Source organism: Sandaracinus amylolyticus (assembly GCF_000737325.1).
In the GTDB taxonomy this organism is placed as follows: domain Bacteria; phylum Myxococcota_A; class Polyangia; order Polyangiales; family Sandaracinaceae; genus Sandaracinus; species Sandaracinus amylolyticus.
In genome coordinates this window covers 2,531,105-2,761,790 of the sequence record NZ_CP011125.1, presented here as the reverse complement: position 1 = coordinate 2,761,790, position 230,686 = coordinate 2,531,105, and the positions used below count along the sequence as shown (strand labels likewise).

General features: G+C 72.9%; 173 protein-coding genes and 4 pseudogenes (2 of these 177 cut by a window edge). 81 read left to right on the top strand and 96 right to left on the bottom strand.

Annotated features, from left to right (window positions below; all coding sequences use genetic code 11):
• The 4 genes from DB32_RS11490 to DB32_RS11475 form a co-directional block, all read left to right on the top strand.
• A protein-coding gene (locus tag DB32_RS11490) for a type I polyketide synthase (protein WP_053232468.1) crosses the window boundary here: on the top strand, positions 1-3,971 show its 3' portion. Its footprint begins 2,686 nt before the window's first position; 3,971 of the gene's 6,657 nt are visible here — the last part of the coding sequence; its start codon lies off the left edge, out of view; it ends in the stop codon at positions 3,969-3,971.
• 40 nt (positions 3,972-4,011) lie between these two features.
• Positions 4,012-11,823 carry a beta-ketoacyl synthase N-terminal-like domain-containing protein gene (locus tag DB32_RS11485; protein WP_053232467.1) on the top strand — a complete coding sequence of 2,604 codons (7,812 nt, stop codon included), beginning with the start codon at positions 4,012-4,014 and terminating at the stop codon, positions 11,821-11,823.
• A gap of 63 nt (positions 11,824-11,886) precedes the next feature.
• On the top strand, positions 11,887-15,414 hold the full coding sequence (locus tag DB32_RS11480; RefSeq protein WP_053232466.1) for an MYXO-CTERM sorting domain-containing protein: 3,528 nt from the start codon (positions 11,887-11,889) through the stop codon (positions 15,412-15,414).
• A 61-nt stretch (positions 15,415-15,475) separates the two neighbouring features.
• Positions 15,476-17,410: a protein kinase domain-containing protein gene (locus DB32_RS11475; protein ID WP_053232465.1), complete on the top strand. Its 1,935-nt coding sequence runs from the start codon at positions 15,476-15,478 to the stop codon at positions 17,408-17,410.
• 1 nt (position 17,411) lies between these two features.
• Here DB32_RS11475 and DB32_RS49480 read toward each other — a convergent pair whose 3' ends face one another.
• A complete protein-coding gene (locus DB32_RS49480; protein WP_053232464.1) occupies positions 17,412-18,191 on the bottom strand; it encodes a hypothetical protein in 780 nt (259 codons plus the stop codon).
• A gap of 54 nt (positions 18,192-18,245) precedes the next feature.
• On the opposite strand from DB32_RS49480, the gene DB32_RS11465 reads away from it, so the two are divergent.
• On the top strand, positions 18,246-19,367 hold the full coding sequence (locus tag DB32_RS11465; protein WP_053232463.1) for a hypothetical protein: 1,122 nt from the start codon (positions 18,246-18,248) through the stop codon (positions 19,365-19,367).
• A gap of 77 nt (positions 19,368-19,444) precedes the next feature.
• A complete protein-coding gene (locus DB32_RS11460; protein WP_053232462.1) occupies positions 19,445-23,038 on the top strand; it encodes a serine/threonine-protein kinase in 3,594 nt (1,197 codons plus the stop codon).
• 1 nt (position 23,039) lies between these two features.
• On the opposite strand, the gene DB32_RS45180 is transcribed toward DB32_RS11460, so the two are convergent.
• The 3 genes from DB32_RS45180 to argE form a co-directional block, all read right to left on the bottom strand.
• Entirely contained in the window at positions 23,040-24,749 is a 1,710-nt protein-coding gene (locus DB32_RS45180; RefSeq protein ID WP_053232461.1) for a beta-propeller domain-containing protein, read from the bottom strand.
• Between the two features lie 363 nt (positions 24,750-25,112).
• Positions 25,113-26,456: an amino-acid N-acetyltransferase gene (gene argA, locus DB32_RS11450; RefSeq protein ID WP_083457317.1), complete on the bottom strand. Its 1,344-nt coding sequence runs from the start codon at positions 26,454-26,456 to the stop codon at positions 25,113-25,115.
• Complete coding sequence (gene argE / locus DB32_RS11445) at positions 26,453-27,610, bottom strand: acetylornithine deacetylase (protein ID WP_053232460.1); 1,158 nt, start codon at positions 27,608-27,610, stop codon at positions 26,453-26,455. Before argE ends, argA begins: the two co-directional genes overlap by 4 nt.
• A 51-nt stretch (positions 27,611-27,661) precedes the next feature.
• Between argE and DB32_RS11440 the strand changes: the two genes are divergently transcribed.
• The gene (locus DB32_RS11440) at positions 27,662-28,156 is read left to right on the top strand and encodes a hypothetical protein (RefSeq protein WP_053232459.1); all 495 of its coding nucleotides are present in this window, start codon (positions 27,662-27,664) and stop codon (positions 28,154-28,156) included.
• A 659-nt stretch (positions 28,157-28,815) separates the two neighbouring features.
• Here DB32_RS11440 and DB32_RS11430 read toward each other — a convergent pair.
• On the bottom strand, positions 28,816-30,171 hold the full coding sequence (locus DB32_RS11430; protein WP_053232457.1) for an aminopeptidase P N-terminal domain-containing protein: 1,356 nt from the start codon (positions 30,169-30,171) through the stop codon (positions 28,816-28,818).
• A gap of 167 nt (positions 30,172-30,338) precedes the next feature.
• Here DB32_RS11430 and DB32_RS50245 point away from each other — a divergent pair.
• Positions 30,339-30,577, top strand: a pseudogene (locus DB32_RS50245) (DUF2252 family protein); the annotation flags it as partial.
• 80 nt (positions 30,578-30,657) lie between these two features.
• Here DB32_RS50245 and DB32_RS45175 read toward each other — a convergent pair.
• Positions 30,658-32,106 (bottom strand): hypothetical protein, encoded by a 1,449-nt coding sequence (locus DB32_RS45175; RefSeq protein WP_157068959.1) that lies wholly within the window; start codon positions 32,104-32,106, stop codon positions 30,658-30,660.
• 60 nt (positions 32,107-32,166) lie between these two features.
• Here DB32_RS45175 and DB32_RS46605 point away from each other — a divergent pair, with 60 nt between their 5' ends.
• From DB32_RS46605 to DB32_RS11405, 4 genes are all read left to right on the top strand, one after another.
• Entirely contained in the window at positions 32,167-32,601 is a 435-nt protein-coding gene (locus tag DB32_RS46605; RefSeq protein WP_157068958.1) for a hypothetical protein, read from the top strand.
• Positions 32,601-32,993 (top strand): hypothetical protein, encoded by a 393-nt coding sequence (locus DB32_RS11415; protein ID WP_053232454.1) that lies wholly within the window; start codon positions 32,601-32,603, stop codon positions 32,991-32,993. The genes DB32_RS46605 and DB32_RS11415 overlap by 1 nt, the downstream gene beginning before the upstream one ends.
• A 69-nt stretch (positions 32,994-33,062) precedes the next feature.
• Positions 33,063-34,100: a tetratricopeptide repeat protein gene (locus tag DB32_RS11410; protein WP_053232453.1), complete on the top strand. Its 1,038-nt coding sequence runs from the start codon at positions 33,063-33,065 to the stop codon at positions 34,098-34,100.
• Between the two features lie 201 nt (positions 34,101-34,301).
• Positions 34,302-35,882, top strand: a complete 1,581-nt coding sequence (locus tag DB32_RS11405; protein ID WP_157068957.1) for a hypothetical protein — start codon at positions 34,302-34,304, stop codon at positions 35,880-35,882.
• Positions 35,883-35,943: 61 nt separating this feature from the next.
• Here DB32_RS11405 and DB32_RS49930 read toward each other — a convergent pair whose 3' ends face one another.
• The 5 genes from DB32_RS49930 to DB32_RS11380 all read right to left on the bottom strand — a co-directional run bounded on the left by DB32_RS49930 (position 35,944) and on the right by DB32_RS11380 (position 57,307).
• Positions 35,944-40,200 (bottom strand): variable surface family protein, encoded by a 4,257-nt coding sequence (locus DB32_RS49930; protein ID WP_157068956.1) that lies wholly within the window; start codon positions 40,198-40,200, stop codon positions 35,944-35,946.
• Positions 40,201-40,311: 111 nt separating this feature from the next.
• Complete coding sequence (locus DB32_RS11395) at positions 40,312-45,888, bottom strand: hypothetical protein (RefSeq protein ID WP_053232450.1); 5,577 nt, start codon at positions 45,886-45,888, stop codon at positions 40,312-40,314.
• A gap of 23 nt (positions 45,889-45,911) precedes the next feature.
• A complete protein-coding gene (locus DB32_RS11390; RefSeq protein ID WP_053232449.1) occupies positions 45,912-46,388 on the bottom strand; it encodes a hypothetical protein in 477 nt (158 codons plus the stop codon).
• Between the two features lie 205 nt (positions 46,389-46,593).
• Positions 46,594-52,656 (bottom strand): SpvB/TcaC N-terminal domain-containing protein, encoded by a 6,063-nt coding sequence (locus DB32_RS11385; protein ID WP_169791417.1) that lies wholly within the window; start codon positions 52,654-52,656, stop codon positions 46,594-46,596.
• A gap of 133 nt (positions 52,657-52,789) precedes the next feature.
• Positions 52,790-57,307 carry a toxin TcdB middle/N-terminal domain-containing protein gene (locus tag DB32_RS11380; protein ID WP_275935529.1) on the bottom strand — a complete coding sequence of 1,506 codons (4,518 nt, stop codon included), beginning with the start codon at positions 57,305-57,307 and terminating at the stop codon, positions 52,790-52,792.
• 82 nt (positions 57,308-57,389) lie between these two features.
• Between DB32_RS11380 and DB32_RS49470 the strand changes: the two genes are divergently transcribed.
• Positions 57,390-57,761 carry a hypothetical protein gene (locus DB32_RS49470; protein ID WP_240481383.1) on the top strand — a complete coding sequence of 124 codons (372 nt, stop codon included), beginning with the start codon at positions 57,390-57,392 and terminating at the stop codon, positions 57,759-57,761.
• Positions 57,762-58,243: 482 nt separating this feature from the next.
• Here the strand turns inward: DB32_RS49470 and DB32_RS50240 are convergent.
• A pseudogene (locus DB32_RS50240) lies at positions 58,244-58,723 on the bottom strand (SpvB/TcaC N-terminal domain-containing protein); the annotation flags it as partial.
• Positions 58,724-59,055: 332 nt separating this feature from the next.
• Here DB32_RS50240 and DB32_RS11375 point away from each other — a divergent pair.
• From DB32_RS11375 to DB32_RS11345, 6 genes are all read left to right on the top strand, one after another.
• Positions 59,056-61,575, top strand: a complete 2,520-nt coding sequence (locus tag DB32_RS11375) for an ATP-binding protein (RefSeq protein ID WP_053232446.1) — start codon at positions 59,056-59,058, stop codon at positions 61,573-61,575.
• Positions 61,572-62,201: a response regulator transcription factor gene (locus tag DB32_RS11370; RefSeq protein WP_083457316.1), complete on the top strand. Its 630-nt coding sequence runs from the start codon at positions 61,572-61,574 to the stop codon at positions 62,199-62,201. Before DB32_RS11375 ends, DB32_RS11370 begins: the two co-directional genes overlap by 4 nt.
• A gap of 131 nt (positions 62,202-62,332) precedes the next feature.
• Positions 62,333-63,331: a serine/threonine-protein kinase gene (locus DB32_RS11365; RefSeq protein WP_169791416.1), complete on the top strand. Its 999-nt coding sequence runs from the start codon at positions 62,333-62,335 to the stop codon at positions 63,329-63,331.
• Complete coding sequence (locus tag DB32_RS45170) at positions 63,325-64,890, top strand: sigma 54-interacting transcriptional regulator (RefSeq protein WP_053232444.1); 1,566 nt, start codon at positions 63,325-63,327, stop codon at positions 64,888-64,890. The genes DB32_RS11365 and DB32_RS45170 overlap by 7 nt, the downstream gene beginning before the upstream one ends.
• Positions 64,891-64,931: 41 nt before the next feature.
• Positions 64,932-65,780: a pyrroline-5-carboxylate reductase gene (gene proC / locus DB32_RS11355; protein ID WP_053232443.1), complete on the top strand. Its 849-nt coding sequence runs from the start codon at positions 64,932-64,934 to the stop codon at positions 65,778-65,780.
• Positions 65,781-66,506: 726 nt separating this feature from the next.
• Complete coding sequence (locus DB32_RS11345) at positions 66,507-68,300, top strand: GNAT family N-acetyltransferase (protein ID WP_053232441.1); 1,794 nt, start codon at positions 66,507-66,509, stop codon at positions 68,298-68,300.
• A gap of 598 nt (positions 68,301-68,898) precedes the next feature.
• Here the strand turns inward: DB32_RS11345 and DB32_RS11340 are convergent.
• From DB32_RS11340 to DB32_RS11290, 11 genes are all read right to left on the bottom strand, one after another.
• Positions 68,899-69,132: a hypothetical protein gene (locus DB32_RS11340; RefSeq protein WP_053232440.1), complete on the bottom strand. Its 234-nt coding sequence runs from the start codon at positions 69,130-69,132 to the stop codon at positions 68,899-68,901.
• Positions 69,129-70,508 carry a sensor histidine kinase gene (locus tag DB32_RS11335; RefSeq protein WP_053232439.1) on the bottom strand — a complete coding sequence of 460 codons (1,380 nt, stop codon included), beginning with the start codon at positions 70,506-70,508 and terminating at the stop codon, positions 69,129-69,131. Before DB32_RS11335 ends, DB32_RS11340 begins: the two co-directional genes overlap by 4 nt.
• Entirely contained in the window at positions 70,505-70,885 is a 381-nt protein-coding gene (locus tag DB32_RS11330; protein WP_053232438.1) for a response regulator transcription factor, read from the bottom strand. The genes DB32_RS11335 and DB32_RS11330 overlap by 4 nt, the downstream gene beginning before the upstream one ends.
• 190 nt (positions 70,886-71,075) lie before the next feature.
• On the bottom strand, positions 71,076-71,852 hold the full coding sequence (locus tag DB32_RS11325; protein ID WP_053232437.1) for a proprotein convertase P-domain-containing protein: 777 nt from the start codon (positions 71,850-71,852) through the stop codon (positions 71,076-71,078).
• A 242-nt stretch (positions 71,853-72,094) separates the two neighbouring features.
• A complete protein-coding gene (locus DB32_RS11320) occupies positions 72,095-72,649 on the bottom strand; it encodes a DUF2914 domain-containing protein (protein WP_053232436.1) in 555 nt (184 codons plus the stop codon).
• A gap of 243 nt (positions 72,650-72,892) precedes the next feature.
• Positions 72,893-74,608 (bottom strand): aldehyde dehydrogenase family protein, encoded by a 1,716-nt coding sequence (locus DB32_RS11315; RefSeq protein WP_053232435.1) that lies wholly within the window; start codon positions 74,606-74,608, stop codon positions 72,893-72,895.
• 35 nt (positions 74,609-74,643) lie between these two features.
• Entirely contained in the window at positions 74,644-75,426 is a 783-nt protein-coding gene (locus DB32_RS11310; protein WP_157068954.1) for a cytochrome c oxidase assembly protein, read from the bottom strand.
• Positions 75,395-75,907, bottom strand: a complete 513-nt coding sequence (locus DB32_RS11305; RefSeq protein WP_053238769.1) for a DUF2243 domain-containing protein — start codon at positions 75,905-75,907, stop codon at positions 75,395-75,397. Before DB32_RS11305 ends, DB32_RS11310 begins: the two co-directional genes overlap by 32 nt.
• 75 nt (positions 75,908-75,982) lie before the next feature.
• The gene (locus DB32_RS11300; protein WP_053232434.1) at positions 75,983-77,386 is read right to left on the bottom strand and encodes a sensor histidine kinase; all 1,404 of its coding nucleotides are present in this window, start codon (positions 77,384-77,386) and stop codon (positions 75,983-75,985) included.
• Complete coding sequence (locus tag DB32_RS11295) at positions 77,383-78,057, bottom strand: response regulator transcription factor (protein WP_053232433.1); 675 nt, start codon at positions 78,055-78,057, stop codon at positions 77,383-77,385. Before DB32_RS11295 ends, DB32_RS11300 begins: the two co-directional genes overlap by 4 nt.
• 6 nt (positions 78,058-78,063) lie before the next feature.
• The gene (locus tag DB32_RS11290) at positions 78,064-78,513 is read right to left on the bottom strand and encodes a hypothetical protein (RefSeq protein WP_053232432.1); all 450 of its coding nucleotides are present in this window, start codon (positions 78,511-78,513) and stop codon (positions 78,064-78,066) included.
• 88 nt (positions 78,514-78,601) lie between these two features.
• Here DB32_RS11290 and DB32_RS11285 point away from each other — a divergent pair, with 88 nt between their 5' ends.
• Positions 78,602-79,144: a cytochrome P450 family protein gene (locus DB32_RS11285; RefSeq protein ID WP_157068953.1), complete on the top strand. Its 543-nt coding sequence runs from the start codon at positions 78,602-78,604 to the stop codon at positions 79,142-79,144.
• Here the strand turns inward: DB32_RS11285 and DB32_RS11280 are convergent.
• From DB32_RS11280 to DB32_RS11270, 3 genes are read right to left on the bottom strand one after another with little or no spacing between them, the layout of a single operon-like run.
• Positions 79,134-79,760 (bottom strand): uracil-DNA glycosylase family protein, encoded by a 627-nt coding sequence (locus tag DB32_RS11280; RefSeq protein ID WP_053232430.1) that lies wholly within the window; start codon positions 79,758-79,760, stop codon positions 79,134-79,136. The genes DB32_RS11285 and DB32_RS11280 overlap by 11 nt on opposite strands.
• Positions 79,757-80,656: a ribonuclease HII gene (locus tag DB32_RS11275; RefSeq protein WP_075097506.1), complete on the bottom strand. Its 900-nt coding sequence runs from the start codon at positions 80,654-80,656 to the stop codon at positions 79,757-79,759. Before DB32_RS11275 ends, DB32_RS11280 begins: the two co-directional genes overlap by 4 nt.
• Before the next feature lie 17 nt (positions 80,657-80,673).
• Positions 80,674-81,528 (bottom strand): class II glutamine amidotransferase, encoded by an 855-nt coding sequence (locus DB32_RS11270; protein ID WP_053232429.1) that lies wholly within the window; start codon positions 81,526-81,528, stop codon positions 80,674-80,676.
• A 65-nt stretch (positions 81,529-81,593) separates the two neighbouring features.
• Between DB32_RS11270 and DB32_RS11265 the strand changes: the two genes are divergently transcribed.
• The 6 genes from DB32_RS11265 to DB32_RS11240 all read left to right on the top strand — a co-directional run bounded on the left by DB32_RS11265 (position 81,594) and on the right by DB32_RS11240 (position 90,100).
• Positions 81,594-84,080, top strand: coding sequence for a PPC domain-containing protein (locus tag DB32_RS11265; RefSeq protein ID WP_053232428.1), 2,487 nt, complete (start codon positions 81,594-81,596; stop codon positions 84,078-84,080).
• A complete protein-coding gene (locus DB32_RS11260; RefSeq protein WP_169791415.1) occupies positions 84,080-85,933 on the top strand; it encodes a zinc metalloprotease in 1,854 nt (617 codons plus the stop codon). The genes DB32_RS11265 and DB32_RS11260 overlap by 1 nt, the downstream gene beginning before the upstream one ends.
• A gap of 36 nt (positions 85,934-85,969) precedes the next feature.
• Positions 85,970-86,620, top strand: a complete 651-nt coding sequence (locus tag DB32_RS11255; protein WP_053232426.1) for a helix-turn-helix transcriptional regulator — start codon at positions 85,970-85,972, stop codon at positions 86,618-86,620.
• 93 nt (positions 86,621-86,713) lie between these two features.
• On the top strand, positions 86,714-87,751 hold the full coding sequence (locus DB32_RS11250; RefSeq protein ID WP_053232425.1) for an SUMF1/EgtB/PvdO family nonheme iron enzyme: 1,038 nt from the start codon (positions 86,714-86,716) through the stop codon (positions 87,749-87,751).
• Positions 87,752-87,783: 32 nt separating this feature from the next.
• Positions 87,784-88,812 carry a hypothetical protein gene (locus DB32_RS11245; RefSeq protein ID WP_053232424.1) on the top strand — a complete coding sequence of 343 codons (1,029 nt, stop codon included), beginning with the start codon at positions 87,784-87,786 and terminating at the stop codon, positions 88,810-88,812.
• A 46-nt stretch (positions 88,813-88,858) separates the two neighbouring features.
• Positions 88,859-90,100 carry an RCC1 domain-containing protein gene (locus DB32_RS11240; RefSeq protein ID WP_053232423.1) on the top strand — a complete coding sequence of 414 codons (1,242 nt, stop codon included), beginning with the start codon at positions 88,859-88,861 and terminating at the stop codon, positions 90,098-90,100.
• Positions 90,101-90,121: 21 nt separating this feature from the next.
• Here the strand turns inward: DB32_RS11240 and DB32_RS11235 are convergent, their stop codons facing one another.
• The 5 genes from DB32_RS11235 to DB32_RS11215 all read right to left on the bottom strand — a co-directional run bounded on the left by DB32_RS11235 (position 90,122) and on the right by DB32_RS11215 (position 95,441).
• Entirely contained in the window at positions 90,122-90,904 is a 783-nt protein-coding gene (locus DB32_RS11235) for a TRM11 family SAM-dependent methyltransferase (RefSeq protein WP_053232422.1), read from the bottom strand.
• Between the two features lie 30 nt (positions 90,905-90,934).
• Complete coding sequence (locus tag DB32_RS11230) at positions 90,935-91,324, bottom strand: hypothetical protein (RefSeq protein ID WP_053232421.1); 390 nt, start codon at positions 91,322-91,324, stop codon at positions 90,935-90,937.
• 18 nt (positions 91,325-91,342) lie between these two features.
• The gene (locus DB32_RS11225) at positions 91,343-93,298 is read right to left on the bottom strand and encodes a hypothetical protein (protein ID WP_053232420.1); all 1,956 of its coding nucleotides are present in this window, start codon (positions 93,296-93,298) and stop codon (positions 91,343-91,345) included.
• The gene (locus DB32_RS11220) at positions 93,295-93,876 is read right to left on the bottom strand and encodes an RNA polymerase sigma factor (RefSeq protein WP_240481190.1); all 582 of its coding nucleotides are present in this window, start codon (positions 93,874-93,876) and stop codon (positions 93,295-93,297) included. Before DB32_RS11220 ends, DB32_RS11225 begins: the two co-directional genes overlap by 4 nt.
• A gap of 221 nt (positions 93,877-94,097) precedes the next feature.
• Positions 94,098-95,441 (bottom strand): FG-GAP repeat domain-containing protein, encoded by a 1,344-nt coding sequence (locus tag DB32_RS11215; protein WP_053232419.1) that lies wholly within the window; start codon positions 95,439-95,441, stop codon positions 94,098-94,100.
• Positions 95,442-95,539: 98 nt separating this feature from the next.
• On the opposite strand from DB32_RS11215, the gene nth reads away from it, so the two are divergent.
• From nth to DB32_RS11190, 5 genes are all read left to right on the top strand, one after another.
• Positions 95,540-96,268 (top strand): endonuclease III, encoded by a 729-nt coding sequence (gene nth, locus DB32_RS11210; protein WP_083457314.1) that lies wholly within the window; start codon positions 95,540-95,542, stop codon positions 96,266-96,268.
• The gene (locus DB32_RS11205) at positions 96,265-96,777 is read left to right on the top strand and encodes a hypothetical protein (protein ID WP_053232418.1); all 513 of its coding nucleotides are present in this window, start codon (positions 96,265-96,267) and stop codon (positions 96,775-96,777) included. The genes nth and DB32_RS11205 overlap by 4 nt, the downstream gene beginning before the upstream one ends.
• Before the next feature lie 14 nt (positions 96,778-96,791).
• Entirely contained in the window at positions 96,792-98,516 is a 1,725-nt protein-coding gene (locus DB32_RS11200; protein WP_053232417.1) for a PEGA domain-containing protein, read from the top strand.
• Positions 98,517-98,692: 176 nt separating this feature from the next.
• Positions 98,693-100,132, top strand: a complete 1,440-nt coding sequence (locus DB32_RS11195; RefSeq protein WP_083457313.1) for an RCC1 domain-containing protein — start codon at positions 98,693-98,695, stop codon at positions 100,130-100,132.
• Entirely contained in the window at positions 100,129-100,614 is a 486-nt protein-coding gene (locus DB32_RS11190) for a hypothetical protein (RefSeq protein WP_053232415.1), read from the top strand. The genes DB32_RS11195 and DB32_RS11190 overlap by 4 nt, the downstream gene beginning before the upstream one ends.
• Here the strand turns inward: DB32_RS11190 and sppA are convergent.
• Positions 100,608-103,112 (bottom strand): signal peptide peptidase SppA, encoded by a 2,505-nt coding sequence (gene sppA / locus DB32_RS11185; protein WP_053232414.1) that lies wholly within the window; start codon positions 103,110-103,112, stop codon positions 100,608-100,610. The genes DB32_RS11190 and sppA overlap by 7 nt on opposite strands.
• Before the next feature lie 28 nt (positions 103,113-103,140).
• Complete coding sequence (locus tag DB32_RS11180) at positions 103,141-103,734, bottom strand: peroxiredoxin family protein (protein WP_053232413.1); 594 nt, start codon at positions 103,732-103,734, stop codon at positions 103,141-103,143.
• An 84-nt stretch (positions 103,735-103,818) separates the two neighbouring features.
• Between DB32_RS11180 and DB32_RS11175 the strand changes: the two genes are divergently transcribed.
• A complete protein-coding gene (locus tag DB32_RS11175; RefSeq protein ID WP_053232412.1) occupies positions 103,819-104,457 on the top strand; it encodes a TetR/AcrR family transcriptional regulator in 639 nt (212 codons plus the stop codon).
• A gap of 115 nt (positions 104,458-104,572) precedes the next feature.
• The gene (locus DB32_RS11170; RefSeq protein ID WP_053232411.1) at positions 104,573-106,291 is read left to right on the top strand and encodes an alpha/beta fold hydrolase; all 1,719 of its coding nucleotides are present in this window, start codon (positions 104,573-104,575) and stop codon (positions 106,289-106,291) included.
• Positions 106,292-106,295: 4 nt separating this feature from the next.
• On the opposite strand, the gene DB32_RS11165 is transcribed toward DB32_RS11170, so the two are convergent.
• Both DB32_RS11165 and DB32_RS11160 read right to left on the bottom strand, forming a co-directional pair.
• On the bottom strand, positions 106,296-107,075 hold the full coding sequence (locus tag DB32_RS11165; protein ID WP_053232410.1) for a bestrophin-like domain: 780 nt from the start codon (positions 107,073-107,075) through the stop codon (positions 106,296-106,298).
• 66 nt (positions 107,076-107,141) lie between these two features.
• Positions 107,142-108,053, bottom strand: coding sequence for a hypothetical protein (locus DB32_RS11160; RefSeq protein WP_053232409.1), 912 nt, complete (start codon positions 108,051-108,053; stop codon positions 107,142-107,144).
• A gap of 128 nt (positions 108,054-108,181) precedes the next feature.
• Between DB32_RS11160 and DB32_RS11155 the strand changes: the two genes are divergently transcribed.
• The 5 genes from DB32_RS11155 to DB32_RS11135 all read left to right on the top strand — a co-directional run bounded on the left by DB32_RS11155 (position 108,182) and on the right by DB32_RS11135 (position 114,607).
• The gene (locus DB32_RS11155; protein WP_053232408.1) at positions 108,182-108,985 is read left to right on the top strand and encodes a tetratricopeptide repeat protein; all 804 of its coding nucleotides are present in this window, start codon (positions 108,182-108,184) and stop codon (positions 108,983-108,985) included.
• The gene (locus DB32_RS11150; protein ID WP_053232407.1) at positions 108,985-110,391 is read left to right on the top strand and encodes a putative metal-binding motif-containing protein; all 1,407 of its coding nucleotides are present in this window, start codon (positions 108,985-108,987) and stop codon (positions 110,389-110,391) included. Before DB32_RS11155 ends, DB32_RS11150 begins: the two co-directional genes overlap by 1 nt.
• 117 nt (positions 110,392-110,508) lie before the next feature.
• The gene (locus DB32_RS11145; RefSeq protein ID WP_169791414.1) at positions 110,509-112,104 is read left to right on the top strand and encodes a serine/threonine-protein kinase; all 1,596 of its coding nucleotides are present in this window, start codon (positions 110,509-110,511) and stop codon (positions 112,102-112,104) included.
• Positions 112,105-112,161: 57 nt separating this feature from the next.
• Complete coding sequence (locus tag DB32_RS11140) at positions 112,162-113,445, top strand: hypothetical protein (protein ID WP_157068952.1); 1,284 nt, start codon at positions 112,162-112,164, stop codon at positions 113,443-113,445.
• A 22-nt stretch (positions 113,446-113,467) separates the two neighbouring features.
• Positions 113,468-114,607: a CapA family protein gene (locus DB32_RS11135; RefSeq protein ID WP_053232404.1), complete on the top strand. Its 1,140-nt coding sequence runs from the start codon at positions 113,468-113,470 to the stop codon at positions 114,605-114,607.
• 9 nt (positions 114,608-114,616) lie between these two features.
• On the opposite strand, the gene DB32_RS11130 is transcribed toward DB32_RS11135, so the two are convergent.
• Both DB32_RS11130 and DB32_RS11125 read right to left on the bottom strand, forming a co-directional pair.
• On the bottom strand, positions 114,617-115,153 hold the full coding sequence (locus tag DB32_RS11130; RefSeq protein WP_157068951.1) for a hypothetical protein: 537 nt from the start codon (positions 115,151-115,153) through the stop codon (positions 114,617-114,619).
• Positions 115,154-115,239: 86 nt separating this feature from the next.
• Positions 115,240-115,983, bottom strand: coding sequence for a hypothetical protein (locus DB32_RS11125; RefSeq protein ID WP_053232402.1), 744 nt, complete (start codon positions 115,981-115,983; stop codon positions 115,240-115,242).
• Between the two features lie 64 nt (positions 115,984-116,047).
• Here DB32_RS11125 and DB32_RS46600 point away from each other — a divergent pair, with 64 nt between their 5' ends.
• Positions 116,048-118,555 (top strand): VWA domain-containing protein, encoded by a 2,508-nt coding sequence (locus DB32_RS46600; RefSeq protein ID WP_053232401.1) that lies wholly within the window; start codon positions 116,048-116,050, stop codon positions 118,553-118,555.
• A 51-nt stretch (positions 118,556-118,606) separates the two neighbouring features.
• Here the strand turns inward: DB32_RS46600 and DB32_RS11115 are convergent, their stop codons facing one another.
• Together DB32_RS11115 and DB32_RS11110 are read right to left on the bottom strand one after the other, a co-directional pair.
• Entirely contained in the window at positions 118,607-119,092 is a 486-nt protein-coding gene (locus tag DB32_RS11115; protein WP_157068950.1) for an HPF/RaiA family ribosome-associated protein, read from the bottom strand.
• A gap of 175 nt (positions 119,093-119,267) precedes the next feature.
• Positions 119,268-119,669 (bottom strand): response regulator, encoded by a 402-nt coding sequence (locus DB32_RS11110; RefSeq protein WP_053232399.1) that lies wholly within the window; start codon positions 119,667-119,669, stop codon positions 119,268-119,270.
• A 130-nt stretch (positions 119,670-119,799) separates the two neighbouring features.
• Between DB32_RS11110 and DB32_RS11105 the strand changes: the two genes are divergently transcribed.
• Complete coding sequence (locus DB32_RS11105) at positions 119,800-120,174, top strand: response regulator (protein ID WP_169791413.1); 375 nt, start codon at positions 119,800-119,802, stop codon at positions 120,172-120,174.
• Positions 120,175-120,204: 30 nt separating this feature from the next.
• Here the strand turns inward: DB32_RS11105 and DB32_RS11100 are convergent, their stop codons facing one another.
• Entirely contained in the window at positions 120,205-120,534 is a 330-nt protein-coding gene (locus DB32_RS11100) for a hypothetical protein (RefSeq protein WP_053232397.1), read from the bottom strand.
• A 71-nt stretch (positions 120,535-120,605) separates the two neighbouring features.
• Here DB32_RS11100 and DB32_RS11095 point away from each other — a divergent pair, with 71 nt between their 5' ends.
• From DB32_RS11095 to DB32_RS11075, 5 genes are all read left to right on the top strand, one after another.
• Complete coding sequence (locus DB32_RS11095) at positions 120,606-121,091, top strand: hypothetical protein (protein WP_157068949.1); 486 nt, start codon at positions 120,606-120,608, stop codon at positions 121,089-121,091.
• A gap of 84 nt (positions 121,092-121,175) precedes the next feature.
• Positions 121,176-124,454: a tubulin-like doman-containing protein gene (locus DB32_RS11090; protein ID WP_053232395.1), complete on the top strand. Its 3,279-nt coding sequence runs from the start codon at positions 121,176-121,178 to the stop codon at positions 124,452-124,454.
• A gap of 10 nt (positions 124,455-124,464) precedes the next feature.
• Entirely contained in the window at positions 124,465-126,981 is a 2,517-nt protein-coding gene (locus DB32_RS11085; protein WP_053232394.1) for a hypothetical protein, read from the top strand.
• On the top strand, positions 126,978-130,778 hold the full coding sequence (locus tag DB32_RS11080; protein WP_053232393.1) for a hypothetical protein: 3,801 nt from the start codon (positions 126,978-126,980) through the stop codon (positions 130,776-130,778). Before DB32_RS11085 ends, DB32_RS11080 begins: the two co-directional genes overlap by 4 nt.
• A 32-nt stretch (positions 130,779-130,810) precedes the next feature.
• On the top strand, positions 130,811-131,464 hold the full coding sequence (locus DB32_RS11075; protein WP_053232392.1) for a hypothetical protein: 654 nt from the start codon (positions 130,811-130,813) through the stop codon (positions 131,462-131,464).
• Between the two features lie 4 nt (positions 131,465-131,468).
• Here DB32_RS11075 and DB32_RS11070 read toward each other — a convergent pair whose 3' ends face one another.
• From DB32_RS11070 to DB32_RS11060, 3 genes are read right to left on the bottom strand one after another with little or no spacing between them, the layout of a single operon-like run.
• A complete protein-coding gene (locus tag DB32_RS11070; RefSeq protein ID WP_053232391.1) occupies positions 131,469-131,726 on the bottom strand; it encodes a hypothetical protein in 258 nt (85 codons plus the stop codon).
• A 46-nt stretch (positions 131,727-131,772) separates the two neighbouring features.
• The gene (locus DB32_RS11065) at positions 131,773-132,054 is read right to left on the bottom strand and encodes a hypothetical protein (RefSeq protein ID WP_053232390.1); all 282 of its coding nucleotides are present in this window, start codon (positions 132,052-132,054) and stop codon (positions 131,773-131,775) included.
• Positions 132,055-132,112: 58 nt separating this feature from the next.
• Positions 132,113-132,778: a hypothetical protein gene (locus DB32_RS11060; RefSeq protein ID WP_053232389.1), complete on the bottom strand. Its 666-nt coding sequence runs from the start codon at positions 132,776-132,778 to the stop codon at positions 132,113-132,115.
• Between the two features lie 293 nt (positions 132,779-133,071).
• On the opposite strand from DB32_RS11060, the gene DB32_RS11055 reads away from it, so the two are divergent.
• On the top strand, positions 133,072-133,539 hold the full coding sequence (locus tag DB32_RS11055; RefSeq protein ID WP_053232388.1) for a hypothetical protein: 468 nt from the start codon (positions 133,072-133,074) through the stop codon (positions 133,537-133,539).
• A gap of 4 nt (positions 133,540-133,543) precedes the next feature.
• On the opposite strand, the gene DB32_RS11050 is transcribed toward DB32_RS11055, so the two are convergent.
• The 7 genes from DB32_RS11050 to DB32_RS11020 all read right to left on the bottom strand — a co-directional run bounded on the left by DB32_RS11050 (position 133,544) and on the right by DB32_RS11020 (position 139,869).
• Complete coding sequence (locus tag DB32_RS11050) at positions 133,544-134,230, bottom strand: carbonic anhydrase (protein ID WP_053232387.1); 687 nt, start codon at positions 134,228-134,230, stop codon at positions 133,544-133,546.
• A gap of 22 nt (positions 134,231-134,252) precedes the next feature.
• A complete protein-coding gene (locus DB32_RS11045) occupies positions 134,253-135,041 on the bottom strand; it encodes an SDR family oxidoreductase (RefSeq protein WP_053232386.1) in 789 nt (262 codons plus the stop codon).
• 32 nt (positions 135,042-135,073) lie between these two features.
• Positions 135,074-135,637 carry a cupin domain-containing protein gene (locus tag DB32_RS11040; RefSeq protein WP_053232385.1) on the bottom strand — a complete coding sequence of 188 codons (564 nt, stop codon included), beginning with the start codon at positions 135,635-135,637 and terminating at the stop codon, positions 135,074-135,076.
• A complete protein-coding gene (locus tag DB32_RS11035) occupies positions 135,634-136,206 on the bottom strand; it encodes a sigma-70 family RNA polymerase sigma factor (RefSeq protein WP_053232384.1) in 573 nt (190 codons plus the stop codon). Before DB32_RS11035 ends, DB32_RS11040 begins: the two co-directional genes overlap by 4 nt.
• Before the next feature lie 132 nt (positions 136,207-136,338).
• Positions 136,339-136,767 (bottom strand): alternative ribosome rescue aminoacyl-tRNA hydrolase ArfB, encoded by a 429-nt coding sequence (gene arfB, locus DB32_RS11030; protein WP_075097505.1) that lies wholly within the window; start codon positions 136,765-136,767, stop codon positions 136,339-136,341.
• Between the two features lie 39 nt (positions 136,768-136,806).
• The gene (locus tag DB32_RS11025) at positions 136,807-138,900 is read right to left on the bottom strand and encodes a hypothetical protein (protein WP_157068948.1); all 2,094 of its coding nucleotides are present in this window, start codon (positions 138,898-138,900) and stop codon (positions 136,807-136,809) included.
• Between the two features lie 51 nt (positions 138,901-138,951).
• Positions 138,952-139,869 (bottom strand): DUF4253 domain-containing protein, encoded by a 918-nt coding sequence (locus tag DB32_RS11020; RefSeq protein ID WP_053232382.1) that lies wholly within the window; start codon positions 139,867-139,869, stop codon positions 138,952-138,954.
• Between the two features lie 257 nt (positions 139,870-140,126).
• Here DB32_RS11020 and DB32_RS11015 point away from each other — a divergent pair, with 257 nt between their 5' ends.
• Positions 140,127-142,304 carry a peptidoglycan-binding domain-containing protein gene (locus DB32_RS11015; RefSeq protein WP_053232381.1) on the top strand — a complete coding sequence of 726 codons (2,178 nt, stop codon included), beginning with the start codon at positions 140,127-140,129 and terminating at the stop codon, positions 142,302-142,304.
• Positions 142,305-142,307: 3 nt separating this feature from the next.
• On the opposite strand, the gene DB32_RS11010 is transcribed toward DB32_RS11015, so the two are convergent.
• Genes DB32_RS11010 through DB32_RS48125 form a run of 3 tightly spaced genes read right to left on the bottom strand, consistent with a single transcriptional unit; the run spans position 142,308 to position 143,660 of the window.
• Positions 142,308-142,775 carry a GNAT family N-acetyltransferase gene (locus DB32_RS11010; protein ID WP_053232380.1) on the bottom strand — a complete coding sequence of 156 codons (468 nt, stop codon included), beginning with the start codon at positions 142,773-142,775 and terminating at the stop codon, positions 142,308-142,310.
• Positions 142,772-143,341, bottom strand: a complete 570-nt coding sequence (locus tag DB32_RS11005) for an HD domain-containing protein (protein WP_053232379.1) — start codon at positions 143,339-143,341, stop codon at positions 142,772-142,774. Before DB32_RS11005 ends, DB32_RS11010 begins: the two co-directional genes overlap by 4 nt.
• Before the next feature lie 16 nt (positions 143,342-143,357).
• Positions 143,358-143,660 carry a hypothetical protein gene (locus tag DB32_RS48125; RefSeq protein ID WP_053232378.1) on the bottom strand — a complete coding sequence of 101 codons (303 nt, stop codon included), beginning with the start codon at positions 143,658-143,660 and terminating at the stop codon, positions 143,358-143,360.
• A 95-nt stretch (positions 143,661-143,755) separates the two neighbouring features.
• On the opposite strand from DB32_RS48125, the gene DB32_RS10995 reads away from it, so the two are divergent.
• Both DB32_RS10995 and DB32_RS10990 read left to right on the top strand, forming a co-directional pair.
• On the top strand, positions 143,756-144,490 hold the full coding sequence (locus DB32_RS10995; protein WP_053232377.1) for a methyltransferase: 735 nt from the start codon (positions 143,756-143,758) through the stop codon (positions 144,488-144,490).
• Between the two features lie 13 nt (positions 144,491-144,503).
• Complete coding sequence (locus DB32_RS10990) at positions 144,504-145,106, top strand: hypothetical protein (RefSeq protein WP_053232376.1); 603 nt, start codon at positions 144,504-144,506, stop codon at positions 145,104-145,106.
• A 41-nt stretch (positions 145,107-145,147) separates the two neighbouring features.
• Here the strand turns inward: DB32_RS10990 and DB32_RS10985 are convergent, their stop codons facing one another.
• Positions 145,148-145,852, bottom strand: coding sequence for a crotonase/enoyl-CoA hydratase family protein (locus DB32_RS10985; protein ID WP_053232375.1), 705 nt, complete (start codon positions 145,850-145,852; stop codon positions 145,148-145,150).
• An 85-nt stretch (positions 145,853-145,937) separates the two neighbouring features.
• Between DB32_RS10985 and DB32_RS10980 the strand changes: the two genes are divergently transcribed.
• Positions 145,938-146,642, top strand: coding sequence for a hypothetical protein (locus DB32_RS10980; protein WP_053232374.1), 705 nt, complete (start codon positions 145,938-145,940; stop codon positions 146,640-146,642).
• Between the two features lie 3 nt (positions 146,643-146,645).
• On the opposite strand, the gene DB32_RS10975 is transcribed toward DB32_RS10980, so the two are convergent.
• Complete coding sequence (locus tag DB32_RS10975) at positions 146,646-148,079, bottom strand: putative metal-binding motif-containing protein (protein WP_053232373.1); 1,434 nt, start codon at positions 148,077-148,079, stop codon at positions 146,646-146,648.
• 161 nt (positions 148,080-148,240) lie between these two features.
• Here DB32_RS10975 and typA point away from each other — a divergent pair, with 161 nt between their 5' ends.
• On the top strand, positions 148,241-150,094 hold the full coding sequence (typA, locus tag DB32_RS10970) for a translational GTPase TypA (RefSeq protein ID WP_053232372.1): 1,854 nt from the start codon (positions 148,241-148,243) through the stop codon (positions 150,092-150,094).
• A 61-nt stretch (positions 150,095-150,155) separates the two neighbouring features.
• Entirely contained in the window at positions 150,156-150,833 is a 678-nt protein-coding gene (locus DB32_RS10965; protein WP_053232371.1) for a TetR/AcrR family transcriptional regulator, read from the top strand.
• On the opposite strand, the gene DB32_RS10960 is transcribed toward DB32_RS10965, so the two are convergent.
• Genes DB32_RS10960 through DB32_RS10950 form a run of 3 tightly spaced genes read right to left on the bottom strand, consistent with a single transcriptional unit; the run spans position 150,760 to position 154,012 of the window.
• A complete protein-coding gene (locus tag DB32_RS10960; RefSeq protein WP_053232370.1) occupies positions 150,760-152,283 on the bottom strand; it encodes a Rieske 2Fe-2S domain-containing protein in 1,524 nt (507 codons plus the stop codon). The genes DB32_RS10965 and DB32_RS10960 overlap by 74 nt on opposite strands.
• A 3-nt stretch (positions 152,284-152,286) precedes the next feature.
• The gene (locus DB32_RS10955; RefSeq protein ID WP_053232369.1) at positions 152,287-153,252 is read right to left on the bottom strand and encodes a DUF7802 domain-containing protein; all 966 of its coding nucleotides are present in this window, start codon (positions 153,250-153,252) and stop codon (positions 152,287-152,289) included.
• Positions 153,239-154,012 (bottom strand): sterol desaturase family protein, encoded by a 774-nt coding sequence (locus tag DB32_RS10950; RefSeq protein WP_053232368.1) that lies wholly within the window; start codon positions 154,010-154,012, stop codon positions 153,239-153,241. The genes DB32_RS10955 and DB32_RS10950 overlap by 14 nt, the downstream gene beginning before the upstream one ends.
• Positions 154,013-154,236: 224 nt before the next feature.
• Here DB32_RS10950 and DB32_RS10945 point away from each other — a divergent pair, with 224 nt between their 5' ends.
• Positions 154,237-154,551 carry a polyhydroxyalkanoic acid system family protein gene (locus tag DB32_RS10945; RefSeq protein ID WP_053232367.1) on the top strand — a complete coding sequence of 105 codons (315 nt, stop codon included), beginning with the start codon at positions 154,237-154,239 and terminating at the stop codon, positions 154,549-154,551.
• Here the strand turns inward: DB32_RS10945 and DB32_RS10940 are convergent, their stop codons facing one another.
• Entirely contained in the window at positions 154,552-155,097 is a 546-nt protein-coding gene (locus DB32_RS10940) for a GNAT family N-acetyltransferase (RefSeq protein ID WP_205627044.1), read from the bottom strand.
• A gap of 38 nt (positions 155,098-155,135) precedes the next feature.
• Positions 155,136-156,191: an AI-2E family transporter gene (locus tag DB32_RS10935; RefSeq protein ID WP_075097504.1), complete on the bottom strand. Its 1,056-nt coding sequence runs from the start codon at positions 156,189-156,191 to the stop codon at positions 155,136-155,138.
• Positions 156,192-156,320: 129 nt separating this feature from the next.
• On the opposite strand from DB32_RS10935, the gene DB32_RS10925 reads away from it, so the two are divergent.
• On the top strand, positions 156,321-157,118 hold the full coding sequence (locus DB32_RS10925; RefSeq protein WP_053232364.1) for an SDR family oxidoreductase: 798 nt from the start codon (positions 156,321-156,323) through the stop codon (positions 157,116-157,118).
• Between the two features lie 52 nt (positions 157,119-157,170).
• Here the strand turns inward: DB32_RS10925 and DB32_RS10920 are convergent, their stop codons facing one another.
• The 6 genes from DB32_RS10920 to DB32_RS10895 all read right to left on the bottom strand — a co-directional run bounded on the left by DB32_RS10920 (position 157,171) and on the right by DB32_RS10895 (position 165,907).
• Complete coding sequence (locus DB32_RS10920; RefSeq protein ID WP_053232363.1) at positions 157,171-158,748, bottom strand: ATP-binding protein; 1,578 nt, start codon at positions 158,746-158,748, stop codon at positions 157,171-157,173.
• Between the two features lie 32 nt (positions 158,749-158,780).
• Entirely contained in the window at positions 158,781-160,817 is a 2,037-nt protein-coding gene (locus tag DB32_RS10915; protein WP_053232362.1) for an ATP-binding response regulator, read from the bottom strand.
• Between the two features lie 209 nt (positions 160,818-161,026).
• The gene (locus tag DB32_RS10910) at positions 161,027-162,379 is read right to left on the bottom strand and encodes a 3-oxoacyl-ACP reductase (protein ID WP_053232361.1); all 1,353 of its coding nucleotides are present in this window, start codon (positions 162,377-162,379) and stop codon (positions 161,027-161,029) included.
• 19 nt (positions 162,380-162,398) lie between these two features.
• Positions 162,399-163,268, bottom strand: a complete 870-nt coding sequence (locus DB32_RS10905; RefSeq protein ID WP_157068946.1) for a MaoC family dehydratase — start codon at positions 163,266-163,268, stop codon at positions 162,399-162,401.
• Between the two features lie 4 nt (positions 163,269-163,272).
• Positions 163,273-165,219: an acyl-CoA dehydrogenase family protein gene (locus DB32_RS10900; RefSeq protein WP_053232359.1), complete on the bottom strand. Its 1,947-nt coding sequence runs from the start codon at positions 165,217-165,219 to the stop codon at positions 163,273-163,275.
• A gap of 10 nt (positions 165,220-165,229) precedes the next feature.
• Positions 165,230-165,907 carry a TetR/AcrR family transcriptional regulator gene (locus DB32_RS10895; RefSeq protein ID WP_053232358.1) on the bottom strand — a complete coding sequence of 226 codons (678 nt, stop codon included), beginning with the start codon at positions 165,905-165,907 and terminating at the stop codon, positions 165,230-165,232.
• Positions 165,908-166,063: 156 nt separating this feature from the next.
• On the opposite strand from DB32_RS10895, the gene DB32_RS10890 reads away from it, so the two are divergent.
• Positions 166,064-166,906, top strand: a complete 843-nt coding sequence (locus DB32_RS10890; RefSeq protein WP_157068945.1) for a hypothetical protein — start codon at positions 166,064-166,066, stop codon at positions 166,904-166,906.
• Between the two features lie 64 nt (positions 166,907-166,970).
• On the opposite strand, the gene DB32_RS10885 is transcribed toward DB32_RS10890, so the two are convergent.
• The 4 genes from DB32_RS10885 to purH form a co-directional block, all read right to left on the bottom strand.
• Positions 166,971-167,390, bottom strand: a complete 420-nt coding sequence (locus tag DB32_RS10885; RefSeq protein ID WP_053232356.1) for a hypothetical protein — start codon at positions 167,388-167,390, stop codon at positions 166,971-166,973.
• Positions 167,390-168,289 carry a tetratricopeptide repeat protein gene (locus tag DB32_RS10880; protein ID WP_053232355.1) on the bottom strand — a complete coding sequence of 300 codons (900 nt, stop codon included), beginning with the start codon at positions 168,287-168,289 and terminating at the stop codon, positions 167,390-167,392. Before DB32_RS10880 ends, DB32_RS10885 begins: the two co-directional genes overlap by 1 nt.
• A gap of 44 nt (positions 168,290-168,333) precedes the next feature.
• Positions 168,334-169,605 carry a phosphoribosylamine--glycine ligase gene (purD, locus tag DB32_RS10875; RefSeq protein ID WP_053232354.1) on the bottom strand — a complete coding sequence of 424 codons (1,272 nt, stop codon included), beginning with the start codon at positions 169,603-169,605 and terminating at the stop codon, positions 168,334-168,336.
• 291 nt (positions 169,606-169,896) lie between these two features.
• Positions 169,897-171,456, bottom strand: a complete 1,560-nt coding sequence (purH, locus tag DB32_RS10870; protein WP_053232353.1) for a bifunctional phosphoribosylaminoimidazolecarboxamide formyltransferase/IMP cyclohydrolase — start codon at positions 171,454-171,456, stop codon at positions 169,897-169,899.
• A gap of 330 nt (positions 171,457-171,786) precedes the next feature.
• Here purH and DB32_RS10860 point away from each other — a divergent pair, with 330 nt between their 5' ends.
• Positions 171,787-172,494, top strand: coding sequence for a DedA family protein (locus DB32_RS10860; RefSeq protein WP_053232351.1), 708 nt, complete (start codon positions 171,787-171,789; stop codon positions 172,492-172,494).
• Between the two features lie 369 nt (positions 172,495-172,863).
• Here the strand turns inward: DB32_RS10860 and DB32_RS49050 are convergent, their stop codons facing one another.
• The 3 genes from DB32_RS49050 to DB32_RS10840 all read right to left on the bottom strand — a co-directional run bounded on the left by DB32_RS49050 (position 172,864) and on the right by DB32_RS10840 (position 177,393).
• The gene (locus DB32_RS49050) at positions 172,864-174,219 is read right to left on the bottom strand and encodes a hypothetical protein (protein WP_053232349.1); all 1,356 of its coding nucleotides are present in this window, start codon (positions 174,217-174,219) and stop codon (positions 172,864-172,866) included.
• A 130-nt stretch (positions 174,220-174,349) separates the two neighbouring features.
• Entirely contained in the window at positions 174,350-175,156 is an 807-nt protein-coding gene (locus DB32_RS10845; RefSeq protein WP_157068944.1) for a DUF695 domain-containing protein, read from the bottom strand.
• A 605-nt stretch (positions 175,157-175,761) separates the two neighbouring features.
• Positions 175,762-177,393, bottom strand: a complete 1,632-nt coding sequence (locus tag DB32_RS10840) for a thiamine pyrophosphate-binding protein (protein WP_053232347.1) — start codon at positions 177,391-177,393, stop codon at positions 175,762-175,764.
• 99 nt (positions 177,394-177,492) lie between these two features.
• On the opposite strand from DB32_RS10840, the gene DB32_RS10835 reads away from it, so the two are divergent.
• Positions 177,493-178,092, top strand: coding sequence for a hypothetical protein (locus DB32_RS10835; protein ID WP_157068943.1), 600 nt, complete (start codon positions 177,493-177,495; stop codon positions 178,090-178,092).
• A gap of 6 nt (positions 178,093-178,098) precedes the next feature.
• On the opposite strand, the gene DB32_RS10830 is transcribed toward DB32_RS10835, so the two are convergent.
• From DB32_RS10830 to DB32_RS10815, 4 genes are read right to left on the bottom strand one after another with little or no spacing between them, the layout of a single operon-like run.
• Entirely contained in the window at positions 178,099-179,853 is a 1,755-nt protein-coding gene (locus DB32_RS10830; RefSeq protein ID WP_053232345.1) for an ABC transporter ATP-binding protein, read from the bottom strand.
• On the bottom strand, positions 179,853-181,646 hold the full coding sequence (locus DB32_RS10825; protein WP_205627043.1) for an ABC transporter ATP-binding protein: 1,794 nt from the start codon (positions 181,644-181,646) through the stop codon (positions 179,853-179,855). The genes DB32_RS10830 and DB32_RS10825 overlap by 1 nt, the downstream gene beginning before the upstream one ends.
• 44 nt (positions 181,647-181,690) lie before the next feature.
• The gene (locus DB32_RS10820) at positions 181,691-182,548 is read right to left on the bottom strand and encodes a helix-turn-helix domain-containing protein (protein ID WP_053238764.1); all 858 of its coding nucleotides are present in this window, start codon (positions 182,546-182,548) and stop codon (positions 181,691-181,693) included.
• 5 nt (positions 182,549-182,553) lie between these two features.
• Positions 182,554-183,033, bottom strand: a complete 480-nt coding sequence (locus tag DB32_RS10815; RefSeq protein ID WP_240481189.1) for an acyl-CoA thioesterase — start codon at positions 183,031-183,033, stop codon at positions 182,554-182,556.
• Between the two features lie 38 nt (positions 183,034-183,071).
• Here DB32_RS10815 and DB32_RS10810 point away from each other — a divergent pair, with 38 nt between their 5' ends.
• From DB32_RS10810 to DB32_RS10790, 5 genes are all read left to right on the top strand, one after another.
• A complete protein-coding gene (locus DB32_RS10810; RefSeq protein WP_157068942.1) occupies positions 183,072-183,482 on the top strand; it encodes a hypothetical protein in 411 nt (136 codons plus the stop codon).
• Between the two features lie 90 nt (positions 183,483-183,572).
• Positions 183,573-184,421, top strand: coding sequence for a lysophospholipid acyltransferase family protein (locus DB32_RS10805; RefSeq protein WP_157068941.1), 849 nt, complete (start codon positions 183,573-183,575; stop codon positions 184,419-184,421).
• Positions 184,418-185,842 carry a rhodanese-like domain-containing protein gene (locus DB32_RS10800; protein ID WP_053232341.1) on the top strand — a complete coding sequence of 475 codons (1,425 nt, stop codon included), beginning with the start codon at positions 184,418-184,420 and terminating at the stop codon, positions 185,840-185,842. The genes DB32_RS10805 and DB32_RS10800 overlap by 4 nt, the downstream gene beginning before the upstream one ends.
• Positions 185,843-185,847: 5 nt before the next feature.
• A complete protein-coding gene (locus tag DB32_RS10795; RefSeq protein WP_053232340.1) occupies positions 185,848-187,056 on the top strand; it encodes a M24 family metallopeptidase in 1,209 nt (402 codons plus the stop codon).
• Positions 187,053-188,600 (top strand): hypothetical protein, encoded by a 1,548-nt coding sequence (locus DB32_RS10790; RefSeq protein WP_053232339.1) that lies wholly within the window; start codon positions 187,053-187,055, stop codon positions 188,598-188,600. Before DB32_RS10795 ends, DB32_RS10790 begins: the two co-directional genes overlap by 4 nt.
• Here DB32_RS10790 and DB32_RS10785 read toward each other — a convergent pair.
• The 3 genes from DB32_RS10785 to DB32_RS10775 all read right to left on the bottom strand — a co-directional run bounded on the left by DB32_RS10785 (position 188,546) and on the right by DB32_RS10775 (position 192,371).
• A complete protein-coding gene (locus tag DB32_RS10785) occupies positions 188,546-189,835 on the bottom strand; it encodes a DUF1552 domain-containing protein (protein WP_053232338.1) in 1,290 nt (429 codons plus the stop codon). The genes DB32_RS10790 and DB32_RS10785 overlap by 55 nt on opposite strands.
• On the bottom strand, positions 189,832-191,403 hold the full coding sequence (locus tag DB32_RS10780; RefSeq protein ID WP_053232337.1) for a DUF1592 domain-containing protein: 1,572 nt from the start codon (positions 191,401-191,403) through the stop codon (positions 189,832-189,834). Before DB32_RS10780 ends, DB32_RS10785 begins: the two co-directional genes overlap by 4 nt.
• A 98-nt stretch (positions 191,404-191,501) precedes the next feature.
• Positions 191,502-192,371 (bottom strand): 3-hydroxyacyl-CoA dehydrogenase family protein, encoded by an 870-nt coding sequence (locus tag DB32_RS10775; protein ID WP_053232336.1) that lies wholly within the window; start codon positions 192,369-192,371, stop codon positions 191,502-191,504.
• A 95-nt stretch (positions 192,372-192,466) separates the two neighbouring features.
• Between DB32_RS10775 and DB32_RS10770 the strand changes: the two genes are divergently transcribed.
• The gene (locus tag DB32_RS10770; protein ID WP_053232335.1) at positions 192,467-193,201 is read left to right on the top strand and encodes a glutathione S-transferase family protein; all 735 of its coding nucleotides are present in this window, start codon (positions 192,467-192,469) and stop codon (positions 193,199-193,201) included.
• A 13-nt stretch (positions 193,202-193,214) separates the two neighbouring features.
• Here the strand turns inward: DB32_RS10770 and DB32_RS48115 are convergent, their stop codons facing one another.
• Positions 193,215-196,427 carry a response regulator gene (locus DB32_RS48115; protein ID WP_169791412.1) on the bottom strand — a complete coding sequence of 1,071 codons (3,213 nt, stop codon included), beginning with the start codon at positions 196,425-196,427 and terminating at the stop codon, positions 193,215-193,217.
• Positions 196,428-196,674: 247 nt separating this feature from the next.
• Between DB32_RS48115 and DB32_RS45155 the strand changes: the two genes are divergently transcribed.
• Genes DB32_RS45155 through DB32_RS10745 form a run of 4 tightly spaced genes read left to right on the top strand, consistent with a single transcriptional unit; the run spans position 196,675 to position 201,127 of the window.
• Entirely contained in the window at positions 196,675-198,084 is a 1,410-nt protein-coding gene (locus DB32_RS45155; RefSeq protein ID WP_169791411.1) for an alkaline phosphatase family protein, read from the top strand.
• On the top strand, positions 198,081-199,757 hold the full coding sequence (locus DB32_RS10755; protein ID WP_053232332.1) for an alkaline phosphatase family protein: 1,677 nt from the start codon (positions 198,081-198,083) through the stop codon (positions 199,755-199,757). The genes DB32_RS45155 and DB32_RS10755 overlap by 4 nt, the downstream gene beginning before the upstream one ends.
• A gap of 43 nt (positions 199,758-199,800) precedes the next feature.
• Positions 199,801-200,919, top strand: a complete 1,119-nt coding sequence (locus tag DB32_RS10750; protein WP_169791410.1) for a glycosyltransferase — start codon at positions 199,801-199,803, stop codon at positions 200,917-200,919.
• Between the two features lie 10 nt (positions 200,920-200,929).
• Positions 200,930-201,127, top strand: a complete 198-nt coding sequence (locus DB32_RS10745) for a heavy-metal-associated domain-containing protein (RefSeq protein WP_053232330.1) — start codon at positions 200,930-200,932, stop codon at positions 201,125-201,127.
• A gap of 1 nt (position 201,128) precedes the next feature.
• Here the strand turns inward: DB32_RS10745 and DB32_RS10740 are convergent, their stop codons facing one another.
• Positions 201,129-201,578: an NUDIX domain-containing protein gene (locus DB32_RS10740; protein ID WP_157068939.1), complete on the bottom strand. Its 450-nt coding sequence runs from the start codon at positions 201,576-201,578 to the stop codon at positions 201,129-201,131.
• A 141-nt stretch (positions 201,579-201,719) separates the two neighbouring features.
• Here DB32_RS10740 and DB32_RS10735 point away from each other — a divergent pair, with 141 nt between their 5' ends.
• Positions 201,720-203,984 (top strand): PQQ-binding-like beta-propeller repeat protein, encoded by a 2,265-nt coding sequence (locus tag DB32_RS10735; RefSeq protein WP_157068938.1) that lies wholly within the window; start codon positions 201,720-201,722, stop codon positions 203,982-203,984.
• A 9-nt stretch (positions 203,985-203,993) separates the two neighbouring features.
• Here DB32_RS10735 and DB32_RS10730 read toward each other — a convergent pair whose 3' ends face one another.
• Entirely contained in the window at positions 203,994-204,887 is an 894-nt protein-coding gene (locus tag DB32_RS10730) for a LysR substrate-binding domain-containing protein (protein WP_053232327.1), read from the bottom strand.
• A 92-nt stretch (positions 204,888-204,979) separates the two neighbouring features.
• On the opposite strand from DB32_RS10730, the gene DB32_RS10725 reads away from it, so the two are divergent.
• From DB32_RS10725 to DB32_RS10715, 4 genes and pseudogenes are all read left to right on the top strand, one after another.
• A complete protein-coding gene (locus DB32_RS10725) occupies positions 204,980-205,753 on the top strand; it encodes an SDR family NAD(P)-dependent oxidoreductase (RefSeq protein WP_053238763.1) in 774 nt (257 codons plus the stop codon).
• A pseudogene (locus DB32_RS50155) lies at positions 205,738-206,193 on the top strand (NAD(P)-dependent oxidoreductase); the annotation flags it as partial. The gene DB32_RS10725 and the pseudogene DB32_RS50155, both read left to right, overlap by 16 nt.
• Complete coding sequence (locus tag DB32_RS50150; protein ID WP_338054958.1) at positions 206,185-206,610, top strand: imine reductase family protein; 426 nt, start codon at positions 206,185-206,187, stop codon at positions 206,608-206,610. The pseudogene DB32_RS50155 and the gene DB32_RS50150, both read left to right, overlap by 9 nt.
• A 105-nt stretch (positions 206,611-206,715) precedes the next feature.
• Positions 206,716-207,387 carry a YceI family protein gene (locus DB32_RS10715; RefSeq protein WP_053232325.1) on the top strand — a complete coding sequence of 224 codons (672 nt, stop codon included), beginning with the start codon at positions 206,716-206,718 and terminating at the stop codon, positions 207,385-207,387.
• Positions 207,388-207,471: 84 nt separating this feature from the next.
• Here the strand turns inward: DB32_RS10715 and DB32_RS10710 are convergent, their stop codons facing one another.
• A complete protein-coding gene (locus tag DB32_RS10710; RefSeq protein ID WP_083457301.1) occupies positions 207,472-208,029 on the bottom strand; it encodes a YdcF family protein in 558 nt (185 codons plus the stop codon).
• Between the two features lie 55 nt (positions 208,030-208,084).
• On the bottom strand, positions 208,085-208,729 hold the full coding sequence (locus DB32_RS10705) for a 2-hydroxychromene-2-carboxylate isomerase (RefSeq protein WP_169791409.1): 645 nt from the start codon (positions 208,727-208,729) through the stop codon (positions 208,085-208,087).
• Between the two features lie 92 nt (positions 208,730-208,821).
• Here DB32_RS10705 and DB32_RS10700 point away from each other — a divergent pair, with 92 nt between their 5' ends.
• Together DB32_RS10700 and DB32_RS10695 are read left to right on the top strand one after the other, a co-directional pair.
• Positions 208,822-209,601, top strand: a complete 780-nt coding sequence (locus DB32_RS10700; protein WP_169791408.1) for a HEAT repeat domain-containing protein — start codon at positions 208,822-208,824, stop codon at positions 209,599-209,601.
• Positions 209,598-211,688: an outer membrane protein assembly factor BamB family protein gene (locus tag DB32_RS10695; protein ID WP_053232322.1), complete on the top strand. Its 2,091-nt coding sequence runs from the start codon at positions 209,598-209,600 to the stop codon at positions 211,686-211,688. The genes DB32_RS10700 and DB32_RS10695 overlap by 4 nt, the downstream gene beginning before the upstream one ends.
• A 114-nt stretch (positions 211,689-211,802) precedes the next feature.
• On the opposite strand, the gene DB32_RS10690 is transcribed toward DB32_RS10695, so the two are convergent.
• The 3 genes from DB32_RS10690 to DB32_RS10675 all read right to left on the bottom strand — a co-directional run bounded on the left by DB32_RS10690 (position 211,803) and on the right by DB32_RS10675 (position 215,763).
• Positions 211,803-212,672, bottom strand: coding sequence for a carbon-nitrogen hydrolase family protein (locus DB32_RS10690; protein ID WP_053232321.1), 870 nt, complete (start codon positions 212,670-212,672; stop codon positions 211,803-211,805).
• The gene (locus DB32_RS10685) at positions 212,672-214,495 is read right to left on the bottom strand and encodes a sigma-54-dependent Fis family transcriptional regulator (RefSeq protein ID WP_053232320.1); all 1,824 of its coding nucleotides are present in this window, start codon (positions 214,493-214,495) and stop codon (positions 212,672-212,674) included. The genes DB32_RS10690 and DB32_RS10685 overlap by 1 nt, the downstream gene beginning before the upstream one ends.
• Positions 214,496-214,992: 497 nt before the next feature.
• Positions 214,993-215,763 carry a hypothetical protein gene (locus DB32_RS10675; protein ID WP_157068937.1) on the bottom strand — a complete coding sequence of 257 codons (771 nt, stop codon included), beginning with the start codon at positions 215,761-215,763 and terminating at the stop codon, positions 214,993-214,995.
• A 96-nt stretch (positions 215,764-215,859) separates the two neighbouring features.
• Here DB32_RS10675 and DB32_RS10670 point away from each other — a divergent pair, with 96 nt between their 5' ends.
• Positions 215,860-216,873: an NADP-dependent oxidoreductase gene (locus tag DB32_RS10670; protein ID WP_053232317.1), complete on the top strand. Its 1,014-nt coding sequence runs from the start codon at positions 215,860-215,862 to the stop codon at positions 216,871-216,873.
• Positions 216,874-216,979: 106 nt separating this feature from the next.
• Entirely contained in the window at positions 216,980-217,147 is a 168-nt protein-coding gene (locus DB32_RS46590; RefSeq protein WP_157068936.1) for a hypothetical protein, read from the top strand.
• Positions 217,148-217,154: 7 nt separating this feature from the next.
• Here the strand turns inward: DB32_RS46590 and DB32_RS10665 are convergent, their stop codons facing one another.
• Complete coding sequence (locus DB32_RS10665; RefSeq protein WP_053232316.1) at positions 217,155-218,165, bottom strand: hypothetical protein; 1,011 nt, start codon at positions 218,163-218,165, stop codon at positions 217,155-217,157.
• Positions 218,166-218,245: 80 nt separating this feature from the next.
• On the opposite strand from DB32_RS10665, the gene DB32_RS10660 reads away from it, so the two are divergent.
• A complete protein-coding gene (locus DB32_RS10660) occupies positions 218,246-219,838 on the top strand; it encodes a serine/threonine-protein kinase (RefSeq protein ID WP_053232315.1) in 1,593 nt (530 codons plus the stop codon).
• A 4-nt stretch (positions 219,839-219,842) separates the two neighbouring features.
• Here the strand turns inward: DB32_RS10660 and DB32_RS10655 are convergent, their stop codons facing one another.
• A complete protein-coding gene (locus DB32_RS10655) occupies positions 219,843-220,595 on the bottom strand; it encodes an SDR family NAD(P)-dependent oxidoreductase (protein WP_053238761.1) in 753 nt (250 codons plus the stop codon).
• Between the two features lie 44 nt (positions 220,596-220,639).
• Positions 220,640-221,965 carry a flavin monoamine oxidase family protein gene (locus tag DB32_RS10650; protein WP_075097502.1) on the bottom strand — a complete coding sequence of 442 codons (1,326 nt, stop codon included), beginning with the start codon at positions 221,963-221,965 and terminating at the stop codon, positions 220,640-220,642.
• A 46-nt stretch (positions 221,966-222,011) separates the two neighbouring features.
• Between DB32_RS10650 and DB32_RS10645 the strand changes: the two genes are divergently transcribed.
• Both DB32_RS10645 and DB32_RS10640 read left to right on the top strand, forming a co-directional pair.
• Positions 222,012-223,163 carry a metallophosphoesterase gene (locus DB32_RS10645; RefSeq protein ID WP_053232313.1) on the top strand — a complete coding sequence of 384 codons (1,152 nt, stop codon included), beginning with the start codon at positions 222,012-222,014 and terminating at the stop codon, positions 223,161-223,163.
• 270 nt (positions 223,164-223,433) lie between these two features.
• Positions 223,434-224,291, top strand: coding sequence for a YwqG family protein (locus DB32_RS10640; RefSeq protein ID WP_053232312.1), 858 nt, complete (start codon positions 223,434-223,436; stop codon positions 224,289-224,291).
• Between the two features lie 378 nt (positions 224,292-224,669).
• Here DB32_RS10640 and DB32_RS10635 read toward each other — a convergent pair whose 3' ends face one another.
• Positions 224,670-224,987: a hypothetical protein gene (locus DB32_RS10635; protein WP_053232311.1), complete on the bottom strand. Its 318-nt coding sequence runs from the start codon at positions 224,985-224,987 to the stop codon at positions 224,670-224,672.
• A 140-nt stretch (positions 224,988-225,127) separates the two neighbouring features.
• Here DB32_RS10635 and DB32_RS10630 point away from each other — a divergent pair, with 140 nt between their 5' ends.
• A complete protein-coding gene (locus DB32_RS10630; RefSeq protein WP_157068935.1) occupies positions 225,128-225,790 on the top strand; it encodes a hypothetical protein in 663 nt (220 codons plus the stop codon).
• A 422-nt stretch (positions 225,791-226,212) separates the two neighbouring features.
• Here the strand turns inward: DB32_RS10630 and DB32_RS10625 are convergent, their stop codons facing one another.
• Both DB32_RS10625 and DB32_RS50235 read right to left on the bottom strand, forming a co-directional pair.
• A complete protein-coding gene (locus DB32_RS10625; protein ID WP_169791406.1) occupies positions 226,213-227,121 on the bottom strand; it encodes an APC family permease in 909 nt (302 codons plus the stop codon).
• A 79-nt stretch (positions 227,122-227,200) separates the two neighbouring features.
• Positions 227,201-227,569 (bottom strand): annotated as a pseudogene (locus DB32_RS50235) (amino acid permease); the annotation flags it as partial.
• A 62-nt stretch (positions 227,570-227,631) separates the two neighbouring features.
• On the opposite strand from DB32_RS50235, the gene DB32_RS10615 reads away from it, so the two are divergent.
• Complete coding sequence (locus tag DB32_RS10615; RefSeq protein ID WP_053232307.1) at positions 227,632-228,120, top strand: YfbM family protein; 489 nt, start codon at positions 227,632-227,634, stop codon at positions 228,118-228,120.
• On the opposite strand, the gene DB32_RS10610 is transcribed toward DB32_RS10615, so the two are convergent.
• Positions 228,104-229,618, bottom strand: a complete 1,515-nt coding sequence (locus DB32_RS10610; protein WP_075097877.1) for a sensor histidine kinase — start codon at positions 229,616-229,618, stop codon at positions 228,104-228,106. The genes DB32_RS10615 and DB32_RS10610 overlap by 17 nt on opposite strands.
• A 44-nt stretch (positions 229,619-229,662) precedes the next feature.
• Positions 229,663-230,686 carry the 3' portion of a serine/threonine-protein kinase gene (locus tag DB32_RS10605; RefSeq protein ID WP_053232305.1) on the bottom strand. Its footprint extends 410 nt past the window's final position, so 1,024 of the gene's 1,434 nt are visible here — the last part of the coding sequence; its start codon lies off the right edge, out of view — the gene reads right to left on this strand; the stop codon is at positions 229,663-229,665.

The following is a 230,686-nucleotide window of genomic DNA, read 5'->3' as shown; positions in this document are numbered from 1 at the left end:
AGCTCGCCGTCGCGGGCCTTCCGCTGCAGCTCGGGACGCTGTGGAGCGCGTATGCCCCGGCGCTCGACCCGCGCAGCAAGAAGAAGCCGAAGCTCGCGCTGAAGCTGAACGGCTCGAACTACGACAAGCCCTACCCGCCGAAGGGCGGCGCGGCGGCGCTGCCGCAGCCGAACCCCGAGAAGGAGCCCGAGGTGCGCGTGGTCGAGAAGATCGTCGAGCGCATCGTCGAGGTTCCGGTGCCCGTTTCCCAACCGACTGCCGCTGCGAGCCACGAGATGAGCCACAACGATCGCCCGAAGCACGCCCCCGTCCCCGCTACGAATTCCGTAGCGCTCCCCGCCGAGGCGCAGCTCGCGTGGATCGGCGCGTTCCAGGAGGCGCAGCGCGCGACGGCGGAGGCCCACGCGGCGTTCCAGCGCTCGATGGCGGACGCGCACGCGGCGTTCCTCAAGAGCAGCGAGACGTCGTTCATCGGCCTCGCGAGCATGCTCGGCGCGGGGCCCGTGCTGAGCGCGGCGCCGATCGCCTACGCGCCCGCGCCGGTCCTCGCGCCGCAGCCGGTCGCGTACGTGCCCCCGCCCGCGACGATCACGCAGCCGCAGCCGATCGCCCTGCCGAACACCTACGCCGCGCCGGTCGCGGCGCCGGCGCCGGTCGCGCCCGCACCCGTCGTGGCCGTCGCGCCGGTCGTGGCCGCGCCGGTCGTCGCCGTCGCGCCCGCCGCAGCCAACGTGGATCTGATGGCGGTGATGCTCGACGTCGTGGCCGCGAAGACCGGCTACCCGAGCGAGATGATCCAGATGGGCATGGAGCTCGAGGCCGATCTCGGCATCGACTCGATCAAGCGCGTCGAGATCCTCGCCGCGGTGCGCGAGAAGGCGCCGGGGCTGCCCGATCTCGATCCCGCGGCGCTCGGAGCGCTGCGCACGGTCGGCGAGATCGTCGATCACCTGAAGGCGCATCTGCCCAGCGGATCGACCACGACCACGGCCACCACGACGAGCAGCGCGCCGAGCGCCGCGCCGTCGGTCGATCTGATGGCGGTGATGCTCTCGGTCGTCGCGGCGAAGACCGGGTATCCCGCCGAGATGATCCAGATGGGCATGGAGCTCGAGGCCGATCTCGGCATCGACTCGATCAAGCGCGTCGAGATCCTCGCCGCGGTGCGCGAGCAGGCGCCCGGTCTCCCCGATCTCGATCCCGCGGCGCTGGGCGCGCTACGGACCGTCGGCGAGATCGTCGATCACCTGAAGGCGAACCTGCCGGGCGGATCGACCACGACCACGTCGACGACCACGACCACGTGCACGACCACGTCGGCGGGTAGCTCGGTCGGGGGCGTGGATCTCATGAAGGTGATGCTCGAGGTGGTCGCCGCGAAGACCGGCTACCCCGCCGAGATGATCCAGATGGAGATGGAGCTCGAGGCCGATCTCGGCATCGACTCGATCAAGCGCGTCGAGATCCTCGCCGCGGTGCGCGAGCAGGCGCCCGGTCTCCCCGATCTCGACCCCGCGGCGCTGGGTGCGCTGCGCACGGTCGGCGAGATCGTCGATCACCTGAAGGCGCACCTGCCCGGCGGCGCGCCCGTCGCCGCCGCTGCGACCACGAGCGCGCCCACGAAGACCGCCGCGAAGCCGGCGCTCGGTCGCTACGTCACGCGCGCGGTCGCCGCGCCCGCGAGCGGCCTGCTCACGCCCGGCCTGCTCGGCGCGTCGCGCGTCGTGATCACCGACGAGGGCACCGGCATCGCGACGGCGCTCGTCGGCGCGCTCGCGTCGCGCGGGCTCCGCGCCGAGGTGGTGCGTGACGTTCCCGCCGACGCGGACGCGGTGATCGTGCTCGCCGGTGTGCGCGAGGCCGCGCGCGACGAGGACGCGATCGCGATCAACCGCGAGGCGTTCCGCGCCGCGAAGGCGGTCGCGTCGACGCTCGCGAGCAAGGGCGGCGCGTTCGTCACGGTGCAGGACACCGGCGGCGACTTCGGGCTCTCGGGCTCGTCGCGCGCGTGGCTCGCGGGGCTCTCGGCGCTCGTGAAGACCGCCGCGCAGGAGTGGCCGAAGGCGCACGCGCGCGCGATCGATCTCGAGCGCGGTGGCCGCGACGCGGCGACGCTCGCGGCGCGCATCGCCGACGAGCTCGTGCACGGCGGGCCGGAGCTCGAGGTCGGTCTCCGCGCGAGCGGTGAGCGCCTCACGCTCGTCTCGGAGCGCGTCGCGGTCTCGAGCTCGCCCTCGGTCCTCGAGGCGGGCAGCGTGGTCGTCGCGTCGGGCGGCGCGCGAGGCGTGACCGCCGCGACCCTGATCGCGCTCGCGCGCGAGACGAAGTGCAAGCTCGTGCTCCTCGGTCGCACCGCGCTCGAGGACGAGCCGGCGGCCGCGAACGGCGCGAAGGACGACGCGGCGCTCAAGCGCGCGCTGCTCGAGGACGCGAAGAAGAGCGGCCAGGCGATCGCGCCCGCCGAGCTCGGCAAGCGCGTGGAGCGCATCCTCGCGAACCGCGAGGTGCGCGGGACGATCGAGGCCATCCGCGCCGCCGGCGGCGACGCGAAGTACGTCGCGATCGACGTGCAGGACGCGGCCGCGGTCTCGAAGGCGCTCGACGAAGTGCGCGCGAGCTGGGGCCCGATCGCGGGCCTCGTGCACGGCGCGGGCGTGCTCGCGGATCGCTTCATCGCGGACAAGACGCAGGACCAGTTCGATCGCGTGTTCGACACGAAGATCGAGGGTCTCCGCGCGCTGCTCGCCGCGACGTCGAGCGACCCGCTGAAGGCGGTCGTGTTCTTCTCGTCGGTCGCGGCGCGCTGCGGCAACCAGGGCCAGTGCGACTACGCGATGGCGAACGAGGTGCTCAACAAGATCGGCGCGAAGCTGCGCCGCGAGCGCGGCGTGCGCGTGAAGTCGCTCGGCTGGGGCCCGTGGGAGGGCGGCATGGTGACGCCGGCGCTCAAGGCGCGCTTCGAGAAGCTCGGCGTGCCGCTGATCGGGCTCGCGGACGGCGCGAAGATGCTCGTCGACGAGCTCGGCCAGGGCGCGGGCGACGACGTCGAGCTCGTGCTCGGCGGCGAGCCGCGCGCGGAAGCGCTGGTGAGCGAGCCCGGCGCTGCTGGCTACGGCAAGGCGACCGAGGAGCGCGCGCTCGACATCGTGATCGATCGCGCCGCGTTCCCGTTCATCGCGAGCCACGTCGTGAAGGGCACGCCGGTCTTCCCGGCGGTGATGGCGATCGAGCTCTTCGCGCGCGCCGCGCGCACCCGCCGCAGCGACCTCGTGGTGAGCGCGGTGCGCGAGCTCAAGGTGCTGCGCGGCATCCGCCTCGCGCACTACGAGACGACGGGTGATCGCTTCACCGTCACCTCGCGCCTCGTCACCAACGGCTCGAGCGCGACCTACGAGATGGCGCTCGTCGGCGAAGGCGGCGTGAAGCACTACACCGCGAAGATCGAGATGGAGCCGCGGCTCGCGATCGCGAGCGCGAGCGCGCCGGCGCTCGGATCGCTCACGCCGTGGTCGGACATCGTCTACGGCGACGTGCTCTTCCACGGCCCGCTGTTCCACGCGATCCGCTCGCTCGAGGGCGAGAGCGAGCGCGGCATCGCGGGCACGCTCGTCGGCTTGCGCGAGCTCGGCTGGAGCACCGACGACGCGTGGGCGAGCGATCCCGCGCTCCTCGACGGCGGCCTGCAGCTCGCGGTGCTCTGGGTGAAGCACGCGCTCAAGGGCGCGTCGCTGCCCACCTCGATCGGCGCGTACGTGCCGCTCCGCGCTGTCTCCGGCGAGGACGCCGCGCGCGGTCCGTTCCGCGTCGTCGCGAGCGGGCGCGCGAAGAACCGTGATCAGGCGGTGTTCGACGTCGTGTTCAGCGACGCGAGCGGCGCGGCGGTCGCGAAGCTCGAGGACGTCGAGGTCTCGGTGCTGCCGGGCAGCCGCCAGGAGCTCGAGGCCGCCGCGCGGTCGCGGGCCGACGCGTGATCCTCGACACGGCGCGGCTCGCCGCGCTCGGAGGTGATCTGTGAAGCGTGCGCGGTTCGCGCCGATCGCGATCGTCGGTCGTGCGTGTGTGCTCCCCGGAGCGCTCTCCCCCGAGGCGCTCTGGGAGCTGGTCGCGGCCGGTCGTGACGCGATCACGCCCGCGCCCGAGGATCGCTGGGGCGTCCGCAAGGAGGACGTGCTCGGGCCCGCGAACGAGCCGAGCGGCGATCGCGCGTGGAGCGATCGCGGCGGCTACGTGCGCGGCTTCGAGCACATCTTCGACCCCAGCGGCTTCGGCATCGACGCGCGCGAGGTGAAGCGCCTCGACCCGCTCTTCCAGTGGGTGCTCCACACCGCGCGCGAGGCGCTGCGCGATGCCAACCGTCTGAGCGAAGGACGCGCGAAGGGCGGCGCGGATCGCACCGGCGCGATCCTCGGCAACCTCTCGTTCCCGACGGCGACGATGAGCCGCTACGCGGCGAGCGTGTGGCTCGAGGGCACGCCGTTCGCGCCGGCGACCGGCGCGATCGATCCGCGCAATCGCTTCATGTCGGGCCTGCCCGCGCACCTCCTGTCGCGCGCGCTCGGCGTCGGCGGGCCGCGCTTCGCGCTCGACGCCGCGTGTGCATCGTCGCTCTACGCGATCGCGCTCGCGTGCGACGCGCTCCACGAGGGCCGCGCCGACACGATGCTCGCGGGCGCGGTGAACTGCGCCGACGATCTCTTCATCCACGTCGGCTTCTGCGCGCTCCAGGCGATGAGCAAGACGGGCCGCAGCCGCCCGTTCCACCCCGACGCCGACGGCCTCGTGCCGAGCGAGGGCGCGGCGATCCTCGTGCTGCGTCGCCTCGACGACGCGCTGCGCGACGGCGAGCGCGTGCTCGGCGTGATCCGCGGCGTGGGCCTCGCGAACGACGGCCGCGGCCGCGGCCTGCTCGCGCCGAGCGAAGACGGACAGATCCGCGCGATGCGCGCGGCGTGGGACGTCGCGGGGCTCGACCCGTCGAGCGTCGAGTACGTCGAGTGCCACGCGACCGGCACGCCGGTCGGCGACGCGACCGAGATCCGCAGCATGACGCGCACCTTCGAAGGCACGCGCGAGCTGCCGATCGGATCGCTCAAGGCGAACCTCGGGCACCTCGTCACCGTCGCGGGCGCGGCGGGGCTCATGAAGGTGCTCTCGGCGTTCGAGCACGGCACGAAGCCGCCGACGCCGCACCTCGATCGCACCACGAGCGCGCTCGACGGAACGCCGCTGCGCGTGGTGCGCGCGCCCGAGCCGTGGACCTCGAGCGGCCCGCGTCGCGCGGCGATCAGCGCGTTCGGGTTCGGCGGCAACGACGCGCACCTCGTCGTCGAGGAGTGGCGCGGCCAGCGCATCGACGTCGAAGCGGCGGCGCCCAAGCCGCGCATCGCGATCGTCGGCGTCGGTGCGCGCGTGGGAGACGGCGTCTCGCGCGCCGACCTCGCGAGCGATCTCGCGACGGGCCACACGCGGATGCGTGATGGCGCGGCGCGCGCGAGAGAGGTCGTGCTCGCGCTCGAAGGCCTGCGCTTCCCGCCCGTCGATCTGCAGCGCTCGATCGCGCAGCAGACGTTGCTGCTCGCGGCGGCGCGCGAGGCCGCGACCCAGGTCCCGCAGGTGCGCGCGGATCGCGCGGCCGCGATCGTCGGCATGGGATGCGATCCCGAGGTCGCGCGGTGGGGCGCGCGGTGGCGCCTCGTGGAGATCGCCAAGCGCGAGGGCTGGGACGAGGCGACGCTGCGCAAGGCGCGCGACGGCATCGCGCCCTCGCTCGACGCGGCGACGGTCGTCGGCACGATGCCGAACATCCCCGCGAACCGGGTGAACTCGCAGCTCGACGTCTCGGGCGCGAGCTTCACGGTGAGCGCCGAGGAAGCGTCGGGCGTGCGTGCGCTCGAGCTCGCGCGTCGTGCGCTCGAGCGCCGCGAGATCGACGTCGCGTACGTCGGCGCCGTCGACGCGAGCGCGGAGCCGGTGCATCGGCGCGCGAGCGACGCGGTGCTCGGCCGCGTGGAGCTGCCGGGCGATGCCGCGGTCGTCGTCGTGCTGATGCGCGAGGACGACGCGCGCCGTGAAGGCGCGACGGTGCTCGCGGTGATCGACGACGATGCGCGCGGAGAAGCACTGGCGCTCGGTGACGCGGGCACGTCGCTCGCGCCGCTCTTCGGTCGTGCGCACGCGGCGTGGGGCCTGGTGCACGTCGCGGCGGGCGCGCTCGCGATCCACCACGGCGTGCGCCTGCGCGTCGCCGCCGGCGCGATCGAGCGGTGGCGAGAGCGCCGCGCCGAGATCGTGATCGACGCGCTCGAGGGCGAGCGCTCGGTGATCCGACTGCGCGCGCCGGAAGGCAGCGCGCCCGCGCCCATCCAGCCGGTGCCCGCCCCGAGCGGCCCGGTGCTGCGCCTGCCCGCGCATCCCGCGCCCCCGCGCGTCGACGTCCTCCCGGTGAAGCCTCGTATGCAGCGAATGGATCCCGCCCCGAGCCTCCCGCCGATCCTCAACGGCAAGGAGCACCACGAGCCGTTCACCCCGGCGAAGCCGACCGCGCAGCCCCACGCGCCCGCACAGGCCCAGGCGCACGCGCGTTCGCCGTCGCCGTCGCCGTCGCACGCTCTCGCGCCGTCGCCGTCGCACGCTCTCGCGCCGTCGCCGTCGCACCCGCCGTCGCCGTCGCACTCTCACCCGCCGTCGCCGTCGCCGTCGCAGCCGCCGTCGCACGCGCCGTCGCCGTCGCCCTCGTCCCCGCACGCGCAGATCCTCGCGCGCGTCGCGGAGCACCAGCGCGCGCTCGGCGCGATGCATCGCGACTTCCTCGCGCAGCAGAGCGCGCTCCACGAGCAGTTCCTCCGCGCGCGACAGAGCGCGATGTTCGTCCTGCTCGGCGGCGCCGCGGCAGCTCCGAGTGTCGGGTCGCAGCCTCCGAGTGTCGTCCCGGCGACCTCGGATGTCCGGTCGCAGCCTCCGAGTGTCGTCCCGACGAGCTCGGATGTCCGGTCGCAGCCTCCGAGTGTCGTCCCGGCGAGCTCGAATGTCCGGTCGCAGCCTCCGAGTGTCGTCCCGGCGAGCTCGGATGTCCGGTCGCAGCCTCCGAGTGTCGTCCCGGCGAGCTCGGATGTCCGGTCGCAGCCTCCGAGTGTCCTCGCGGCCGCGCCGAGTGTCGTGTCGAGTGCTCCCGCCGCGCGCCCCGCGGCCCCGACGCGGTCGCGCGCGCTCCAGCCCGACCCGCCGCGTCCCCCGACCGGGCGCAGCTGGTCGCGCAGCGAGCTCGAGATCCACGCCGGCGGCCGCATCTCCGAGATCTTCGGCGAGCTCTTCGCGCAGCAGGACGAGCACGCCGTGCAGGTCCGCATGCCGATGGAGCCGATGCTCCTCGCGGATCGTGTCGTCGGCATCGAGGCGGTCCCCGGGATCCTCGGCCGCGGCCTGTCGGACGGCGGCGCCGCGGTGATCGGCAAGGACGGCAAGGGCACCGTCTGGACCGAGACCGACATCCGCTGGGACTCGTGGTGGCTCCACGAGGGCCGCATGCCCGCGGGCATCCTCATCGAGGCGGGTCAGGCGGACCTCTTCCTCATCTCGTACATGGGCGCCGACTTCCTCAACAAGGGGAAGCGCGCCTATCGACTGCTCGGCTGCGAGCTCACCTATCACCGCAGCCCGCCCGTCCCCGGCGAGACGATCCGCTACGACATCCACGTCGACGGCCACGCCAACCAGGGCGACGTCCGGCTCTTCTTCTTCCACTACGACTGCCGCGTCGTGAATCCCGACGGCACCGCGGGCGAGCCCGTGCTCACCGTGCGCCGCGGCCAGGCCGGCTTCTTCACGCGCGCCGAGCTCGACGACTCCGCGGGCATCCTCTGGAAGCCCGAGGAGCAGGAGATCGTGAAGGACGCGCGCGTCGACGCGCCGCTCCTGCCGCTCGCGCGCACCACGTTCGAGCGCGAGCACCTCGACGCGTTCGCGCGCGGCGACGTGGTGTCGTGCTTCGGCCCCGCGTTCACGCCGACGAACGCGCACGTGCGCACGCCGCGCATCGCGGGCGGGCGCATGCTGTTCTTCGATCGCGTCGACGCGCTCGACTCGAGCGGCGGCCCGTGGAAGCGCGGCTACCTCAAGGCGACGCGCCACATCACGCCCGACGACTGGTTCTTCCCCGGGCACTTCCACAACGACCCGTGCATGCCGGGCACGCTGATGTTCGAGGGCTGCCTCCAGGCGCTCTCGTTCTATCTCGCGGCGCAGGGCGTGACCGTCGAGCGCGACGGATGGCGCTTCGAGCCGGTCACCGGCGAGCCCTACAAGATGCTCTGCCGCGGCCAGGTCGTGCCGGAGTCGAAGGAGCTCGTCTACGAGGTCTTCGTCGAGGAGATCCACGACGGACCGATCCCGACGATCTACGCGGACCTGCTCTGCACGGTCGACGGGCTCGGCGCGTTCCACACGCGCCGCATGGGGCTGCGCCTCGTGCCCGACTGGCCGATCTCGCAGCACCCGCGCCTCGTCGCGGGCGACGCGCTGCCGCCCGCGCCCGGCCACGAGCCGCTCGCGCTGACGCAGGCCGATCCGCAGAAGCCCGTCGCGCGCGCGCCGAACGGTCCGAGCGAGGGCTTCCCGTTCGACTACGCATCGCTGCTCGCATGCGCGTGGGGCAAGCCGAGCACCGCGTTCGGCAAGATCTACGAGCGCTTCGACGGCGTGCGGAAGGTCGCGCGCCTGCCCGGGCCGCCCTACCACTTCATGTCGCGCGTCATCGACGTGAAGGGCCCGATGGGCGAGGCGAAGTCGGGCGCGGAGGTGACCGTCGACTACGACGTGCCGCGCGACGCCTGGTACTTCGCGGAGAACGGCGCCGCGAGCATGCCGATGTGCGTGCTCATGGAGGCCGCGCTCCAGCCCTGTGGTTGGCTCGCGAGCTACGTCGGGTGCGCGCTCACGAGCGAAGAGGACCTCCTCTTCCGCAACCTCGACGGCAAGGGGACGCTGCACGCCGAGGTGCTGCCGTCGAGCGGCACGCTGCGCACGCACGCGAAGCTCAAGTCGCTCAGCAAGAGCGGCACGATGATCATCGTCGCGTTCGACGTGCGCTGCACCGTCGGAGAGCAGCTCGTCTACACGCTCGACACCGTGTTCGGGTTCTTTCCGAAGGCGGCGTTCGAGAACCAGGCGGGCCTTCCGATCAGCGACGCGCAGCGCGCGCTCTTCGCGAGCGGCGGCGACACCGTGCTCGATCTGCGCGCGCGCCCGGCGCACCTCACGACCGGCAGCGCGAAGCTCGCGACGCCGTTCCTCCTGATGCTCGACCGCGTCGTGCACTGGGATCCGAAGGGCGGCGCGAAGGGCCTCGGCGCGCTGCGCGCCGAGAAGGACGTCGATCCCGGCGAGTGGTTCTTCAAGGCGCACTTCTTCCAGGATCCGGTGCAGCCCGGATCGCTCGGCATCGAGGCGATGTGCCAGCTGCTCCAGCTCTTCATGCTGGAGACGAAGATGCACGAGGGCATGAAGCGCCCGCGCCTCGAGCCGATCGCGGTCGGCAAGGTGCTGACGTGGAAGTACCGCGGGCAGGTCGTGCCGACGAACGGCGTGATCGGCTGCACGCTCGAGGTGACCGAGGTCGGTCGCGACGAGCGCGGCGCGTTCGCGATCGCCGACGCGTCGCTGTGGGTGGACGGCAAGCGCATCTACGACGCGAAGAACCTCGGGATGCGGATCGTCGACGACGGCGACGCGCCGACGACGAGCGACGACGGTGAAGAGACGATCGATCCCGCGTCGATCGCCGATCACTGCCCGACGTGGGTGATCCCCGCGCTGCCCGCGATGTCGATGCTCGATCGCATCGCCGCAGCGGCGAAGCGCGCGACCGGTCGCGACGTGATCGAAGTGCGCGAGATGCAGATCCAGCGATGGATCACGACCGCGAGCGGCCCCGCGAAGATCCGTGCGCGCGTCACGCCGAGCGCGCAGGAAGGCGTGCTCGACGCGGTGCTCGAGGTGTTCCGCGACGCGCGTGATCCGCGCCTGTCGCGCTTCGAGCCCGCGGCGACCGCGAAGGTGCGCGTCGGCGCGTACCCCGCGGCGCCCGCACCGCTCGCGCCGCTCGCCGACGCGCGCGTCGTGCCCTCGCCGTACTCGACGGGACAGCTCTTCCACGGCCCGACGTTCCAGCGCCAGCGCGAGCTGAAGATGGGCCGCGCGGGATCGAGCGCGCGCCTCGATGCGAGCGGCAAGACCGGCGAGCTGCACCCGATCGTGCTCGACGCGGCGACCCACGGCGTGCCCCACGACGCGATGGAGTCGTGGGACGCGCGGATCCCGCCGGGGCGCGCGGCGTATCCGTATCGCATCGAGCGCGCGGCGTTCTTCGCGGCCGCGCCGACGGGCGGCGAGGTGCGCGTCGAAGCACGCGCGGCGGGCTTCGACGGCCACGCGCGCGTCTCGCTCCAGCTCGTCACGGGTGATCGCGTCTGGTGCGAGATCGATCTCGTCGAGGTGCTGCTCCCGAAGGGCCCGATTGGCGTGGCCCCTCCGCTCGCGCGCCAGGCGTTCCTGCGCGATCGCAAGCACGTGAGCGGCGTCGCGCTCGCGCAGCCGATCGACGCGTCGACGTCGAAGCTCGACGTGCGCGATCTCGCCGCGAGCAACTGGCTGCCGGGCACCGTGGAGCGCGTCTACGCGATCCCGAGCGGGCGCGACGTCGCGACCGAGGTCGCGATCAAGGATCACGTCGCGCGCAGCACTGCGTCGCATCCGTCGCGCGTCGAGGTGGACGGCGTTCGCGCGCGCTCGGCGCACGAGCCGCTCGGGCCGCGTGTGGTGAGCGTCTCGCGCGACGAGACCTCGATGGTCGTGAAGGACGCCGCGCCGATCGCGCTCGACGTCGCGCCGATCCGCGCGTTCTGGCGCGAGAGGTTCGGCATCGGCGCGTGGGCGGGCGAGGATCTCTTCCTCACGCTGATCGAGCGCTTCGTGCGCCGCGTGCACCTCGCCGATCCCGATGCGTTCGCGAAGATCCGCGGCAAGAGCGCGCTCTTCCTCGCGAACCACCAGGTCGGCGTCGAGTCGCTGCTCTTCGGGATCACGATCTCGGCGCTCAACGGGCTGAGCACGCTGACGCTCGCGAAGAAGGAGCACCGCGACACCTGGCTCGGCAAGCTGATCATGCACGCGTTCGCGTACCCGGGCGTCGTCGACCCGCGCGTGATCGCGTACTTCGATCGCAGCGATCCCGCGTCGCTCCCGACGATCCTCGGCGAGCTCGGCGCGATGATGCGCTCGTCGGGCAAGAACGTCGTGATCCACGTCGAGGGCACGCGCGCGCTCTCGTGCGCGCAGCCGATCACGAAGATGAGCGGCGTGTTCGTCGACATGGCGATCACGCTCGGCACGCCGATCGTGCCGGTGCGCTTCGTCGGGGGCCTGCCGCGCGAGCCGCTCGCCGAGCGCATCGAGATGCCGTTCGGGATGGGCCGCCAGGACTACTTCGTGGGCGCGCCGATCGACCCGGTCGAGCTCCAGGCGATGCCGTACAAGGAGCGCACCGATCGCGTGCTCGCGGCGATCAACGCGCTCGGGCCCGGGCACGAGCGCGAGGCCCCGTTCGAGCACGATGCCTCGCTCGAGCGCGCCGCGGACGAGCGCGCGCAGCGAACGGGCGCGATGCTCCCGCTCGCGACGATCAGCGAGGTGCTCGCGTCGCGCGCGTCGGTCCTCGGCCCCGAGCTCGCGACGATGATCACCAGCGGCCGCGCGCCGTCGACGGGTGACGCGGCGAAGGACGCGTGGCTCGCGGAGCTCGCGGCGCAGCTCCTCGGTCCGAGGCGCTGAGCCGCTCGCAGGCTCGCGCGTCCCCGTCGCCGCGCCCGCGCTCGGCGCTGGTACGCTCACGGGATGCCGCGCCTCGCCCCCGCGTTCGTCCTCCTGCTCGTGCTCGCGTGCAGTCGGTCCCTCGAGCCAGCCCCCGCGAGCGCGGCGCCGACACGAGACGACGTCGTCGTGTTGAGCGGGCTCGAGTGGGCGCCGTACGGCGGCGCGCTCTCGGTGAGCGCACCCGAATACCGCGCCCGCTCGCGTGGCGCATCGGTCACGCTCGAGATCGGCAGCGCGCGTGCGGCGTTCGCGACGCGCTCGCTGCGCCGCGGTGACCTCGAGCTCGCGTCCGACGACGCCGAGCCGCAGCGCGATCACGATCGGCTCCACCTCGCCCGCGAGCGCGTCGTCGAAACGTGGCGAGCTGGGGGGCGCGTGCTCGAGCAGTCCTGGTCCTTCGAGCATGCGCCGCCGGGCACCGGCCCGCTGGCCGTGACCGTCGCGGTCTCGGGCGTCGAGCGCGCGACGGAGACCGCGCGCGGCATCGAGCTCGCGGCGGCCGGCACCACGATCCTCTACACGCACGGCACGTGGATCGACGCGAACGGCGTGCGCACGCCGGTGCCCGCGCGCTGGACCGGTTCGGAGATCACGCTCGAAGTGCCGGCGGACGTCCTCGTGCGCTCCGCGTACCCCTCCGTCCTCGATCCGCTCGTCGGTGCGCCGATCGCGGTGGCCGAGGCGACCTACGTCCCGAACGCCGCGTACCACGACGACACGCACGTCGTCTGGAACGGTAGCGAGTACCTCGTCGTCACGGCGGTGCCCGGCTCTCTCGTGCGCGTGTCGCCCTCGGGCACCGTGCTCGCTGAGCGCGAGAGTCCGCTGCCGTCCCGCTGCTCTGCGGCGTACCTGGACCAGTCGACCTCGCGCGTGGTGCTCGTGGGATCGCGCGTCTGGCTCTTCTGCAACGGTCGCTATGTCGTCGTCGAGCCCGACGGATCCACCTCCGAATGGGTCGATCTGCCGGCCGGTGTGTCCGTCGCCGACGTCGCGACCGACGGCACGCACGTGGTCATCGTGGGCTCGTCCTGGAACGGCACCGACCTCGACGTCGTCGCGACGCGCATCGCGCTGGACGGGACGATCCTCGACCCAACGCCGATCACGGTCGCGAGCGCGCCCGGGCCCCAGGACTCACCCTCGATCGCGTGGCTCGGATCGACGTTCTTCGTGACCTATACGGATCAGCGATATCCGGAGGGCCCGACCGACGTGCTCGGCACCCGGCTCTCGCCTGCGGGTGTCGTCGCGAGCCCCGACGGCGTGCCGCTCGCGGCCTCGATCTCGTTCGCAGAGACCTCCGCCATCGTCACCGCGGGCCCACCCGGTGATCACCTGCTCACGTTCCATCGCGCCTCGGGCGCGGGACACTTCGAGCTCCACGCCGTCCGGCTCGACGACACCGGCGCGTACGCGGGCCTCGCGATCCGCATCGACGCCGTCCCGGGGACGAGGCGGCCGGCGCGCGTCGGGAGCGAATGGCTGATTCCGTTCGTGCAGTCTCATCGCCTCGGGATGGTCGCGTTCGCGCCCGCGACCGGGACGTTCCGCTACGAGGCGCTCGCGAGCTTCTCCGGCGCGCAGTTCGACCCTTCGATCGCGAGCGACGGAACGCGCGCGCTCCTCGCGTGGCACGGCGAGACGAGCACCGCGCGCCTGACCGAGCAGTACGGCGATCTGCTCGTCCACGGCGCGCCCACGATGCGCGTCCCGCTGACGACGCGCGCGAGCGAGAGCCACGCCCGCGTCGATCTCGTGCCGGGCGGGACCGAGTACCTCGCGCGCTTCACGGAGGGCCGCGAGCCATACGGGCTGGCGCCCTACACCCGCGTCGTCTCGAGCGAAGGCACGCCGCTCGGCGCGCCGCAGTACCTCGACACAGCGCTCTCGGCCGGGCCGCTCGCGCCCGGTGGGGCCGGCGGCGCGTACGCCGTCGCCACGACGCCGTACGAGGGCGCGATCGCATTCCAGTTCCTCGACGCGACGGGAGCACCGATCGCCACGGGAACGACGCTGCCCGCCCTCTACTCGTCGACGGTCGTGCGGGACCTCGCGCGAGGCCCGTCCGGCGGCTACGTCGCCGTGGCCTCGTACTACGCGGGCGAGAGCGGCATCCACGCAGGTCGGTTCCGCGATGACGGCACGCCGGTCGACTCGGCGACGTTCTCGCTCACGCTCTCGAGCGCGAACGAGAGCGATCCCGCGATCGGCGCGTCGAGCGGCGGGTACCTCGCGGCATGGGTCGACACGCGAGACGGCGAACCGAACGTGTACGGCATCCGCCTCGACCCGAACGGCGAGGTGCTCGACCGTGCGTCGATCGCGATCGGCGTCGGCGCGGAGCGCGCGGCGGTGCCGCGCGTGTCGCGGTGTGGAGACGGATGGCTCGTCACCTGGACCTCGCGCTCCGGCACGTCCGACTCGAGCGTGCACTGGGCGTTCGTCTCGGGCGCGGGCGTCCCGGGGCCCGTCACGACCATCGCGACGGACGACTGGCGCAACCCCGTGCGCGACGTGATCGCAGGCTGGGGCGGCACGCGCGCGGTGGTGCTCTGGGCGCGCGGCGACGCGCACGGGACGACCGAGATCCGCGGCCGCGTGATCGACGCGACCGGCCAGACGATCGGCGCGGATTTCGTGGTCGCGCAGGAGCTCGTCACGCGCTTCGGGAGCCTGGTTTCGAACGGGAACGACGATCTCCAGCTCGCGTACCTTCGCACCGATCCGCGCGATCGCGTCGTGCGCTCGCACCTGCGGCGCATCAGCGTCGGCGACGCACTCGGGTCCGCGTGCACGTCGTCTCGCGAGTGCGGATCGGGGACCTGCGTCGACGGCGTGTGCTGCGTGTCGGGGTGCGGGGGCGGTGCGCCCGACTGCATGGCGTGCAGCGTCGCCGCCGGCGCGGCGGTGGACGGACTCTGCGGACCGGTCCGCGCGAGCACAGTGTGTCGCACCGCGAGCGGCGCGTGCGACGTCGCCGACGTATGCGACGGCACGTCGATCGCGTGCCCGGAGGATGCGCACGCCGAGGACGGCACGCCGTGTCTCGACGGCGACCTCTGCAACGGCGGGGAGCAATGTGCGGCGGGCGTGTGCCGGAGCGGTCACCCGATTCGCTGCGAGGACTTCGATCCGTGCACTCGGGACGCGTGTGATCCGGCCGTAGGCTGCTCCTGGGTGCCCGACCCCTCCTGCGGCGACGCCGGTGCGGACGCCGGCACCGACGCAGGGTCGGCCTCGACCGACGACGCGGGCACCGCGAGCGATGCGGGCGCGGACGATGGTGGCTCCGGCAACGATGGTGGTTCCGACGACGATGCTGGCGCGAGCGCGGGCTCGGATGCTGGCACCGATGCAGCGACGCACGGCGCAGACGGCAGCGCGCCGGCGACCGACGACGGTGGCGTGACGCCGGCGGACGCGGGCGGTGGCTGCGGTTGCCGGGTGCACACGGCGAATGGCTCTGCGAGCACCGGGCTCCTCCCGCTGGTGCTGGTGGCGGTCGCGCTCGCCCGTCGCCGCCGCGGTGGTGCGGCGCGCCGCTGACGCGCGCGTCGCGATCGAGGTTGTGCGGGCGGAGAGCCGAGTCGCGGTCTAGCATCGAGCCGTGGAACGTCGCGCGCAGTTCGACGCGATCACCCGGGCGCTGCGCCTCCGCGAGGTCGCGGTGCCCGCGGGCGCGACCGTCCGTCGCGGCACGCTCGTGGTCGACGAGCCTGCCAGCGGCACCCGAACCCGCGCCCCGCGCGTCGAGGACGACGAACTCGCGATCCTACCGCGCGTCGACGTCACAGAGTCGAGCGACACCGGCGCGGAGATCACGCTCGGCGAGCTGCTCGGCGCAGGTGGCATGGGCGCGGTGTTCCTCGCGCGGCAGCGCTCGCTGCGGCGCGACGTCGCGGTGAAGCGCCTCCGCGCGGGAAGCCCTTCGGGCGGCACCGACGACGCGCGACACGCGGCCGCGCTGCTCGCGGAGGCGCGCATCGCGGGCGCGCTCGAGCACCCGAGCATCGTCCCGGTGCACGTGCTCGGCGTCGACGAGCAGGGCTCGCCGCTGCTCGTCATGAAGCGCATCGAGGGCGCGACGCTCGAGCAGCTGCTGCGCGACGGCGCGCACCCCGCGTGGGCCGAGCTCGAGCGGCGCCACGGCGATCGCCTCGGCGCGCAGTGCGAGATCCTGATGCGCGTCGCGGACGCGCTGCACTTCGCGCACAGCCGCGGCGTCGTGCATCGCGACGTGAAGCCCGCGAACGTGATGGTCGGCAGCTTCGGCGAGGTCTACGTCGTCGACTGGGGCGTCGCGCTCCAGCAGCACGACGCCAGCGACGAGGCCCACGAGATCGTCGGCACGCCGGCGTTCATGGCGCCCGAGATGGTGCGCGCCGACGCGACGCTCGTGGACGCGCGCACCGACGTCTACCTGCTCGGCGCCACGCTGCACGCGGTGCTCGTCGGCGCGAATCGCCATCGCGGCGACTCGAGCGCGCAGATCCTCCTCGCAGCGTTCCTCTCCGAGCCGTTCGAGTACGACACGAGCGTGCCCGAGGAGCTCGCCGTGCTCGCGAACGCGTGCACGTCGGTCGAGCCCGACGCACGTCCGTCGAGCGCACGCGCGTTCCGCGACGCGCTCGCCGACTTCCTGCGTCATCGCGGCTCGCTGCGGCTCGCCGAGACCGCGGAGTCGAAGCTCGAGGCGATGCGCGTCGCGACCGGCGGGAGCGCGGCGATGCTCGCGCGGCCCGAGACGTTCGCCGAGCTCGTCGAGTGCCGCTTCGCGCTGGCCCAGGCGCTCGGCGAGTGGGGCAACAACCAGCGCGCGCGGCGCGCGCTCCGCACGACGCTGACGTGGATGGTCGAGGCCGAGCTCGAGCGACGCAGCGCCGACGGCGCGGCGACCGTCGCGCGCGCGCTCGACCCGCGCGATCCCGCGCTCGAGGCGCGCATCGACGCGCTGCGCGCGGACCTCGAGGAGGCGCGACAGCTCGAGCAGGAGGGGCGCGCCGAGCGCCAGGAGCGCGAGCTCGAGTCGACCTCGCGCTATCGCGTGCCGATCACGCTCGGCATCATCGCGCTCTGCGTCGTGACGTTCGGTCTGGCGCTCGCGCGCGAGCACGTCTCCGCGCGTCCGGTGCCGATGGATCGTGTGGTGCGCGTCGACGTCGCGATGCTCGGGATCATGGCGAGCACGCTGTGGGTGTTCCGCCGTCGCTTGCTCAAGAACCGGCTGACGAAGCAGCTCGCGTCGCTGCTGCTCCTCTCGCTCGGCGCGTCGACGATCGCGGATCAGATCCACGCGTCGCGCGGCGAGACCAGCATGGAGGCAGGCGCGCTCAGCGTGATGATGGTCGGCGCCGTGTTCCTCGGCGCGGCGATCGGCATCGGCGGGCGCCTGTGGTGGGCCGCGGGCGTGTGCTTCGCGGCCGGGATCGTCGCCGCGATCTGGCCGGCGACGTCGACGCTCATGGTCGGCGTCGGGTGCGTCGGCTGTCTGATCGCGCTGATCTACGACGCGCTCGGCGCGCGCAGTCGCGTGTCGCTCTGAGTCAGTCGGCGAGGCACTCGATGCGCGCGGCGCGACACGCCTCGGGGCTCTCGTAGAGCTCGTCGCAGTCGCCGCCGATGCACTGGCAGCCGCTGATCGGGGCGCACCCCGAGCCATCCCACGCGTGGCCGAAGAAGAGCAGGCACGCGCCCTCGCCGCGCGCGTCCTGGGGCGCGCAGCCCGGCGCATCACACGCGCCCGGACGCGCGACGCTCGCGCCCGCCGCGTTCGCGACGCACGCGTTGCAGTGCGTGGTGCCGTCGCACGCGCACACGCCGGGACAGTCCTCCGGGCACCCCTCCGGGCGCGGCATGCACGAGCCCGGACCGTCGCATCCGAGCGCCGTGAAGTCGCAGTACGAGTCGGGGTCGCAGTCGGCGCTCGACGCGCACGCGGAACACGCGGGATCGCACTCGCGCTCGACGACGAGCACGCCGCTCGTGCATCGCGCCGTGCGCGCGCAGCAGCCCTCTGCGACCTCGCACGCGGCGACGAACATGCACGCCTCCCCGCTGTGCCCTAGGGCGAGCGCGTCCTCGCAGCGCGTCCAACCACCCGGGCACGCGACCGGCGGGCAGCCTCCGGGGGTGCAGCCGAGCGGCGCTTCGCCGGGACAGCCGGGACAGCACACCTCGTCGATCGCGCAGACGTCGTCGCCGCAGCGCGCGCCCGCATCACGCTGGCCCGCGTCGGCGCGCACGGCGGCGTCACCGGTGATCGAGTGGCTCTCGCTGCAGCCCACCGAGAGCGCGAGGACGACGACGAAGCAAAGTCGGTTCATGCGCGTGATCGTACGCGGGGAGCGCGTCGCGGCGAAAGCGTATGCTCGCAGCACATGTCGTCGGCGGCGATCCACCGAGCCCACACCGAACAGAAGCTCTCGATCCTCGCCGAGTGCGGCCCGAGCGATGCGCTCGCGGTGCTCGACGTGGAGCCCGAATCGCCCGACGGCGCGTCGTCGAGCGCGCGCCGCATCTTCGCGTCGTTCGGCGCGGGGTCGTTCCGCGGCGGCGCGACCTCGTTCTTCGTGCTGCGCACACCGCGCGGATCGTTGCACTTCTACGCGCAGCCGTACGACGGTCGTGTGCCGCTGCCCGGCGAGCACCACGTCGTCGTGCCGGTCGCCACGCCTGCGCCCGCGGTGTTCAGCGAGGGCTTCCTCGGCGGCGACTGGAGCTCTCCCGACGCGTCGTTCCACAAGTGGCTGCGCGATCACCCGATCACGCGCGTGCTCCGCAAGGCGAGCTTCGAGTGGAAGCTCGGCGCGGGCACGGTGAACCGCGAGTGGCTCGCGCAGCTGCGCCCGCTCGGGGACGGCACGACCCAGCTCGTGATGGCGGGCACCGGCGAGCGCTCGGTCGCGCTGCACACGCGTCCCGTCGGGTTCGCGACGCTGACGAACGCGGTGATCGCGCTCGTGCAGAAGGGCGCTCACGGCGCGGCCGCGGCGCGCACCGAGCTCCTCGCGCGCTCGGTGCACGAAGCGGTGTTCGACACGCTCTGTCGCTCCGGCGCGGCGCTGCCGGTGCTCCCGCGCGCCGACGTGACCGGTCGTGATCTCGGCACCGCGATCCATGCGTTCCTCGCGCCGCGCGCGGGCGGGAAGCTCCACGTGCACCCGGTGCCGGCGAAGAAGGAAGCGAACGCGCGCACGAACGTCGTCGCGCGCGAGGCGCAGCACCTGCCAATCGTCGCGCTCGTCGATCTCACGATGCTCGGCTCAGCGTCGGACGCGCTCGTGCTCACTCCGTCGCACGCGTTCTACCGCAACGGCGACGCGCGCATCTGGTTCGCGTGGTCCGAGGTGCGCGGCGTCGATGCGCGCGGCGGCGACGCCGACACCGTGCGCGTGCTGCTCGCGGAGCGCGGCTGGGTCGCGCTCGACTGCGGCGGACACGCGGCGGCGATCGGCGCGCTGCTCCACGAGCTCGCGCAGATCCCGCCCGCACGGGGCTGACGCGGTGCGGCGCTGCGCGGCGCGCACGTTGTGCGCTCGACAGCGCACGATTCGCATCCTAACGGATCGTTTCCGAGATGCGTCGCATCGCGCTGGACGCCTTCGATCTGCTCGAGCCGATCGCGCGCGGAGGGATGGGCCTCGTCCTGCGCGGCGAGCACCGCGGGCTCGGGATGCCGGTCGCGATCAAGGTGCTCTCGCACGCGCGCGCCCGGCAGGATCGCGCCATCGCCGGGTTCCAGCGCGAGGTGCGCGCGATGGCGTCGCTCGACCACCCAGCGATCGTGCGCGTGCTCGATCACGGCGTCGTCACCGCGTCCGCCGCGGCCGCGGATCCCGAGCACCTCGTCGAGGGCAGCCCGTACCTCGTCATGGAGCTCGCGCACGGCACGCTCGATCACCCCGCGCCGGCGCGCCTCTGGTCACGCACCCGCGCGGTGCTGCGCACGCTGCTCGACGCGCTCGCCCACGCCCACGCGCGCGGCCTCGTGCACCGCGATCTCAAGCCCGCGAACGTGCTGCGCGTGCGGCTGCGCGACGGATCGTCGGTGCTGAAGCTCAGCGACTTCGGCCTCGCGCACGCGCTCGGCACCGATCCCGCCGACGAGCGCGGCGCCGCTGCCGGCACGCCGCAGATGATGGCGCCCGAGCAGTTCCGCGGGGCCGTGCGCGACTTCGGTCCGTGGACCGACCTCTACGCGCTCGGCTGCATCGCGTTCAAGCTCGCGACCGGCAAGCCGCCCTTCGATCATCCCGACGAGGACGAGCTCGCGCACATGCACCTGCGCTCGCCGCCGCCGCGCCTCGTCCCGCTCTTCCCGGTGCCCGACGCGTTCGAGGCGTGGGTCGGGCGCCTCCTCGAGAAGTCGCCCGATCGACGCTTCCAGCGCGCCTCCGACGCGGCGCGCGCGCTGCTCGCGGTCGACGAAGGCGAGCCCGTCTCGACGTCGACCGTGGTGCCCGCGCTGCCGGTCGTCACCTCGTCGCCCGGCACCGAGGTCGAGACCGCGCCGGCGACCGAGCTGCGCGTCGACTTCGGCGACGACGAGCCAGCGAACGACGCCGAGTCCGTCGTCGCGACGCTCGAGGACTTGCCCGCCCTCGCCGCGATCGTCGCCGCGCCCACGCCGCTCGCGACCGCGCTCCCCACCGACGTCGCGATCCCCGCCGCGCTCGCCGACAGCACGCAGCCGCGCGAGGAGTCGCTGCCCGACTGGCGTCGCCCCGGATCGTCGAACGAGCCCGGCTGGGTCGGCGCCGCGCTCAGCTTGTGGGGGCTGCGCCAACCTCCGTTCGTCGCGCGCGAGAGCGAGCGCGAGCAGTGCTGGCGCGCGCTCGAGCGCGTCTGCCAGGACGGCCGCGCGCGCGCGCTGGTGCTCCGTGGGCCCTCGGGGTTCGGCAAAGGACGTCTCGCGGAGTGGCTCTGCGAGCGCGCGCACGAGGTCGGCGCCGCCACCCCGCTGCACGCGGTGCACGAGCCGGTCGCGTCCTCCGCGAGCGGCCTCCCGCGCATGATCGGATCACACCTGCGCACGCTCGGGCTGACGCGCGGTGGCGTGCTCGCGCGCGTGCGGCGCGCGCTGCCGACCGAAGACGCGGCGACGTGCGAGGCGATCACCGATCTGCTCGCGCCGCGCGACGATCGCGGCGCGACGAGCTCGAGCGCGCGCCTCGCGATGGTGCGCCGCGTCCTCGCGCAGCTCGCGCGCGAGCGACCGCTCGTCGTGCGGCTCGACGACGTGCAGTGGGGCGGCGAGGCGATCGCGCTCGCACAGTCGATCCTCGAGGCGCAGGGCGATCAGCCCGCGCCGATCCTCTTCGTGCTCACCGCGCAGGAGGAGGCGCTCGCCGAGCGCCCGGTCGAGTGGGCGCAGCTCGCGTCGCTCTCGGGACGCGAGGACGTCGCGGAGATCGAGATCGGACCGCTCTCGCCGGGTGCGCACCGCGCGCTCGTCGAGCGTCTCCTCGGCACGCAGGGCGAGCTCGCGAAGCGCGTCGCCGAGCGCACCGCGGGCCATCCGCTCTTCGCGGTGCAGCTCGTCGGCGACTGGGTCGAGCGCGGGATCCTCGAGCCGAGCGCGCAGGGTCTCCGCATGCGCGACGGCGCGAGCGCGGAGCTGCCCGACGATCTCCACTCGGTGTGGCGCGCGCGCCTCGCGCATCTCCTCGGCGAGCACGCGCACGAGGCCGGCGCGGGCGCAGCGCGCCGCGCGCTCGAGATCCTCGCGCTCGCGGGGGGTCGCGCCGACGCGGCGTTCCTCGCGAGCGCGTGCGACGCCGCCGGCCTGCCCTACCCCGCGGCCGCGATCGATCGCCTGCTCCAGAGCCGCATGCTGCTCCTGCTCGACGAGAGCGAAGGCGGCGACGGAATCACGCTCGAGCTCGTGCACGGCCTCTTGCGCGAGACGCTCGAGCGCTCGGCGCGCGACGAGCGACGCGCGGGCTCGCACCACGCCGCGATCGCGAACGCGCTGGAGACGCGGTACCACGCGGGCGAGACCGGCGCGGCCGAGCGGCTCGCCACGCATCGCCTCCTCGGCGGCGATGCCGCCGGCGCGCTCGCCCCGCTGCGCGCCGCGGCGCGCGAGTGGCAGAACCGATCGGACTACGCGCGCGCCGAGTCGCTGCTCGATCGCCACGCCGAGCTGCTCGATCGCCTCGGCCTCGGTGATCGTCATCCCGAGCGCCTCGAGGGACAGATCGCGCGCGCCGAGATCCTCCGCCGCCGCGGTGGGCTCGACCGCGCGTCGTCGCTCGCGCGCGTCGTGCGCACCGTCGCGGCCGCGGACAAGCACGCATCGATCGAGGCGCGCGCGTGCCTCGTGCAAGGGTTCGCCGAGGTGGAGCGCGGCGAGGTCGCGCACGGCGTCGAGCACCTCGAGCAGGCGCGCGCGCGCTTCGAGCAGCTCGGCGACGACGCCGAGGCGAGCCGCGCGCTGCGCGCCGTCGGCTACGCACACTGGCGCCGTCGCGAGCTCGCGCTCGGGTTCCACGCGTACCTCCGCGCGCTCGAGCTCGCGCAGCGCGCCGGGGATCGGCTGGGCGTCGCCGCCGCGCTCGGCGGCGCGGGCATCAGCGATCCCCAGCACAGGCCCGGCGATCCCGCGCGCATCGGCGAGGCGCTCGTCATCTTCGAGGCGCACGGCAACCTCTACGGGATGGGCTCGACGCTCAACAGCCTCGCCGAGGTCGCGCGCGCGAAGGGCGACCTCGAGGAGGCCGAGACGCTCTACCTGCGCGCGCTCGCGGTCTCGCAGAAGGCGGGCGCGTCGCACCTCGAGGGCATCGTGATCGGCAACCTCGCGGTCGTGCAGATGCGCCAGGGCGCGTACGCCGACGCCTACGAGGAGCTCCAGCTCGGGCTGCGACGCGCCGAGCGCCTCGGGCAGGAGCAGCTGCGCGGCACGCTGCACGTGCTCTCGCTCGCGGGCGCCGCCGACGCGGGCGCGTGGGAGCAGTGGGACTGGCACGAGCGCGAGGCCGAGCGCGTGCTCGGCGCCCTCGAGACGAGCGAAGAAGACGTCGCCTGGGCCGCGGAGCGCGCCGCCGAGATCGCGGCGCAGCGCGGCGAGGCGTCGCGCGCGCGCGCTGCGTACGCCCTCGCTGCGGGGCACTACCGCAAGCTCGGCCGCCACGCCGACGCGCACCGCTGCGAGGCGCGCGCCGCCTGACTCACGGCCGCAGCACCAGACGCGCCGTCTCCTCGACACGATCCGCGACCACGCGCCCCTCGACCAGCTCGTACCCGAGCAGCGCGAACACCCGACCGCGCCAGAAGATCGGCCGCGCGTTGCCGTACCAGTCGGCGCACGACGCGACGCAGTGATCGTCGAGGTGCGCGTCGCCCGACGCGAGCCCGCCGAGCGGCGTGAAGCGCTGCGCGCTCACGCGCAGGAAGAACACCGACGCGCTGCCGTGCCAGAGCTGGTGCCAGCCGCTCTCGTTGCCGCCGCGCACCGGCAGACCGAGCACGCCCTGCCCTTCGCCGTCGTCGCGATAGAAGAAGCCGTGGGTGCGCGTCTCGCCCTGCGACGCGTTGCGCAGCACGTAGCGATCGACCGGCTGCACCCCTCCGTCGAGCGCGATCGACGAGAACGCGAGGCCCTCGTTCTCGCGCCCCACCACCACCGCGCCGCGCCCCATCACCTCGATGCGCTCGACGTCGTGCCCGAGATCGACGCGGTACGCGGGGCCTCCGTGCCGCCACGACGCGGCGTACACGCTCCCGCCGCGCGCCTGTCCCCAGCCCCACGCGTCGCCCGTGCCGTAGAGCACCCAGTCGCCGACGAACCGGTTCGTGAGCGCGCCGCTTCCGTCGACCTGCGGCATCGCGCGGTAGGTCGCGACGTCGAGCGCGCGTCCGTCGCTCACGAACGCGCCGAGCGGGATGCTCGCGAGCGCGAGCGCGCCGGCGCGCTGCTCGGGCGCCCACATCGCGTCGCCGTGCCCGTTGCCGCGCACGAGCACGTGCAGCCGTCCGTCGTCGGCTTCCTTGAACGAGAGCTGATCGATCGGCGCGCCCCACGCGCGCACCGCGCCCGTCGCGCCTCCGTCGAGCGGCAGTCGGTACACCATCGCGTCGGTGGGCACGCCGCCTTCCTGCGTGTGCGGCGCGTCGCTGATCCACACGTAAACCGCGTCGCGCGACACGTAGAACGTGCGCCCGGCCGGGCCGACCATGCCCTGCGCGCGGCAGCCGAGCGCGTCGCGCTGACCGAGCTCGCACATCACGACGGTGTGCAGCACCGCGTAGCCGTCGCGCGGCGCGAGCGACGCGTGCACCGGGCCCTCGATCGACGACCAGCTGCCGCCGACCGCGCGCAGCGCGGGGAACGAGCGATCGAACGAGCCGTCGCCCTGCACGTAGCCGAGGTAGTGCGGCACGTAGAGCACGAGGCGATCGCCCACGAGGCGCGACGCGTAGTTCCGCGACGAGAAGTAGTCGTTCGATCGCAGCTGGAACGACCCGCGATGCGCGATGAGCCCGCGGCCGTCGATCTCGAAGAGGCCGATCTCGGTCGCGCTGTCGCGGTAGCTGAAGCCGATCACGACGATGGTGTCGCCGTGGATCAACAGCTCGTCGTACCAGTCCGCCGCGTGGTGGCCCGGCGCGTACGCGTTGGTCGCCGAGATCTGGCGCATCGATCCGCCCGCGAGATCGACCGAGAAGAGCCGCCCGCGCCGCAGCACCACGAGGTGCTCGCCGTGCATCTTCACGATGCCGCCCTCGTCGACGCCTTGCTCCTGGACGTTGGTGATCGACTCGCCGCCCGACGACGTCGACTCCGCGGCGGGCGCGCCCGAGCTCGATGGCCCGCCCGCGCAGCTCGGCACCAACGCACACACGATCGCCAACGCGATCGATCGCATCACGCCACGCACGAGTCCTCCTCCGCGCGACCCCGCCGCGCGTCACGAGGAGCTACGACGCGCGATCCAAGGAAACGATCTCGCCGTCGGTCCGAGCGCGCCGACCGCGCGGACGGTCACCCTCGCGCGTCGTGATGGTCACGGGCCCCGCTCGAGCGGTCGCACCGCATCGCACGAGCGGTCCGACCCGGCCGCTCGAACGGTCGGGATCGACCGTTCGCGAAAGTGGGCCGAAAACCTCGGCGAAACGTGGGTTTTCAGAGGCGAGCGACGAGAATTTCTACCGCGGAGGGCCGCGGAGGGCCGCGGAGATCGGATCGAGAGACGCTTCTCCGTGGCGCTCTGCGAGCTCTGCGGTTCGATTCCCCCGCGCGCTCAGTCGTCTTCGATCAGCTCTTCGGAGAGATCGCGGACGAGCACCTTCGAGCGCCGCTTGCGGTCGTAGCGCGCGCGACGCGCCTCGGGCAGCGCGCGCACGCCCGCGGGCTGGAAGCCGCGCTCGCGGAACCAGTCGGTCGTCTGCGTCGTGAGCACGAAGAGCGTCTCGAGGCCCATCGCGCGCGCCTTCTGCGCGGTGTACTCGACGATCGCCTCGCCGCGGCCCTTCTCGCGGTATCGATTGTCGACCGCGAGGCAGTAGAGCTCGCCCGTCTTCTCGTCGGGGAACGCCTCGAGCCCCGCGCACCCGATGATCATTCCGTCGCGCTCGACGACGGTGAAGCGATCGATCTCGTTCTCGAGCGTCTCGCGGCTGCGGCGCACGAGGATCCCCGCTTCCTCGAGCGGGCGCAGCAGCTCGAGCATGCCGGGGATGTCGTCGATGCGCGCGCCGCGCATGTCCTCGTAGCGCTCCGCGGTCACCAGCGTGCCGCGACCTTCACGCGTGAAGAGCTCCTGGAGCAGCGCGCCGTCGATCTGTCGCTCGACGAGGTGCGTGCGGCGCACGCCTTCGCGGCACGCGCGCGCCGCGGCCGCGAGGTGCTTGATGGTGTCGGGGTGCAGGTGCTTGCCGCCTTCGACGAGCTCCTCGGCCTCGACGGGACCGAGCTGCGGGATGAGCCGCTTGCGGCGATCGACGACGCCGCGTCCCTCGACGAGCAGCACGAGCTTGTCGGCGCCGAGCGCGACCGCGGCGTGCGCCGCGACCTCGTGCGACGAGAGGTTGTACGCCTCGCCCGCCGGCGAATAACCGAGCGGCGAGAGCAGCACGATCGCGCCCGAGTCGAGGCGCATCTTCACGCCCTCGACGTCGATGCGGCGCACGCCGCCGGTGAGCTGGTAGTCGACGCCGTCGCGCACGCCGCGCGGTCGCGCGACGACGAAGTTCCCCGACGCGACGCGGATGCGCGAGTGCGCCATCGGCGAGCTCGGAAGGCCCATCGAGAGCAGGCCCTCGATGCGCATCCGGATGTTGCCGACCGCGTCCTCCACGCAGCGCATCGTCGCGGGATCGGTGATGCGGATGCCCTTGTGGAATCGGGGGCGCAGGTTCCGCTCGCGCAGGCGCTCGTCGATCTGTGGCTTGCTGCCGTGCACCAGCACGAGCCGCACACCGAGCGCGTGCATCAGCGCGACGTCGTGGATGAGGTGCGGGAACGACGAGTCGATCACCGCCTCGCCGCCGAACATCACGACGAAGGTGCGCCCGCGGTGGGCGTGGATGTACGGCGCGGACAGGCGGAAGAAGTCGACGAACGAGCTCGGCGCCTGACCGTTCACGAGGGACCTCCGCAGAGCTTCGCGATCAGCTTCGTGAGCAGATCGATGCAGGGCTCGATGCGATCGAGCGCGAGGAACTCGTCGGGCTGGTGCGCGACGTCGATGTCGCCGGGGCCGAGCACGATCGTGTCGAGGCCGAGCTTCGAGAGGAACGGCGCCTCGGTGCCGAACGACACCGCGCCCGCGGCGTGCCCCGTGAGCTCCTCGGCGGCGCGCACGATCGCGGCGCTCGCGGGCGTCTCGAAGGGCGGGATCGGATCGTGGAGAGGACCGGCCTCCATCGTGAGCCCGAGGCCCGCGATCGCGTGCCGGATCGCGGCGTGGAGATCGCGACGCACGATCGCGTCGTCCATCCCGGGCAGCACGCGCAGATCGAACTGCAGCTCGCAGTGCGCGCAGATGCGGTTCGGGTTGTCGCCGCCGTGGATGTTGCCGAGGTTCATCGTGGTGGTCGGCGGCTTCAGATCGTCGCGACGGTGCGACGCCTCGAGCTGCTCGCGCACCGCGACCATCGCGTTCATCGCGCGGCGCATGCCCTCGAGCGCGCTCGCGCCGAGCGAGGGATCGCTCGAGTGGCCGCTGCGGCCGAGCAGGCGCAGGAACTCCATCGAGACGCCCTTGTGCATGCGCACCGGGCGCAGGCCGGTGGGCTCGCCGATCACCGCGCACGAGCCGCCGGGCTTCTGCGCGGCGAGCAGCGCGCGCGCGCCCGACATGCCGCACTCCTCGTCGGCGGTCGCGAGGATCGTGAGCGGCGCGTGCTGGGGGAGATCGCGGGTGCGTCGCGCGGCCTCGATTGCGATCGCGAGGAACGACTTCATGTCGCTGGTGCCGAGGCCGTAGAGCTTCCCGTCGCGCTCGGTCGCGCGGAACGGATCGCTCGACCACTTGCCTTCGTCGAAGGGCACGGTGTCGGTGTGGCCCGCGAGCACGAGGCCGCCGGGGCCGCGACCGCGCGTCGCGATGAGGTTCGCCTTCGGCCCGCCGCCGTGCGCGTCGACCTCCATCACCTCGACTGCGAAGCCCTCGTCGTCGAGCCACGTCGCGAGGCGGTCGATCACGTCTCGATTGCCCATGTCGAATTCCGGACGAACGGAGCTGACGGAGGGCGTGGCGATGAGCTCGCCGATCTGCGTGAGGAGGCGCGACGACATCGCGCGCGGATCTAGCAGAAACGCAGCGCGTCGCTGCGATATCGTCGCGCGATGCACAAGGCTCCTCGAGGCCCAGCGCTCGCGCTCGCGTCGTGGCTCTTGCTCTCCGCGCTCGCACATCCGGCGCCGCTCGTCGCACAGTCGGTCGAGCCGTATCGACCTCCGCCGGTCGTGCTCGAGCCGAAGCGAGCGCTGACGATCACGGGCGTGAGCGTGCTGCTGACCGGCTGGATCGGCGCGGCGGGGCTCGGGCTCGTGCTCGGGATCGGGTTCGCGGACGCGAGCTGCTCGGGCGGCGGGCTCTGCCCGGAGGTCGTCGCGAGCGCGTCACAGCTGCCGATCGCAGGGCCGATCATCAACGTCGCGCACGCGGACGCCCAGGACGGTTGGATCCTCACGCAGATGGCGCTGCTCGCGACGCAGAGCATCGGTGCGGCGCTGTGGATCGTCGGGCTCGCGCTGCCTGGGCCTCTGGACGAACGAGTCGAGGTCACGCCGCTCGCGTCACCCGGGCTCGTGGGTCTCGCGGTCCGTGGCTCGTTCTGAGTCGGATCCAGACAGCAGCTGCGCGAGGTAGCGCGCCTGGTCGGGCGGGACGTTCCCGATCAGCCGGAGCTCGACCCATCGACGTCGGCGTGGAGCGAGTGCACGTCCGCGTCGGGCTGCGCCCGCACGGAGATCGCGCGGAGGTCGCCGACATCGACCCGCCGGCCCGAGCGCCACGCAGACGGCCACACGGACGCGGTGAGCGAGGCGCCGTCGATCGTGATCCGCACTCGACGCGCGAGCGCCACCCCCATCGCCACCAGCAGCGCGCCCAACGAGCGCGTGTGGCAGCAACTCCGACCACGTTTCGAACCGCGATGCGAGCAGCGCGCGGAACGTGAGCGCGTTCAGCAGCAGCACGATGGGCGACACGAGAACGAAGGGGAGCCACTCGCGACGACCGAGGACGCGCAGCGTGCCTCGCCGCGGCTGCGCGTGAACGCGATAGCCGGCGCGCGCAGTGAGGGCTCCGTCGCGCTCGACCACGATCGACGCAGGCTGCCGGTGCCGGAGGGTGGGATCGCGCGCGATGAGCTGCGCCGACGCGAAGCGCGCGCCGCAGCTCGCGCACGTCACGATCGCGGGCGAGAATCCGGACCCAGTCGAGGAGACTCGAGCAGTGCAGCGCGGGCAGACGACGTCCACGCGCGCACCAACGCTCAGCGCGACGCGAGGATTCGCTCGAGCTCGTCGGCGTTCTTCGGGATCGCTGCCGCGAGGTTGCGGTGCCCGCTCTCGGTCACGAGCACGTCGTCCTCGATGCGCACGCCGATGCCGAGGTACTCGCTCGGCGCCTTCGCGTCCTTCGCGACGTAGATGCCGGGCTCGATCGTGAGCACCGCGCCCGCTTCCATCGCGCGCGGGCGCGTCGACGGGCCCTCGCCCTCGTAGACGTAGTACGAGCCGACGTCGTGCACGTCCATGCCGAGCCAGTGCGACGTGCGGTGCATGTAGAACGCCTTGAAGCGCTCCTTCTCGATCGCGTCCTCGACCGGCCCTTCGATCAGCCCGATCTCGATCATGCCCTCGGTGATCGCGCGCACCGTGATGCGGTGCACGTCCTCGACCGTCACGCCCGGGCGCACCGCGGCGATCGCGAGCTCCTGCGCGCGCAGCACCACGTCGTAGATCGCGCGCTGCGGCTTGGTGAAGCGACCGCTCACCGGGAACGTGCGCGTCACGTCGGCGCTCTGGTAGCCCCACTCCGCGCCCGCGTCGATCAGCAGGAGATCGTTCTCCTCCATGCGGCGATCGTTCTTGCGGTAGTGGAGGATCGTCGCGTTCGGGCCCGAGCCGACGATCGGCTCGTACGCGGGACGCTCGCACCCGTGGCGGCGGAACGCGCGCACGAGCTCGGCCTCCACCTCGTACTCGAACGCGCCGGGCTTCGCGACGCGCATCGCCGCGGCGTGACCTTCGCGCGTCGCCTCGATCGCGCGGCCCATCGCGTCGAGCTCGAGCGCGCTCTTGAAGAGACGCATCGGGTGCACGTGCGCGCTCGGATCGACGATCTCGGTCGGCGCGAGCACACCCATGCGCTGGCGGCGACGCGTGAGGTGCACCGCCGCGAGCACGCGCGTGTCCATCGCGGGATCGCGGCCGAGCGCGTAGAGCATGCGCGGCGCGTTCGCGAGGTAGCCGGGCAGGCGCTCGGCGAGCTCGGAGATCGGGAACGCCGCGTCCGCGCCGAGCTGCTTCACCGCGCCGTCGACGCCGATGCGCGGTCCGTCCCACGTCTCGCGCTCGGGATCGCGCGGGCGCACGAAGAGCACGTAGCGATGCTCGGCGTGGCGGTTCGTGATCACCGCGACCGACTCGGGCTCGTCGAGGCCGGTGAGATAGAAGAAGTCGGAGTCCTGGCGATACGGGTGCTCGACGTCGTGGTTGCGCACGTGCACCGGCGCGGACGCGAGCACGACGACCCCGTTGCCGAAGCGCTCCATCAGCACGCGACGCCGTTCGGCGAGCTCGGTGGACAGGGCGGGGGCGAACGCGAGCGGGGACTCCGGAGGCATCGCGCGAGAATGGCATGGGCCGGCGCGCAGGGCATCAGCCGAGATGCTGGGAGGAGCGGCGCACGGGACGTAGGTGCGTGAGAGGAGACACGCGCGGTGAAGAGGGTCCTCCGCACCGAGACGAGCCCGGCTCGGGAGGCGCGCGAGGCGCGGTCACCGCTCCTGCCGCGCTGCCCGACGAGCGGCGCACGCTGCTCGATCGCCATCGCCTCGAGGACGTCGCGCGAAAGGTCGTCGGCATCGGGAGCGTCGGCACGCGCTGTTGGATCGCGCTCTTCGCGACGGCGGACGAAGAGCCGCTCGTGCTGCAGATCGAGGAGGCGACGCGCTCGGTGCTCGAGCCCTACGCGGGCGAGAGCGCGCGCATCAGGGACAGCGCGTGGTGGCCGGGCAGCGCTCGATGCAGGTCGGCGAGCGACGGACCGAGCGGGATCATGCGGCGCTCGAGGACGCCGTTCGCGCCGGCCGAGTCGAATCTCGCGAGGCCTAACGCTCGCGCGCGAGCTCGATCACGCGGGCGCTCCCGCTCTCCGCGCGCGCGCCGAGCTCGTCGCTCCACGCCTCGATCGAGAGCGTGGCGCCGCGCGAGGCCGCCGCGCGGAGAGGCTCGGAGGCGCGCGGGTTGCGGAACCAGTCCTCGTCGAAGCGCTCGCGCAGCGCGGCCGTGATCGCCGGCGCGAGCAGCGCGGCGCGAAGATCCGCGTCGCGCGCGGCGGGATCGAGCACGACCGGCGCGGCGATCCACGACGCCGGCGAGGGCTCGCGCACGGCGAGCGCGCGCGCGACCAGGCCGGCGCCGCGATCTCGGCGCTCGCGATCCGACGACGCACGCTCGGAGAGACGGCTCGCGACGAGCGATCGCGCGCGACCGAGCGCGATCGCGAGCGCGACCCGGCGCGACGCGTTCGCCGCGCTGCCCTCGAGCCGGCGCACGCGCTCCACGAAGATCGGATCCGCGTGCGCCGCCGCGAGCACGGCGCCGATCGCGCGCCCGATCGAGCCAGGCCAGGCGCGGCGGAGCGCGGCCGGGAGCGCAGGCGCGACGAGCGCCGACGCGAGCGCGTCGCCGAGCGCGCTGGTGAGCGCGAGCTCCGACGCCATCCCGAGCTCGAGCGCCGAGGGCGCGACGTCGACGCGGCGCGGCGGATCGAGCGCGACGACGTGCGCGGCGAGATCGAGCTCGCGGTGGGGCGAGACGAGCCGCACGCGCGAGAGAGCGGCATCGAGCCCGAGCGGCGCGAGCGCGGCCCCGAGGCGACGCCCACGCCCCGCCGCCGCGACGACCGCGTCGAGCGCCGGTGCGCGGAGCACGACGAGCGCGTCGGGCACCGTGAGCGGTCGGGGCGCTCCGAGCGCGTGCGCGGCGCGGGCGAGCGCCTCCTGCATCGCATCGTCGGTCGCGTCGAGGAAGCGCTCGGCGCGCGTGTCGAGATCGTCGGGCGGCTCGTCGGCGCTCTTCGGGCCCCGCGCGCGCACCTTCGCGACGAGCGCGTCCGCTTCGTCGCGCGCCTCGAGCATGCGAGCTCGATCCTGCGACGCGCGCTCCTCGATCGCGTCCTGCGCGAGCGCGCGCTGGCGAAGATCCGGATGCGCGAGCGCGTCGTGCAGCAGGCCCGCGAGCGTGCGCGGCGCGCCCGCGATCACGATCGTCGCGTCGATCGGGAGCGCGCTCACGCCGGCGCGCGAGAGCACCTCGTCGCGCGCGGCACGAGCGACGTGGGCCAGCATCGCGGCGTGCTCGTCGGCCGCGATCTGCCCCAGAGACGCGGCCTCGCCGATCGCCTCGCGCACCTCGCCCGAGCCGAGCGCACGACGGGCCTTCTCTTCTCTCGCCGACGCTTCGCGCCGCGCGTCCCCTCGTGCGAGGCGAGCCGCGGCGCGCGCATCCACCCACTGCTCGATCCGCTCGCGAGCTCGCTCGATCGGTGCGCGCACGCGCGAAGCATACGCGCGCGCGATCGACGCGCACCGATCCCGTCGTGGTACCGTGGGCGAATGCTTCAACTTCGTCGCTCGCTCGCGCTCGCGCTCGCGGGCGCGGCCCTCGCGATCGTGGGCTGCAAGCCATCGCGCGGTGAGGAGACGGTCGACTGCACGCCCGGCGCGCACATCTGGGTCGGCTGCAACCAGGCGTGCTCGATCGGCGAGTGCACCGGCGACCCGTGGCTGCAGATCTGCGACGGGGACACGCCCGTCTCGGAGTGCGTCGAGGGCTCCTTGATCGCCGAGAGCGACGACTCGATCGACCTCTGCTTCTCGACGTGCCCGCTCGCGCAGATGATCTGCCCGGAGTCCGGGCACATCACGGTCACGCTCAAGGGCTACACCGGGAGCAGCAGCGCGTTCACGTGCGACTGGCGCGTGGAGGAGCGCCCGCCGCTCACGCTGAGCGACGCGGGCACGTCCACGAACGACGCGGGAGGTCCTTGATGACGACGCGCAACCTGCTGCTCGCGATCGCGATCGCGGCGATGCCGCTCGTCGCGGGGTGCAAGGGGAACAAGGTCGGCACGACCGACTGCGCGCCGGGTGAGCCGGTGTTCGTGTCGTGCGGCTGCCTCGGCGTCGGCTCGTGCACCGCGACGCCCGATCCCGTGCTGCGCATCTGCGACGGCACGCTCGAAGAGGACGAGTGCACGTGGGACGTGCAGCTCGGCGAGAACGACGACGGACCGATGTGCTCGCGCTGCCCCGGGCTCACGGTGACGTGCCCCGACTCGGGCAGCCTGCTCGTGATCGCGCGTGGGTACTATCCGGACGAGATCGTCGACTGCGATTGGGCGACGAGCCCGGGTGGGCCGCCTCCTCCGCCGGAGGAGTGAGATCGCCGAATATTTGGTGGCCGAGATCGAGCGGCTGCATACCCGACCCCATTCGGGAGGCAGTCGGTCATGGACGCAGGCGCGACCTTCGAGGGCACGCTCGATCATCAGCTCGACGTGAGGGTGCTGCGGTTCCGCAGCCGTCCCGACTCCGAAGAGCCCGCGCTCCTCGCGCTCGAGCTGGTGTCGGCGGGGCGCACGCACGACGCGCTCGAGGTCGTCGACTCGGCGCTCCAGGCGGATCCCGACGACGTCGATCTGCTGCTCGGCTGCGGCGTGGCCGCCGTGCGCACGGGGCAGCTCACGTTCGCGCAGCTCGTGCTCACGCGCGCGGCGAAGAAGGCGCCCGAGTGGGCCGAGCCGCTGCGCTGGCTCGCGATGGTGCTCTCGATGCGCGGCCGCGAGGAGCGCGCGGCCGACGTGGCGCGACGCGCGCTCGCGGCGGGCGCGACCGACGATGCGACGCGCGAGCTGGTGCGTCGCCACGAGCGGCGCGTCGCGCTCGACGCGCGCCTCGCGCGCTTCCGCGACGATCCCGAGCACGAAGAGCCCGCGCTGCTCGCGCAGGCGCTGCTCGACGACGAGCGCGAGGCCGAGGCGCTCGAGGTGATCGCGTCCGCGCTCGGGCGCGAGGAGGACGCCGACGTGCTCGTGGTCGAGGCCCGCGCGCGGACCGCCCGTCGCGAGCATGCGCGCGCCGAAGACGCGCTGCGTCGTGCGCTCGCGCTCGCGCCCGAGTGGAGCGAGCCCGCGCGCCTGCTGGGGACGATGCTCGCGGATCGCGGCGCGCTGCTCGAGGCGCTCCCGATCGTCGAGCGCGCGCTCGCGCGCAACCTCGACGACGGCGCGCTGGTGGCGCTGCTCGGACGCATCGAGGATCAGATGCGGGCGGCGGGGATCTCGCGCCCCGAGCTCGCCGACGCGCACCTCGACGATCTGCTCTCGACGCTCGATCGCATCGATCCGATCGGCGACGAGACCCGCCGCGAGATCGCGCCGAGCGAGCCCGTGCGGAAGCGGAGCGGCTGGCTCCCGCGCATCGCGCGCCGGTTCTTCGGGATGCCCGAGCCGACGACGCCGAGCACGCGCCCGATCGCCCGCGCGTGACCACGCACGTCGCACGTTTTCGTCACGACGGGAGCGCGTGATACCGTCGGCCTCGTGACGTCCCGCGCTTCTCTTTCCGCAGTCCTCGCCTCGTTCCTGCTCCTCCTCGCCGTGTCTGCCGCCGGTTGCGCCAGCGGCAGCGACGATGATCGACGCGACGGCGGTTCACGCGACGGTGCGACCACGCGACGCGACGGCGAGGTGCCCGTCGACACCGTGTGCGGCGGCGGCGGGAACGCGTGCTGCGCGGGGCGCACGTGCGAGCTCGGATTGCGGTGCGGGAGCGGCGATCGCTGCTGCATCCAGCCCGGTGGGCCCAGCTGCGACTCCGCGGCCGACTGCTGCCGCGGGCTCTCGTGCGAAGGCGGCGCGTGCTGCTCGCCGCGCGGCGGCGCGTGCACCGGGTCGAGCGACTGCTGCACCGGGATGGTGTGCAACGCGGGCGTCTGCGCGCGGCCGGAAGACGATCTCCCGCCCGGCATGGAGACCTGCGGCGGCGCGGGCGGCACCTGCTGCACGGGGTTCACGTGTCGCTCGGGCCTCGTGTGCAGCGCTGGCACCTGCGGCGCGTGCGGTGATTCCGGCCAGGCGTGCTGCGACGGCGTCGCCGGGTGCAACGGCTCGCTCGTGTGCGTCGGCGGCACCTGCGCCAACGTCGATCCCGCGACCGCGTGCGGCAGCATCGATCGCGCGTGCTGCGACGATCGCGGAATGCCCGGCGGTGATCAGTGCGAGGGCACGCTGCGCTGCGTCGGCGGCACGTGCCTGCGCCCCGACGACTGCGGGTTCGACGGCGCGCCCTGCTGCGCGCGCGGGCAGTGCGATCCCGATCTGATCTGCAACCGCACGACGAACCAGTGCGAGGCGCTTCCCTCCGACTGCGGTCGCGACATGCAGATGTGCTGCGACACCGGCGGCACCGAGGGCAGCTGCGGCGGCGCGCTCAACTGCGAGTTCGGCGACTGCACGACGTGTCAGGGGCCGAGCCTCAGCTGCGTGCTCGGTGGCCTGCTCCCGAGCCAGCAGTGCTGCAACGGCGCGGTCTGTCGTCCCGCACCGCTCCTTCCGCGCTGCTGCGTCGGTCAGGACCAGGAGTGCGAGAATTCGCTCGACTGCTGCGGGTTCATGCAGTGCCGCGACGGCACGTGTCAGTGCGGTCGGATGAACTCGTTCTGCATCGACAGCAGCGAGTGCTGCGACGGCCTCACGTGCCAGAGCTTCCTCTGCCAGCCCGAGGGCCCGATGTGCAAGGACCAGGGCGAGTCGTGCGCGATGAGCGGCGAGTGCTGCGACGGGCTCGCGTGCGGCAACCGCAGCACCGAAGCGGGCGCGTCGACCGCGTGCTGCGCGCAGGGCGGCACCGCGTGCGTGGACTCGACCGACTGCTGCGGCGCGATGTTGTGCGAGGACGGCGAGTGCCAGTGCGGCGGCGAGGACGTGCTCTGTCTCAACGACAGCGACTGCTGCGACGACCTCGTGTGCATCGCCGGCGCGTGCCGTGACGCGTCGGAGTGCCAGCGAGAGACCGTCGCGTGCAACCCCGAGAGCTCGCAGTGCTGCGGCGGCCTCGTGTGCCGCATCCCCGAGGTCGGCTCGACGACGCCCGAGTGCTGCGTGACCGCGGCCGAGCGCTGCGTGGAGACGAGCGACTGCTGCGGTCGCATGGAGTGCGTCGAGGGCGTGTGCGCGCCGCAGCGCGCCGGCCAGCCCTGCGCGACGAGCTTCGACTGCGCCGAGGGCCTCGGCTGCGCGTCGGGGACCTGCACCGCGCCGACGCGCTGAGCGCGACGATGCCCGGTCGACGCCGTCGCGCCGACCGGGCACCTCTCGTCGAGCGACGCGATCAGTTCTGCTCGCCCGAGTCTCCGTTCGCGCCCGCAGGCCCCGCCGCCGGTGCGCCCGCGCCGCTCGCCGCGCCGCCCGCGCCGCCGGTCCCACCGTTCCCGCGCGTCAGCATCGTCGTGCCGGTGCGCGTGACGCTGCTCGACGAGCCGTCCGCGCGGTAGATCGTCCACGAGTCGCCGCCGCGGCCGCCGCCGCCGTTGCCGCCCCAGCCCGCATCGCCGCCGTCGCCGCCGCGCCCACCGGCCGCGCCGTACCCGAACGTCGAGATCGAGCTCGAGCCGCCGCCCCCGCCGTCGCCGCCGCTGCCGCCGCGGCCGCCAGGCCCGCCGTTGCCGCCGTTGCCGCCGTTCTGAGAGACGAGCGACGCGCTGCGCAGCTCCACGCTCGAGCTCATCACGAACAGCGCGATCGACGCGCCGCCGGCCGAGCCAGCGCCGCCCGGTCCGCCCGCGCATCCGCCGCCGCCGCCACCGCCGCCACCCGCACCGTGGCCGATTCCGGAGCAGCAGTCGTCGCCGCCGCCTCCGCCACCGCCGCCGCCGCCGTGGCCACCGTGACCGCCCGCGGTGCCCGACGCGCCGACCCACCAGCCGTCGCGGATCGTGACCGCCGACCCCGACGTCCCGTTGACGCCGTTGCTGCCCGGGTTCCCCGCGCTGCCGGCGCCGCCGGGATCACGGTTGCCCGACTGCCCCGCGCCGCCGTTGCCGCCGCTTCCGTGCGGCGAGCTGCCGGCCGACTGACCGCTGCACCCGGTGAAGCCGCCGCTGCCGGAGCTGTCGTCGTCACCGCTGCCGCACGAGTGCGTCCACGACTGGTCCTCGCGCCGGCCACCGCCGTGTCCGCAGCCCCAACCGGCCGATCCTGCCCGGCCGCGATCGTTCGGCGAGTCGTCGTCCGCGTTCTCGCCGCGGCCTCCGCCCGAGCCGTTCGCGCCGGTCGTGCCCACGTCGCCGTGTCGGCCCGCCTGGCCGGGCCCGGCGACCACGCGCACGCGATCGAGCACGAGGCCCGACGAGCCCGTCACGCGCATGCCGTACACCGACGTGCCCGGCGTCGTGCACGTCGCGCACTGACTGCGGATGGTCAGCGACTGCACGAGATTGCCCGTGCCGCTCGCGACCTCGAGCCCGACGACGCGGCCGGCGCGCTCGCGCGTGTCGACGTACACGGTCGCCCCGGCGTCCATCGTGCGAGCGCGGAAGTCGCGCGAATAGCCGCCCAGGAGACGCACCGACTCGCCGAGCGAGAGCACCGACGTCAGCGCGGCGGACGGATACGTCGCGCCGCCGGAATTCACCGGCGGCTCGTGGGTGCCGACCGTGATCGCCACGTCGCGATCGAGATCCCTCGCGATCGCGATCGCGCGCCAGAGGGTGCGGCACGGGCTCGAGGGAGTGAGACCACAGGTGACCGGAGTCGTCCCCACGTAATCGACGCCGTCGGGACGCACGTAGACGAGTCGATCCACGTATCCGTCGACTCCGTCGCAGTTCTCGTCGTTGCCCTCGTAAGCGTCGGTGTTGCCGGGGAAGTTGCCACGATTGGCATCGTCGCAATCGCCGCTCGTCGTCACCCACCTTCCGCGCGTTCCGTCGCCGCCCGGCGGAGGCGCGGTCGGGGGCACGCAGGTGAGCCCGCCCGCGTACGCGTTGCGGCCGATGCCGTCGCCGTCGTCGTCCCAGAAATACCCGACGAGCGGGCTCGTGCACTCGCAGCGCAAGCGGCCGAAGTGCGACGGATCGCCGTCCGAATAGAACTCGATGCCCGGCGGATCCGCGGGACAGAGCGCGCGATCCCAGCCGACCGCGAGCAGTCGGACCGAGCCGATTCGATCGTTGACGCCAGTGCCGTCGTCGTAGCGCGTGCCAGCGCAGAAGTCGGTGTCCGCCTCGAGGCGCACGCTCGGACCGGTGCACCCGGCGTCGCGATACGCGATGGCCGTGACGCCCGCGGGCAGGTCGAGCCACGACGCGGTCGAGCCGGCGCTCGCGGGCAGGTCTTCGCAGCCGTCGCCCGACCACGCGAACGCTTCCGCCGCGCCCCCGTAGCAGTCGGTCAACAGGCGCGCATCGCCCGCGCCGACCGGCGCCGCTGCGCGCGACTCGTCGACACAACCGAGGACGTCGGGCGCGCTCGCGCCGCCGATCCTCACCGACGGCGAATGACGCACCATCGCCCATCCCACGCGCCCCTCCGTCGGAGTCGTCGCGGTGCAGGCCGGAGGCCCAGCGGGATCGGTCCAGGTGCAGTCCTGCATCTCGAGATAGGCAGTCGTCTCCGCGCCCGGCGCGCCGACGAAGGACGCGAGCGGGACCGCGTGCAGCGCAGTCGAGGTGCTGTCGACGAGCGTGCACCGGAACTGGCTGTGATGGCCCATGCCGCGCCACGTCGCGCCCCAGTCGGCAGCCGATCCGAGCTCGCACACGCCGTGCTGAGGCGCCTCGCGCGGGCTCGACGACGCCGCACCGACCGCCGGGATCGGCAGACCGCACGCGCCGGTCGCTTCGTCGCAGCTCCACTGCGCGAAGTCGAGACCGGGCGGCGCCGCCGCGGTCCCGAAGCGCGCGTCGCGATCACGATGGCAGTCGCGCCACCACGTCGACGCGGACGTCGTCGCGAATCCCATCTCGCCGTCGGCCTCGCAGCGCGAGCGCTCGGAGATCACCAGCTCGCCGTCGCCGCCCGCGGCGCCGGGGACGACCTGCGACGTGTGCAGCTCGACGAAGTGCGAGAACGCGCGCAGCCGCAGATCGTTCGTGACCACCGCCGAAGGAAGCGGCTGGCGCTGCGCGATGTCCGGCGTTCCGTCGAAGTCGTAGTCGGCGCGCTCACCGACACACGCGCGGGTGATGCCGTTGATCTCCGACGCGACGAGCCGGCGCCCGGTGTTGCCGTACGTCGGGAGATCGAGATCGTCCGCGAGACGATCCGGGCTGTCGTTGCGATCGGACTCCACGAGCTCGATCGGCGTGAGACCGCCGAGGCCGAGCGTGGTGCACACCGTCTCGTCGGCGCCGACGGCGAGCCCGGTCGCGCACGGGTACACGCGCAGGGTCTGCTGGTAGACGTTCTGCAACGTCACGCGACGCGCGAGCTGCAGCGTGCAGCGCGCGTTGGCGCGGATCGCGGGATCCGTCGAGCGCAGGGCATCGCGAGCGCGGGTGTTGATCCACCCGTCTCCGTCTTCGTCGCACGGACGCGCGCTCGCGTCGCCGCCTTCGGGGATGTAATAGCCTTCGTTCGTCTCGCAGACGCAGCCGCCGGTCGCGCTGGCGCGCGGGTGGACCGAGCCGGTGTGGCCGGCGACCGTCACCGGGCAATCGCACGTCACGCACGTCCCGGACGGCGTCTCGGCCTGGCCCGCGCCGCACATCAGATCGACGCACTCGCAGGTCCCGTCGGCGCGGTGATCGGGCATCGACCCCGCGGGGCAGACGTCGTCACCACAGAGGCGCTCGTCGACACACGCACCGCTCGCGTCGAGTCGGTATCCGGGCTCGCACGCGCCGCACGTCACGACGTCTCCCGAGACACACACTCGGTGCATCGCCGTGCACTCTTCGCACGTCGTCGGCGCACAGCCGCTCTCCGGGCACATCACACAATCACCGGTCGCGTCGTCGCGGCGATATCCGTCCGAGCACACGTCGAGACACGTCGGCGCGCCGGCGACGATCTCGCATCGCTGCGATGCGGGGCAGAGGCCCGCATCGCGGAGATCCGCGCAGGTCGCCGCGGCGCGGCAGTCCCCCGCGACGCACAAGAGCTCGCCTTCGCACGCGCCCGCGTCGCACGAGCAGCCGGCCGTCCCGGGCTCGCATCGCTCGCACACCCGCGAGCGGCACGCGAGACCGTCGTCGCAGACGTCGGCACCGGCGCGGCACGCGCATCCTTCGGCGCCCGCGCTGCACGCCTCGCACACGCCCGCGATGCACGCGAGGCCGGTGTCGCACGCCGCGCCCGACGCGCGACACGCACATCCCGATTCACCGGGCTCGCACTCGCAGCCGGCATCTCCGCTGCAGATGGGCGCCGTGCACGAGCCCTCGTCGCAGGTCGAGCCGCCGCCGTGCGCAGCCGCGCACTCCACGTCGGACTGGCACGCTCCGCACGTGCCCTCGCGACAGACTCCGCCGCCTCCCTCGGGCAGCGCGCACTCGCTCGACTCTTCGCACGAGGTGGCCCCTCCTCCGTCGCCGCACCCGGCGACGGAGAGCACGAGCCCCACTGCGAGCCACAGGTGTCTTCGCATCACAGTCGCACCTCCCCATCCGCGCACCGAGCCACGGTCGTGACTGGCGCTCTCCTGCTGCCTCTTGTCGACGATCGACGCGCGCTTTCGCGCGGCGTCAGCTGCGCACGATCACCGGCGACACGACCGCGGATCCGTGAAGTCCGTGTAATAGACGTACAGATAGACGTCCGAGATCCGGTCGAGTCGGAGATCGTGGTTGTCGGGCTCGTCGCGCAGATCGAGCTCGAGCGACCATTGCGTGCTCAGGAACGGCCGCTCGCGGAACTCGTAGCGTCGGTAGACCGACGGATCGAAGACCGTGTTGTTGCGGCCGAAGTAGGCCTGAGCGATCGAGAGGCCCGGCGGGAGTCGGTAGTACTGAGTCCCCTCGTACAGCGACTCCACGACGCTCGTGCCCTCGTGCCAGACCATCACCGTCGCTTCGTCGTCGCCGAGCCCGGAGCCGAGGATCGAGACCTCGATGAAGTTGATCTTGTGGTTCCGGGTGCAGGGCGAGACCTGCGCCAGCGTCGTCTGGAACGGGATCACGACGTGGCCCTCGGGGCTGAGCAGGCTCGAGGACGTGAGCGCCTCGCGGAAGAGCGTCTGTCGCGTGTTGATGTCCAGCTCGTCGCCGTGGCCGTCCACGCGCGGGATCTGGAAGATGTCGTCCATCAGCGAGAGTCGCTCGACGCGCGACGCAGGCGCGCGGAACTCCTCCTCGAACCCGAGGAATCGCTCGCGCAGGTCGTTGATGTAGCGGACGAGGTTGTCCTCACCGCGCGCGACCATGCGAATCTGGAACAGACGGTCGCGCCCCGGATAGGTCTGGCTCGTGTAGTACTCGTACACGCGAGTCAGGCGATAGACCTGGCGCAGCGCGATCTCGAACGTGCGATCCGCGCTGAGGATCGCCTGGTTGCGGAAGAGCCGGACGTTCGGGTCGTTCTGCACCGCCGCGACGCGGATCGAGAGCTGCTCGGCGTCGGCGAGCTCGTCCTCGACGCGCCGCGCCTGGAGCCGGAGGCGCTGCAGGTCCGACATCGCGAGCTCGATCTGCAGCGCGACCTGGTACGTCTCGAGGGTCAGCTCCTGCAGCGAGCGGAGCCGCGAGTTCATCGACGGCACGGAGTCGATGCGGAGCCGATCGCACTCGCGCTCGGTGCGCCATCGGCTCGCGCTCAGCTGCGTCTCCTGGATGTCGCGCTCGAGCTCGTTGATCACGCCCTGGAGGACGACGACGGAGCCGTTGCCGATCCCTGCGGTGATGCCCCAGCCGATCGCGAGCGCCGCATTGCCGCTGGGCCCCGACGCGAACCCCAAGATGCCGTGGATCGTCGAGAGCGTGCGGTCGATCGTGCTCTGCGCGAGCTGCATCCCGCGGATCGCGTGCTGCATCGACAGCGTCGTCTCGCCGACGCGGTACTCGAAGTCGGCGATCTCGAGCACGAGGTCGCACTGCTCGTTGACTCGCTCCTGCTCGTCCGCGATGTCCGCGAGGATGTTGTTGTAGCGAGTCTCGAGCGTCTGGCGCTGGAGCGCGAGCTGCTGGATGCGCCCGATCTGCTGGTGGATCTCGCCGTTGCCCACCGCGCCACAGGGATCCTGCATCGCCGAGGTCGCATCGGACCGGAACGCGTGCTCGGCGATCGCCGGATACGTGCGTCCGTCGCGTCCCGCGAAATAGCCGCAGATCGGACCGAGCCGCTCTTCGTACCCGCGCCGCACGCGCACGAGCTCCGCCTGGAATTGCTCGGAGTCGGTGTCGAACGCGCGACTGCTCGCGATCGCCTCGTCCTCCGCGCGTCGCGCCTCGGCGAGGAAGATGTCGGTCGTCCCGAGCACGTCCTCGAACGCATTCGATCCGCGGAATTCCGAGTCGCGCACCGGAATCGGCACGTAGTCCGCCGGATAGCCGAAATACGTCACGTCGTCGGAGAGCGCCTCGTACTCCGCGCGCATCTCCGTGAGCGCGATGCTGTAGCGACGCTGCGCGTCCTCGATCGAACGCACCAGCTGATCGCGGCTCAGCGCCGGGAACCGATCGGCGATCGACGTCATCAGCTGCGCGATCGCGACCGACTCCATGTAGCTCCCGGCGTACGCTCGCTCGAGCACGCCGCGCGCGAGATCCGTGCGATCGAGCGCCTCGTAGCGCTTCGCGATCTCGGAGAGCGCCAGTGCCTTCTGGGCCGCGCCGCGGATGACGCGCTCCATGTACCAGGTGACCGTCTCCGCGCTGACGACGTCGTCCCCGTCCGCGCCGAAGTGCCCGCGCGCGAGCGCTGCCTGCATCACGGGCGCGAGGTGATAGAGCCGGTCGAGCGCGACCTGATAGCTCTGCACGGCCTGGTAGAGCGAGAGCATCTCGAAGCCCGCCACGCCGGTGAGATCGATGCCGTCCGCCTCCAGCTCGGAGCCACGGAACGCGCTTCCGCGCGTCGCCGCCACGTCGAAGCGCGACCGGTACGCGTTGGTCAGCGCTTCGTCGCCGAGGAGGATCATGAGCTCCGCGAACAAGCGCTCGAATCCGTCGGCGAGCAGCGGAATGCCGGTCGAGGTGGTGACCTCCACGGCCCCCAACGCCGTCGACAATGCGGTCCGGACGTCGGTCGTCGCGACGCCGAAGTCGGAGTACGCCGCAGCGAGGCAGTCGATGCGTGCGCGGATCTCTTCGATCTGCGCCGGGTCGTAGCAGAACGGAGTCAGCTCCGACGCCGGGTCACAGATCGCCGGTGCGAACCCCACCGCGCGTCCGTCGCGTGACTGGAAGCGAAGTCGGTAGCGGAATGCTTCTTCGATCGCGGGCTCGATCGGGAGGAAGATCTGAGTCGCGGGATAGAAGCGCTTCCCCGCTCGCAGCTCGTGGCGATCCGCGTTGCAGAAGTCGGTGCCCTCGCAGATCCACGGGACGTCGAAGAGCACGTCGTCGTCGGTCGCACGCCACGACTCGAGCGCCGTGCTGCACGTCCCGCGCGCACCGGTGCGCGCGTCGTATCCCTGCTGGCAAGGCAGCCCCGCGATCATCGCCGGGCTCGGCGCCGACGCGCCGACGAAGGCGAAGTACGTGACACGCGACCCGACGGGACACGCGATCGTGACCGCGGGCGAGCCCGCAGCGCCGGGGCCGCCGTCGATGAGACCGGTGTCCTCGCAGTACGCGTGAACGCGCGCGCGATCGAGCGGCGCGCCCGGCGACGCGGCCATGCCGGTGAGCATCACCGACGTCACGGCCGCGGCGTTGATCGCGGAGAGCGCCTCGCGGCGGCCGGTCGCGAGCTCGACCATCTCGGGCGAGCACGTCAGCCCGAGCTCGGAAGGCGGCGGATCGGGCAGCTCGGGGATCGCACCCGGCTGCAGATCCTCGGGCGCCAGCGGCTCGGGCGAGCGCGCGAGCACCGCGTACCCGAACGCCGACACGGTGTCGCTCGGATCGAGCCACGACTCGCGGCGTTCCTCGAAGAGCACGACGATCCGCTCGCGATCGAGCAGGAAGCCGTCGAGCACGCGCAGCTCGCGCACCGCCGGACGTCCGTCGGGGATCGGGTTCGCGCCCGCGAGCGCCACGTTGCGAGCCGACTCGGCGAAGGGCAGGCGCGTGTCGTGACACTGCGCGTACACGCGCGCGCCGTCGGCCTCGAGCTCGGTGCCCGCGACGAAGCCGGGGACGAGCCACGGTCGCTCCACCACCTCGAGCCCGGCGGGGCACGCGCTGCCCTCGGTCGTGCGCGCGCCGATGACGATCGTGCTCTCGAGCTGCGCCAGGCGCGCGAGGCAGTAGCCCGGAGTGCCGGACCGACAGCGGCTCGGGTCGTCGGCGAAGTCGAGCACCACGCCGGGATCGCCGGGCGCGTGGAGCGTGCCGGAGCTCTCGATGCGGCCCGCCATGCGCAGCGGGCGCCCGGGATCGGCGCGCAGGTTCAGCACCAGCGGGAGCGTGCTGATCGCCGTGGGCACCGGGTTCTCCGCGACGTTCGTGGTGAACGTGCCGAGCCCGTCGCGACCGCCGTCGAAGAGATAACAAGCGGCGTTCGACGAGCCGTGGAGCGCCGCGCACGCCGAGCGCGTCGACGCCCAGCGCCACGACTCGGTGCGCACGCCGGTGAGCATCGCGTCGAGCTCGCGCACGCCACCCGGAACGCGGCCGGCGCGGAATGCGATCCAGCGCTGGAGGAGGGCATTCCGGAGCGCCGGAGGAGCGATGTCGCGATTGTCGCTCTCGAGCCACTCCTGCACACCACGAGCGTCGAAGTTGCCGAAATAGAACATCGACCCTGCCCAGCGCCCGTCGAGCCCGCGGCTCCACGCGAGCGTGATCAGGCGCTCTCCCATCTCGGGGTGCGAGATGCGGAGGAGCCCCTCCCAGCGCGCCCACCCCGCCGGCGGCGCGGCGTTCCGCACCTCGAGGAAGGGGCAGTCGTCGCACTCGCCGGGCTCGACGTGCGCCTCGAGATCCCCGGCGACCGCGCTCTCGGCACCATAGCGGAGCTCGAGCCAGCGCAGCGGCGCGGGCGCGTCCGCGGGGCGATCGAGCTCGCGGCGGTCGGCCAGCTCCACCTCGGCGCCGGTCTCGTCGTACGCGGTGTGGGCGATTCGCTCGATCCGGAACGTCTCGCGCGAGTGGCTCTCGTGGGTGAGTCGGACGAGCCCGGCGCCGTCGCCGAGGAGCATCGTCTGGGCGCTCAGGGTGAAGCCCGCCTCGGGACCGCGGTCGGGCACGTCGGCACCGTCCTCGTCGCCGACTGGCATGCACACGCCCGAGCGGCCGTCCTGCGAATCGCAGAACGTGCCAGTCGGACAGGCGTCCTCCGGCATCGCATTGCGCGCGCACGGCGCGCGACAGGCGTGCATGTGGCAGACGAAGCCGATCCCGCACTCCACGTCGGCGTCACACTGCGCGACGCACGATCCGCCGAGACAGCGCTGGAATTCCGGGCACTGCGCGTCCTCGGCGCAGGTGCGCGGCGATTCACCCGCGACGAGGCACTGCCCGTCGACGCACTCGCGACCATCGATGCATCCCTCGAGCAGTCCGTCCGCGCCGCAGCGACGAACGGTCCCGTCGGTCTCGACGAGATCGTCGCGGCACGTCGAATAGCAGCGAGGCTCGTCCGGCCGAGTGTCGGAGAGCGGGAGACATCGGCCCGCCGACAGGACGAGCCCTTCGTTGCAGGCTCCGCCCGCGAGGGGATCGCACCCCTGGCTGCCGAGCGAGCACGGCACGCAGGTGCCCGTGATCGGCTCGCAGCGGCTCTGGGCGCGGCACAGACCCGACGCGGGGCAGTCGCCGCCCGGCCAGCCGCTGTCGTCGACGCAAGTGCCGCCTCCGAGGCTCCGATCGCAATAGAGCCCGGGGCCGCACGTGCCGGCGAGACACTCGCACCCCATGTCGCCCGCGCTGCACTCGGTGCCGCGACAGACACCCTCGCGGCACTCCAATGCATCTCCGTCGCACTCGGCGCTTGCGCGACAGACACACGCCATCGATCCCGGCGCGCAGTCCGCGGGCAGACAGGCGCCCTCGATGCACATCAGCGGATCGCCGGCGGAGTCGACTCCGCAGCGATCGCCGCGCGCGCACTCGCAGCCGAGCGTGCCCCGCTCGCACGCGCCTGCGTCGTCCGTGGGAGGAGCGCCGCCTTCGCCGTCACAACCAGCGACGAGGAGCGCGCCGAAGAGAAGCAGAGCCGAGATGCGCGAGTGCATGGGTGACCTCCGTCGAGTGCGTCTCAGCCGCCGATCCGAACGTCGCCGGTGACCTCGCGGCCCGCTGCGTCGACGCACCACGCTCGACCGATCGAGCCGAGGTCTCCATCGCCGAGGATCTCGAGCGACACGGCGCGGCCGGGCATCGCGCCCTCGCCGCTCGCCGCGAACGACACCGAGGTCCGCGGCTCCTCACGGACGTGCGCGCCGATCACTCCGTCCGCGAAGCGCACGCCCGAGACCTCGGCCGCGCCATCGAGCAGGAGCACCTCGCAGGCCGCCGCTCCCGAGGGCACGTCGAGGCCGACGAGGCGCGGCGCGCGGCACGTGCCGTCGCTGCAGACGAGTCCGTCGTCGCAGCGGTCCGGGCTGACGCAGCGGCAGTCCTCCGCGCCTGGCGCGCACTCGCCCGGCCCGCTCTCGCAGCCGGCGAGCAACAGACCCAGACCGAACGCGGCGCGAACGACGATGCGGGCGATGGAGCCGTGATGAACCGTCATGGACTCGTCCCTCCGCGCTGCCGTGGAGCGACGAACGTGCCGCGCGCGTCGCCGCGCTCGGCGCGGGAGGTGACGAAGGTTCGACGCGTCGACGTCCCGACGCGCGACGAGCCGCGGACGCGACGGGCGCGAGGCGCCAGAACGACGAAACGCGAGCGCGCGGGATCGCCGCGGGCTCGCGTCTCGTGATCACCGGCGCAGAACGTCAGGGCACGTCGTACGCCTCGTGCGTTCCACCGGTCTCGCTGCTGCTCCCGCGCGTGACGTAGCCGGCGAGGCTCCTCAGCGTCTGCGGTGCGCGGATCGCCTTGATCACCATCTGTCCGACGACGCCGACGCCGAGGATCGTGTAGTTGTACGCGTCGTGCTGGAAGTGATCCTCGGGGTCGGTCGAGAACGCGTGCGTCAGCCCCGACGACACGAGATTGCCAGTCGCGTAGAGGACCATGTCGCGCGTCATGTCCGACGCGGAATTCAGGACCATCGTCCCGACCGAGTCGCCCTGCTCGCCGCGCGCGCCGGTCACCGCCCACAGGATCCCCATCGCGCCGCCGAGCGCGATCTGCACGCCGCCACCCGTCGTCTCTCGCGCGCCCGTCGAGCTCGTCAGCATGTCGATGCCATTGTGGACGGTCGTCATCGCGTTCCATCCCGACACGAGCCCGAGCACCGTCGCCGCCTTGTTGCCCAGATAATTCGCGATGTGGCCGCCGATCCCGCGGGGACCGTCGGAGCTCGGCTGCTGGGTCGACGTCGAGGTCGCTCCTTGCGTCGTCTCGTTGCCTTCCATCAGACCGGTCGGGTCGGTCGAGACCAGCGGATTGGCACCCACGTAGCCGTAGCGCGCGGTCGCCTCGAGCGGCCGATCCTCGCCGAGCTCTTCGAACGCGGGATCGGCGCTGATCCAACGCGCCGAGTACGGATCCAGATAGCGCCACTCGAAGCAGAGCAATCCAGTGCTCGAGTCTCGCTCCTGGCCAGTGAACGATCGCTCGTCGACGAATCCGCGCTCGGTCTGCGTCTCGCCGAACGGATAGAGCCGGCGAAGCCCGACGATCTCGCCGTCGCGGGTCGCACCGACGACGCTGCCGACGTCGTCGTGGAACAGCTGCACCGGGGCCGGCGCAGCCTCGTGGAGGACGCGACGCGCCGACGCGTGGAGCAGGGCTACGCGCGACGGGCGATCGTCCTCGTACGAGCGCAGCGCATCCGCGGCGGAGATCGATTCGTCGCCGTCGTGATCCCGATAGAGCACGGGCCCCAGCGTGGTCGATTGGGCGCGAGAGACACGATCGCGACCGAGGCGCGCATACGCCCGTGCGACTCCGTCGCGCACCTCGAAGTCCCGCCCGAGATAGATCGTCAGAGATCCGTCCTCGAGCTTCGCGACGCGCTGTTGATCCGCGCCATACGCGAACACGCCGCGGGCTCTCCCGCGCTCGGTCGCGCGGACGAGCCGGCCGAGGAAGTCCCACTCGAGCTCCACGTGGCCGCGTGCGATCAGGTGCCCCGCTTCGTCGTGCGACTGCGCGAGCGTCCCGAGCTCCGTCGCGATCGACGGTCGCGCGGGATCGTGGACGTACTCGCCGACGTGCGCCCGGCTCACCTCGCCGAGACTGCTCGTCGTCGAAGTGACGTTGTCGAGGAGGTCGTGCCCGAACGAGAGACCTTCTTCGATGTCGGGATCGCGGGTGATCGTCGCAGCGACGAGACGGTCGAGCGAGTCGTGGCGATAGCGGCGCGACTCGGGTCGCATCCCCCCGCGCTCCACGATCTCCTCGACCTGCCCGTGTCGGTCCCGTCGAACCACGTAGTCCTGCAGCGGCTCGCCCGAGCGGGCGAGGCTGGCGCGCGACACCTCGCGCATCAGCGCGTCGTAGGAGACGACGTCCTCGGCGCCGTCTGCTCGGACCACGCGACGAGGCATGCCGCGCTCGTCGTGCTCGACGCGATCGATCACACCCTCGATCGCGACGATCCGGTCCCCGCCGTCGTACGTGCGGCGAACCTCGCGTCCGTCGGGATGGCGCGTCGCGACGACGCGATCGGCTCCGTCGAACGTCTCGACCAGCTCGAGCATCGCGCTCCCGAGACGCCGCTGCTGTCGCACCAGACGCCCACGCGCGTCGTATCCATAACGATCGAGCCCGGCGCGTTCCGTCGCGAGCGCCGCCGCGATCTCGTCCGGCAGTGGATACGCCGTCTCCACGAGCTGCCCCTCGGCGTGAGCGCACGCGCGACGATCGCAGTCGGGCGCGAAGTCGTATCGGAACGCGATGTGCGAGTCCGAGGGCGAGTCCTCGCGATAGCGGGCGACCGGTCGATTGGCACCATCGAACTCGCTGCGCGTCGTGATGCCACGCGCATCGGTGCGCGCGACGACGTTCCCCGCCGCGTCGTGTTCGAGGAGGACGACACCGGTGCTCGGATCTTCGATGCGCACCACGCGCCCGGCGAGATCGCGCGCTTGCTGCTTCGTGCTCCCGAGCGCATCCACGTAGCCCGCGAGGTGCCCACGACCGTCGTAGAAGAGTCGCGTCGTCGAGCGTGTGTCTCCGGCGTCGGTGCGGAGGACTCGCTCGAGCACGACCGTGCGTCCGAGACCATCGGATCGCACGACGTCGGGCGTGCCGGCGTGGGCGCTCTCCTCGTCCGTGTCGTTCTCGTCGTAGGTCCGCTGCCAGAGCGGCCCGTGCTCGACGTGGATCTCGGACGCGACCCCGCCGTGCTCGTCGGCGTCGGGCATGACGCGACGGATCTCGCGCTGCGCACCGTCGTACTGGAGGTCGACGTGCCGGACGTCGCTGGGAGGGCGCGCGGCGCAGTCGCCGCTCGGCGCACGATGCGGTTGATGGATCCGGACTCGCGCGCCAGCGCGGTTGTGCTCGACGAAGCCGCTCGCGAGCCAATCGCCCGACTCGAGCTGCGTGAGCTCCTGGACGATCTGCCCGCGACCATCGACACATCGAACGCGCTGGATGTCGGCTGCCGCGCCGGGGGCGCTCCTCCGGCGGATCACGATTCGACTCACGGGCGAGCCGAGCTCCCAGCTCACTTCCATCGAGGGCGCGTCGAGGGTGTCTCCCGGCCGCGCGAGCGCCCGGAGACGTCCGAACTCGTCATAGCCGTAGTGCGTCGCGTTGCGCGCCGAGAGGGCCTCACCGAGCCCCTCGATCATCCACGCGCTCGACTCGACGACGAGGTCGAACGCCGGCTCGTAGCCGTACTCGCGGCGCAATCGATAGGGCCGTCCTTCCGGCGTGCTGAGCAGCACGTCGGTGCGCACCACGCGCAGTCCATCGGCGTCCATGACGTACTCGCGGCGATGTCCCGTCATGTCGTCGGGATCGCCGAGCGGGTCGAGCGTGGCAATCACGTTGCCGTGCGCGTCGAGCGCGTTGCGCTCGGTCTGGATCTCCTCGGTCTCGCTCACGCGCTGGGTCTTGCGCGTGACGCGCCCCGCGGTGAGCCGACCGAGCGGAAGGCCCTCGAAGTCCGGACCGTCGTAGTACGTGTGCTCCTCGCTCGCCGCGCCGCCCGGCACCGCGTACACGCGATGGGTGTGCGCCATGCCGAGGATCCAGTGATCATCGGTATTGCGCCCCGGCTCGACATAGGCGCTTTCGTCGTAGCGCTCGTCACCGAGGCACTCCGCGCCACACGCGCCGCCGTACTGATCGGCGCTCAGGGCCAAATCACACGGCGCGCACGCGCTCGACATCTCCGGCGGGCCCATGTGCACCACGCCGTGCTCGATGCGCAGCGTCGGATGCCCGTATCCGTCGTACTGCGTCTCGGTGCGTACCGTCGCCCACTCCTCGGGCGCCGCGCCTTCCTGGTGAATCGTCGAGACCTCGGTCTCGCACACGTGCCGCACCGGAAAGCGCAGCCCGCTCGTCGGCACACCCGCGACCTCGCAGTCGCCGTACACGTGCCGCTCCTCACGCAGCGGCCGAGTCTCCTCGCCCGAGAAGATCGCAGTCCGCAGCGTCAGTCCCGCGCGATACGGATCCTCCGCGCCGACGTCGAACTCCTGCACCGTGAGCGCGGGCTCCTGGCTGTCGCGCGACATGTCCGCATGCACGCGCGTCTCGACCTCCGCGTAACCGCGGAACGTCTTCTCGACTCCGTCGTAGAAGCCGTCGCGATAGACGTAACTGACCACCTCGTGAAGGCCGGATCCGTCGTCGCCGCCGGTCAGCGTCACCCACGTATCGGTCTCATCGACGACCGCCATCGGGTGCGGCAGCGGATGGGCCCACTCGCGATCGCCCGCCTCGCGCTGCGCAGCCTGCTGCGCCACCGACGTCCCGTACTCGATCGCGTGCACCATCCCGATGCCGTTCTCCAGACGGCTCATCAGGTTCGGGCGCACCGGGAAGAGCTCGAGATACCGCACCTGACCGCTGCTCTCGACCCACACCACGTCGCGTGAGCCACTGCCGTTCATGTCGGCGAACAGCACCGTGGTCTCGTTGGTGCGCGTCGGGATCGGCACCGCGCTCGAGCTGCGCATCTCCATGAACGCGCTCATCTCGCCGAGATTTCGATTCAGCGCGTAGCGCACCGTGTTGCCCTGCACGAGCACCACGTCGTCGCGCCCATCGCCGTTCAGATCTTCCAGCTGCGCGTCGAGCACCTCGCTGTCCGACGCGAAGCTCACGCCCGTCACGTCCTGCCAGTCCGCCCAGTGACCCCAGCCGAGGTTCAATCGCCAGCGCAGTCCAATCCGGCGCACCTCGACCACGTCGAGCAATCCGTCGCCGTTCATGTCCGCCAGGTGCGACGGATCGCCCTGGTCGAACACCACACCCGGTGCCTCGACACGGTCGAAGTCCACGAACCCACTCGGCGTGTTCAGCCACGCCACCGCCGTCGTCGCGCTCTGCGTCCGCAGCACGTCGATGCGGCGGTCCCCGTTCAGATCGATGAACCGCGTATGGAGCGGCGTGTTGTCGCTCGCACCGTCGCTCGTGTCGTCCTGGAACGAGAAGTCGACACTGCCCATCGTCTCCGACGCGCCACACGCGCTCCAGTCGCCCGTCGCGCGATTGCACAGCATCTGCCGCGTCGACGCGTTCGTCAGATCCGCGAACCCGTCGCCATTGACGTCCAGGATCTGCACCGACGGCACGTGGAACTGGAACCCGCTCGACTGCGTCGCGCTCATCACCGGCGCGGAGCCGAACCGCGCCGCACCGTCGGTCCCGAGCTCGTTCAGATAGAAGCGATGACGGCTGAGCGAGCTGTCCACCAAGTCCGGCAGCGCATCGCCGTTGATGTCGACGAGCGTCGCCTGGCCCGATCGGATCCCGCCCGCCGCGTCGATGGTCCCCATCTCGACGAGGTACGGCTGATCACACCGCGCCGCGCCGCACATCGCGCCGAGCGAGCGCGAGTACTCGAACGAGTGCACGACCGGATAGACGCTGCCGTCCCGCCCGATGCGCTCGACCTGCGCCAGGCGCGACAGACCGCCGCTCGTCGCCTCGGGCTCGTAGGTGAGGCGATACCCACGGATGACCTCGCCGTGCGAGCGCACGCTGACGTAGCGAAGCCGCTGCGAGGTGATCTCCTCCCATCCCGGGCTCGCGTCGCTCATCGGGTCCGGGCGATCCTCGTACGCGAGCTCGACCTCGTAGGACGGGGTCGAGCCCTGGTACGCCCACGCGACGCGCGTCAGCAGCGGAGTCCCGCTCGACGCGTCGTACGAGTAGCGCGTGTGGTGATCGAACCGATCGACCACCTCGACGAGCATGTATCGATACGCGCGCCCGCTCTGCTCGAGCCGGGCCGACGGCACGAGCGTGCCAGTCGCGGTCGCACCGAAATAGCCGATTCGCCCGTCGGGCCACTCCGCGGTCCAATAGCCCGCCGCGCCACTGCCCACGTTGCGCCACGTGTAGCGCACGAACTCGCGCTCGAACCGCGCGCGGTACACCGCGCTCCCGCCCGAGCTCGACACCCGCACGAGCTGCTCACCGCCGTTCGCGACGAACTCGTCGTCCGCCACGTACCGCGGCAGCCCGCGCAGCGTGTTCCGCTCGATGCTCGGAACGCTCAGCGACCATCCGATCCCGACCGTCGAGACGCCCGCGGCCGACCCGTATCGGAGCCCCAGCGCCGGCGCCATGCCCGGGTGACCCGCAGGAAGCTCGATGTCCACCGAGTAGCTCATCGAGCCCATGTTCGGATCGACTTCGACGTTGTCCCCGATGCCGTCGATCGACCCCGGGCCATCCGGCAGAGACACACGGTCGTCGCTCACGCCGGTCTGCGCGGACGCGACGGGGACCGCCGCAAGCGAGACGATGAAGCCGAAGGCGGCAAGAGCAGCGCGCTGGCATCGATCCAGGTGTTCCATGCGTTCGCCCTCGTGGCTGCTCTTGCCGCGGACTCGATCACGGAAGCCCGACTTCCTCGCTCGAATCGAGCTCTTCCTGGCTCTCGCTGAACATGTATCCGCTCATGCTACTGCCGCGACTGCCGGTGCTGACGTCGCTACCGGAGCGCGAACGCGGCAGGTCGACGACCACGTCGAGAGACGACCGCTGCGAGGAGATGACCGGACCAGAGGACTGGCTCTGATCAGCTCCCAGCTGTTGTTCGATCCCCTCGAGGCGCTTGTCGATCGCCTCCAGCTGGGTCAGGACCGGATCCTTCCCTTGAGTCATGTACGCAGTGACGGCGGACGCGATGGTCAGGACGGCGCCACCGATCGCATAGCCCACCGAGACGCCCATCTCGTGCGCGCTCACGACCGCTTCGTCGCTGTCACCCCGGTTCTCGTGGAAGGTCGCGTCGTGCCCCTTCTCGACTGCATAGGTCGAGTTGATCGTGGTGAAGACCACCCCCACCGCCGTCAGGAACTGGAAGGTGCGATAGACGACCTGCCGAGTGCTCTCCTTCATGAGCCCGGACGGGTCGACTCGATCGATCGGGCTCCCCCCGACGTACGCGAACCGCGCGACGGTTTCCGACAGGTCATCGGGCGAGCCGACACGGTCGACCGCGAGTTGCTCGAACGCCGGATCCGCGCTCGCCCACCGACCGGTGGTCGGGTCGAGATACCTCCACTCGAACGCGAGTAGTCCAGTGCTCGAGTCGAGCTCCTGTCCCGAGAAGCCTCGCTCGTCGACGAAGCCGTCCTGCGCGAGCGTCTGGCCGAACGGATAGTAGCGACGACGTCCGACGACCCCACCCTCTCGCGTCGCTGCGATCAAGCTGCCGAGGTGGTCCGAGTACAGGTGGACGGGTGCCGGGCTCTCGTCGTGTAGCGCTCGACGCGCGCTCGCCCGCAGGATTGCCCTACGCAGGTCGGAAGATCCCCCGTGGTCGACGAGAGCGTCGCCGGCGCGGATCTCGGAGTCGCCGTCGGGATCACCGTAGAGCGCCGCCGCGAGCGCCGTCGACTGAGCTCGCGCGAGGCGATTTCGCTCGAACCGCGGATAAACGCGACTCACGCCGTCGCGAATCTCGAAGTCGGAGCCGACGTAGAGGGTGAGCGAACCGTCCTCGAGCTTCGCAACTCGAGTCTGGTCAGGGCCGTACACGAACACGCCGCGCACCTCACCTTCATGCGAGGCGCTCGTCAGGCGGCCGAGGAAGTCCCACTCCAGATCCACGCCGTCTCGGCGGACGAGGAACCCTGCCGCATCGTGCGCATACGTCACGCCGCCTGCCCCAACCAACACCGCCGGCCGGCTGCTGTCGTAGTCGTACTCGCCAACGTGCACCCGGCTCGCGGCACCGAGGCTGCTCGTCATGCCGACGATGTTGTCGAGCTCGTCGTGGCGGTGCTCGACCCGCTCCTCGCGATCGCTTCCGACACCCATGACGGTCTCGGTGAGTCGATAGAGCGAGTCATATCCGAAGGTGCTCGAGCCACTCGGTGCACCCGCCGGTCGGCTGGAACCATCCATGATCGCATCGATCAGGCCGTGCCGGTCGCGGGTGTACGACGCGTCGTGGAGGAGCGTTCCGTCACCCGCGACGCTCGCATGCGACGCGAGCCGAGTGAGCACGTCGTACTGGAGGGTCTCTTCGCCGCCATCCGCTCGGATGATGCGGGACGGCAGCCCCCGTTCGTCGTACTCGATGCGTTCCGCGATCCCATCGATGGCCGTGAGTCGACTCGCGCCGTCGTACGTCCGGCTCACGACCTGCCCGTCGGGGTATCGCGTGGACTGAACGCGATCCGCGCCATCGAGCACGTCCTCCACGGGAAGCACCAGGAGCCCTAGACGACGAGTGAGCCGCGTTCGACGACCGCGGCTGTCCCGCGCGATGCGGTCGACGCCGACCTCTTCGCCACCCAGAACCGCCACGAGCGCCGCAGGCAGCGGATAACGCGACTCCACCACCTCGCCTTCGGCATGCGTGCATTCGCCTGCATCGCATCCCAGGGCGAAGTCGTACCGCAGTGTGACGAGACTGTTCGCTGGATTGCTCTCGTCGTGGCGTGCGGTCGGTCGATTCGCACCGTCGTACTCGGTCCGCGCCACCACCCCGCGCGCATCGGTACGCGCCACCACGTTTCCTGCGGCGTCGTAGGACTGAAGGGTCGTGCCGCTGTTCGGGTCATCGACCTGTGTCACGCGGCCGAGGAGATCGTGCGACTGACGCCGCGTGTGCCCCGCCGGGTCGATGATTCCGGCGAGGTGTCCGCGACCGTCGTAGAACAGGCGGGTCGAGAGACTCTGCAGTGCCCCGCTCTCGACGCGCAGCGTGCGTTCGCTCGCGACCACGCGCTCGAGTCCGTCGAACGTGGTCACGCCAGGCGTGCCCGTGTACGGACTCTCATCGTCGGTGTCGTTCTCGTCGTACACGAGCTCGACGAGCGGCCGATGCTCGACGCGAGTCTCGGAGGCGTTGCCGTACATCGCCGCGTCGGGCATCCGGCGGCGGATCTCGCGCCGGGCACCGTCATAGAGAACGTCGACGTGCTCGACGCCCGCGGGCGGCGCGATCGCACAATCCCCCGTCGCGAGCGTGTACGGCTGATAGATGCGGACTTCGGCGCCGGTCCTGTTGTACTCGGTGAATCCGGTCGCGAGCCACTCGCCGTCCCGGACTCGACCGAACTCCTGGTAGGTCCGGCCACGGCCGTCGACGCACGTCACGGCGTGGAGGTCGGGTGCTGCGCCGCTGACCGTGCGGCGGCGCGCGACGATGCGGCTGACGGGATCTCCCAGCTCCCAGCTCACTTCCATCGTCGGCGCGTCGAGCGTGTCGCCGGGACGTACGAGCGCAACGAGACGCCCGAATGCGTCGTATTGGAAGTAGCTGGAGTTCCGTGCCGATTCCACGGGAGCGCCATCGAGCATCCAGCCGGTCGCTTCGACGATCTTGTCGAACGCGGGCTCGTACGCGTACTCGCGGCGAAGTCGATAGGGCAGTCCTTCCGGGCTGGAGAGCAGGATGTCCGTGCGCACCACGCGCAGTCCATCGGCGTCCATGACGTGCTCGCGGCGATGTCCCGTCCTGTCGTCGGGATCGCCGAGCGGGTCGAGCGTGGCAATCACGTTGCCGTGCGCGTCGAGCGCGTTGCGCTCGGTCTGGATCTCCTCGGTCTCGCTCACGCGCTGGGTCTTGCGCGTGACGCGCCCCGCGGTGAGCCGACCGAGCGGAAGGCCCTCGAAGTCACGACCGTCGTAGTACGTGTGCTCCTCGCTCGCCGCGCCGCCCGGCACTGCGTACACGCGATGGGTGTGCACCATGCCGACGATCCAGTGATCATCGGTATTGCGCCCCGGCTCGACATAGGCGCTTTCGTCGTAGCGCTCGTCACCGAGGCACTCCGCGCCACACGCGCCCGCGTATTGGTCGTCGCTCAGCGCGAGGTCACACGGCGCGCACGCACTCGACATCTCGGGCGGGCCCATGTGCACCACGCCGTGCTCGATGCGCAGCGTCGGATGTCCGTATCCGTCGTACTGCGTCTCGGTGCGTACCGTCGCCCACTCCTCGGGCGGCGCGCCTTCCTGGTGAATCGTCGAGACCTCGGTCTCGCAGACGTGGCGCACCGGGAAGCGCAGCCCGCTCGTCGGCACATCCGCGACCTCGCAGTCGCCGTACACGTGCCGCTCCTCACGCAGCGGCCGAGTCTCCTCGCCCGAGAAGATCGCAGTCCGCAGCGTCAGTCCCGCGCGATACGGATCCTCCGCGCCCACGTCGAACTCCTGCACCGTGAGCGCGGGCTCCTGACTGTCGCGCGACATGTCCGCATGCACGCGCGTCTCGACCTCGGCATATCCGCGGAACGTCTTCTCGACTCCGTCGTAGAAGCCGTCGCGATAGACGTAACTGACCACCTCGTGAAGGCCCGCGCCGTCGTCTCCGCCGGTCAGCGTCACCCACGTATCGGTCTCATCGACGACCGCCATCGGGTGCGGCAGCGGATGTGCCCAGTCGCGATCGCCCGCTTCGCGCTGCGCAGCCTGCTGCGCCACCGACGTCCCGTACTCGATCGCGTGCACCATCCCGATGCCGTTCTCCAGACGGCTCATCAGGTTCGGGCGCACCGGGAAGAGCTCGAGATACCGCACCTGACCGCTGCTCTCGACCCACACCACGTCGCGTGAGCCACTGCCGTTCATGTCGGCGAACAGCACCGTGGTCTCGTTGGTGCGCGTCGGGATCGGCACCGCGCTCGAGCTGCGCATCTCCATGAACGCGCTCATCTCGCCGAGATTTCGATTCAGCGCGTAGCGCACCGTGTTGCCCTGCACGAGCACCACGTCGTCGCGCCCATCGCCGTTCAGATCCTCCAGCTGCGCGTCGAGCACCTCGCTGTCCGACGCGAAGCTCACGCCCGTCACGTCCTGCCAGTCCGCCCAATGGCCCCATCCCAGGTTCAATCGCCAGCGCAGTCCAATCCGGCGCACCTCGACCACGTCGAGCAATCCGTCGCCGTTCATGTCCGCCAGGTGCGACGGATCGCCCTGGTCGAACACCACCCCCGGTGCCTCCACACCGTCGAAGTCCACGAACCCACTCGGCGTGTTCAGCCACGCCACCGCCGTCGTCGCGCTCTGCGTCCGCAGCACGTCGATGCGGCGGTCCCCGTTCAGATCGATGAACCGCGTGTTGAGCGGCGTGTTGTCGCTCGCCCCATCGCTCGTGTCGTCCTGGAACGAGAAGTCGACACTGCCCATCGTCTCCGACGCGCCACACGCGCTCCAGTCGCCCGTCGCGCGATTGCACAGCATCTGCCGCGTCGACGCGTTCGTCAGATCCGCGAAGCCGTCGCCATTGACGTCCAGGACCTGCACCGACGGCACGTGGAACTGGAACCCGCTCGACTGCGTCGCGCTCATCACCGGCGCCGACGCGAACCGCGCCGCACCGTCGGTCCCGAGCTCGTTCAGATAGAAGCGATGACGGCTGAGCGAGCTGTCCACCAAGTCCGGCAGCGCATCGCCGTTGATGTCGACGAGCGTCGCCTGGCCCGAGCGGATCCCGCCCGCCGCGTCGATGGTCCCCATCTCGACGAGGTAGGGCTGATCACACCGCGCCGCGCCGCACATCGCGCCGAGCGAGCGCGAGTACTCGAACGAGTGCACGACCGGATAGACGCTGCCGTCCCGCCCGATGCGCTCGACCTGCGCCAGGCGCGACAGACCGCCGCTCGTGGCCTCCGCCTCATACGTGAGCCGATATCCGCGGATGACCTCGCCGTGCGAGCGCACGCTGACGTAGCGAAGCCGCTGCGAGGTGATCTCCTCCCATCCCGGGCTCGCGTCGCTCATCGGGTCCGGGCGATCCTCGTACGCGAGCTCGACCTCGTAGGACGGGGTCGAGCCCTGGTACGCCCACGCGACGCGCGTCAGCAGCGGAGTCCCGCTCGACGCGTCGTACGAGTAGCGCGTGTGGTGATCGAACCGATCGACCACCTCGACGAGCATGTATCGGTACGCGCGCCCACTCTGCTCGAGCCTCGACGAGGGAACGAGCGTGCCAGTCGCGGTCGCGCCGAAGTACCCCACTCGGCCGTCGGGCCACTCGGCGGTCCAATAGCCCGCTGCGCCACTTCCGACGTTGCGCCACGTGTAGCGCACGAATCCGCGCTCGAACCGCGCGCGATAGACGGCATTGCCGCCCGAGCTCGACACCCGCACGAGCTGCTCACCGCCGTTCGCGACGAACTCGTCGTCCGCCACGTAGCGAGGCAGACCGCGCAGCGTGTTCCGCTCGATGCTCGGAACGCTCAGCGACCATCCGATCCCGACCGTCGAGACGCCCGCGGCGGACCCGTATCGGAGCCCCAGCGCCGGAGCCATCCCCGGGTGTCCCGCCGGCAGCTCGATGTCCACCGAGTAGCTCATCGAGCCCATGTTCGGATCGACTTCGACGTTGTCCCCGATGCCGTCGATCGACCCCGGGCCATCCGGCAGAGACACACGGTCGTCGCTCACGCCGGTCTGCGCGGACGCGACGGGGACCGAGAACGTCGTCGCGAGCGCGGCGCTGACCAGCACGCGGGCGACACGATGTTTCGTCGACACGGAGCACCTCCCGGCGTCCACGAGTGCGATGCGCGTGCCTCGACTCTCACCGCGCGAATCCGCCGCAGCGGCGCACACGCGACGAAGCCTCGACGCGTCGAACCTTCGACACGCGTCGAAGCTCGAACGCGCGCGCCCGTCTGGCGTACTCTCGTCGCGCAGTGTCCCCGCACCGTTCCTTCGAGGACCACGCGCGAGAGAGCTCGGTCCGCTACGCGACGCAGCTCGGTCTCGTGATGATGGTCGCCGCGATCGTCTGGTGGCCGATCGATCTCCTGCTCTTCGACGATCGACAGGTGCTCCGCGCCTTCGCGCTCTGGCGCACCGGCACGATCCTCGTGACGGGCCTCGGCATCGCGGTGCTGCGCGCGCTGCCGCGCGGCTCGCGCGCCGTGCACGGCGTGATCATCACCGCGATGTGCCTCGACGCCGCGATCGTCGGCTATTCGGGCTCGATCAGCGGCACGCTCGGCGAGCGCTACTACGAGGTCTCCACGATCCTCCCGCTCTCGTCGATCGCGCTCCTCGTGGCGTGGCCGCTGCGTGTGCTGACGACCGCGGTCGTGACCACCGCGTACGTCGCGCCGCTCCTCGTGTCGGGCGTGGTGCCGTGGGAGCCCAGCCTGATCGCCGGACAGGTCAGCCTCGTCGTGTTCACGTCGATCGTGAGCGTCGTCTTCGGCGAGACGCACCATCGCCTCGCGCGGCAGAGCCACGCGCAGCAGCTCGCGCTCGATCAGCGCTCGCGTGAGCTCGAGGAGATCGATCGCCTCAAGAACGACTTCTTCGCCAACGTGAGCCACGAGCTGCGCACGCCGCTCACGCTGATCCTCGGCATGCTGCGCGAGCTGCGCGAGGACGACGACGAAGGCACGCGCGCGCGCGTCGACACCGCCGAGCGCAACGCGGCGCGCCTGCTCGTCATGATCGACGAGCTGCTCGAGCTCGCGCGCTTCACCAGCGGGCGCGCCGAGCCGCGCAAGCGCACCGTCGACGTCGCGTCGCTGGTGCGCGAGGTCAGCGCGAATTTCCGCGCCTCCGATCGCAGCGGCGTCACGCTCGCGGGCTGCGACGCCCCGATCCTCGCGCAGGTCGACGCGCGGCAGCTCCGCACCGCGCTGCACAACCTGCTCTCGAACGCGCACAAGTTCACCGACCCCGCGACGCGACGCATCGAGGTCGCCGTGCGTCGCGCCGGCGCGCACGTCGAGATCGCGGTGACCGACAACGGGATCGGCATCCCGAGCTCGGCGCGCGACCGCCTGTTCGAGCGCTTCTTCCAGGTCGACGCCGGGCGCGGGCGATCGCGCGGCGGCGCCGGGATCGGGCTCGCGCTCGTGCACGACATCGCGACCGCGCACGGCGGCGACGTGCGGCTCGAGAGCGAGCTGGGACGCGGCAGCGTGTTCACCCTCTCGCTGCCGATCGGCGCACCGAGCACCGGCGACGACGAGCGCGCGACCCTCGACCACGACGAGCTCGCCGCGCTGCACCGCCTCGCGACCGCCGCGCCCGTCCCGCCGCCGCGCGCCGAGATCTCGGAGATTGGCGAGACCATCGTCGTCGCCGAGGACGACCCCGAGCTCCGCGCGTACCTCGTGCGACTGCTCGGAGGCCGCTATCGCGTGATCGAGACCTCGAACGGGCGCGAGGCGCTCGACGCCGTCGCGCACGTCGCGCCCGCGCTGATCGTGACCGACGCGATGATGCCGGGAACGAGCGGGTTCGACCTCGCGCGCGCGCTGCGCGGCAGGCCCGAGACCGCGCGCATCCCGGTGCTCTTCCTCACCGCGCGCACGGGCGGCGCGGCGCGCGTCGAGGCCTACGAAGCGGGCGCGGACGACTTCCTCAACAAGCCGTTCGAGCCCGGCGAGCTCCTCGCGCGCGTCCGCAACCTCCTCGAGCTGCGCGCGTTCGAGCGCGAGCTCGCCGAGACCAACGAGCGCCTCGAGCACAAGGTCCGCGAGCGCACCGTCGAGCTGCGCGAGCTCGCGCGTCACCTCGAGCGCAGCCGCGAGGACGAGCGCCGCCGCATCGCGCGTGATCTCCACGACGAGACCGGTCAGCTGCTCACCGCGATGCGGATGGAGCTCGATCTCGCGCGCAGCGGCGAGGGCTCGCTCGCCTCGAGCCTCGAGCGGATGAACGACGTGCTCGATCAGGCGTTCGACGCGACGCGCGCCCTCGTCGGCGAGCTGCGCCCGCGGATCCTCGACGATCTCGGGCTCGGCCCCGCGATCGAGTGGTACGTGCCGCGCTTCGCGACGCGCTCGGGGCTGCGCTGCGAGCTCGTCGTCGAGCCGCGCGAGCTCGTGGCCTCGCCCGAGATCTCGACCGCGGCGTTCCGCATCGTGCAGGAGAGCCTCACGAACGTCGCGCGCCACGCCGCCGCGAAGAGCGTGCGCGTGCGGCTCGCGAAGCAGCGGGACGTGCTCGCGCTCGAGATCGCCGACGACGGGCGCGGCTTCGATCCCAGCGCGGCGCGCGCAGGCTACGGCCTCCTCGGGATGCGCGAGCGCGTCCTCGCGCACGACGGATCGCTCGACGTCGACAGCGCGCCGGGCCGAGGCACGCGCGTGCGGGTGACGCTCCCGATCGGCACTTCGCGGCGGCCAGTCCGCGAACCGGAAGACACTCTCGCACTCGGCGCGCCCCCGCGCGCCGGGGATGGGCTCCGATGACGACGATGATCCGTGTGTTCGTGGTCGACGACCACGCCGTCGTGCGCGAGGGGATCAAGCGCATCGTGCAGACCGCGCCCGACATGATGCTCGTCGGCGAGGCGGGCGACGGCGACGAGGTCCTCGCGCGCGCCGAGCACGAGTCGTGGGACGTGCTCGTGCTCGACCTCTCGCTGCCCGGCCGCAGCGGGCTCGACGTGCTCACGCGCATCAAGCAGCGCCGGCCGCAGACCAAGGTCGTCATCCTGACGATGCACGCCGAGGATCAGTACGCGCTGCGCGTCTTGCGCGCGGGCGCCGACGGCTACCTCACGAAGGGCCGATCCTCGCAGGAGCTGCTCGAGGCGATCCGCAAGGTCGCGAGCGAGGGCAAGTACGTCACCGGCCGCCTCGCGGAGCTGCTCCTCTCGGGCAGCACGAGCGAGCATCCGCACGAGTCGCTCTCCGATCGCGAGCACGAGATCCTCGTGATGCTCGGACGCGGGATGACACCGTCCGCCGTCGCCGACGCGCTCGCCGTGAAGCCGAGCACCGTCAGCACCCACGTGCGCAGCATCAAGGACAAGCTGGGCGCCGAATCGCTCGGCGATCTCGTGCAGTACGCGGTGCGCGCCGGCCTGGTGTGAGCGTCGTTTCGACCCCTCGCTCGAATTAGTTCGACCCCTCGCCCGCACGACTTGGATGTCCAGCGCGGCCGCGCGCCGGCACGTTCGCTCTCGAGACCACGGGCGGGATGCCGCGGTCGGGAGGGCGGACGATGGGACGGATGGACTCGCGCGGGTGGCCGCGCTTCGGCGCGTGCGGATCCGCGGGCGGATCCGCCGAGGACACGCGCGACGAGGTCTCGGGGGTGCGCCCGTGCATGCCGCGCCGGCCCGAGCGCGTGGGCCCCTACCGCGTGCTCGGTGTGCTCGGCGAAGGCGGGATGGGCGTCGTCTACCTCGCGGAGCGCGGCACGACGCGCGTCGCGGTGAAGTGCCTGCGCACCGCGCCCGGCGCCGGCGCGCGGCGCCGCTTCGAGGCCGAGGCGTTCGTGCAGAGCGCGCTCTCGCACCCCAACGTGGTGCGCGTGCTCGACGGCGACACCGGGCCCGAGCCCTACCTCGTGCTCGAGCTCGTCGAGGGGCCGAGCCTGCTCGCGCTCTGCAGCGCGCTCGGCGCGCGCGGGCTCCGCCTGCCCATCGATGCGTGCCTCTACGTCGCCGAGCGCGCGGCGCGGGCCCTCGCGCACGCCCACGCGCTCGAGGACGAGCACGGACGATCGCTCGAGATCGTGCACCGCGACGTCTCGCCCTCGAACCTGCTGCTCACGCGCGAGGGCAGCGTGAAGCTCACCGACTTCGGCCTCGTGCGTCATCGCGATCGCGACTGGGCCACGACCGCCGGGCTCGCGCTCGGCAAGATCGGCTACATGCCGCCCGAGCTGCTGCGCGGAGGAGAGGTCGATGCGCGCGCCGACGTCTATGCGCTCGGCGTCGTGCTCTGGGAGTGCCTCACGGGTCGCGTGCTGGTCCCGCGCCGCAGCCTCTTCGAGGCCGCCGAGCGCGTGGTGCAGGGCCAGCACCCCGCGCCCTCGACGTGGCGCCCGCGCGTCCCGACGGAGGTCGACGCGCTCGTCGCGCGCGCGATCAGCATCGATCCCGACGCGCGCCCCAGCGCGGCCGGGCTCGCGAGCGCGCTCTGCCTCGCGCGGCGTGGTCGCGGCCGGCGCACCCTGGAGCGTGCGGTGCGTGGTGAAGGAGGTGCGGCGTGCTGAGCCCGCGGAGCCACGACGCGAGCGCCGCGTGGGAGCTGCTCTCGCAGCTCCGCGACGCGCTGCTCGATCCCGGCGACGACGCGATCCGCGGCGCGCTCGACACGCTCGCGCTCGCGCTCGGGGCCGATCGCATCCTCGTGCTCTCTGGCGCCGACGCCGAGCACGTGCGCGTCGGGCGTCGCTGCGGCCGCGATCTGCGCGAGTGCGAGCTCGCCGACGTGTGCCGCTCGGTCGTCGACGACGCGCGCGAGGCGCGACGCTGCGTGCACCGGCGGCGCGAGCCCGAGCGCGTCGACACGATCGTCGAGCTCGGCATCGTGGGCGCGATCGCCGCGCCGCTCGGCGCCGCCGCGCCCGGCGTGCTCTACGCCGACTTCCGCCACCCGCTGCACGCGCCGAGCGATGTCGATCGCGATCTCTTCGCGTGCGTCGCCGCGCTGATCGGCGCGCCCTCGCGCGTCGCGCCGAGCGACCGACCGCGCCCGAGCACGACCGACGCCGCCGAGCCCGAGCTCGCGACCCTGCTCGACACCGGCGGGCTCGCACCGCTGCGCGCCGAGATCGAGGCGTGCTTGCGCCTCGACACGCCGCTCCTGATCGTCGGCGAGTCCGGCACCGGCAAGACGCTCCTCGCGCGCGCCCTCGCGAAGGCGAGCGGCAGGCAGCCCGTGGTGCGCGCGATGCTCGGCGCGAGCGACGATCTCAACACCATCGCGTCGGAGCTCTTCGGCCACGAGCGCGGCGCGTTCTCGGGCGCGACGAGCCGCCGCGCCGGGCTCGTCGAGCTCGCCGACGGCGGCACCCTGATCCTCGACGAGGTCCTCAACCTGCCGATGCACGCGCAGCAGCTGCTCCTCGATCTCACGCAGTTCGGCACGTACCGGCCGCTCGGATGGCAGCACCGCGAGCCGCGCCGCGCGCGGGTGCGCATCGTCGCCGCGACGAACGGCGATCTCGAGGACGCCGTCGCGCGCGGCACGTTCCGCCGCGACCTCTACTACCGGCTCGCGGGCACGATCATCCGGATGCCCGCGCTGCGCGAGCGACGCCACGACGTGCCCGCGCTCGCGCTCGAGCACCTGCGCCGCACCGAGCCCTCGCGGCGGTGGACGCTCTCGGTGAGCGCGCGGCGCGCGCTGCGCTCGCCCGAGCTCGCGTGGCCGGGCAACGTGCGCGAGCTCGAGGCCGCGGTGTCGCGCGCCCGCGCCCGCGCGCTCGCTCGCGATCCGAGCGCGACGCAGCTCGCCCCCGAGCACTTCGACGCGACCTACGCAGGCGCGTCACCCGCCGCGCCGATCGAGGCCGCGCGCGCGCTCACGATCACGCTCCCGGATCCCGTCGATCCCGCGGCGCCGCTCGCCGAGCGCTGGAAGCGCCTGGTGCGTGATCGCGCCGCGCTCGAGGCCGCGGAGCGCACGCTGCTCGGCCGCGCGATCGAGGAGAGCCGCGGCGTGCTCGCCCACGCGGCGCGTGCGCTCGAGATGCCGCGCACGACGCTGATCAGCCGCATGATGCGAGCCGGGATCGACCCGTCCGCGCCCCGGGTCCGCCGTGCGTGAAGGTCGACGGCGCGCGTCCGAGAGGCCACCCTTCGCGCCCGATGGGACACGCCACGAAGATCGACAAGCGCATCGCGTTCCTCGGCGCGGGCAACATGGCGGGCGCGCTCGTGCGCGGGCTGCTCGCGTCGGGCGCGGTGGACGCGCAGCAGATCTGGTGCGTCGACGTGCGGCCCGAGCGCCTCGACGAGCTCGGCAAGAAGCACGGCGTGCGCGTCGGGCGCAGCAACCGCGAGGCAGCGGCGTGGGCCGACGTCGTGTTCCTCGCGACGAAGCCGCAGGTGTTCGATCGCCTGCTCCCCGAGGTCGCCGAGGGCATCCGCTCCGAGGCGCTCGCGGTGTCGATCGCGGCGGGCATCCCGATCGCCGCGATCGAAGCGCGCCTGCCGCCCGGCGCGCGCGTGGTGCGCACGATGCCGAACACCCCCGCGATCGTCGACGCGGGCGCGACCGCGATCGCGGCGGGCACCCACGCGACGCCCGACGACCTCGCGCTGGTGAAGCGGATCTTCGACGACATCGGCATCAGCGTCGTGCTCGACGAGATGCTGCTCGACGCGGTGACGGGCCTGTCGGGCTCGGGCCCGGCGTACATCTTCCTGATCATCGAGGCGCTCGCGGACGCGGGCGTGAAGGTCGGCCTGCACCGCGACTCGGCGCAGCTCCTCGCGGCGCAGACGGTGCTGGGATCGGCGAAGCTGCTGATCGAGACGGGCGAGCACCCGGGACGTCTGAAGGACATGGTGACGAGCCCGGGCGGAACGGCGATCGCGGGCCTGCACACGCTCGAAGCGGGCGGGCTGCGCAAGACGCTGATGGACGCGGTCGAGACCGCGACGGCGCGGGCGCGGCAGCTCGGTGAGGACGCGTCGAAGAAGCTCGGAAAGTAGACGAGGAGCGGGTCGGCGGGCGGGCGCCGGTGGAACGGCCGTGCACGAGCACGTGGCACGTGCACGTGAACGAGTCACGACGCGGCTCGACGCGCGACGACCGGCGCGCTCCGCATCACACGCCCGTTCGCTCCACACCGCGCACGACACGCGACCGCCCGCGCTCCGCGCGCGCGCTCGCTTCAACACACCGCCCATCACGCGACCGCCCGCGCTCCGCGCGCGCGCTCGCTTCAACACACCGCCCATCACGCGACCGCCCGCGCTCCGCGCGCGCGCTCGCTTCAACACACCGCCCATCACGCGACCGCCCGCGCTCCGCGCGCGCGCTCGCTCCACCCGTCCCGCCGAGCACGCCCCCATTCGGCTCCAGTCGCGCGGCTTCGCCGCGCGCTGCTACCCGCGAGCGTCCGAGCCGCGCGAACAGCGCGGATCGGTCGCGAGCCTCCCCACCCTCACCAAGCGAGACGGCAGGCTCCGCGTGCCGGGCGCGGGGTGGTGGGGTCGGCGCTCGTGCGCAGCGGGGGCCACCAGACGTCACGTCGAGACTGATCCGGAGTGAGCGGAGCGCGCGACCGCGCGCGCAGCGAGCGACCACCGCGTCTCCCGAAGCTCGCGACCGCGCGCGCCCAGCAGCCCCGCAAGTCGAGCGACGACCCCACCACCCCGCGCCATCACCGAGACCTCGACAGTGAACCTCACCCTGCCCCAGGATCGGCCTCTTCGATGTTCCGCATCCGCCTCATCCACGACGACGTGCTCGAAGCCGATCGCGTCGCCCTCACGCAGGTGCAGAGCATGTTGCGCGCGCAGTTCCCGGGGCTGCGCCACGAGACCGTCGACGAGCTCCCGACGCTGCTCCGCGATCCGCTCGCGCACCGCATCCGCACCTTCGTCTTCGTCGCCGAGCGCCAGCGACAGAACGACGTGCGCGGCTTCGCGATCCTCGCGCACGCGCCCGACCTCGAGTTCTGTTACCTCGACTTCATCTCGGCCGCGCCCAAGGAGACCGGCCGCGGCGTCGGCGGCGCGCTCTACGAGCGCGTGCGCGAGGAGTGCCGCGCGCTCGGCGCGAAGGGCCTGCTCTTCGAGTGCCTGCCCGACGATCCCGACGACGTCTCCGACCCCGCGACGCTCGAGCAGAACCGCGCGCGCCTGCGCTTCTACGAGCGCTGGGGCGCGCGCCCCGTGATCCACACCGCGTATCGCACCGCGATCGAGCCCGGCGGATCGACCAAGGACCTGCCGTACCTCGTCTTCGACGATCTCGGCTCGGGCCGCCCGCTCGGTCGCGACGAAGCGCGCGAGATCGTGCGCGCGATCCTCGAGCGCAAGTACGCGTGGCTCGTCACGAGCGAGTACGTCGGTCGCGTCGTCGAGTCGATCGTCGACGATCCCATCGAGCTCCGCCCCTCGCGCTATCGCCGCAAGAAGGTGAACGCGCCCTCGACGCCGCTGCCGATCGACGTGCCGGCGCACCTGCGCATCCCGCTGCTCGTCGCCGAGCGCCACGACGTGCACCACGTGCGCGAGCGCGGCTACGTCGAGGCGCCGGTGCGCATCCCGGTCATCAAGCGCGAGCTCGATCGCCTGCCGATCTTCGAGCCCACGCAGATGCGTCGCTTCGGTCGCGAGCCGATCGTCGCGGTGCACGACGACGAGTTCGTCGACTACCTCGAGCGCGTCTGCGCCGCCCTGCCGCCCAAGCGCTCGGCGTACCCGTACGTGTTCCCGGTGCGCAACGCGGGCCGCATGCCCGACGACCTCGAGACGCGCGCGGGCTGGTACTGCATCGACACGTTCACGCCGCTGCACAAGAACGTGTGGCTCGCCGCGACCGACGCGGTCGACTGCGCGCTCACCGGCGCCGCGATGATCCTCGAGGGCAAGGCGCGCCTCGCCTACGCGCTCGTGCGCCCGCCGGGCCACCACGCCGAGCACAAGTCGTTCGGCGGCTTCTGCTACCTCAACAGCGCCGCGATCGCCGCGCACCACCTCGGCGCGTGCGCAGGCGGCGCGAAGGTCGCGATCCTCGACGTCGACTACCACCACGGCAACGGGCAGCAGGAGATCTTCTGGGAGCGCGGCGACGTGCTCACCGTGTCGATCCACGGCCACCCTCGCTTCGCGTACCCGTACTTCACGGGGTTCGAGGACGAGATCGGCTGGGGCGACGGCGAAGGCGCGAACCTGAACCTCCCGCTGCCCGAGCAGGTCGACGGAGCGGCGTACGATCTCGCGCTCGCGCGTGCGCTCGACGCCGTGCGCGCGTTCGAGCCGAGCTTCCTCGTCGTCTGTCTCGGCCTCGACCCCGGTCGCGGCGACCCGACGGGCACCTGGTCGCTCGGCGCGAGCGACTTCGAGCGCAACGGACGCCGCATCGGCGCGCTCGGCGTGCCCACGCTCGTGGTGCAGGAGGGCGGATACCACACGCGCAACCTCGGCGTGCACGCGCGGCACTTCTTCCGAGGCCTCTGGGAGAGCGCGACCGGCCGATCCTTGGCGCGCGCCGACACCTGATCGCGCGTTTTCGAAGGCAAAACCGCTCGATTTCCGACCCTTCTAGATTGGATACGTCCGAGCGGTCCTCGCGGCCACTCGCTGCGGTCCACACCGGCACGCCGAGTCATCCGATCTCGGAGGTCGGAGTGATCCTCGCGAGCGCTCCGAGTCATCCAACCTCGGACCCCCGAGTGATCCTCGCGAGCACACGGAGGCAGAGCGGGACTGCCAGGGACCACGAGCCGGACTGCCAGGGACCACGAGCCGCGCTGCATCGAACCGCGAGCCGCACTGCATCGAACCACGAGCCGCACTGCCTCGGACCACGAAGCGCGCGCTCGGGGATCTCGACTCTCGGCCGATCGCTTGCGGTGAGGTCTTGCCGAGACCCGCAGCGTCGCTCGCGGTCGTGTTGGTCTCGAGGACACACGGTCTTGGGGTCTTACTCACCGTGCGGCTTCGGTGTGCACTCGCTCCAGGTGCGCGCTTCGCGCGCACGTCGCTCTGCTGTGATCGAAGGGTCTCGGCGAGCGGGCCGCTCGTGGTGGGGTTGCTTCGCGTCGAGGCGATCTCGAGTCCCGCAGAGTCTCTTGCGAGCACGTCGTGCTCGCACGGCTCAGAAGAGGTCGTGGCCCGGTTGGCACCACCCTCTCACGCGGTCCATCAGCTCGAGCAGCGCGTCCTCGTTGTGCTCGTCACGGACGCGGCTGCGCGCCGACTCGAGCGCGCCGAGGGCTTCATCGCGTGCGAGACCGCGATCTTCGCGGTAGCGCGCCGTGATCGCCGCGAGCTCTTCGAGGCTGGCGCGACGTGCCATCGCCTCGACGATCGCGTCCTCGTACTCGCTCACGCCGCGACCGCTGGGTGCCGGCCGGTCACGCGCGCGGGCGGGCCGAGGGCCGGCAGCGTGATCGTGAACGTCGATCCCTTGCCCGGCTCGCTGCGCAGCGCGACCGAGCCGCCGAGCAGCGACGTGAGGCGCTGCACCAGCGCGAGGCCGAGGCCGGTGCCGCCGTAGCGACGCTCGGGTGAGCCGTCGACCTGGCGGAACGCCTCGAACACCGCCCTCTGCTGGTCGAGCGGGATGCCGATGCCGTCGTCCTCGACCTCGATCTCGACGCGCACCGGGCCACCGGGCAGCGCGCGGGCGCGCAGCGTGATGTGGCCGCCGTCGGGCGTGAACTTCACCGCGTTCGCCAGGAGGTTCACGAGGATCTGCACCAGCTTCCCGCGATCGGTGCGCATCGCGGGCAGCGCGTCGTGGGGCTCGAGCCGCACGTCGAGCGGGCGCGTGCCGCGCAGCGAGCCGACCGTCGACATCACGCTCGCGAGCACCTCCTCGAGGTCGAAGTCGGTGGCGCGGTACTCGAGCTTGCCCGCGTCCTCCCGCGCGAGCGTGAGCAGGTCGTCGATCAGCCGCAGCAGGCCGAGCGCGCCGCTCTTCACGTCGCGCACCGCGTCCTTCTGCTTGTCGGTGACCGGCCCGTAGACGCCGCTCTCGACGAGGTCCGCGAGCCCGCAGATGCCGTGGATCGGCGTGCGCAGCTCGTGCGTGACGTTCGCCATGAACTGCGTGCGCTGGCGCTGCGCCTCGACGAGCTGCTCGGTGCGCGCGAGCAGCGCGCTCTCCTTCTCGCGCAGCTGCTTGAGGATCGCCGCGGCGAACGCGGTGGGCAGCCCCAGCACGAACGCGACGAACGCGAGCTCGACGATCACGTAGGCGTCGGTGACGCCGCCGGTGAGATCGAGGATCGAGGGCGGCTTGTCGAGCACGCCGAAGCGCACGAGCGCGAGCATCGACGCGTACGCGAGGAACGTGATCACGCTGGTCGCCACGGTGACGCCGACGTTCGAGACCAGCGCGACGACGGTGAGCTCGATGCCGTAGATCGGCAGGAGCGGGCTGGTCGCGGCGCCGGTGTGATAGATGGCGCCGGTCATCGCGACGATGTCGCCGACCACGTTGAGCCCGCACAGCTCGAGCACGAAGCGATCGTTGCGCAGCGCGAGCCACGCGAGCGTGTTGGTGACGAGCTTGAGCCCGATGAGCGCGATCGCGCCGCTCGTGATCGGCACGACGCCGGTCAGGTGCCCGAGCGCCGCGAGCGCGCCGAACGCGAGCGTGATCGCGTAGCCGGAGTACGTGCTGAAGACGAGCTTGGATCGATGCTGCGGCAGGCCCATCTCCGCGGCGAACGCGGGCAGCGGCAGCATCGTCGCCGTCATGCTTCGCCGGCGCCGATCAGGCGCTCGACCTCTTCGAGGAGCGCGCGCAGCTCGAAGGGCTTCGAGAGCCACGCCTGGGCGTGCAGATCCTCGCGCGCGTACTTGTCGGCGTGGTCGTCGCGGTAGACGGCGCTCATCAGCACGAGCGGCATCACGCGGCCGTGCTCGGTGCGCTTCACGTCGAAGCAGAGCTCGAAGCCGTTCTTCATCGGGAGCGCGACGTCGACGACCATCAGGTCGGGGCGCGTCTCCTCGAAGCGGTTCCAGCCCTCGGGGCCGGTGGTCGCGACGGTGGTCGCGTAGCCGTGCGCGTCCAGGTAGTCCCGCAACATCCGCGCGCTGACCGCGTCGTCCTCGACGACCAGGATCTTCTTCATCGCGAGCCTCCGTGCTGGACGGAGGTGGATCGTACCAGGCCGACCGGGTCACGCGCCCTGCGCGATCGTGCCGAGAGGTGCGACCGCGCCGCCCCCCAGCCCGCCGCGCCCCTCACGTGGTCGTGGTCGTGGTCGTGGTCGTGGTCGTGGTCGTGGTCGTGCTCGTCCTCGCGACCGCGCGCCCGCGCGATCAACGACAGCGCACGGCCATCGTCCACCCGCGGAGCTGGCCGGCGTCGGCGCGCACGGTGTCGTTGACCGACAGCGTCCACGTGCCCTGCGTCGGGTGGCCCTCGGCGCGGCGCACGGTGTGGCTGCGGAACGGGTTGCGCGAGGCGTGGCTCTGCAGCGAGTAGCTCGTGCCGTCGGGGCCGCGGAGGCTGACGACGAGGTCGCTGAAGTACGAGTGGTTGCCGTCGATGTCGACGGTGAGCTCGGCGATCATGCACTGGTGCTCGACGCGCGCCGCGCTCGTCGTCACCGCGAAGTCGCGGATCGCGCCGCCCGCGGGACCGCGCACCGTGAACGAAGGCTCGCCGCCGCCGGGCGCGGTGGGCGTGCTCGTCGGCGTGGTCGGCGGCGTGGCGGCGACCATCGGCGCGAGCGCGGCGTTGAGCGTGATCGTGTTGTTGATCGGGCTCGCGCTGATCGTCGCGGGCTGATAGCCGGGCAGCTGGAACGTGAACTGGAACGTCTGCGTCTCGCCGGGGCGCGGCGCGGGGATCGGCACCTGCGTGGTGAACGGCGTGAGCCCGAGCATGCGACCGCCGCCGGTCACCGTCGCGCCCTGCGGCGACGAGCTCGCGGCGACGGTGATGAGCACCTGACCGGGCGGCACCTGGATCTGCGCCTGGCCCTGCTGCGCCTGCTGGGGCGGAGGCGGCGGCGGGGTGCCGCTGCCTCCGCTGCACGCGCCCGCGAGCGCGACGATCGTCAGCGAGACCAGGGCGTACGAGATGGCGCGCATCGAGATGGATGAGGTCGTACCAGACGACCGGTCGGCGTTGGAAGCCCGTGCGGGTGTACCGGACGGCGGCGCCTGATCTTCCCGCGGCGACGGAAGAACGGCCGACCACGACGGCGACCACGACCACGACCACGACCTCGTCGCGGACGTGAGCGTGGTCGTGAGCGTGGTCGTGGTCGTGGTCGGTCGTTCCGACGTCAGCGAAGGTCGAAGGTGTGCGACCGAGCTCGCGCCCTGCGACGTCAGCGGACGTCGAACGTGTGCGACGCGAGCTCGCGCCCCGCGTCATCGCGCACGACGACGCGCCACGTGCCCGCGCGATCGATGTGACGCGTGAACGCCCAGGTGCGCCAGCGACCGACGCGCGCGGGCACCTCGAGATCGACGTGGCCGGTCACCTCGTCTCCGCCCTCGCGCTCGAACGTGATCGTCAGCGCGCGCGCTTCGTCGGCATCGTTCGCGACGTCGAGGAACGCGTAGACGCGCTCGAGGCGCTCGTCGAGCTCGAGCGCGTCGAGCTCGTCGATCGGCTCGCGGCCTTCGATGCCGCGCGTGAGCACGAGCCGGCGCACGCGGAGCTCACCGTGGTCCTCGCGCTCGTCGCGCGTCGTCGTCGTCGTGGTGATCGGCGGCGCGGCGGGCGGCGCTTCGACGCGCGTGGTGGTCGTCGTCGTGCGCACGACCTCGGTGCGCGGCGTGTGGTCGTCGGCGCGCGCGAACGTCGCGGCCCCGATCGCGACGCCTGCACCGCCACCCGCCAGCGCCATCACCGTCGCGATCACGATCGTCTTCCTCATCGCATCCTCCTGCGAGGCACGATGAGCAGCAGGCCTGCCAGACGCGCACGCCCCGAGAAACACGTGGTTTCTCGGGGCGCGGTGGGATCGCGTCGTGCTCGTGGGGACACGCGACGCGCGTCTCGCCAGAGACGACCGCGGTCGCCAGCCGGATCGGTGCGCGCTGCGCGCTGCCCGCAAGCGGGTGGGGACCCGCGCGCAGCTCGGGGGTCGACAGGGGGGCGCGCAGCCCCCCGGGGAGACTCAGCCGCGCAGCGCGGTCGCGATGAGCTTCGGCAGCTTCGCGACCGAGGGCCGCCCCTCGAAGTCCGTGAGGATCGGCCCGAGCTGGTGCAGCGACTTGTGATCGGGGAACCACGCGGGCGTCGGGTGGATGCGGAAGGGCGCGCGCACGATCGACTTCTGCGGATGATCGATCAGGAGCGCGTTGTGCACGAAGCCGCGGCCCGAGCGGATGTCCTCGAGCGGATGGCCGGGATACGCGCCCCACGTCGGCACGACGAGGCCGTAGATGAGCCCGGCCCACACGTTCACGCCGATGCCGCCGTAGCGCAGGCCCGCGAGCGCCGCGTCGAGCGACGCGGCGTTCTCCCGCTGCGTCTTCGGGTCGATCAGCATCATGCAGCTGAGCGAGCCCCAGCACTCGTCGTTCGCGAACTCCGTCATCGCGGCGAGGAAGCCCGACGCGGTCGACTCGTCGAGCGACGTCTCCGCGAGCACGCCGCAGAACGCTTCGTTGCTGAGCGCGTACTCGCTGCCGTCCGCCGCGACGTCGGGGATGACGGTCCACGGCACCACGTCGCGCGAGCGCTCCGAGAGCGGCTTGCTCTGCGGGTACGCGTCGAGGAAGCCCTGATAGCGCTCCTGCGCGCCGGGGTAGTACGCCTTGCGCGGCGGCGTGCGCTCGAGCGCCTCGTGCACGAGATCGAGGAAGCGCTGGCGCTCCGGCCAGCCCTTCGCGGTCACGACGACCTTGCACGCGTTGCAGTTGAAGCTCGCGTTGTTCGCGACCATCCCCGCGACGTGGCGCGCCTGGAAGCGCAGGTCGTCCTCGCTCCACGCGCCGGGCACCACGAGGCAGGGCGTGACCGCGCCGAGCTCGCTCGTGATCGGCTTCTTGAGCTTCGGCGTGCCCGCCTTCTTGTTCCGCTCCTGCTCGGCGCGCGTCGAGCCCCACACGATCGCGTCGTGCGTGCGATCCGATCCCGTCATGTGGATCGTGTCGACCTCGGGGTGGTTGCAGAGGTGCGCGCCGACCTCGGCGCCGCCGCGCACGACCGCGAAGTAGCCGGCGTCGAGCAGCGGGCGGAACGCGTGCTCCCAGAAGGGCTGCAGGTACGCGTTCACCGGGTTCGTCTTGACGATGCAGACCTCGTCCTCGACGAACAGCTTGTAGAGCGCGTCCATGGGCCCGATCGACGCGACGTTGCCGGCGCCCAGCACCAGCGAGAGCTTGCCGTCGCGGTCGCCGACGCCGCGCTTCTTCTTCGCGCGGTAGATCGCGCCCTGCGTCGCGGGCTTGCCGGGCTCGATCCAGACCTCGGCGGAGAAGCCGGTGAAGAGCAGCTGATCGATCAGGCCCTGCGGGAACACCTTCGCGACGAGCTGACCGTCGGGGCGCGCCCACACCTTCGGCAGCGCGGGCTCACCGTCGGCGTGCATCGCCTCCATCAGCAGCCGCACGTTGCGGACCGTCGTCATCGGACCGCCGAGCCACTCCTCGCCGGCGCGCGGGCTCTGGGGATCGATGCCCTTCGCGTCGCACGCGGCGCGCACCCACTCGTGCGAGATGGCGAGCGTGGAGTCGATGCAGCGCTCGAGCAGGCGGGCGCGCTCGCGCAGCGAGACGCGGGGCCAGTCGTGCTTGCGCGCGGCGAGGCGCGCGACGATGGCGTCGATCTGCGCCATCGGCGTCGAGGAGACGCGGGGCGCGACGGTGGCGAAATCGGGTGACGACATGGGTCGAGATGCTAGCGCAGCTGACCCAGGGTCGGCTAGACCGGCCTTCGGACCAGGCGCGGCGCCCACGGCCAGGTCGCGAAGAGCGCGATCGCGAGGACGATCTCGGCGAGATCGCCGCCGTAGTACATGAGCTCCGCGGCCGAGCGGATCTCCGCGAGCGCGTGGTGCGTGCCGAGCGGCCAGCCGTACGCGTACATCGCCTTCGAGAGCGTCGCGTGCGCGGCGGCCGAGACGAAGAGTGCGGCGAGGCGCACCCCGTGCGACGCGCGATGCACGCGATCGCGGCCCGCGATCGACCACGAGAACAGCGTGCCGGCGAGCAGGAAGTGCAGGTGCACGAGGACGTGCAGCGAAGGGCTCGTGTGCATCGCGGCGTAGAGGGGCGTCGCGTAGAGCGCGGCCATCCCGCCGACGTTGAGCGCGAGCGCGACGAACGGAGACGCGAGCGCGCGCAGCGGCGCGGTGTGGAGGAGCCGCGCGAGGGCGCGCGCCGCGTCGTGAGGCAGCGCGCGGAGCGCGAGCGTGATCGGGGCGCCGAGCGCGAGGCCGATCGGGCCGAGCATGCCGAGGAGGAGGTGCTGCAGCATGTGCGCGCGGAGATCGTGATGGGCGCGCGCGACGAGCGGCGGCGACATCGCGACGATCACGAGCGTCGCTCCGAGCGCGAAGGAGAGCGTCGGCGCGAGCCCCCATGCACGGCCCCGACGGCGCGCGACGATCATCGCGAGGGCGTAGAGGACGAGCGCGAGCGCGACGAGCGAGAGCAGCAGCGCGCTCGCGAGCTCAGACGCCGCGGGCAGGCGCAACGAAGCCACCGCCGAAGCGCTCGTGCCGCGCGCCGCGACGCGCCTTCACGAGGAAGCCCGCGCCGACCGCGAGGAGCAGGAGCGCGAAGGCGTTCCACGCGAGGTCGTACGGGAGGATCGCGACGCCGTAGCGGATCTGGTGGAGGCGAAGGACCTTGTGGTCGATGATCCCGTCGAAGAGCTGGAACGCGCCGGCGCCGACGAAGAAGCCCGCGAGCGCGTAGTCGCGGATCAGCGCGCCGGTGCCGCGGAGGCGGATCATCCACGCGAAGCCTGCGATCAGCGCGACGAGCTCGCCCGCGTGGAGCACGCCGTCGGACGCGAGGCCGACCGCATCGCTCGCGCCGTCGTAGAAGTGGTGCCAGCCGAGCAGCTGGTGGAAGAGGATCTCGTCGACCGCGGCCATCGCCGCGATCCCGACGAGCACGGCGGACCAGAACGAGCTCTGCTCGTCGGTGAGCCGACCGGCCCGGGCTGCTCGCGCGCGCATGCAGATCGACGTCGGCACTCGGCGCGCGGCGCACAACGCGAGGCCCGCCGCGACGCGAGGCGTGACGCCTCGCGCTCACCCGGTGATCGCGATGACGATGCCGCCCTCCTCGTGCGGCTCGACGTCGATCGACCAGCGGTGCGCGTCCACCACCGCGCGCACGATCCGCAGGCCGAGGCCGCGCGCGCGCGCGTTGCCTTCGCCGCGATCGATCGGACCGCGCAGCACGCGCTCGATGCGCGCGACGTCGGCGCGCTCTCCGTCGTCGGCGACCGCGATGCGGAACGCACCACCGGCGCGCGCCTCGAGCGTGAGCGCGACGTGGCCTTCGCGGCCCGAGCGTCGCGCGGCGCCGTGGCGGATCGCGTTGTGGACGAGGTTGCTGAGCGCGCGCTCGATCAGGATGTCGTCGCCCTGGATCGTCACGGCGCGCGAGGGCACCGCGTGCTCCAGCGCCACGCCCTGCGCGCGCGCGAGCGGTGCGTGCCGCGCGGCGACGCGCTCGACCAGCGCGCGCAGATCGACGTCGTGCTTCTCGACGTGGGGCGTGCCGCTCGCGAAGCGCGCCGCCGCCGCCATGTTCGACACGAGCTGACCGAGGTACTCGTGCTCCGCGAGGAGCGGCTCGAGCGCGCTCGGCTCGATGCGCTCACCGGCGCGCACGCGCGCGTCGAGCTCGGCGAGGCGGCTCTGGATTACGGTGAGCGGGATCGCGAGATCGTGCGTCGTCGCGTCGACGTACGCGGTGAGCGCGCGATCGCGCTCCTCGAGGCGCGCGACGTGATCGCGCACGCGCTGGCTCGCCTCGTCGAGGGCGCGCGCGACGCGCCCGATCTCGTCGGCGCCCGCGACGCCGTGGGGGACCGTGAACGCGATCCCGTCGGAGGCGCGCACCGCTTTCGCGAGGCGACGCAGCCGCGCGAGCGGCGGGCCGAGCGCGATCAGCGCGACGACGAGCGCGAGCCCGAGCACCGCGGCCGAGCCCGCGAGATCGCGGCGCAGGATGCGCTGCCCGAGCGCAGGACGTACCCCCGGCGTCTCGATCACGAGCACCACGCACGGCCCCTCGTCCCACGGCATGCGCACGGCGAGCGCGCCGTCGCGCCGTCGCGCGCCCTCGATCTCGACGACGCCGAGATCGCTCGACTCGAGCGCATCGCGCACCTCGGGATCGAGCGGCGGCGCGTCGGGATGCGCAGGCACGAAGGCCGCGTCGTACGCGTCGACGCGGCCGTGCGCGATCAGCGGGCCACGATCGCGGCGGTGCCGGTGGCGGCGCGGCCGTCCGAGCGTGAAGCGCGCGGGATCCGCCTCGCAGCGCGCGCGCCCTCCCCCGTCCTCCATGCGCGCGACGATCGCCTCGCGCGTGGCCTCGAGCGCGGCCTGGCGTCGCGTGCTCCAGGTGCCCCACAGCACGAGCACGATCGCGGGCAGCGCGAGCACCGCGAACGCGAGCACGACGCGGGTCCGGACGCTCATCGATCGATCTCGAGGCGATACCCGATGCCCCACACCGTCGCGATGCGCTTGCCCTCGGCGCCGAGCTTCTTGCGCAGCCGCGACACGTGCACGTCGAGCGTGCGCTCGCCGCCTTCGCGCCCGGGATCGAGCGCTTCCTCGACGAGCTCGCCGCGCGAGACCGCATGACCCGCGCGGCGCGCGAGCGTGGCGAGCACGTCGAGCTCGGCGCGCGTGAGCTCGACGGGCTCTCCGTCGACGCGCACCCGCCGTGCGTCGAGGTCCACCTCGATCGCGCCCGCGCGCACGATCGCGTCCGCCTCGCGGCGCATGCCCGGGCGTCGCAGGCGCGCGCGGATGCGCGCGAGGAGCTCGTCGGGCCAGAACGGCTTCGTGACGTAGTCGTCGGCGCCGAGCGAGAGCCCCCGCACCTTGTCCGCCGTGTGATCGCGCGCGGTCAGGAGGATCACGGGGACCTCGCTGACCGCGCGGTAGCGCTTGAGGATGTCGAGCCCGTAGGCGTTGGGGAGCACGAGATCGAGGAGCACGAGATCGTACTCCTCGGGGGTCGCGGCGAGCGCGTCGTCGCCGTCCTTCAGCCACGTGGGCGTGAAGCCCGCGCGGTCGAGCTGGCGCACGATCTCGGCGCCGAGCTCGGGATCGTCTTCGACGACGAGGACGCGTCCGCTCATGCGAAATCAGATACCACGGGGATCGACGCCGCCGCCGCGCTGCTCACGGCGCATCTGGCGGCGCGCGTCGTGCTGCGCGCGGAGCTGCTCGGCGCGGACGCGCTGCTCGGGCGTGAGCACCGCGTCGATGCGCTCGCGGGTGCGCTCCATGATCGCGCGGTGCTGCTCGCGGCGCTCGGGCGAGCGCGGCTGCGCGCGCAGCGCCTCGTGCTCGGCGCGCGCCTGCTCGAACGCCTGACGCACCAGCGCGACCTGGTTCGCGTCGAGGCCGAGGGCCTGCGTCATGTGCTGCAGGCGCCGCTCGGGATCGCGGTGATGACCGCGGCGTCCACCGTGGCACGGGCGCTCTCCGTCGGCGGGCGTGCCGGCGTCCTGCGCGAGCGCGGGGAGCGAGGCCGCGAGCATCGGGAGCGAGAGCGCGGCCGCGAGGAGGAACGAGAGGGACTGCTTCTTCACGTGATCTTCCTTCCTGGTCGGCGCCCCGAGCGGGCTCGGTGGCGACACGAGAAGAGATACGGAAGGCACCTTTCGAGATTCTGAAGCTATGCTCCCGCCCGCTGTGAAGTCGCGATTTGCTTGGATCCTCGTGGTGTCGCTGGCGGCGTGTGATCGACCGACGGTCGCGAGCACGCCGCTCGCGAGCTGGTGCGTGTCGCTCGAGACGGCGCTGCGCGATCGACACGTGACGTGCGAGTGCGACGGCGAGCCGCTCTCGGACGAGGCGCTCACCGCGCGCTGCGAGTCGATGAACGCGCAGTCGCTGCACGCCGCGGTCGACGCGGGCGAGGTGCTGTGGAACGGCGCGCTCGCGACGTCGATCCTGCGCAGCCTCGACGACTGCGATCGCGCCCAGCTGCTCGACGATCCGGTGATCGGCGAGGTCGCGGTGGGCGAGCCTTGCCGCGTGTTCACCGACGTGTCGGGCGTGCCCGACGACTGCGAGCTCGGCGCGCGCTGCATGGCGCCGCTCGGCGGGGGCGAGCTGCGGTGCGCCGAGATCCCGTCGTGCTCGAGCGACGACGACTGCCTCGCGGGGCGCTGCCTCGACGGCACGTGCGCGACGCCGGTGTGCGACGTCACTCCTTGAACGTCCCGCGCCACGTCGGGTGCGCGGCGAGCAGCTCGAGGGCGCGCGCGAGCAACGTCTTGCCCGGCTCGATCTTCGGCCACGCCGAGAGCCCGCTCGGGTGCGGCAGCGGGATCACGTCGACCTCGCGATCGTGGAAGCGCGCGCGCGTGGTCGTGCCCACGACGTCCTCGAGCTTCTCGAACGGGCCGAGCACCTCCGCGATGGCGAGACGCCCGATCGGGATGACGAGCTCGGGCCGGAGCAGCGCGATCTCGCGCGCGATGAAGGGACGACACCGCTCGATCTCGTCGGCGCTCGGGAGGCGATCGCCCTTGCTGCCCGACTTGCCCTTGCCGGGGAAACACCGCGCGACCGCGGCCATGTAGACGCGCTCGCGATAGCGCGCCTCGTCGACACCGATGCGCGCGGTCCACGAGAAGAGCGTCTTGCCCGCGGTGTGCGCGAACGGGCGTCCCTTGCTCGCCTCGTGCGGCCCAGGCGCCTGACCGAGCGCGTAGATGCGCGAGGTCATCGCCGGGCCGATCACCGAAGGACCGACGACCCCCTCGCAGCGCCGGCACGCGATCACCTCGTCGCGATGCACGCGCAGCTGAGGCAGGATGCGCGCGCTCACTGGGGCTCGGAGGCGACCTCGGCCTCCATCGCCGCGATCTCCGCGGCGACCGTGGGATCGATCGCGGGCGTCTCGCTCGGCGTCGCGAAGAGCTCGGTCTGCACCGGCTCGAGCCCGAGCGCGCGACGCACCGGACCGAACGAGCGACGGTGGATCGCGCACACCCCGAGCTTCGTGATCGCGTCGGTGTGCTCGGCGACCGGATAGCCCTTGTGCTTCGCGAAGCCGTAGCCCGGATAGGTGCGATCGAGCTCGTCCATCATGCCGTCGCGCGTCGTCTTCGCGACGATGCTCGCCGCGGCGATCGACACGCTCAGCGCGTCGCCGTGGATGATCGCGCGCTGCGGGATCGCGAGCTCCTTGAGCTTGCGCGCGTCGATCAGCAGGTGCTCGGGCGCGACGTGGAGCGCCTCGACCGCGCGACGCATCGCGAGCAAGCCGGCGCGATAGATGTTCACGCGGTCGATCTCGTCGGGCGGGACGATGCCGACCGCCCACGCGATCGCGCGCGCCTTGATCTCGATCACGAGCTCGGCGCGCGCCTTCGCGTCGAGCTTCTTCGAGTCGTCGACGCCGACGAGCTTGAAGCCGACGGGAAGAATCACCGCGCCTGCGACGACGGGCCCCGCGAGCGGGCTCATCCCGGCCTCGTCGACGCCCGCGACGCGCTGCACGCCGGACTCCCACAGCTCGTTCTCGAAGCGCGAGAGGTGTCGCAGCCGCTGACCCTCCGCGCGGTTCGCGCGCCGTCGCTTCTCGATCGCGGCGAGCAGCGACTTCGCGCCCGGCCGCTCGTCCGCACGCAGCGCGGTCTCGATCTCCTGCGGCAACGGTCGCGCCTCGTCGACGTAGCGCTTGCGCAGCTCGGACAGCGTGAGCTTCTTCGGCTCCGACATCGGCCGGACAGGCTACCTCACGCGACGACCGCGAGCTTCCGCGGATCGCTCGACCTGCGTACCAGTCGCATGCGGTGATCGACGCCGACCATCTCGCCGGGCTCGAGCGCGTACCACACGTTCTCGCCGTGCAGCGGCTCGCTCGAGAGCACCAGGTGGTTGATCGAGCCGGTCGTCGTCGGCGCCTCGCAGTGCGGCGCGAGGAACGAGCACGACTCGCGATCGGCGCAGCGCCGCTTGTGCGTCGAAAAGTGCAGCTCCTTGCCGCCCTGGTGCGCGACCATCGTCGTGCCGTCGGTGAGGATCACGGTGAGCAGGTTCGGCTTCGCGTCGGCGTCGCGCTGCGCGATGCGATCCACGTCGCGCATCGTCGCGGCGAGCGCGGCCATCACGTCGTCGACGTCACGCTGCGCCGAGAGCGGCCCGAGCGCCTCGAGCCGCGTGAGCACCATGAAGAAGATCACCTCGCTGTCGGTCTCGCCGAGCACGAAGCGCCGCAGCCTCGGCGAGACCTCGGCGAGCAGCGCCTCGCGATCACGCGCGAACGTCGGCACGTCGCCGTTGTGCGCGAAGGTCCAGCGTCCGTACTGGAACGGATGGCAGTTGAGCACCGTGTGCCCGCCCTGCGTCGCCTTGCGCACGTGCGCGAGCACGGTCTCGCTCGACACGACGCCGCTCACCCGCTGGAAGAGCGCGCACCCGAGCGCGTGCGTCGGGCTCCGCGTGACGTGCGGCGCGCCGTCGACGTAGTACGCGACGCCCCAGCCGTCCGGGTGCCGCTCGCTCTGTCGCCCGAGCGCGTTGTCCGCGGCGACCAGCGAGCGGTGCATCTGCGAGGGGATCACCGAGCGGAACCCGAAGAGACGGCACATTCGGGGCTCAAACCTACGGCCGCGATGCACACCTCGGCAAACCGTCGCGTTAGAATCGCCCTGCTTTGCGGTCCTCCACGACTCCACTCCTCGCGCTCGCGATCGTCCTGCTCGCGTGCGAGCCCGACGGCGACACGCCCGACCTGCTCCCGGTGCTCCCCGTCGACGCGCGCGTGAGCGAGACGCTCTCGATCGAGCTCCCGGTGCGCAACGACGCGGGCCGCGAGCTCCGCTATCGCGTATCGATCGAGGGCGCGCCGCTCGCCGCGTTCGAGAGCGTCACGTCGCTCTCCGGCTCGCCCGAGCGCGGCGAGTTCCGCTGGACGCCGCTCGCGAGCCACGTCGGACGTCACGAGCTGCTCTTCGAGATCACCTCGCCGTCGGGCGAGCGCTACGACGGGGAGCGCGTCGTCGTGAACGTCGTGCCGTCGGAGGACTCGGCGCCGGTCTTCCTGCGCCCTGGCGCGGGCGGCACCCACGACCTGATGCGCGATCCCTGCGTGCGCTTCGACGTCGAGATCCGCGACGACGACACGCCGACCGTCGAGATCCGCGAGCGCGCGCCGCTGCCCGAGGGCGCGCTGATCGCGAACGAGGGCGCGAAGAGCGCGCGCTTCGAGTGGTGCCCGACCGGCGATCAAATCGCGGCGAGCGAGCGCTGGACGATCGAGCTCGAGGCCGACGACGGAGATCATCCTCCGGTGCCGCACGACTACGTCGTCGTGCTGCGCACCGGTCCGACGAGCGGCTGCCCCGGGGCGGCGCCCGCGATCACGCTCGTCGCGCCGCTCGAGGGCGAGCGCGTCACGAGCTCGAGCGGCTACGAGGTGCGGATCCGCGTGAGCGACGACGTCGGTCTGCGCGATGCGCCGCTGCTCTACTGGTCGCGCACCGCGCCCGACGATCGCGCGAGCCCCGACGTCACGACGTTCGAGCAGGTCGTCTTCGCGCCGGCAGAGGGTGGCGAGTGGCGCGCGCGCATCCCCTCGCTCGGCCTCGCCGAGGGCGCCGACGCCGAGGTGTTCTATCTCGCGACGGCGACCGACAACGACGACGCGACCGGCACCGCGTGCGATCACCGCACCGACTCGTCCGTGGTCGCGTTCTTCGCGGTCGGTGGCGCGAGCACCGGCGGCGATCTCGGGCAGTGCTCGCCGTGCACGCGGTCGACGGAGTGCGCGAGCGGCATCTGCGTCGCAGCCGCGGGCGGCGCGCGCTGCCTCACGTCGTGCGCGGCGAGCGCGTGCACCGTGGGGACGTGCGGCGACGCGATCACGATCGAGGGCGCGACCCGTCGGGCGTGCGGCGACGTCGCGGCGGTGTGCGGCGGCAGCAGCGGGTGCACGGACGACGCGCTCGAGCCGAACGACGCGCTCGACGACGCGACGCTCGCGTCGATGACGACCTACGCGGACCTGCAGATCTGCGGCGGCAATTCCGACTTCTTCCGCATCGACGGTGCGTTCCGCGATCTCGTCACCGTCACGATCGACGGCTTCGAGCACGACGCGGGGGATCTCGATCTGCGCCTGCTCTCGCCGAGCGGGACGATCGTGGCGTCGAGCGCGAGCACGATGGATCGCGAGAGCGCGAGCTTCTGCCTCGGCGACACCGGCCGCGTCGTCGCGCAGGTGCTCGGGTACGCGAGCGCGCAGAACGCCTACGACCTCTCGATCACGCGCGCGCCGCTCGCGTGCTGCAGCGACGACGCGTTCGAGCCCGACGACACGCGGGCCACCGCGCGTCGCCTCACCACGCAGGACTTCGACGGCACGATCTGCCCGGACGACGACGACTTCGTCGCGCTCACCGTGACCGGCGCGAGCGCGGCCCACGTCGAGATCCTGTTCGACGCGGCGATCGGCGATCTCGATCTCGAGCTCCAGGGCCCCGACGGGACGCGGATCGCGATCTCCGAGGGCACCGGGGACACCGAGGCGATCGACGCCGACCTTCCGGCCGCGGGCACCTACTACGTGCGCGTGCTCGGCTTCTCGACCGCGGCGAACACGTACGTCGGAGAGATCACGACGACGCCGATCACGTCGTGCACGGCGACGCGCGGCTGCGCGTCGGGCGAGGTGTGCGACGCGGGCGTGTGCCGCAGCGACGCGTGCACGTCCGTGGCGATGTGCCCGGCCTCGCACCTGTGCCCGGTGTACGGGCCGGGCAGCGCGGCGCGTCACTGCGGTGCGACGTGCACGGTGAACTCCGACTGTCGCTCGACGGAGGCCTGCAAGTGGTTCGCGGAAGGTCGCGCATGCGGGGCGCGCGGCGCGGGCGCGAACGGCGCCGCGTGCGCCGACGCGACGACGTGCGGCGGACAGCGCGCATGCCTCGCGTGGCCGGGCGGCTACTGCGCGCGCGCCGGGTGCCGCACCAACGCCGACTGCGAGAGCGGCACGTTCTGCGTGACGACGGGCGGCGTGAGCGCGTGCGTGCTCGAGTGCGAGAGCGACGTGGATCGCTGTCGCGACGCGGAGGGCTACGCGTGCGACTTCGTGGACGACGTGGGCGGCACGCTCCACCTCGCATGCGTGCCGGCGTCGTGATGCGCGCGCGGTCCCTCGCGCTCGCGCTCGCGCTCGCCGTCGCGTGCGGCGATCCCGATCCGACGCGCCCGCCCGACGTTCCTGCGCCGCGCATCACGCTCGTCGAAGCGCCCGAGCCCATCCTCGCGGGCACGGTGCTGCGCGTCGTCGGTGTCGGGCTCGACGCCGTGGGCGCCGAGCCCGTGCTCGAGGTCGCGACCGAGGGCACGACCTTCGATCTGCCGAGCGTCCCGCACGACGAGGACGACGCGTTCCTCTTCGAGGTGCCGCGCTCGCTGATCGAGGCGCTCGGCGAGGGGTTCGTCGACGTGACGCTCGCGGTCCGCGGCGAGCACGATCGCAGCGATCTCTTCGACGACACGTGGGAGCTCGCGCGCGATCTCCCGCTCTCGCTCGACGCCGCGCCGAGCGGCGACGTGCACCGGAACGACGTGGTCGTGCTGCGCGGCGCGGGGTTCGTCTCCGCGACGGAAGGCGAGACGTTCGCGCACTTCGAGGGCACGTTCACGCGCGAGCTCGGAGGCGCGACGAGCGCGGTCGACGCGCGCCTCCCGATCACGCTCGCGGAGCGCACCGCGCGCGATCGCGGGATCGTGGTGCTCACGACCGATCTCGGCGGCGTGTGGCCGGGCACGTTCGAAGGGACGATGCGCCTCGAGTCGACGCTCGAGGGCGGTCAGGGCCGCGACACCGCGCCCGTCGCGACCACGCTGCGCTTCGGCGGCCCCGAGCTCTTCTCGGTCGAGCCGCGCATGGCGTCGCTCGGACAGCTGCTGCGCGTGCGCGGGGCGGGGTTCCTCGGCGGTCGTGATCGCCCGAGCGAGACCTCGCTGATCCGCCTCGAGGGCACGTTCACGCCGCAGGGCGGCACCGCGCAGACGCTCGATGCGCTCGAGCTGGTGCCGCGCTTCGTGTCGGGCGCGGAGGTGCGCCTCGTGATCGAGACCGAGGTGCGCGAGGACGTGGTCGTCGCCGCGCTGTTCGGCGCCGCGCGCGGCGAGTTCGTCGGCACCGCGACGCCGATCGTGATCGCGGGCACCGACGAGATCGAGGGCGCGACGGTGCCCTTCTCGTTCGTGCTCGGGCCGATCCGACAGGTCGTGCACCTGCGCTTCCTGCCCGGCTTCTATTCGAGCCTCGAGCGCTTCGGGCTCGGCGCGGCGGCGGGCGCGATCGAGGACGCGATCGTCGCGCGCATCGAGGAGATCTACGAGAGCTGGTCGCTCGAGGTGCGGCTCGAGGAGCCCGACGACTTCGATCCGACCGCGTTCGCGGTGGTCGAGATCGGCGGGCCCGATCCCAACGGCAACGGGCTCTTCGGCTACGACAACTCGCCGGGCAAAGACATCGGCAACCTGCGCCTCTTCGATCGCATCGGCGGCGCCAACGCCGAGACGCAGATGGACGGATATCCCGGCTACGGCGGCGTGTTCGTCGAGTCGCTCCTCTGGTGGTCGTCGCATCCCGACGTGCCCGGCGAGCGCCCGCCGAGCTCGCCCGATCCCGAGCCGCTCTTCGACGAGCTCTTCGACCCGGTGCGCCGCGCGCCCGCGACGCTCGCCGAGGTGCGCGGCGAAGGCGACGCGGAGCGCATCGCGGCGGTGCGGCGCGCGCTGTCCGCGCTCGCGTCGATCATCGGCGAGACGACCGCGCACGAGCTCGGGCACAGCCTCGGCATGGCCCAGCCCTACGGCGCCGCGACCGCGTTCCACAACGAGACCGACGGCGACGGATGCCTGATGGACCGCGGTGGCGATCGCCCCCTCGGCGAGCGCGCGCAGCAGAGCGGCTTCGCGCGCACGACCTTCTGCGGCGACGAGCGGACGTACCTCGACGAGATCCTCGGACGCTGATCGCGAGCTGGCACGCTTCGCGCTTCGTGACGCGACGTGTCCGCTCGCCCACTCCGCGCTCGTCCGCCCGCCTCGCGGCCCGGCATCGCCCGCCGCGTCCCCTTCGCGCCGACCACGCACGTCGTCGTCGCGCTCGGTGATCTCGGCGCTCTGCTGCCGCACCTCGGCAGCTGGTCCGAGACGCTCCACGTCGTCGCGACGCTCGACGCGGCGCTCGACGCGCTCGACGCGATCGCGAGCCCGGCGGGCGTCGTCGCCGCCGATGCATCGCCCGCCGATGCTGCGATCCTCGACCTCCACGCCGCGCAGCTCGCGATCCCGATGCTGCTGCTCTGCTCGCCGCACGCCGCGCTCGTGACGACGCCGCGCGCGCGCGTGGTGCGCGCCGACGAGAACGCGATCGAGCGCGTCTCGGCGCTCGGCGAGTTCGTCGCGGCCGCGCACTGCGCCGCGGGCCGTCGCGCGATGCGCTTCGAGGATGCCTGCCAGGAATGGCGCCTCACGCCGCGCGAAGCGGAGGTCCTCTGGTGGACCCACCGCGGCCGCGACTGCGCGGGGATCGCGAGCGCGATGACGCTCGCGGACGGCTCGGTGCGCGCGCTCCTCGCGGACGTGCGCCGCAAGATCGGGTTGCGCTCGATCCCCTCGATGGTCGCCGAGGTGCAGTTCCGCCTCGCGCAGCGCTGACGCTCGCGCACATGGGCGCGCCCACCCCGCCCATGCGCCCGCACGCGGGCGGCCCACCTCCGCATCCGGAGCGCCCCGTGTTATCCCGATCGCGTGCGCGCCTTCGTGCTCGCGGCCGTCGCGGCGACGGCCCTCGCTTGTGGACCGACCCCGCGCGACGTCGCCGACGGCGGCGCGGGGCTCGATGCGGCCCCAGCCCGCGACGACGCGCAGGTCGCGCTCGACGCGTCGCTCGACGACGCGGGCGCGATGTCCGACGCGTCGCTCGACGGCGCGTCGGACTGGGGCTCGTGCGCGGTCTCGGGGGCGCCCGGTCGCTGCGTCGACGTCGCGTCGTGCGAGGGCACGTCGACGCCCGGCTTCTGCCCGGGCCCTGCGAGCGTCCAGTGCTGCACGGCCTCGCCTCCGCCCGACGGAGGCAGCACGTCGACGTGTGATCCCGACGCGCGCCCGCTTCCCAACGAAGGCCTCGTCGAGGAGCCCGGCGAAGACGGTTGTCCCGCGGGGATGGTGCGCGTGACCGACGCGTTCTGCATCGACCGCTTCGAGGCGTCGCTCGTCGAGGTGCTCGGCGACGGCTCGACGCGCGGGTGGTCTCCGTACTTCGAGCCGGTCGGCGCGCGTGTGCGCGCGCGGTCGCTGCGCGGCGCGGTCCCGCAGGGCTACGTCCGCGAGACCCAGGCGGCCGCGGCGTGTGCGGAAGCGGGAAAGCGCCTGTGCACGAACGCCGAGTGGCTGCGCGCCTGCCAGGGCTCGAGCGGCGCGACCTATCCGTACGGCGCGACGCGCATGCCCGGCTGGTGCAACGACGCGCGCGCGCAGCACCCGGCGGTCGAGTACTTCATGACGAGCGCGGACTGGATCTACTCCGAGCTCGATCACCCGTGCCTCAGCCAGCTGCCCGACTCCCTCGCGCGCACCGGCGATCACGCGATGTGCGAGAGCGAGAGCGGCGCGCTCGACATGATGGGCAACCTGCACGAGTGGACCTCGGATCCCGCGGGCACGTTCCGCGGCGGCTTCTACGTGGACACGGCGCGCAACGGGCCGGGCTGCCTCTACGCGACGACGGCCCACGACGTCTCGCACCGCGACTACTCGACCGGCTTCCGATGCTGCTGGAGCGAGTGAGGCGACCGAGCACCGTGTTACTCCTTCTGCCCGTGCAGGCTCTTCCACGACTCGCGCTCGCGCTCCTCTCGGCTTCGCTCCTCGCGTGCGGAGACGACGCCACGAGCGATCCCGTCGACGCGAGCACACCCGTCGACGCGATCGCCCGGATCGACGCGAGCGCGTGCGCGTCGTTCGAGGGCGCGTACGGCCTCTCGCTGGACGAGACCTGCTTGCGCGGCACCGCGCTCGAGCTCGGCACGCTGTGCATCGCGCAGCACGGATGTGCAGCGACGATCTCGGGCAGCCTCGGCGCGATCGACGCGACCGTCGACGGCGACGTGATGCGCTTCGAAGCGGGCGGGCTCGCGTGCACCGCGCGGCGCGATCGCGGCGCGCTCGACATCGCATGCGAGGACGCGTCGATCGCGTTCTCGTGCGAAGCGCGCGCGTCGTCGACGCGCACGCTCGATCACGCGTGCTGCACCGCCGACGACGTGTGCGCGGCCGACGAGCGCTGCGCGCCGGTGAACCTCGGGCTCGACGCGCCGGTGCCGATCGTGAGCGCGTGCGTGCGCCGCGGCGCCGCGAGCGCGGGCGAGGCGTGCACCGTGGGCGGCTCGGGCACCGACGACTGCGGGGCCGACCTCACCTGCACCGCGGGCAGCCTCGGCGACGACATGATCGTGTGCCGCGCGATCTGCCGCGCCGACGACGAGTGCGGCGACGGCGAGGCGTGCCGCTGGTACGCGCTCACCGCCCCGCCGGTCGGATACTGCGTGCCGACCTGCACGCGATTCGGCGCCGAGTGCCCGTCGTTCGCCACGTGCGACGCAGCGACGGTGATCGACGCGGACGGCGCGATCGCCGACGGCTTCGCGTGTCGCGCGATCGGCACGACGCCGGCGGGCGAGGTCTGCCATCGCAGCATCGACTGCCCCGCCGATCACGCGTGCGCGCGCGCGGGCGGCGCCGACGCGCGGTGCTGGCCGGTCTGTGACGACGCCCACCCCTGCGACGAGAGCAGCACGTGCATGCCGCAGCGAAGTGGGGACACGTCGGGCCTCTGCGTGCCGCGCTGAGCCCCGCCCGTGTGGAAAACCTCACGCACGGGCGCGACCCACGCTCGTGCGCACGCTCGCCCTCGCCGCCGTTCTCGCGCTGATCGCATCGGGATGCGGCGCGCGCTCGCCTCTCGATCCGCTGTCGAGCCCGAACGGCCCGGGGCTCGTCGACGCGGGCACGCCGCTCGATCCCGGGATGCGCGACGCGAGCATCCCGCGCGACGCGCACGTCGACGGCGCGACGATCCCGCTGGACGACGGCGGGCGCGATCCCGGCGAGGAGAGCCCGCGCGTCGAGATCGTCTCCGCGGGCTGGCGACACAGCTGCGCGCTGCGCGCAGGTCGAGCGCTCTGCTGGGGCAACAACGCGAGCGGCCAGCTCGGCGACGGCACCTACGTCGATCGCGACGCGCCGGTCGAGGTGATGCACGACGAGGCCTTCGCCGAGATCTCCGCGGGCATGCAGCACACCTGCGCGCGCACGCGGCGCGGCGAGATCTGGTGCTGGGGCCACAACCTCCACGGTCAGATCGGCGTGCGCCTCGTCGAGACGAGCACCACGAACCGCCCCGTGCGCGTCCCCGGCATCACGGGCGCGCGCGGCGTGAGCGCCGCGGGACAGCACACGTGCGCGGTGCTCGCGGATCGCAGCGCGACGTGCTGGGGCCACGGCGCGTTCGGCCAGCTCGGTCACGGCGACACGAGCTCGACCACCACGCCGATGCGCGTCGTCGCGCTCGATCGCATCGAGCAGATCGAAGCAGGCTGGCGCCACACGTGCGCGGTCCGCGACGACGGCAGCGTGTGGTGCTGGGGCCAGAACCTCGAGCGCCAGCTCGGCGTCGAGCGCGTCGAGGCGATCCTCACGCCGGTGCAGGTCCCGGGCGTCGTCGACGCGGTGCAGGTGAGCGCGGGGACGCATCACACGTGCGCGCTGCTCGCGACCGAGCGCGTGTCGTGTTGGGGCTCGATGGGCCCGGCAGGGCGCGCCGAAGGGCCGTTCCCGCCTCACGAGATCGCGGGGCTCGCGCGTGCGCTGCAGGTCGGCGCCGGCGAGCGCGGGCGCAGCTGCGTCGTGCACGACGACGGATCGCTCGGGTGCTTCCCGGTGCTCCTGCCGCACTTCGGTGCCGACGTGCGCGTCGGGGCGTTCGGCGCGCGCCGCTACTCGATCGGCTTCGAGCATGCGTGCGTCGCGCTCGAGGACGGAGGCGTCGCGTGCTTCGGCGAGGACGACTTCGGGCAGCTCGGCGACGGCGCGCCGCGCGTCGGCTCGAGCGCGCCGGTGCGCGTGCTCGGCTTCTGAGCGCCTTGCGACTCGGCAGCCTCAGCGACGACGGCGCGGCGCGGGCGCGGCGCGCTCCGGCTTCTGCGCGATGAAGAGGTAGTTGAAGCCGCGGAGGAAGAAGTTCTGCTCCTCCGCGGCCTTGTGGTAGTTGCCCATCTTCAGCGTCTTGTGGTGCCGGGTGACCGCCACGACATCGAGCGGGACCAGCAGCGACGCCATCTGCGCGAAGAGCTGGAACCCCACCGGCGCGAACCCCTTCTTCTTCTCGAAGTAGTCGCAGACGTAGAGGCCCATCACGCCGCCGGGCACGAGCACGCGCGCGCACTCGCGCAGCACCTGGCCCATCGCCTCGTAGTAGCGCGGGTCGTACGCGCTGAGCTTCCCGATGCAGGCGGGATCCTCGGAGTAGTCGATGTGATCGCCGTAGGGCGGATCGAGGAAGACGAGCTGCACGCTCTCCTTGCCGAGCGGGAGCTTGCGCGCGTCGGACTTCTCGATGTCGTCGCGGTACGGCGCGAGATCGAACCCGCGCGCGCGACGCCCCGTGTCCTTCGCGACGTCGATCGTCGTGCCCGAGCCGCACATCGGATCGATCACGAGATCGCCCTCGCGCGTGTAGCGCTGGATCAGGTTCCACACGACGTACGAAGGCGTCGCGCCGACATAGCGCTGATCGCCCTGCATGCCCGCGCCGTAGTGCTGCGACGGGTACTCCCACAGCGTCGTGGTCTGCACGCGGAGCGGCGGCTTGGTCGGGCGCTGGACCGGCTTGCCGCGATGGGGCGGCGCAGGGCGGGGATCACGGTCGTCGGGACGTCGCATGCGATATCCCCGGAGTCTTGGCACGCGCGCTCAAGAGGCGCTGGTGCGCTCCATCAGGTGCAGCACGAGCCCCGCGATCACCGCGAGCCCGAGATCGAGCAGCGTGCTCCCGAGCAGCGCGTACGCCGCACCCTCGAGGGCAGGAACGCGCGCGGGCTCGCGCTCCGCGTCGACCGCGCGGAACGCGAGGCGCGTGGTGACCGCGCCCACGATCCCGCTCAGCGACGGCGCGACGTACGGGCGCTCGAGCACGCGCGCGCCGAGCGATCCCGCGTGATCGGTGAGGTTCAGGATCGGCAGCACGATCGAGAGCAGCGCGATGACGACGGTCGCCGCGATCCCCGCGCGGAAGCGAGCGCGCACCGAGGACGCCAGCGCGTACACCACGATGAGCGTCTTGATCGCGACGACGACGTGCACGCCCGCCGATGTACCGGATCAGCGCGTGCAGATCGAGGTCACGTGCTCGCGGTAATAGGGGAGCTCGTCGTCCCAGTACTCGCCGTCGAAGGGCCAGATCTGATCGCCCTGCACCGCGACGATCGAGGTCGGACGCTCGGGCTCGCGCGTGAGCGGCACGTTTTCCTCGAGGGCGCGCCGGCGCGCGGTCTCGATCTCGAGCTGCACGGTGTCGATCTCGTTGGCGCGCGCCCGGAGCTCGTCCGCGAGCCGCGCGATGCGGGCGCGCACCGACTCGCCGGCGCGCGTGACGGCGAGCGAGCGCTGGATCGCGAGCTCCTGCGCGACGTGCTGCGCGACCGACGTGCTCGCGAACGACGCGCGATCGACGCGCGCGATCTCCGCGTCGATCGAGCGCACCAGCACCAGCTGCCGCGCGATCGCGCGATCCGCGAACGACGCGCGCAGCACGCGACCGAGCACGCCCGAGGGACCGCGCTCCGAGCGCACCGCGTCGAGCAGCGCGTACGCGGCGTCGGCATCGTCCAGGCCGCGCTCCTGCGCCGCGATGCCCTCGAGCAGCGCGTCGTAGCGCGCGTGGAAGTCCGCGACCGAGCGCTCCGCCGCCTCGTAGCGGCAGTGCTCGAAGTAGATCGTCGCACGCAGCACGAGCGCCTCCGGGTGCACGCGATCCTCGAGCTGCGGCGAGAGCAGGCCGTGAACGTGGCCGAGCGCGCGAGGGTGCTCGCCGAGCAGATAGAGCGCCCACGACTCCTCGAAGAACGCGTCGGGTCCGTAGGCGCTCCCGAAGTCGACGCGCTGCCACGCCTCGAGCGCGCGCTCGAGCAGCACCGTCTGCCGCGCGGGATCGGCGCCCTCGCGGCCCGGCGTCGCCGCGGTGTACGCGACGCGCGCGATCGCGATGCGCGCGAGATCGCGCAGGTGCTCGCGCTCGCCGCTGCCTCCGTCGCGATCGGTACCCACCGCGTCGATCACCGCCTGGAACGCGCGCGTCGCGGGCTGGGCGCGCCGACGGCGCACGTGCGTGACGCCCTCCCAGTAGCGAGATGGCACGTACCAGCGTGTACCAACTCGCGCCCGCGCGAAGAGCCGCGCCGCGGCGTCGAAGTCGCCCGCGACGTAGCGAGCGCGCGCGAGGAGGTGCAGCAGCGCGTCGTGCGACGGCGTGCCCTCGAGCCGCACCAGCCGATCCTCGGAGTAGTGCGAGACGGTCTCGACGAGCGCGTCGGGATCGGGCGCGCGCTGCGCGATCCGACCGAGCAGATCGAGCGCCTCGTCGTGCTGCGTGTGCACCTCGCCGCGACGCGCGATCGCGTCGACCATCGCGAACGACGACTGCACGAAGCCGCTGCGGAAGAGGCACTCCGCGAGCAGGAGCTCGGCGCGCTCGATGGCAGCGGGCGCGTCTTCGCTCTCGCCCTCGATCACGCGCTGCAGGATGGGCGTCGCGTCGTCGCAGCGACCCGCGGCGTAGGCGCGCAGCGCGTCGGCGTACAGCGTCGAGGGCGCGTCGCTCGGCGCGGGCGAGGACTTCGCGCTCGCAGGCACGCTCGCGAGCGCGGTGAGCCACGCGTCGTCGGTGAGCGCCGGCTCGGGCGCGACCTCGACGCGCGCTCGCCGCCGCGCTCGAGGCGGTGCCGCGACGGGCGTGCCCGCCGGCTCCTCGTGCGGCACGACGACCGGCGCTTCGTCGACGATGGCTGGCTCGGGCGCGACGGCGCTCGTCGGCTCCACGTCACGCGCGCGCACCACCTCGCGCGCAGGCGCCGCAGCCACCTCGCCGCCGCTCACGAGGAGCGCGACGATCCCCGCGATCACCCACGCGCCGCCGGACCCGCCGCGGCCGCGACGCGACGCGCCCGCGACCACCTCCGCGCGCAGCGCCGCGAGCGCCTCGCCCTCCGGCGCCGCGCCGCGCAGCACCTCGATGAGCTCGCGCAGCATCGCGTCGTCGTCGTGCATCCCGCCGCTCATTCCGCCCTCCCACCGGCGCGCAGACGACGCAGCGCCTCCGCGATCTCCTTCCGCGCCGCGTAGAGCCGCGAGTACGCGGTCTGCAGCGGACAGCCCACGATCTCCGCGACCTCCGGCATCGGCAGCTGCTCGACCTCGTAGAGGACGAACACCGCGCGCTTGTCCTCGGCGATGCCGCCGAGGATCTCGATCGCCTGCGCGAGACGCCGCGTGCGCTCGAGCTCGTCCTGCGGCGTGCGCTCGCCGATCGGCTCGCTCGACTCCGGTGCCTCGCGCGCCCTTCGTCGCGCCGCGTCACGACGCGCCGCGAGCGCCTTGCGCACGCAGATCGCGTACAGCCACGTCCGCAGCGACGCGCGACCATCGAGCTCGTGCAGCCGACGCTGCACCACGAGGAAGACCTCCTGGCACACGTCGGCGAGCTCCTGATCGCGCACCCCGAGACAGCGCAAGACGCGCGCGACGTACTTGCCGTGCGCGTCGAACACGGCGCCCACGTCGACGCCGCCCGCACCGATCGTGCGAGCGCGCGCCGCGGCGAGCGCCACCTCCAGCCCGTCCTCGCGCCCCGCGTCCACGCCCGTCGGTTCCTCCGGGCTCGCGCGTTTCTGATCGAAAACGCGCCTGCAGGATCGAGGCTACCCAAAAAGAAATCGGCTCGCCGCTCCGGTCCCTTCCGTCCGCGCGCTGCGCGCGCTCCCGTCCGGGCCCTCCGGGACGAGCACTCAGGCGAGGCCCAAAAGCGAACGCGCAGGAGCAGGTGCCCCGGCGCGTCCTCGTTCGAGCCTCTCTCGCGACGTCAGCGCGGAGCGACGGCGCTGAGCGGAACCGGCATCAGGTTCCACGTCATGATCGCGCGCGGCACCTCGCGGCGGAGCATCACCTCGCGGCGCGCGCGCCCGTTCACCCACACGTAGCGGCGCAGCTCGCCCTGCTCGTCCGCGCCCACGTAGAGCTCGTCCTTGCCGTCTCCGTCGAGGTCGGTGAGCAGCGCCGCGTGCTCGAACCCGCTCGACTCGCGATCGATGCTCTCGAGCGACCACTCGCCGCGCGGATCGCGACCCGGACGCGCGAGCCAGAGCCCGTTGCGGAACGTCGCGATCACCATCTCGCGGCGCCCGTCTCCGTCGACGTCGCCCACGGTCAGGAAGCGCGTCAGGCGCTCGCCCGGGATGCGCGCGATCACGTTGCGCGCCGTCGGCGCGGTGTCCGCGTCGTAGCGACGGATCTCGACCGGCTCGACGATCTCGAGCTGCGCGCCGGCGCCGCGCGTGAGCGCCTCGACCGCGACGTAGAGCTCGTCGCGTCCGTCGCCGTCCGCGTCGCCGACCCAGATCTCCTTCGCGTGACGGTTGCCGAGGTCCGCGACCACCGTGCGGCCCTGCTGCGCGCGCGGCACGTAGCGCACGACCTGCCCGCTCTGCTCGCCGCCACCGAGATCGTTCGGCTCGCTCGGCGTCGCGTAGATCTCGAGCTGCCCGTCGCCGTTCAGATCGCCGATCTCGATCTCGTGCACGAACGTGTTCGGCTCGCGATCGAGTCGATCGATCGTCCACCCGCTCGCGCCCGGACGCACCGTCGCGACGACACCCTGATCGTGCGTCGCCACCGCGATCGCGGCGCCGTCGCCGTACACGTCCGCGATCTCCGCGTCGCGCATGCGGTTGAACTGCCCGCCGAACTCCTCGGTCCAGAGCGTCTCGCTGGTCCACCCGCTCGCGCCGCGACGCCAGAGCTTCACCGCGGCGGACATGCCACCGAGCGTGACGAGCCCCGGCTCGCCCGTCGGCGGCTGCCACCACAGCGCCTTGTGGAACACGTTGCTGCCGGGATCCTCGATCACCTCGGCGCGCCACTGATCACCGTCGGGCGTCAGGATCTCGAGGCGCGCCGGGCCCGGCGTCGCCGTCACCGCGCCGTTCTCGACGCGGAACTGCGAGCTCGCGACGAGCAGCCCGCGCTGCTCGCCCTGGGTGCGCGCCGCCGTCGGCGTGGGCGGCGGGGTCGGCGGAGTGGGCGCCGGCGGCGCTTCCGCCTGCTGCGGCGGGGTCGCGGGCTCCGTCCCGCCCGAGCACGCCACGCACGATGCGACCGCGCACACCGCGATCCCGATCACGATCCCGACGATCCGAGCCTTCCGCATGGCCCCACCTACCAAGCGCGGATCCACCGAGCAAATTCCCCGACCCTCTGTCGTCCCGGCCCTCGGGCACTACACTCCGCCCGATGAAAGGGGCCCGAATGAACGCGCCCGTGCTCAAGCGCGACGAGAAGGCAGCTCGTATCCTCGAGATCCTCGAGCGCCTGTACCCGAGCCCGCCGATCCCGCTCGATCACGTCGACGCGTTCACGCTGCTCGTCGCGGTCGTGCTCTCCGCGCAGACCACCGACAAGAAGGTCAACGAGGTCACGCCCGCGCTCTTCGCGGCCGCGCCCACGCCCGAGGCGATGGCGGCGCTGAGCGAGGCGGAGATCCTCGCGTACATCCGCCAGGTCGGGCTCTCGCCGCAGAAGGCGAAGGCGCTCAAGGGTCTCGCGACGAAGATCGCGACCGAGCACGGCGGTCAGGTGCCGCGCACGTTCGAGGAGCTCGAGGCGCTGCCCGGCGTCGGCCACAAGACCGCGTCGGTCGTGATGATCCAGGCGTTCGGCCATCCGGCGTTCCCGGTCGACACGCACATCCACCGGCTCGCGTGGCGCTGGGGGCTCTCCGACGGATCGAGCGTCGAGCGCACCGAGGCGGACCTCAAGCGCCTCTTCGATCGATCGAAGTGGGACAAGCTGCACCTGCAGATCATCTACTTCGGTCGCGAGCACTGCCCCGCGCTGCGCCACGATCTGAGCGCGTGCCCGATCTGCTCGTGGGCGGCGCCCGCGAAGGTGCGCGCCGCCGAAGCGAAGGGCGGCGCGACGAAGGGCATGAGCAAGGGAGGCCGTCCCGGAGGCAAGAAGCGCGAGGCCTCGCGATGACGACCATCAACGCCGCGCTGCTCGCGGCGGCGCTGCTCTTCGTGCTGTTCATCGTCGCGCAGGCGCTGCTGCCCGCGCTGATCCGGAGGCGCGGCGATCGCGCGTCGAGCGCGAAGATGGACGACGCGATCCTCCGCGCGAACGACACGGCACGTCCCGCGGCGCAGCGCGCCGAGGCGTTCCGCGAGGGCGCGACGATCGCGCTCGACGAGCTGCGCCGCCCTCGGCTCGCCCTGCGTCTCCTGACGAGCGCGGAGTCGGTCGCGCCGGGCGAGCCCGCGACGATCGCGCTGGTCGAGCGTGCGATGCTGCGCGCGAAGGATCTCGGAGCGCTCGAGCGATTCCTCTGGCAGACGATGGATGCGCACCGCGGCACGCCGGCGCACGCCCGCGCGCTCGACGCGCTCCTCGCGCTGTACGACGGTCCGATGAAGACGCCCGAGCGCGCGCGGGTGCTTCGCGCGATGAGCGCACCTCGCGACGCAACGACCGAGCGCCCGTCTCGATGACCCGTCCCAGCGCCATGCCTCAGCTCCAGCCATCCCGCCGCGCGCTCACCAGCGCGCTCCTCTGCGTCCTCGTGTCGATCTCCGCGCGCACCGCGCACGCGCAGGACACGTGGGGCGTGATCGTCGCGACCACGCGTCCCACCGAGATGCAGCGCGCGATCGAGACCGCCGATCACTCCGCCGCCGCGCTCAGCGCGACCGTCGGCGGCGTGATCCCCAACGAGCGCGCGGTCGCGCGCGTCGAGAGCGCGCTCAGCGAGCCGTTCCGCGCGGCGCCGCCCGAGATCGCGCGACGCCTCGGACAGGCCGCGGAAGCGGTGCTCGAGGACGTCGCGTTCGGCCGCAACCAGCAGGGGCTCGACGTCGGTCAGCCGCTGCTCGCGGAGCTCGATCCGCACCTCGCGGGGCTCGGTCGCGACGAGCAGAGCGCGAGCGACGTCGCGAACCTCTGTCTCTATCTCGTGCGCGCCCACGTGCAGAAGCGCGACCTCGGCGCGGCGCGACAGCAGGTGCAGGTGTGTCTGCGCCTCGTGCCCGATCTGCGCGCCGACGAGCGCCTGCATCCGCCGAGCGTGCGCGACCTGTTGAGCGAGACGCGCGCGTCGCTCGAGCGCGGCGAGGGCGGGATCCTCGCGGTGCACGCGGCTCCGACCGATCCCGAGGGCTGCGCGATCCGCGTCAACGGTCGCCGCATGGGCCAGACGCCGTGGGCGCGGCTTCCGCTGCCCCCGGGGCCGTACGTGGTGCAGATCGAGTGCGCCGCGGATCGCGCGGGGCGCGTGCATCCCGTGCAGGTCGCGGGTGATTCGCCGACGCGCGTGATGATCCACGCCGAGCTCGCGCAGCGGCTGACGACGCGCCCGGCGCTCGCGCTGGTGTACACGTCGCGCGAGCAGCTCGCGAACCACCTGCCGGAGGACGTCGCGCTGATCGCGCACGCGCTCGGCGCGACGAGGATGCTCGCGGCGGTCGACGACGGCCGGAACCTCGCGGTGCGTGCGTTCGCGGTGAGCGACGAGGGCCCGCTGCTCGTGGGCTCGGCGCCGGTGCCCGAGCCGATCGACATGACGCGCAGCCGCGAGGCGGTCGCGGCGGTGCTCTCGGGACGTCAGCTGGACGCGCCGGTCGACGCCGCTGCGCCGACCGGCGGGGTCATGGGCGAGCCCGCGCGGATGGAGGCGGGCGGCGGCGGTGGCGCGCCGAACGTCGCGTCGATCGTGCTCGGCTCGATCCTCGCGCTGGGCGGCGCCGCGGGCCTGGGCGTCGGTTGGTACTACTGGACCGAGCTCGAAGCCGCGTGGGCGACGTTCGACGAGCAGTTCGACCACGTCGAGATGACCGTCGCCTACGCGCAAGCGCAGGACAGGATCTTCACGACGCGCTGGATCGTGCTCGGCGCGGGAGCGGGCGGTGGCGCGCTCCTCACGATGGCACTGCCGTTCCTGCTGCCGGACGAGGAAGGCGTGCCGTGGTGGTCGCTCATTCCCGCGGCGGCCGGTGCGGCACTGGCCGGCGTCGGCATCTGGCAGCTCACGGAAGAGGGCGAGGCCATCGGCCCGCCCCTGACGCTCGCGACGGAGCCGGCGTGGCTCGGCGCGCATCTGATCGCACACGCGGTCCCGCTGCTCTCGGTGCCGTTCATCTATCTCGTGCGCGACGCGACGCGCGACCGCAACGCCGGCGCCGCCGTGCACGTGGACGCCGAGCGCGCCGAGCTCCGCGTGTGGGGCTCGTTCTGACGCACGGCGATCCGCGAGTGCGCGTCTCGCATCGGCCGAACGCGGCCTGTCGCGCGGTCGGTCGTCGCCTGGACGCGCACGCCCGCCCTTCGTCGTCGCGGCACGGGCGGTGAGATCGCGCGTTGCGGAGGCCTCCCTCGCTCGATAGGCTCGGCGCCTTTTCGTGGGGAGGGTCGATGTTCGCGCAACGATGGCGGCACGCGGTGGCCTTGGTGATCGCGCTCGCGCTCGGGGTCGGGTGCGGCGATGACGACGGAACCGTCGGTGGAGACGACGCCGGCGCGGCGGACGGCGGTGTCGACGCGGCGATGCCCACGTCGGACGCGGGTCGCGACGCCGGCACCGACGCCGGTCCTTCGTGCACGAGCGGCTGCGAGATCGCAGAGCTCGCGCTGGGATCCAAGTTCAGCTGCGCCCGCCGCGAGAACGGCGAGGTGCTCTGCTGGGGTCGCGGCCAGGAGGGTCAGCTCGGCGACGGCAGTCGTACCCACGGCGGTCGGTGCGTCGGCGGCGGCATCGTCGAGACGTTCGACTGCTCACCGCGTCCCGTCGTCGTCGATCTCGAGAGCGCCGCGTCGAGCGTGAGCGCGGGCTGGACGAGCATCTGCGCGATCGATGGCGAGTCCGACGCGCAGTGCTGGGGCGAGGCGGGCTTCCGCATCGGCTCGCTCCCCGAGGAGGCCGCGCGGTACGCCCCGCAGCCGTTCCCGATGCTCGAGGACGTCGAAGGCGTCGCCGAAGCGACCTTCACGATCTGCGCGCTGGACGACGGCGGCGCGGTCCGCTGCGCGGGGAACAACGGCTCCGGCCAGACCGGCAGCGGCATGTTCTCGACGACCGAGCTGAACCCCGTGCCGGTCGTGCGCGCCGAGCCCGCGGACACCGCGCTGACGGGCGCGGTCGAGGTGGTGCTCGGCACCTTCTCGGACTTCGGGTGCGCGCGCACCGCCGACGAAGTGCTGTGCTGGGGCTCGGGCGAGGCCGGCCAGCTCGCGACCGATCCTCCCGCGCTCCCGAGCAACTGCGCGACCGGCAGCACCGCCCAGAACCGCTGCACGAGCCGCGCGATCACGATCACCGGCCTCCCCGAGATGCCCGTCACGCAGCTCGCGGCGGGCGGCGAGCACGTCTGCGCGCTCCTCGCCGATCAGACGGTGGTGTGCTGGGGCGGCAACGATGCAGGACAGCTCGGGACGGGAGATCGCACCGCGCGCATCGTCCCGACGGCCGTGCCCGGCCTCACCGGCGTCACTCGCATCGCGGCGGGCGCGAACCACACGTGCGCGGTGCTGAGCGACGGCGGCGTGCGGTGCTGGGGCTACAACCGCTTCGGTCAGCTCGGCGACGGCGACGAGACCCACGAAGACACCGCGTGCCGCGTGTCGGACTCGGACACCGGCGACTGCTCGTCGACCCCGGTCGCGGTCATGGGCGTGGACGACGCGACGTTCGTGGACGTCGGCGTCGATCACACGTGTCTCGTGCGCGCCGAGGGAACCGAAGTCTGGTGCTGGGGTCGGAACGACATGCTCCAGACGCAAGGCAGCGCCACGTTCAGCCCCACCCCCGACGAAGTGCTCCCGCGCTACGCGCCCGCGCAGGTGATGGGCCTGTGACGCGGGCGATGCGGCGCTTCGGGCTCGCGCTGCTCGCGCTCACCGCGCTCGCGGGGTGCGACGTCGAGCCCTACGAGGAGCCGCGTCAGATCGACGACGCGCCGGATCTGCCGCCCCCCGCCGATGCGCTGGAGGCGGCGATCCGCGAGCGCGCGCCGAACGAGGCGATGCTGATGATCCCGCACGAGCCCGTCGTGCGCGGCGAGCTGCCCGAGGGCGAGCGCCGCGACTTCACGTCGGTGCTGCGCGCAGGGCTCTGTTACAAGGTGCTCGCCCAGGGCGGGCCCGGCGTGAGCGACCTCGATCTCATCGTGTACTCGCCCGACAACGTGCTGCTCCAGCGCGACGCCACGCAGAGCGACGCGCCGGTGATCGGCGTGCAGCGCGCGATCTGTCCGACCGAGACCGGGCTCTACCGCTTCGAGGTGCGCATGGCGCGCGGCGGCGGGCCGTTCGGCGCGCAGATCTGGGTCTCTCAGTAGGCGATCTCGAGCGGCAGGCGCGCGACCGGCGTCCGCGCGCCCTGCTCGGCGCGGATCACCCACGCCGCGCGCAGCGCCGCGAGCATCTCGGGCGCGATCACCTCGAGCGCGCCCGCGTCGCTGCTCCCCTCGTCGCCGCCCGATGCAACCGCGCGACCCAGCGGCGTGTCGCCGAGCACGTAGTCGAGCAGCGAGCTCGGGCGCGCCGGCGCCATCTCGAAGTCCGCGTCGTGCGGCAATCCGCCGAGCTGCCGCGCGCGCACCAGCGCGGAGCGAAACCCGCCGAGCCGATCGACGAGCCCGAGCTCGAGCGCGCGATCGCCGGTCCACACGCGACCGCGCGCGACCGCGTCGACCTCGGTCATGCGCATCCCGCGCCCCTCCGCGACGCGCCGCAGGAAGTCGCGATACCAGCGGCGCACCATCTCCGAGAGGATCGCGCGCTCGTCCGGCGTGAACGGCCTCCACAGCGACTCCGCGCCCGCGTGCGCGCCGCGCGAGAAGAACTCCGTCTCGACGCCGAGCCGCTCCGCGAGCGGCTCCACGTCGACCTTGCCGAACCACACGCCGATCGATCCCGTGAGCGTCGCGGGGTCGGCCCAGATCTCGTCGCACGCCGACGCGACGAAGTACCCGCCGCTCGCCGCGACCGCGCCCATCGACGCGATCACCGGCTTGCGCTCGCGCGCGCGTCGGAGCGCGCGCCAGATCTGATCCGCCGCGAGCACCGATCCTCCGGGGCTGTCGACGCGCACCACGATCGCGCCGATCGCCGGATCCGCCGCCATGTGCTCGATCGCCGCCACCGCGGTGCGGCCGCCGGTCGCGTGGATCTCGAGGATCGGGATGTCGACGTTCTCGCCGTCGACCATCTCGCCGTCGACCACGACCACGCCGACGCGCGGCTCGCGGCCCCAGCGCTCGCGCGGGAGATCGGGCTCGCGGCGCTCGCGACCGTAGCGACCCCCGAACGCGTCGGTGAGCGCCTCGTCGGCGTCGAACGGATCGGCGCTGCCGTCCACCAGGCCCAGCGCGATCGCGGTGTCGGTCACGTATGGACCGCCGTCGACGATCTCGCGCACCCGCGCCGGCTCGACGTCGAGATCGCGCGAGAGGTCCCACACGAACCGCCCGTAGAGCTCGTCGAGGTTCTCCTCGCGCGCGACCCGCGCGGCCTCGCTCGAGCGCATGTCCTGGTAGTCCTCGATCGCCGATTTGTACGGGCCGATGCGCACGAAGTCGGCGCGGATCCCCACGAGCTGCAGCAGCCCCGCGAGGTGCGTGATCTCGATCGAGGGCCCGTAGAGGCGCACGCCGCCCGCGGGATCGGCGAGCACGGTGCGCGCACCCGCGCACGCGTACATCTCCGCGCCCGACGCATCGCCGAGGATGCAGACGACCGGCTTGCCCGCGTCCTGCAGCGCGTCGATCAGGAGTCGCAGCTCCTGCGCGTACGCGAGCCCGATGTCGCTGCCCTGCGGGCGCAGCACCACGCCGTGGATGCGCGGATCGTGGATCGCACGCTCGAGCCGGCGCGACACCCGCAGCAGCGAGCGCGCGCCGAGATCCGCGAGCACCACGTCCGCGACGTACGCGCCGGTCGGCACGCCTACGCGCTCGTGGCCCTCGACGCGCGCGGTCACGTACCAGCCGGGCGAGTCGTCGAACCCATCGCCGAGCACCACGCCGCCGCCCGCGCCGACCTGCCCCCAGTCGACGATCAGACCCGCGGTCACGCGCGCGTCGGGCTGCTCGTCGCCGACGCGCTCGACCTCCGCGGCCGCTTGGATGCGCCCCACCCACGGCACCTCGACCTGGCCCGCGACGCGCGCGCCCACGCGACCGTCCTCGTCGACCGCGCCCGTCAGATCGAGCGTCAGCACGCGCGTGCCGGTCGGACGCACGGCGAGCCCGAGCAGAAACGAGCGCGGCACGTACCCGCCTCCGCCGTGATAGCCGGGGCCCGTCACGTCGCGCGCCAGGAAGGAGAGCGCGACGTAGGGCAGCGGCCTCCAGCTCGCGGCGAGATCGAGCGTGAAGAGCTCGGCGAGCCCGGGATTCGGCGACCACAAGAAGCGCGTCGACGCGCCGACCGAGATCGCGTCGTCGTACGCGTAGGCGAGCGCGAGCGAGAGCATCGTGTGCTCGATCCCGCCCGACGCGCTGGTCGGTCGCACGCTGTCCACCGACGCGCCGAGGGAGAAGCCGAGCAGCAGCGGCGTCGCCGCGTAGATGCCGTCGCCGCGCTCCGCGAACCCCGTGCGATCCTCGCCCTCGGCGTGCACGTACACCGCGCTCCAGCTGCGCAGGTACGCGAGCGCCGAGGGGTTCACCGACACCGCGAGCGCGTCGTCGGGCGCGACGATCGACACCGGTGGCTGCCACACCGGCGACGTCGCGCGACGCAGCTGCGCCGACGCGCTGGTCGCGATCGAGAGGAGGACGAAGAAGACCGCGAACGGCGCGGCGATCAGGAGGGACCGGCCACGAGCGTGCACCCGCGCACCGTACCACCAAGGCGCGCCTTCACGCGCACTCCGCGCAGTCGTCGTTGGGCGAGCGCAGCCCGAAGCGGAGCGCGTTGCCGAACGTGCGCGTCCAGTCGCCGAGGCTCGGCAGCAGCCCCGCGCGCGCGGGCGCGTCGGGCACCGCCTCGCCGCGCAGGAACGCGAGCACGACGTCGAGATCGGCGCGCGACGCCGTGCGGTCGAGCGATCGGAAGCGCACGGTGCGATCGCGATCGAGCACGAACGTCGCGGGGTACGCGATGCCGCCCTTCTCGCCCGCGTTGAGGATCCCGTACGCCGACACGACCTCGCGACGCGCATCGCAGAGCAGACGGAACGGCAGCTCGAGCTGCGCCGCGAGCGCGCTCGATCGCTGCGGCTCGTCCACCGAGATCGCGACCAGCCCGAACCCGAGCGCGTCGAGCTCGCCCCAGCGCTCGCGGTACTGGCCGAGCTGGCGCAAGCAGAACGGGCACCAGTGCCCGCGATAGAACACGACCACGTGCGGTCGCTCCGCGCAGAGCACGGCGAGCCGGCGCGGCGCGCCGCTGGAGTCCGGCAGGACGAAGTCGGGCGCGACGTCACCGACGTCCGGAGCAGGAGTGCTAGGCATGCGACGAGACCTCCGCGTGCGGTTTAGGTACACCGTACGCAAATGCTTTGTGCCCGATTTTTCGCGGCGTCAAGGGCCAGCCACATGGGACGACCTCCGAAGTTCTCGCGCGCACGGCTGCAGGAAGCCGCGCTCGCGCTCGTCGACGAGCACGGCCTCGAGGGGCTCTCGATGCGCGCGCTCGCGAGCGCGCTCGGGACCGGCCCGATGACGCTCTACAACCACGTCGCGAACCGCGAGGACCTCGAGGTGCTCGTGGTCGAGGCCGTGCTCGCGCAGGCGCAGTGGTCGCGCGGCTGCAGCGACGACTGGCGCGAGGACGCGCGCGAGCTCGCGCTCACCGTGTGGCGCGCATTGCGCGCGCACCCGCGCGTGGTCCCGCTCGTGCTGACGCGTCGCTCGCGATCGCCGATCGTCGCGGACTTCGGCGAGGCCATGCTCGCCGCGCTCGCGCGCAGCGGACGCTCGGGGCACGCGCTGCTCGTCGCGTTCCGCGCGATCACCGCGCTGATCATGGGCTTCGCGCAGGGCGAGCTCGCGGGACCGCTCGCGACGAGCGCGGGCGAGCCCGCGGACGAGGTGATCGAGCGCTTCCGATCGCTGCCGCGCGATCGCTATCCGGGGCTCGTCGACATCGCGGAGGCTGCGCGCGAGAGCGATCCCGAGCGCGAATTCCGCGAGGGGCTCGAGCTGCTGCTCGACGGTCTCTCTCGCGCGCGCTGAGCCCGAGTGGCGCCGCGTCACGCGTGGACCGCGGACCGCGGCGCGGCTCCCCTCGAGGTGCACGTCGAGCGGCGATCCGTCGCGCTGGCCGCGTCGTTGCAGCGCGAAACGGGCGATGGGTGAGCCGAGCATCGCATTCTGTCGCGGGCACGGCGGCGCGCGCATCGCGTACGCGACGTGGGGAGAAGGTCCGGTGCTCGTCGTCGTGCCCGGCTGGCTCAGTCACCTCGAGCTGCAGTGGCACTACCTCGGAATGCACGATCTCTACGCGCGGCTCGCGCGCTCGTTCCAGCTCGTCTTCTACGATCGGCGCGGGGTCGGGCTCTCGCAGCGCGCGCGCGACGACTTCGAGCTCGAGGGAGAGCTCGAGGATCTCGACGCCGTGATCGCGCGGGTCACCGACGGGCCCGTCGCGATGTTCGGCTCGTCGCACGGCGGTGCGATCGCGCTCGCGTACGCCGCGACGCGCCCCGAGCGCGTGTCCCGGCTCGCGCTGTACGGGACGTTCGCGCGCGGCGCCGACGTCGCGCGCGTCGACGTGCAGCGCTCGCTCGACGCGCTCGTGCGCGCGAGCTGGGGGCTCGGCTCGCGCACCCTCGCGTCGATCTTCGTGCCCAACGCGCCCGACCCCGCGTTCTTCGACAACCTCGTGCGCTTCCAGCGCGAGTCCGCCGATCGCGAGACCGCCGCGCGCCTGCTCGCGATGTGCTTCGAGCTCGACGTGCGCGATCGCCTGCGCGACGTGCGCGCGCCCACGCTCGTCGTCGCGCGGCGCCACGATCACGCGATCGCGAGCCGCCTCTCGATCGAGCTCGCGTCGGAGATCGACGGCGCGCGGCTCGTGATGCTCGAGGGCGACGTGCACTTTCCGTGGCTCGGCGACTGGCCGACCATCGCGCAGCTCCTCGAGGACTTCCTCGAGCGTCGTCCGGCCGCGCGCCCCAGCGAGCCGCCCCCCGCGACGCGCGACGCACCGAGCGAGACGTGGCGCGAGTTCCGCGTGCTCCACTACCGCGTGAGCCGCGGCCCCGAGGAGAGCGCGTTCCGCGTCGCGCTCGCGCAGATCGGCGAGCCCGCGGACATGCCGCAGCCGGGCGCGAGCGGGCTCTACCGCCTCGCGCCCGAGCGGGTCGACGCGGTGCGCGCGAAGCTCGCGTCGTACGTCGCGCGGGCGGCCGAGCGCGGCGCGCGCATCGTCGTGTTCCCCGAGATGAGCGTCGACCTCGGACACGACGCGATCGCCGCGGAGGTGCACGAGCTCGCCCGCGCGCACGGCGTGACGATCGTCTCCGGCGGGCACCACGACGAAGCGACGCGCACGAACGTGTGCGTCGTGATCGGCCCCGAGGGCGAGCTCTGGCGACAGCGCAAGCACGTGCCCGCGATCATGCGGATGGGTGGCGCGGTCGTGGAGGAGCCGATCGACATCCCGCTGCAGCCGCTCTTCGTCGTCGCGTCGACGCGGATCGGTCGCGTGGCGATCGCGGTGTGCCGCGACTTCCTCGATCTCGATCTGCGCGTCGCGCTGAAGAACACCGAGCCTCCGCTCGATCTGCTGATCAACCCCGCGTTCACCGCGGTCACCTCGGACTTCGAGACCGCGCACGCCGAGGCGCGCCGCGCGCTCTACGCGTGCACGCTCTTCTGCAATTTCGCCGCGTTCGGTGGCTCGCTCGCGACATCGCCCGACAAGAGCGCTGCGCGCGTCGTGATCCCGCGCGGCGAGGAGCGGCTCGAGGTGCTCGACGTGCCGCTCTTCGAGATGCGCGCCGAGCGACGCGCATGGGACGAGCGCGCGCACGCCCGCTTCGTGCAGAGCACGAGACGCGCGTGATCGCTCAGCGCGCCGCGTCGGCCGCGAGCATGCGCTCGAGGCGCAGCATCGGGCCCTGCCCCGCGCGCACGAGCCCCACGCGCGGCGAGTCGAGGTCGAGCATCATCGCGAACGTCATCCCGATCAGGAGCGGCACGACCGTGAGCGCGACGGCGCTCCGCTTCCTCTCGACCCCGCACAAGAACCCGGTCACCGCGATCGCGACCAGCGCCACGGCGAGGACCATGATCGGGATCGACACCGGCACGTGCGCGCGCGCCGCGATCCAGCGCGCCGCCTCGAGATCGATCACCTCGTTGAGCGACTCGACGAAGCGCCCCGTCGCGACCGAGCGCGGATCGGCGCGCATCACGTCGACCGTGTGATCCCACATCTGCTGGTGCAGCGAGGCGGCGCGATCGTTGGCGCGCTCGTCGAGCGAGAGATCGGAGCCCGCTTCGTAGAGCTCGATGCGCGCGCGGACGTACTCGCGGAGGAGCCGGGCGAGCTCGCTCGCGTGGGGCTCGGGGAGCCACTTCGACCGCAGGTATGCGGTCCCGATCGCGTTGGACTCCGCGAGGATGAGCGCGCGGCGGCCCGAGAAGCGCGCCTCGGCCATCGACGTCGCGAACGCGAGCAGCAGACCGAGCAGCGCGAGCGTCGCGGTCTGCATCGTGCCGAGCGCGCTCCGCCCCTTCTCGTCGACGCGATCCGCGCGCCGGCGTCCCCACGCGAAGCTCGCCTCCGCCGCGATCAGCAGCGCGACGATCGCGGCGACCTCGACCAGGAGGATGTCGGGCAGCACTCTCCCTGCGCCATCGTCACGCGACCGCTCGCGCGCAGCCCGTGGGCGCGCGTCCCCGCCTCGCGATCAACGCCCGTAGGGACCGACGCCGAGGACGACGTGGCGCGCCGGCCCGGACCACCGCTCGAGCAGCCGTCGCCGCGCGGCTTCGGGGCGCACCCGGATGACCCAGCGCAGCGCCTCGTCCGGCCGCTCGCGGAGCGCGGCCGCATGCGCGCGCACGAGCGCATCGAGCACCGCCGGGATCCCGTGCGCGGGCGGCTCGGGCGGGAGCTTCGCCTCGGCGTCGATCCAGCGCCCTGCCGCACCCTCGATCAGCGCGCGCACGCACGCCGCGAGCTCGTCCGCGTCGCGCTCGCGTCCGCTCGGAGCACGCTCGATCACGTGCTGCGCCGCGTCGGGCGCGTCCTGCTCGAGGTGGATCAGCGCGCGCAGCGCGGCGACGTGGGTCGCCAGCGCCGCGATCGGCTCGCGCCCGACCGCGCCGAGCAGCGGGATCGCGTCGTCGACGTGTCCCATCACCACGAGCGCGCTCACGTCGCCGATCACGTCGCGCGCATGATCCTCGCGCGCCCCCGGCGTCGTCGCCTCCACGCTCGCGCGCGCGCGAGCCCGCATCCGCGGCAGCACTGCCGCGGGGTCGCCGCCTCGCAGCACCCACCCGCGATCGCGCGCGTTCCTCGTCGCGCCCGCGACGGTCCGCGCGATCCCGAGCGACGCGAGCAGCACGCCCGGCACGCACAGCCCGACCGCCACCTGCACCAGCTCGCCGCGCGCTTCGATCAGCATCCCGAAGAGCGCACAGAGCAGCCCGGGCGCGGTCACGAGCGCCGCGGTCACCGCGATGCCGCGCCGCACGATCGCCCGATCGACCCGCAGCCGGTGCCGTCGCGCGGCGACCGAGATCGCCGCCGACGCCGCGCCTCCGTAGGCCAGCGCGATCGCGATCACCGCCACCAGGCCGGCCGAGTCGTCCATCTCCCGCCTTCTTTGGCTCGGCGCCGGACCTCCGCGCCAGGCGACCCGCGCGGCACCTGGCGCCCTCGCTCGGGGATCGGGTAACGTGCCTGCGGATGGACCCGCTCCGGGGGTGCCGACGAACCCGCGTGGCCGCGCTCTCGGCCCTGCTCGTGCTCGCACCGATGACGGTCGGGCCACGTCGCGCACACGCCCAGGAGGACCCGGGCACCGACCTCGGCACCTCGGTCGCACCTCCACGCGACGACGCACCGCGCGAGGCCGTCGAGCTCTTCCAGCGCGCGCGCGAGCACTACCAGCACGGTCGCTACGAGGCAGCCGCGACCGATCTCGAGCGCGCGCTCGCCCTCGATCCCGGCTCGCCGACGCTCCTCTACAACCTCGGCCGCGTGTACGAGCTCTGGGGCGAGCACGATCGCGCCATCTCCACGTACGAGCGCTACCTGCGGGTGATCCCGCCCGACGACTCGGCCGAGCGCGAGCGCACCGAGGCCGCGGTCCAGCGCCTCCGCGGCGCGCGCACCTACGTGCGCCCCGACGAGGAGATCTACGAGCGCCCGATCTACGTCTCGCAGCGCGGCGTCGACGACGAGCTCTTCTGGGCGACGCTGACCGCGGGCGCCGTGATCACGCTCGGCGCGGCCGCGCTCGCGGTGACGACGGTGCTCATGCGCGACGACGCCACGCAGTTCCGCATCGGCGCCGACGGCGAGCTCGTGGATCGCGACGCGCGGTTCGAGACCGTCGACACGCTCGCGCTCACCACCGACATCGTCGGCGCGGTCGGCGGCGCCGCGTTGCTCACCGCCGGTCTGCTGTGGCTCCTGCGCGAGCGCACCGTCGAGCTCTATCCGAGCTCCGCGGCGCTGCGCGTCGACGTCTCCGCCGATCCGCGCGGCGGCGGCGGCCTCGCCGTCCGAGGTGCGTTCTGATGCGCGGCGCGGCGGCGATCATGATCGCGACGATCGCGGTAGGGTGCTCGGCGCTGAGCCCCGGCGCGCCCGACGACGTGCCCTGCACGCTGCGCGGCGACGGGAGCGATCCCTGCCTCGAGCTCGGCCGGGCGTGCGTCGAGGGCTTCTGTCGATCGCGCGAGGTCTGCAACGGCACCGACGACGACCTCGACGGGCGTGTGGACGAGGGCCCGGAGAGCGATCGCGACGCCGACGGGTTCACGTGGTGTGGCGGCGGCAACGCCGCGCTCGCCGACTGCGACGACGAGGACGCCGCGGTCCACCCGGCCGATCCGTCGCGCGGGATCGCCGCGCCCGACGAGGTCTGCGACGGCCGCGACAACCAGTGCGACGGCACCGACGTCGATCTGATCGAGGCCGCGAACTGCACCGCGCCGCAGCGCTGCAGCCGCAGCCAGGGCGCGTGCGTGGACCCGCTGTGCACGTACCCCGAATTCCGCTGCCCCGACGGATTCCAGTGCGCCGACGGCGACTGCGTCCCCGGCGACTGCCAGCGCACCGGGTGCACGCCCGGCCAGGTCTGCGATCCCGTCACCCGCGCGTGCGTCGAGCCGCTGCCGCCCGGAGCCGCTTGCGAGACCGACGCGCAGTGCGCCGATCGCGTGTGCATGCCCGCGCGCGAGGCGCTCTCGCTCGAGGTCGGGCTCGGCGCGAACACCCGCCGCATCTGCACGCGCGCGTGCTGCGACGATCGCGACTGTCCGGTGGGACAGGCGTGCTGGGCGCCGGGCACCGGCGCGCGCGGCTGCGTCGATCGCGAGCTGCTCTCGCAAGGGAGCCTCGGCGCGCCGACCGCGGAGGAGCGAACCTGCTCGGACGCGATCGCGTGCGAGCCCTCGCAGTGCCTGCCCTTCGAGTACGACGCGTACGATCGCCTCCGCTTCGGATTCGTGTGCGCCGGGAACACGGCACGACGCGACGCCGGCGCGTGCCGCGCCAACTCGCAGTGCGAGTCGGGGATCTGCCTGTTCGGCCACGAGTTCTGGAGCTGGGCGGAGTTCCGCACCGTCGAGTCGGGGCCCTGCAGCGGCGCGTGTCGCACGCTCTCGGACTGCCGGCGCTTCGAGGACGGCTGGAACCAGTCCGACGACTCCGCGCTCTCCGGCGAGACCGTCCAGATGGGCTGCCTCACCGCGCGCTTCACCGACACCACCGACTTCACTCAGGCGTGCTTCGAGTCGAGCGGTCGCGCGGCGGGCGAGGCGTGCACGACCAACGTGGACTGCCTCGAGCGCGGGTGCATCGACGGGATCTGCCGCGCGACGTGCTGCAGCAACGCGGACTGCGGCTCCGAGATCTGCCGCCCGTTCGTCGACGGCGATCACTGGGAGATGCGCTGCGCACCGCCGCTGCAGATCCTGTGACCCCCGCAGACGGCCGACGTGCTCGCGCACGTGCTCGGCCGTTTCCCCCGGCGTGAGCGAAACACCGCGCCCGGCCCGCTCCCTCTCGACGGATCCGGTATGCTCCCGGGGCTCCCGATGCGGATCTGTCCCACCTGCAAGAGCGCGTATCCGACGCGAGGAACGCAGAGCACGTGCCCGCGGGACGGCACGCCGCTGGTCGACGCCGCACAGTTCGCCGCCGAGCGCTCGGACCCGCTGATCGGCGCCACGCTCGCCGGGCGCTTCCGCATCGTCGCGCGCGTCGGCACCGGCGGGATGGGCACCGTCTATCGCGCCGAGCAAGCCGGGCTCTCGCGTCAGGTCGCGCTGAAAGTGCTCAAGCGCGAGCTCGTGATCGAGCGCGAGACCGTCGCCCGCTTCCATCGCGAGGCGAAGGCCATGAGCATGCTCCTGCACCCGAACACGGTGCGGGTGTTCGACTTCGGCGAGGACCCCGCGACGGGCCACCTCTTCCTCGCGATGGAGCTGCTCGAGGGCGAGCTGCTCACCGCGCGCCTCGATCGCGAGGGCGTGCTCGACGTGCGCGAAGCGATCTCGTTCGTGCAGGAGATCCTGCGCTCACTGCACGAAGCGCACAGCAAGGGCATCGTCCATCGCGACCTCAAGCCCGACAACATCTTCCTCGCGCGCATCGAGGGCCACGCGATCCCCGTCGTGAAGGTGCTCGACTTCGGCATCGCCAAGGTCTGGCGCGAAGAGGGGAAGATCGATCAGCTCGAGACGCAGGCGGGCACGGTGTTCGGGACGCCGCGCTACATGTCGCCGGAGCAAGCGCAGGGGAAGGCGCTCGATCCCCGCAGCGACCTCTACTCCGTCGGCGTGCTGCTCTTCCAGCTGCTCACGGGGCGCCCGCCGTTCGTCGACGAGGACGCGGTCGTCGTCATGGCGAAGCACATCCGCGATCGCCCGGAGTCGCCTCGCCGCGCCGCGCCCGACCGGCCGATCCCGTCGAGCCTCGAGCGCGTCGTGCTGCGCGCGATGGAGAAGGATCCCGAGGATCGCTACGCCAGCGCCGACGAGTTCGAGCGCGCGCTCGGCGCGGTCCTCGCGGACGTCGACGCGGCGAAGGCGGCGCTCGAGAGCGGGCGCCGCCCGATGTTCGTGCCGCGCGTCGCGGACCTGCCGCGCGTCCCGCTCGCGATCGGCGCGGGCGTCGTCGCGGTCGCGATGGTGGTCGCGGTGGTGATGGTCGCGTCGGCGGGCTCGGGCGCGCCGCCGATCGAGAGGGCGACCGAGCTCGCCGTGATCGAGACCGGCACCGTCGAGCCCGCGGCGCCGAGCACGCCGCCGCCCGCCGCGATCGCGGTCACGCCGACGACCACGCGCCACGTCGTCGTCGACAGCGAGCCGCCGGGCGCCGAGGTGTGGCGCGACGGATCGCGCGTCGGCACCACGCCGCACGCGCTCGACGTCGGCGCGAGCGAGCACGGCACGCTCGAGCTGCGCCTCGACGGCCACGAGAGCGCGACGGTCGAGCTCGCGAGCGCGGCCTCGACCCAGACCGTCACGCTGGTCCCCCAGCGGCGCGTCGCGCGACGGAGCGGCAGCGAGCGCCCGCGCGCACCGCGCGAGACCGTCGATCCCGAGCCGACGACGACGCCCGCGACGAGCACCACGGTGAGCGCACCGCCGCCGCGCCCGCAGCGTGATCCCTACGAGCGCTTCGACTGAGATCGCGCCACCGCACGAGCTCGTGATCGTCCTCGGTCGGCCCTCTACACTGCGCGCGTGCTTCTTCGCCGTTCGATCTTCTCGATCCTCTTGTTGCTCGCTGCCTGCGGCGAGTCTCCGGGCGACGACGCCGACGCCGGCATCGACGCGTCCTCGCCTCCGCCTCCGCCGCGCGATGCGGGCCCTGCGCTGTGCCCGCGCGAAGGACCGCTCGACGCGCAGGTCCCGCTGCGCTCGATCGATCTCTGCGCCGACGGGATCGTGCCGAGCGGGCTCGGGCTGCGCTGGCAGCGCCAGGCGCAGTTCTTCGCGGAGGCGGCGATCTCGCTCGACCTCACCGACAACGTGCCCGCGGGCTGCCCGAGCGGCGCGACGATCCGCGGCGCGACCCTCGTGAGCGAGGCGAGCGCGGGCACGCTCGCGGTGATGCCCGACGTCGGCGTCGCGCTCTTCGACTACCAGGTGATCGCCGCGAGCGACGTGCCGGCGCCCGATGGAGGCGCGCCCACGGCGCGCACCGCGCGCGGCCGCGCGACCGTCGAGCTCGCGTCGGGCGAGGCGTCCGGCGAGGCGATCGGGCTCGTCGATCTCGCGGCGAGCGGGCTCGCGGGCGCGAGCGAGCTCGTGGTCGCGATCGACGGATTCGATCTCACGACCGATCTGCCGCAGGGCAGCGACTACCCGCCCGCGTGGCCGGCCGATCGCGGCTTCGCGATGCGCGCGCTCGGGATCGAGATCGTGAGCGCGACGCGCGACGACGACGACACGCTCGCGGTGCGGGTGCGCGCGCGCTTCGAGCCGGGCGAGCTGCAGCGCGCCGTGCTCTACGAAGGACACGATCTCGCGTCGCGCGTGGCGCGGCGGCGCGCGGTGGTGCGCTTCGTCGTGATCGCGTCGGACGTCGCGCCCACGCGCGGTAGCGTCGCGTACCGCTACGCGTCGGAGCGCAGCTTGCCGCTCGAGGGCGGCGCGCCCTGCGGGCCCACCGCGGACGAGACGGCGCTCGCGCTCGACGGCGCCGACGGGCTCGCGCACGGGGTCGCGGGGATCACGCGCTTCGAGCTCGCGATGTGGCCCGACGCGGAGCGCGACGGCGATCTGCTGCGTGAGATCTCGGTGCGCCTCGAGGACCTCGCGTACGACGCGACGAGCGGCACCGCGACCATGCGCGCGCGCGGCTACGCGTCGAACGAGGGCCCGCTGCCGCGCCGCGGGATGGACGCGCAGGTCGAGATCGACGTCGCGCTCGCGCAGTGGAGCGAGGGCGGCGAGGTGCGGGTGCTCTCGGTCGCGGCGCCGATCGGCGAAGGGCCGACCGAGGCGGCGCTGCCGATGGAGTGACGACGAGGTCGGGGGTCGGGGGATGCTGCGTCGAGGCTCGTGGATCGCGTTCTTGATCGCGTCGTCGCTCGCGTGCTGGGCGAGCGCGCAGTCGCGCTCGGCCGCGCGCGCGGTGACGATCGGAGGCAGCGGCGATCTCCTCCTGCACCTGCGCGTGATCGCGTCGGCGGGATATGCCGAGCACGGCTGGGACTCGGTGCTCGGCGCGCTCGGCTCGATCGTCACGCCCGACGAGATCGCGTTCGCGAACCTCGAGACGCCGCTCTCGATGGAGCGCCCGCCCGAGACCGGCAGCCCGCCGATCCTCGGCGCGCCGCCCGAGGCCGCGCCCGCGCTCGCACGCGCCGGGATCGACGTGCTCAGCGTCGCGAACAACCACGCGTACGATCAGCGCGCGACCGGCCTCGCGCGCACCATCGCGGCGGTGCGCGGCGCGGGGATGGGCGCGATCGGCGCGGGCCCCACGATGGACGACGCGCTCGCGGCGCACGTGATCGAGCGCGGCGGGCTGCGCGTCGCGTTCGTCGCGCTGACCGATCACATCAACTCGGGCCCGGGCTCCGAGGCGCCGGTCAGCGTGATCGCGCGCTGGGAGGACGACGAGGTCGTCGCCGCGGCGCTCGAGCGCGCGCGGCGGGACGCCGACCTGCTCGTCGTCTCGGTGCACTGGAGCCACGACTTCTTCGATCACCCGAGCAGCGGGCAGCGACGTCGCGCGCGCTTCCTCGTCGAGCACGGCGCGGATCTGATCCTCGCGCACGGTCCGCACGTGCTGCACGACGTCGAGCGACTTCCTTCCCCGCGCGGCGACGCGCTCTGCGCGTACTCGCTGGGCAACCTGCTGTCGAACCAGGGCATGCGCTACCGCGTCACGCGCCCGCACGTCGAGGGCGCGCACCCCGCGACGATGCTCCCGGGCACGCGCGACGGCGTGTGGCTGCGGACGCGCATCGAGGTGCAGGACGGACGGGTGCGCATCCCGCAGGTCGAAGGCGTGCCGCTCTACACGTTCAACAACTACTTCGCGCGCGTCGCGCGGCAGACGCGTCAGGAAGAGATCCGCATCGCGCGCCTGCGCGACGTGGACGACGAGCCGCTGCGCGACGAGCGACGTCGCGCGATCGCGAGCGCGCTCGGACCGGTCGTGACGCTTCTCGAGTGAGCGACGTGCTCAGCACGCGGCGCTGCCGGGCCGGTACGTGAAGCGCCACGTACGGATCTCGAGCTCTTCCATCTGGCGCGTCGCTCCGCCGACGGTGATCGCGTAGCGGCGTCGCGTTCGTACTTCGCAGCGATGCGGCAGGAGCGTGCGCGGCTCGGTCACGAGCGTCGCGGCCATGCTCATCTCCAGGCTGCCGAGCCCCGCTGCCTCGGCCATGCGCTCGCGGATCGGCGCGAGCGCGAGCTCGCGCGACGTGAGCGTCGTCGTTCCCGCGGCGCGCGTGACGGCCAGGGAGAAGCGCGCTTCGGAGGAGATGGTCGAGCCGCGAAACGGATTCTGGATGACGCGCGTGGCGACGACCGTCGCGTCGGTGCCGGCGGGCCAGTCGAACACGAACGCCGTCTCCGCCGGCGTCGCGGCGCCCTGCGCCGCCGCGATCGACGAGACCGACACGATCCACACGAGCACGATCCCAGCGGCGAGACGCATGCGGCCGACCGTAGTACGCGCGTGCGGCGCTCGCGATGCGTCGTGTGCCGACGGCACGAGGAACGGTCCCCGCCGGTGCCAGCGCTGGCACTCGCAGTGCCAGCGCTGGCACTCCCAGTGCCAGCGCTGGCACCGGCCGCCCGTCAGCCAGCGCGTCGCCGGGGCGCGCTCTTCTTGCTCGCCTTCGACGTGCGCTTCTTCGCGATCGGCCGTGCGCCCTCCCAGTCGGCCTCGCGGAGGATCCGGAGCGCGAGGTCGAAGTGCGCGAGCGGGATGTTCGCGAGCGACACGACTCCATCACCGACCCGAACCCGGATCGCGCGCAACGATGCGTCGCCCTTCAGCGCCTCCACCAGCGCCTGCTCGATCGGGCTCGGGCGCGCGCGGTCGGAGTCCTTCCCCCGGCGCAGGGCGGTCGTCGCGGCGTTCACGTCGCGCTGCGTCAGCTCGTCGAGCCCGAGCCGCTTCGTCTCGCCGCCGCGCACCACCGGGATGCGCACCGCTTCGAGGCGCACCGGGAGCCGCCCGTCGATCTCGCCGTGCTTCGCCTCGAGGTACGCGACCACCGCGTCGATCAGCGCCGAGCCCCAGCGCTTCTCGTCGTCGGGCGACGCGTACCTCGCGACCTTCACGTTGCGGTACACGGTGCGCCGCGACTCCTTCAGCACCTTCGCGATCCACTGATCGGGCGAGCCCACGCCCGCCGCGACCCAGAGCTGCTTCGCGAGGATGCGTCCGACCGCCTCCCACTTGCGATCCCAGCCGCGCATCTCGTCGCGCGACGCGTCCTCGATCTCGCGCGCCAGCGCCTCGTACTCGCGCTTCTGCGCCGCGCTCAGCGCGACCTCCACGCGCGCCATGCGCTCGCTCTTCTTCTTCGTCGCCATCGCTGCCCCCTCCGGCTCGCGCGATGATAGGTTCGACCGCCCGCGCTCGCACTACACTGCCGCCGTGCTCCGATCTCTCCTCGCGTCGCTCGCCCTCGCGCTCGCGCTGATCCCGAGCGCCGCGCGCGCGCAGTCCGCGTCGTACGGGCAGTACCTCGTCGTGCTCGACGACTCGGGCTCGATGGACGCCAGCGATCCACGCCGCCTCGCGCCGCTCGCCGCGCTCGCGCTCGCCGCGGCGCTCGAGGACGGCGATCAGGTGATGCTCGTCGGGCTGAACGAGCTCGCGTCGGGCGCGATCACGTCGCCGCGCTTCGTGTCGCCGCGCGAGCTGCTGCCCGATCGCGCGCAGGAAGGCGCGCGCGCGATCGCCGGCGATCGCGTGCAGCGCCTCGAGCAGCACGAAGGCCAGACGCCGTGCCGCGCCGCGCTCGAGGCCGCGCGCGCGCTGCTCGAGCCCGCCGCGTCCGCCGGCGCGCCGCAGACGCTGCTCATGCTCACCGACGGCGCGTGCAACGGCGGCGCGGTCGAGCCCGCGGAGCGATGGCTCGGCTCGCTGCGCGCGCACCGCGAGGGTCGCTTCCGCTTCGTCCTGCTGATGCGACGAGGGCCGGAGCGCCTCGACCGCACGCTCGAGAGCTACGGGCGCCACACCGGCTGGGAGGGCGACACCCGCGTCGCGTTCGACGCGCGCTCGCTGCTGCGCGCGTTCGCCGACGTGCTCTCGTTCTCGCGCGGCCTGCGCTACGACGAGGGCGGGCGCGTCGGGCTCGAGCGCACCTTCGCGGGCGCGCGCACGGTGCGCGTGCTCGCGATCCGTGATCAAGGGGACGGCGCGATCGCGCTCGAGCAGGTCGATCGCGACGGACACGCCGTCGCGATCCCCGGCGGCGCGACGTACCGCGAGCCCACGCACGACTGGAGCTTCCGCACGACGACGGTCGCGCCGCGCGACGCGCCGTTCGCGGTGCGCAGCGCGACGCCCGGCGTCGACACGCTGGTGATCCCGGTGTACGGCCGGCTCCGCGTCGAGGCCGTCGTCGCGCCGTGCGAGCAGGAGCGGCCCTCGTTCGACGCCGAGATCGCGGTGCGCGCGGGGCAGCCTGCGTGCGCGTTCGCGCGGCTCGTCGGCGACACCGGCCAGACGATCGTGCCCGCGCGCTCGTTCGACTTCGGCATCGAGCTCTGCGAGACGAGCGAGTGCGCCTCCCGGTCCGAAGGAGGAGGGCCGAGCCCGATGCAGCCCGGCGGCGACGGCGTGTTCCACGCGCAGCTCGGCGCGGAGGTCGCGCGGGGCCGTCACGAGCGCACGTTCCGCGCGCGCGGCGGCGCGCTCGCCGCGCCGGTGATCGCGACGCGCGGCTTCGCGGCGATGAGCTTCGGCGTGCAGCGCGTGACGCGCGACGAGCGCGCGGTCTCGTCGATCGATCTCGGCGAGATCCCGCGCGCGGTCTCCGAGGATCTCTCGCTGCGCTACGAGGGCACGTTCCCCGCGGGCACGCGCGCGCGTGTGCGGTGCGAGATCGAGGGCGCGGAGGCGCTCGCGTCGTGCGTCGAGTGCGCGCTGCCCGAGGGCGACGCGGTGTCGCTGCAGGACGCGTTCACGGTCCACGCGACGGTGCGCGCGCGCGCGTTCTGTCCGCGCGCGAGCGAGGGCGACGCGGCACCGCGTCCGATCCGCATGCGCCTCGTGGTCGAGCCCGAGGCGAGCGATCAGGTCGGCGCGCACTCGCTGCCGATCGACGCGACGCTGCGCTACGCAGCGATGACTTCTCTCGCGCTCGAGCTCACCGCCGGCGAGACGATCGAGCGCGAGGTGCGCGTGCCCGGACCGGTCGCGGAAAGCGCCGTCGACGCGCACGTCGAGGGCGCGGGTGACGACCTCGAGGTGTCGGCTGGCGCGCGGACCGACCCCCGCGAAGCGGTCGCGATCACGCCGCACGCGCAGCTCGTCGCGGGCGAGGATCGCGCGGTGGCGATCACGCTGCGCGCGAGCGCGGCCGACTGCTGCGGCGCGGGCACGCGCGACACGACGCTGGTGCTCGTCGCCGACGATCGCAGCGAGCTGCGGGTGCCGCTGCGCGTCGAGGTGCACGCGCCGCCCTTCTGGACGTGCCCCGGCAAGCAGATCGCGATGGCGTTCGCGGCGCTGCTCGCGCTCGCGTTCCTGATCTGGCTGGTGCACGGCTTCGTCTCGCCGGCGCGCTTCGATCCCGGCGCGCTCCTGCTCAGCGCGTCGAGCCACGACGAGCTGCTCTCGATGCGCGAGGGCGACGACGGCTGGCGCCTGCTGCGTCGCTTCGCCGAGGCGAAGCGCGGGTTCCGCAGGCCCGCGGCGGTCTGGCTCGGCGGTCCGCGCGCGCCGCTTCCCTCGCTCAAGCGACAGCCCGCCGACGGGCGCATCGAGGCGCAGCCCGGCGGCGGCGCGTCGCTCGTCGTGACGGGGCCCGGCGTCGAGCGCTGGAACGACGCCGAGAGCCGCTACGTCGAGCTCGAGCGCGGCACGCACCCGGTGCCGTCGCGCGTGCGCATCCGGCGCGGCGAAGAGCTCTTCCTCGAATTCCGACGATAGTCGCCGCGCGCGTGCTCGTGCCCTCGAGGAGCACGAGCACGCGCGTCGCGATCACGGGCGCCAGCGCGGCTCTTCGACGAGCGTCGGGAGCCTCTCGCGGTACCGCTCCTCGGTGCGGCGTGCCTCCGCGACGTGGCCCTCGCGCACGCGGCCGAAGTGGTGGCGCAGCGTGATCTCCATGCGGTCCGCGGCGAGATCGAACGCCGCGATCGCGTCGGGGTCACGCTCCTTCACGACGACCTGTCCGAGCCCGCTCAGCGTGACCTGGATGCGGCACTCGTGATCGACGCCGCCCTTCGGCCCGTTGAGATCCTCGAGCATCACGTAGATGCGCTCGATCGCGGGCGCGAACTTGCCGAGCTTCTGTCCGAGCCGCTCGCGCACGTACTCGCGGTGGTGCGCCTCGATCGCCACGTGGTGGCCGCGCACCGTCACCGGCGTCTTGCTCGTCGGGGTCCGTCCCGCGACCCGCTTCTCGGGCCGAGGCAGCGCCTCGGGCATCGTCGTGCGCTCGTAGTCCTGGGGATCGTGCTTCATGGATGACCTCGTCACGCGCTGCGCATGCGGTCCGTCGCAGCACAGCGACGTGGCGATCTGGTGCAGGCCGCGATCCAGCGCGCCGCATCCGCGAACGCGCGGGCAGGCCCGCGACACGCGCGGAACGTGGGGCGATGCGCCCCTCGCCGGGGCAAGTGATCGCGCCCGCGCGCGGTCAGGAGCGCACGAGCTCGTCGCCCGCGGTGAGCATCGCGATCGCGCGGCGGAGGGACGAGAACGAGAACGGCTTCTCGAGCACCGCGGCGAAGCGCGCGCGCTGCACCGCGGGGATGGGCGCGGCCATCGCGGTGACGAGCAGGAACGGCGGAGTGCGCGGGCCGAGCGTCGCGCGCACCGACGCGAGGAGCTGCGCGCCGTTCATCTCCGGCATCCAGTAGTCGACGACGACGACGTCGAAGTGCTCGCGCTCCGCGTGCGCGCGCGCCTCGGTCGCCGAGCGGCACGCGACGACGTCGAGGCCCGCTCCCCGCAAGAGGCGCGCGTACGTGTAGACGGACGCATCGTCGTCGTCGACGAGCAGGACGCGGAGCGGCGAGACGCTGGGCGAGCTCGACATCGGGCGTGGGGGGAGCGTGGCCCGTCTCGCGTTGCTCGCCAAGCGGAGAGGCGCGCGGTGTTGTTCCGGCCACACCGCGCGTACATGCCTCCACGAAGAACGCTCGAACGACGGAGGGCCGATGGCCACGATGGAAGCAGCAGCAACGCGCGTCGTGGTGCTCGACGACGAGGAGCGCACGGTCCAGGTGCTGGCGTCCTGGCTGGGCAACCTCGGCTTCGTCGTCCACGGGTTCACGTCGGTGGAGAACGCGATCGAGTTCGTCTCGCGCGAGGGCGCCGACGTGGTGCTCACCGCGTCGCACGTCGCGAACATGGGCGGCGCGCAGATCGCGGCGTCGATGCGCGACGCGCGCCGCGCGAGCCCGCCGGCGTTCGTCGCGATGACGCCGCAGGGCGAGAGCGCGCGCGGCGTCGAGCCCGGCTTCGACGGGACGGTACGGAAGCCGTGCGCGCTCGACACGCTGCTGACCGAGATCTCGCGGCTCGCGCCGGCGCACGGCTGATCCAGACCGAGCGCGGCGAACGCGGCGTCGTCAGACGATCGTGTCGCGCCGCGGCTCGTCCTGCTCGCGCACCACGGCGCCCGACTCGCGCAGCGCGCGGCGCAGCTCGTCGACGGGCGTGCCCGGCGTCATCGCCTTGATCGCGCGGAGGCCTTTGTTCGGCTCGCAGATCAGCACCGGCCCCTCGTCCGCGACCCACACCGCGACGAGGCCGGCGCCGAACGTCGGCGGGCGCTCGGGCGCGCGCGGCTCGAGGACGTGGAGCGCAGGCGCGTCGTCATCCCCGGGCGCCCATCGCGCGCCCTTCCCGACCAGCTTCGCCCAGAGCATTCCGAAGCTCACGTCCTGCGTCGTCACCATCGCGCCGAGCGTACACGATCACGCCAGCCGCGATGGTGCGCGTGGCCCGCACCGTGCACCGACGTCGATGCATGTCGAAGATCCACACGAGGCAGCGCGGCGAGACGCGGAGCCCGCACCCGCGCCGTGAAGACGATCGCGGCGCGAAGAAGGCGGCGAACGCAGCGCCGCCCGGCGGCGCGTTGATCGGCCGTCGTGTCGGCCGCAGCTCGAAGGACCTCGGCGACGCGCTGAAGCGCCCCGAGAAGGTGCACGGGAACTACCCGGTCGACACGAGCAAGAAGGGCGTCAGCGCGACGGACAAGAAGGCGGGCGGTGAGTCCACCGCGCGCCGCAACTCGCGCAAGAACGCGGCGAGCGCGCGCTATGCGCTCGAGGACTCGAAGTCGACGCCGTCGCGCAAGTCGACGCGCCGCAGCGCGAACTCGCAGAAGCCGGACAACCAGCTCAAGAACCGGCAGACGCGCGCGTCGACGTCGCCGGAGGCGAACGCGCGGCGTGCGCGCGCGAGCGCGACGCGCACTCGCGGAGGCGGTCGCGTCGCGCCTCGCACGTAGCGTCGGGTCGCACCCTCGTGATCGGAACACCGCCGTGCGCGCGTAGGTTTACGCGGCTCACGCAGCGGAGGTACGGTCACGCGCATGACGAACATCCTGCCGGGCGAGGTCACGCCGACGCTCTTCGTCGGCCTCGGCGGCTCGGGCGGCCGGGCGATCGGGCGCATCGCGCGGCACCTGCGCGCGCGCGCCGACTTCGCGGTGCGCTACGAGGGCCTCGTCCGCTTCCTCGCGATCGACACGAACGAGGCGGACCTCGCGCGGCTGCGGCAGGGCCCGGGCGCGATCCACAGCACGGTCGCGATCAGCGACTTCGACAAGGTCGAGTACTCGTCGCTGCGCCGTGGCGATCGCTTCGCCGACGCGGATCCGTACTTCACGCAGTGGGTGCACCCCTGGTACCGCTTCCGCGAGGAGAGCGGCGCGGGCGCGGGGCAGATCCGCGTGGAGAGCCGGCTCTCGTTCAACCGCGCGGTCGAGGTCGGATCGCTCTCGGCACGACTGAGCGAGATCCTCGATGCGCTGCGGCACCACGCGCAGGGCATGCGTCGTCACGACGCGCCGGTGCAGGTGTTCGTCTACTTCTCGGTCGCGGGCGGCACCGGATCGGGCGCGTTCCTGCCGTTCGGCTATCTCGTGCGCGACGCGCTGGGCGACAAGCGCTCGCGCGTGTTCGGGTTCGCGATCCTGCCCGAGGCGTTCGAGGTGGTCGCGGGGCGCAACCGCGATGGGGTCTACGCGAACGGGTACGCCGCGCTGAAAGAGCTCGAGCACCTGATGCGGCTCGACACGAACACCAGCGGCTCGCCGGACGCGATCGCGTTCCACTACGACCCGCGCAACAAGAGCCGCAAGACGGTCGCGCGACGTCCCTACGACCTCGTGTACCTCGTCGACCGCCCCGCGAGCTTCAGCCTCGACGAGGTGGGCGAGGCGCTCGCGGACGCGAGCTATCTGCAGGTGTTCTCGCCGATCCTCGGCGACCAGCAGGCGGACTACGACAACTACACGAAGGAGTCGCGCGCGCTCTTCCCGGCGGAGCTCGGCAGCGACGGATACAGCGCGTTCTACGGAACGCTGGGCTCGGCGCTGGTGATCCTGCCGCGCAAGGATCTGCTCGAGTACTGCGCACGCCGGTGGAGCGCGGCCGCGGTGCGGCGCTATCTGCTGCTCGACGATCCGGCGCTGGTGAGCGAGTCGCAGCGCGAGCGCTTCAAGCGCTTCGCGCTCGACCCCGCGGAGCTCGACACGCTGTCGCCCGACGAGCGCGCGCGGCGCGTCGATCAGAGCTTCGTCGCGCGCATCGATCTGCTCGCGGAGGAGGATCGCGAGGGCGGCATCTGGAAGCGCATCGTCGCGCTGAAGGAGACCGCGAGCGCGAAGGTCGCGGCCACGCTGCACGGGATCGAGACCGAGCTGCGCGGCAAGACGACGCAGATCCGCGAGATCAGCGCGGACCGGATCCTCGACGGATCGTGGACGCCCGCGAACACGATCGGCGCGCTCGGGCGCGAGGTGGAGAAGGCGCGCGCCGACGTGCAGGCGCGGCTGGGCACGGTGCTCGCGCAGATCGATGGTGGGACGTTCTGGCCGGAGCTGCTCGCGAAGGCGGGGCCCGACGGCGCGCCCGAGCTCTCGCCCTACGAGCAGCGCTACGTGCTCACGATGTTCCGCGAGCCCACGGGCTTGCTCGGCGCGAGCGCGCTCGACGAGCTGACGCGACAGATCGCGGGGCTCACGAAGGAGTGCGAGCTCGGTCGCGAGGGTCGCTTCACCAGCGAGATGGACGCGCACGCGGCGACGCTGAAGCGCACGCACGGCGGGTTCGATGCGGTGGTGCTGCGCAAGGACAAGGACTTCGAGGCGGCGCGCGATCGCGCGGTCGCGACGTTCAACGAGCAGGTCGAGCGGCAGCGCGCGCTCCTGCTGAAGAGCGCGCTGCACGAGCTGCGGGTCGCGCTGGGGCGCGCGGCGGACGCGCTGCGCGCGAGCTTCCGCAACATCGAGGCGTCGGCGTCGCGCTTGTCGATCGAGCTCGACGAGAAGGCGCGTCGCTTCGAGCTCGACGGCGGTCATGCGGGCGCGGGCGAGGTGAACGACTTCGCGCTCGACGTGGAGGCGCTGCAGCACCCGAGCGGCAAGCAGCGCTTCTGGAGCTGGTACTACCTCGACCAGGTCTCGACGCGGCCCGAGACGGGCGACAGCAAGGACATCGTCGCCGCGGTGGAGGACGCGATGCGGCCGCGCTTCGACGAGCGTGGACGTCCGGTGTCGCGCACGGCGCGCGAGATGGTGAGCGACATCGAGCGCAAGCTCGTCGAGGTCGCCGAGGGCGTGCTCGCGAAGATGATCCTCGGCGATCCGCGCAGCGACGATCCCGCGGAGCGCGCGGGGCTCACGCTCGATCAGGCGATCGCGCTGGAAGCGAAGTACTACGAGCTGCACACGCAAAACGCTCTGCTTGCTGATTCGCGGACTGACCGCCGCGAAAGCCTCGCCGAGCGCGAGCGGAACAAGACGACGCCCGAGGCCGCGCTGCGCGCAGTCTCGCCGCTCTCGCCAGCGTCGCTGTGGAACGAGGAGAACGTGCGGCAGTACGCGCTGCGCAAGCTGCGCGCGGCGATCGGCAAGGCGCAGCCCCTGACGCGTCTGTCTCCGGAGGCGCGCAGCCTGATGAAGCACACCGACATGCTGCTCGTCGGCGTGCACACGTCGCTCGCGGGCAGCGCGCTCGGTCGTCTCCTCGCGAGCGCGACCGAGGGCCTGAGCGCGCAGACGATCGACGACTGGCCGGACGCCGAGCGCCTCGTCTTCTACCGCTCGATCCTCGGCGTGCCGCTCTACTGCTTCCCGCACGTGAACGAGGAGATGAAGGCCTGCTACCAGCGCTACCAAGCGCAGCGCGAGAAGGCGTGGCCGCTCCACATCGACGCGAACTGGGAGGCGCTCCCCGACCTGGATCCCGAGGAGCGTCGCGCGGCGATCGAGTCGCGGCGCAAGCAGCTGAAGGGCGCGCTCGGCGCGCTCGCGATCGGGATCGCGCGCGGCGCGGTGACGAGCGCGGAGAGCGGGCTCGAGCTGGTGATCGGCGCGTCGCGGCTGCCGCTCGGTCGCGGCCCCATCGAGGCCGCGGGCGCGCTCGCCGCGCTCGAGGAGAGCAAGCCCGCGATCTTCCAGTCGATCGTCCTCCCGCTGCGGAGCGCGTTCGAGAGCGGCGCGGCGATGAGCGAGGTCGCGGGGGCACGAAGGACGTGGAGCGAGCGCGCGATGCAGCTCGAGCTGCTGCCCGGCCTCGACTCGGCCCAGAAGCGCGAGTACGACGAGCTGCGCGAGGTCGCGGCGATCCTCGGCGCGATCGGCTGATCGCAGCGCGATGACCACCGCGGCGATCGTCTGCGGGCTCGGTGCGTTCGGCGCGAGCGTCGCGCGTCGGCTCGAAGAAGAGCTGCCGCGCGACCGCGCGCCCTTCGCGTTCATCGCGCTCGATCCGTGCCCGTCGCCGAGCGCGATCGCGTCCGCCGTGATCGAGCGGGCGCGCGCGCTGCTCGCGCACGAGCGCATGGTGCGAGCGCGCGATGCCGCGGGCGAGGACGGGCTCACCGAGCTGCTGGTGATCCCGATCGCGCACCTCGGAGAGCGCGGACCGCGCGGCGCGATCGAGGGCGCGCTCGCGGCGATCGAGGAGCGCGTGATCGGCGAGCTCGGTCCGATCTTCGAGCCGTTCCGCACCGGCAGCGAGCGCAACGCGATCGTCGCGCCGATGCTCGCGATGCCGCACCCCCACGGGCACGCGGACGGCGAGGCGATCATCGCGTCGGTGCGCGCGCTCGTGAGCGCGGTGCGGGCACGTCCCTCGACGCGCAGGTGCACGCCGCAGGTCTGGCTCGTCGAGGACGTCGCGGAGTTCTCGATCCTCTCGGAGGGCGAGCTCGAGCAGAACGTCCGGAACTTCGTGACGCTCTTGCTGCGCGCGCGACCGGCGCTCGATCGTGTGCAGACGGTGCTGCACGGCACCGCGCCCGACGCGCCGCTCGCGACGTTCGCGTGCGCGGTCGCGGAGCTGCCACGCGAGCGCATCCGGCGCTGGGCGACGAGCCAGGTCGCGCTCGAGCTGCTCGACGCAGTGCTCGACGCGAAGCTCGAGGGCGCGACGCTCTCGGAGGTCGACGCGCTCGAGCAGGTGGAGCTCGACGCGCTCGATCCCAACGCGGATGCGGCGCACGTCGTGCGCGACGTGCTCGAGCGCTACGTGCCGCCGATCGAGAACGACGCGCCGCCGCGCTGGCACGAGAGCGCGGAGACGATCCGCGCGCGCTACGGGCCCGACCACGGCGATCCCTCGCTCGACGATCCGCAGCCGCCGCCCGATCAGCCGCTCGGGTTCGCGCTCGAGCGCATGCGACAGATCGAGGACGCGTGGCGTCTCTTGCAGCGCCGGCGCTTCGACGACCTCGTCGCGCGCGAGCGCGCCGACATGGAAGCGGCGCGCGAGTCGCTGATCACGCGGGTGAAGGCGCGCGTCGATCGCGAGCTCTGGGGCACACCGTCGCCCGATGCGTTCCGTCGCACGACCGAGCTGGTCGACAAGCTGCGGCGCGGCGTCGCGATGCGGCTCGAGGACGCGATCACGGAGCGCGACGCGATCGAGCCGACACCCTCGCCGAGCTTCGACGATCTGCGCGCGCGCCACGCCGAGCTGCTCGATGCGGCGCGGCGCAAGCCGGACCTCGCGCGCATGGTGCTCTGGGGCCTGCTCGCGACGATGGCGACGATCGTGCTGGTGCCGTCGATCCTCGTGGAGCTCGCAGGCGCGATCGACGCGCAGCCGAGCGACTGGTACGAGCCGTGGCTGCGCGCACGTGCGATCTGGACCGCGGGCATCGCCGGGCTGATCGCGATCGGCGCGCACCTCGCGTGGCACGTGTGGCGCGCGCATGCCGCGGCGGTCGAGGCGCACCGCGAGATGTGGGCCGCGATCCGACGCACCGTGACGGGCGAGCAGCGCTCGGTCGCGACCTACTTCACGACGCGGCTGCGCTTGTCGCGCGCGACGGCGCGGGTACAGGCGCTGCTCGCGCTGCGCGCGACGCTCGACCGTGATGCCGAGGCGCTCTTGCTCGCCGAGCGCGCGGCGCAGCGAGCGCGCGCCGAGCTGCTCGCGGAGCAGCGCGCGCTCGGCGTGGTGCGCGAGGCCGAGCGCATCGATCTCTCGGGGCTGCTCGGTGGCCGCGGCGAGACGTTGGTCGAGGGCCTCGCGGGCGCGGCGGCGGCGCGGGCGCTGCTGCGTCAGCTCCCGGCCGACGCACGTCCGACGCGCGAGCGCGATCTGCTGCGCGCGCTCGCCGACCGCGAGGGCTGGGCGCGGCGATGGCGCGACGAGGTGCCCTTCTCGTCGCTCGCGTCGTTGCGCGCGGGGGCGGCGCCGCACGCCGAGCCCGTCGCGACGTGGGATCCGTTCGCGGAGAGCGAGGACGCCGAGGCGGCGAGCGCGCAGATCGCGTCGTTCCTGCGGCGTCAGGCGCGCTCGCTGCGCGTCGCGCTGGACTTCACGGGTCGCGAGGTCGGCGGCGACGCGCACGTGGTGTACGACGGCGTCGGCGTGGTCCCGCCCGCGGCCGAGGCCGAGGTCGCGCGGCGGCTCGAGAAGGAGAGCGCATCGGGCGCGCCGATCCGGTGCGCGCGCGGCGTCGAAGAGGATCGTGCGTACTGGCTCGTGGTCGTGACCGACATCGAGCTCGAGCGCGTCGCATCGCTGCGCAGCGCGAAGCCGAGCGCGACGCCCCCGAGCGCCGCGGAAGCCCCTCGCTTCGAGATCGAAGAGGAGGCTGCAGCACGCGTCGCGACGCTCGCTCGTCGAGCTCCCGCGCGCGACCCGGAGGACGGCGCGTGAACGCGTTCGAGCGCTTCGCGTGCGAGCTCGCGCGCCTCTCCGCGCTGATCCCCGGGCTCGGGATCACCGTCGTCGCGTTCGTGCCGTCGCTGCTCGTGATCGCGACGTCGTACCTGCTCGGTCGCGCGGCGCGCGCGCTGCCCGGCGGTCGTGGTCGACCGAGCCACACGCCGACGTGGGTCGCCGCCTCGCTCGTCGCGGTCGCGCTGTACGGGCTCGCGCGGATCGCCGATCCGTTCCTCCGTGATCGACTGCATCGCCCCGAAGACGTCGACCCCGCGCTGTGGGAGCGCGTCTCCTACTTCGAGTGGCGCCTCCTCGGCGCGCCGTGGGGCCGTCCGCTCGTGCCGCTCGATGCGCATCCCGACGTCGCGATCGCGCTGCACACGATCGTGTGGCTGCCGATCATCGCGCTCGTCGCGCTGCTGCTCGAGCGCTTCGTGGTCTCCGCGTCGCAGCTCGCGTGGAGCACGAAGCAGGAGGACCTGCCGTTCTTCCATCGCTGGGTCGGCGCGAGCACGACGCGCCGCGCCGACGACCGCTTCCGACGGTGGGCGCGCCCGCTCTGGATCGCGATCTTCGTCGCGCACGGGATCGCGGGCTGGCTCTTCTACGTGCGCTTCGTCGCGGATGAGCCGCCCGGCATGATGGCATGCCGCGAGGGCCAGCAGGCCGCGCCGGTGCGGCCCGCGGCGTACGCGGACGATCCGATCGAGCAGGCGCGCGACGATGCGCGCCCCGCGCCCGGCGCGTGGGTGCTCGCGCTCTACCTGCTCACCGTGCTCGGCGTGCACCTCGCCACCCAGGCGCGCCCGCCCGCCGAGCAGGACGAGAAGAAAGCCGAAGACGAGGCGAAGGCGCCGCCGCCGGAGCCCGCGATCGAGCGCCTCCGCGCCGCGCTCGCCGAGGCACCCGGTGCGCCGACGATCGCCAAGCCGATGCGCACGCCCGCGCGCGCCGCCGAGACCGCCGCGCTGCCCGAGCGCACCGCGGCGCTCGCGGCCGAGGCGTTCCATCGCCTCACCGGCCAGAGCTCGCTCTACGCCCACCAGCGCGACGTGCTCGAGCACCTGGCCTCGATGTGGCGCACCGCGCCTCCGACCGCGCGCGGTGCGGCCCCGGAGCTGCGCGAAGAGGCGATGGGAGCGCCGTTCCGAGGCGCCGAGGGCGCGCTCGAGCACCCGCTCGTGCTGTTGCCCGAGGGCACCGGACGGACCGCGCTCTGCGCGCTCGCTGCGCTGCAGGTGTTCCTCGATCGCGGCGCGACGACGCTCGTCGTCACGCGCGACGCGCCCTCGGCGCGCGCGTTCGCGGAGCGCGTGCGCGATGCGGTGCAGCGCACGGCCGCGCGATGGAACGCTGCGGTCGCGGTCGCAGGCGACGATCTCGCGGCGACGCTGCTCGCCGAGCGCACACCCGCGATCGTCGTCGCGCACCTCGAGGCGCTCGAGTCCGACGTGCTCTCCGATGCGCGCACCGAGGCGATCTTCAAGCGGCTCGGCTTGTGGATCGTGCTCGACGTCGAGGGCTTCACCGGCGTGCGCGAGATGCACCTGCACATGCTCGCGCGCCGCACGTGGGCGCTGCTCGACGCGCTGCACGACGCGCCCTACCCCGCGCTGCTGCTCGCGACCGCAGGCCCGAGCGCGAGCGGCATCGCGGGCTGGGCGCGTCACCTGCTCGCTGCGCCGCTGCGCGTGTTCGAGCGCGACGGCGCGCCGCGCCCCGCGCACGCGACGATCACGCGCCGCGATCTGCGCCGCGACGACGCGCGCGAGGTCACGATCGCCGAGCTCGCGGAGGCTTGCGCGCGCGCCGGGCTGCGCTGGCACCTGCGGCTCGCGGGCGACGCGTGGCGCGGGATCGCGCGCAGCACGATCGATCTGGCGCACGTCCCGGGGCACGTCGCGGATCCGCTCGACGCCGAGATCGTGATGATCGAAGGGCGCTGGCCCGACGTGCGCCGCGAGGCCGATCGTCTCGCGCACGCCGGCCAGCGCGTCGCGCCCGAGGGCGAGACGCTCGTGATCCTCGCACCGCCGCGCGGCGACGAGCTCGCGCTGCACGACGAGGCCGAGGACGCGCCCTTCCGCGCGCTCACGCTCGCGCTGCCACGCGCGGTGCCGCTCTCCGAGCCCGAGGTGGTGCGCCAGCGTCACTTCGATCGCGCGCTCGGTCGCGAGCAGGACGTCGACGCGCTGCGCACCCGGTTCGGCGCGCCGTTCGTGGACGAGACGCTGCGTCGGCTCGAAGCGAGCGGCCGCGTCGCGCGCCGCGCGGTGCTCGAGTTCGACGCGCGCATCGACGACGCGCGCGCCCGCGCGAAGGTGCGCAGCACGAGCGAGGCCGCGATCGGCGAGCCCATCTGCGACGCCTGCGTCGGCGAGTCGACGTCGCGCGTGCGCCTCGTCGACGAAGGCACGCGCGACGTGCTGCGCGAGCTCGACCTCTCGACCGCGAGCGCGTTGCACCCGCCGGGCAGCCTCGCGCTGCACGCGCGCGGTCGGTATCTCGTCCGCGAGAGCGCCAGCGAGCCGGGGCTCCTCCTCGCGGCGCACGGCCAGCCTCCGGGCCGCACCACGCCCGATCGTCGCGTCGCGATCGAGGTGCACGCGAAGCTCGAGCTCTCCGAGCGCTCGCTCGGCGGCGCGCCGATCCCGATCGCGATCGCGCGCGCCGAGGTCACCGAGACGTTCCACGGCATCCGCCGCTACGCGCCGGGCCCGCGCCTCGTGGAGCGGCGAAGCTACGCGCACCCGATCGCGAGCGTGTACTCGACCGAGGCGTGCCTCGTCGTGATCGAGCCCGCGCTGCCGCGCGCCGCCGAGATCGCGCTCGCCACCGCGATCCGCGCGATGCTGCCGTGCCTCCTGCGCGCGTCGGAGGATCTGATCGACGTCGAGGTCGTGCGCCTCGACGAGCGCGTCTGCCTCGCGCTCTTCGATCGCACGCCCGGCGCGAGCGGGCTCGCGCAGCACCTGCACCACGAAGGCATCGGCGATCTGCTGCGGCTCGCGCGGCTCGCGCTCGAGCGGCTCGTCGGCGCGGAGACCGCGCCGCTGCGGGCGCTCTACGACACGCGCGAGGGCGCCGAGCGCGAGCCCTGGGACGCGCGCGCCGCGCTGGCGTGGCTCGATCGCGTGCTCGATGCCGCGCCCGAGGACGATGCGCCCGCGCGCGAGCGCGCAGCGCGCGTGGAGCACGAGCCGGGTGAAGGCACGCCCGGCGATCTCGGCCGCGTGTGGATCGCGCTCGAGGGGCGCACCGAGGACCTCGTGTGGACGCGGCACGCGTGGATCAGCGAGGTCGCGATCGGCGGCGCGCCGCCGGGCCAGGTGCACCTCGACGTCGCGTTCGAGCGCGGCGCGATCGCCCGCGCGCTCGACGAGGCCGCGAGCGCGACCGACGATCTCGGTGCGTGGAGCGAGCTCGTCGCGCGCGCCGAGGCGGATCTCGCGCCGCTCGCGTCGCGCCTGATCGATCTCGCGGGCCCGGCGTACCCCGAGCTCGTGCTCGGCCTCGTCGCGGCGATCCCGACCCGCGCGCGACCGCTCGCGCCCGCCGAGCGCGCGCCGCTGGTCACGCTGGTGCGGCGGCGCGCCGACGCGCCCGCGAAAGCGCTGCTCGCGCTCTCGCTGCTGCGTGCGTACGGCAGCGCGCAGATCCTCGAGTCGACGCGAGGCCCGCTCGTGCGCACGACGATCGGCGATCGCGATCGCGTCGTGGACCTGACGCGCGATCCGCCGCGCGTGGTGTCGTCTTCCGAGGTGGCTGCAGCGCGCGTGAGGCTCGGCTGACGCGTGTGTTCGCGGTGCTAGGCTGCCGCGCCATGAGGCAGCTTCGAACATCGATCCCATTCGCGTTCCTCGCCGCGCTGCTGTTTCCGGCGAACGCGAGCGCGCAGATCCTCGAGCGCGACGATCACCTCCGCATCGGCGCGCACCTCGGGCTCGGCTTCGGCGGCGAGTACGACGCGTCGACGAGCTCCGAGGCCGGCACGCTCGAGCTCGACGACGATCTCGATCCGAGCGTGGGGTTCGGGTTCCGGATCGAGCAGCCGTTCCTCGACTTCTTCTCGGTGGGCGGTCTCTTCGAGGCGATGAGCTACGAGCCGGACGCCAACGGCGCGGAGCGCGAGTGGGCGTTCCACTTCGATCTGTTGGTGCGCATCCGCGCGATGTTCGAAGTGATCCGCGGCCAGCTCTTTCTCGAGCCGTACGCCGCGATGCCGATCGGCTTCACGCTCGGCGTGCTCACGGTGCCGGGCGACGACGACGACTCCGCGTGGCCCGGCTGGAACATCGGCGCGCTCGCGGGGCTCACCGTGATCACCGCGGCGCGCATCGGCGGGTTCATCGAGCTGGGCTGGCGACACCTCGACGTGTTCAACGGCGACGACCTGCCGGTGGTCGGCGACGTCGACTACGCCGTCACGGTGAACGAGCTCGCGCTGAACCTCGGCGCGATGTTCATGTTCCAGTAGCGCGTCACTCGATCGCTCGCGGGTCGCGCACGCGATCCGCGGGCACGTCGAGCTCCTCGTGCGCGAAGCCCTCGCTCTCCTCGGGCTCCGGCGCGACGTGCGAGGCCATCCACATCGTCACGGCGATCACGACCGCGAGCACCGCGATCATCGCCGTCATGATCCCGATCCCCTTCGAGCTGTGGAGCTTCTGCTGCCGCAGTCGCTCGCCGGGATCGTCGACGTGCACCATCCCCGGCACGCGCTGATAGGTCGTCGCCATCTCCGTCCTCCGCGGAGATCACGACGCAGACGACGTGCCACCGACGCTACGCGCCGATGCGCTCGTCGCCCTCGAGCAGCCAGCGCGCGCGCGGTGCGCGCGGCGGTCCCAGCGGGCTCTGCCACGTGCGCTCCACGCCTCGCTCGGTCGTGGTCCAACGCTCGAGCTCGACGCCATGCCCATCGACGAACACGGCCTCCCAGCCGTCCCGATCGATCAGCAGACGCCGCGCCGCCGCCTCCGTGTCCTCTGCAGGCGCGACGGTCGCCACGCCGCGGCATACGCCGCCCGCGTGGAGCAGCACCATCATCGTGACGCGCGGCTCCATGACGAAATCCTAACCCGGCGCGGCGCCGAGCGCATCGGCGCCTCCCCGGACGCATCGATCACGCGTCGATGCACAGCTTCATCTGCCCCTCGACGCGCTTCCACTTCTCGGTGAGCGCGTGGAACGAGCGCGCGTGGGTGTTGCCCGCACGCCCCGCGGCGAGCGCGTACCACTTGAGCGCGATCACCCAGAGCCGCACGACCAGCACCGCGCGACCCGCGAGCTCGTGCTCGATGAGCGTGCCGTGCGCGCCGAAGACCGGCGCGAGCGAGGCGAGGCGCACCAGCGAGCGCTGCTCGCGCGCCGCCGCGTGACGGAACGCGCGGAGCAGATCGGTGGTGCGCACCCGCTCGGGCATGCCGGCGGGGAACAGGTACGAGTGCATCTCGTCGTCGCTGTCCGCGCTGCCGACCTGCGCCGCGATGGCGCGCAGCGGCCGCATGAGCTCGTCGCCCGCGCCGGCTGCGCCCGCGCCCGGCGATGCCGCCCAGACGTGCAGTGCCGTCTGCAGCTTGCCCGCGAGCGCGACGCGCACGTCGACCGGCAGCACGCGCGACGGCGCTCCGTCGGGGAAGAGGTCGCGCTCGAGCGCAGCGCCGAGCGCCTCTTCGCGACGCGCGAGCACGCGCTCGAGCCCGCTCGTCTCGTCGACGAGCCGCCGCACGAGGGCCGGACCGACGCGCGGTCGTTCGCCTTCGTGGTTCTCCAAGAACGAGAGCTCCATCGTCCGTCCTCGGCCGTGGAGAGAGCAACCTCGGTGCCGTCGTCCCGGCCCGCGTGCCCGCGTGCGCGGGCTTGGATCCTCGGACGACGATCGGACCGGCGCCCGAGGTCGGCACCGACCGCCGATCGGGCGCGGAGCGGGGCAGTTCCCCACGCCGCCGCACCCTCCCGCCCGGCGCGGAGATGCGGCAGCGTGCGACCTCGCCTCGCGCATCGCGCGCGCACGACGCGCTCCCCGCTCCTCGATCACGAGCCCGGGGAGCGCGACGGGCGCCGCGTGTACGATGCGGGCCGATGCGCTCTGCTCCGTCGCTCGCCCTCGCGCTCGTGCTCGCCTCGTGCGGCGCGTCCTCCGCCGCGCCTACGGCGCCGACACCGACCGAGGCCGCGGGGCCGCCACGCCCCTGGGCCGAGCTGTCGCGCGACGAGCGCGCCGCGCACATGGCGCGCGAGGTCCTGCCGCGCATGACCGATCTCTTCGTCGCGTACGATCCGTCCCGCTACGACGCGTTCACCTGCGCGACCTGCCACGGCGAGGGCGCGCGGGAGCGCGAGTACGCCATGCCGAACCCCGCGCTGCTCCCGCTCTGGCCGACGGGCACCGAGGGCCAGCACCAGACCGTGCGCGATCATCCCGAGGGCGTGCGCTTCATGTACAGCCGCGTGATGCCCGCGATGCAGGCGCTGCTCGGCGCGCCCGAGTTCGACGCGAGCACCGGCGAGGGCTTCTCGTGCTTCGCGTGCCATCCGCACGCGCAGTGAGCGCTCAGCGCGGAAGGTGCGGCGCGGGCACCTGGTGCGCGAGGATGCGCGCAGCCTCTTCTTCGTCGAGCAGCACGAAGCCGCCGCGCGCCGAGTCGTAGATGTGCGTCTCGCCGGTGGCCACGTCGAACCACCAGCCGTGAAGCCGCACGTGGCCCGACGCCTCGCGCTCGCGCACGACGTGATAGCTGCGCAGGTGGTCGAGCTGCTGGAGCACGTTGATCTGCGAGAGCCGATCGGCCGGCGAGAGCCCCTCGCCGATGCCCGCGACGCGCTGCGCACGCTCGACGCTCGGCTGCGCGAGCTCGAGCCACGCGCGCAGGTTCGGCGCGCCCGCGGGCGCCTTGCCCGAGAGCATCGCGCCCATCGCGCCGCAGTGGCTGTGCCCGCAGATGACGATGTCGCGCACGTCGAGCGCGATCAGCGCGTACTCGACCGCCGCCGCCTCCGACACGTCGCCGATCGCGCCGCCCTCGGCATCGGCGGGCGCGATCAGGTTGCCCACCGTGCGGATCGTGAAGAGATCGCCGGGCTCCGTCGACGAGAAGAGGTTCGGCACCACGCGGCTGTCGGCGCACGCGAGGAAGAGCGTGTCCGGATCCTGACCGCTCGCGAGCTTCGCGAAGGTCTCGCGGCGCGACGGGAGCTCGTGCTCGCGGAAGTGGAGGATGCCTCGGATCAGCTTGTCCATCGCGCCGGGAGGATACCTGCGATCACGTCGCGTTCACGCGCGGGAGGATGCGCGCGAGCAGGCCCGGCGCGAAGCGGCGCAGGTAGATCGCCGCGACCTCGCGCCCGCCGACGTACACCTCGCGCGGCTGGGTCTCGATCGCGTGCGCGATGCGATGGGCGCACTGCGCGGGAGACATGCCCGCGGCGTTGCTCGCCGCGCGCTCGCCGTGCACCGAGCCGTCGCCGCGCAGCGCGGAGAGCGTGAGGTCGGTGCTCACGTAGCCGGGGCACACCATCGTGACCTTCACGCCGTCCGCGTGGCCCTCGGCACGCAGCGCCTCGAAGAAGCCGTGCAGCGCGTGCTTGCTCGCCGCGTACGCCGAGCGCTGCTGCGTGCCGACGTACCCGACGACGCTCGAGACGACGACGAAGTGCCCGCTCTTGCGCGCGATCATCGACGGGAGGAGCGCCTTCGTGAGCGCGACGACGCCGAAGTAGTTGACCTCCATGATGCGTCGATCGACGTCGAGCGCGGTGTCGACGACGAGCGAGCGCTGCGTGATCCCGGCGTTGTGCACCATCACGTCGACGCGCCCGAACGGGACCTGCGCGGTCTCGGCGTGCTCCTTCGCGCGCGTCGTGTCGGCGACGTCGAGCGGCAGCACCGCGACGCGCGCGGGATCGGGGCAGCGGAGGCGCAGCGCCTCGAGACGATCGGCGCGACGCGCGGAGAGCACGAGCTTCGCTCCGCCACGCGCGAGCTCGAGCGCGAGCGCCTCGCCGATACCCGACGAAGCGCCGGTGATCCAGACGACCTTCTCGTTCGACATGCGCGCGAGAGTCTGCAACGAAACGACGCGGATCAACCGCGCGGATCGTCGGGACCGATCACGTCGTCGCCGATCCGCACGCCGTCGCGCACGACCACGAGGTACACGAGCGGCAGCGGGCCGATCGCCTCGAAGCGATGCGCGCTGCCCGCCGGCATCGGCGCCATCTCGCCGCGCTGCACCACCGTGCCGAGCGAGTCGCGCAGCGCGCCCTGGATCACCAGCACGCGCTCGTCGCCGAGATGCTCGTGCTCCGGGAACTCGCGCCCCGCCTCGACGCGCACGAAGCCGGTCACCGCGCCCGCGACCGCGGGGCCGCCTTCCACGTGGAAGAGGCGCACCCCGGGCGCAGGGCCCTCGGTCCACGCATCCGCCTGGTCGACGCGCAGCAGCAGCGCGGCCGCGGCGCGCACGTCGAGATCGAGCAGCGACGCGACCTCGCGCTCCAGATCACCGAAGCGGCTCGTCGTGCGCGTGCTCGCGAGCAGGCGATCGCGCAGCGCGCGTCCGGGATCGCGCTCGGTGCGGAGCGTCGCGATCGAGGCCGCGAGCTCGAGCGCGTCGGGCTCGAGATCGAAGAGCTCGTCGTCGCTCACGGGCGCTCCTCCTCGCCGAGCTGCGCACGCAGTGCTCTCAGCGCGGCAGCGACGCGTGACTTCACGGTGCCGATCGGCGCGCCGAGCCGCTCCGCGATCTCGCTCGAGGAGAGCCCCTCGAAGTACCCGAGCACGAGCACGTCGCGCTGCGCCTCGGGCAGCGCGGCGAGCGCCGCGGCCACGCGGTTGCGATCGAGCAGCACCGCGGGGCTCTCCGAGGCCGGCGCGACGCGCGGATCGTGCGCGAGCGGCGCGCTGCGCGCGAACGCGTGCGACTTGCGACGATCGAGCGAGCGCGATCGCATCATCAGCACGAGCCACGCGCGCACGCTGGCGCGCGACGGATCGTAGGCGTGCGCGCGGCGCCACACCTCGAGGAAGACGTCGTGCACGAGGTCCTCGGCCTCGCGACGCTCGCGCAGGATGCGCAGCCCGATCCCGAGCAGCGCGCCCGCGTGGTGATCGTAGAGGCTCGCGAGCGCGTCGCGATCACCGGCCGCGACCGCGAGCACGAGCGCCGCGTCCTGCTCGTTGCCCGCCCGCTCCGCCGCCGTGTCTCGCGCCTGCACCCGACCTCGACCGGGCACTCTACCAGGCTCGCGCCAGGCGACAGAGCCCCCACGCGCGGCACGGCGCGACGCACGACGTCCGAGGATCGACCTCACGGACGCCGATACGAGCGACGCCCCACATCGGATCGATCAGTCGTCGCCGCGCGACTGGCGGCCGCGCTTCGTCTCCGCGCGCCGCTTCTTCTCGCCGAGCCGACGCTCCTTCGCGCCCCGGCTCGGCGTCGTCTTCTTGCGCTTCTTCGGCACCACCATCGCGCCGCGCACCAGCGCGGCGAGCTTCTCGCGCGCGTCCTCGAGGTTGCGCTTCTGGTCGCGCGTGAGCTGGCTGACGATCAGCACGCGCCCGTCCGCGTCGAGCCGCGATGCGCCCGCCTTCGCGCGCACCCTCGCCTTCACCTCGGGCGGGAGCGCGATCGAGCCCTCGAGATCGAAGCGCAGATCGACCTTCGAGCTCACCTTGTTCACGTTCTGCCCGCCGGGCCCCGACGCGCGCGCCGCGCTCCATGCGAGCTCGCGCGCCGGGATCACGACGCCGGGCGCCACGACCAGATCGTCCACGCCGCGACTCTGATCGAAACGCGCGCGCGGAGCGAGCCGTCACTCGGTCGCGATCGCGCTCACCGGGCCGAACGCCCCGACGATCTCGAGCGTCCGCGCTCCGAGCGCGACGGTCGGCGAGCGGGTCCCGAGCACCTGCTCCCCGACCACGCCGTAGCTCGCGAGCGTCGGCGTGGTGCGGAACGAAGGCAGCGGGAGGCTCGGTCCACCCTGGTTCATCGAGAACGTCGCGACGTAGTACGCCGCGTACGCCGCGTACGCGACGACGCCGGCGCGCGCGCTCGTGGAGAGCGGCACGTCGCTGGCGACCGCGAGCTCGGCGAAGCGCACGCCGCGACCGCCGTCCATCGTGCCGCCGAAGAGCGGATCACCGCCCGCGCTGGCCTGCACGCCGAGCTCGACGATCGCAGCGACGCGCACCCGCACCTCGCCGGCGGGCCACGGACCGCTCGCCGCGTCGTTGCTCACCACGAGCTCGAGCCCGCCGAGCATCGCCGACACGCCGCTGCTCACGCTGACGACGGGCGGCAGCGCCATCTCGAAGCGCACCATGTCGGGGGCGACGACCATGTCCGGAGCGACGACCATGTCCGGCGCGACGATCATGTCGGGCGCGACGACCATGTCCGGCGCGACGATTCTGTCGGGCGCGACCACGCCCTCGAGCCCGCCCGCGCGCCACAGCTCGTGCGCGACGTGGTTGAGCACGCGCTCCGAGACGACGTTGCCGACGGGCTCGGACGTGCGCGACGCCTCGACGGCACCGCTCGCGCGCACGACGCCGCTCGTCGCGCGCGTCGCGCCGGGCGCCTCGTACGACGTGGTGAGCCCGAACACGAGCCCCTCGGGGCTCGGGGTCACGCTGGCGAACGCCGCGTCGAACGTGAACGCGCTCGACGCGCCCGCGCCCTCGATGCCCGCGAGCTCGAAGCTCGCGCCGAGCGTGCGCACGTCGATCGTGCGCAGCAGCTCCTCCATGATCCCGTCGAGCTCCGCCGCGATGAACGCCTCGATGCTCTCCTCGATCCCGGCGCGCCCGCCGCCGATGCGCGCGGCGATCTCGGCCTCGGCCTGCGTCTCGAGCGCGGCCGGCGGCGCGGCGGGCTCACCCGGCGCGTCGACGTAGTCCACGCGGATCGCGCCGAGCGTCGCGACCGCATCGCCGCGCGTGCGCGCGACGAGCACGCCGCCCTCGACGACGAGATCGACCTCGAGCGCGATCTCGACGTCGTCGAGATACACCATCAGCGCGCCCTCGAGCGGCCCGAGGAGCGAGGTCCCGACGTACGTGCCCTCGATCGTCACGAGCGGGACGCGGCCGACGAAGCGCAGCCCGCCCGCGTCGGGCGCGAGCTCCGACGTCGTCGCGTCGGAGATCGTCAGCGCGCCGTAGGTGTAGTCACCCTGGAGCGCGCAGCCGAATTCGGTGCTCGCGTGGCAGCCGTCGGAGAGCACGTCGGCGTCGCCACCCGGCCCGAAGCGCGCGTCGAGGCGCTGCTCGATCAGCCCGCGCGCGGGGCTCGGACCGACCAGCGCTGCGCGGAACACGTCGTCGAGGCTCGCGTACTCGCCGTGCGCGTCGTCGCCGTCGTCGACGCCGCTCGGCGTGACGCGCATCGTGACCGCGCCCTCGAGCGGCGCGCCGACGTCCTGCCACGCCTCCGACACGAGCACCGTGCACACCGCGCGCGAGACGCCTCCGTCGGTGCCGGTCGCGACGATCTCGAGCGTGTTCATCCCGAAGCGCGCGGGCAGCGTCACCTCGATCACGCCGACCTCGGGGGTCACCGGGACGCCGTTCGCCGTGACCGTGGCGACCTCGCCGGCGACCGCCGCGATCCAGTCGATCGGCGCGCCGGGCGCCGCGGTGATCATCGACGCGTGCAGCGGGCGCACGCAGCGCACGTCGGGCCCGCTCGGCATCGGCGCGGACGCGTCGGGCGTGGCGGCGTCGTCGACCGCGGCGTCGTCGACCGCGGCGTCGTCGACCGCGGCGTCATCGACCGCGGCATCGCTCCCCGCGTCACCACGGCTCGCGTCGATCTGTGGAACGCTGGGCGCGCGCTGCTCTTCGCACGCGGTCACGAGCAGGAGCGCGAGGACCAAGCCTCGCGGATCGACGACACGGCGCATCGGATCTCCTCCGGGGCCGAGCAGTCTACTGGCAATGTTCGCGCGCCGTCATCATCGGGACGTGCGCGGCCAGCGGAGCGTCCACGTCGGCGCGCCGATCCGCGACGCCGCGATCTGCGCGATCGATCGCGTTCCGTCCGCGAGGAGCTCGGGCGCGTACGCGATCTGCTCGCGCGCGAGCGCCATCGAGGCATCGCGATCGGTCGGCGGACGCGCGATGCGCAGCTCGATCACGTCGGCACCGAGCGCGACGACCTCCGCGCCGTAGCGCTCCCGCCATCGCGCGAGCATCGCGACGTGCACCGCGGGCTCGGGGCAGCCCGCCCAGTTCCCGAACGCGAGCCACGCCGGCACCTCCGCGGGATCGCGCGTGGGGACGAGCGCCACCGCGACCTCGGGCACCGGCAGATCGAGCGCGTCGCGCACGACGCGCGAGCGCACCGGCACCGGGTCGGGGATCTCCTCGGGCCAGTCACCCTCGCGCGGGCGCGACGACGCGAGGCGCGTCGCGATCCACCCGTCGAGATCGAGGCTGCGCGCGCGCCGGACGATCGCCTCGGGCGTGTCGGCGGTCGTGCGCGTCGCGTTCTCGTGCGCGCGCACCGCCCATCCATCACCGAGCACCAGCGGCCAGCGCCCGCTCTCGCCGACGCCCTCGTGCAGGCGCTCCCACGCGCCCAGCGCGTCGCGCCCCGCGAGCACGAGGCCGAGCACACCGACGTCCGCGCGCTCCACGATGCGCACCAGCGGAAGCCCGCCGAGCATCGCGCGCTCGAGCGCACGCCGCTCGGTCGCCGCGCTCGCGTCGTCTCCGGCGATCGGCTCTCCGATCGGCGGCGCGGGAGGGCGCGCCATCACCGACGCCACGAGCTCGGCGTCCGGTCGGTCGCGACGCGCCACCATCGCCCACACGGCCAGCCCGCCGAACAGGGCCGCGACGGCGACGCCGAGGAACACACGCTCCTTCACGCGCGCGAGGATAGCAACGACGCGGTCCCCGGCCCGCGCCGGCGTGTCCCGAGGGACGCATCGCGGGCCGCGCAGCCCGCGGATCACCCGAGAAACAAGGGCTTTTCGAGGCTCCCCACGCTGGCACGTCGGGCGCACTCCCACCCTTCGTGCGCACGCAGAACGCCCACGGATCCGAGAGAAAGTTGCGCCAAAGGCAGCAGTGTACGAACACTCGAAGAGTGATGTCGGAAAGGGCGGCTCGTGCGCGACGGCCGTTGATCGCGCTGGGATGCCTCGTGGGCCTCGTCGCGTGCGGCGACGTCGAGGTCGTGAACGCACCGGCGGAGGCGCCTCCCCGATCCCAAGGCCAGGTCGCGGCGCCGGGCGAGGGCGAGTCGGGCGGGGGCGAGCCCGAGGTCGTCGACGCGCGCCCGCCGCCGATGCACCAGCCGATCCCGCTGTGGGAGAACGGCCGCCCCGGTGAGATGGTCGACGCCGCGACGGCGCGCGAGCAGGGCTACGTCGTCGTCGACCTCGGCGAGGAGTGGACGCCCTATCTCTTCACGACGCGCGGCAACGCCGCCGAGGCGGAGACGCCGAACGCGTACCGCGCGACGTACCTCGCGCTCGCGCGCGGCGAGTTCCCCAACGATCACCACGGCGAGCGCGCCCGCGGCGACAAGTACCTCGAGCTCTACGGCATCATGCCGACGCTCGGCCTGCTGCGTCAGCGCATGCGCCACACGAGCAGCCTCGAGTGCGTGGCGTCGCTCGACGTGGAGCCGCTGCGCACGTTCGAGGGGTTCATCGCGTACGAGAACCGCGACTCGGGCCGCAACTTCGTGCGCACGGTCCGCATCCTCGAGAACCAGGTCGGCGAGATCGTGCGCAACCAGCGCGTGGAGGCGCCGGAGGCGATCGACGCGGCGCGCCTCTCCGATCGCGACGCGCGTCGTTACGCCGAGTGGCAGCGCACGATGCCGCGCTTCCGCGCGATTCGCGCTGCGCAGCAGCGCCTCGAGTGCGAGGGCTACTACGAGGGCAAGGGCGAGTACGTCTCGGGCGGGCTCGACTGGCCGACGCACGAGGCGCTCGCCGAGTTCGAGCGGCGTCATCGCATCTACGGCTGGGGCTTCCTCGGGCGCGAGACGCTCGACATGCTCCGCCGCTCGCCGCTCGAGGGCGATCAGGAAGCCGTGGTGCGCGTGCTCACCGAGCGCGCGATGCACGCGGCGGGCGTCATCGAGGACGGCTCGATCGGCGAGCGGCAGTTCCGCGGCGAGGACGGCGCGCAGCACGAGGTGCCGAACCTCGAGGGCCAGATCCGCTCGAACGTGATCGAGGCGTTCGGCCTGCAGAGCGCGGAGTCGACGCTCGCGTTCCTCGAGCAGCTCGGAGAGCTCGCGCCGGAGGCGGAGCACCTGGTCGCGATCCGCGCGCCGCAGCTGCCCGAGTACTACGACGGCAACATGGATCTCTCGGTCGAGATCGACCGAGGCGACGTCTGGTACGAGTTCCCGTACGACGACGCGGGCCAGGAGCGCGCGCAGCCCGCCGAGCGCCGCCCGCGCCTGACGATCTTCACGACGTACCGCGGACAGCGGATCCCGCTCTCGCGCATCGGCACCACGATCGGTGGCTGGCGCAGCGAGCAGATCGAGGGCCGCACCTGGTGGAAGTACAAGAACTCGCCGCCGGGGCCGGTGATCTGGCACCAGATCGTCGCCGCGCCGGTGTGGCTGCCGCCCGAGTCGACGCCGCATCGTGAGCTGCTCTCGCGCGTGCCGCGCGGCCGCGGCGCCGAGGCGTACCGCGTGAATTACCACGAGGTCGGTCCGAGCTACGCGTCGGCGTACGGGCTCGTGGCGGCCTATCACATCCGCTATCGCGAGGACGCCGACGGCACGCTGCGCTTCGGGCCCGACGAGGGGATCCGCACGCACGGCTCGGTCGACTACATGTCGATCATGCGGCGGCACTCGCACGGCTGTCACCGCTTGCACAACCACATGGCGGTGCGCCTCATGAGCTTCGTGCTCGCGCACCGACCGCACGTGCGCGTGGGCCAGCAGGCGCTCGGGTTCCGCCGCGAGCTGGAGCACGAGGGCCACACGTACCAGATGGCGCTCGATCGCGGCGGCTACGTCTTTCAGCTGGCGCAGCCGATCCACGTCGAGGTGCTCGAGGGGCGCGTGCGCGGCGAGCGCGAGACTCCGATCGAATTCCCGCTGCCGCGCTGGGACTCGACGTACGGCGCGTACATGCTGCCCGACGGCGGCGCGGTGGCGATCTCGCGCACCGGCGGGATGCGCGCGGTGCCGGTGCCGGTGCCGGACGGCGGTGTGCCGATGATCGTCGCGCCCGCGTTCGACGGCGGTGTGCGCCCGGCGATGCCCGTCGCGCCGGTGCTCCCGACCGCGCCGGTCACGCCGACCGCGACCGTGCCGCGCTGAGGATCAGAGCGTCTTCACCCAGCGCGTGCGCGCGTGCTGGGTGAAGCCCTCGCGGCGATAGAGGCTCGTCACGCGGGCGCGCGACGCCTCGACCTCGAGGTCGATCGCCACGCACCCCTCGATGCGCGCGACGCCCATCGCGGCATGGAGCAGCGCGGTGCCCACGCCGTCGTTGCGACGCTCGGGCACGACGTAGAGCTCCTCGAGCCACGCGGCAGGACCGCCGTGCTCGAGCGCCCACACGAACGAGAGATACGCGACTCCGATCGCCTTCTCGTCGTCGTGGACGAGGAGCAGCCGGCCGCGCGACGGAACGCCGAGCACCCCGTCGACCGCGACGCGCACGCGCTCCTCGGGCGTGTCGATGTGGTGCTCGCGCAGCTGCGCGACGAGCAGGCGCACCGCGTCGTCGCGATCGTCGTGCGTGACGGGCTCGATGCGAAACGCCTCACGCGGGTGCGCGGCGCTCATCGCGGGATCTCCTTGCCGGCGCGCGCACAGATCGCCTCGAAGACCTCGCGCGCGACCGGGATGCCGCGATCGTCGAAGTTCTTCGGGTGCGCCCAGAACTCGACGAGGTGACCGCGCTGCTGGTGCCCGTAGGAGAGCGCCTTGATCATCATCTGGATCTTGTCCGCGGCTTTCACGATCCGCGCCTCGAGCGACTGGCCCTCCTCCATCACGCGCCAGTCCTCGCGCTGCGCGGGCGGGAGCAGTCGGTCGACGAGCGTGGCCTCGAGCTCGTGGAGCGCGGCGTCGAGCGCGACGGTCTTGCTCGGCATCGGCACGTCCCCGGTGCGCGCCTCGGGCGCGTCGTGCACCAGCGCCATGCGCAGCGCGCGCTCACCGTCGACCTGCACGCCCTCTTCGCGCAGCGCGTCGACGAGCAGCATCACGACGAGCGCGACGCCGTAGGAGTGATCGGCGATCGACTCGCAGGGACGCACCCCGCGGAGCAGCCATCCGGTGCGAGGAAGATCGGCCAGCGTGTCGAGGCCGAGCACCGTGTCCACGATCCGATCCGCGCGCGCGCTCATCGTTCCAGCATGCCGCTCAGCGCTTGTCGCGCCAGCGCAGCTGGCGGCGCGGCCAGTCACGCTCCGCCGCGTGGTTCTTGTGCAGGATCTTGAGGAACGAGCGCGCGCTCTCCACGGTCCACGGCTCGGGCGCCTCTCCGCGCGACGTCGCCCAGGCATCGAGCGCGAGCGCGCCACCCTCGATCGCGATGGTCGCGCGGCTCGCGTGCGAGCTCGCGGCCGTGTGCAGCTCGACGCGGTACACGACGTCGCGGTCGCCGGCGCGCTCGAGCTCGAGCAGCACGCGGACGCCGTGCTGCGGGATCAGATCGCTGCTCATGTCGGTCGCGCAGCCTACGACGCGCGCGCGCTCGCAGCCCGTCGAGCGCTGGGGGGATGCGACGAACGATCGACGGGCAGGTAGAGTCGCGACGAATGGACGTCGCGACGCTCGAGGATCTGCTGGCGCGCGGGTGGATCGCCGCCCCGGGCACCTCGCTGCGCGACGAGGATCGCAAGAAGGCGCGCGAGCTCGTGGGCATCCTCGCGGAGGTCGCGCGCGCCGAGGCGCGCTGCGCGCGATCGCGGCGGCGCGTCACCCTCGTCGACGCGGCCGCGGGCAAGGGATACGTGGGCGTCATCGCCTCGACGCTCTCGCCGCGCCTGCACGTGCACGCGATCGAGCGCGACCCGCGGCGCATCGCGCTGATGAGCGAGGCCGCGACGCGGCTCGGCGGGCGTGTCGAGCCGCTCGTCGGCGACCTGGGCGACGCAGCGATCTGGCCCGCGGAGGTCGACGTCGTGGTCGCGCTGCACGCGTGCGGCGATGCGAGCGATCGCACGATCGAGCGCGCGACGGAGGCGAACGCACGATCGATCCTGATCGCACCGTGCTGTGTCGCGACGAAGCTGCCCGCCGCCGAGCGCGCGAACGCGCGCGCCGAGGCCCTCGGCCTTCCGCGCGGCGAAGTGCGGCGCGGCTTCATCGAGTCGCTCGTCGCGTCGGAGCGAATGCTCGAGCTCGAGGCGCGCGGGTGGCGCACGGAGATCGTCACGTTCGCCGCGCCGAGCGTCACGCCGTACCGGCACCTGCTGCGCGCGGAGCGCCTGCGCGAGCCCGGACGCATGGCGCAGGCGAAGGACAAGCTCGCGCGGCTGCGCGAGCGCTGACGGGAGAGAACGAATGGGCTCACGGTTTCCGCGTCCCTCGTCGCCGCCGATGATGCCGACGATCCGCGCCGCGTTCCTCCACTCGAACCTCGAGGCGCTCGCGGCGCTCGGGCCCGAGACCGCGGCGCGGGTGCGCGTGCGCATCGCGGCCGACGTGCTGCGCGACACCGAGGAGGCGTCGCGCACCGCGTGGCTCCCGGTGGAGCACGACGTGGTGCTCACCGAGGCGATCGAGGTCGAGCTCGGCCGCGCCGCGATGCGCGCGTGGGCGCGCGACGGGCTGCTGCGCGCGACCGAGGCGCCGCTGCTCGCGCCGATCGCGCGCTCCGCGCGGGCGATCTTCGGGATCACGCCGCACGCATTCCTGCGCCGCGCGCCGCAGGCGTGGAGCATCCTCTATCGCGACTGCGGTCAGATGGAGTACGCGGAGACGAGCCCACGCAGCGCGCGCGTCGCGCTCGTGGGCGCGCCCGACGCGATCACGCGCAGCATGGCGTACGTCGAGGGGCTCGCCGCGGGGCTCGAGGCCGCGATGAAGCTCGGCGGCGCCGACGGCCAGGTCGAGGTGGCGGTCGACGCCGTCGCGCGCACCGCGCGCTACTCGTGCGCGTGGTGAGCTCGAGCGCGGCGCGTAGGGGGCGTGAGCCCCCCGGATCCTCAGCCGCCCATCTTGAACGACTCGAGGTTCGACTCGATCGTCGCGCGCACGTACTCGAGCAGCGGGCGGCGCAGGCTCTGCTTCGTCTTGCCGTACGCGGGCTGCGGCAGCGTCGCGAGCGTCTCGGCCTCGGTGACCGCCGCGGCCTCGAGCGCCTCGGGAGCGACGAGACGATCGAGCCAGCCCACGCGCAGCGCGTCCTCCGGCCCGTACATCGTCGCGCGCAGCACCGACTCCTCGAGCGCGCGCGGATCGAGCCGGTAGCGCGCGAGCTCGTGCGCGAAGATCGGCACCGGCAGCGCGTTCGTCACCTCGTTCAGACCGAGCTTGAAGTCGCCGGTGATCCCGATGCGACGATCGCCGCACGCCGCGAGCAGCAGACCACCCGCGATCGCGTGCCCGCTGGCCGCCATCACCACGGGCAGGCGCAGCTCGAGCACGCGCATCATGACGTGCGCGCCATCGCGCACCAACGAGCGCGCCGCCTCGGGGCCCGACATCATCACCTTCAGATCGAACCCGGCCGAGAAGCGACCCGGCCGGCCCGCGATCACGAGCGCCTTGATCGCGGCGTCCTTCTCCGCGCGATCGAGCGCCGCGCCCATCGCCTCGATCCACGCGTTCGACATCGCGTTCGCGCGGCCGTCGTCCATCCTGATCACGGCCACCGCGCCACGCGCCTCGTAGGTCACGATCTCGCTCATCTCGCCGCTCCTCGGAAAAGAGGTCGCGAGCGTAGCAGCGCGATGCGCCGGGAACCCGTACACACGACGGTTGTCTCGATCGGCCATGAGCTATCGCGACCCTCTCGACGCGCTGCGCGCGCGCCGCGACGAGCTGCGCGCCGAGCTGCAGCGGCTCGAGCTGCCCGATCCCGATCCCGAGACGCGTGCCCGCATCGACGCCCGCGCGAGCGAGCTCGCGACGATCGCCGATCGCATCCGCGCGCTCGATCCCGGCGCGCGCGATCTCATGTCACGCATGCGCCTCGCTGCGCCGTGCGAGCTCGCGTGGGATCAGCTCTCCGGCGGCGATCGGGTGCGTCACTGCCCGATCTGCGATCGCCACGTCTACGACGTGCGAGGCATGACGAACGGAGAGGTCGACGCGTTGCTCGCGACGTTCGAGTCGACGCCGTGCCTACGGCTCTATCGACGTCCCGACGGCGCGGTCACGACCGGCGACTGTCCGAGCGGCGTGGGTCGCCGGCGGCGACGCGCGGCGGTCGCGGGCATCGTCGCGGCGAGCGTCGGTCTCGCGACCGCGGTGTCGATGCGGGCGCCCGCAGCGCGCCCTCCGCTCCTCCCGCCCGCAGCCGCGCGATCGCGCCCGATGGCCCTTCCCGACTTCACGCGCGACGAGTCGCCGGAGCCCTCGTTCCACGATGCGATCTCCACGATGGGCGGGCCGATCGTCGCGTACACCGAGCCGCGCCCGGACCTCCCATCGTTCGTCACGCGCGAGGAGCTCGAGCGCGAGCGACGCGGCGAGTGACGCTCAGCGGCACGCCAGGCGCTGCGACGAGCACGTGACGCTCCAGCACGCAGCCCCGGTCCACCAGCACCCGTTCCCCCAGCTGCCCATCGCGCCGCAGGTCGACGGAACGTTGGAGCACCAACCATTGCCCGCGCCGTCCGCCGACGCCTGACGACACGCGTCCGAGGTCGTGCGCGACCCGCACGTCGCGAGCGACGTCGACGCGGGCGTGCTCGAACCATCGCAGTCGAAGTCGAAGCCGCCACACGCGCGTGCCGTGCTCTGCGCGGCCGCGCCCGGGTGCGCGCGGTCATCGCTGTCGCAGCAGTCGGTCGCGCCCGCGCCGGGCGCGCGCCCGGTGAACCCCGTCGGGCAGCCGTTCCACGGCGCGCCCTGGCGACCCGTCGAGGTGCTCCGGCACGTCGGCGTCGGCGCTGCGGAGTCCGCTGCGTATCCGTCCCCGTCGTTGTCGCGGTAGCACGTCACGCTGAGGCCCTCGTCGATGCTCCCGTCGCAGTCCTCGTCGACCGCGTCGCCGATGCACACCTCGGTCTGCGGCACGACGGCGCAAGGGCCCCACGTCCCGTCGACGCACTGTCGCGTCGCGCCGGTGCAGCGCCCCATCGTGCCGCACACCTCGGTCGCGGCTCCGGTGCACTCGCAGCCGCCCGGCACGTCGTTGCTCGCGCCGCTGCAGTCCTCGTCGACCATCGCCGCGTCGCAGATCTCGGGGTTGCCCACGAAGCGATCCGCGTTCGCGTCGTCGCAGTCGTCCGCGAGGAGCGCCCACCCGATCGGCTGCTCGCACGCGTCCATCGTCGGCGCGTCCTCGCTCGCGTCGCCGTGACCGTCGCCGTCGCCGTCGATCGTGTAGCGACGCACGAGCTCCTCGTCGACGAGCGCGTCGCAGTCGTCGTCGATGCCGTTGCACACCTCGGGCACCGACGGGTGGACGCCGGGGGCGTTGTCGTCGCAGTCGAGCCCGCAGTGATCCTCGCCGCCCGCGAGATCCGGATTGCAGCAGCGCGCGTCCGGCGATCCGTCACCGTCCGCGTCGCGGAAGCCGAACGTCGTGTCGTCGCAGTCCTCGTCGTGCGCGCTCGCGTCGCAGAGCTCGGCGTTGCCGGGGAAGCGATCGGGATCGGCGTCGTCGCAGTCGCTCCCGCCGCACTCGATCGCGCGCGCGCCGTCTCCGTCGGCGTCCTCGTCCACCGCGCACGTCGTGAGGCAGCGATCGGCCTCCTCGACGCACGTCTGACCCTCGCGGCACGGCAGCGGCGCGGGCGCGCAGCGTCCTCCGAGGCAGAGCGAGACCGCGCCGTTGCAGAAGAGCCCGTCGTCGCAGTCCTGGTCGGTCGCGCACGAGGCCGCGGCGTCGAGGCCGCCGTCGATCGCCGGTGGATCGCCACCACACGCAGCGAGCACGAGCAGCGAGAGCAATGTGGCGAAGCGCATCGACGCCCACGGTCGCACGACCCGACGAAGCACGGCAACGCACGCTCCGCGCGGAGCCACACCGCCGGAACGGCCAGGATCCCTGCGCGATCCACGGGCACCGAAGGCGCATATCGCGGTTTGCGGGCGAGTATCGCCTGTGTCACACCGCCGCCCCTCGTATGTCCAGCTCCGCGCTCTCTCATCTGCGCAACGTCTGCATCATCGCGCACGTCGACCACGGGAAGACGACTCTCGTGGACTCGATGCTCAAGCAGACGGGCGTCTTCCGCAGTGGTCAGGAGGTCGCGGATCGCGTCCTCGACTCGAACGATCTCGAGCGCGAGCGAGGCATCACGATCCTCGCGAAGCAGTGCTCGGTGCGCTTCCCCGATCCCGGTGCTCCTGGGAGGCCGGGCGGCGAGATCAAGATCAACATCGTCGACACGCCCGGGCACGCTGACTTCGGCGGCGAGGTCGAGCGCACGCTCTCGATGGCCGACGGCGCGATCCTGCTGGTCGACGCGGCCGAGGGCCCGCTGCCGCAGACGCGCTTCGTGCTCGGCAAGGCGCTCTCGCTCGGCATGACGATCATCGTCGTCATCAACAAGATCGACCGCCCCGACGCGCGCCCCGACGAGGTGCTCAACGAGGTGTTCGATCTCTTCGTCGACCTCGAAGCGTCCGACGAGCAGGCCGACTTCCCGGTCCTCTACGCCATCGGCAAGCAGGGCATGGCGAAGCGCTCGCTCGAGGAGGAGGGCAAGGATCTGATGCCCCTCTTCGAGACGATCATCGAGCGCGTGCGTCCGCCCAAGGGCGACCCGAGCGCGCCGCTGCGCATGCTCGTGCACGACACGCAGCACGACGACTACGTCGGCCGCCTCGCGATCGGCAAGGTCGTCGACGGCTCGATCGGCGACAACATGCCGGTCGCGCGCATCGCGGAGCACGACAAGCAGGTCCGCGCGAAGATCACGAAGGTCTACAACTTCGAGGGCATGGTCCGCACGCCGTGCGGCACCGTGTCGGCGGGCGACATCGTCGCGCTCGCGGGCATGGACGAGGTGCAGATCGGCGACACGATCACCGATCCCGAGAAGCCCGCCGCCGCGTTCCCGCGCATCCGCGTCGAGGAGCCGACCCTCAAGGTCACGTTCCTCGTCAACACGTCGCCCTTCGCCGGCAAGAGCGGCAAGTGGGTCACGTCGCGGCACCTGCGCGAGCGCCTCGAGAAGGAGGCGAAGAAGAACCTCGCGATGCGCTTCGAGCCGACCGATCAGCCCGACGTGTTCACGGTGCTCGGTCGCGGCGAGCTGATGATCGCGGTGCTCCTCGAGACGATGCGCCGCGAGGGCTACGAGATGGCCGTCGGGATGCCCGAGGTCGTCGTGAAGGAAGAGGCCGGGCAGAAGCTCGAGCCGGTCGAGCGCGTCGTCGTCGACGTGCCCGAGGGCTTCGTCGGCGTCGTCACCACGAACCTCGGCCAGCGCCGCGGTCAGATGGTGAAGATGACGAACCTCGGGTTCGGCCGCGCGCGCATCGAGTTCCGCGTGCCGAGCCGCGGCCTCATCGGGTTCCGCTCGCAGTTCCTCACGGAGACGCGCGGCACCGGCCTGCTCAACACGCTGTTCGACGGCTGGGAGCCCTACGCCGGCCCGATGCTGCGCCGTCCGAGCGGCGCGATGGTCAGCGATCGCACCGGCGAGTGCACCGCGTACGCGCTCGATCACCTGCAGCCGCGCGGCGTGCTCTTCGTGAAGCCGGGCGACGAGGTGTACGAGGGCATGATCTGCGGCGAGCACAACCGCGAGAACGACCTCGACGTCAACGTCGTGCGCGAGAAGAAGCTCTCGAACGTGCGCAGCAAGAACAAGGACGACAACGTCGTCCTCTCGCCGCCGCGCGTGATCACGCTCGAGCTCGGCCTCGAGTTCGTCGATCGCGACGAGCTGATGGAAGTGACGCCCGACGCGATCCGCCTGCGCAAGAAGGTGCTCGAGATCGCACGCCGCCCGCGCCGCGACGCGGAGTGAGCGAGACCCGCGCGCGCCGCGTTGACACGCGCGGCGCGCGCAGGTGAGGTTCACGGCCCGCATGGCCAGCCGGGACGAGCAGCGAGAGCGGACGAGGCGTCGGGTCTACGAGTGCGCGCTCGACGTCTTCCGTCGCGACGGCGTCGCGCCTTGTCGGATCGACGACATCACGGCCGCCGCGGGCGTGAGCCGCGGGAGCTTCTACTTCCACTTCCCGACGAAGGAGCACGTGCTCCTCGAGCGGATGCGGGAGACGGAGGACACGATCTGCGACGCGATCGACGCCCTCCCTGCGGACGCGCACGTCGACGCCGTGCTCGCGGTGCTGAACCAGAAGCTCGCCGAGATCTGGGAGCCCGACCCGCAGCTCTTGCCCGACGTGACCGGCGCCGCGCTGCGGCTCGCGGCGACGACGATGTCGGACCAGGAAGCGACGCGCATGCGCTCGGTGCTCGCCCAGCGGTTCCGCGCGGGCGTCGAGCGGGGCGAGATCGTCGCGCGCGTCCCGCCCGACATCCTGAGCGATCTCTACCTCGGGCACGTGCTCGCGGCGCTGCTCGCGTGGTACGGCAACCGCGGGCTCGCGCTCTCGGCGATGCTCTCCGCGGTGAGCGACCTGTTCTGGAACGGCGCGAAGTCGCCGGCACCGCCGGCGAGCGAGAGCATCAAGCCGGGAAGAGCGCGCGCATCTTCATCGCCGCGCTCAGGCTCCCGCGGACCTTCCCGCGGCCGTGGGTGAAGGCCCAGGTGCCGTCGAGCTCGCCGTTCACCACGCGGACGTAGTCGTCGGCCTCCATCACCAGCGCGACCGTGGGCTGCTCGTGCGCGCCTCGCCGCACCAGCACGCGCCCGTCGCTGACGTGCGCGTGGAACACCGCGCCCTGCGCCCCCGCGAGCTCCCACTGGAACACCGCGTCGACGCCTCGCGCCGCCGCGGGGACGAATCGCTCGCCGAGCGTCTCGACGTACTCGTCGACGCTGCTCACACGCCGGGTGCTCGGCGCGGTGATCGCCGCAGTCGGGACGCTCGCGGCGTCGTCGCGCGCGGGCTCAGGAGCGCGCACCCGTGTGCGCACCGCGTCGATCAACGCGAGCACACGCTCGCGCACCGGGGCCACGACGTTCATGCGCTGCGCGCTCGCGCGCAGCGCGCTCAACGGCACGTCGGCGGCTGCCGTCGGATCGAGCTGCGCAGTCGGGTCGAGCTGCGCAGTCGTGTAGAACTGCTCGCACCAGCGGCGATAGACGCCGATCGGCCCGTCGCCCTTCGCGAGGCCCGGGCGCACGAGGTAGCGCTTGTTCTCCCAGATCGGAAAGTCCTTCGCGAAGTCCTCGACGTACGCGGTGTAGAAGATCTCGTCGAGCTCGCGCGTGAACGCGGCGTCCTCGGAGACGCGCACGTGCACGACCGCGCGGATGTCGATGGTGTGCGCGTCGACCGGCGTCGCGTAGATGCGCTGGCGCGCGCGCACTCCGACGTTGCGCACGTGCGTGTGCACCACGACGTGTCCGAGCCCGCGCAGCGACACGTGCAGATGCACGTCGTTGATCTGCTCGGGCATCCCCACGACGTCGCCGGGCGCCTGGAACTCGAGCTCGACCTCCATGCGCTCGCCGTCGCGGCGCGGCGCGGAGAGCAGCCGCGCGCCGCGCCCGTCGTGCACCGGGCCGATGTGCGCGGTGTCGACGGTGTTCTCGAACACCTCCTGCGGATGCGTCGCGAGCCCCCGCCACACGATGCTGCGCCCCGGCGTCCATCCCTCCGCGTCGAGCGCGGGCAGCGGCCACGGCGTGTCGCCCTCGGGATCGTGGAACACGTGGATCACACCGTCCTGCTCGAGCGTGGGCAGCGCACCGAGCTTCGCCTTCGGCGGCACACGATCGCTGTACGGAATCGCGGCGCAGCGGCCGTCGCCCTCGAAGCGCCAGCCGTGGAACGGGCACCGGATCGTCTCGCCGACGATCGTGCCGCCGTGCCCGAGGTGCGCGCCGAGGTGCGGGCAGTACGCGTCCGTCACGAACGCGCGCCCCGACTCGCCGCGGAACGCGACGAGCTCGCGCCCGAAGTAGCGAAGGCGCAGCGGCGCGCCGCTGCCGAGCTCCTCGGAGAACGCGACCGCGAACCATCCCCTCGGAGGTCCGAACGGGAAGCGCGTGTCGATCGCAGGGGCTCGTTCCATCGTCGTCATGGCTCACCTCGCAGGAAGCTCGGGCGCGGCGGCCTGCACGTCGGTCGCGCGCGCGGCGCGGCGGAGCGGCAGCAGCGACCCGAGCACGACGAGACCGCCGAGCGCGGCGATCGACCACGCGAGCCGCGGTGCTGCGTCATCGAGCGATCCACGCAGCGCCGCCCACGCCATGATCGCGAGCGTCGCGCTCGGGACCAGCAGCGCCGCGAGCGTGATCGCGCGGTCGCGATGGTGGCCCTCACCGCGGATCGCGAGCGCGAGGACGCCGCACGCGACGATGTGCGCCGCGACGATCGTCCCGTGCTCCACGCCGAGCGCCGCGATCGCGTGGAACGGCAGGAACGCGATCACGCCGAGCACGATCACGCCGGTGCCCACGAAGAGCGCGACGGAGGCCGCGAGCGCGAACGAGCGCCGCTCGAGCAGCGGCCACACCACGCGACAGAGCCCCGCCGCGACCGCGCCGAAGATCAGGTACCAGTAGTACGACGTCACCGGCACATCGAGCCATCGGAAGGCGAGCACCGGATCGGTGTCGAGCCACCGCCACCAGCCGAGCGCGACACCCGCGATGTCGAAGGGCACGTCGATGAGACAGATCGCGAGGCCTGCGATCAGCGCCTCGGCGATCGGGTGCACGCGGAGACGCTCCGCGAGCTTGATCCCGGCATAGAGGAACGTGCCGTAGAGCCCCGTCACGTAGAGCGGCAGCTGCCCGTGATGGAGCTGCACCGTGAACTGCGCGTGCTCGTAGTTCTCGAGGAAATTGAAGGCGATCAGCTCCATCTGAACGCCGTACGAGGTGATCGCGATCCACTGGAAGAGGTGGCGGCGATCGCCTTCGCGATAGCGCCTCAGCGCGTGGGCGAAGACGAGCACGGTGGACGCGAGCACCGCGAGCTCGAGGAGCGCGAAGTGCAGCGGGCGCGAGAGCGGGCTCGAGACCTCGACGAGATCACGCAGGTCCACGGCGTGCTCCTTCGCCGAGCTCGTCGTCGGCGTAGCGTCGATCGTTGGCGCGCACGGTGCCGTGCAGGCGATCGAAGACCTGCGTGTGGTGCCCGTAGTTGCAGTGCACGAAGACGTGGTGGTCGTCGTGGAACTGGTTGCCGGGATGGAGCGGCAGCGGCCAGCGCACGATCACGCCGCTGTGATCGATCATGCCGATCAAGTACGTGTACGCGACGACGAGCAGATAGACGGCCCAGTGCACCGGCACGACGACGACCGGCAGCATCACGAACGCCTGGAAGACGAGGAACTCGATCGGATGCACCGCGGTGGTCGTGAAGATCACCGGCGCGGTGTAGCGATGATGCCAGCGGTGCACGTGGCGGAAGAGCCAGCGCCCGTGCAGCGCGCGATGGCTGTAGTAGAGGCCGGCGTCGATCACGAAGTACGTCGCGACGGCGCTCGCGAGCAGCCACGGCACGCCGTGCTCGAGCGGGTCGGAGTAGAGCGTCGACCAGCCTCCGCGCGCGACGTGCGACGCGAAGAGCCCACCGATCACCGCGCCCATCACGATGTTGAACGACCCGAGCGCGAACGCGTGGCGCACCATCGCGCGCGAGAGGAAGCGTCGTGGCTGGACCTTCCAGCGCTCGGCGTCGGCGCGACGGTGCACGTAGAACCACCAGTGCACGAGGCCACCGAGCCCCCAGAACGTCACGAGGGACACGCCGACCGAGATGCCGACCGTCATCCACGTGGTGCCGCCCGTCTCCCCCACGGCGTCCCTCCCGATCTCGACGGTCGCCCCGCAGCGGTTCCGCCGGCGAGGAGACTGACGTTCGTCAGCGACGAATGTCAATGACTGATGTCAGCGAGTCGTCGGACCGAGGTTGATCCCGCGTCGCGGGGGCCGATCTCGCATGAGAGCGCACCTTGCCGCGCTCCGCGTCGCGTGCCACGACAGCGCGCTTTCACCGCCAGAAGGGACGGGGCTCTCGACCGATGAAGCACACGATCGACACCGGGCTGGACATGCAGCTGTCGAAGAAGGCGATCGAAAAGGCGATGGACGCGTACAAAGCGCGCTTCGCCGACTACTCGCCGCGATTCGACTGGACCGGCGACGATCGCGGCGAGTTCTCGTTCAACGCCAAGGGCGTGAAGCTCAACGGGAACATCGTCGTGCGCGACCAGAAGGTCGACGTCGACATGCACGTGCCGCTGCTCTTCCGCGTCTTCCAGGGCAAGGCCATGGACGTGATCGAAGAGCAGGTGAAGCTCTGGGTCGAGAAGGCGAAGCGCGGCGAGCTGGGCTGATCACCGCGGGGTGATCGGCAGCGGCCGCGGATCGGCCTGGAGCGTTTCCTTCACGTCGTAGACCGTGAAGCCCGCGCGCTCGTAGGTCGCGCGCGCCGAGGGATGGTCGAGCGAGCACGTGTGGACCCACACGCGCTCGACCTCCGGTGCGTCCCACGCGCGACGGATCGCGGCGTCGAGCAGCCACGGCCCGATGCCGCGCCCGATCGCCTCGGGCACGAGCCCGAAGTACGCGAGCTCCACCTCGCGCGGCACGCGCCGATCGAGCTCGTAGTACCCCGCCGGCACACCGCGCTCGTACGCGACGGCGATCTCGACGCGCGCGTCGTGCACGATCGTCGCGAGCGCCGCGTCGTCCATGCGCCGTCGATCGACCCAGAGCCACGGCGCGCCGACGGTCTCGTACAGGTAGCGGTAGAAGTGCAGCGGCGGGCGCGCGATCGTGCGCAGCTCGAGCCCCTCGGGCGCGATGCGCGGAGGCGTCCGCGGCGCGCTGCGCATCTCGAGCGACCACGTCGTCACGCGCAGCTCGGTCGTCGTCGACACGCGCGCATGCTGGATCGACGCGCGACGCGAGCAAGCGATCACGACGGAGCGCTCGGCATCGCGATCCGCATCGCTTCGATCAGCAGGCGCACGACGAGCGGTCCGAGCAGGATGCCCCACGGACCGAGCGCGACGAGCCCGCCGACCATCGACACGAGCAAGAGCAGCACGTGCATGTCGACCTTGCCCACGCGCGCGAGCACCGGGCGCAGCAGGTTGTCGATCGTCGACACGACGAGCGCGTTCCACGCGAGCATCCCGATCGCCTCGCCTCGACGTCCCGTGATCCACAGCCCGATCACGACCGGTCCCCACACGAGCCCGGTGCCGATCGTCGGCAGGAACGACGCGAAGAACGTGAGGAACGCGAGCACGAGCGCGCGCTCGATCCCGATCACCGCGTACGCCCCGCCCGCGAGCACCGCCTGCACGAGGCCGGTCAGGCCGAGGCCGACGAGCAGACCGCGGCCCGTCTCGACGAACGCGTCCGCGAGCCTCCGCACGTCGCGTCGCGCGAGCGGCAGGTGCGCGACCGCCCACGCGAACGCGCGGCGTCCCTCCACGAGCCCGACGTACGTGCCCGCGAGGAACACCACGAGGCCGAGCGCGATCTGACCAGCCGCGCCGACGACGTCGGTCGCGACCGACCACGCCTCGGGCCCGCTGCTGCGAAGCCACGCGACGAGCGCCTCCGGGCTCGACACGAGACGTAGCGGATCGTGCGGCGCCTGCTGCTCGGAGATCACGAGCTCGAGCGCGGCGCGTCCGGTGCCGGTCGCGCGTGCCTCGCGGAGCAGCTCGCGCGCGTCCGCCCACATCGCCGCGCCGGTCGCGATCGCGGGGCCCGCGGCGATCACGAGGATCGCGAGCGTGACCATCGCCGCCGCGGTGCGACGGCGATCGCGGCGCGGCGCGAGACGATCGACCCACGGCGTCGCGAGCGCGGCGGTCCACCCCGCGAGCACGAGCCAGGGCACGTACGGCGAGAGCACGATCGCGCTCGCGATCGTCAGCGCGACCGCGATCGCGCGGAGCGTGTTCGAGCGCGCGGGCGACAGCGTCGAGGGGCGAGGAGCATCGGTGCTCGTGGCCACGCCCGAGGGACACGCAAACGCGAGGCCGCGCGGCGGCCGCGACCGAGGTCGACGCGTCGAGGTGTCGCCACGCGCGCCGGTGGCCCCGCGCCGCTGTGGCATCCTCGCGCAGCAGGGAGGCGGCGAGCGATGAAGAGCATCTTCCGCGACGACGTGCTCGAGAAGAAGGTCGCGTTCGTGACCGGCGGTGGATCCGGCATCTGCAAGGGGATCGCGCGCGCATACCTCGCGCACGGCGCGCGCGTGGCGATCGTCGGCCGCAAGGCCGATCGCCTCGAGGACGCGGCGCGCGAGCTCTCGAGCGAGACCGGCCGCGAGTGCGTCGCGTGCCCCGCGGACGTGCGCAATCCCCAGGAGGTCGAGGGTGCGATCGAGAAGACGCTCGATCGCTTCGGCACGCTCGACGTCGTGGTGAACGGCGCGGCGGGGAACTTCCTCGCGCCCGCGGCGCAGCTCTCCTACAACGCGTTCCGCACGGTCGTGGAGATCGACACGCTGGGCACGTGGAACGTGAGCAAGGCAGCGTTCCAGCGGCACCTGCGCGATCACGGCGGGCACATCGTGAACATCACCGCGACGCTGCACTACGCGGCGACGCCGATGCAGGCGCACGCGTCGGCGGCGAAGGCGGGCGTGGACGCGATCACGCGCTCCCTCGCGCTCGAGTGGGGGCAGCTCGGGATCCAGGTGAACGGGATCGCGCCCGGGCCGATCGCCGACACCGAGGGGCTCTCGCGGCTCGCGCCGCCGGGCTACGTCGAGAAGCTCGTGCAGACGATCCCGCTGCGCCGCCTCGGTCGCATCGACGACGTCGCGAGCTGCGCGGTGTGGCTCGTGTCGGGCGCCGCGTCGTACGTGCACGGCGAGACGATCGTCGTCGACGGTGGCGCGTGGCTGCCCGGGATGGGCGGAATGATGAGCTTCTAGCCCGGATCGCAGCCGAATCGGCCACGCACGGCGGCCTCCGCAGCCGATTCGGCTACGCGCTCCGGCGCTGGCTCCGCGCCCGGAGCGTGGTCTCGAGGACCTCGCGGAGGCTCGACGCGTCGACCGGCGCTTCGAGCATCACGTCGAACCCTGCGTCCTCGACGCGGCGGCGCGCAGTGTGATCGTCGGCTGCGACGATCGCCGCGATGCGCGCCTCGCCGTGGGGCGCGGCCTTCGTCGCGGCGCGCACGCGGCGCACGACGTCGCGCGCACCGCTCATGCCCGCGACGTCGATCAGCACCAGGTCGGCGCCCGCGAGCGCGATGGTGTCGAGCGCGGCCGGCAGGTCGCGCACGAACGTCGCGGCGTGGCCCCACAGGCCGATCAGATCGCGCAGCGTCTCGCCGGTGCGATCGTCCGGCGAGAGCAGCACCACGCCTCCAGCCGCGCGCTCGCCGGAGCCGCCGTCCTTCGCGGCCTCGGGGCGCGCGAGCGGGAAGCGCACCGCGAACTCGCTGCCGCGGCCCAGTCCGTCGCTGCGCGCCGCCACCGATCCGCCGTGCAGCTCGATCAGGCGCTTCACGAGCGACAGGCCGAGCCCGAGCCCTCCCGCCGAGCGCGCGATGCCGGGCGCGGCTTGGTAGAAGGTCGCGAAGAGCTTCGGGAGCACCTCGGGCGCGATGCCGTCGCCGTCGTCGCGCAGCGTGAGCTCGGCGACGCCGCCGGGGTGCGGCTCGACGTCGGTCAGCGTGCGGAGCGCGATCTCGATGCGCCCGCCGGGCCGCGTGTGCCGGATCGCGTTGTCGAGCAGGTTCGTGAAAATCTGCTCGATGCGCGCGGCGTCGCCCTCGACGTAGACCGGGTCCTCGCCGAGCGCGAGCTCGAGGCGCCGCGTGTTCGCGTTCGGGAGCGCGTCGGTCACGGACGCGGCGAGCGTCGCGATCCACGAGCGAAGATCGAGACGCTCGCGGCGAAGCTCGATCGCGCCGCGCGTGACCCGCGCGACCTCCAGGAGATCACCGACGAGGCGCGCGAGCTGCTTCGTCTGGCGATCGATCACCGCGCGCGCGCGGTCCTCGAGCGGGTCGCGCGCCGGCTGCATCGCGAGCAGCGGCAGCGCGCTCGAGATCGCGGCGAGCGGGTTGCGCAGCTCGTGCCCGAGCATCGCGAGGAACTCGTCCTTGCGGCGATCTGCCTCGATCAGCCGCTCGGCCCGCGCGCGCAGCTCGAGCTCGGCGAAGCGCAGGCGCAAGAGCGAGCGCACCGTCGCGATCAGCTCCTGCGGCTCGAAGGGCTGCGTGAGGTAGCCGTCGGCGCCGACCTCGAGGCCGAGCACCTTCTTGTCCGGCGTGACGAACGCCGCCGACGTGTGGAGCACCTTGATGCTCGACGTCTCGGAGCACGACTTGAGCTGCCTGCAGACCTCGAAGCCGTCGAGGTCCGGGAGCTTCACGTCGAGCACGATCACGTCGGGCTGTGGTAGCCCGCGCGCGAGCTCGATCGCACGCTGTCCCGTCGCCGCCTCCGCAACGCGGTAGCCCGCGCCCCTCAGCATGCGCGTCACCATGTAACGCGCAGCGAGGTTGTCGTTGACGTTCAGGATCAGCGCTTCTCGGTCGGATTCGCCCATCGCAGGGTGACGGAAGTGGGGTCTCTCGGTACCTAGCCACCGTTTCCAGGGCTCGAAACCGGGTGGATACCCGCCTTGTGCAGAGCATCACGGATGCGCTGCATCGCCAGCTCTCGGGACAGGTTCTCCTTCGAGAGGATCGACTCGGTCGTCTGGGCCAGGCGCTGTCGCTCGGCGTCGCCGAGCGCATGGGACGAGAGGATGATCACCGGGATCGGACGCGTGCGCGGGTCGGACTTGAGCGCGTCGATCACGTCGAAGGCCGTCATGCGGCCGGACGCCGTCGTCGGGGTCTCCTCGAGCAGGAAGTCGAGGATGATCACCTGCGGCTGCTGGTCGTGCGCGAGGCGCACGCCTTCGTGGCCCGTCTCGGCCTCGATGAGCCCGAACGCGGTGCCGTCGAGCAGCCGGCGGACGAGGTAGCGGGCGCGCGGATCGTCGTCGATCACGAGCACCTTCGTCGGGCTCGAGCGCCTCGGGATCTGCTGGAGGCGGCGGAGCAGGCGATCCTGATCGAGCGGCTTGAGCCAGAACTCGTCGGCGCCGAGCGCGCGCGCCTTCTGCTCGCGGTTCATCACGGTCACGACGAGCACCGGGATGTCGCGCGTCGCGGGGCTCGACTTCACCTCGGAGAGGAACTCCCAGCTGGTCTCGCCCTCGAGCATGATGTCGAGGACGATCGCGGCGGGGTTCACCTCGTTGAGCAGCGCGCGCGCGTCGGCGATCGAGCGCGCCGGGATGACCTGGTAGCCGGCGAGCGAGAGGTAGCGCTCGTAGACGAAGATCGTCTTGCGATCGTCCTCCACGACGAGCACCGCCTGACGCGACGGATCGCGCACGCTGCCCCGCGCGCGGATCTCCTCGACGGTGCGCACCTCGGGGTGCACGCGGGGGAGCACGAGGGTGAAGCTCGAGCCCTTGCCGAGCTCGCTCTCGACCTCGATCGCGCCGCCGAGCAGCTCCGCGAGCTTGCGCGAGAGCGGCAGGCCGAGGCCGGTGCCGCGCAGGTGGGCCGCCGCGGGCGCGCGATAGAACTCCTCGAAGACGCGCGGCAGATCGTTGGGCGAGATGCCCATGCCGGTGTCGACGACGGCGATGCGCACGTCGGTCGCGGACGCCGTGACGTCGACGCGGACCTCGCCCTGCTCCGTGTACTTGATGCCGTTGGTGACGAGGTTGCGGAGGACCTGCGCGATCTTCCCGCGATCGGTCTCGAGGACGACGTCCTCGGCGGGCGCGTCGATCGAGAGCTGCACGCGCGAGTCCGCCGGGAGCAGCGGGCGCAACATCCCGCGCAGCGTCTCGAACAGCTCGCCGATCGAGAACTTCGACGCGCGCACGCTCGCGATGCCCGACTCGAGGCGCGCGAGATCGAGCATGTCGTTCACGAGCAGCGCGAGCTCCTCCGCGGCCGAGCGCACGAAGCGGACCTGGGTGCGCTGCTCCTCGGTGAGCGGCCCGTCGGTCTCGTCGAGCAGGAGCTGCGAGAGGCCGAGGATCGAGTGGATCGGCGTGCGGAACTCGTGGCTCACGTTCGCGACGAGGCGCGACTTCACCTCGGCGCTGGTCGCCGCTTCTTCCGCGCGCTGCGCGAGCTCGTCGTGGAGCTGGACGATGCCGCGGTTCGACTCCGAGAGCTCGTGGTTGACGCGCAGCAGCTCGCGGCCCTGGCGCGCGAGCTCGCGGTTCAAGGAGTCGACCTCGCGCAGGGCGTCCGACGTCGACGCGGACACCGCGACAATCTCCTCGGGCAGCACGCTCGCGAAGATCGCGAAGCCGCTGCCGTCGGGCTCGGGCACGCTCGCGCAGACGAGCGTCACCGGGCGATCGCCCGCGAGCATGCAGAGCTCCCAGCCCTCGAGCGGCTCGCGCTTGGCGCGGTCGCAGAAGATCCCGAGCTTCTCCTCGGCGCCGGGGCACGCGAGCTCGGTGAGCCGTTGGCCGGCGCGGACGCCGAGCACACGCACCGCGCGCTCGTCGCGCCACGTGATCGCCGACGACGCGTCACACGCGAGAGCGAGCTCGCGGCTATGTCGTTCGATCAACCTGGAGACGAGCGACGAGCTCACGTGAGGCGGTGCTCCGTGGGTGCGAGACCCAGTGATCGCCACGGCCGCTCATCGACCGTGCGCGCGCGAATGACGGGATACGGGCTCCCTCGCGCGCTGGCAACCTCGGGACACCTGTTTTCACGGGTGTCGAGCGTGCTCGGCCGCGCTCGACGTGCGGCGTTGGCGCGCGTGCTGAGGCAAGTTGCCTCAACCTGCGCGCCGTTCGATCACGCGCCGACGAGCGCACCACCACACACGCGCAGGACCTGGCCGGTCAGGCCATGTGCGTGGGGCGTCGCGAGGAACGTGATCGCGTGCGCGACGTCGTCGGGCTGACCGCCCTGACCGAGCGCCGCGAGCCGCCGACCAGCCTCGCGGATCACGAGCGGGATCGCGGCGGTGAGGCGGGTCTCGATGAAGCCCGGCGCGATCGCGTTGACCGTGATCGCGCGCGGCGCGAGCTGCGGCGCGAGCGCGCGGGCCAAGCCGGCGATGCCCGCCTTGGATGCGGCGTAGTTGGCCTGGCCGACGTTGCCCGCGAGCCCCGCGATCGACGAGAGGAGGATCACGCGACCGCCGTCGCGCAGCGGGCCCTTCGCGAGCGCGTCGGTGATGCGCACCACCGCGCCGAGGTTCACGTCGACGGCCTGATCCCACTCCTTCGTCGACATCTTCGCGAGCGTGCGATCGCGGGTGACACCCGCGTTGTGCACCACGACGTCGAGGCCGCCGTGCGAGTCGGTGATCGCGCGCGCGATGCGCGCGGGCGCGTCGCGGTCGGTGATGTCGGCGGAGATCGTGCTACCGCCGATCGCGCGCGCCACGGCGAGCGTCTCGCGCTCGTCATCGGGTCGATCGAGGAGCACGACGCGCGCGCCCTCCGCCGCGAGCAGGCGCGCGGTGGCCGCGCCGATGCCGCGCGCCGCGCCGGTGACGAGCGCGACCTTGCCGTGCAGCGATCGGGCGCGCGGGATCTCGCCCACGAGCGGTGCGGCGGTGCGCGTCACGCGGAACGGCTGCGCGGTGACGAACGCCGAGCGTGCGCTCGCGAGGAACACGATCACACCGCGCGCGCGCTCCTCGGCGCCCTCGCCGATCACGACGAGGTTCGCGGTGGCGCCGCGACGTCCGACCTCCTTCGCGACGCTGCGCACCAACCCCTCGAGCGCCTGCTGCGCGGCCGCGGCCTCCGGCGACGCGGCGGACTCGGGCGCGCGACCGAGGACGATCACGCGTCCCGAGCGCGCGATCCTGCCGATCGGCCCGTGCAGCGCGTCGTAGAGCGAGCGCAGATCCGCGACACGCGCGAGCCCGGTCGCGTCGACCACGAGCGCGCCGATCGTCCCTTCGCTCGGCGCCTCGGAGAGCACGCGCGCGCCCGCGCCGCGGAGCACTTGCGCGACGTCGCCTGCGAGCGGTCCGTGCAGCGCGATCACGACGTCGAGCCCTGCGAGCTCCTGCTCGCGCCACGCACCATCGGCGCGACGGAGCGGCTCGGGCACGGGCAGTGGAAGCCCGATGCGCTGCACGAGGCTGCGCGCGGCCGGGCGCTTCGCGATCTCCAGGAGTACGTCGCTCATCTCGTCCCCTCCGACTCGTTCAACGAACGGCTCGACCTTCCATCACGACCGCGTCGTTCGCGTCGACGACCCAGATCGCGTCGCCGTCCGCGAGGACGCGCGCGCTGCCCGGGAGCACCAGCGGACGCGTGAAGCGCGCATCGAGCTCCGCGAGCCCGCCGCGCGCGCGGCGCACGATCTCCCAAGCGCGCGAGTAGGTCCCGAACCCGTGCAGGATCACACCGCGGAACCCGCTCGCGCGTGCCCAGGGACGCGCCCAGTGAATCGGATTGAAGTCGCCGGTGAGCAGCGCGAACTCCCAACCGGCGCGCGGCCCGACCTCGAAGCGACCGAGCTCGCGCGCGCCCGCGCTCGCCTTCGGCGCGTCCTTCTTCGCGCCGTCGCCGCGACGGCCCTTCGCGAGCGGCACGAACGCGCGCACCTCCGCGTTGACGAGCTGCGTCGCGCCCTCGACGCCGGTGGTGAAGCGCTGGGTGATCACCGCGCGCCGTCCGTCGTCGTCGATCGCTGCGAGCCGGCCGCGCACGATCAGATCGCGACCACGCGGGAGCTCGCCGCGCACCTCGAGGCGACACCCCGCGTTGACCGCGCGCAGCAGCGGATAGCGCAGCCCGCCGAGGAGCTCGCCACTCATCGCGAACGCCCACTGCGGGAAGAGATGCGCCGGCACGGTGCCGTCGCGCCGCGCGCCGACCGCGTCGCAGTACGCGTCGATCAGCGCGTCGGGCGGCGCCGGGACCCGCCGCTCGATCCACTCGCCGGGCACGATCGGCGGCATGCCGCGCAGCGGCCCGGGCACGAGCCCCGCGAGCGCGAGCGAGCCCATCCCGCGCAGCGTGTCCTTCTGCAGCCGCGCGAACCGGAGCGCCTCCTCGGTGGTGCTCGTCATCGCGTCACTCCGCCGCTTCGCGATGCGACGCACCGAGCTCGTGACCGAGCTTCGCGAGCAGGCGATCACCCGTGGTCGTGATCTCGTCGAGCAGGAAGCGCACGCGCGGCTCGGCGCGCTCGAGGTGGCGCTCGAGGATCTCGCGGCGCGCGGGATCCTTCTTCGACTGCTCGAAGAGGATCTCGCCGATCGCCTCGTCGCAGAGGATGCGCGTGAGGCGCTCCGCGTGGAGCATCGCGAACGCGAAGTCGCGCTTGGGATCCCAGTTCTTCGCGAAGCGATCCGCCCACTCGGTGATGGGCACGTCTCCGCCGGCCAACACGGCACCGAGGCCGCGCAGCTTGTCGCTCGCGGTGCGCATGATCAGGTGCTGCTGCGCCTGGTGCGACATCGCCTGGATGCGCGCGAGCTTCTTCTCGAGCCCGTCGCGCGCGCTCACCGCGCGCCATCGCGCCTGCGCGCCGCGACGCACGAAGCGCTGCGGGTTCTTGATGATCCCGCCGAGCGTGTCCTTCATCGCCATGAGCGCCTGGATCTGCGAGGTGCCCTCGTAGATCGGCATCACCATCGCGTCGCGCAGCAGCTTCTCCGCGCCGTACTCGGTCGTGTAGCCGACGCCCCCGTGGATCTGCACGCAGCGGCGCGCCATCTCGACCGCCTTCTCGGCGCCGAGGTACTTGAGCAGCGGCGTGACGCGGCGCGCGGCGCGGCGGTGCTTCGCGGCGCGCTTCTCGATCGACTTGCGCTCCTCGCCCGAGAGGTCGCCGCGGAACTTCAGCTGCAGGCCGAGCTTCTGGCCCATCTCCTCGTGGAACACGCCCTCGACGCAGAGCGCGCGGATGCCCGCGACATCCGTCCTCATCTCCTCGAGGTAGTCCGCGATCATCTCGTGACGATCGATCGTCTTGCCCATCGATCGACGCTGCGCCGCGTACTCCTCGGCGGTGCGGATCGCGGCCTCGCACAGGCCCACGCACTCGAAGCCGACGCCGACGCGGGCGCCGTTCATCAGCGTGAGCATGTACTCGAAGCCCTCGCCCCTCTTGCCGATCAGCATCGCGGGCGCGCGCTCGAACGAGAGCGCCGCGGTGACCGATGCGTGGTGGCCGAGCTTCTCCTCGACGCGCTCGAGCGTGACCACGCGGCGGCGCGTTCCGTCGGGCAGATCCTCGTAGGTCGGCACGAGGAACATCGAGAGCCCCTTGAGGCCCGCGAACGGATCGTCGGGCGCGCCCGCCTTCTCGGTCCGCGCGATCACGAAGTGCCACTTCCCGTGGCCCGACGTGATGAAGATCTTCTGCCCGGTGACGAACCAGTCGCCCTTCTCGTCCTGCTCGCCGACTGCGCGCAGCTGCGCCATGTCGCTGCCGGCGTCGGGCTCGGTGATGTCCATGCAGCCCCACGACTCGCCGCGCGCGATCTCGCGGATCACGTTCTCGAAGCGCGTCTTCTGGATCTCGCCGGTCGTGGGATCGACCTCGGTCGTGCCCTCGCGGATCGAGAACATGAGCGCCGCGAGCGCCATGCCTCCGTGGAAGCCGTGGTGCGCCATCGTGCTGACGTCGGCGCGACCGAAGATCTCGCTCGTCAGGTAGTAGAGCGCGAGCGGCGCGTTCATCCCGCCGAGCTCGCGCGGCACGCAGAGCCCGTGGAGCTCCATCTGCTTGATCCGATCGAAGATGCCCTGGAGGAAGTCCGGCAGGCGCGCTTCGCCCTTCTCGAAGATCACCGCCTCGCGATCGATGCGCGCGACGTGCGGCGCGATCTCGTCGGCGACGAACTGACCGACCATGTCGGCGATCTCGAGATAGAGCTCGACCGCTTCCTTCGTGCTCTTCGGGCCGCCGGGGCTCCGGAATTCGTGCTCGGTCACGCGCACCAGCGCGTCCCAGTCGAGCCCCTTCTCGAAGTACCAGCGGAGGTCGTCGTTGTCCTTGTAGAAGTTGCCCATCTGCTGCCCCTCAGTCCGCCATCAGCGCCGCACGCGCGACGCGCTTGATCTCGTTCGCGATGCGCGCGGGGAGCTTCGTCCCCGCGCTCCGCGCCCCGTTGCTCCCGCGCGCGGCGGCGAGCATCGACACCGTGCCGGTCGTCGCGACGTTTCCGATCACGAGGTGGATGACCATCACGACGTAGGCCTCGGGATCGACGTCGGCGCGCAGCGCGCCCGCGCTCTGCCCGCGCTGGATCGACTCGGTCACCACCGCCATCCACGGCGACGCGTACGTCGCGAGCAGCGCGCGCATCGCGTCGGGTCGATCGAGCGCCTCGCGCAGCAGCAAGCGCGCGCGATCGGGATCCTCGGCGAAGAACGCGATCGTCTCGTCGAGCACCGCGTCGAACCGATCTTCGCGCGTCGCGGCGCGCATCAGCGCGGGGAGCGCCTCGTTCCATCGCGAGAGCAGGGCGTCGAGCACCGCGCGGTGCAGCTCGTCCTTGCTCGCGAAGTGCCAGAGCAGCGAGGGCTTCCGCATCCCGACCGCGTCGGCGATGTCCTGCAGCGAGGTCGCGTCGAGCCCCTTCTGCGCGATGAGCTTCGTCGCTGCGCGGAGAATCCGATCACGCGCGTCCGGCTCGGGCCGCGGCTTCGCGTCGGGCTTCTTGGGTGCGCTGGTGCGACGGCTTGCGGGGGCGGCCACGACTCTCCCTAACGCTCGGTCGGGAGATCCCTACCACTCGTTAGAGGCTGTCGCAAGCGACGGCGCGGGTCTCACGGCGCGGGCTTGTCGCTGCGCGTGATCCGGTCGCGTTCGATCGGAACAGCCACGAAACATTTGTTGCGCTAGAGTGGAGTCGTGCCTTATCGCACGGACGCCTCGGCGCTCGGGCGAGAGCGAGCGCGAATGCTCGCCGAGCTCAAGGATCTCGAGTCGCGCTTCACCGACGTGTTCTGGCAGGAGCTCGCGGCCGGGCTCGGCGTGTCGCGATGGAGCCTCGAGGACGCGCCGCGCAGCGCGGAGCTCGCCGCGCGCGACGCGCTGATGCGCAGCGAGGCCGCGCGGAGCACGCGCATCGAGGATCAGGTCGCCGAGCTCGGCGTCCGCATCGCGGCGCTCGAGCGCGTCATCGCGAGATGGAGCTCGCTCACGCGTGCGTGGCGTCGCCCCGCGTCGCGCGCGCCGCGCGGCGACGGATCGCGCAGCGGCGGCGCGGATCCGACGGTCGAGACGGTGCTCGCGCGCGAGCGCATCGAGTCGATGCTGCGCGAGCTGCGCCCTCGCCTGCCGGTCGACGTGCGCGTGAAGCCGAACGGAGCGCTCCGCGTGCACTGGGCGATCGCGACCTCGGCGCCGCGCGGCGTGGGCGCGGTGCGGCTCGAGCCCGAGCGGCTGCTCGACGATCTGCGCAAGGTCGCGGGCGTGCTCACCGACATCGACGTCGGCGACGATCGCTTCGACGGCGCGTTCCTCGTGCGCGGCCACGAGCCGACCGTGCGCGCGGTGCTCGATCGCGAGACGCGCGGGCGCTTGCTGCGGCTCGACGCGCGCTGCGCGGACCTGCGCGTCGATCTCGACGCGGGCGAGGCGGTCGTGCGCATGCACTCGTCGCCGACGGTGGAGCTGCTCGAGGACGCGCTCGCGGTGCTCGCTCGGCTGCGTCGCGCGCCGGTGCGCGCGCTCCGGAACGACGAGGCGTGATCGCTCGCGGACTGTCCACCACGCGCTCCGTCCGGGACCTGCGGACGAACACTCCCGCGCGGACTCAGCGACAGCGGAACGCGTCCGTGCCGTCCCACGTGAAGAAGGGTGTGCGCGCGGCGGTGTCGCAAGTCATCCCGGTCGGGCACGCGCGCGTCGCAGTGCAGAACGCGGTGCACGTTCCGTCGCCGGTCGCCGGCGCGTCGCAGACGAGCATCGGCAGGCAGCTCCCGGTGCCGGCGCAGGGCGTGCCGGGCGTGCCCCGGCCCTCGCCCGCACAGCGCGCGACCGTCGTCGCGGGGCGAACGAGCACGCTGCACGTCGTCATCGCGCCGCACTCGGCGCTCGTGAACGGATTGCACGAGCCGCCGCCGTCGACGCGCGGCGAGGTCGTGCCTCCGTCCTCGCCGACGAATTCGAAGCCCGACAGGTCGTAGCTGCACGACGCGAGCAGCAGCGAGAGCACGACGAGCGCGGACCGCATCAGAACGTCCCCTCGAGCCCGAGCCCACCGAGCCCGACCTGCAGACGCACGCCTTCGCGATCGGCGTGGCGCACGACGGTCGTGCGCGCCGAGCCCTCGACGAAGAACACGATTGCGGTGAGCACGCCGAGCGAGGCCGCGGAGATCCACAGCGCGTTCGTCGCGATCTCGTAGCCCTCGAGCTCGTCGCTCACGAAGTCGCGCGTGCACGGCGTGAGCGCGCACTGCGCTCGGAGCTCGTCGCGCCGCCCTTCTCCTTCGACCCACACGATCGGCGACGCGATCGCCGCGCCGACGGTGAGCACGAGCAGCGGCCAGGTCCACACGAACGAAGGACCGCCCTCGACGACCTCGTCGACCGGCTGCGTGTCGCTGGGCAGTGGGCCCGCGAGCACGACCGAGCGCGAGTCGCTCGGCGGCGCGGGCTCGCTGCCCATCAGCGTCATCACCGGACGATCGTCACGGCGCGGCGTCGCACGTGGCGGCGGCGCGACCTCGACGTGCTGCTGCTCGCGGAGATCGTCGCGCAGCGAGGCGAGGCGCTGCTCGACCTCGGCGCGGTTCCGCGCGTCCGGCACCGACTCGAGGTACTGCTCGAACGCGATGATCGACTCCTCGAGCCGCCCGAGTCGATCCGCGGTCACGCCGATGTCGTAGAGGAGCTCGGCACGACCGCTCGACGCGTAGAGCGCGCGGAAGCGCGCGAGCGCGTCCTCGTATCGCCCTTCGTGCCACGCGCGCGAGGCCTCGGTGTACTGCTCCGCGAAGAGATCGCGCGGTGGCGGGACGGCGGCGCCGCCGGTGTGCGCACCGCCGGTGTGCGCGCCCTGCGCCGCGACGCGTGGCGCCACGAGGATCGAGACGAGCAGCGCGAGCGAGAGCACGAGGACGGAACGCACCGCCCGCGAGGATGCCGCAGCCCCTTCGCGCGAACAACACCGCGTCAGCGGGTGCGCGCCTGCCACCCGATGTCGCGGCGATGCTGCGATCCCGCGAGACGGATGCGGTCGACCGCGGCGTAGGCGCGCTGCGCGGCGGCGTCGACGTCCTCGCCGTTCGCGGTGACGCAGAGCACGCGGCCGCCCGCGCTCACGACGCGATCACCCGCGCGCTGAGTACCTGCGTGGAAGACCTGCACGCCTTCGAGCGACGCGGCGTCGTCGAGGCCCTCGATGACGTCACCCTTGCGCGGGGTGCCGGGATAGCCGTGCGCGGCGATCACGACGCACAGCGCGGCGCCGCTCGTCGCGCTCGGACGTACGCCCGACAGATCGCCCTGCGCGGCACCGAGGAAGAGCGGCAGCACGTCGCCCTGCCAGCGCGCCATCAGCACCTCGGTCTCGGGATCGCCGAAGCGCACGTTGTACTCGAGCACCATCGGCGCGCCGTCGACGATCATCAGGCCGACGAAGAGCGCGCCGACGAACGGGGTGCCGCGCGCGCGCATCGCCGCGAGCGTGGGCTCGACACAGCGCGCGAGGATCTGCTGCTCGAGCTCGGGGGTGACCGGCGCGGCGGGCGAGTACGCGCCCATGCCACCGGTGTTCGGCCCGCGATCACCGTCGCCGAGGCGCTTGTGATCCTGCGCCGACGCGAGCGCCACGTAGCGCGTCCCGTCGCACACGACGTGGTAGCTGACCTCGGGCCCGCGCAGGACCTCCTCGACCACCACGCGCGCGCCCGCGTCGCCGAACGCACGGTCGCGCATGATGGTGCGGATCGCGTCGAGCGCCTCGTCGGTGTCCGACGCGACGATCACGCCCTTCCCTGCGGCGAGCCCGTCTGCTTTGACCACCAACGGCCTCCGCGCCTCTCGCACGTAGGCCTCGGCGGCGTCGGCGTCGTCGAAGATCCGGAAGCCGGCGGTCGGGATGCGCGCTTCGGCCATCAGCTCCTTGCTGAGCACCTTGGAGCCCTCGAGCTGCGCAGCGGCGCGCGAGGGGCCGAACGTCGCGACGCCTGCGTCGCGCAGCGCGTCGGCGAGGCCGATCACGAGCGGCGCCTCGGGCCCGATCACGACGAGCCCGACCTGCTCGCGCAGCGCGAGCGCGACGATCCCCGCCACGTCGTCGGCGCGCACGTCGACACATCGCGCGACCGCGGCGATCCCCGCGTTTCCAGGCGCTGCGATGACCTCGTGGACCTGCGGCGACTGCGCGATCTTCCACGCCATCGCGTGCTCGCGCCCACCGGAACCGACGACCAATACCTTCATCGCGCCTCGGGAGAGCAGGAGAAGAGAGCCGCTGAGGAGAGCAGGAGAAGAGTCGCTGAGGAGAGCAGGAGTTGCAGGAGGGAGAGAAGGGGAATCGCGCTGCTCGTCTCTCCTGCATTCCTGCTCTTTTGAGCGGAATTCCCTACATTTCGGAGAGAGCCGCTGAGGAGAGCAGGAGCTGCAGGAGGACAGAGCGGAAGAGTCACATCGGTTTCCGAAACCACCGCCGACGAGAGAAGGAGTCGGCTCCTCGTCTCTGCCGTCGATTCCTGCTCTCCTGAGAGGGCTCGATCAGTGACGGAAGTGACGGACTCCGGTGAACAGCATCGCGATGCCCGCCGCGTCCGCGGCTGCGATCACGTCCGCGTCCTTCACCGAGCCGCCGGGCTGCACCACCGCGGTGACGCCCGCCTTCGCCGCGGCCTCGACTCCGTCGGGGAACGGGAAGAACGCGTCGCTCGCGAGCACGCTGCCGCGCGACTTGTCGCCCGCCTTCTTCACCGCGATCTCGACGCTCACCACGCGCGACATCTGGCCCGCGCCGACGCCCACCGTCGTCGTGCCCTGCGCGAGCACGATCGCGTTGCTCTTCACGTGCTTGCAGACGCGCCACGCGAAGTCGAGCGAGGCGAGCTCCTCGGGCGTCGGGCGGCGCTGCGTCACCACCTTCGCGTTCGCCGTCTCGACGCCCGCGCTCGCGTCGCGCTGCTGCACCACGAACCCGCCGTCGACCTTCTTCGCCGTGAGCGCGCGGTGGTCGGCGCGCAGCCACTCGCCCGTCGCGAGCAGGCGCAGGTTCTTCTTCGTGCGCAGCAGCTCGAGCGCGCCGTCCGCGAACTTCGGCGCGATCACGCACTCGAGGAACGTCTCCACGAGGTGCTTCGCCGTCGCGAGATCGACCGGACGATTGAGGGCGACGATGCCGCCGAACGCGCTGAGCGCGTCGGCCTCGCGCGCCGCGAGATACGCGTCGTGCAGCGTGCCGCGCGTCGCGACGCCGCACGGGTTCGTGTGCTTGACCACGACGGCCGCGGGCTCGTCGAATTCACGGACCGCCTCGAGCGCCGCGTCGCAGTCGACGAGGTTGTTGAACGAGAGTTCCTTGCCGCCCGCACCGACCGACTCCGAGCGCGCGAGCGAGCCCGTCGGCGCGTTGCGCTCGACGTAGAACGCGCCGCTCTGGTGCGGGTTCTCGCCGTAGCGGAGCCCGTACGCCTTCTCCAGCGAGAACGTCAGCGTGCCCGGGTACTCGGCGCGCGCGCCGCTCGCGTCGACCGACGTGAGGTACGCCGCGATCGCTCCGTCGTACGCGGCGGTCTGCGCGAACGCCTTCGCCGCGAGGCGCGCGCGGAGCGCGGCGCTCGGGCCCTCGGGCGTGTCGAGCGATGCACACACCTCGTCGTAGTCCGCGGGGTCGACGACGACGGTCACGCGCGCGTGGTTCTTCGCCGCGCTTCGGATCATCGAGGGCCCGCCGATGTCGATGTTCTCGACGATCTCGTCGTGCGGCGCGTTGCGCGCGACGGTGGCCTCGAAGGGATAGAGGTTCACAACGACGAGATCGATCGCGTGACCGCCGAGCTCGGTGAGCTGGGTGCGATCACCGATCGTGTCGCGCATCAGGATCCCGCCGTGCACGCGCGGATGGAGCGTCTTCACGCGTCCGTCCATCACCTCCGGCGAGCCCGTGTACTCGGCGACGTCGACCACCGCGATGCCCGCGCCGCGCAGCGCCTTCGCGGTGCCGCCGGTCGACAGGATCTCGACGCCCTTGTCGGCGAGCGTGCGGCAGAGCTCGATCACACCGCGCTTGTCCGACACCGAGACCAGCGCCCTCTCGATTCGAGCCATCGCGAATCCTCCTCTGCGAAGCGTGGGCACCGTGCGCCCGGGCCGCGAGGTACTGGACGCAACGCGATGCGTCAACGAGAGTTGTGCGCCCGCGCGCATCTCACGCAGCAGACCATCGCGAGGGTGTGTGGCGAGGTCGACGCGCCCGTGGCGATCGACACCGCGGCATCGATCTCGGAGGACGCGCAGCGCACGTCGGAGCGTGAGATCGAGCGCCACGTTTCTTCACGGGCGAGGTGGCCGTCGTCTTGCTCCACTGATCGCGCGGCGCGACGTCCCGCGTCCATTTGTCGCGGGCCGGCGCGGCCGCTAGAACCGGGTCCGAGGTCGATGGAGCAAGCGGTCCAATTCTTCGTCGAGAACGGGTCGTACGGGCTGATGATCGCGGCGCTGATCGCCGCAGGGCTCGGCCTGCCGCTCCCCGAGGACATCGTGATGATCTCGGGCGCGATCCTCGCGCAGCGTGGGCTCACCGATCTCTGGCTCACCGTCGCGGCGCTCGCGTTCGGGGTGTTCGCGGGCGACAGCGCGCTCTTCTTCCTCGCGAAGCGGATCGGGCCCGGGATCTACAAGTGGCGGCCGATCCAGCGGATGATGCCCGAGCCGCGGCGTCGCTACGTCGAGGGCCTGATGGAGAAGCACGGCACGCTCGTCGTGTTCTTCGCGCGCCACGTCGCGGGGTTCCGCGGACCGACGTTCGCGATCGCGGCGATCCACGGCATCTCGTACCCGCGCTTCATCATCGCGGACATGCTCGCGCTCGCGATCTCGCTGCCGCTGTGGATGGGCCTCGGCTGGTTCTTCGCGGACAGCTGGGACGAGCTCTTCAGCCACACGCAGACGGCCGAGCGCGCGGTGATGATCGGGGTGCTGATCATCGTCGTGGTGCTCGTGGTCGGACACTACGTGAGCAAGTCGATCAAGAAGAAGCTCGCGGAGAAGGTGGACCGCGAGGTCGTCGCGGAGGCGCGGGAAGAGTCGTCGAGCACGCCGCCGCCGTCGTCGTCGTCGTCGGGCAAGGACGCGATCGCAGAGTGAGCGATCGAGCGCGTGTGCACGAGCACGCGCACGGATCGCGAGGACGCACGCGCTTCGCGACCGGTCTCGCGATCGCGACGACCGAGCATGATCTCCGGGGATCGAGATCGCCTCGACCGCGGAGCAACCCCATCACGAGCGGCCCGCTCGACGAGACCCCAACGAAACAGCGGTGAGCGCGAGCGCGCGCCAGCGCGCCCTTGCGCGAACGTGCACACCGAAGCCCCCGGTGAGCACCCAGATCGTCCTCGAGATCACGCTCGCGAGCTCCGAAACGCGAGAGCGCGCGAGCGACCTGGCCGTCGCTCGCGCGCTCTTCTCTGCTCTTCCGCTCTCTTCGTGTCGGCTCGGTGGCTCGCCGCGCTCAGCTCACTGCTGTGCCGGATAACGCTGCGCCAGGTACGTCACCATGATGCGCGCTTCGTCGGTCGAGAGCTCCGCGCCCTCGCGGATCATGCGCCGCACGACCGCGGCCCAGCCCGCGCGATCGTCGCCGCCGTGCTCGTCGATGTCCGACAGACCGTGGCAGTCGGTGCACGCGCGCTGCAGCAGCTCACGCGCGAGCGACGGGCTGTAGCGCAGCTGCGGAGTCGCGGAGCCCGATGCGGCAGGCGCCGATCCACCACCGCTGCTGCCGCTCGACGCGCTCCCCCCGGATGCTGCAGCGGGCGCGGTCGCAGCGAGCGTCGCGCTCGAGCTCGACGAGCTGCCGCCACGCGAGCGGCGACCGCGACGACCGCGGCGACCACGGCTGCGACGCTCGGGCTCCTCGGCGGCCGCGATCACCAGCGGCGCATCGGTCTGCGGCGCGACGGTGCCTCCGTCGGGCGGCACGCCACCATCGCCAGCGGGCGCGGCGGCAGCCTCGGCGGGCGCCGCCCCTTCGGCGGCCGGCGCGGCACCCTCGGCGGGCGCGCCTTCGGCGGGCGCGGATCCGAGATCGGCCTCGAGGTCCGCGACGACGTCCTCGCGATCCGCCTCCTCGTCGCGACGCTGCTGCAGATCCTCCTGCAGGTTCGGCGTGATCGCGATGAGGTACGCGGTCGCGACGTGCACGTCGACGTCGCTGAGCGGCGTGCCGAGCGTCGGCTTGTTCTGCATGCGGCGACAGAGGCTCAGCCAGCCCGAGCCGGTGCGCGGCTCGCTGAGGATCGTGCGCAGGTCGTGGCAGAGGGTGCACTCGCGCGTGACGACCTCACGACCTTGCTCGAGCGAGGACACGCTCGAGAGCCCCTCGGGCGTGTAGCCCGACGGCAGATCGAGCGTCGCGAGGATGCCGCGCACGCGCTCGCGGTTCTCGTCGTGCAGCACCTCGGCGCTCCCGTGCGCGCGGATCGCGAAGGGCAGCGAGAGCGTGCCGAGCAGGATCGTGCACACGAGCAGCACGAGCCCGAGCGCGGGCATGGACTCCTCGAAGTACCGGAAGAACCGGAGGATGAAGATCTTCGTGAAGAGGACGACGCCGATCGTGATCGCGGCGACCGCGTGGATGACGGTGCGTGCCGGGAGCTCGACTTGGTACTCCCAGAGCCGCGGCACCATGTAGATCATCATCACGACGTAGATCGCCGCGTACGCGTATCCGACGACGCGATGCACGGCCATCCAGAACGGCGGCGCGTGGCTCTTCTTGGCGACCGGATCCCAGTATTTCGGGTTCCACAGCCAGGCCTGGAGGAGGACGGCGATGAGGCATAGCGCCAGGAACGCAACGCCCAGCCACATGGAGACGGTGACGCTCACGAGGGCAGCGCGGTGTGCACCGTGTGTGCCCGCGGAATTTTCGCGGAATTCGTGAGCAAACTCGGAGCGGAGAGCGTGGCCCGCTCCGAGCGGGATCACGTGGTGCGCCGCGTCACCAACGCTCGAGGACGCGCCACGATGGATCCGGGCTCGCGCGGACGAGTGTCTCCCAGTCGATCTCACGCGCCCACGTGCGCATCGTGGCGAGCGCCCCGCCGTCCGACGCGATGTGGAAGTGGAGAACGCGTCGGCCCTCACGCGTCTCGCGCGCGATGAACACCGCGCGGTCGCCGAGCCGAGCATGGAGCGCGTCCTCAGCTCGGCTCAGCGCCTGCGCTTCGACACTCGTCGAGAGTCCGTCGGAAGTCGGATCGTGGAGCTGCGACTCGAGCTCGGCATGCGTATCGAGCAAGAGGTGGTCGACGCGCTTGAGCGCGAGATCCACCGAAACGAAAAGCGGGTCGCCGCTCGGCAGCGCGCCGCGCAGAATCGCGAACCGACGCTCCGCTGCGCGGGGACGGAGGCGATCGGTCACCTGCAACAGCGCGAAGAAATCGATGCCGCCGTCGGGGGCACGCGGGAGCACGTCGACGGAGCCGATCCATCGCTCGACGTCGTCCTCGCCCAGGACGCTGTCGAGCGCGATGAACGTCGCGGTCATCCGCAGCTTCTGCGGCGCAGTCGCAAACGAAGGATGCCAGGCGTCCACGTGGACCCGCCTCCGAGCGTCGTCGACCTCGATGACGAACCGGAAATCCTGCACCGCGAAAGACACCGGTCCGAAATCCAGCAACATGGCTCCGTGCGCTCCGCCGCCAGGCCGCGCCGCGTGATATTCGAACACCGCATCCACAGGCGGCGCGGCGCTCTTCCATCGCTCGGCGATGACACGCAGCACGGGGTCGCCCTTCGCCGACACGCACACGTAATGCTCGGCGTGCTTGCCCGCGCCGAGCTCCCAGTCGAGCTTCGGATGGATCGCCGTGACCCGCGCTCCCAGCGGCTCGACCCACTCGCGGAGGGTCCCGTCGTGGATCGCGCGCTCGATGTTCGAGCGGTTCGCAGCCCACCACTCCCAGAACGCCCCGATCGCACGCCCTATGTCGTCTGTCATCGCAGCGCATCATCACGCGAGAACGAGCGAGCGTGCGAACCAGTCGCGCGTGTCGCCACATTCGCGCGCGGAGCGCGTCCTCCATCACCGCGCGCAGCGCGCAGTCGCGCGCAGCGCGCTGCTACCCGCGAACGTCCGAGGCGCGCGAGCAGCGCGACTCGGTCGTTCGCTCTCCCCAGCCTCCCCCAAAGAGGCGGCAGACGCCGCGTTCGGGCGCGGGGTGGTGGCTCCGGCGCCCTCACGCAGCGGGTCGGGTAGACGGCAAAGCGAGATCGTCGGCGAGCGAGCGCTGTGCGCGCAGCGCACGAGCGAGCGAAGCTCCGATGCCCGAAGCTCGCGCCGCCACAGTCCGGCAGCCGCGAGTACCAGGGCGCCGGAGCCACCACCCCGCGCCTCACGCCGAGACCGAATCAGACCGAGATCGCGCCCTTTCTGAAATCAGACGAGCCGATCTTCACGTTCACCAGCGCCGGCTCGGGGCACTCGAATGCCTTCTGGAGCGCGTCCTTCACCTGGTCCGGCGTCTCGGCGTAGAAGCCCTTCGCGCCGACCGCTTCCGCGACGAGGTCGTAGCGCGTGTACGCGAGCTTCGTCGCGGGCGTGCGCTCCGCGCCGAAGATGTCGCGCTGACCGCGATAGATCTGCGTCCAGCACGCGTCGTTGCCGACCACGCCGACGACCTTGATGCCCTGGCGCGCCATCGCCTCGAACTCGAGGCCGTGCAGGCCGAAGCTGCCGTCGCCGTACACCAGGATCACGCGGCTCTCGGGGCGCGCGAGCTTCGCCGCCATCGCGTAGCCCGGACCGACGCCGAGCGTGCCGAGCGGCCCGGGATCCATCCAGAGCCCCGGCCAGCGGATCGGCAGCGTGTACGCCGCGGTCGCGACGAAGTCACCGCCGTCGCCGATCACGATCGTGTCGTCCTGCACGTACTTCGCGAGCTCGCTGCAGACCCAGAGCGGGTTCGGCGGGCTCGTCGCGCCGCTCGCGATCTCCGCGCGCATCTTGCCCTGACGGCCCTCTTCGTCGGCGCGGATCGTCGCGAGCCAGTCGCCGCCGTCCTTCTTCGCGATCGCCTGCTCGAGCGCCGCGAGCGCGTGGCCGCTGTCCGCGGGGATGCCGACGTCGACCGCGCGATTGCGCCCGAGCTCCTCGGGATCGAGGTCGATCTGGATGACCTTCACGTCCTTCGCCCACGTGCCCTCGCGGCCGTAGTCGACGCGGAAGTCGAACGGCGTGCCGAGCACGATCACGACGTCGGCGCCCGCGAGCGCTGCACGACGCGAGCGCGACATGAAGCACGGGTGCGAGGGCGCGAGCGCGCCGCGCGCCATGCCGTTGAGGAACGCCGGCATCGGACGCTTCGCGAGGAAGCGCTCGAGCGCGCCCTTGTCGCGCGACCAGCGAAGCTGCGAGCCGCAGATCACCATCGGGCGCTCTGCGCCGTCGATCAGCTTGGCGGCGGCCTCGATCGCCTCCTTCGAGGGTGAGGGCGTGAGCTCGCTGCGGTACTGCGTCGGACGGATGATCTGCTGGTCCGTCGCGAAGTTCATGAGGATGTCGAGCGGGACCTCGAGGAACACCGGGCCGGGCACGCCGGTCGTCGCCACGCGGAACGCGGTCGTGACGAACTCCTCGAGGCGTCGCGTCTCGGTCACGGTCGCCGACCACTTCGTGATCGGCTTCATGAGCTCGACGTGATCCATGTCCTGCAGCGAGCCCATGTGCTTGTACGCGACCGGGCCCGCGCCGCCGATGCAGATCATCGGCACGCCCGCGCGCTGCGCGTTCGCGACCGCGGTGACGACGTCGGTCACGCCCGGGCCCGCGGTGACGAGCGCGACGCCCGGCTTGCCGGTCACGCGCGCGTAGCCGTCGGCGGCGTGTCCCGCGGTCTGCTCGTGGCGCGTGTCGACCACGCGGATGCCCTCGTCGAGACACCCGTCGTAGATGTTCTGGATGTGCCCGCCGCAGAGCGTGAAGACGTGGGTGATCCCTTCGTTCTTGAGCGCGCGTGCGACGATCCGACCGCCGTGGAGCATGGGTGTCCTCCCGATCCCCTGAGAAAGGTGGGTCGCGATGGTAGCGAGGCGAGAAGGCCATTTCTATCGCGAGGACGACAATCTCGTAGACTCGCGGCCATGAGCCGGATGGTCTACGCGCACCAGCTTCCACCCGAGAACGATCCCGAGGCGGTCGCGCTCGCGCGCTCTTGGATCGACGCCGCGCGCGCGGCGCAGCGCCCGGGTCGCGCGATGGGCTACGCGATCCCGAGCACGATCATCGGCATCGTGCTGTGGGGCGAGCTCAACCGATGGACCGGGTTCGCGATGCACTGGTACGGGATGGCGGGCTCGGCCGTCGCGCTCGGCGTGGTGCTCGGTCGTCCGTGTCGCTCGCTCGGCGCGCTCTTCGATCGACGCTGGGCCGCGCTGCTCTTCGTGCTGGGCTTCGCGATGGGCGCGCTCGGAGATCTCTACGCGACGACCGCGCTCGTCGCCGCGCGGGATGGCATCGACTGGCTGACGGTGATCACGCACGCCGACGTCGGCGGCTGGATCGCGGGGCGCACGCCGCTCGACTGGATCGTCGCCGGCGCCGGCGGCGCGGGCGCGGCGCTCGCGGGCCGGCCGCCGATGGACGAGCGACAGCTCTTCATGCAAGCGCGCATCGACGTCGCGGCGGCGCGCCTCGATGCGCAGGAGCGGGAGGACGCGGGCGACGCGGAGGACGCGGCGTAGCGGCCGTCAGGCCGACCTCGCGAGGCGCCAGCCCTTCGCGCGCTCCTGCTCGCGCCACAGCGCGGCGTAGACGCCGTCCGCGGCGATCAGCGCGTCGTGCGTGCCGCACTCGGCGACACGACCTCGATCGAGCACGACGATGCGATGCGCGCGACGAACCGTGCGGAGCCGATGCGCGATCACCACGACCGTCTTCTTCGCCACGAGCTCGTCGATCGCGCGCTGGATCTCGGCTTCCGCGGATGCATCGACGGAGGCCGTCGCCTCGTCGAGCAGCACGATCGGCGCGTCCTTGAGGATCGCGCGCGCGATCGACAGACGCTGGCGCTCGCCGCCCGACAACGTTCCGCCGCCCTCGCCGAGCACCGTGTCGTAGCCGTCCGGCAGCGCGGTGATGAAGTCGTGCGCGCGCGCGGCCTTCGCGGCCCGCTCGACGTCCTCGCGCGAGGCGTCGGGTCGCCCGACGAGCAGGTTCTCGAGGATCGTGCCGGAGAAGAGCACGACGTCCTGGAGCACCATCGCGATGTGCTGGTGCAGCTGCTCGAACGGCACGTCGCGGACATCGACGCCGCCGATGCGGATCGCGCCTCGGCCCCGCGGGACGTCCCAGAGGCGCGCGACGAGATGGACCAGCGTCGACTTGCCCGATCCCGAAGCGCCGACGAGCGCGGTGAGCGAGCGCTCGGGGAACGTGACGGAGACTCCTTCGAGCACCGCGTGCTCCTCGTACGCGAACGACACAGCGTCGACCTCGACGTCGAATCTCTCGATCGGCCGCGCGCTCACCGCCGGCTCCGCGAGCGGCACCTCGGCGAGCAGCCGGTCCACGCGGCCGAGCGCGCGCTGCGACGCGCGCAAGAGCAGCAACGCCACGCCGAGTCCAGCCACCTGCTGCACGACGCCGACCGTCACGACGAGGAACACGAGCAGCACGCCGGGCTCGATCGATCCGCGGAGAGCGAGCTCGCTGCCGGCGTACGCGACCGCGACGAAGCTCACCTCGATCACGAAGCCGAACGCCGCGAGGAGCGGCGACGGAAACACGTCGGCGCGGATCAGCGCGTCGCGCAGGCGCTCCATCGCGCTCACGAGGCGCTGGTAGACGTCACCGTGGCGGCCGAACGCGCGGAGCACGGCGATGCCCTGCACGTACTCGACGACGCGCGCGCTCACGTCGGCGCCTGCGTCGAGCACCGCGTCGATCTCACGCACGAAGACGGGCGTGGTCGCGGCCAGGACGACGAGCGCGACCGGCAGCGCGGCGAGCACGACGAGCCCGAGGCGCCAGTCGAGCACACACAGGCCGAGCCCGACGAGCATCGGCAGCGCGAAGCTCGCCGCGAACACACCCACGGTGTGCGACCACACGTCCTCGACGAGCGCGAGGTCCGTCGTCAGCACGCCTGCGAGCTCGCCGCTGCGGCGCCGCGTGAAGAACCCCATCGGCAGGCGTCTCATGTGGTCCGCCGCGCGGATGCGCGCCTGGCCCATGAGCGCGTGCGCGGCGGTGAAGATGTTCGACATCGCGCCGCGTGAGAAGACGAGACGCAAGAGCACCGACACCGCGATCGCGCACGTCGCCCACCACGTCAGCGTCGTCGTGAGCCGCTGCTCGAGCGCCTCGCGGACGACGAAGAGCACGACGCCGTACGGCGCCGCGATCGTGAGCGCCTCGACGAACGCGAGCACCAGACCGCGCCGCAGGCGCGCGTCGCGCCGCCCCGCGAGCCGCTCGCCCAGCAGGAAGACCTCCCGGAGCATCACGCCACCTCCTGCGCGACCGGAGGCTCGTCCGTGTCGCCCAACGACCAGTCCAGCGCGTCGGTGTGGCTCTTCCACAGACGCTGGTAGAGCGCGCAGCGCGCGAGCAGCTCCTCGTGCGTGCCGCGATCCGACACGCGGCCGTCATCGAGCACGACGATGTGATCCGCGGTCGCGACGGTCGACAGCCGGTGCGCGACGACGAGCACCGTCCGGCCCGCGCACAGCTCGGAGAGCGCCTCCTGGATGCGCGCTTCGTTCTCGGGATCGGCGAACGCGGTCGCCTCGTCGAGCAGCAGCACCGGCGCGTCCTTGAGCAGCGCGCGCGCGATCGAGAGGCGCTGCTTCTCGCCGCCGGAGAGCCTCGCGCCGCGCTCGCCGAGCAGCGTGTCGTAGCGCTGGGGCAACGCCTGGATGAAGTCGTACGCGCGCGCGGCACGGCAGGCTGCGTCGATCTCCGCATCGGTCGCGTCGGGCCGCGCGAGACGGAGGTTGTCGCGGACGGTGCCGTGGAAGAGGAACACGTCCTGGAACACCATCGAGACGCGCGAGAGCAGCGCGTCGAGCGGGAGCGCGCGCACGTCGACGCCGCCGAGCTCGACGGCGCCGCTCGTCGTGTCCCACAGCCGCGGGACGAGCCGGACGAGCGTGGTCTTGCCCGCGCCCGAAGGTCCGACCAGCGCCGTGACCTTCCCCGCGGGGACCTCGAACGAGACGTCGTGGAGCACCTCGGGGCCGTCGTCGTCGTAGCGGAAGCCGACGCCACGGAACGCGATGCCGTCGTGCGCAGGGCGGGCGGTGCCGGGCGCGTTCTCGAGATCGGGCGCCGCGAGGATCGCCTGGATGCGCGCGTTGCCGGCCTCGATGCGCTCGACGTTCCCCCACGCGAACATCAGCCGCATCAGCGACATGAGGAGCTGCGGGCCGAGCACGAGGAAGAGCACGAACGAGTCGAGCGAGAGCGTCCCGCCCGCGTAGAGCGCGCCGCCGAGCGGCACCAGCACGACGAGGCTCGAGCCGATCAGCGCCCCGAACGCGCCGTATCCGCGGCCGTTCGTGCGCATGAAGCCCTCCATCCACGCGAGCCCTTCTTCGATCGAGCGCGAGAGCTCGCCGAAGCGCTGCGCGGAGAGACCGAACGTCTTGATGACCTGGATCCCGCGCAGGTACTCGAGCAGCGATCGGTTCGTGCGGCTCTGGATCTCGTTCCACTGCTCGTGCGCCGCGCCGGCGCCGCGCATCGCGACCGCCATCGCCCCGACGGCGAGCGGCGCCATCGCGATGCTCGCGAGCGCCATGCGCCAGTCGATCCAGAGCAGCGCGATCGCGGTGGCGATGGGCACGACCGAGGCCGCGACGGCGTCGGGGAAGTGATGCGCGACGAACACCTCGATCTGGCTCACGTCGTCCATCAGCGTCTTGCGCAGCTCGCCCGCGCTGCGACGGCCGAAGAACGAGAGCGGCACCGCGCCGAGCTTCTTCGCGAGCGCGAGGCGCAGCGCGTGGAGCGTGCGGAACGCCGCGACGTGCGCGAGCACGTTCGCGCCCGCGACGAGCACGTATCGCAGCGCGAGCGCGACCGCGGCGACGAGCGCCAGCGAGCGGACCGTGCCGAGGTCCGGAGGCGTCGCGTAGATCGCGGTCGCCATGCGCGCGACGACGAAGAACGGCACCAGCGCGAGCGCCGCGGCCGCCGTCGCCGAGAGCGCGGCGGCGGTGACGAGCCGGCCCTCCATCGCGAGCAGCCGGGTCAGGCCCTTCAGCGTGGGTCGTTCGCTCTCACTCGGTCCCATGCCGCCGAGTCAAGCGCGCGACGGCGATCGCGTATTGGATCTTTTTACCGGAGGACCGAGACGTGGTCGCTGCCGACGACGCGGGCCGACAGGTACTCGCGAGGCGTCGATCCTGCGAGCGAGCGGAACTCGCGCACGAAGTGCGCTTGATCGAAGTAGCCGTGCTCGGCGGCCAGCGCGGCGCCGCGGAGCGCGCCGTGATCGAGATCGCGCAGCGCGGCCCGGAACCGACGGATCCGCCAGAACGCCTTGGGGCTCAAGCCGATCTCCTCGCGGAACAGCGCCAAGAGACGCTTCGGCGAGAGGCCGGTGCGGCGATTCACTTCGGCCACCGACGTGAGCTCGCGATGCTCGAACGCCTCGAGCGACAAGCGCAGCGCCGCGCCGAGCTCGAACGAGCGATCCAGGCGGCGCAGCAGCAGCGCTTCGAGGAGCTGCGCCCGCGCGAGCGGCGACGGCGTCTCCATCAGCCGCTCGCGCAGCGCGCGCGCCGACGTGCCCCATAGCGCGTCGAGCGAGACGACCTGGCCGGTGAGCGCGTCGGCGGGCAGGTCGAAGAACGGGCGCGCGCCCCCCGGCTTGAACTCGACGCCGACGGTGGGGCCGAGCGCGGTGTCGATCACGAGCGGAGCCTGCCGCGCGCCGCACAGGATCGCGCCCGGGACGTCGGTCGCGTCGGTCGCGTCCTCGCCGGCGTAGATGCGCAGCGGGCGCTCGTCGAGATGGATGACGAGGGACTGCGCGCCGCTCGGAAGCACCCGCTCGCGCGGGGCCTGCGCGACGTAGCTGTCGGCCGCCCAGAAGAGCTCGACGAGATCCGCGAGCGGCGCGCTCGGTCGATGGACCGTGATGCTCGTGACGCGAGAAGCGGGCGCCTCTCGCACCGGCCGCGGACCGCGCATCGACGTCACCGCTCCGCGAGCCTCCGCGCCCTGCGCGCTGCGGCTTCCTTCGCGCGCCGCTCGTCGTCCGCGGTCTCGCAGAGGAGCGGCGGGACCTTCACCGCCTTGCCCGTCTCGTCGACGCACACGAAGGTCATGAACGCATCGACGCAGAGGCGGCGGTGCATCGTCGCGCGATCCTCGACCTGCACCTCGATCTCGACCTCGACCGAGCTCGAGAACGCCGCGTTCACGCGCGCCGCGAGGACGACGACGTCGCCGACCCGCATGGGCGCGAGGAACTTCACGTTGTCGATCGCGGCCGTGACCGCGACGCGCCCGCAGTGGCGCTGCGCGGCGATCGCAGCGCACACGTCCATCCAGGCGAGCACGGTGCCGCCGAACGCGCTCCCGATCGCGTTCGAGTGCTGCGGCAGCACGAGCTCCGTCATCTCGGTGTACGACGCGCGCGGAGAACGAGGCGGGGGCGTTCCTTCGTGGCTCACGCGAGCGTAGTAGCACGTCGTCGCGGTATATCCGTCGCGTGCGCCCCCTCGCCGCTGCCCTCGTGCTCGCGATCTCGATCGCGACGTTCGTGGCGCGCGCGCAGTCGGCGCCGGCGATCGAGGTCGCGCTGGATCCACCCGCGCGCATCGCGGTCGGAGCGCGCGCGGAAGTGATCGTGCGAGTCCGCGCCGGCGAGCGCGCCGGTCGCCCGATGCTGATCACGCCGAGCAGCGAAGGCAGCGCGATCGAGGTCGTGCGCGGCAGGCTGACGCGCGGCGACGCGGAGGACGCGAGCGGCGAGCTCCGATTCCGCGTGCCGATCGTCGCGCGCACCGCGGGCACCGCGGTGATGCGCGTGCGCATCGACGGCTTCGAGTGCGAAGCCGGCCACTGCCGCGCGCTGGTGGTGGAAGCGAGCGCCCCGATCGAGGTCCTGCCCGCTTCGTGATCGCGAGTGACGAGCGCGCTCTCGAGCCTGCGCCCGCGCCGAGACCTCGCCGATCCCGCCTCACCGTGCGACGATGCCCACCTCTCAGCGATGCTCACGCTCATTCGCCGCCAGTCGCGCCTCGTCCGCGTCGCCGCTTGGACCTCGTGGGTGCTCTCGTGCGCCGGCGTCATCGAGCGCTTCTCGCGCGATCGTGACGCGGTCATCGACGACTGGAAGCTGCGCTGGGCGCGCGGGATGCGCAGCATCGTCGGGCTCGATCCCACGCTCGTGCACGGCGAGCCCTCGCTCTCGTCCGAGCGCGGTCGGCTGATCGTCGCGAACCACCGCACACCGCTCGACATCGTCACGCTGCTCTCGCTCTTCGGCGGTCACTTCCTCGCGAACCACAAGGTCTCGCGCGCGCCGATCGTCGGGCGCGGCGCGCACCGCATCGGCACCGTGTTCGTCGATCGCGGCGATCGCCGCAGTGGGGCCGCCGCGATCCGTCAGATGCGCGCGCTGCTCGAGGCGAAGCGCACCGTCATCGTGTTCCCCGAGGGCACCACCTTCGCGGGCGACGAGGTCCGTCCGTTCAAGGGCGGCGCGTTCAGCGCTGCCGCGGGCCTGCAGGTCGACGTCGTGCCGGTGGGCATCGCGTACACGCCGGGCCACGAGTACGCCGACGGCAGCCTCGGCGCGCACGTGCGTGCGTTCCTCGCGCGTCCTCGCACGCCGGCGTGGGTGTCGATCGGCGAGCCGCTCGAGATGCCGTCCGTGCGACGCGGCTTCGAGGACGAAGTGCGAGGTCACGTGCAGTCGCTCGTCGAGCGCAGCCGCCGCGCGTCGATCGACGCGCTCGGTGATCGCGCGCGCCCTGCCTTACCCGAGCCCGCCGCTGTGCTGCCCGAGACGGCCGTGCCGCCCGAGGCCAGCGCGGAGCCCCAGGAGGATCGATGAGCGACGCGAACGAGAGCGGAGCGCTCGACCACCTGGTTCCACCGATCGGCGCCGCGCCCCCCGAGGAGCGCATGCTGCGCGCGAACTGGATCTCCAGCGTCGAGCGCTCGCCGAACGGCTTTCCGCTGCTCTGGCCCGAGTTCGTCGCGCGACAAGGCCGCGCGGTGCGCGTGATCGACGTGCGCGAGCCCGACGAGCTCGTCGGCCCGCTCGGTCACATCCCGGGCTGCGACTGGATCCCCGCGAGCCGAGTGGGCTCGCTCGTCGAGCGCCTCGATCGCGACGCGAAGATCGTCCTCGTCTCGCGCGCCGGCGAGCGCTCGGGCCCGCTCGCGCGCGAGCTCGAGGTCGCGGGGATGCGCTTCGTCGCGTCGATGATCGGCGGCATGGTCGCGTGGCGCTCGCTCGGCTTCGCGGTGTCGCGCGACTCCTCGATCCTCGCCCGGCGGGACGTGCTGCGCGACGTCTCCGACGTCCCTGCGCGCCCGGGTCCGCTCGGCATCGACGCGGTGCGCGAGCACGTCGGCGATCCGCTCACCGTGCGCTGGGTGAAGATGGCGTCGCTCCTGCTTCACGGTCGGCTCTCGTGCGTCGACGGGCGCGACGAGACCGGCGTGATCGGCACGCCGGGCGGCGACTCCGGCGAGCTGCTGCTCGCGCTGCACGCGCTCGAGCGCGTCATCGGGCGCGAGCTACGCGCCGGTGAGGTGGCGGAGCTGCTCGCGCGCCGCGTCGACACCTTCGGCCGCTTCTACATGCACGGCGACGTGCACGCAGCGAACACGATGATCGCGGCGCTGCGCGGCGATCGCCGGTTCGACGAAGCGCTCGACGGCATCGACGAGACGATGCAGTGGCGCCGGTTCTTCGAGCGTCCGCCCGAGCCGGTGCGCGAGCTCCTGCTCGAGTACTCGGTGCAGCCGCCGCACGTAGGGTGCGGGCACCTCAAGCTGATGATGCAGGAGCACGCCCAATACGAGGCGCGCCCGCAGCTCGTGCGCGACGTGCTGCGCGCGTTCCATCGACTGCGCTGGAACGGCGCGGCCGACGTCGAGTTCGTGCCGCTCCCCGGCGGTCATCAGGAGGGCGCCGTCGTGAACGTGCGCGTGCACGACGAGCTGCGCTCGTACACGCCGGTCCCGCTGGTGTCGCCGAAGGGCATGGGCACGCAGATGTTCGTGAACCACCCGCAGGTCGTGGACGCGCTGCGCCTCGAGACGGCGAGCTTCCTCTGCGAGCAGGGCGATCTCGTGCCGATCGACGCGAGCCGTCGCGAGGCGCTGCTCACGGAGATGAGCGCGCTCTCGCAGGTGCGCCTCATGGCGACGCTCGGGCGTCTCGCGAAGGGTCTTCCCATCTACGACCTCACGTTCGATCGACGCGGTCGGGTGAGCGTCGAGCACGTCGGGCACGTGCCCTGACGACGATGAGCGCGGGCGAGGAGAGCGAGACCGGCGGGACGATCGCGGCGCGCCTCGGCGAGATCCAGCTCGCGCTGCGCGATGCGCGGCTCGAGGGCTGGCTGCTCTACGACCATCGCGGGCAGAACGGCATCGCCGTGCGCGCGCTCGGGCTCGAGCACGTCGCGCCGATGCGCCGCTTCTTCTATTGGGTGCCCGCCGACGGCATGCCCGCGCTGATCGCGCACGCGATCGACGTCGAGTCGTTCGGCGAGCTGCCCGGCGACGAGCTGCGCTACGACGCGTGGGGCTCGCTGCGCGCGCAGCTCGAGCGGACGCTCCCGCGCCGCGGCGCGATCGCGATGGAGCACCAGGACATCGGGGGCAATCCCGATCTCTCGCGCGTCGACGCGGGCACCGTCGAGCTCGTGCGCAGCTACGGACCGCGCGTCGTGTCGAGCGCGGACCTCGTCAATCGCTTCCTCGCGCCGTGGAGCGCGGCGCAGCGCGCGAGCCACGCGCGCACCCTCGCGAAGCTCGTCGAGGTCGACGCCGAGCTCGTCGCGATGCTCGCGACCCAGCGCACGCCGCTCGAGAGCGAGATCCGCGCGCGCGCCGACGAGGCGATCCGGACGCGCGGGCTCGTGCTCGGGCATCCGACGATCGTCACGAGCGCCCGGCACGCGCGCGAGCGACACCAGCGCTCGGGCGAGCGCGATCGGCGCATCGTGCCGCGCGACGTCGTGCTGATCGAGCTGGTCGCGCGCGAGGACCAGCGCTCCACTCCGTTCGCGCATCGCGGCATCGTCCTCGCGATGGACGAGGTCACGCGCGAGGCGGCGAGCACGTTCGCCGCGGCACGCGGGGCGCGCGAGGCCGCGATCGATCTCGTGCGCGAGCGCGCACGGCGCGGCGCACGACTGCTCGGCTTCGAGGTCGACGAGCACGCGCGCGCCGTCCTCGCGCGCACGGGCGACGCGGGCCACGTCGCGCACCGCACCGGGCACCACCTCGGTCGCGTGCCGTTCTCGGGCGAGGGCTGCACGTTCGACGCGTTCGAGATCCACGACACGCGCGAGGTGCTCCCGGGGCTCGCGTGGTCGGTGCATCCCGGCGTGTACCGCGAGGAGCTCGGGGTGCGCGCCAGCGCGAGCGTGATGCGCGAGCGCGACGACGTCGTGGTGCTCGATCCGGGGCAGGACGCGATCCGCGTGGTCGCGCGCGGCGGGACGTGATCACCCAGCGCACGTTCGCGATCGCGACGTTGCTCGCGGCGGCCGTGCTGCTCGTGCTCGCGTGGCCGACCGCGCCCTCGGTCGTCGACGACGCGTGGATCTCCGCGCGCTACGCGCGCAGCTTCGCGCTCGGTCACGGGCTCGTCTACGACGCGGGGCAGCCGCCGATCGAAGGCTTCACGAACCTGCTGTGGACGCTGATGCTCGCGCTCGCGTCGCGCGCCGGCGTGTCGCTCCACGCGACGATGATCAGCGCCGGTCTCGTCGGCGGCGTGCTCTCGGTGTTCGCCAGCGCCGCCCTCGCGAACGAGGTCGCGCGCGATCGCGATGGTCGGGTCTCCGCGGTCGCGCTGCTCGCGCCCTTCGGGCTCGCGCTCGATCCGCACCTCGCGGTGGTCACGACCAACGGGCTCGAGAGCAGCCTCTTCCTCGCGGCGGTGCTCGGCACGACGTGGGCGGTGGTCGCGGAGCAGCGGGGCCTCGGGGCGCTCTTCGCGATCGCGACGATCGCGCTTCGGCCCGAGGGCGCGGCGGTCGTCGCGGTGCTCGCGACGCTCGATCTCGCGCGCGGGATCTCGAAGCCCGAGCACTGGGCGATCGGCGGTGCGGGCGCGGTGACGCTCGCGGCGATCACGCTCTTCCGGATCGTGCAGTACGGCTCGCTCGTGCCGAACACGTTCGCCGCGAAAGCAGGGAAGCCGCTCGCGGAGCGGCTCGCGTTCGACGTCGCGTACCTCCGGCCCGATGGCGGATTCTGGATGATCGGGCTCGGAATTGCGTTTTTCGGCCAAGTGCTCGCGTGGCGCACCGGGGCGCGCGTCGCCGCGACGGCCGTGGGCTCGCTGGTCATCCTGCTGGTCGCGGTCGCGTTCTCGGTCGACATGTGGATGCCGGGCGGGCGTCTCCTGCTCGCGCCGCTCGCGCTCGCGTGGTCGCTCTTCGCCGGTGCGCTCGCGCGGGTGCGCCTGCCGATGACGCGCATCACCGCGCTGGTGATCGCGGCGGACCTCGTGCTGCTGCCGGTCACGCCGTGGGCACGCGTGGTGCGCGCCGCCGACGTCGCGCACTCCGCCCAGCCCCGCAACGCGGCGGAACGCGCGATGCGATCGCTCGGCGCGCAGCTGCCCGAGGGCGCGTGGCTCGTGACGCGCGACGCGGGCGTGCTCGCGTACTTCGTCGGCGCGCACGTGCACGTCGCCGAGATCCATCCGCGCGCGCTCACGCAGCCGCACCCCGGAGGGCGCGATCTCGATCCGCGCGACGTGGTGCCCGAGCGGCCCGATCTCGTGGTGCTCACCGTCGAGGATCCCCACGCGCGCGCGCCGTTCTACGAGATGGATCGCGCGGTGTTCGCGTCGTTGCGCGAGCCGTACACGTTCCTCGGCCGCGTGCGGCAGCACCACCAGCGCTACTACGACGTGTGGGCGCGCAGCGATCTCGCGCTGCCCGCGCTGCCCGAGGCGCTGCGCGTGGGCTCGCTCGAGCCGCCCTACGCGCCGAGCACGCCGGGCAGCGCGCCCGCGCCGCGATCGAGCGAGCCGTAGGTCTCGACGTCGTTCAGGCCCATCGCGTGGCACGCCGTGACCAGCACGCGGTTGAGCTGCATGTCGCTCACGCGCAGGTACCGACCGCCGCGCACCGCGCCGCCCGCGAGGACGAACGGGATGTTGCTGATGTCGTGATCCCACGCGCGACCGAGCTCGCTGCCCCAGATCACCAGCGTGTTGTCGAGCACCGACGTGCCGTCGACGTCGGGCGTCGCCGCGAGCCGATCGAGCAGGTACGCGAAGCGGTCGCTGTACCAGGTGTAGAGCGCCGCGAGCGTCGCCTGCGCGTCGGGTCCCGAGTCGTGGCTCAGCGTGTGATGCCCGCCGCTCGCGAGGCCGGTCCAGGGGTAGAGGCTGTTGTCGTTGTCGGCGATGCGCAGCTGGAAGCTCGCGACGTCGGTGAGCCCGCATCCGAGCGCCGCCGCGAGCAGATCGGACTGGCGATCGATCGCGGTCTCGTCGTCGAACGTGGGCTCCGTCGGTCGATCGCAGACCGCGCTCGGCGGGACCAGCGTGCGCTCGAGCTCCTCGAGCGCGCTCGCATGCGCGTCGAGGCGCGCACGATCCGAGCTCGAGAGCCGCGCGCGCCGCGTCGCGAAGTCCTTGTGCACCGTGTCGAGCACGCTGCGACGGCGGATCGCGTCGGCGTCGGTCATCACCGACCCGAAGAGCGTCGTCCACGCACGGCGCGGATCGTCGACCGGCGTCTTCGGCATCGACGCGCCGGTGTAGATCATGCGCGACGCGGGGTGCGCGCCGCCGCAGCGGAAGCCGAGCTCGATCGTGCGGTACGGCGTCGTCGAGGGCAGGCGCGACGCGATGTGCTGATCGACGGAGACGCCGGTGTTCCAGCCGAAGCACCGACCGCCGTGATCGTCGCGGCAGAACATCCCGGCGCTCGTGTCGATCGGCGAGCCGGTCCAGAGGAGCGGCATCGTGTACGTGTGCGGGATGTAGTACTCGGTGCCGCTCTCCATCCGCACGCCGTCGACGATCACGAGGCGCTCGCGGTGGCGCTCGATCGGCGCGAGGATCGGCGAGAACGCGAAGTCGGTCTCGCCGCCCGTCGGGCGCCAGCGATCCCACACCGTGCCGTGCGGCGTGAAGAAGAGGACCAGCCGTCGCGGCGCGCCGCCCGCGAGCGCGCGACGTGCGAGCCACGGGAAGAGCGCGGCCGCGCCGCCTCCGATGCCCAGCGCCGCGAGGGCGCGGCGTCGCGTGATGCGCATCATCGCGCCTCGCCTCCACGACGGAACCAGTCCGACGTCACCTGCGCGAGGATCATCTCGCGGAGCCCAGTGTCGCCGCGCAGGTCGCGCGCCATGCCGTCGACGAGGCACGAGGTCGCGCTCGTCGTCGGGATGCCCGTCGCGTACTGCGTCCACTGCCGCGCGATGCACTGCGCGACCGCGGCGTCGTCGGCCATGTGATCGGCGAGCTCGATCGCGCCGTCGACGGTGATCTCGCGGCCGCCCAGCGCGAACGTGCCGGTGTCGTCGATCTCGCGATCGCCCTCGTGATCGCGCGAGCGCCCGAGCCAGTCGTAGCGCTCGAACGCGAAGCCGATCCCGTCCATGGTGCGGTGGCACGCGCCGCACGTCTCGTTGCTGAAGTGCAGCTCGAGGCGCTCGCGCGTGGTCGCGCCCGGCATCGGCGGCGGCAGCGTGACGCTCACGCCCGCGGGCGGCGGGCCCGGCGGCGTGCAGAGGAAGCCCGCGAGCACCGCGTAGCCGCGCAGCGTCGGCGACGTCGACTCGGCATGGGAGAGCGCAGCCTGCACGCCGGGCAGCGTGAGGATGCCGGCGCGCCACTCGGGATCGAGCACGCGCGTTCCGTCGCGCTCCTCGACGACGTCGTCGCCGTAGATCGACGCGAGCGCGTCGAAGGACGGCGTCTCGCTCGACGTGAGCAGCGCGCGCAGCCCCCGGCCGCCGACCACCGCGTCGCGGAAGAACGCGGAGGGCTCACTGCGCAGCGCCGCGAGCACGTCGGGACCGAGCGCGGCGATGTCGGGTCGCGCGCTGGTGCTGTCGAGGCGATGCAGCTCGAGCCACTGATCGACGAAGTCGGAGAGCCCGCCTTCGCTGCGCGGATCGTCGAGCATTCGCTCCGCCTGCGCGCGCACGTCCTCCGCGCTCGAGAGGCCGCCGGCGGCCGCGACGTCGAGCAGCTCGCGATCGGGCCCCGCGCCCCAGAGCGTCAGCGCGAGGCGCGACGCGAGCGCGTGATCGTCGAGCAGCCCGTCTTCGTCGGTGCCCTCGTCGAGGTAGAGGAACGTCGGGCTCTGGAGCATCGCCTCGAGCACCCAGCGCGCGCCCTCGGTCGCGCCCACGTGCGTGCTCGCGTCCGCGTAGAGCGCGCCGTACCGCGCGCGCTCGTCGTCGCGCAGCGGCCTGCGGAAGAGGCGCAGTCCCACGTCGTCGAGCAGCCACCCGAGGCATGCATCGCTCGACGAGCAGCGCGAGACGTCCGCGCGCGACGCGCTCGACTCCGCGAAGTCGAGGTAGCCGCGCGCCATCGCGACGTCGATCGCGCTCGAGATGTTGCTCCGGTAGTGGAAGAGCCGCTCGTCGGGCACCGCGAGCGGCTCGCTCGCCGGCAGCTCGAGCACGTCGCGCACGGTGCGCTCGACCTGCTCCGCGGTGAGGCGACGCATCGGCACCGGCGCACCGATCGTGCCTGGATCACACGCCTGGGGCGGCGCCGGGCCCGCCGCGCCCGCGTCGAGCTCGCCGACGCATCCGAGCGCGAGCGCGCACGCGGCGACGACGAGCGCTCGCGAACGTCGAGAGCGAGGCATCCGACGACGATAGAAGCGTCACGCGTGCGAGCGCAACGAGGGTCCTGTGAGGAACGGAGCGAGCGGATCGATCGACGCCCGACGGAAATGAGCCCGGCTCACTTCTTCTCGTCGGCCGGATACTCGTAGAAGCCGCGGCCGACCTTCTTCCCGAGGCGCCCCGCGCGCACCATCTGGCGCAGCAGCGCCGGCGGACGGAACTGCTCGCCGAGCTCGCGGTGCAGGTGCTCGAGGATCGCGAGGCGCACGTCGAGCCCGACGAGATCGGTCAGGCGCAGCGGGCCCATCGGGTGGCGGTAGCCGAGCTCCATCGCGGCGTCGATGTCCTCCGCGCTCGCCACGCCGGTCTCGAGCATGCGGATCGCTTCGCAGCCGAGGATCACGCCGAGGCGGCTCGTCGCGAATCCGGGCGAGTCCTTCACGACGATCGGGCGCTTGCCGATGCGCGACGCGAACGCGCGCGCCGCGTCGGTCGTCGCGTCGCTCGTGCCGAGGCCGCGCACGATCTCGAGCAGCTCCATCACCGGCACCGGGTTGAAGAAGTGGAGGCCGATCACGCGCGCCGCATCGTTCGTCGCGCCCGCGATCTCGGTGACGCTGAGCGATGAGGTGTTGGTGCCGAAGATCGTGTGCGAGGGCGCGCGCGCCGAGATCGCGCGGAAGAGATCGAGCTTCAGCGCCATGTTCTCGGGCACGGCCTCGATCACGAGATCGGCGTCGGCGCTCGCGCCCGCGGGATCGGTGGAGGTGGCGATCGCGGCGCGCGCGCGCTCGCGCGCTTCGGCGGCGAGCTTGCCCTTCTGCACCATGCGCTCGAGGCTCTTGTCGATCGCGCTCACGCCCTTGGCGACTGCGCCCTCGCTGACGTCGGTGAGCGTCACGCGCAGACCGCTCTGCGCGCAGACCTGCGCGATGCCGTGGCCCATCGTGCCCGCGCCGACCACCACCACCTTCGCGATCTCGCTCATCCGCCTCGTCCTCCGAACGCCGCGGTACCACGCTCGTCCGGGCGTTGCGGCGCGATCTCTCACGCGAGCGGAGATTGCGATAGAGTCCGCGCGCCATGCGCCGGCTCGTCGCGATGCCCTACTCGCCCTGGTCGATCCAAGCGCGCTGGGCGCTCGATCACCACGCGCTCGAGTACGAGTACGAGATCTACACGCCGATGCTGGGCGAGCCCGTGCTGCGCGCGCGCATGGGCTGGCCGCGCGGCGCGGTCACCGTGCCGGTGCTGTTCGAGGGCACGCTCGTGGTGCGCGAGTCGGTCGCGATCGCGCGCCACGCGGACCGCGTCGGGAGCGGCACGCCGCTCTTCCCCGAGGGGCGCGAGGCCGACGTCGTGCACTGGACCGGGCTCTCCGACGTGGTGATGCGCGCAGGGCGCGCGCTGCTCACCCCGCGCATGCAGAAGAGCCCGAGCGCGCTCGAGGAGAGCATGCCGCCGTGGATCCCGCGTGCGCTCCGGCGCGCGTCGCTGCCCGCGGCCGACGCGACGCTGAGGTACCTCGTGCGCAAGCACGGGGTGCGCGCCGAGGAGGCGGAGCAGGATCGCGGCACGATCCGATGGACGCTCCGCAAGCTGCGCGAGGCGCTCGAGCGCGGCGAGCACGTGATCGGCGAGCCGAGCTTCGCGGACGTCGCGATGGCGGCGGCGCTGCAGGTCGTGCGTCCGTCGGAGCACCTCGCGCCGCTCGGCGAGGCGACGCGCGCGGCGTGGACCGACGAGACGCTCGCGCGCGAGCACGAGGATCTGCTGGCGTGGCGTGATCGCATCGTCGCGCGCCACAAGCCGCGCTGACCGGCGCGCTCGATCACTCGCCGAGGCGGCGGCGCGCGTCGCGGAAGCCCGGGCTGATCTGGAGCGCGTGCTGCCACGCGCGGCGTGCGCCGTCGCGATCACCACCGAGCATCAGCGCGTCCCCGAGCAGCACGTGGTTCGCGGGAAGGTTCGGGCGTGCTGCGACGAGACGGCGCGCCCACTGCGTCGCAGCGCGCGCGTCGCGACGCGCCATGTGCAGCCGGACCAGACCCGCGATCGCGCGCGCGTTGCGCGGATCGGTGCGCAGCACGCGCAGGTAGTCGCCCTCGGCGGCCTGCAGCTCGCCGTTGTTGCGCCGGAAATTCGCGCGCGCGATCAGCTGGTCCGTCGGCGAGCGCTGCTCGCCCTCGGGCTCGGGGTCGACGTCTGCCCCGGCCTCGACGTCGGGCTCGGGCTCGGTCGCGGGTTCGAGCTCGACTTCGACCTCGGGTTCGACCTCGGGCTCGATCACCACCGGCGGCGTGGCGATCTCGGCCTCGACCTCGGGGTCGGGCGGCGGCGTGACGGGCGCCGACGTCGTCGCGGTCGGACGCACGCCCGCGAGCTCGGTCGGGCGCGCCGTGACGACCGGGAGCTGCTGCGTGGGCTCCGCCGCGGTCGCGCCGATGAGGCCGCGCGCGTACGCGACGTACGCGCCGAGGCTCACGATCGCGAGCACGAGGACGAGCGCGAAGGGCGCGAGCAGGATCGACGGCGCGCGCTTGCGTCGCGCCGGCATCAGCGTCGTCTCCTCCGATGGCAGACGCGGGGTCGGGATCGCGGGCACCGGCGCGAGGCTCGGCGCGGCGGCCGACACCGGCGAGTACGGAGGCGCCGCCGACGTGGGCTGCGGCGCGAGCTCGATCGGCTCGGCGCCGGCCGAGGGCGGCACGCTCGGGAGCTGCGCGAGCGCGACGTCGAGATCGAACGACGGATCGATCTCGACCGAGCGCTCCGGCGCGGTGCTCGGCGACGGCGCGTGCGCGGGCGGCTCCGGCGTCGACGCGAGCGCTTCGGGCTCGGGCATCGCGGGCGGGGGCACGGCGCGCGTCGGGCTCGGGACCGCGGCGAGCTCGGTCACCGAGAGCTTCGGCGCGGGAAGCGCGCTCTTCGGCTGCGCGCGCGTCGTGGGCAGCGGCTCCGGCACGTGGCGGGGATCGACGGGCGCGAGCCCCGCGCGCGCGGCCGCGGCGAGCGCGTTGATCTCGAGCGGCGCGACCTCGCGCGTCGGCTCCTCGCCGAGGATCTCGTCGAGCGGGATCGGCGGACGCAGCGACGCGGTCGGAGCGGCGGCGGGCGCGGCCGCGGGCTCGGGCGCGGGCGGCGGCGACGAGGGCGGCGCGAGGCCGACGATCGTCTTCTTCTTCGCGCGGGTGAAGCCGGGCGCGGGCGCGTTCGCCGCGGTGCGAGGGCGGGGCGCCGCGCTGAGCGCAGCAGGCGGTGCCTCGGCAGGCGCGATCGATGCCGCTGCGGGTGCGGGCGCAGCGATCGACCGCGGTGCCGGCGTTGCGGGCGCAGCGATCGATGCCGGTGCCGGCGCGGCCGGTGCGGGCGCGGCGATCGATGCCGGCGCGGGCGCGGCCGCCGCGCGGGTGGGAGCCGCCGGGGCGCCGCTGGGCGCGGCGACGTCGAGGGGCAGCGTCGCGCGCAGCTTGTCGAGCAGGGACTCGAGCTGCTGCACCAGCTCGCGCGGATCGCTCGACCGCGCCGTGCTCGCGACTGCCGGCGCCGCCGCGGGCGGCGGGACGTGCAGTGCAGGCGCGCCGGGCGGGCGCGGCACCGTGATCCCGAGCGGTCGCCCCATCGCGCCGGGCGTCGCAGGCGGCGGCATGCTCGCGGGCGGCAGCGAGGGACGTAGCGGCGGCGTCTCGCGATCCGCCGCCGCGATCGCCGCGTCGACGGGGGCCATCAGGTTCGCGAGCGACGGCGCGGTGCGCGGCTCGACGCGCACGCGCCCCGAGCCCAGCGCGAGCAGCGCCGCGAGCGCCGTCGCGCCCAGCACTTCCGTCTTCTCGGCACTCGGCGTCGCGCCCTCGAGCTTCGCGCTCGCGCCGACCAGCAGACCCTCCGCGACGTCGATCGCGATCTGCGCGCGGCGGTGCCGCACCGTCAGGTGCAGCGTGCGCTGCGTGCGCGCCAGCGCGCGCAGCATGCGCGCCGGGCCCGTCGTCTCCATGCGCAGCTCGAACGGCGTCTTCGCGTCGCGCGCGCGCCGTGCGATCGCGTCGTCCGCTTCGATCAGCGGGCGCAGACCGGCCGCGAGCCGCACCACGTCGGGCTCGGGCGCGCTCTCGGGCCACAGCTCCTGCGCGCGCACGACGAGCAGCGACGCCCAGCGCAGCCGCGTGTCGCGCCGGATCGTGCGCATCGTGCTCGCGGCCCAGCCGCCGACTCCGTCGACGTCGACCACCACGACGTCGGGATCGATCGAGCGCGCCTTCGCGACGTTCGTGCCCTCGCCGTCGATCACCACGACGTGCGCGCCGCGCTGACGCAGCGACTGCACGAGGTCGTCCGCGCGCGCCGGGCTGCGCTCGACGAGCACGATGCGGCGATCACCGAACACCGCGCCGAGATCGATCTCGCCCGAGGGCTCGCCGAGATCGAGCTGGCGTAGCTTGCCCGTCGGCGACTCCTGGAACTCCCAGACCAGCGGCTCCGCGCGGCTCACCAGCGGGCGGATGCGCTGCACGAACTCCTCGATCGCCTCGGTCACCGGGCGATCCCCGCGCAGCACGATGCGCGCGCCCTCTTCGGTGCCCGGCGTGGTCACCGCGAGGATCCCGCTGCGCAGCCGGCGCGAGAAGAGCTCGACGACCTCGTCGAGGCTCGCCTCGCCGAGCTCACCCGCGGTCTCGCCGGAGCGCTCCGGCAGCTCGTGCGCGAGCTCCGCGATGCGACGCGCCATCGCGTCGACGCTCGCGCTGCGCTCGACCACCGCGACCGCGCCGAAGCGGAACGCCTGCAGCCTGCGATCGAGCGCCGCGTCGCCGCCGAGGATCGCGACCGGGACCACCGCGGTCGCGACGTTCGCCGCGAGCCGCGCGAGCACCGCGCTGCCGTCGTCGTCGGCTGCGTCGCCGAGCAACATCACGAGATCGGGCGCGCCGACGAACACGGCGTCGACCGCGCTCGGCGTGCTCGCCTGCTCCACCGAGACCGCGTGCCGCTCGAGCGCGCTCGCGAGCGCCTCCTGCATCCGATCGCCGCCTCCGACGAGGAGCACGGTCGGACGATCGTCGCCGGACCGGGTGAGAGGCGCGGCGCGCTTGCTCGGCGAGTTCATCGGGAGGAACGGGCTCCGACCGGACGAGGATAACGGAAAGCTGCACGCTCTCGCCGATTTCCGACGCGAGCGCCCGGACCGCCGGGATCGGCAGCTCCTCCTGCCTGCATGCCCGGGTGCGGAAGATCCCATCGCGCGGGCGCTCGATCGGGCTCCCGGAGGCGTGGAGGACGTGGTAGGCCGCCGCGTGCTCCTGGTCCTCGGCCTCGACTGCGCGCCGCCTGCGCTCGTCTTCGATCGACTGCACGCACACCTGCCGGTGATCGGCTCCTTGCGTGCGCGCGGGACCTACGGCGCGCTCCGCTCGACGGTGCCGCCGATCACGATGCCGGCGTGGGCGTGCATGGTCTCGGGGCGCGATCCCGGCGAGCTCGGCATCTACGGCTTCCGCAACCGCGTGCCGGGCTCGCGCGCGCTGCGCGTCGCGACCGCCGACGACGTGCGCGCGCCGCGCGTGTGGGACGTGCTCGGCGCGGCGGGACGTCGCAGCGCTGCGCTGTACGTGCCGCCGACCTGGCCGCCGCGCGAGATCGTGAACGGCACGATGGTCTCGTGCCTGCTCACGCCGGGCGCCGACGAGGCGCACACCTGGCCCACGTCGCTCGGCGCCGAGCTCGCGGCGCGCTTCGGCCCGCACACGCCCGACGTGCCGCACGGCACCGCGTCCCATTCGGACCAGAGCGACGACGCGCTGATCGACGCGCTGCACGACGCGGCGACGCAGCACTTCGACGTCGCCGAGCACGTGCTCGCGACGCAGCGCCCCGACCTCTTGATGATGGTCGAGATGGGCACCGATCGACTGCACCACGCGATGTGGCCCGCGCTCGATCCCAGCGATCCGCGGCACGATCCGAGCTCGCCGCGGGTGCGCGACGCGCGCGACTTCTACGCGTTCCTCGACGCGCGCATCGGACGGCTGATGGAGCGCGCGGGGCGCGACGTCACCGTGATGCTCGTGAGCGATCACGGCGCGCGCCCGCTGCGCGGCGGCGTGTACCTGAACGAGTGGCTGCGCCGCGAGGGATGGCTCGTGCTGCGGCGCGAGCCCGACGCGCCGTGCACGATCGAGCACGCGGACGTCGACTGGCCGCGCACCCGCGCGTGGGCCGAGGGCGGGTACTTCGCGCGCGTGGTGCTCAACGTCGCGGGGCGCTTCCCCGACGGCGCGATCGATCCGCGCGACGAGGCGAGCTCGCTGGATGCGCTCGAGGATGCGCTCGTATCGATGCGCGACGAGCACGGGCGCGCGATGCGCAACCGCGTGGTGCGCCCTTCGCGCGAGTACCGCGCGACGAACGGCACGCCGCCCGACCTCATGGTGTTCCTCGACGATCTCGATCGTCGCGCGCTCGGCGAGGTGGGCACCGGGCGCGTGTTCGCGGGTCCCGACGAAGCGGGCGCGTCGCGCGGTCGTGGCGCGGATGGATGCAACCACGACTGGGACGGCATGTTCGTGCTCGCCGGGCCCGAGGTGCCGCGCGCGGGACGCGTCGAGGGCGCATCGATCCACGACGTCGGCGTGAGCGCGCTGCGGCTCTCCGGCGTGGACGTGCCCGAGGGCTGGCTCGGCGGTGATCTGAGGAGGCTGCGATGAGCACGCGTGCGCTGGTGATCGGGCTCGACGGCGCCGACGTGGACGTGATCACGGCGCTCGGCGCGTCGCGCCTGCCGCACCTGCACGCGCTCATGGCGCGCGGCGCGTGGGCGCGCCTGCGCAGCGTGATGCCGCCCGCGACGCTGCCCAACTGGACGACGTTCCTCACCGGCGTCGACCCCGGCGGGCACGGCGTGTTCGACTTCACGGTGCGCGACGGGACGAGCGTGCGGTTCGCCGGCGGCACGGTGCGCGAGGCCCCGACGATCGCGGCGCGCCTCGATCGCCTCGGCATGGCGTGCGCGGTGCTGGGCTTCCCCGCGACGTGGCCGCCCGAGCGCCTCGAGCACGGCGCGTTCGTGAGCGGCTGGGACTCGCCGGTCGCGTTCGAGGCGGATCGCTCGTTCGTGTGGCCGCCTTCGCTGTGGAGCGAGGTGCGCGCGCGCTTCGGCGCGATCCGCTGGGGCGACGTGGACGAGTTCGATGCCGATCGTCCGGGCTGGCACGACGCGCTCGCGGGCAAGCTCGTCGCGCGCATCGACGAGCGCGTCGCGCTCGCGACGTGGATGCTCGAGCGGCGCGCGTGGGACCTCTTCGCGATCTACTTCGGCGAGAGCGACACCGCGTCGCACCACCTCTGGGCGCATCACGATCCGAGCTCGCCGCGGCATCCCGATCGCGTGTCGGACGAGGCGCGCACCGGGCTCGCGCGGGTGTACGAAGCGCTCGATCGCGCGGTGGGCTCGCTCGTCGCGCGCGCCGGTGAGGGCGTCGAGATCACGATCGTGAGCGATCACGGATCGGGCGGTGCCTCGGACAAGGTTCTGTATCTGAACCGCGCGCTCGCGGAGGCGGGGCTGCTCGCGTTCCGGCCCGGTCACGAGGGCACGAGCCCGGTCGCGCGCATCAAGGACCTCGGCCTCGGCGTGCTCGGCCCGCGCGGGCGCGACCTCGTGTTCCGCGCGATGGGCCAGGCGCTGCCGGGTCGGCTCGAGTCGCGCGCGCGCTTCGGCGCGATCGACTTCGCGCGGACGCGCGTGTTCTCCGACGAGCTCAACTACTTCCCGGCGCTGCACTTCAACCTGCGCGGGCGCGAGCCCGAGGGCGTCGTCGATCCGCGCGAGGTCCCCGCGCTGCGCGCGCGCGTCGAGTCGCTCGCGGAGGCGCTGCGCGATCCGTGGACCGGTGAGCGCGTGATCACGAACGTGTGGTCGCGCGAGGAGCTCTATCGTGGGCCCTTCGTGTTCCGCGCGCCCGATCTGCTGCTCGAGCTCGCGCTCGATCGGGGGCACTCGTGGAACCTCTTGCCGTCGGCGAGCGCACCGCCCGGCACCGGCGCGTTCCGCAAGCTCGCGCCGAGCGAGCACCTCGGGCGCAAGGGTCGATCGCTCCCGGGGAGCCATCGCGCGCGCGGCCTCTTCGTCGCGGCGGGACCGCGGGTGCGCGCGGCCGGCGAGATCGACGCGCGCATCGCCGACGCGACCGCGACGCTGCTCGCGCGGCTCGACGTGCGTCCGGGCGCCGAGCTCGCCGGGCGTGTGCTGCGCGAGGCGTTGGTGCGCGGCGCGGCTCCGTCGCGCGAGCTGCCCGCCGTCGACCGCAGCGAGCGGGGATCGAGCGGCGATCTCGCGCGCACCGAGGCGCGCCTGCGCGCCCTCGGCTATGTCGACTGAGCGCCGCGTGTCGACTGAGCGCCGCGTGTCGACTGAGCGCCGCGTGTCGATTGAGCAACACGTCTCGGCCGACGTGCTGCACGTCGCCGCGCTGCCCTTCCCTTCGCCCCAGGGCACGCAGGCCGCGATCGCCGCGATGATGCGCGCGCTCGCCGATGCCGATCGCGACGCGCGCCTCCTGACCTACGCGCACGGCGCCGCGGAGAGCGAGCCGCCGCGCTTCACGCACCTGCGGTTGCGACGCGCGTACGGCGATCGCTCGCTGCGCTCGGGCCCGTCGCTCGCCAAGATCGCGCAGGACGTCGCGCTCGCTCGCGCGATCGCGCAGGCGCGACCGGAGATCGTCGTCGCGCACCACGTCGAAGCCGCGGGCGCGGCGCTGATGGCGCGCGCGCCGAGAGTGGTCTTCGTCGCGCACACCGCGCTCGGCCCCGAGCTCCCGACGTACTTCGCGGCGCGCTGGGGAGGGATTGCCATGCGCGCGGGAGACGCGCTCGATCGCGCGCTGGTGCGCCGCGCCGACGCCGCGCTCGCGGTGTCTCCGGTGCTCGCGCGTACCCTCTCGACGCTCGCCGATCGCGAGGTGCGCTGGCTCCCGATCCCGTGGGCGCTCGCCGCGCCGATCACGCCCGACGAGCGCGTCGCGGCGCGGGCCGCGCTCGGCCTCGCGGCGCACGACGAGGTGCTGCTCTACGCGGGCAACCTCGATCGTTATCAGGGCCTCGATGCGTTGTGGTCGGCGTTCGCCGCGCTTCGTGCGCGGCGCCCTGCGCTGCAGCTCGTCGTCGCGACCGCGAGCGACACGCGCGACGCGCCGGGACGCGTCGTCGCGCTCGACGGAAGCGAAGCGCAGCGACGCGCGCTCCACGCGGCAGCGGATCTCGTCGTGGTCCCGCGCGAGTCCGAAGGCGGGCTGCCGATCAAGCTCATCGACGCGCTCGCGCGCGGGGTGCCGGCCGTGTGCGTGCCGCGCGCGACCGCCGGCCTCGCGCTCGACGACGTGGTCCTCGCGTCGCCCCAGCTCGCCGATGCGATCGATCGTGCGCTCGACGATCGCGAGCTGCGCGCGCAGCTCGCCACTGCGGGACCGCGCTTCGTCGCGCGCGAGCTCTCCGCGTCGCGCTTCCTCGCGGTGCTCGACGGCGTGCTCTCCGAGCACTAGACGCTCGGGCATGAAGAAGGTCGACCTCCAGGTGCAGGGCATGAGCTGCGGGCACTGCGTGAAGGCCGTCGAGGACGCGCTGCGCCTCGTCGACGGTGTGCGCCGCTACGACGTCGAGATCGGCAAGGCGACCGTCGAGTGCGAGGAGCACGTGCGACGCGACGCGCTCGTCGCCGCGATCCAGGACGCCGGCTTCGAGGTCGGCTGAGTCAGCGCGCGAGCGCGCGCTTCACCGCTTCGACCAGGCGCGTCGGCATCGGGCTCGCTTCGACCTCGGCGAGCGTCCACCACGCGTGCGCGTCGTGCTCGTCCGAGCGCCGCACCTCGCCCGCGATCCACGCCGCGCGGTAGACGATCAGCGCCATCGGTCGCTCGCGGCGTCGCATCGCATACGCGTCGATCGGCGTCGCATCGACGCGCACCTCGAGGCCGGTCTCTTCGCGCACCTCGCGCGTCACCGCGTCGATCGGCTGCTCGTCCGCCTCGAGCCGCCCCGAGCACGTCTCCCAGATGCCCGCGCCCGCGTCCTTCGTGGCCGCGCGTCGCATCGCGAGCACGCGCCGCGCGCCGTCGGGATCGTCGCGCACGATCACCGCGACGACCGCGACGACGAACGCGTCCTTCTCTTCTGCGCGCGCGATCGACATCGGATCGCGCACGGATCCCGATCTCGCGCGCGCCGTCAAACAAGCGACGAAAACGCGCGAAAAATGGATCTGCGTACGTGCGCCTACCTACGATTCGCACGGGTCGTCGATCAGCACGAGCGACGCACCGAGAGCGCACGAGGCGATGCACGGATGACGGTGATCCAGCTCCACCCGCGGCCGCGTCACGACGACGAGAAGGCTCTTCCCCTCGCCACCGAGGGCTCGCTCCTGACGCTCCTGCTCGGCGCCGCGGCGACGGGCGACGCTCCGCTCACCGAGCTCCCGGCGCTCGGCGACCTGCTCGGCGCGCTGCTCGCGATGGCCGAGGGCACGCGGCGCAAGTCGCTGCTGCCGATCACCGCGCACCCCGCGGAGTGGGCGATCCTGCGGCGCGGCGCGAACGTGCTCGTGTCCTACTACCACACGGACTCGACGCCCGACGTGGTGGTGCTCGATCGACGCGTGCCGCTGCGCGCGCTCCTCGAGGCGACGAGCAGCGCGCTCGCGGCGCGGCTCGATGGCGAGGACGATCCGTGGACCCGCGAGCTCGGCGCGCGGCTCGTGCAGCGCGCGACCGAGGTCGTGATCGCCGCCGACGCCGACAGCGGCCTCTGCGCGACCCGCCGCATGGGCGGCGCGCTCGAGGATCCCGGCGAGAAGCAGCCGCTCTCGTTCGGGTTCGAGGCGGCGATCTTCGCGTCGCCCGAGAGCCCGCGCGACGTGGTCGCGCACGCCGACGTGCACGCGATGCTCTTCGGCGGCGCGCTCTGGGCGTGGGTGCGCGGCCGTCGCATCCCGCTCGCGCGCGGCCCGATCATGCTCGCGGTGCAGCGGATGGTGAGCGCGGTGCGCGCGCTGATCGAGGCCGCGGAGAACGAGCGCACGATGAACGTGCGCCTGCGCTCGGGCGGGTTCGTGATCGGCCTGCGCCGCGACAAGGACGGCGAGATCGCGCTCACGCTCGGCAGCGACGAGGACGGCGTGGTGACGATCCCCGCGCTCGATCTCCCCGGCGCGACCCTGCCGATCCTGCGCATCGCATCGGACCTCGTGCGCGCGCTCGTCGGCGTCGATCGCGCGCAGACGCGCAACCTCCGCATCACCGCGCTCCGCGACGAGGTGCGCCGCCTGCGCCGCACCGTCCGCGCGCGCTCGCGCACCGAGGGCTTCGTCAACGGCGATCCCGATCGCCTGCGCGCGTCGTCGCCGCCCGACGCGCCGCGCACGGTCGCGAGCACCACGAGCCCGGGGCACCTGCGCTTCACGCCTCGCTGGAGCGCCGCGATCGACGGGCTCGACGCGGCGACGACGTTCCTCTGCGGCGATCGCCTCGTGGTCGCGACGCCGCGCCGCGTGCTCGCGCTCCATCGCGACGACGGTCAGGTGATCTGGCAGCGCGAGGGCGCAGGCGCGCTCGCGATGCTCGCGGGGACCGCGCTGGTGCGGCTCGGGCTCGACGGGCTCGTCGAGCTGCGCGACGTGGGCAGCGGCGAGGCGCTGCTGCGCACGAAGCTCGCGCCGCGCCTCGGCGGCCCGCCCGCCGGGCTCGTCGTCTCCGGCGGTCCGATCCCGCCGACCGCGGTGATCGCCGAAGGACGCGATCGCCTGGCCGCGGTCGATCTGCGCACCGGCGAGCTGCGCTGGCGCTTCTCGGGACGCGGCGCGGGCGACTTCCAGGTGGTGCGCAGCGGCCGTCTCTTGCTGGTCGTCGCGGGCGACGGAGCGGTCCACGCGATCGACGCGGTCAACGGCGAGGTCGCGTGGCGGCACACGGCGAGCACGCGCTTCTGTCTGCGCCCGCTGGTCTGCGGCGAGACCGTGATCGCGGTGACCGGCGAGCCCGGCCGCGGCGAGGGCGAGATCGTCGGTCTCGATCTCTACAGCGGCCGCGAGCGCTTCCGCCGCGCGCTCGGCGGGCCCTGCGTCAGCGCACCGATCGCCGCGGGATCGCTCGCCGTGGTCGCGGTCGGCGGCGGCCGTCGCGGCTCGCTCGTCGCGTTCGATCCCGGGACCGGCGCGCTGCGCTGGTCGAGCCCCGATCCCGGCCTCGGCATCGGCGGCGCGGCGCTCGCGCTCGATCGCGCGCTCGTGATCAACACGCCTCGCGGCAGCGTGCACGCGCTCGATCTCGCGACGGGCGAGGCGCTCTGGTCGCGCAACCTCGCGCACCCCGTCAGCGACGACGTGCCGCGCCGGCTCGACCCGGTGCTGCGCGGCGGCGCGCTGTTCGTCCCCGCGGCGACCGTGCACGTGCTGCGCACCGCGGACGGCAGCTCGATCGGCGGCGCCCTGCCCTGCGATCTCGTGCCCGACGTGATGCACGTCGACGAGCGCGGCTGGGTGTTCGTCGCGGAGGAGAGCGGCCACCTCGCCGCGCTCGCCCCGGCGCCGCACCTCACGCTGCTGCGCACCTGATCGCGCGCGTCAGGCGCGCTCTGCCATGCGCGTCGCCAGGAAGTCCGAGACCGCGCGCACGGCGGGCAGCATTGCGCGGCGGCTCGGCGTCAGGATCGTCGTCGTCACCTTCCCCGCGGTCCACGCCGGGAGCACGCGCATCAGCGTGCCCGACTCGATCTCGGCGCGGCACAGCTGGCTCGGCAGCACGGTGATCCCCAGACCGCCGGCCGCCGCGCGAGAGAGCACCAGGGAATCGTCGGCGAACATCCGCGCGACCGGGCGCACCTCGAGCGTCGCGCCGCGCGGGCCCTCGAGCCGCCACTGCGGGCGCGCCGGGTCGACCAGCAGCGCGTCGTGCGCCGCGAGCTCCGACGGATGCGCCGGAGTCCCCCGTCGAGCGAGGTAGTCCGGAGACGCGACGATCCAGAACGGATCCACCGCGACGCGCCGCTGCACGAGATCGGAGTCCGGCAGATCGCCGAAATGCGATCGAATCGCCAGATCGAATCCCTCGTACGCGAGATCGACGAATCGATCCGTCGCGTGCAGCGACACGCGGAGCGCGGGATATCGATTGGCGATCTCCGGCAACAATTCACCCATCCATCGCCGCGCGGTCGGAATCGAGCACGTGATTCGCACCAGTCCGCTCGGCTCCGCCAAGCGCCCTTTCACGACTCGCTCGGCGGCCTCGGCCTCGACGATCATCGCGGATGCGTGTCGATGGAATTCGCGCCCCACGTCGGTCAGCGCGAACCGCCGCGAATTCCGGTGCACCAGCGTGACGCCGAGCGCCTCTTCGAGCGCGGCGATCCGCTTGCTCATCGTCGACTTCGGGATCCCCAGCGCGCGGGCTGCAGCTGTGAAGCCATTGCGGTCCACGGCCTGGACGAAGAGGTGCACGTCGTTGAGATTCAGCATGCAGCGAAGTCCACGCGCGTGAACGATGCGTCCACGACTGCGACATGTTCGAGCCGAGTCGGCGCGCGTAGACCACGACGATGGTCGACAGCATCCATCGCTACAAGGGCCGGCGCGCAGTCGTCGTCGGCGGAACGCACGGAATCGGGCTCGCCACCGCAGAGGCGTTGATCGCGGGCGGCGCAGAGGTCCTGGTCACCGGCCACAACGAGGCGAACGTCCGCGCCGCCGCCGAGAGGCTCGGCGCGCGCGGTCACGCGCTCCGATCCGACGTCTCGAGCCTCTCCGACGTCGCCGCGCTCGCGCGCGAGGCCCGATCGCGGCTCGACGTGATCGATCTGCTCTTCGTCAACGCGGGCATCGCCGAGCTCGGCCCCGTCCACGAGGTGACGCCCGAGTCGTACGACCGGCAGTTCGCCGTCAACACCCGCGGGGCGTTCTTCACCGTGCAGGCGATCGCGCCGATCGTGCGCGACGGAGGCGCGATCGTATTGACGTCGTCGGTCGCCGACACCGGCGGTGAGCCCGGCATGGCCGTCTACTCCGCGACGAAGGCCGCCCTCGTGTCGTTCACGTCGTCGTTCGCGGCGGAGCTCCTGCCGCGCCGCGTCCGCGTCAACTGCGTGTCTCCCGGGTTCATCGACACGCCGACGAAGGGCGTCGCGGGCCTGGGCGCGGCGGAGCGCGCCGCGTTCGCGGCGCTCGGCGACTCGGTCACGCCGATGGGCCGCAACGGGAGCCCGGAGGAGGTCGCGCGCGCCGTGCTCTTCCTCGCGTTCGACGCGACGTTCACCACCGGCGCGAAGCTCGCGATCGACGGCGGCCTCGGCCAGCGCCTCGGCGTGCCGGCGAAGGAGGGCGCATGACGCGCATCGCGATGCTGGGCCTCGGCGCGATGGGCAGCGAGCTCGCGCGCGTGCAGCTCGAGGGCGGCGCGTCGGTCGCGGTGTGGAACCGCACCCCGGGCAAGGCTCCGTCGCTGGACGCGCTCGGCGCCACGCGGGCCGCGACGCCCGACGACGCGATCCGTGACGCGGATCTCGTCGTCGTCTGCCTCTCGAACGACGACGCGACGCGCGCGGTGCTCGACCCGCTCGCGACGCGCCTGCGCGGCAAGACGCTCGTCAACCTCACGAACGGCACGCCCGCGCAGGCGCGTCGCATGGCGCGCTGGGCGAGCGACCACGACGTCCGCTACGTGGACGGCGGGATCATGGCGACACCCGAGATGATCGGCGCGCCGCACGCGCTCGTGCTCTACGCGGGCGACGCCGCCGCGTTCGAGCAGCATCGCGACGTGCTCGCGCGCTTCGGCGCGCCGCGCTTCGTCGGCGACGATCCCGGGCGCGCAGCGCTGCTCGATCTCGCGCTGCTCACCGGGATGTGCGGGCTCTTCGCGGGCGCGCTCCAGGCGATCGCGATGGCGCGCCACGGCGGCGTCGCGGCCGAGGAATTCGCGGGCCTCCTCGTGCCGTGGCTGCACGCGATGAACGGCCTCGTGCCGGCGATCGCGACGTCGGTCGACACCCGCCGGTTCGAGGGCGGCTCGAGCCTCGCGATGCAGGTCCTCGCGCTCGACAACCTGATCGAGGCGAGCCGCGAGTCCGGCACCGACACCACGCTCCTCACCACGATGCAGGGGTGGATGCGCGCGTGCGTCGACGCAGGCCACGGCGCGGACGATCTGGGGCGCCTGATCGACGTGATCCGCCCGGTTTCCTGAGCACGCGACGGGAACCATCGATCGCATCGATGGTTCCCGTCGAAAACCATCACTTCCGTCGAGACCCACCGGGCCCCAGAGTCGGCGCACCAAGGAGAGCTGGACATGAATCGCACTGCGCTCGCCCTCGCTTCGCTTCTCGCGCTCGCCGCGTGCGGCAGCGATCACACCGAAGGCGTCTCGACCGCCACCGTCGCCGAGCCCGCCGCCGCTGCCGCGCCCGCGGCCGAGCCCACGGCCGCTGCGCCCGCCGCGCGCGAGACCCTCCAGATCGATCGCGCGTCGTCGTCGGTCGGCTTCACCGGCGCGAAGATCACCGCGACCCACGACGGGTCGTTCTCGGACTTCGCCGGCACGATCGACCTGAACCCGGCGGACGTCACCGCGAGCGCGGTGCGCATCACCGTGCAGATGGCGTCGCTCAGCATCGAGCCCGCGCAGCTCTCCACGCACCTGCTCACGCCCGACTTCTTCGACGCGCCTCAGTTCCCGACCGCGACCTTCGAGTCGACGGCGGTGCGCGCCGGCGGCGAGGGCCAGGTGGGCGGTCAGCCCGCGACCCACACCGTCACGGGCAACCTCACGATGCGCGGCACGACGCGCGCGGTCTCGTTCCCCGCGATCGTCTCCGTCGAGCCGACGGGCGTGCGCGCGCAGAGCGAGTTCACCATCAACCGCCGCGACTTCGGCATCGTGTACCCGGGCATGCCCGACGACCTCATCCGCGACGAGGTCGTGATCCGCTTCGACGTGCGCGCTCCGCGCAGCGCGAGCTGATCGCCCACGATCCCCACGACGGAGGCCGCCCCACCTCGCGCGAGGTCGGGCGGCCTCGTCACGTCCGTCAGCACAGCGTCGTCGTCACCGCAGTGCCCAGTCGCGCACGAGCAGCGGCACCTCGCGCAGCGCGCCCTTGGTGCGCACCCACGGCCCCGCGGTGACCGGCGACACCGCGACCTCGTCGAACTCGCGCGCGAAGACGAGCGCGGCGCGCGTCGCGTGGAAGCCGTCGGTGACGATCAGCACGCGGCGCGCGTCGGTGAGGGCGCGCGCGAACCGCGCGTTCTCCGCGGTCGACGTCGAGCGCTCCTCGAGGATCATCGCGTCGTCGGGCACGCCGCGCTCGCGCAGGATCGCGGCGGCCGCGCGCGCTTCGCTCGGCGGATGCGACCCGACGCCCCCGGTCAGCACCACGAGCGGCGCGCGCCCGTCCAGCCACAGCGACGCCGCGCGACGGGCGCGGCGCGCGAGCACGCGCGAGGCGCGCCCGTCTTCGTTCACGCGGCACCCCAGCACGACGATCGCGTCGTAGGCGCCCTCGGGCGCGACGCGCGCGCCGCGCGCTTCGATCGCGACCGCGGCCGCGACCCACGCCGCGACCGCCGCGCCCACGAGCATCACGCTCCACCGCCGCAGCATCCACCGCCCAGCATGCCGACCCGTCGTGGCGCGATCGTGGCGATGCCGAGGAGAGTCATGCGCCGCTGCGCCGCGCACCCACCGGCGCGGCGTCGAACGCCGCGAGCACGTCGCGATCGACCGCGAGCTCGCCCGCGAGGAAGCGCTCGAGGTGCGGGAACGAGTCGCAGCCCCAGAACATCTCGCCGTCGACCAGCACCGTCGGCACGCCGAACACGCCCGCCGCGATCGCCTCGTCGGTCACGCGGCGCAGCGACGCTTTGACCTCCGACGACTCCGCGCGCGCGAGCGCGTCGTCGCCCAGCCCGACCTCGCGCGCGATCGCGGCGAGCGTCTCGGAATCCGCGAGGTCCTCACCGCGCGCCCACGCGCCCGCGAACAGCCGATCGATCAGCGCGCGCCGCGTCGCGCGATCCATCTCGATCGACGTGAGCCGCAGCGCGGTCAGCGAGCGGAACGGGATCGCGCGCGGCGCCGCGATCGGCACGTCCCACGCGCTCGCGATGCGCAGCACGTCGCGCACGAGGTAGCGCCGCTTCGCGTCGACCTCCGCGGGCCCGCGGGTGCCGTGCGCGCCGAGCAGCCCCGCGAAGAGCACCGGCACCGGCTCGACCTCGCGCCCGGCGCACGCCGCGACGCCGTGGATGCGCGACCACGCGAGGTACGCGTACGGGGAGAGGAAGTCGAAGAGGAATCGCATCGGTCTCGTGCCGATCTGCCATGCGATGCGTGTCGCCGTCACCTCCATTCCCGCGTCTCGGGTACGCTGCGGCGGGGAGCCGAGGAGAATGGATGCGTCGACGCGTTGATCTCGCCCTGGTGCTCTGCTTCGCCTTCTTCTTCTTCACCTTCGTCACGCCGGCCGCCGGGCAGTCGCTCGAGGCCACCGACCCCGTCGAGATCGAGCGCGCGATCACGGCGGCCGCGCGTCCCGGAGATCGCGCGCTCGCGACCCAGCTCGCCGCGCGCATCGACGCGGGGCTGCCCGCGCCGCTGCTCTCGCGCGCGATCGAGTCGCTCGTGCAGAACGGATCGCCGCCCGCGGTCTCGGCGCTGCTCACGCTCGCGCACCACCGGCGCGGCGCGGTGCGCGCGCAGGTCGCGCGCGGCCTCGTGCGATCGCGATCCGCCAACGCGCGCAGCGCGCTCGCCGATCTGCTCGACGACCCCGAGGCCGAGGTGCGCTCCGCCGCCGCCGTCGCGCTCGGCGAGGTCGGCGCGCAGGGCGTGATGGACACGGTCATGCTCGCCACGCTGCGCGGCGTGCCCGAGGCCGCGATCCTCTTCGGCACCCAGGCGAGCGCGCAGGACGTCGCGCGCTTCCTGCGCCGCCTCGACGCGACGGCGCTCGAGGCGAGCGCGCCCGCGCTGCGCATCCTGCTCGAGCGCGCGAACGTGCAGCGCCCCACGAAGCTCGCGATCGTGCAGCGCCTCGCCGCGCTCGAGGGCCCGCTCTCGGCGCGCGTGCTGCGCGAGGTCGGCGCGACGCTCCCCGAGAACGACCCGGTGCGACGCGCGATCGATCAGGCGCTCGCCACCGAGGACGCCGCGGCGCCGGAGGTGACCCAGTGAGGCGCGCGATCCTCGTGCTCGCGTGCGCGCTCGCCGCGTGCGGCGGCGGCGCGTTCGAGCCGCAGTACCCCGAGCGTCAGGAGCCGCACATGAGCGGCGTGATGCGCGAGCTCGCGCAGACGCCGCCGCGCACCGCCGATCCCGTGATCGTCGCGGTCACGACCTCGCCGCCCGGCCTGCTGTGCTGGGATCTGCGCGCGGGACGCGAGCGCTGGCGCGTGGAGACCGACGCGCGCTCGACGCCGATCGTCGCAGGCGAGCACGTCGTCACGACCGAGGCGGACGCTGTCGTCGTCCGCAGGCTCGCCGACGGCGGGCGCGTGCTCGCGCTCGACGAGGAGGATCTCCACCTCGTCGGCGCCGACGGCGAGGCCGGCACGCTCGTCGTCGCGCTCGCGCGCGGCGAAGGCGAGACCCCGCTCGGCTACGTCGTCGGCGTGCGCGACGGAGGCGTCGCGTGGTCGCACGAGCTCTCGCTCTCGGTGGGCAGCCCCGCGGTCGCGGGCGCGCTCGTGCTCGTCCCGTGGGGCCACCAGCGCCTCTCGATCCTCGACGCGACCACCGGCGTCGAGCGGCTCCGGCTGCGCATGGAGCACGGCGTGCTCGGCCACGCGATGCACGACGGCGGGCGCGTGATGGTCGGACAGCACCGCCTGTACCCGGTCACCGCCGAGCTCTTCGAAGACGAGCGCGCACAGCGCCGCGCCGGCATCGAGCCGCGCGGGCGTCCGCTGCCCGGACAGCCGCCGCTGCTGCCCGACGCGTACGAGCCGCGCATGAACGCGGAGAGCGCGCGCAACCGCGTGCGCCTCGCGTGGTCGCTCGCCGACGGAGAGCCCGCGTCGTTCGCCGACGACGCGCTCTACTTCGTGTTCTACCGGCTCGTGTTCGGGCTCGCGTCGGGCGAGGACGAGGTCCGGTGGGTGCACGATCGCGAGCACGACGTCGTCGGCGCCGACGCGGTGCCCGGTGGCATCGTCGTGCTCACCGACGACGGGCGCATCTCGTTGCTCGGCGCGCGCGACGGTCGCCCTCGCCTCGAGGCGAGCCTCGGCGTCCCGGTGCGCGCCGCCGACGTGCGCGCCGACGGGCTCGCGGTGCCCGACGCGAGCACCACCGCGCCGGCGGCGCCGCTGCGCGAGCAGCTGCACCAGATCGCGTCGCTCGACGACGTGCGCATCGGCGCGGGCCGCGCGTTCGCGATCCGCTTCCTCGCGCGCGATCCCAGCGCCGACGTCACCGCGCAGCTCGTCGCGCTGTGCGCCGATCGCACCGACACCTCCCAGGCGCGCACCGCGGCGTGCGAGCAGGTCGCGCAGCGCGCGCAGGGCGAGCAGCACGTGCTCGCGGCGCTGCGCGGCGGCGCGTCGTACCTCGAGCAGCGCCCCGCGCCGCCGATCGCGGCGCTCGCGCGCGCCGCGGGGACGATGCGCCTGCGCCAGGCGCTGCCGTACCTCGTCACCCACCTCGAAGATCCCGCGACGCCGGTCGACGAGCTGCCGGGGCTCTTCGAGGGGCTCGCCGCGCTCGGCGATCCCCGCGCGCTCCCGCCGATCGAGCGCTTCCTGCGCCTCTATCACGCGGACGCGACCGACGCGCGCATGATCGATGCGCTCGCCGCGGCGGCGCGCGCGATCCTCGCGCTCGCGCCCGCGCGGCTCGACTCGGTGCGCGGCCTCGCCGACGATCCGCTCGCGCCCGCGCCGGTGCGAGAGCGGCTCGCACACGCGCTCGTGCCGCCGACGCCCGAGCCCGCGCCGGCCGCGGCGACGCCGCCCCCGCGGCAGCCCGCGCCCGAGCCTCCGCCCGAGCCCGCCGCGGATCTCCCCGAGGCGATCACCACCGAGATGACCGACGCGGTGATGGCCCCGGTGCAGGCGCGCCTGCGCCGCTGCCTCGAGCGCGCCGAGGGCGACCCGCTCCCGTCCGCGCGCATCGCGCTGATGATCGACGAGCAGGGCGCGATCCAGACCGTCTCGGTCACCCCGCCCGAGCTCCAGCCGTGCGTCGAGCCGCTGGTCCGCCCGCGCACCTTCCCGCGCACGCGACGCGGCCGCGAGGTCGTGGTGCACACCGTCCGGCGCTGAGCCGATCGAGAATCCACCGCAGAGATCACAGAGAGCCGCAGAGAGCGCGCAGGACATCCTCCTGCACCATCTCTGCGGCCCTCCGCGGCCCTTTGCGGTGCATCCCCCCGAGTCTCAGCGCGTCGCGCCGATCACTCGATGGCGCAGCGAGGGCAGGCTCCCGCGCACCTTCTCGACCACGGTGGTGTCGATCCACGCCGTCGCGAAGCCCTCGCCCTCGCCGCACTCCGCGAGGATCGTGCCCCACGGATCGCAGATCAGCGCGTGGCCGTAGCTGCGGCGCTGCCCGAAGTGGTGCCCGGTCTGCGCGGCCGCGAGCACGTACGACTGCGCCTCGATCGCCCGCGCTCGCAGCAGCACGTGCCAGTGATCCTTGCCGGTCGTCAGCGTGAACGCCGCGGGCACCGCCAGCGCGATCGCGCCGCGATCGACGAGCCCGCGGTAGAGCTCGGGGAAGCGCACGTCGTAGCAGACGCTCAGTCCCAGCTTGCCGAACGGCGCGTCGGCGACGACCAGCTCCGAGCCCGGCTCGACCGTCGCGGACTCCTCGAGCTTCGTGCCGTCGGGCAGGTCGACGTCGAAGAGATGGATCTTGCGGTACACCGCGCGCACCGCGCCGTGCTCGTCGACGTGCACACACGCGTTGCGCACCTTGCCGGCGCTCGCGCCCTTCTCCCAGAACCCGCCGAGCACCAGCTGCGCGCCGCTGCGCTTCGCGAGCTCGCCCATCCGCGCCAGGATCGGACCGCCCGGGGTCGCAGCGCGGCCGGGGGTCGACAGGGGGGCGGAGCCCTCCGGGGAAGGCAGCTCCTCGGCGATCTCGAGCTTGCCGTTCTCGGGGCCGAGGTACGCGAAGCACTCGGGGATCACGACCAGCTTCGCGCCGTCCGCCGCCGCCTCGCCGACCAGACGCTCGACCGTGCGCAGGTTCGCCTCGACGTCGCCGGTCGACGTCATCTGCACCACACCGACCTTGGTCTTCATCACTCGTCCTCTTCGCCCAGCTCGTCGTCGTCGCCCTCGGCGCCCGCCCAGAGCTTGCGGATGCCGTGCGACTTCATCTTGTGGACGAGCGTGCGCAGCGGCATGCGCAGGATCTTCGCGGCCTGCGTCTGGTTGCCGCCCGCGCGGCGCAGCGCCTCGAGGATCAGCTCGGTCTCGTACTGGCGCACGCGGTCCTTGAAGTCCGCGTCCGCATCGTCGGCGCGCGCCGGCACCGAGACCCCGGGCGAGCTCGGCGGCGGCGCGCTCTCCACGTGCGTGATGCGCTCGCCGAGATCCTCGGCGCGGATCGCGTCGCCCGCGCACACCAGCGCGGCGCGCTCGATCACGTTGCGCAGCTCGCGCACGTTGCCCGGCCACGCGTAGCTGCGCAGCAGCGCGCGCGCCTGCGGGTCGAACGTGCGCACCGCGAGCCCGCTCGCCTTGCTCGCCTCCTCGAGGAAGAGCTCGGAGAGCACGTCGATCTCCTCGGGGCGCTCGCGCAGCGGCGGCACGCGCAGCGTCATCGCGTTGAGCCGGTACAGCAGATCGCGGCGGAAGGTGCCCGAGGCGACCATCTGCTCGAGGTCTCGGTGCGTCGCCGCGACCACGCGCACGTCGCACTCGATCTCCTGCACCGAGCCGACGCGGGTGACCCGCTTGGTCTCCAGCACGCGCAGCAGCGCGGCCTGCGCGGCGGCGCTGAGCTCGCCGACCTCGTCGAGCATCACGGTGCCGCCGTCCGCCTGCTCGAAGAGCCCCGGCGCGGCGCGCTCGGCGCCGGTGAACGCGCCCTTCTCGTGCCCGAAGAGCACGCTCTCGATCAGCGTCGCGGGGATCGCGCCGCAGTTGATCGAGCGCAGCGGGCGCGAGCGTCGCGGCGACTCCGCGTGGATCGCCCGCGCCACGACCTCCTTGCCCGCGCCGGTCTCGCCTTGGATCAGCACCGGGATCGACGAGCCCGCGATCTTGCGCACCAGCGCGTAGACCTCGCGCATCGCCGGCGACGCGACCACGACGCTGCGCGACGCGGCGTCGGGCTCCTGTCCGCTCGCGTGCCTCACCGCGCTCGACGGAGTCGCGGCGCGCGCCGCGTCGCGCGCGCGATCGAGCAGCTCCTGCGCCGAGCGCGCCTCGGGCCACGTCGCGATGCCGCACACCAGCGGCGGCTCGCCGAGCGCCGGCGTGACCAGCGACGACGCCACGCGATGCGCCTGCTCACGATCGGTCTCCGGCAGCATCGCGAGCACCGCGCCGGGCGCGTAGAGCGAGATCGTGTCGATCGGTCGCAGCGTCCCGCGGATGCGCGGCAGCCAGCGCGCCGCGTGCCCCGAGCCGACCGCGACCGCGCGCACCATGAGCAGCGCGAGCGGGCGACCGAACGTGCGCGCGCGCAGCACCTCGTCCTCGAGCCGCGCGAGGAACCGCTCGTGCGCGATCACGCCGCGCAGCAGCGCGTCGGCCGAGACCGTCACGTTCACCGACGCGGTCGCCGCGCCGAGCTGCACCGTCTCGCCGGGCGCGACCGAGACGCGCGTCGTGATGCGCTCGCCGCGCACGTGGGTGCCGTTCGTCGAGCCGAGATCCTCGATCCAGAGCTGCCCCTGCTGCCAGCCGATGCGCGCGTGCTGGCGCGAGAGCGAGAGGTCGTCGACGACGACGTCCGCGGGGAACGCGCGGCCGATCACGAGCGGGCGATCCGGCTCGAGCGGCACGACCTTCACGCCACCGTGCAGGTAGATCAGCAGCGACGCCTGGGCGCGCATCGGCACCGAGTGCGCGGACGCGTCGTGGTCGACGGTGGTCTTGTCCTCGGGGGTCGTCATCGCTCCTGGACGTCCGGCATACCGCGATGCGGGCGCGGCGGGAAGCCGCGTCGACGCCGCGCTCGTCCGCCGGTCGCACCCGTCGATCGCGCGTCGACGAGCCCCGCGTCGGCACCGCCGACCACATCCTCGTGTCGAGACGACCCACCCGTCGGCGCCGCGGACCGCGCCTCGTCGTCTCCGCGATCCACCCGTCCGACCTGACGACCGCGTCGTCGAGGCTCGAAGAGGCACCCGTCAGCTCGGACGGACGCATCTTCGAGATCCCACGATCCACCCGTCAGAGCTGACGGATGCATCCACGCACCTCGAAGGAGCACCCGTCCGCCGTGGCGGGCGCCTCCATGCGACTCGAAGGTGCACCCGTCAGCTCTGACGGACGCCTCTTCGAGACTCGAAGAGGCACCCGTCAGCTCGGACGGATGCCTCTTCGAGCCCTCATCGCCGGCTGTTCCGCGCTTCCGGGCGGACCACTGCGCCACAATGGCGCAGTCGTCTCAGCTGGCGGGCGCGGGCGCGGGCGGGTCGGTGTCGTCGTCGTCCTCGTCGGGCTCGTCCGCGATCGCGGTCCCCCCGCGCGTCAGCTCGGGATAGAGGCTCTCGATGAACGACGCCGGGAACGTCGCGCGCAGGCGGGCGTCCATCTGCTCGAGCCCCTCGCGCAGGTCGAACACGCCGCGCTCGACCGCGCTCTTGAGCGGGCGGCGCTGCGGCTCGACCTCGCGCTCGACGTGATCGAGCAGGCCGCGGATGCGCGTCGCCGCGGTGTCGAGACGATCGGCGAGCGCGCTCACCGGAGGCAGCGCGCCCGCGCCCGGCACCGACGACGGCAGGCTGCGCAGCATCGACGCGCCGTCGGCCGCGAGCTTCGCGGTGCGCGCGTGACCGGCGCGCAGCACGCGCGAGAGCGAGAGATCCCCGAACAGCGTGCTCCAGCCGCCGGGAAGGAAGCGCGCGAGGGTGTCGCGGTGGGGGCGGAGCGTCGCGTCGACCGCGCGCTGCGCCTCGTCCGCGACGTAGTTCGCGACGCGGAGGCTCGCGCGCGACTCGACGTGCGCGCCCGAGAGCCAGCGCCCGTACGCGGCGGTCGCGGTCTCGAGCGTGGTGAGCGTCGCGCCGAGGCGCGCCGACTCGGCGTCGAGCGCCGCGCGCTGGGCGTCGCTCAGGAGATCGTCGTGCGCGATGTGCGCGCGGAGGGTCGCGTGGATCTCGCGCCCCCATCGCAAGTGCCGCTGCCCCGATGCCTGCCTGGAGAGTCGTGCTGTCATGGCTGCCCCTGCCTTTCGGGCGCGACGCTCGCAAACGGCGGCAGCCGAGGCAAGACCGCGGACGGGGTCGTGGCGCCGGCCCTATGCTCCGGCGCGATGACCACGACCCACCAGCGCATCCTCCTCGCGTCTCGCCCGAAGGCCGAGGCGTCGACCGCGAACTTCGAGCTCGTCGAGGCACCGCTCGACGAGCACCTCGACGAAGGACAGGTGCTGGTGAAGCACCACTTCCTCTCGCTCGATCCCTACATGCGCGGCCGCATGAGCGACGCGAAGAGCTACGCGGCGCCCCAGCCGCTCGGCGAGGTGATGGTCGGCGGCACCGCCGGCGAGGTGCTCGCGTCGCGCGATCGACGCTTCGCGGCGGGCGACCTCGTGGTCGGCATGGGCGGCTGGCAGACCCACGCGAAGGTGAGCGCGAGCACGCTGCGCAAGGTGGACACGTCGCGGGTGCCGCTCTCGGCGTACCTCGGCGCGGTGGGCATGCCCGGGGTGACCGCGTGGTACGGGCTCACGCAGATCATCGCGCCGAAGCCGGGCGCGACGGTCGTGGTGAGCGCGGCGAGCGGCGCGGTGGGGAGCGTCGTGGGGCAGCTCGCGAAGGCGCGCGGGTGCCGCGCGGTGGGCATCGCGGGCGGCCCGGAGAAGTGCGGCTACGTGCGCGACGAGCTCGGCTTCGACGCGTGCGTCGACTACAAGGAGCACCGCGACCTGCAGTCGCTCTCGCGCGCGATCGCCGAGGCGTGCCCCGACGGAGTCGACGGGCTCTTCGAGAACGTCGGCGGGATGGTGATGGACGCGGTGATGGTGCGGACGAGCCCGTTCGCGCGCGTCGCGGTGTGCGGGATGATCGCGGGCTACGACGGACAGCCGATCCCGATGGCGTTCCCCCAGCTCATCCTGACGAACCGGCTGCGCGTGGAGGGCTTCATCGTGAGCGAGCACCCGGAGCACTGGCCCGCCGCGCTGAAGGAGCTCGGCGAGCTCGTCGCGACCGGGAAGCTGAAGTACCGGGAGACGATCGCGAAGGGCCTGTCGTCGGCGCCCGAGGCGTTCCTCGGCATGCTGAAGGGCAAGAACTTCGGCAAGCAGCTCGTGGATCTGCGGTGACGACGTTCCGGGGCACGCTCACCACGGCCGACGATCCGCGGCCGCACGCGGTCACGATCACGATCGAGGCGGGCGTGCTCCGGGCGGTGCGCGACGAGGCGAGACGATGGAGCGGCCCGAGGACGCGATCGGGCTGGCGTGGCTCTCGAGCCACCCCGACACCGCGCAGCGCATCGCGCAGGTGCACGAGCTGGCGCGCGGCGAGACCGCGATGCGCGTCCCGCTCGAGCACGATCTCGCGGCGGTGCAGCGCGCGCTCTGCCTCGGTCGATGACGCGGCGTCAGTCGATGAACGACAGCGTGCGTGCGTGCGCGCGCCAGCGGTCGATCCACAGCGTCGACTCCGACGACGGCGAGCGGCCCATCACGACGTACGCGCCGTGCTCGTCGCGCAGCGTCCAGGTCCACACCGTCATCGGGGTGGCCTCGATCGTCGCGTCGATCGTCATCTCGAACACGCCGGGCGCGACCGGCCCGCCGCGCATCGTGCCCTCGCGGACCTGATCGAGATCGCTCGCGCCGACGAGCCCGCCCACGAAGCGCCCGAGCTCGAGATCGGTCCACGGGCTGCCGTCGGCGTGCTGCTCGTCGGCGTCCCAGGGCACGAAGAGCCACACCAGCGCGGGCTGGGTGCGCGGCGGGACCAGCGCCGATCCCACGAGCGCGTACTCGAGCGCGCCGCCGGTCGAGGTCTCGCGCAGGGCCATGCCCTCGGGCGGCACCAGCGCGACGCTCATCTGCGCGAGCGCGTCGTACGTCGCGGCGGGGTCGACGCGCGCGCTGGACACGATGGCGTCGACCGCGCGCACGTCCGCCGCGGGGCCGAGCACCGACACGAGCGCGCCCGTGCCGCCGATCTCGATGCGCCGCGCGCGCATCACCATGCCGTTCGCGTCGCACGACCACAGCGTCTCGCCCTGCGACGAGCGCGACTCGCGGCAGCCGAGCGACGAGGTGCGCAGCGCCTGGCTCACGTCGTCGAGGTACGTCCGGGTGGCGAGCCCGGGCGGCGCGGCGTCGATCGAGATCGCGAGGCCGCACTCGTGCACCACGAAGGGCTCGCCGCGCACCATGACGAGCTCGTCGACGCGCGGCAGGCGCAGCGACACGCGCGTCCCGGGCACCTCGATCACCTCGGCGAGCGCCATCGCGCGGTCGAGCTGGCAGCTGCCGTCGGGCGCCGCCGAGGGCCGGTTCGCAACGCCGGCGCGCGCGGGGGTGGTTGGCTGCGAGGGGGTCGTCGAGGCGCAGCCGGCGAGCGCGAGCGCGACGCAAGCGAGGGTGGGACGCATGGTGGCGCTGCCCTAGCGCGCTGCGGGCGCGCGTCGAGCGCCGGTGGCGACGTCGCGCACAGCGTAGACTCGGGCCGCGCATGTCCGCGGTCGGGCGAAGGATCGATCGGTACGTCATCGAGGCAGAGCTCGACGCGGGCGGCTTCGGGCAGGTCTTCCGTGCGCGCCACGGCGTGACCGGGCGCGCGGTCGCGCTGAAGCTGCTGCACCCGTCGCGCGAGGCGTCGCTCGACGTGGTGGAGCGCTTCCTGCGCGAGGCGCGGATCCTGTCCGCGATCAGCTCGCCGCACGTGGTCCAGGTGCTCGACGCGGGCATCAGCGACGACCGGAAGATCTTCCTCGCGATGGAGCTGCTCGAGGGCGAGTCGCTCGCGAAGCGCATCCAGCGCGCCGGGCCGCTTCCGATGCGCGACGCGATCACGGTCGCGCGCCAGATGCTCGCGGGGCTCTCGGCGGCGCACGCAGCGGGCGTGGTGCACCGCGATCTGAAGCCCGGCAACGTGTTCCTCGCGCGCGGGCACGACGGCAGCGAGACCGCGAAGGTGCTCGACTTCGGGATCAGCAAGTCGCGAGCGCGCGGTGACGAGAGCGTGATCACGATGACCGGCGCGGTGCTCGGCACGCCGCACTACATGGCGCCCGAGCAGCTGCACGGCGCGCGCGACGTCGACGGGCGCGCCGACCTCTACGCGCTCGCGGTCTGCCTCTACGAGATGCTCTCGGGGCGACTGCCGTACAGCGCGACCACGATCGACGGGCTGATCGCGCAGCGCCTCAGCGAGCCGCCCACCCCGCTCGCGACGCACGCGCCGCACCTGCCGAGGGCGCTGCTCACGATCATCGACCGCGGGCTCGCGCGCGACCCCGACGCGCGCTTCCGGACGCCCGCGGAGCTCGACGCAGCGCTCACCACGCTCGAGATGGCGGCGCTGCCGCCGACCACGCCCCCGGCGATGCTCGCGCCGAGCCCGGTGTCGACGCGGCCGATCCCGGGCGCGTCGCCCTACGCGTCGCACCGGCCCGCGCCGTCGATCGGCGCGTCCGCGGTGATGATGCCCTCGCCGATCAGCGCGTCGGGCGCGCGCTCGGTCGGGCCGGCGCCCTCGCACGCGATCGCGGCGCCCGCCGCGCCGGCGCGCAACGGGCTGCTGCTCGTGATGCTCGGCGGCGCGCTGGTGGTGATCGTGCTGCTCGTGCTCGCGCTCGCGGGGGTCACGGCGGCGTTCGTGTGGTCGCGCTCGAGCGCACCGGCGCCGGTGGTCGTGACACCGGCACCGACGCCGGCGCCGCCCGCGGCGGTCGATCCGATCCCGGAGGATCCCGCGCGGTGGAACGTGCCGACCGCGACGCCCACGCCGGCGCCGGTCGCGGGGGCGACGCGCGTGTGGGTCGACGACGTGCTCGGCGACGTCGACGGCGCCGCGCTCGATCGCCTCGCGGCGCGCGCGACGCCCGCGCTCGAGCGGTGCCGGAGCGGGCAGGCGCAGGACGTCGTCGTGCAGATCTTCGTGAACCGCGGCGGCGACATCCCGATCGCCCAGGCGCACCCGGTGCGGCCGCACGGGGACGGCTCGACCGCGCGCTGCGTCGCGCGCGCGCTGCGCGACGCCGGCCCGCTCGATCACGAAGACAGCGACGGCATCGTGACGTTCGCGGCGCACGTCGCGCCGTGAGCGCTCACTTCGCGCGGTGGATCTGGAACCCCGCGAACGACTGGCTCACCGGCATCACCTCGAGGCGGTTCACGTTGAGGTGCGGCGGCAGGTTCGCGACCCACCAGATCGTCTCGGCGACGTCCTCGCCGGTGATCGGGCTCGTGCCCGCGTAGAGCGCGTCGGACGCGGCCTGGTCGCCGCTCGTGCGCACCAGCGTGAACTCCGTCTCCGCGAGGCCGGGCTCGATCGTGGTCACGCGCACGCCGGTGCCGTGCAGGTCGGAGCGGAGCCCGAGCGAGAGCTGCGAGACGAACGCCTTCGTCCCGCCGTAGACGTTGCCGCCGACGTACGGATACGTCGCCGCGACCGAGCTGACGTTCACGATCACGCCGCGACGCTCGATCAGCCTCGGCAAGAGGATGTGGGTCAGCGTCGCGAGCGCGGTCACGTTCGTGTCGATCATCTGCTTCCACTGCGCGAGATCGGCGCGCTGCGCGGGCGCGGTCCCGAGCGCGAGGCCGGCGTTGTTCACGAGCACGTCGACGTCGCGGAACCCGTCGGGCAGCGCGGCGATCGCGGCGCGCATCGCGCCCTCGTCGCGCACGTCGAACGCGCACGGGTGGACCCGCGACCCGCCGAGCGCGGCGACCAGCGCGTCGAGCCGCTCCGCGCGCCGTCCGCACGCGACGGCCCGCCAGCCCGCGCCCACGAAGCGCTCCACCGTCGCGCGCCCGAAGCCCGAGGTCGCGCCCGTCACCAGCACCGTCTTCGTCATGCGCGCAGTGTGATCCGCGCGGCGCGGGCGACGAGCGCTTTCGATCACGGCGCGCGCGGCGCCACCTCGACCGAGGCGCCGAGCGCGCGCAGCAGCTCGCCCGCCGCGCGCCGACCGCTCGCGATCGCGCCCTCGACCGTGCCGATCGACCCGCCCGCGACGTGCTCGCCCGCGACCACGATCGTTCCGTCGATCACGCCGCCCATCGCGTCCGCCGCGTCGATTCCGCCGGCGCGCACGAACGAGTACGCGCCCAGCGCGAAGGGATCGCCCGACCAGTCGTGCGCCCATACCCGCTCGACCAGCGCGCGCGCATCGCGCGCCGTCGTGCCGAGCATCCGCTGAAGCGCGACGATCGCGCGCGCCTCGAGCACGTCGAGCCCGCCCGCGAGGAGCGCCCGCGCCGCGGGCCCGCCGCGCCAGCCCACCACGAGCGGCGCGTCGAGCGGGTGCGGGGTCCACCACACCGGCAGCGCGTCGTCGTCGGTGAAGACGAACGTCGCGTCGGGATGCTGCACGAGCTCGCCGATCGGTCGCCGCAGCGCGAGCGTGACCCTCACCGCGTGCCCCGGCTCGATCGCGTCGAGCCCGCGTCTGACGCGCGGAGGCTCGGGATCGATCACCAGCGCGCGCGCTCGGAGCACGCCGATCGGCACCGCGATCACCGCGGCGCGCGCGCCGATCGGCGGGCCTCCGTCGAGCGCGACGCCGACCCGTCCGCGCGACCACGACACGCAGCGCACCTGCGCGCCGAGGCGCAGCGCGTCGCGACCGAGCGACGCGGCGAGCGTACGGACGATCGTGTCGTAGCCCGTCGCGGTGCGGGCCGGTGTCCCGCGCCCCTCGACCGCCTCGGCGCGCGCGATCGCGCGCTCGCTCGCGGTCGCGAGATCCGCGGCGTGGAAGCTCTCGACGTAGCGCCGCGCCTCGACGCGCGCGTCCTCGTCGACCTCGGCGCGATCGATGCCCTCGCCCACCGGCCCGTCGGGCACGCGCCGCGCATCGAGCGACGACATCACCCGCTGCACGCGACGCCAGTACGACGAGCCATCGGTGACGTGTCCGTCGTGCGCCCGGAGCGCTTGGCCGCGCACGTCGACGATCTCGGCGCCCGCACGTGCCGCGAGCGCGCGCGTCCCTGGCGCCTCGCCGTGCACCCACTCCGCGCCGAGCTCGATCGGCGCGCGCAGCGAGGGCTCGTGGTGCGTCCAGATGCGTCCACCGATCCGATCGCGCGCCTCGAGCACCAGGACGTGGCACCCCGCCTCGCGCAGCGTCTCGGCCGCTGCGAGGCCCGCCGCGCCTGCACCGATCACCACCACTTGGGCCGAGGTCACGGGTGGGACGCTCGCAAGCGCCGCGCCCGTCACGTTTCTTCACGTGCGACCGCGCCGAATCGCCCCAGACACTGGCGCGATGCGGATCTCACCGCGGCGGTTGATCGTGTTCCTCGGGGTCGTCGGCAGCGTGAGCGCGCTGCTCCACGGCTACGCGTGGCTGCGCCTGTTCCGCGATCCCGCGTGGGGCGCGCCGTGGGAGCTGCTCGGCGGCGTCGCGCTCGCGGTGCTCGGCGTGCTCGTGCCCGCCGCGATCCTCTCGGCGCGCACCGTGCGCCCGTCGATCGCGACCCCGCTCGCGTGGCTCGGGTACTCGTGGCTCGGCACGATCTTCTATCTCGACGTGCTGCTGCTCCCGATCGATCTCGCCCGCGTGCTGCTCGCGGCGGTCGATCCCGACGGCGCGCCGTTCCTCGGCGCACGCTGGGTCGCGGCGACCGCGACGGTCGGCGCGCTCTCGCTCGTCGCCGCGGGCATCGCGCGGGTGCGCCGCGGTCCCGTGCTGCGCGAGGTCGACGTGCCGATCGAGGGGCTTCCGGCAGCGCTCGAGGGGTTCCGCATCGTGCAGCTCAGCGACGTGCACGTCGGGCCCACGATCGATCGCGCGTTCGTCGAGCGCCTCGTCGCGCGCACCAACGCGCTCGCGCCGGACGTGATCGCGATCACCGGCGACCTCGTCGACGGCTCGGTCGCGGCGCTCGCGCGCGGGGTCGCGCCGCTCTCCGAGCTGCGCGCGCGCCACGGCGTGTTCTTCGTCACCGGCAACCACGAGTACTTCTCCGGCGCCGACGCGTGGGCGCGCCACGTCGCGACGCTCGGCGCGCGCGTGCTGCGCAACGAGCACGACGTGATCGATCACGACGGCGCCGCGCTGGTGGTCGCGGGGATCGACGACGTGATCGCGCCGCACTTCGGGGATCGCTCCGACGTGGAGCTCGCCCTCGAGGGCGCGCCCGAGGGCGTGCCGGTCGTGCTGCTCGCGCACCAGCCGCGGAGCATCGACGCCGCGGCGCGCGCCGGGGTCGCGCTGCAGCTCTCGGGACACACGCACGGCGGTCAGATGCAGCCGTTCGGGCTGCTCGTGAAGCTCGAGCAGCCGTTCCTCTCGGGCCTGCATCGCGTCGCGCGCACGTGGCTGTGGGTCAGCGAGGGCACCGGATATTGGGGCCCGCCCCTGCGCGTGGGCTCGCGATCGGAGATCAGCGTCGTGCGGCTCGTCGCCGCGCGCTGAGAGACCGCCTCCGCGGCCGAGCACTCCACCTGGCGATCATCGGCTCGGCCACGCCGCGCCCTTCCGTCCGCGTGCTCCGCACGCTCCCGTGCGGGCGCGCCGCAGCCGAGCACTCCACCTGGCGATCATCGGCTCGGCCACGCCGCGCCCTTCCGTCCGCGTGCTCCGCACGCTCCCGTGCGGGCGCGCCGCGGCCGAGCACTCCCGCTGGTCCGAGCGTTCGATCTCGATTGCGCCTTCGCACCGGCCCGCACCATCCTGTCCGTCCTCATGCGGCTCGAGCTCCCCGCCGAGATCGAAGCGGTCCGCGAACGCATCGAAGCCTCGATCGCCCCCTGCCTCTTCTTGAGCCCCGCCGAGGACGGCGAGCTCACACGCACCCGGCTCGGCGGTGCGCCGCTGCTCCCGCCGGGCGTCGCGTGGCCGCGCTCGGATCGCGGGCCGCTGAGCTTCGTGGGCCAGCTCGACTTCCGCGAGCTGCAGCACGCCGCGCAGAAGTGCGCGGCGGTGCGCGAGCTCGACGTCGCGCTGCCGACCGACGGCGTGCTCTCGCTCTTCTACGACGTCGAGGAGCAGCCCTGGGGCTACGACCCCGCGCACGCGTCGGGCTTCGCGCTCGTCTACGCGCCCGATCCGGCGCGCGCCGTCGACGTCGAGCCGCCCGAGGGCGCGATCCCGTTCGACGAGGAGCCCCTGGTCGCAGGCGCAGGGCTCACGCTGCCGTGGCCCGACGATCGCGCGTACGCGTCGCTCGAGATCACCGGCGAGGCGGCGGAGCGCACGTACCGCGACTACGTCGAGCGCTTCTCGCTCGCGCAGGGTCGCGGCATCCCGGCGCTGCGCCAGCAGGTCGGCGGTCACGCGCAGTGGCTTCAGCGCGACGGGCGCATCACCGCGGAGCTCGCGTCGAGCGGCGTGCACGCGGGCGGCGATCCGCGCACGTGGCGCAGCGCGGATCTCCGGCGCGCCGAGTCCGAGGCGCAGAGCTGGCGACTCCTGTGGCAGCTGAAGCCCGAGGACGACCGCTTCACGTGGGTCGATCTCGGGACGCTCTACGTGCTGATCCGCGACGAGGACCTGCGCGCGCAGCGCTTCGAGCGCGCGTGGGTGGTCTTCCAGAGCGGGTAGTCGACGCGCGGCGCGGCGCGATCTTCGTCGGGAAGGCTCCGGTGGACGGCGGGAGGGGGCGGGTCCGGCGGCCGAGGTGCTCCGGGCTGCTGTTCGATCGTGGTTCGGTGGTTGGGAGGCGGCGGGCGCGTCGCGACACGCGCTCTGCGCGTCGTCGCGACGACTGCGATCAGTCTGTGGTCGGCCTCGGCGGCCCCCGTCGCACGAGGCCGCCGGACCCGCCCCCTCCCGCCCGGCACGGCGGTTCTGCCGTCTCGATCGACCGGGTGAGGAATGGCTCGCGCCCGGTCCGCGCTTCGCCGCGGCCCCGACGCTCGCGTGTCGGGCTCTGCTGCGCATTCGCGTCGACCGGGCAGGCCGGCTGCCTGCACGAGCTCGTCACGCCCGAGTTCCTGATCGGAGCTCCTCTTGATCCCGCTCGTGAATGGCCTCGATCTCCTCGGGCGTCAGGAACCGCGCGCGGAGCTCTTCGACCGACGGCGCTCCCGGGCGCTCGAAGAAGATCTGGCCGAGCCGTGCGATCCAGGCGTCCAACTCCGGGTCCGAGTAGCGGAACTCGTCGAAGGAGAAGCACATCCACTCGTGGAAATGGCGAGCGGCATACTCCTCGGGCGTCTGCTCACGATAGGGAAACAGCTCCCGTGCTTGCTCCTCGCGACCCGCGTGGGCCAGGGGCCGAGCCGAGTCCTCACTCATCCGTGGAGACGTAGCAGCCCGTCCTTCCGACGGCTGCGAGTCCAACGCCTTCGCCCGGTCTCGTGGAGCCCGAGCCCGCAGCCGGCCCCGACCCGCATCCCGGACCCGTGCGCTACGCTGCGCGGCGGGAGGGCAACGACATGCCGCGCAAGCTGGGGTCCGACGAATCGCTCGACTCGCTCGAGGACGAGATCCTCTTCACCCGTGCCGCGCTCGAAGCGGACGAGGACGCCGCCGATCTGCTCACACGGAGCGACGATTGGCTCTCGCTCGTCGACGCCGCGCGCGCCCGCGATCGCTCGGCGCGCATCGCCGAGGCGAGCGCCAGCGCGCTGCGCGCCGTCGCGAACGGGCGCCTCGACGACGCGTGCGCCGACTTCGGCCGTCGGCTCGCGCTCGAAGCGCCGCGGTCCTCGGCGCGCTGGACGCGCTTCTTCGACACCGCGCCGAGCGCGTGGGTCGCGCGCGCGCTCTCGCGGCAGGTCGCGAGCGTGAAGGCGTGGCTCACGATCTCCGGCGACGCGCTCCTCGACGCGCATCGCGCGCCGCTCGCGCGCTGGTCCGACGCCGCGCAGGCGGCGCTCGATCGCACCGCCGCCAGCGCGCAGGTCCGCGGCGCGGCGCGGGTCGGCCGCGAGGAGCTCGCGCTGGACCTCACGCGCGAGCGCGACGGGCTGCACGCCGCGCTCGTGGCACGCGCTGCCGAGCGAGGGCTGCCGCGCGACTGGCCTGCGCGCTTCTTCCGCATCGAGGATCGCCGCCGTCGCCGGGCCGACGAGGATCCGGCGCCCGCGCCGGCGTGAGGCTCGCGCGTCGCGCGCACGGCTCGCGCCGTCGCGGAGCGCCACGTGAGGCTCGTGCAGCGCTCCGCGCACGTGCGAGGAGCGCCGCTCGACCCTCGGGTGGCGCTCCGCGCACGTCCGAGGAGCGCCGGTCGAGCCTCGCGTGGCGCGCCGCGCACGTCCGGGGAGCCCCGGTCGAGCCTCGTGTGGCGCGCCCCGCACGTCCGGGGAGCGCCGGTCGAGCCTCGGGTGGCGCTCCGCGCACGTCCGAGGAGCCCCGGTCGAGCCTCGTGTGGCGCTCCGCGGCGTCGGCGCCCACGGCGCGCCCCCACCGCGAGCGGCCCGCTCGACGAGACCCAACCGAAACAGCTGCGAGCGCGCGCCAGCGCGCCCTTGCGCGAGCGTGCACACCGAAGCCGCACGGTGAAGAGGCGGAACCGCGATCAGCCCGCCGGGCGACCGGCGCGCAGCCACACGAACGAGACCGGCACGCCCGCGGCGATCACCACGGCGGCGATGACGCTCGAGCCGTCGAGCCCCGTCGCGGCGCCGGCCATCACGCACGCTGCGCCGACCAGGAACACGATCGCGGGCAGCGGGTGGAGCGGGACGCGGAACGGGCGCGGCAGGTCCGGCTCCTTCGCGCGCATCCGGAAGAGGCCGAGCACCGCCAGCGCGTAGAACGGGAAGTAGCCGACGACGAACGCGTTCGTCAGCTGCTCGAACGAGCGCGAGCTCACGTAGGCCGCGCCGAGGATCGCGCCGACCACGATCGCGTTCGCGGGGACGCCGGTGCGCGCCCACACGCGACCGAGCCACTCGACGAACACGCCGTCGGTCGCCATCGGGACGAAGGTGCGCGAGTTGGTGAGCAGCGACGCCATGCACCCGCCGACGCACGAGACGAGCACGAGCGACGCGAGCAGCGCGCGCCCGGCGGCGCCCAGCGTGAGCGTCGCGAGGTGCGCCGCGGCCATGCCGCTGCCGTCGGTCGACCGTCGCAGACCTTCGACGCCGAGCACGCGCGCATAGCCGAGGTTCGCGAGCAGGTACGCGACGCCCACCGCGAGCGTCCCGAGGACGAGCGCCCGCGGGAGCGTGCGCGACGGGTCGCGGGTCTCGCCGGCGAGGCTCGAGAGATCGGCCCACCCGTCGTAGGCCCACATCGCGGCGACGAGCGCGGCGAACACGCCCGCGGCGGTCGGCGCGGACGCGAACGCGGGCGGGTCGGCGGGCACCGGCACCTCGGCGCCCGCGACCAGCGGCGCGAGCAGACCGAGCACCGCCAGCAGCAGCACGCCCGCGTACTTCACGGTCGTGATCAGCGCCTGCTGCACCGCGGACGCGCGCACGCCGAGCACGTTCGCGGCCGGCCGCGCACGCGGCGATGACGATCATCGCGACGACCGCGTCGCGCGCACGGTCCTGCTCCCACCCTGCGAGCGCGGCGATCGACTCCGCCGCGAGGAGCGCGAAGCTGCCGACCGCGCTCGGCAGGAGCAGCGTCATCTTCGCCCAGCCGTAGAGGAACGCGAGGCGCGGGCCCCACGCGCGCCGCAGGTACTCGTAGATGCCGCCGGTGCGCGGCATCGACGCCGAGAGCTCGGCGAAGCAGAGCGCGCCCGCGAGCGCGACCGCCGCGCCGAGCGCCCACACGAGCAGCGCGGCCTCGATCGAGCCCGCCTGCTGCACGACCTCCGCGGGCTTCCTGAAGATGCCGGTGCCGATCGTGGCGTTGATCACGATCGCGGCCGCGGCGAGCGTGCCGATCTCGCGGCGGAGGGAGGACTCACCAGCCATTCCGAGCGCAGCCTATCGCGAGCGAGCAGCGTCGTGATCGCGATCGAGTAGGATGCGCGCCCATGAGCGGACGCGGCGTGCTCTTCGCGGTCGACGACGACACCCTCGCGCGCCTGGGCGACGCGAGCTCGGACGCCGAGGTGCGCGCCATCGTGAGCGAGCTCGAGGAGCGCTGGGATCCAGCGACGACGTGCGAGCTCGACAAGGCGTGGGACGCAATCCACCGCGCGCTCACCGACGGTCGTCTCTCGTTCGGCAACGGCGCGCCGCCGCTCTCGTGGACGATCCTCGGAGGCCGCCGCCTGCACGACGGCGACGAGCTCATCGTGACGGTGAAGGCGCCCGATCAGGTGCAGCGCATCGCGCGGGCGCTCGGGGGCTGGGATCGCGCGAAGCTGCGCGCCGCGTACTACCGGATCCCGAAGCAGGACTACGGCGATCTCGACGAAGAAGATCTCGAGTACGTGTGGGCGTACTTCTCGAAGATGCTGGAGCTCTGGAAAGACGCCGCGCGCGAAGAGCGCGGCGTCGTGTTCAGCGTGGAGCCGTGACGACGCGCGGCAGCGCGAGCTCGACGCTCGTGCCGATGCCTTCCTCGCTCTCGATGCGCGCGCGACCGCCGTGCGCCTGGGCCACGCGCGCGACGTACGCGAGACCGAGCCCCGAGCCGGTCGCCTTGGTCGTGTAGAAGTCGTCGAACGCGCGCTCGCGGGTGCGCGCGTCCATGCCCGGTCCGTCGTCCTCGACGCGCAGCACGATCTCGCGCTCGCCGCCCTCGACGACGATCGTCACGCGCCCGCGCTCTCGTCCTGCGGCGACCAGCGCCTCGCGCGCGTTGCGCACGAGGTTCTCGAGCGCGGCGCGCAGGAGGTCCTGATCGGCCTGGGTCACGCCGACCTCGCCGCGCACGTCGCACGCGACCTCGATGCCCTCCCCGCGCGCGGCGGCGCGCTGCGCGGTCGCGATCTCCTGCGCGAGACGCTCGAGCGCGACCGGCGCGAGCACCGCCTCGACGCGCCCGAGCCGCTGGTACTCGTCGACCACGCGCCCGAGGCGCTCGGCCTGCTCGAGGATCAGCGAGACGAACGCGTCCTGCTCGTCGATCGAGCGGCCCTGCCGCCGCTCTTCCGCGAGGAACTGCGCGGCGCCCTTGATCGCGGCGAGCGGGTTCTTGAGGTCGTGCGCCATCTGGGCGGAGAGGCGGCCCATCGTCGCGAGGTGACGCGTCCGCTCGCGCTCCTCGGTCAGCGTGGAGACCAGCGGGCGCAGCGCGGCGAGCAGCGCGAGCGTGACCGCGACGGCGCCGAGCACCATCAGCGTCGTCTGATCGCCGAGCCACTCGAGCACGATGAGGTGCCCGAGGATCGCCAGGCCCGCGAGCGCGATCGCGTTGACGATCGCGAGGCCCGTGATGCGCTCGATGACGCGCGCGCGCAGCGCGAGCGCGCCGAGCAGGAGCACGCCGATCAGGAGCCCGACGGCGGCGACGCGCGGCGCGACGGCGCCCGCGATCGCCGCGAGGTCCGAGGTGACGCCGCCGACGCCGAGCACGAACGCGACCGCGAAGAGCTGGGTGCGCGCGCGCTCCTCGGGGCCGGCGCGCCGCGCGTGCTGCGCGAGCAGGAACGGCACCACGCCGAAGGTCGGCAGCATCCCGCCGAGCATCGCGAGCGCCCACGCGTCGCTCCCTGCGAACCACGCGAGCGAGGGCACGACGATGGCGGAGACGCAGACGAGCGCGAGGCCGACGAAGTACGTGGTCGCGACGACGAGCGGGACGCGGAGGGCGCGCCGCTTCCCGACGAACGCCGCGACGAGATAGAGCGTCGGAGGCGCGACCAGCGCGGCCGCGCCGGCGTCGAGGAAGTCCCAGACGGGATCGTCGGTGAAGTTCCGCGCGACCTCGAGGACGTCGTAGACGAAGAGCGTGATGCACAGGAACGCGAGCGGCGGCGCGAGCGGGCTGCGCGCGCCGCGCACGAGGCACAGCACGCCCAGCGCGAGGAAGAGCGCGCCCGCCGCGCTGCTGACCCATTGCTCGAGCCCCATCGCGCGCATCATCGCGCGATGCGCGGGCGGCGACGAGGAGGAGATCAGAACGCGCCGTCGTCGGCGATCGGCACGCCGTCGATCAGCTCGTGGCGAGCGCGCGGCGCGGCGCGCGCTCGCGCGCGAGGCGTGGACGACGGTGCGGACCGTACCTCGCGAGCCGGCGCTGCCGTCGCGGGGACGACTTCGAGCGTCGACGCGGCGCGCACCTCGACCGGCGGAGGCACGACCTCGATCGCCGGCGCTGGCGCGACCTCGGCCGCCGGCGGCGGCGCAGCGGCCGCAGGCACCGGGACCATCGGCGCAGGCGACGCGACGCCCTCGGGCTCCGCGGACGTCATCCCGAGCGCGGCCGCGATCGCCGCCGCGATCACCACCACCGCGCCGGTCGCGACCCAGCGCATCGCGCTGCGGGGCGCCGCGACGCGCGCCGGCGTCGATGCCGCGTCCACGGCATCGGCGCGCCGCTTCGCGGACGACGCGGTGGGCGCCTCGGCGAACGTCACCTGGATCGCGGGGACCACGCCCGCCGGCGCGATCGGCCGCGGGATCGGCCCGTCGTAGGCGACGCGCACCGTCTCCGCGAGACCGCTCGCGTCGACCAGCGCGGCGCGCGGCGCGGCCTCGACGAGCGCCTGCCTCAGCTCGAGCGCGCTCGCGTACCGCTCGCGCGCGTCGTTCGCGAGCGCCTTCGCCACCACGCGCTCGAGCGCGGGATCGATCCCCGGCGCGAGCTCGCCGAGCCGCGGCGTCTCGGGCCCGCGGATCAGCTCGCGCAGGACGTCGACGTCGCCGCGCTCGCCGAAGAAGCGACGCGCCGCGAGCATCTCCCAGAGCACGATGCCGAGCGCGAACACGTCGGTGCGGCGATCGACGCGCTCTCCGCGCGCCTGCTCGGGCGACATGTAGCGCGTCTTGCCCTTGAGGACGCCGCTCTCCGTCTCCTGCGCGCGCCCGCGTGCCTTCGCGATGCCGAAGTCGATCAGCTTCACGTGGCCCTGCTCGGTCACGAGCACGTTCGACGGGCTCACGTCGCGATGCACGAGATCGAGCGGCTCGCCGTCGTCG

Coding starts and splice junctions, on each gene's coding strand:
- DB32_RS11480 (WP_053232466.1), top strand. CDS start 11,887: ATGCCGCGCCTCGCCCCCGCGTTCGTCCTCCTGCTCGTGCTCGCGTGC.
- DB32_RS49480 (WP_053232464.1), bottom strand. CDS start 18,191: ATGAACCGACTTTGCTTCGTCGTCGTCCTCGCGCTCTCGGTGGGCTGC.
- DB32_RS11465 (WP_053232463.1), top strand. CDS start 18,246: ATGTCGTCGGCGGCGATCCACCGAGCCCACACCGAACAGAAGCTCTCG.
- DB32_RS11460 (WP_053232462.1), top strand. CDS start 19,445: ATGCGTCGCATCGCGCTGGACGCCTTCGATCTGCTCGAGCCGATCGCG.
- argE (WP_053232460.1), bottom strand. CDS start 27,610: ATGTCGTCGCGCCTCCTCACGCAGATCGGCGAGCTCATCGCCACGCCC.
- DB32_RS11440 (WP_053232459.1), top strand. CDS start 27,662: ATGCACAAGGCTCCTCGAGGCCCAGCGCTCGCGCTCGCGTCGTGGCTC.
- DB32_RS11430 (WP_053232457.1), bottom strand. CDS start 30,171: ATGCCTCCGGAGTCCCCGCTCGCGTTCGCCCCCGCCCTGTCCACCGAG.
- DB32_RS46605 (WP_157068958.1), top strand. CDS start 32,167: ATGCTTCAACTTCGTCGCTCGCTCGCGCTCGCGCTCGCGGGCGCGGCC.
- DB32_RS11415 (WP_053232454.1), top strand. CDS start 32,601: ATGACGACGCGCAACCTGCTGCTCGCGATCGCGATCGCGGCGATGCCG.
- DB32_RS11410 (WP_053232453.1), top strand. CDS start 33,063: ATGGACGCAGGCGCGACCTTCGAGGGCACGCTCGATCATCAGCTCGAC.
- DB32_RS49930 (WP_157068956.1), bottom strand. CDS start 40,200: ATGCGAAGACACCTGTGGCTCGCAGTGGGGCTCGTGCTCTCCGTCGCC.
- DB32_RS11395 (WP_053232450.1), bottom strand. CDS start 45,888: ATGCACTCGCGCATCTCGGCTCTGCTTCTCTTCGGCGCGCTCCTCGTC.
- DB32_RS11390 (WP_053232449.1), bottom strand. CDS start 46,388: ATGACGGTTCATCACGGCTCCATCGCCCGCATCGTCGTTCGCGCCGCG.
- DB32_RS11380 (WP_275935529.1), bottom strand. CDS start 57,307: ATGAACGGCGACGGATTGCTCGACGTGGTCGAGGTGCGCCGGATTGGA.
- DB32_RS11370 (WP_083457316.1), top strand. CDS start 61,572: ATGACGACGATGATCCGTGTGTTCGTGGTCGACGACCACGCCGTCGTG.
- DB32_RS11365 (WP_169791416.1), top strand. CDS start 62,333: ATGGGACGGATGGACTCGCGCGGGTGGCCGCGCTTCGGCGCGTGCGGA.
- proC (WP_053232443.1), top strand. CDS start 64,932: ATGGGACACGCCACGAAGATCGACAAGCGCATCGCGTTCCTCGGCGCG.
- DB32_RS11345 (WP_053232441.1), top strand. CDS start 66,507: ATGTTCCGCATCCGCCTCATCCACGACGACGTGCTCGAAGCCGATCGC.
- DB32_RS11335 (WP_053232439.1), bottom strand. CDS start 70,508: ATGACGGCGACGATGCTGCCGCTGCCCGCGTTCGCCGCGGAGATGGGC.
- DB32_RS11330 (WP_053232438.1), bottom strand. CDS start 70,885: ATGAAGAAGATCCTGGTCGTCGAGGACGACGCGGTCAGCGCGCGGATG.
- DB32_RS11325 (WP_053232437.1), bottom strand. CDS start 71,852: ATGCGCGCCATCTCGTACGCCCTGGTCTCGCTGACGATCGTCGCGCTC.
- DB32_RS11320 (WP_053232436.1), bottom strand. CDS start 72,649: ATGAGGAAGACGATCGTGATCGCGACGGTGATGGCGCTGGCGGGTGGC.
- DB32_RS11315 (WP_053232435.1), bottom strand. CDS start 74,608: ATGTCGTCACCCGATTTCGCCACCGTCGCGCCCCGCGTCTCCTCGACG.
- DB32_RS11305 (WP_053238769.1), bottom strand. CDS start 75,907: ATGCGCGCGCGAGCAGCCCGGGCCGGTCGGCTCACCGACGAGCAGAGC.
- DB32_RS11300 (WP_053232434.1), bottom strand. CDS start 77,386: ATGAGCGTCCGGACCCGCGTCGTGCTCGCGTTCGCGGTGCTCGCGCTG.
- DB32_RS11295 (WP_053232433.1), bottom strand. CDS start 78,057: ATGAGCGGACGCGTCCTCGTCGTCGAAGACGATCCCGAGCTCGGCGCC.
- DB32_RS11285 (WP_157068953.1), top strand. CDS start 78,602: ATGCTCCCGCCCGCTGTGAAGTCGCGATTTGCTTGGATCCTCGTGGTG.
- DB32_RS11275 (WP_075097506.1), bottom strand. CDS start 80,656: ATGTCGGAGCCGAAGAAGCTCACGCTGTCCGAGCTGCGCAAGCGCTAC.
- DB32_RS11270 (WP_053232429.1), bottom strand. CDS start 81,528: ATGTGCCGTCTCTTCGGGTTCCGCTCGGTGATCCCCTCGCAGATGCAC.
- DB32_RS11260 (WP_169791415.1), top strand. CDS start 84,080: ATGCGCGCGCGGTCCCTCGCGCTCGCGCTCGCGCTCGCCGTCGCGTGC.
- DB32_RS11235 (WP_053232422.1), bottom strand. CDS start 90,904: ATGCGACGTCCCGACGACCGTGATCCCCGCCCTGCGCCGCCCCATCGC.
- DB32_RS11225 (WP_053232420.1), bottom strand. CDS start 93,298: ATGAGCGGCGGGATGCACGACGACGACGCGATGCTGCGCGAGCTCATC.
- DB32_RS11215 (WP_053232419.1), bottom strand. CDS start 95,441: ATGCGGAAGGCTCGGATCGTCGGGATCGTGATCGGGATCGCGGTGTGC.
- nth (WP_083457314.1), top strand. CDS start 95,540: ATGAACGCGCCCGTGCTCAAGCGCGACGAGAAGGCAGCTCGTATCCTC.
- DB32_RS11205 (WP_053232418.1), top strand. CDS start 96,265: ATGACGACCATCAACGCCGCGCTGCTCGCGGCGGCGCTGCTCTTCGTG.
- DB32_RS11200 (WP_053232417.1), top strand. CDS start 96,792: ATGCCTCAGCTCCAGCCATCCCGCCGCGCGCTCACCAGCGCGCTCCTC.
- DB32_RS11195 (WP_083457313.1), top strand. CDS start 98,693: ATGTTCGCGCAACGATGGCGGCACGCGGTGGCCTTGGTGATCGCGCTC.
- DB32_RS11180 (WP_053232413.1), bottom strand. CDS start 103,734: ATGCCTAGCACTCCTGCTCCGGACGTCGGTGACGTCGCGCCCGACTTC.
- DB32_RS11175 (WP_053232412.1), top strand. CDS start 103,819: ATGGGACGACCTCCGAAGTTCTCGCGCGCACGGCTGCAGGAAGCCGCG.
- DB32_RS11170 (WP_053232411.1), top strand. CDS start 104,573: ATGGGTGAGCCGAGCATCGCATTCTGTCGCGGGCACGGCGGCGCGCGC.
- DB32_RS11160 (WP_053232409.1), bottom strand. CDS start 108,053: ATGGACGACTCGGCCGGCCTGGTGGCGGTGATCGCGATCGCGCTGGCC.
- DB32_RS11150 (WP_053232407.1), top strand. CDS start 108,985: ATGCGCGGCGCGGCGGCGATCATGATCGCGACGATCGCGGTAGGGTGC.
- DB32_RS11145 (WP_169791414.1), top strand. CDS start 110,509: ATGCGGATCTGTCCCACCTGCAAGAGCGCGTATCCGACGCGAGGAACG.
- DB32_RS11135 (WP_053232404.1), top strand. CDS start 113,468: ATGCTGCGTCGAGGCTCGTGGATCGCGTTCTTGATCGCGTCGTCGCTC.
- DB32_RS11125 (WP_053232402.1), bottom strand. CDS start 115,983: ATGGCGACGAAGAAGAAGAGCGAGCGCATGGCGCGCGTGGAGGTCGCG.
- DB32_RS11115 (WP_157068950.1), bottom strand. CDS start 119,092: ATGAAGCACGATCCCCAGGACTACGAGCGCACGACGATGCCCGAGGCG.
- DB32_RS11110 (WP_053232399.1), bottom strand. CDS start 119,669: ATGTCGAGCTCGCCCAGCGTCTCGCCGCTCCGCGTCCTGCTCGTCGAC.
- DB32_RS11105 (WP_169791413.1), top strand. CDS start 119,800: ATGGAAGCAGCAGCAACGCGCGTCGTGGTGCTCGACGACGAGGAGCGC.
- DB32_RS11100 (WP_053232397.1), bottom strand. CDS start 120,534: ATGGTGACGACGCAGGACGTGAGCTTCGGAATGCTCTGGGCGAAGCTG.
- DB32_RS11095 (WP_157068949.1), top strand. CDS start 120,606: ATGTCGAAGATCCACACGAGGCAGCGCGGCGAGACGCGGAGCCCGCAC.
- DB32_RS11090 (WP_053232395.1), top strand. CDS start 121,176: ATGACGAACATCCTGCCGGGCGAGGTCACGCCGACGCTCTTCGTCGGC.
- DB32_RS11085 (WP_053232394.1), top strand. CDS start 124,465: ATGACCACCGCGGCGATCGTCTGCGGGCTCGGTGCGTTCGGCGCGAGC.
- DB32_RS11075 (WP_053232392.1), top strand. CDS start 130,811: ATGAGGCAGCTTCGAACATCGATCCCATTCGCGTTCCTCGCCGCGCTG.
- DB32_RS11070 (WP_053232391.1), bottom strand. CDS start 131,726: ATGGCGACGACCTATCAGCGCGTGCCGGGGATGGTGCACGTCGACGAT.
- DB32_RS11065 (WP_053232390.1), bottom strand. CDS start 132,054: ATGGAGCCGCGCGTCACGATGATGGTGCTGCTCCACGCGGGCGGCGTA.
- DB32_RS11060 (WP_053232389.1), bottom strand. CDS start 132,778: ATGGAGCTCTCGTTCTTGGAGAACCACGAAGGCGAACGACCGCGCGTC.
- DB32_RS11055 (WP_053232388.1), top strand. CDS start 133,072: ATGCGCTCTGCTCCGTCGCTCGCCCTCGCGCTCGTGCTCGCCTCGTGC.
- DB32_RS11050 (WP_053232387.1), bottom strand. CDS start 134,230: ATGGACAAGCTGATCCGAGGCATCCTCCACTTCCGCGAGCACGAGCTC.
- DB32_RS11045 (WP_053232386.1), bottom strand. CDS start 135,041: ATGTCGAACGAGAAGGTCGTCTGGATCACCGGCGCTTCGTCGGGTATC.
- DB32_RS11025 (WP_157068948.1), bottom strand. CDS start 138,900: ATGCGCCGTGTCGTCGATCCGCGAGGCTTGGTCCTCGCGCTCCTGCTC.
- DB32_RS11010 (WP_053232380.1), bottom strand. CDS start 142,775: ATGAGCGCCGCGCACCCGCGTGAGGCGTTTCGCATCGAGCCCGTCACG.
- DB32_RS11005 (WP_053232379.1), bottom strand. CDS start 143,341: ATGAGCGCGCGCGCGGATCGGATCGTGGACACGGTGCTCGGCCTCGAC.
- DB32_RS48125 (WP_053232378.1), bottom strand. CDS start 143,660: ATGAGCAGCGATCTGATCCCGCAGCACGGCGTCCGCGTGCTGCTCGAG.
- DB32_RS10995 (WP_053232377.1), top strand. CDS start 143,756: ATGGACGTCGCGACGCTCGAGGATCTGCTGGCGCGCGGGTGGATCGCC.
- DB32_RS10990 (WP_053232376.1), top strand. CDS start 144,504: ATGGGCTCACGGTTTCCGCGTCCCTCGTCGCCGCCGATGATGCCGACG.
- DB32_RS10985 (WP_053232375.1), bottom strand. CDS start 145,852: ATGAGCGAGATCGTGACCTACGAGGCGCGTGGCGCGGTGGCCGTGATC.
- DB32_RS10980 (WP_053232374.1), top strand. CDS start 145,938: ATGAGCTATCGCGACCCTCTCGACGCGCTGCGCGCGCGCCGCGACGAG.
- DB32_RS10975 (WP_053232373.1), bottom strand. CDS start 148,079: ATGCGCTTCGCCACATTGCTCTCGCTGCTCGTGCTCGCTGCGTGTGGT.
- typA (WP_053232372.1), top strand. CDS start 148,241: ATGTCCAGCTCCGCGCTCTCTCATCTGCGCAACGTCTGCATCATCGCG.
- DB32_RS10965 (WP_053232371.1), top strand. CDS start 150,156: ATGGCCAGCCGGGACGAGCAGCGAGAGCGGACGAGGCGTCGGGTCTAC.
- DB32_RS10960 (WP_053232370.1), bottom strand. CDS start 152,283: ATGACGACGATGGAACGAGCCCCTGCGATCGACACGCGCTTCCCGTTC.
- DB32_RS10945 (WP_053232367.1), top strand. CDS start 154,237: ATGAAGCACACGATCGACACCGGGCTGGACATGCAGCTGTCGAAGAAG.
- DB32_RS10925 (WP_053232364.1), top strand. CDS start 156,321: ATGAAGAGCATCTTCCGCGACGACGTGCTCGAGAAGAAGGTCGCGTTC.
- DB32_RS10920 (WP_053232363.1), bottom strand. CDS start 158,748: ATGGGCGAATCCGACCGAGAAGCGCTGATCCTGAACGTCAACGACAAC.
- DB32_RS10910 (WP_053232361.1), bottom strand. CDS start 162,379: ATGAGCGACGTACTCCTGGAGATCGCGAAGCGCCCGGCCGCGCGCAGC.
- DB32_RS10905 (WP_157068946.1), bottom strand. CDS start 163,268: ATGACGAGCACCACCGAGGAGGCGCTCCGGTTCGCGCGGCTGCAGAAG.
- DB32_RS10900 (WP_053232359.1), bottom strand. CDS start 165,219: ATGGGCAACTTCTACAAGGACAACGACGACCTCCGCTGGTACTTCGAG.
- DB32_RS10885 (WP_053232356.1), bottom strand. CDS start 167,390: ATGCGGTCCGCGCTCGTCGTGCTCTCGCTGCTGCTCGCGTCGTGCAGC.
- purD (WP_053232354.1), bottom strand. CDS start 169,605: ATGAAGGTATTGGTCGTCGGTTCCGGTGGGCGCGAGCACGCGATGGCG.
- purH (WP_053232353.1), bottom strand. CDS start 171,456: ATGGCTCGAATCGAGAGGGCGCTGGTCTCGGTGTCGGACAAGCGCGGT.
- DB32_RS10860 (WP_053232351.1), top strand. CDS start 171,787: ATGGAGCAAGCGGTCCAATTCTTCGTCGAGAACGGGTCGTACGGGCTG.
- DB32_RS49050 (WP_053232349.1), bottom strand. CDS start 174,219: ATGTGGCTGGGCGTTGCGTTCCTGGCGCTATGCCTCATCGCCGTCCTC.
- DB32_RS10840 (WP_053232347.1), bottom strand. CDS start 177,393: ATGCTCCACGGCGGTCGGATCGTCGCACGCGCGCTCAAGAACGAAGGG.
- DB32_RS10835 (WP_157068943.1), top strand. CDS start 177,493: ATGAGCCGGATGGTCTACGCGCACCAGCTTCCACCCGAGAACGATCCC.
- DB32_RS10830 (WP_053232345.1), bottom strand. CDS start 179,853: ATGCTCCGGGAGGTCTTCCTGCTGGGCGAGCGGCTCGCGGGGCGGCGC.
- DB32_RS10825 (WP_205627043.1), bottom strand. CDS start 181,646: ATGGGACCGAGTGAGAGCGAACGACCCACGCTGAAGGGCCTGACCCGG.
- DB32_RS10820 (WP_053238764.1), bottom strand. CDS start 182,548: ATGCGCGGTCCGCGGCCGGTGCGAGAGGCGCCCGCTTCTCGCGTCACG.
- DB32_RS10805 (WP_157068941.1), top strand. CDS start 183,573: ATGCTCACGCTCATTCGCCGCCAGTCGCGCCTCGTCCGCGTCGCCGCT.
- DB32_RS10800 (WP_053232341.1), top strand. CDS start 184,418: ATGAGCGACGCGAACGAGAGCGGAGCGCTCGACCACCTGGTTCCACCG.
- DB32_RS10795 (WP_053232340.1), top strand. CDS start 185,848: ATGAGCGCGGGCGAGGAGAGCGAGACCGGCGGGACGATCGCGGCGCGC.
- DB32_RS10785 (WP_053232338.1), bottom strand. CDS start 189,835: ATGATGCGCATCACGCGACGCCGCGCCCTCGCGGCGCTGGGCATCGGA.
- DB32_RS10780 (WP_053232337.1), bottom strand. CDS start 191,403: ATGCCTCGCTCTCGACGTTCGCGAGCGCTCGTCGTCGCCGCGTGCGCG.
- DB32_RS10775 (WP_053232336.1), bottom strand. CDS start 192,371: ATGAGCGAGATCGCGAAGGTGGTGGTGGTCGGCGCGGGCACGATGGGC.
- DB32_RS10770 (WP_053232335.1), top strand. CDS start 192,467: ATGCGCCGGCTCGTCGCGATGCCCTACTCGCCCTGGTCGATCCAAGCG.
- DB32_RS10755 (WP_053232332.1), top strand. CDS start 198,081: ATGAGCACGCGTGCGCTGGTGATCGGGCTCGACGGCGCCGACGTGGAC.
- DB32_RS10745 (WP_053232330.1), top strand. CDS start 200,930: ATGAAGAAGGTCGACCTCCAGGTGCAGGGCATGAGCTGCGGGCACTGC.
- DB32_RS10735 (WP_157068938.1), top strand. CDS start 201,720: ATGACGGTGATCCAGCTCCACCCGCGGCCGCGTCACGACGACGAGAAG.
- DB32_RS10730 (WP_053232327.1), bottom strand. CDS start 204,887: ATGCTGAATCTCAACGACGTGCACCTCTTCGTCCAGGCCGTGGACCGC.
- DB32_RS10715 (WP_053232325.1), top strand. CDS start 206,716: ATGAATCGCACTGCGCTCGCCCTCGCTTCGCTTCTCGCGCTCGCCGCG.
- DB32_RS10710 (WP_083457301.1), bottom strand. CDS start 208,029: ATGCTGCGGCGGTGGAGCGTGATGCTCGTGGGCGCGGCGGTCGCGGCG.
- DB32_RS10705 (WP_169791409.1), bottom strand. CDS start 208,729: ATGCGATTCCTCTTCGACTTCCTCTCCCCGTACGCGTACCTCGCGTGG.
- DB32_RS10700 (WP_169791408.1), top strand. CDS start 208,822: ATGCGTCGACGCGTTGATCTCGCCCTGGTGCTCTGCTTCGCCTTCTTC.
- DB32_RS10690 (WP_053232321.1), bottom strand. CDS start 212,672: ATGAAGACCAAGGTCGGTGTGGTGCAGATGACGTCGACCGGCGACGTC.
- DB32_RS10685 (WP_053232320.1), bottom strand. CDS start 214,495: ATGACGACCCCCGAGGACAAGACCACCGTCGACCACGACGCGTCCGCG.
- DB32_RS10675 (WP_157068937.1), bottom strand. CDS start 215,763: ATGACAGCACGACTCTCCAGGCAGGCATCGGGGCAGCGGCACTTGCGA.
- DB32_RS10670 (WP_053232317.1), top strand. CDS start 215,860: ATGACCACGACCCACCAGCGCATCCTCCTCGCGTCTCGCCCGAAGGCC.
- DB32_RS46590 (WP_157068936.1), top strand. CDS start 216,980: ATGGAGCGGCCCGAGGACGCGATCGGGCTGGCGTGGCTCTCGAGCCAC.
- DB32_RS10665 (WP_053232316.1), bottom strand. CDS start 218,165: ATGCGTCCCACCCTCGCTTGCGTCGCGCTCGCGCTCGCCGGCTGCGCC.
- DB32_RS10660 (WP_053232315.1), top strand. CDS start 218,246: ATGTCCGCGGTCGGGCGAAGGATCGATCGGTACGTCATCGAGGCAGAG.
- DB32_RS10655 (WP_053238761.1), bottom strand. CDS start 220,595: ATGACGAAGACGGTGCTGGTGACGGGCGCGACCTCGGGCTTCGGGCGC.
- DB32_RS10645 (WP_053232313.1), top strand. CDS start 222,012: ATGCGGATCTCACCGCGGCGGTTGATCGTGTTCCTCGGGGTCGTCGGC.
- DB32_RS10640 (WP_053232312.1), top strand. CDS start 223,434: ATGCGGCTCGAGCTCCCCGCCGAGATCGAAGCGGTCCGCGAACGCATC.
- DB32_RS10635 (WP_053232311.1), bottom strand. CDS start 224,987: ATGAGTGAGGACTCGGCTCGGCCCCTGGCCCACGCGGGTCGCGAGGAG.
- DB32_RS10630 (WP_157068935.1), top strand. CDS start 225,128: ATGCCGCGCAAGCTGGGGTCCGACGAATCGCTCGACTCGCTCGAGGAC.
- DB32_RS10615 (WP_053232307.1), top strand. CDS start 227,632: ATGAGCGGACGCGGCGTGCTCTTCGCGGTCGACGACGACACCCTCGCG.
- DB32_RS10610 (WP_075097877.1), bottom strand. CDS start 229,618: ATGGGGCTCGAGCAATGGGTCAGCAGCGCGGCGGGCGCGCTCTTCCTC.